This is a genomic window from Chelatococcus sp. KU-N122 (genome assembly GCF_055391085.1).
In genome coordinates this window covers 1,898,537-2,126,999 of the sequence record NZ_AP043981.1, presented here as the reverse complement: position 1 = coordinate 2,126,999, position 228,463 = coordinate 1,898,537, and the positions used below count along the sequence as shown (strand labels likewise).

The following is a 228,463-nucleotide window of genomic DNA, read 5'->3' as shown; positions in this document are numbered from 1 at the left end:
AGAACGTCGGCGGCGCCATCATGGACGCGGTGATCGCCCGCATGAACACCTTCGGCCGGGTGTCGCTGTGCGGCATGATCTCCACCTACAACGACGAGCGGCCGGTTCCCGGCCCGGCCGACTTCGGCCGCGTGCTGATGCACCGCCTGCTGATCAAGGGCTTCATCGTCATCGACTATTTTCCCCGCATCGGGGAGGCCATGGCCGAGCTCGTCCCCTGGGTGCAGCGGGGCGAGCTCAAGTGGAAGACCCACATCGTCGACGGCCTGGAGAATGCCGCGAGCGCCGTGACGCTGCTGTTCTCCGGCGGCAACGACGGCAAGCTGCTGGTGCGCGTCTCGCCGGAGCCGTGATGATGGACGGCCGGGCTCCATACCTCTCCCCACAAGTGGGGAGAGGGTGCGCGGCGGCTCTGCCGGCGCCAAAGCTTCAACATCTCCGTGCAGCACCAATAGCCGAGGACACACCATGGATCTCCAGCTGAAGGACCGCGTCGTCTTCGTGGCGGGGGCGAGCCGCGGCATCGGGCGGGGCATCGTCGAAGCCTGCCTGGCCGAAGGCGCCAAGGTGGCCATGGCCGCCCGTGGCGCCGACAGCCTCGCCGCGGCGCGCGACGAGCTGGCCGGCCGCTTCGGCGCCGACAAGGTCTGGACCTACGTCGGCGACATGCGCCAGACCGCGGCGATCGACGAAGCGGTGACGCGGATCGAAGCCGAGTTCGGGCCGCTCTGGGCCAGCGTCGCCAACGTCGGCCTGCACCCGTGCCCGCCGGGCTTCGAGGTGGACGACGAGACCTGGGACGCGGGGATGATGCAGAATCTCGATTCCGCCTTCCGCCTGGCCCGCGCCTCGCTCCGGGCGATGGTGCCGCGCGGGGAAGGCGCGATCCTGATGATCAGCTCGATCGCCGGGCTCGGCGCGCTCGGCACGCCGCTCACCTACGGCACCGCCAAGGCCGCCATGAACCATCTGGCCAAGGAACTGGCCCATGTCGCCGGCGCCGCCAACGTGCGCGTCAACGCGCTGGCGCCGGGCAACATCATCTTTCCCGGCGGCACCTGGGAGGAGCGCAGCCAGGGTAGCCGCGGCGAGGCCTGGAAGCGCTGGGTGGAGCGCGAGGTGCCGCTGAAGCGCTTCGGCCGGCCCGACGAGATCGCCAGCATGGCAGCCTATCTGGTGAGCCCGCTCGCCAGCTTCGTCACCGGCGCGGTGATCCCCGTCGACGGCGGCCAGACGCGGTAGATGTCTTAGCATCGGGTTTCTCCCAAAACCGGTCGCTGGCGAAGTCCATATCCGCGCCATCGACGACAAGCGGCGGCGAGCCGAAACCGCCCTCGCTGCATCACCTGGGCCGTGTTGGCCTGGAGCCTGGCCCCGGGATCGTCGCGGCCGATTCAGCCGCGACCGCATTCACGGCGTTCGGACGCAGACCGCCGGTATGACTATCATACTGATCTAGCCGGGTTGTAATTCCGCCGATCCATCAGTTCGAGCCGCCCGGGGCCGCGACGGGGCAGGCCTATCGATGCTGCGTGCGACTGCCGCCGCCGCGGGTCCGGCATCGTGTTGACGTAGACTAACCAGTATGATTTCGTGTCCAAAAGTAATACACGGAGGGCCCAGGATGCACGTCGGCACGTCGGTCATTTTTCAGAACCCCGGTCAGCACCTGACGGATCGTGAAGTCTACGCGGGCAACCTCGAGCTGGCCGACCTGGCCGAGCCGCTCGGCTTCGAATCGATCTGGACGGCCGAGCACCATTTCACCGACTACACGATGTGCCCGAACCCGGCGCAGTTCCTGACCTACATGGCCGGCCGCACCCGCACGGTGCGGCTGGGAACCATGGTGATGGTGCTGCCCTGGCATCATCCGGTCCGGGTCGCCGAAGAATTGTCGGTGCTGGACCACGTCTCCGGCGGCCGCGCCATCCTCGGCATCGGCCGCGGCATCGGCAAGGTCGAGTTCGACCGCTTTCAGATCGACATGAACGAGTCGCGCGAGCGCTTCATCGAGATCGCGACGTGCGTCATCCGGGGGCTCGAGACCGGCGTCCTCGAACACGACGGCACGTACATCAAGCAGATCCCCTCGCCGATCCGGCCGCTGCCGCTGCGCTCGTTCAAGGGCCGCACCTACGCCTCGGCGGTGTCGCCCGAATCCATGCGCATCATGGCGGAGCTCGGCCTGGGCATCCTCATCATTCCGCAGAAGTCCTGGGACGACACGGTCACCGACGTGGCAAGCTACAGCGCCATCTTCGAGGACGTGAACGGCTACCGGGCACCGGCGCCGATCTCGGCCGGCTGGGTCTTCTGCGACGAGGATCCGGTGCGGGCGCGCGAGCTCGCGCAAAAATACATCGGCGACTACTACGAATCCGTGCTCGCCCACTACGATTTCGGCGAGCACATGAAGACCACAAAGGGTTACGAATACTACGGCAAGTTCCACGATACCCTGAAGAAGCGCGGCGAGCAGAAGATGGTCGATTTCTTCGTCGATCTGCACATCTGGGGCACGCCGAAACAGTGCCTCGACAAGATCGCTCACCTCCACGACAGGGTGAACAACTCCGGATTTCTCGGCATCTTCGGCTATGCCGACATGCCTTTTGCCGAGGCCGAGCGCAACATGAAGCTGTTCGCGGCGGAGGTCATGCCCGCGCTGAAAAAGATCGGAGATCCGCGCGGCATCGATGCCGCACCGGCGCAACACCTGCCGGGCCGCCTCGCCGTCGCGTAGGCGCATCCGTCACCCCTCATGAAGGGAGGGCATTCGCACCGGCCGGCAACAGGCCGACGGTGCCAAGTCACTGCCAACAAGGCAGACAAAACACAAAAGGGGAGGAAACGATGCTTACGCGTCAGGTATGCGGGTTCATGGCGTGCGCTGTGCTGAGCTGCGCGGCGGGCACCGGCGCGGCGCACGCTCAGGTGTCGGGCGACGTGGTCCGGATCGGCGTTCTCACGGACATGGGGGGCACCTATGCCGCAGCCACGGGGCCCGGCACGGTCACCGCCGTCAGGATGGCCGTCGAGGACTTCGGCGGCAAGGTGCTCGGCAAGCCGATCGAGGTGATCGTCGGGGACCACCAGGGCAAGCCCGACATCGGCGTGGCCATTGCCCGCCGCTGGATCGACGTCGACAAGGTCGACGCGATCGCCGACGTGCCCGGCTCCAACGTGGCTCTGGCGGTTCAGCACCTCACGCGCGAAAAGGGCGTGGCGCTGCTGATCAGCGGCTCGGGCACCACCGAGCTGATCAGCAAATCGTGCTCGCCGACGACCGTTCTCTATGTCTTCGACACCTATTCTCTGGCCAAGACCTCGGCCAAGGCGGCCGTCGACACGCTGGGCAAGACGTTCTTCTTCATCACGCTCGATTCCGCCTTCGGCACCGCGATCGAGTCGGCACTGACCAAGCTGATCACGGAAGCCGGCGGCAAGATCGTCGGAACCGTCAAGCATCCGGTCGGCATGCTGGACTTCTCGTCGATGGTCGTGCAGGCGCAATCGTCGAAGGCCGACGTCATCGTGCTCGCCAACGGCGCCGGCGATGCGTCGAATGCGTTGAAGACGGCGAACGAATACGGCCTCAAGCAGAACGTCATGGCCATGATCTTCCTCGACACCGACGTGCACGCCGCCGGGCTGAACGTCGCCAAGGGGCTCGTGCTGCCGACGCCGTTCTACAGGGCCCGGACGGCGGCGAGCGAGGCGTGGAGCAAGCGCTATTTCGCGCGGATGAACAGCATGCCGAACTTCTCGCACGCCGGCGCCTATTCCTACACGATCAACTATCTGAAGGCGATCGAGGCCGCCGGAACGGACGACTCGCTGGCTGTCGTCAACAAGATGAAGCAGACCCCTATCGACGACATGTTCGCGAAAGGGCAGATCAGGGCGGACGGCAAGTTCGTCTTCGACCAGTATCTCGTCCGCGTGAAGTCGCCCGAGGAATCGAAAGCCCCCTGGGATTACTTCAAGCTCGTCGAGACAGTGCCTGGGACCATCGCCAATCTCACGCTCGCGCAGGGCGGTTGCCCGCTAGCAGATGCGCCGGCGGCCTCGGTCTCGCGATAGACGGGTAGCGCCGAGGCGCGATCGGAACGGCTGTCGACGGCGTGGACGCGACCGGAACACCGGCGCATTACGAGGGAGACGATCATGGGGCGCCGCACCTACGACTGGATTCGCCACCATCGTCGGATCGTTCCGGACAAGCTCGCCCTGATCGATCTGCACTCCAGTCGTTCGCTCACCTATGCCGGGCTGGACCGGCGTATCGACGCGCTGGCCCGGTTTCTGGGCTCGAGCTTCGCGATCGGTCCAGACGACACCGTCGCCGTGCTCTGCCACAACTCGACCGACGTGCTGGAGGTGCAGTTCGCCTGCCGGCGGCTGCCGGCGCGGTTCCTGCCACTGAACTGGCGGCTGACGGCGCCGGAGCTCGACTACATCATGCGCGATGCCGGCGTGTCGGTGCTCTTCGTCGGGCCCGAGTTCGAAGCCGCCGGCCGCGAAGCCGCGCGCACGGCCGGCGTGCCTCACGTGCTGACGATCCGGGACGGGGCGGAAAGCGACTACGAGCGCGGCATCGCCCGCCACCGCACCGCCCCTCCCCGGCCGATCCCCGAGCTCTCGGAGGAGACCGTCTGGACCGTCATGTACACGTCGGGCACGACGGGGCACCCCAAGGGCGCCCTGATCACCTACGGCATGGTCGATTGCCTGGTGGCACACCTGGTGGCGAAGGTGGGGCTGTCGACCGAAAGCGTCAGCCTGACCGTGCTGCCGATGTTCCACATCAGCGGGCTCAATACCTACGTCAACCCGGTGCTCTGCCTCGGCGGCACCAATTTCGTCATGCGGACGTTCGATCCCGCCCTATGCCTGCGGCTGATCGCCGATCCCCGGACCGGCCTGTCCCATTTCATGGGCGTGCCGACGCACTTTTTGTTCATGTCTGAGCTGCCGGCGTTTCAGGACGCCCGCTTCGACCACCTGGTCAGTGTCATCTCGGGCGGCCAGGCTGTCCCCATTCCCATGGTCGAGCTGTTCTCGTCGAAGGGGATGCGGCTGCAGCAGGGATGGGGCATGACGGAAGCCTGCTCGCTGATCCTCCTGCTGCCCAAGGCCGACATCGAGAGGAAGCGCGGTTCGGTCGGGTTGCCCGTGATGAACGTCGACCTCCGCATCGTCGACGCGGAGCTCAATGACGTGGCGCCTGGCGAGGTGGGCGAGTTGCTGGTGCGCGGGCCTCAGATCGCGCCCGGCTACCTTAACAATCCAACGGCGAATGCGAGCCAATGGCGCGACGGCTGGTTCCGCACCGGCGATGCCTTCCGCGTCGACGAAGACGGCTACTACTATATCGTCGACCGCTGGAAGGACATGTACATCTCCGGCGGCGAGAACGTCTATCCCGCCGAGGTCGAGCGGGTCATCGTCGAGCTCGACGCGGTCCTCGAGGTCGCCGTCGTCGGCGTTCCGAACGACCGCTGGGGGAGATGGGCCGCGCCTTCATCGTCCTGAAGGGCGGCGCGGCCCCGATCGGTCCCGCTGCCGTGATCGACCACTGCCGACGCGAGCTTGCCCGCTACAAGGTGCCCACGGAGATCGTCTTCGTCGAAGACCTGCCGCACACCCCCTCGGGCAAGATCCAGAAGCACGCTCTGCCCCGCTCGCCGCTGCTGCTGTCGGCGGACGGCCGGATCGTAGGACAAGGCTGAGCCGGGCTCGATGCCGATCGGCTCGAGATCCGGCCTATTTGGCCTTACGTCCCCGTCCGGTGCTCGGCTTTGCCGGCACGGTCTTTCCATGCTCGTTCCACCATGCCGTCAGCGCCTCCATCGTGGGACCTAGTCCTCGCGCCTTCTGCGTGATCGCGTAGTCGACGCGAGGGGGCACTTCCGCAAACACCGTGCGCGAAATGAGCCCGTCCGCTTCAAGCTCGCGAAGCTGCGCGGTCAGCATATGCTGGGTGATACCGGGGATCGCTTTGCGGAGCTCACCGAAGCGATAAACCCGCTGGTTCAGCAGCCACATGATCTCCAGCTTCCACTTGCCTGAGAGCAGCGCGAACGCCCGCCGCATCTCCTCGTGCATGTTGAGCTCTTCACCGGCCATTGGTCAGGATTTCCATACTAGCATCAAGTAATTCATCCTACTTGCAGATATCAATATTAGGCGACATTTTCAATATGAACAGCGGCAGGGGCGCGCAAGAAGCGGCGCCGCCGTCCGATTCCGAAACTGACAAAAGGAATGCCCTGCGCCGAGAGGCGACGAGAAAGGCCACATGACTGCGACATACATCTATTCGGGTAGCACAGCGCTATTATCTCTGCTCTATCTGAGCTCCGCATACATATATGCGGCCAAAGGAGACTTTATTCGTCAGGCCCTCGCCGATCTGAACTATCCGGCTCCCCACCTTGTGCCGTTCACGATCGTCGTGAAGGTTCTTGGCGTGGCCGCAATCATGTCGCGGGTCAGCGTCTCGCTGAGCGATCTCGCCTACGCCGGCATCTTCTATCACCTGCTGCTGTCCGGAATGGCGCATCTCGGCGTGCGCAAGCCCAAGGGCGCGTTGCCGGCGGCCGTCGGCCTGCTGCTCCTGGCAGCTTCCTTCCTTACGCAGAACGTCGCCCGTGTCCCCCCGTCGCCCTACGATTTCGGGGCGGCCAGGCACCAGTCAATCCTCAACGAACGGAGATAGTCATGGGCCGACTCAACGGAAAGACAGCGCTCGTCGTCGGTGCCGGTCGCGGCATCGGCCGCGCCATCGCCAAGTTGCTCGCGGCAGAGGGCGCGAAGGTTGCGGTTCTTTCGCTCACTCAGGCAAACGTCGATCAGGTCGTTGCCGACATTCAGGCCGCTGGCGGAACTGCGCTCCCGGTCGTGGCTGACGTAAGCGACGCCAGTCAGATCCAGGCCGCGGTGGAAAAGGTCGTCGCGGCGTATGGCGGTCTCGACATTCTCGTCAACGTCGCCTTTGACCCGTCCGTGGTCACGGCCTCGATCATCGACCTCACAATCGAGCAGCTACAGCGCAACTTTGACATGGGCCCGATCGCCTACTTGCGCACGATGCAGGCCGCCTATCCGTACCTCAAGGCCAGCGGAGAGGGTCGCGTCATCAATTTCGCCTCGCTGGCCGGGATCACGGGTCTGCTGCCCTACGGTCCCTACAACCTGGCGAAGGAGGCTGTGCGTGCCCTGACCCGGACCGCTGCGCGCGAATGGGGCGCTAACAAGATCACCGTCAACAACGTTCTGCCGGTCGCCGACACCTGGGGCGCGGCCGCGGCCAACGCGCCGCCGCCATCGAACGCACTCGCCCGCTTCGGATCACCGGACGACGACATTGCCCCGGTCGTCCTGTTCCTTGCCAGCCGGGATGCGCAGTTCCTGACTGGCTACAGTCTTACGCCGGATGGTGGCCAGATCATCGACGCCGCGCGCTGAGCCCCAACGAGGCGCCGGACCTCGACGCCTCACCGCAGCCGTCCGGATCCTGGTTCGACGCCGTCGGCGGCATGCTTGCATTGGGACGATTGCTGCACGCGATCGGCATGCTACGCGCCTGGCATTGCTTGCGGCGGCTGCGCGTCTCGTCGTTACCGCCGGGCACATCTGAGGAAGGCGAAAAGGAACGGGCGGGCTGGCATGAGCCGGATGCATACGCACCGTTTCTGCACAGCCTGTCTCGTCACCCGCGCCGGGCGCGGCATCGGCCGGGCAACAACGCCCAAATCGGTGGCCGAAGGAGCGCATGTGGCGCGCCATGCCGTCACGGCGTCGCGGTCTTGCCGGGATTGCCGAGCCCCTCCGCCAGGCTGCGCGGATCGCGCAGTCCCCAGCGGCCTCGCTCCACGGTGGAAAAGAAGCGCTGCACCTCTTCGTTGAAGGCGCCGGGCTCTTCCAGATTGATGGCATGGCCGGATCGCGGAAGCATCCAGAGGCCGGCGGACGGGATGGTGCGCTTGAGGAACAGGTTGACGTCCAGGCAGGGCTCGTCCTCGTCGCCGACAGCGAGCAGGATCGGCGTCGTGAGCTGTCTGAGCTCATCCTCGAAATCGTAGAGCGACGGGCGGATCGCCTGGTAATTGCTGAGCGTGAGCGCCGAGCCTTCGGCCGAATGCTCGCCGAGATGCCGGACGAATTCCTGCCAGCCTCGGGGATCCTTGTTCTGCAGCTGGACGCGCGTGGCGCCGAGCCCGACCGCAGGCGCGACGGCGGCCGATCCCGCCTCCAGGAACTGGCGAGCCATGGCTTCGGCATGGGCCTTGAAGGACGCACGGTGCTCGCGCGCGGCGCCCGAGCCACAGCCCGCGACGACGATGGCGCTCGCCATGCCCGGGTACCGCAGGCCGAACTGCAAAGCGGCATACGCCCCCATGCTCAACCCGACGATGTGAGCTTTCTCGATGCCGAGATGACGCGCCACGGCCGCGATGTCGTCGGCCGAATGAATATAGCTATAGGAGTCCGCAGCGCTCGGCACATCGGACGGTGGGTATCCGCGGGCGTTGAAGGCTATGCAGCGATAGTCACGTGAGAAGAAGCGGAGCTGTGTCTCCCACTCGCGCAGATCAGAGCCGAACTCATGCACGAAGATGATCGGATGGCCGGTCCCGGCTTCTTCGTAATAGAGCCGAACGTCTCCTGACTGGGCATACGGCATCGTCCCTCCCTCGGGCCTGCTTGCGGCCGTGGCGGCCGTCCCGACCCTTGATGCGGAGAGTTTCGTGGCTGACGCTCGGCGATGTCAATGGCATGCCACACGTGCAAAATCGCATGCCAGCCGAGTGGAGCGCTTCTGGTGGCTCTGCACACGAGATTTGACGGTTCAGGCGTTGGGGGAGCCACCGCGCACCCTCGCCCCGCTTGCGGGGAGGGGTGAGGGGGCGTCGCCGTGTGGCATGACCGGCTGGAGCCCTCTTCTGAAAGCCCCCTCACCCGGAGTACGCAAGCTACGCTCGCGCGCTCCGACCTCTCCCCGCAAGCGGGGCGAGGTACGCAGTTGCATCGCCGTACGCCTTGTTGCTGCGACGGAGCCAAGGCGTCAAAATCACTATGCAGAGCTTCTACGGCGCGCGCACCATCCGATGCACCAGCCGGGCCGTGGTGTCGGCGAGGGCTTGCGCCGACAGCTTTCGATCCGCCTTGAACCAGGAATAGGTGAAGTTGATCATCCCCGAGACCAGCCTGGTCGTCGTCTGGATGTCGTCGACCTGAAACAGCCCCTGGCTCTGCCCGTTTTCAATGACGCCGGCCAGAACCTGGTCGAAGGCGCGGCGACGCCGGTTGATCTCGGCGAGATGCGCAGGCTCCAAATTCTTTTCCTCGCGGATGAAGACGGCGACAGACACCTTCTCCTGCACAATGACGCGAACAAGACCGCGGATAAGCTCGTCGAGCTGCTGCTCCGGCCCGGCGTCGGACGCAGATACACGCTCGGCCATCTCCAGCGTCAGCGCGCTTCCGATCTGGCAGACGGTGAACAGGATGTCCGACTTGCTGTCAAAATACGTATAGATGAACTGCTTCGTCGTCTTCAGATCGGCGGCGATGGCGTCGACTGTCGTACTGTCGTAGCCATTTTGATAAAACAGCTTTGCTGCAGCCTTGACGATGCGATCCCGCTTGAAGGCGATGACCTCGTCCCGCAACCTCGTCTCTCGCCTCGCCATCCGCCGAAAGTCTCCACGCCCCGATCGCCGTCGAAATGCCGCGCCCGTTTCCGGCACGGACCATTCTGGGTTCGCGCAGGTAAGTCAAACCAGGCGGCGTGAGACGATCGGCATGGCTCTGGCGACGATTCCTGCTGCTCGATCGAGCCACGACGCGACGTATCAGCGTCATGCGCTCGTGGCGGCGGCCATCGCAACGGATGCAAGGATAGTTGCGCGGCAGACGATGGAGACCGGCCGTGCCCGGGCGGCCGGGTCGGCAAGCCCCGAGCGCCTGGACCTCCGGCGAGATCGCCCGATCGCAGGAGATGCGCCCTACAGCGCCGCGCCGCCGTCGGCGTCGATGACCTGGCCGGTGATGTAGTCGGACTCGGGCAGGCAGAACAGCAGCAGGGCGCCGGCGGCCTCGTCGGGCGTGCCGGACCGGCCGAGCGGCGTGTGGGTGGCGAGGTCGTCCAGAATGGCCCGGGTCAGCCCCACCCGATGCTGCCGGCCCTCGACGGTGATCGCCGTCTCGCCCTTGATCTCCTGGGTCAGCCGCGTGCCGATCAGGCCGAAGGCGACGCTGTTGACGTTGACGTGATAGCGTCCCCACTCCCGCGCCAGGCTCTTGGTGAGGCCGACCACCGCCGCCTTGGCGGCCGAATAGCTGATCTGCTTATAGGCGCCGTGGGTGCCCGAGACGGACGAGACGCTGACGAACTTGCGATGGCGCCGGACGCCAGCGGCATCGTCCCTGGCGACCTGCTCGCGCAGCACCGGCTCGAACGCTCGCGCGATGCGGAACACCGCCTTGAGATGGACATCCTGCATCGCATCCCACTGTTCGTCCGTGGTGTTGGCAACGCCGGCGTTCCAGATATAGCCGGCGTTGTTGACGACGATGTCGGCGCCGCCGAACTCACGGAGCGCCGTCTCGAAGAACCGGGCTGGAAAGTCCGTGGCGGTGACGCTGCCAGCGCAGGCGACGGCGCGGCCGCCGCCGGCCTTTATCGCGGCGACGCTCTCTGCCGCCGGCGCCTCGTCCAGGTCGTTGACGACGACGGCGGCCCCGTCCGCCGCCAGCTGCCGCACCAGGCTCGCGCCGATGCCCCTGCCGCCGCCGGTGACGAGCGCCACGCGCCCCGTAAGCCGTGCCATGGTACTTGTCTCCCGCTTTCGGGCCCACGCGTCATGGCCGGGCTTGACCCGGCCATCCATCGAAACAAAGACGAAATTCGTCCAAGTAACCGCGACAGCTCCGAGGAATAAGAGTTCAGTTCTTTAGTGGATGTATGGCCGGGTCAAGCCCGGCCATGACTCGGAGGGATCAGTCCACGAAGTCCCAGCTCTTGCCGTTGAAGCGCTGCAGCTTCATGTAGGTGACGACCGCATAGTTCTCCGGCGAGGTGTTGATGCGGCTGTCCGGCAGCAGCAGGCCGACGCGAAAATCCTTCAGATTCGCCGCCTGCTTCATGATGTTCTCGCGGGTGAGGTCGTCGCCGGCCTGGCGCAGCACCTGCTCGATGGTCTGGGCGTAGGCGTAGCCGGCCGGGTTCAGGCTGTCGTTGACGTCGGCGCTCGGGATGTTCTCCTTGGCCCAGGCCAAAAACTCCTTCACGTCCTTGTCGTCGGCCCACTTGGGATCGGTGACGTCCTTCATGAAGCCGGCGGTCATGATGCCGGTGGACTTGTCGAGGCCGGCCGGCTTCAGCGTGGCGCCCACCGAGGCGGCGCCCAGGTGCAGGTAGGTCGCCGGCTTCCAGTTCAGGTCGGCGATCTTGGAAATCGCCTGGGCGCCCTGCTTGGAATAGGTGAACAGGAACAGCGTGTCGGCGCCCGAGTTGTGCAGGATCACCAGCGGGCTGTCGACGGTCGGATCCGCCGCCTGGAAGCTCTGCGCGGAGACGATCATCTTGTCGGCCTTGTCGCCGAGGCCGTCGCGCAGGCCGCTGAGCAGGTCCTTGCCGAAGTCGTCGTTCTGGTAGAGCACGGCGATCTTGGCGTTCGGGTTCGTGGCCAGCACGTGCTTGGCGTAGAACTTGGCTTCACCGTGCAGGTTGGGCTGCCAGCCCATGGTCCATGGGAACTTCTTGGGATCGTTGAAGGCCGACGAGCCGGCGGCGATGAACAGCTGCGGCACCTTCTTGGCGTTGAGGTAGCTGCGGATGCTCATGTTGATGGGCGTGCCCAGCACGCAGAAGATCAGCGCCACCTCGTCGTTCTCGACCAGGCTGCGGGCATTCTCGACCGCCTTGGGCGGCTGGTAGCCGTCGTCCTTGCTGATGAAGGTGATCTTGCGGCCGTTGATGCCGCCCTTGGTCTTGTTCAGCCAGTCGAAGTAGGCGCCCTGGACCTTGCCGAGCTGGCCGTAGGCCGACGCCGGGCCGCTATAGGCGATGGTCTGGCCGATCTTGATCTCCTTGTCGGAGGTGCCGGGCCCGTATTTGCCCTCGGCCAGCGCCGCCGCCGGCGCTGCCGCCAGCGCCGCGGCAAGCGTCAAGCCCAGCCATCGTGAGCCGACGCGATCACGCGTTTCCATGGTTGTCCTCCCCATTTGTCGCTTGGCGGCGCATTGGTGCGCCGCCTTTTTCATTCGCCATTGATCGGCATCCGGGCGCCGACGTCAACGCCCCTCGCGGCTCGCTATTCGGCTGCGGCCCGCTCCAGCTCGGCGAATTCCTTGCGCCGGGGGCCCATGAAGCCGAACAGGAAGCCCGCCACCTTGCGCATCTGGATCTCCTCCGAGCCCTCGGTGATGCGGTAGCGGCGGTGATGGCGGTAGATGTGCTCGAACGGCTTGTGGCGCGAATAGCCGATGCCGCCGTGCACCTGCATGGCCCGGTCGGCCGCCTCACAGCACAGCCGGTTGCCCCAGTAGTTGCACATGGACACCTTGTCGGAGAGCACCTTCTCCACTTCGGGATGAGGCATCTGGTCCATCTCCCAGGCCGTCTTGCGGATCAGCAGCCGCAGCATCTCGGCCTGGGTGGCGAGCTCGACCAACGGCCACTGGATCGCCTGGTTGACGGCCAGCGCCTCGCCGAACGGCTTGCGCTGGCGCGCATACTTGACGCTCTCGTTGATGCAGTAGACGGCGGCGCCGAGCGAGCCCGCCGCCTGGCGGATGCGGTTCTCGTGCACGAAGGACTGGGCCAGCGCCAGGCCGAGCTCGGGCGGGCCGAACTGCGCGTCATCGGGCACCCAGACATCCTTGAAGCTGACCCGGGGATGGTCGGTCGGCATGTTGAAGGTCCACAGGTACTCCTCGACCTTCACGCCCGGCGTCGAGGTCGGCACCAGGAAGCAGGAGATGCCGCGGCCGTCGCCGTCCTTGCCGCTGGTGCGGGCGAACAGCGCGCAGTGGGTGGCCACATGCATGCCGGTGGTCCACATCTTCTCGCCGTTGATCAGCCAGCCCGGCTTGCCGTCGCGGCTCTGCCGCACCGCCCGCGTCTCCATGTGCGTGGCGTCCGAGCCGTGGTGGGGCTCGGTCAGGCCGAAGGTGATGCGCCGGGTGCGGTCGAGGGTGCCCGGGATGAACTCGTCCTTCTGCGCCTGCGTGCCGAAATCGCGCAGCATGACGATGAACGGAAAATTGCCGACGATGGAGTGCTCGTTCTGCAGGTCGTTGTGCAGGCCGAGCCCCTTCGTGGCGAAGTGCTCGCGGATGACGGCCATCCACAGGTTCGAGCCGTCCTGGCCGCCGAACTCCTTGGGCAGGCAGAAGCGCAGGTGACCGGCCTTGTCGGCCCGACGCTTGGCCTCGGCCAGCAGCTCCTCCCACTCGTGCCGCGGCAGGCCGCCGTTGTCCCAATCGGTGCGCGCGTGCTCGCGGCGGTGGTCGAAGAAGCGGATGTTGTCGTCCTGCTGCTCGAGCGGCTTGATCTCCGTCTCGATGAAGCGGTCGAGCTCGGCGAGATAGTCGACGAGACCCTGCGGCAGATTGAAGTCCATGGTGTCCTCCCGTTCAGGTGCCGGGCGGCGTCCCGGCTCATCTTGCGTGCACGCGCCGAGGGCGCGCTAGCTTGGCCGGCTCAGGTCTCGGGCGCGGCGATAGGCCGAATAGCCCGGCTGGTCGACGGCGAGCTTCTCCAGCGTCGTCGCCCACAGGTGGTCGACGAGGCCGGGCGTCGCCGCATCGAGCTTGCGGGCGGCGATCGCTTCCGCGAGCTCCTGGTTGAGCTCGTCGAGTGCGCCACCACGCCCCAGCAGGCCTTCGAGACGCGTGCGCTCGGCCTCCTCGGCGGCGGGCGCCAGCTCCAGCTCGCGCCGCACCAGATCGACCGCGTTGGCGGCGACGCGGACGTGAAAGGCCAGGTGGGCGGGGACTGCGGCCATGACCTCGTCGCGCAGGAAGGCGGCGACGGAGCCCAGGATTTCCGGTGGCGTGGGTTCGTCCTGCATCGGGCTATCTCATCCTACCAACGGGGAGCGATCAGGCTCATGAGATCGATTTCGGTTTCCGAGGCGCGCCGGGCGATCATGGCGCGCTCGACCGTGGTGTCGACGCCGCTGCGGAACGTGGCGGTCATCCCCGTGCAGGAGATGCCCCAGCGCAGCGAGCCCATGGCCTCCCAGAAGCGCACGCGCTCGACGTCGACCAGCTCGCCGCCGGCCGCCTCATAGCCGGCGAACAGCTCCTCGCGCGTGCCGAAGCCGCCGGCGGGACGGTCGAGCGCGCCGAAGCGCCACGAGTTCACGCACAGCCAGCCGAGATCCTCCATCGGATCGCCCAGATGGGTGACCTCCCAGTCGAGCACGGCGCGAATGCCGTCGGGGCCGATGATCAAATTGCCGTTGCGGAAGTCGCCGTGCACCAGCACCGGCTCGACCTCGCGGTCGGGGCAGCGGTCGGCGAGCCAGGCGAGCGCCAGCTCGAACACCGGCTTGGCGACGTTCATCTGGCGATAGCGCCGCTCGACGTCGGCGAGCTGCGCGCGCGCCTGGCTCGTCCGCAGCGGCGGCAGCTCGGCCTTCGGCACGCGGGCGACGGCCGCGAGCACCTCGCCGCACTGGCGGGCCAGGATCCGGCGCGCCGGAGCGAAGGCTGCGTCACGCAGGATCTTGCGGGCGATGGTCTCGCCCTCGACGCGCGCCGTGACGAAGCCGCGGCCGATGCCATCGTGCGGCTCCAGCACGTGAAGGACAGGCGGCACCGGCACGCCGCACGCGCCGGCAGCCTTGATCACGGCAGCTTCGGTCTCGAGCCCCGCCGCCGTGTCGGCCTGGCGGAAGCCGCCGGGGGCGCGGCGCAGAATGAGCGGCACGGGCCCGGCATCGCCGTCCGCGGTGAACGCCCAGGTCTCCTGGCTGGCGCCGCCGGAGAGGCGGACCAGGCCGGAGATGCGCTCGCCGCCCGGGACCAGGCGCGGCGCGAGCCGGCCAAGCCCGTCCTGCAGCAGGGCGCGGTCGTCGGCCGGCGTCGACGGATCGGCGGCTGCTGGCATCGCCTGGGCCATGGCTCAGCCCTCCTCGCCGTCCGACCACCAAGGGTACTGGCTGGGCATGTCCTCGGACACCTTGCCCGGGAACGACGGCGGGCGCTTGTCCAGGAACGATTGCACGCCCTCACGCACGTCGGCATGGCGGCCGCGCTCGATCGACATCGGCCCGTCGATGGTGAGCAGCCCGTACGGATCCGGCGCGCCGGCGAAGCGCCACAGCAGCTGCCGCGTCAGCGCGACCGACACCGCCGACGTCTCCGCCGTGAGCTCGTGCGCGATCGCCTTGGCCCGGCCCAGCAGGTCGCCGGGGGCGACCGCCTCGCTGGCCAGGCCCCCGCCACCGCCTCCTCGGCGCCGAAGATGCGGCCGGAGAGGGACCAGCGCAGCGCCTGCGGCAGGCCGACGATCTTGGGCAGGAACCAGGCGCTGCCCGCCTCCGGCACCAGGCCACGGCGGGCGAAGATGAAGCCGATCTTGGCGCCTTCGGCGACGATACGCACGTCCATCGGCAGCGTGAGCGTGATGCCGACGCCTACCGCCGGGCCGTTGATGGCGGCGATGGAGGGCTTGCGGCAGGAGAAGATGGCATCGACGAAGCCGCTGCCCGCGCGCGGGCTGCTCTTTGGCAGCCGGTTGCCGAAGACGCCGGCGCCGTGCTCGCCCGCGGTATTGAAGCTGCCGGCGCCGCCCGACACGTCGGCGCCGGCACAGAAGGCGCGCCCTGCACCGGTGACGATGACGGCGCGGACCTCGTCGTCGGCATCCGCCGACCGGAAGGCATGCTCGATCTCCGAGCCCATCACCCCGGTATAGGCGTTCAGCTTGTCGGGGCGGTTGAGGGTGACGACCATGAACCCGCCGTCGATCTCGCACGTGATCTGCTGATACTCCATGAGCGTCGGCCCGCCTCCCGCTGCGACGGCCGACCCGCTGCCGGCCGCCGTCCTCCCAAGCAGCACCGGCGCGGCAGACGGCCACGCCGGCGTATTTTTAGAACAAGTTATAGATAAGCCACCGGGCGTCAAGCGCCGCAGCCGTGCTTGGGCCGCGCATGAACGACACCCACGAAGGACGCGCGCCCCGCGCCGGGATAGGACCCCGCCGATACAGAGCCCGCTCGAACCTGCTCAAAAGGATGCGAGCGCGCAGCCAAGACGGGGACGTCCCCACTTGATTTTTGCACCCATCGCAAGCTAGGCTATTGAGGTAGATGTCAGCGAAGCGGACTCCCGTAACGAGACCGCGGGGAGATCTCTTACAGCTGTCAAGAAAGTGACAGCGAACGGGCCTAGCCGCCGCCCGCCAGTGTTGGATCTACATCACTATACTGCTGCCGCGTGACCTCCGTGCGACGAGAGCCAGCCGCTTCGTCGTCCGATGCACTGCGGCTGCCGTCAACGCAGCCTGAATCATCTTCGGCCGACCCTGCGGCGCGTCCGCGGTCTAAGCGCTATCCCGTCTGAAACGGGCGGGCGCGCGGGCGTCGATGCGCAAGCAACCGAACTTGGAATAACGGATTGTCGTCGGGCTCTTGCCGCCTATACGGCGAATGACTCGTCCGCGATTCCGCGCGATTCCCGTATAGAGATAAGCCGCTCGCATCACGCGTTTTGTTACTTGCTATATAGCCGGCATATCGCTAAAGCGCCGAAGTGTTACCCGACGTTCGGCGATTCGCGCATTGCGAGTCTTGTTCTGCGACAAACTCGCGCGGATCAAGCGCCAAGGCCACATGCCGTGTCTGCTATACGGCATATACGGGTTCCAAGACTCCGTGTCTGGCAAAAAAACACCGTCTCTATCAAAATCCAACGCTTTTTTGCTTGATGTGAAAACGCCGTCTAGCTACACTCATGTCGTGAGGTAGGGGATATGGAATCGCTTAGCGCGAAACCATAGCGAGTTGGCCTATGTCGGCTCGCGACTCACGATCGTGTCGTTGCCGAGTAATCGTGCTTATTCGGCAATGAAGGAGGTGTATGGGGGTCTGCCTTCGACTCAATATCTCATTGGCTTGGCGGCGTCGGCGCTGCACCAACGCCCTGCGTTCGCGCGGTGAGCGAAAGCGGTTGTGCGTCTAGTGCTCGAATTGGAAAGCTTAATTCGGCTGAAAAGTCGATTTGAGTGAGGCGCCTATTTGTCATCGACGCTGTATTTGCGCAAGTAGAAAATAATATGCTTGTCCTGTTTGCCTGCAAGACCCCAGAGATGAGGTTGCACCAGGATCAGCCGCCTTATTCTTGATCCTAGCCGCGACGAATTCACTCAATCCGATCGCGCGGACGTAGCCGCATGGGAAGGGGGCAAGCTTCGGAACTATAATCGAATATGAGATCGGCGGTGCGGCTTGTCCGCAGGCGACATTTTGACTTTCCGCATGACGGTAAGCGCCGATAATTTACGGCGAATGCTGCATTTTGTTTGTATATAACTCGCCAAGAGGACGTCTTGCCGAGCAATCTACGCTGACAGACCTCGTAACCAGTGAGGCCTAAAGGCCAGATGCTATACGTACAATTATTTTTTTGAGCCTCGATTCACAACTCAACCGCGCACTATCGCGGGATGACCCCATTGGGCGACGCCGCTGCCGGCTCGCCCGCCCTGTTAACCACCATGGAGCCTGACTGAAATGCCGATTTATACAGATCCCGACAGCGGCGTATCTTACAACGTCTCGGCGCCGAACTTCCTCGGCCTCGTCAGCGTCACCGTCACCCAGGCGGACGGCAGCACCGAGACCTTCAGCAACGTTCCCCAGGGCAACGTTCTGGAGAGCGACGGCGGCACGCTGAACCTCATCGCCATTCCGATCATCCCGACGCACTACTTCATTCCCCCGACCATCGACGGATCGATCACCACGGTCCTCGCGCTCGGCGGCAACACCACGTTCCACATCGGTGGCACGGCCGTCATCAACACCGGCGCGGCGGCGCTCAGCGGTGTCACGATCGATGTCGACGGCGGTGACGTGACCTACGGTTCCGGCGTCGCGGCGGGCCTGACCGGCACCACCGTCAACCTGAACAGCGGCGGCACCTTCACCGGCAGCTACGACGTCCTCAACCTGGTCACCGGCACCACGATCAACTTCGACGACGGCGGCGGCACCTTCGTGATCGATTCCGAAGGCGCCTTCATCAACATCGCCGGCCTGACCATCAACAGCTTCGACATCACGACCGACCAGATCAAGTTCGCCAACCTGCCGACGCCGCTCAACAACTACACGATCACGACGGACGCCTTCGGCACCCAGACGATCACCGGCTTCGACGCCGACGGCAACCAGCTCCTGAGCTTCTCCGTCACCGACGGCAGCTTCCCGTCCGGCGCCTTCCTGGCGAACGAAGGGCCGCTGCACATCAGCGAAGACGGCGGCCTCATCATCGCCGCGTGCTTCCTCGCCGGCACCATGGTCGCCACCCCGGACGGCGCCGTCGCCATCGAGACGCTGACCGCCGGCGACCTCGTGCTGACCTCCGACGGCGTCGCCAAGCCGGTGCGCTGGCTCGCCAAGCAGACCGTGTCGCGCCGCTTCGCCGATCCGGCCAAGTCGCTGCCGGTCCGCATCCAGGCCGGCGCCCTCGGCGACAACCTGCCGGCGCGGGACCTCTATGTCTCCCCCGACCACGCCCTGCTGATCGACGAGTGCCTGGTGCAGGCTGGCGCCCTCGTCAACGGCACGACGATCGCTCGCGCCGACCTGGTCCCGCAGACCTTCGTCTACTACCACGTCGAGCTCGACGACCACTCGCTGGTCATGGTCGAGGGCGTCGCCGCGGAGACCTTCGTCGACAACGTCAGCCGTCGGGCCTTCGACAACTGGCAGGAGGCGCCCGAGGCGCCGGTCGCCGAGATGGACCTGCCGCGGGCCAAGGCCTGGCGCCAGCTGCCCCTGCACACCCGCGACCGCATCGCGGCACGCACGGGCGCTCTGTCCATCGGCGCCCAGCAGGCCGCCTGATAACCGCTTGGCGACCCGGACCACCCGCTCTGGCGGTGGTCCGGGCTCTCCTTGCCTCAGAAGAGCGAACCATGGCCGGCGGCCCGGGCAAGACCCGGCCGCCGGCCATGACGTTATGGAGTGCCGAATCGAACGCCGGCGCGTTTCCAGCTCTGGAGCGCCTTGCGATTGGGTGAGTCCAGCCGATCGCAAGGCTCTCCAGATTCAACTATGAGCATTTCACTGCCATTGGATGGGTCCGTCCAATGGCGGAATGCTCTAGGCTGCCTGGCTCAGGACCACATGCAGCGGTGTCTCGCCGTGCCGCCATGGGAGATGCGCCCCGATTCGGACGGCGCCGCGTCACGTGGCGTTCGATGCCTCGATAACTGGCAGCTCCGCACAGCTGCTTTGCAGGATTCTGTTGGTCGCCGACGGTGCAGCCGCGCCCCTCTCCGCGCTTGCGGCTATGGGATTCGCACATCTGAGGCTTGAGGCTAAACTCTTGTTCTGCAAGCGCAAAGAAGCTGGACGCCCCCACCCCTACCCCTCCCCGCCACTTCGTGGGAGGAGGGAGGAGCGCTTGCTTGTAGCCGTGGGAGAGGTGGCGAGCCGGCCAAACGAACGGCGTCCCCCTTGCGAGAAGGCTGTCGAGAGCATCTCCTCGGACATGCTCCATTTTTAGGATCGGGAGCACGCAGCGCTCCTGGGCGCAGCGGAGGGACTGGTGGGGGTGGGGTCCCACCGCCTCAACGACGGCAGAATCTGCCCCGTCGAGATGTGTGCATTCGATAGCCGCAGGCGGGGCGAGGTTGGGTTGCGGGAGCGGAGCGAGCGCAAACCGGGTAGGGCGTGAGAGCGCCGATCACGCCACGTGGCGAGGCCCAACACCCTGCCCTCGCGGTCGAGGTCCGGTGAGCTGCCAAATGCGGTGGCGAGCGAACGACCGGCCGGCCTGAGGGCCACCAAGCCCGTGGGAGAGCGGGGTCTTCGCTCGCCGGTCCATCAACCCCGAACCGTCGCGTGCGCCGTACGCCCGGCCGCCTCGGGCGGAGCCCCCTGCCCGCCGCAATCCATTTTGCGGCCGCCCCGACGCCGACTCAGAGGATTACAGTCGGATTTTGATAGTCCGCACGGAAGGTAGCTCGACAATAGAGCCGGCCTCCCCCCACTCTACGCCTCGTTACTTACTCTGCATACGTGCTGGCGGCAAACGCCTCGGTGCGTTACGTGGATTCGCGTTAAAGCGCACGCTCTTCTTTCGATGAGCCTCCCGACGAAATGATTTCGCCGGGGGCTTTTTTGCGTTTATACGCCATCTCCGTCAATTTATACTTCTTTGTGGTCGGCTTAATACTCCAAATTGGGTATTTGCCCGATTGACAACCATACGCCTTTTTCCCTATATCATCTTGTGCTGAATAGGGGGCGGACCGCGAGAGCGAACACCGGCTTTGTATGGGCCCGATGTCGAGATAATTCTTGCCGATTCACCGGCCGAGATCGCGTATATGTCACGTAATCATATTTACCTGGCAAGAATAAGTGGCTTTGGGGAGAGCGTTTTTTCGACTTGATCGTCCGATCACGCTGGAGCCGACGTTTCGTAGCGAGCGGTCATGTGAATTTCTAAGTGCAGGATCGGCGCGCCTGTTCCGCCATTGGCCGGACCGGATCAGCCGCTGCCTGCTCGGGCTAAAGCGTTTTGTGATCGGACGGTATCAGGCGACGACGAGAAGAGCGCTTCAGGTTTAAAAAATTGAAGTATTTCGATCGGTTCGGATGACCTCATCTGAAGAGCATAGAGCGGCAGCTGCGGTTTCGTCGGAGTTCCCGTCGCTCTAAGGCGCTCGCCCATCGGATGTTTTCATCTCGGCTGATCGAAATACTTCACGCTTTTGTGTCTAGGTCATTTGTTTTAATGCCTTCCAACCAACCGCGAGGCGCTTTAAGCTTTTGGTATTCGTCACGGACGCAGGGGCCTTCAGGTCGTCCGCCAGGTTTTTAGCGACAACGCAGGTGCTCAATGCGGCGACTGCGGCGGCGCCTGGTCGATCGTAAGACCGTGTTCACTTGGGAAGGGGCGGATTCAAGCGTTACTCGCTTGCTACCAGCTCGACGTGAGGCAGCCCGCGTCGCGGGACATACTATGTCGCAACGCGACCAAAGCTTTTCTTGAGCGTGCTTACGAGTCGATACCCGCGCTCATAGCCAGTTCACCACAACGGAGACCGATCAGATGCCAATTTACACGGATCCCGACAGCGGCGTATCTTACAACGTCTCGGCGCCGAACTTCCTCGGCCTCGTGAGCGTCACCGTCACCCAGGCGGACGGCAGCACCGAGACCTTCAACGCCGTTCCCCAGGGCAACGTTCTGCAGACGGACGGCGGCACGCTGAACCTCGTCGCCATTCCGATCCTGCCGACGCACTACTTCGTTCCCCCGACCATCGACGGATCGATCACCACGCTCCTCGCCCTGGGCGGAAACACGATCTTCCACATCGGCGGCACGGCCGTCATCAACACCGGCGGCGCGGCCCTGAGCGGGACGACCATCAACGTGGACGGCGGTGACGTGACCTACGGCTCCGGCGTCGCGGCGGGCCTGACCGGCACCACCGTCAACCTGAACAGCGGCGGCACCTTCACCGGCAGCTACGACGTCCTCAACTTCGTCACCGGCACCACGATCAACTTCGACGACGGCGGCGGCACCTTCGTGATCGATTCCGAAGGCGCCTTCATCAACATCGCCGGCCTGACCATCAACAGCTTCGACGTCACGACCGACCAGATCAAGTTCGCCAACCTGCCGACGCCGCTCAACAACTACACGATCTCGACGGACATCTTCGGCAACCAGACGATCATCGGATTCGACGCCGACGGCAACCAGCTCCTGTCCTTCACCGTCACCGACGGCACCTTCCCGACCGGCGCCTTCCTGGCGAACAACGGGCCGTTGCACATCAGCGAAGACGGCGGCCTCATCATCGCCGCGTGCTTCCTCGCCGGCACCATGGTCGCCACCCCGGACGGCGCCGTCGCCATCGAGACGCTGACCGCCGGCGACCTGGTGATGACCTCCGACGGCGTCGCCAAGCCCGTGCGCTGGCTGGCCCGCCAGACCGTGTCGCGCCGCTTCGCCGATCCCGCCAAGTCGCTGCCGGTCCGCATCCAGGCGGGCGCGCTGGGCGACAACCTGCCGGCGCGCGACCTCTACGTCTCCCCCGACCACGCCCTGCTGATCGACGAGTGCCTGGTGCAGGCCGGTGCCCTCGTCAACGGCACGACGATCGCCCGCGACGGCCAAGTGCCGCAGACCTTCGTCTACTACCACGTCGAGCTGGACGACCACTCGCTGGTCATGGTCGAGGGCGTCGCCGCGGAGACCTTCGTCGACAACGTCAGCCGCCGGGCCTTCGACAACTGGCAGGAGGCGCCCGAGGCGCCGGTCGCCGAGATGGACCTGCCGCGGGCCAAGGCCTGGCGCCAGCTGCCCCAGCGCACCCGCGATCGGATCGCGGCGCGTGCGGACATCCTCTCCATCGGCGCCCAGCAGGCCGCCTGATACCAGCGACGCTTGCCGGGACCGCTTTCGGCGGTCCCGGCTCCATGAATCACATCATGGCCGCTGGCCGGGTCGTACCCGGCCAGCGGCCATGATGCTGTTTGGAGCGCCGGGCCTCGAAGCGGCAGCTCGACGTTCAGCCCCTCCTGCCAGGCCGCGTGATCATCTGTCGCGCTCGTCTGTCGGACGGGTGCAGCCGTCCGACAGACGAGCCGCCTGGTGGCTGAGCGCTCCGTCGAGCTCGTTCAGCAGGTCGACGACCGCTTGCGGCAGGGGCTGCCGCACGACATCGGACAGCCTCTCGGCAATGGCGCGGCCAAGCATCAGTGATACGGCGGCCTCGCTGAAGCGCAGCGCGGCGTTGGTGTCTTCAGGTGTCATGCCGGATCAACCGCCGAAGCCGGGGGTGGGTTTCACCAGGACCCCAAAAAGCATTCGGCTAAAGTTTCCGAAGGGTTAATCGAGCCTCCGGTGGACGTCTCGATGGTCGCGCGCCCCGCTGCGGCGACGAACGGCGCCGGGTCGTCAGATGGATCTGCCGACGCCGGCCCAGAACGGCTCCCTGAGCTTGCGCTTGAAGATCTTGCCCGTGTCCTCGCGCGGCAAGTCCTCCGCAAGGACGATACGCCTGGGAACCTTGTAGCTCGCGAGCCGCTGCCGCAGATCAGCGCGAATCGCCTCCTCGTCCAGGTCGGCGCCCGCCTTGGGCTGGACGAAGGCGCACACCTGCTCGCCGAACTCCTCGTCGGGAATACCGAAGACGGCGCAATCGGCGACGCCGGGAACCTTCAGCAGCTCCGCCTCGATCTCGGCCGGATAGATATTGGTGCCGCCGAAGATGATCATGTCGCCGGCGCGGCCGGAGAGGTGCAGAAAGCCGTCGGCGTCGAAGTAGCCGACATCGCCTGTAGCCACCAGCCGGCCGCGAGCCGAACGTTGCCGCTTGGCATCGTCGCCGTGGTAGGTGAACTCGGGGTAGTGGTCGCGGCCGCAGACGATCTCGCCCTCCTGGCCCGGCCCCAGGGCTTGGCCGTCCGCGCCCATGATGACGATCTCGCAGCCGGGAAGCGCGCGACCGACGGTGCCGGGATGGGCGAGCCACTCCTGTGCCGTGCAAAAGGTCACGGCCCCGACCTCGGTCGAGCCGTAGTGCTCGGTGATGACAGGCCCCCACCAGTCGATCATGCCGCGCTTGATATGCGGCGGGCAGGGCGCGCCCACATGGTTGACGTGGACGATGCTGGAGACGTCGTAGCGGGCTCGCGTCTCCGGGGGTAGCGCCAGCATCCGCACGAACATGGTGGGCACCATCAGCACGTGGCTCACGCGACGGTCCTGGATGGTGCGCAGCACGCCCTCGGCGTCGAAGCGCGGCTCGACGACCAGGTTGGCCCCCAGGTTGTAGAAGGCGAACATCCAGCCATTGGGGCTCGAGTGGTAGGCGGGCCCGGGAATCAACAGCACGGCCTCGTCGATGGGCCGCGTCCAGCCGGCGAGGCCGCCGAGGATCTGCATCATGCCCTGGCTGGCCAGGGCCTGCTCGGGCGTCGGCGGCTGCCGGCGCACCCCCTTGGGCTGCCCGGTGGTGCCGGAGGTGTAGATCATCGACCCCGGCGAGGTCTCGAACGGCGGCTCGAGCGGCGCAAAGCCCGCCACCCACGCCTCCCAGTCGGTTGCGCCCGCCGGCACCATGGCGCTGTCGGCATCGACCCTGTAGGGCGCCATCAGGGCCGGCGGCGTCGCGGCGACCACGACCTTTACGCCGGCGGGCACCACATGGCCGATCTTCCGGTAGAGATCGGCATGGATCACCAGCACCTTGGCGCCGGAGTTCTCCAGCACGTAGCGCGCCTCTTCCGGCGTGTTGTGCCAGTTGACCGGCACCACGTAGGCGCCGACCAGGCCCGCCGCCAGCGACGCCTCCATGAAGGCGAAGTCGTTGCGCATGTAGACGGCGACGACGTCGCCGCGGCCGACCCCGAGGCTGGCGTAGCCCCGCGCCGCACGCTGCGCCCGCTCGTCCATCTCGGCCTTGGTCTTGATGCGGTCGCCGATCCTGACCCAGGATCCCGCCTCTGCGCTCATGGCGCCCTCCCCTCGTGCGGGCCGCAGCTTTGATCCCAGGGGAGCCTGCCGGGCCTTCGCTGCACAGCGGCGCGCTCAGCGCCCCACGAACACCGGCTCGCGCTTTTCCAGGAAGCTGCGCACCCCTTCCCGGTGGTCCTCGGTGTCGAACAGCCGGTAGATCACCTCGATGGCCCAGCTGCCGACCTCGCGCGGATCGCCGTAGCTGGTGCGGCGCAGCCCCTCCTTCATGTAGCGAAGGGCGAGCGGCGAGTTGCGGGCGATGCGGCCGGCCAGCGCCAGCGCCCGGGCCATCAGCTCGGCGTGGGGCACAACCTCGCTGACCAGGCCGATGCGGCCGGCCTCGGCCGCATCGATCAGGTCGCCGGTATAGAGCAGCTCCGCGGCCTTGGCCGGGCCGACGATGGCAGGCAGGCGCAGCAGGCCGCCGACGTCGCAGATCAGGCCGCGCCGGATGAACAGCTCGGCGAAGCTCGCCCTGTCCGAGGCGATACGAATGTCGGCGTAGAGCGCCAGCTCCATGCCCCAGCCCACCGCGGAGCCGTTGACGGCGGCGATGACCGGGCGGTCGCATTCCAGCGCGGCCATGGCCGCCGGCGTCGGCGGCCGGCGCACGACCGGCGCCGGCTTCGTCTCCGCCGCCGGCTTTTCGCCGGTCATCATCTCCTTGACGTCCTCGCCGGCGCAGAAGGCGGGATCGGCGCCGGTGACGACGACGCAGCGCACCTCCGCATCGGCGGCCGCCGCCCGGAACGCCGATTCCACCTCGTCGTAGGCCCGCCGGTTCAGCGCGTTGCGCCGCTCCGGCCGGTTGAGCGTGATGCGCGCGATATGGTCGCCCACCTCGTAGAGCACGCATTCGAAGGCGCTGGTGGGGATCGCCGGCCTGATGGTCATGGGGTCGCCCTCACTCGCTCTTGACGGTTTCGCTCAAGACCGGGCCGGTGGGATCGAAGCCCTCGCCCTTGAGGCGGATCGGTTGCATGCGGATGATCGGGACGTCGTTGGTTGGGCGCGTGTTGACCGTGATGCCATCGAACCGCAGCCCTCCCCTGACGGCGGGTGGCCTACGGGTGCTTTGCCCGTGGCTCGACAGCTCCGCCGCTGTCCCTCATTTTTATAACATGATATAGTTTCCCGAAGACGTCAACCGAGGTCCGGATGCGCTCTCGCGCGCCCGGCAAGCGAGGGAGCCGTCCGATTGCGAAAGAGCGCTCCAAATTCAAGACGTTAAGAGCACGTCTCTGCTATTGGATGATCCCATTCGAGGGCGAAATGCACTAGGCATGGCAGCTGGCCGAAGTTTGGATAGGGCATGGAGAACAAGCGCGAAGCGGGAAAGAGCGAGCGGCGGCGGCGCATCATCCTGGCCGCCCGCGAGCTGATCCGCGAGACGGGGGACGCCGGCCTGTCGATGCGGGCGCTCGCCGCCCGCGCCGGCGTGAGCCTGGCGACGCCCTACAATCTGTTCGGCTCGAAGCGGGCGGTGCTGGTGGCCGTGCTCGAGGACATCAAGGGCTTCGGCCATCGCTTCGCCGGTTCCAGTGCCCTCAACCCGCTCGACAAGCTGCTGCGGGCCGCCGAGCTCGCCATCAGCTATTATGAGGAGGATCCGGCCTTCTACCGGGTGCTGTGGACCAGCGTGCTCGACGCCGCCGGCGCCGAGGAACGCGACGCCATCTTCAACCCCAAGCGCCGGGCCTTCTGGATCAAGCTGCTGGACGAGGCCGCGGCGGCCGGAATGCTGATGGAGGGGATCGACACCGGCATGCTGTTGCGCAGCCTCGACTACGGCTTCCGGTCGGTGATGCTGCATTGGGTCATCGGCGAGGTCGAGGTGGAGAATCTGCAAGCCGCCGTGGGCCTCGGCTACGCGCTGGCGCTGCGGGGCGCCGCCTCGGCCGAAGGCCAGGCGCTGCTGGCCCCGCGGGTGCTCGCCTTCCAGCGCGCTCTGAGCGAGGGGACGGCGCCCGATCAGGGCGCTGTCACGGAAGAGGTGTCATGAACGCCCTCCGCTCGAGCAGGCGTCTCGGCTGATGGATGGCCGGGCCGAGCCGGCCCATCCGTCCGCTCCGCCTATCGCCCGGTGAAGGCGGGAGCGCGCTTCTCCAGGAAATGGGCGACGCCCTCCTTGAAGTCGGCGCTGTCGAACGACTTGACCATCTCCTCGTCGGCCACGGCCCAGGCGGTGTCGAGCGACTGGAACAGGCCCTCGTAGACCTGCCGCTTCATCACGCGGATCGAGCGAGGCGAGGAGTTGGTCACCAGCTCGCGGGCGATGCCCTGGACGGCGCCCAAGAAATCCGCATCCGGCAGCACCCGCACCAGCCCCATGCGCTCGAGCTCCGCCGGCGTCGCCGTACGGGCCGACAGCAGCAGGTCCAGCGCATTGGTGACGCCGACGAGCTTGGGCAGCATCCACGAGATGCCGTGCTCGGCGATCAGGCCGCGCCGGGCGAAGGCGGTCGTCAGCTTGGCGCTCTCGGCCATGTAGCGGAAGTCGCAGAACATCGCCATGCACACGCCCATGCCGGCGATCGGGCCGTTGATGGCCGCGATGACCGGCTTGGGCAGGCGCAGCATGTAGCTGAACCGGCGCTCGAAATTGTCGTCGATGTCGCTGTTGCTGCCGCGCGCCTCGGCTTGCGGCGTGCCGGCGTCGGCCGGCCGGTCGCCTGCCGTGATGCCGCTGAGCAGGGTCATGTCGGCGCCGGCGCAGAAGCCGCGGCCGGCCCCGGTGATGACGATGGCGCGCACCTTCTCATCGTCGACCGCGGTCTCCACCGCCTGCCGCATCTCCTTTTCCATCGTGCCGGTCCAGGCATTGAGCTTGTCGGGCCGGTTGAGGGTGATGGTCGCGACCAGATCGTCGACGGAATAAAGGATGTGCTCGTAGCTCATGGCGCTCTCCCTGATCGCTGCGGTCAGCCTGTTTGAGAGCCACCATAGACGGCCGGGCCGCGATGGGAAGCGCGCCGGCCGCATCCGCGCCCATCGGGGCGGCGGAGGGACGCGCGGGGTGCGCCGGCGAGGCCCGTGCGCCGGCCGGGCTACGCAGAGTCGGCCGGCAACGGTGTCGAACCCGCCATCTGGAGCGCGCCTCGCTGATCGGGTGTTTTCAGCCGATCAGCAAGCGCTCCGAGACCCGCCGAAGCGACCGATCTCCGAAGGGCCGGGTGCGCCTACCAGCAGCCCCAACCGTTGCAGCGATAGTAGTACGGACGCGGGGCCGTCGCCGCGCCGATGAGCGCGCCGCCCACGACACCCGCCGCAGCGCCGACCGCCACCGCGCTCGCCGCCTGATCGGCCCGCTGCCTGTTTTGCTGATAGTTTACATTCTGACAGCGCTCATAAGCGCGGGTCCCCGGCCGCAATCCGGAAGCAGAACACGTCACTTGCGCGTCGATCATCGAATCCTGTGGCGACTGACATGCAGCGAGCGTGAGTAGAAGTGCACCTAGGATGAGCGGCTTATGCATAAATTAACCCTACGGCAACCACACGATACGCGGCGGCTATAGGCAGCGGTCTCGGATGGTGTCAACAATGCGGCGGCAAACAAGGCCGTGATCGATCATCGGGTCTCGGTCTCTCGCCTCGAACGCGCTGGGCGAAATTCCGCGCCGGAGCTTCCGTTCCGGCATCCCATGCGCTCGAAATATCATGACGATCACGCATAGAGCGTATGCACTGGACGCAGCGCAAGAGAGCCCGCGCGGTCGAATTCCGATCGACGCGAATCGGTTCCGAGGCAGGAGTAGTCATGATGCGCGCGGCGCGATCATGCTCAAACCGTGCGCCGTATAGGAAAACATGCGTAGACGCAAAAAGGCGACAAAAACTCACGGATACGCAGGACCTTCTATAGAATTGGCATTACCCTGCGCAGGCGGAATACATTCAGCTAGAAATCTACTTTCCATCTTGCTTGGCGAAACCGCGCGATCGGGCAGTTGCCGCGCCGACACCCGCAGCGCGGTCCGCATTCGTCGACGCCGCCCCCACGCGGCCCGTTTCGCCGGCTGCAGGCGGAGCCGAAAGGTCGCATCGCGGCGCACGCCGAGCGCTGCCAACCCCTGGCGGAGCCGCAGGATCTCAGTGCCCCGCGAACGACATCAGCGTGTGTACCGGCGTGCCGAGCTCGCGCAGCTTGTCGGCCCCGCCGAGATCCGGCAGGTCGATGACGAAGATCGCAGCCAGCACCTCGGCGCCGCACTGCTTGAGCAGCTTCGTGGCGGCGACCGCCGTGCCGCCCGTGGCGATCAGGTCGTCGACCAGCACCACCCGCTCGCCCGCCGCCACGGCATCGTCGTGCATCTCCATCTCGTCGAGGCCGTACTCGAGCGAATAGGCGATGCGGACCGTCGTGTGGGGCAGCTTGCCCTTCTTGCGGATCGGGATGAAGCCGGCCGAGACCTGGTGGGCGACGGCGCCGCCGAGGATGAAGCCGCGCGCCTCGATGCCGGCGACCTTGTCGATCTTCGACCCCGCCCAGGGCTGCACCAGCTCGTCGACGGCGCGGCGAAAGGCGCGCGGGTTGCCGAGCAGCGTGGTGATGTCCCGGAAGATGATGCCGGGCTTGGGATAATCCGGAATGGAGCGGACCGTGGCGGCGAGATCGGTCGCGAGCTGGCTGGTGATCATGACATCAATCCTGGGCGTCAGGTCGGGGCATCCGCCGTTGGATGGGATCATCCACCGGCACAGACATGCTCATCATCTTTGAATCTCGAGCGCTTCTCTTGCGATTGGACGGGTCCACCCGATCGCGGCCCCTCTAGGCATTGAGCACGCGGCCGGCCACGGCGTCGAGCTTGGCCAGCAGCAGCGGATCGCGCGCCTGCGGCGGCGTGATGATCGCCCCGTCGAGCGCCCGGTCGGACCCCGCGGGGCAGGCCTCGTGCTCGGCCGGGAAATCCTGCGCCAGCCGCGCCACCAGCCGCTGGGCCCGGTCCCCGTTCTCCTTGAGCACACGGACCACCGCGGCGACGTCGACGGCGTCATGCTCCTCGTGCCAGCAATCGTAATCGGTGACCATGGCGACGGAGGCGTAGGTGATCTCGGCCTCGCGGGCGAGCTTCGCCTCCGGCATGTTGGTCATGCCGATGACGTCGGCGCCCATGGCCTTGTAGGCGCGCGATTCGGCCAGCGTCGAGAACTGCGGCCCCTCCATGCAGACGTAGATGCCGCCCTTGTGGTGGCCGATGTTCTCGGCCGCAGCCGCCTGCGCCAGGCGCTCGGCGAGGCGAGGGCCGACCGGGTGAGCGAAGGAGACGTGGGCGACGCAGCCGCGGCCGAAGAAGGTCGATTCGCGCCGGACGGTGCGGTCGATGAACTGATCGACGAAGACGAACAGGCCGGGATAGAGCTCTTCACGGAAGGAGCCGCAGGCGGAGAGCGCCACGAGGTCGGTGACGCCAGCGCGCTTCATCACGTCGATGTTGGCCCGGTAGTTGATCTCCGACGGCGGCAGCCGGTGGCCGCGGTCGTGGCGGGCCAGGAACACGATCTCGGTCGCGCCGATACGGCCGCGGCGCGGGGTATCGGACGGCTCGCCCCAGGGGCTCGCGATCGCCTCCTCGCGCACGTCCTCCAGGCCCGGCAGGTCGTAGATGCCCGAACCGCCGATCACCCCCAGCACCGCCTTGGCCATCCTCGACCTCCGTTCCGTCGCCGGCTTCACGTATCCTGAGTGGATGGATGGCCGGGTCAAGCCCGGCCATGACGACGGAGGTGCCACCCGCTCGAGCGGCCCTCCGGACGACAAAAGGCCGGAGAAGCTGTCGGCTTCTCCGGCCCTCGTTCACAAGCTCATGCCGCGCCGCGGCTCAGGCCGGCTCGGGATGGTCGTGCAGCGGCGCCCAGACCTTCTTCTTGACGAAGTAGACCAGTCCGGCGAGCACGATCAGGAAGATGAAGACCTTGAAGCCGGTTTCCTTGCGCGCCATCATCTTGGGCTCCGCCGCCCACATCAGGAAGGCGGAGACGTCCTTGGAATACTGGTCGACGGTCTCGGGCGCCTGCGGCTTGCCGTCCGGCCCCTTGTAGTCGATCTGCCCGTCGCTGAGCGGCTTGGGCATGGCGATGACATGGCCGGGGAAGTACGCGTTGTAGTTGCCGCCGGGCGGCATCTGGAAGCCGGCCGGCGGCGTCTCGTAGCCGGTCAGGATGGCGTGGATGTAGTTCGGCCCGGTTTCCGCGAACTGGGTGAACGCGTCGATGATGAACCTGGGGAAGCCGCGCTCGTAGGTGCGGGCCTTGGCCATCAGCGACAGATCCGGCGGCACCGTGCCGCCGTTGGCGACCGCGGCCGCCTGGTCGTTCGGGAACGGACTGGGGAAATGATCGGCCGGCCGGCCGGGCCGCTCGAACATCTCGCCCTGGTCGTTGGGGCCGTCCTGGACCTTGTACTCGGCCGCCAGGGCCTTGACCTGGCCTTCGCTGAAGCCGGGGCCGCCCGGCTCGGCGAGATTGCGGAAATACAGGAACTTCATCGAGTGGCAGCTGGAGCACACCTCCCGATACACCTTGTAGCCGCGCTGCAGCTGCTGCTGATCGAAGGTGCCGAACGGGCCGGCGAAGGTCCAGCTGATGGCCGGCGGCTCGCTGCCGCCATGCCCGCCGCCGCCTGATTCGGCCGCGCGCGCCGGCAGGGAGAGCGCAACCGCAGCCGCAGTCAGCAGGCCGGCAGCGAGGAGGGTCTTGTTCATAATGCGATGCCCCTTCACGACTCAGCCCTTCGTTTCGGGGCTCGCCACGGCCCCCGCCGGCCCGGCCGACACCGCGGCCGCCGATCCGCCCCTGGGGCGTTCCAGAACCGATTCGGCGATCGAGCCGGGCAGCCGGCGCGGCGTCTCGATGAGGCCGAGCAGCGGCAGGATGACGAGGAAGTGGACGAAATAGTAGATCGTCAGGATGCGCGCGGCGATGGTGTAGCCGCCCTCCGGCGGCTTGGCGCCGAGGTAGCCGAGGCCGATGCACACCAGCACGAACACCCAGAAGAACTGCCGATACAGCGGCCGGTAGGAGGCCGAGCGCACCCGCGAGGTGTCGAGCCACGGCACGGCGGCGAGGATCAGCACCGCCGAGAACATGGCGATGACGCCGCCGAGCTTGGAGGGGATGGCGCGCAGGATGGCGTAGAAGGGCAGGAAGTACCACTCGGGCACGATATGCGCCGGCGTCACCGAGGGGTTGGCCTCGATGTAGTTGTCGGCGTGGCCCATGTAGTTGGGGATGTAGAACAGGAACCAGGCGAAGAACAGCAGGAAGACGACGGTGCCGACCGTGTCCTTCAGCGTGGCGTAGGGCGTGAAGGGGATGGTGTCCTTGCGGACGTTCTTCACCTCGACGCCGGTCGGATTGTTCTGGCCGACGTGATGCAACGCCCAGACGTGCAGGATGACCACGCCGGCGAGCATGAACGGCAGCAGGTAGTGCAGGGCGAAGAAGCGGTTGAGCGTCGGGTTGTCGACGGCGAAGCCGCCCCACAGCAGGGTGACGATCCAGGTGCCGACACCCGGGATGAGCTCGTCGAAGGCCGAGAACAGGTTGGTGATGACGGTGGCGCCCCAGAAGCTCATCTGCCCCCACGGCAGCACGTAGCCCATGAAGGCGGTGGCCATCATCAGCAGGAAGATGATGACGCCCAGGATCCACAGCACCTCGCGCGGCGCCTTGTAGGAGCCGTAGTAGAGGCCGCGGAAGATGTGGATGTAGACGGCGATGAAGAACATCGACGCGCCGTTGGCGTGCATGTAGCGCAGCAGCCAGCCGAAGTTCACGTCGCGCATGATCGTCTCGATCGAGGCGAAGGCGAGCTTGGCGTTCGGCGTGTAGTGCATCGCCAGCACGACGCCGGTGACGATCTGCACCACCAGCATCATCATCAGGATGGCGCCGAAGGTCCAGAAATAGTTCAGGTTGCGCGGCACCGGGAAGGCGATGAACGAGGAATGGATGAGCCCGCCGATGGGCAAGCGGGACTCGAGCCACCTGGCGATGCCGCTCTTCGGAACGTAAGTCGAATGGCCTTCCATGATGGTCGCCTGTCTCAAAAGAGGAAGTCGTTTCGCCTCAGCCGATGGTGATCTTCGTATCGGAGACGAACTTGTAGGGCGGCACGGGCAGGTTCGTGGGCGCGGGTCCCTGCCGGATACGGCCGGAGGTGTCGAACACCGAGCCGTGGCACGGGCACAGCCAGCCCTCGTACTGTCCCTGGTGGCCGAGCGGCACGCAGCCCAGGTGCGTGCAATTGCCGTACACCACGAGCCACTGCGCGTGACCGTCCTTGACGCGCGCCGAATCGGCCTGCGGGTCGCGCAGCGTGCTGACGTCGACGTCCTCGGCCGATGCGATCTCGACCTTGGTGCGGTGGCGGACGAAGATCAGCTTGCCGCGCCAGAACAGCTTGACGATCGCGCCTTCGGCGACCGGCGCCAGGTCGAAATCAACTGGCGCGCCGGCGGCGATGGTGACCGCGTCGGGCTGCATCTGGCTGATGAACGGCCACACGACCGCCGCAACACCGACCGCACCTACAGCGCCCGTTGCAATGTAGAGAAAATCGCGCCGCGTCGGCTCGGCGGCAGTGATGGTATCGGCCAAGACAGGCTCCTACGTGAATGACGTCGCCCCCGCGACCTTTGCCTCAAGGCCGGCAGCCGGCGCACAAGCGCGGCGCCAAGCCGGTCAAAAGACGCACGTCGCACGAAACACGCACGCCGGAACTCCGCAATGCGACCGTCGGTCGCCTAGACCCATTCAAAAACCAAAGCGCTTGCATCGATCGCAGAACCGGTTGGCGTCATTGCCGCCCCGTGCCCGCCATCGCGTCGGGCCAAATCGCCGCCCTCGACGGCGCCGCAGCGCCCAGGGCCGCCACCGGCTCCGCCGGGCGCTGTTTGGCATGCTTCAAAAGAGGTGTCCATACCGCGCCCGCCCGCGGCGATGCGCGGAGCCCTTCGCCGCCGGGCGGATTCTGCCGACCGCGAAACGATCCAGATTCAAGGAGTTGGAGCGCTTCTCGCCGATCAGACGGCCACATCCGATCGGGCTATGCGCTCCGCCGAAGCCGCCGCCGGCTGGCGGTCGCTCTCGCCGATGAAGCCGCCGGACTGGCGCAGCCACAGCCGCGCATAGAGGCCGCCCGCGGCGACCAGCTCGGCGTGGGTGCCCTGCTCGACGATGCGCCCGCGGTCCATGACGATCAGGCGGTCCATGGCGGCGATCGTCGACAGGCGATGGGCCACGGCGATCACCGTCTTGCCCGCCATCAGCCGGTCGAGCTGGCGCTGGATGGCCGCCTCCGCCTCGCTGTCGAGGGCCGAGGTCGCCTCGTCGAGGATGAGGATCGGGGCATCCTTGAGCAGCACCCGCGCGATGGCGATGCGCTGGCGCTGGCCGCCCGACAGCTTCACGCCGCGCTCGCCCACATGGCTGTCGAGCCCGCGCCGGCCGCGGTGGTCCTCCAGCTCGGCGATGAACGGCGAGGCCTCGGCCGAGACGGCCGCCGCGACGATGTGCTCCTCCGGCGCATCCGGCCGGCCGTAGCCGATGTTGTCGCGGATCGAGCGGTGCAGCAGCGAGGTGTCCTGGGTGACCACCGCGATCTGCTGGCGCAGGCTGTCCTGGGTGACGCCGGCGATATCCTGGCCGTCGACCAGGATGCGGCCGGCCTGGACGTCGTAGAGCCGCAGCAGCAGGCTGATCAGCGTCGACTTGCCGGCACCGCTCGGGCCGACCAGGCCGACCCGCTCGCCCGGCGCCACGACCAGGTCGAGCCGGTCGATGGCGCCGCGGCCGCGGCCGTAGTGGAAGCTCACGTTCTCGTAGCTGATCTCGCCCCGGCGCACGACCAGCGGCCGGGCGCCCGGCCGGTCGACCAGCTGGTGCGGCTTGGCGATGGTCTGCATGCTCTCCTGCACGACGCCGACGTTGTCGAACAGCCCGCGCAGCACCTGCATGAACCAGTTGGACATCTCGCCGATGCGCAGCACCAGCGCCAGCGCCGCGGCGATGCCGCCCGCCGTGATCGCCTCGCCCGTCCACAGCCAGAGCGCCACGCCGGCGGTGACCAGCAGCAGCAGCGTGTTCATGACGCTCAGGATGGTGGCGACGTCGGTGAACAGGCGCATGCTGCGCTGGTAGGCCTCGGTGTGGCTCACCATGGCGTCGCGCACGGTCGAGCGCTCCGTGTCGGTGCGGGCGAAGAGCTTGACCGTGAGGATGTTGGTGTAGCTGTCGACGATGCGGCCGATGAGCCACGAGCGGCGCTCGGAGACGGCGAGCGAGCGCTCCTGCGCCTGCGGCACGAAGTAGCGCATCAGGATGCCGTAGGCGACCATCCAGGCGATCATCGGCGCCGCCAGCCAGGGGCTCACCGACGTGAAGGCGGTGAGCGCCACCAGCACGTAGACGACGACGAAGACGATCATGTCGAGGACTTCGGTCGCCGCCTCGCGCAGCGCCGGCCCCGCCTGGGTGACGCGGTTGGCGAGGCGGCCGGCGAAATCGCCCTGGAAGTACGACAGCGCGTGGCCCAGCGTGTACAGGTGCGTCTGCCAGCGGATGCGGTTGGTCAGCGACGACACGATGACCTGGTTGACCAGCATCTCGCTCACCACGTGGCTGAGCGGCCGCGCCACCAGCAGCGCGATGGCGCCGCCGGCAAGCAGCCAGCCGTGGTCGGCGATCAGCGTCTGCGGCGTGCTGTGGCTCAGCAGGTCGACGAAGCGCCCGACCAGCAGCAGCAGCGAGGCCTCGACCACCGCGACGATCAGCGAGGCGACGAACACGAGCGCCAGCCAGCCCTTGACCGGGCCGAGGTAGAAGCGGGTGAAGCCCGCGAGCGTGTCGGGCGGCGTCCGGCGATCGTCGAAGGGGGCGAAGACGTCGATGCGACGCTCGAGCCACCCGTAGATGCTGGAGAACATGGCCCGCTTCCCTGATCGCGCGCCGCGCCTTGCCGAGGCCGCGGAACGGCGAATCCGCCCGTCGCCGCCCCTGTGGCGGCGCGCGGCGGACCGGCGTTGATTTAGGTGGGCGCGGCAATAGGCGCCGCTTCTGGCTGAAGTAAGGCCGCACGACGGGCGCCCGCCGGCCGGTCGCCGACCGAACACCTTGGGCTGGAGCGGGATGATATCCCCTCGAGCCGTCACCCCGCTCTAACTCATTATTTGAGCGCGACCTGTTCGCTGACGCGGGCCTTCGGCTCCAAGAACCGGCGTCCACTTTTGGGGATCATGCTGTAATGAGCCCCATGCGCCTCGCCCTCTACCAGCCCGACATCCCGCAGAACACCGGGACGATCCTGCGGCTCGCCGCGTGCCTCGCCGTGCCTGTCGCCATCATCGAGCCGGCCGGCTTTCCGGTGACCGACCGGCATTTCCGCCGCTCCGGCATGGACTACCTCGATCGCGTCGCCATCGAGCGGCACGCGTCCTGGCGGGCCTTCGCCGCCGACGCCCGGGCGCGCGGCGGCCGCCTGGTGCTGGCCACGACGCGCGCCGACATGCGCTATACGGATTTCGCCTTTGCGGCGACGGACACTATTTTGCTGGGACGGGAGAGCGCCGGGGTGCCGGACGAGGTCCACGCCGCCGCCGATGCCTGCCTCGCCATCCCGCTGGCGCCTGGTTTGCGCTCGCTCAACGTCGCCGTGGCCGCAGCCATGCTACTCGGCGAAGCGCTGCGGCAGACCGGCCAATGGCCGCCGGCGCCCCCGCCGGAGCCGCTACCGCAAGGACCGAAGCCGTGACCGACACCAGCTTGAACCCGGAGAGGAGCCTGGAGCACGACAAGGGCACCGCCAGCGCCTGGTTCGCGACGCTGCAGCAGCGCATCTGCGCGGCGCTGGAAGCGATCGAGGACGAGGCGGCCGGGCCGTTCGCGCCCGACCTGGAGCCGTCCCGCCGCGACGCGCCGGGACGGTTCGAACGGACCCCATGGGCGCGCACCGACCATTCCGGCGCGCCGGGCGGCGGCGGGGTGATGGCCATGCTGCGCGGCCGGGTGTTCGAGAAGGCCGGTGTGCACGTCTCCACCGTCCACGGCACCTTCGCCCCCGAATTCCGCGACCAGATCCCGGGCACGGAAGCGGACCCGCGGTTCTGGGCGGCGGGGCTGTCGCTCATCGTGCATCCCTGGCACCCGCAGGTGCCGACCGTGCACATGAACACGCGCTTCGTCGTGACGTCGAAGCCCTGGTTCGGCGGCGGCGCCGATCTCACGCCGATGCTCGACGCCCGCCGCACCCAGGAGGATGCCGACAGCCAGCTGTTCCATGCGGCCATGAAGTCCGCCTGCGACGCCCACCGTCCCGCCGACTACGAGCGCTTCAAGACCTGGTGCGACGAGTACTTCCTGCTCAAGCACCGGGGCGAGGCGCGCGGCATCGGCGGCATCTTCTACGACTACGTGTGGCGCGACGACTTCGCCGCCGACTTCGCCTTCACCCGGACGGTCGGCGAGGCCTTCCTCGACGTCTACCCGCGCATCGTGCGCGGCAACGTCGCCAGGCCCTGGCGGGACGAGGAGCGGGTCGAGCAGCAGGTCCGCCGCGGGCGCTACGTCGAGTTCAACCTGCTCTACGACCGCGGCACCATCTTTGGGCTCAAGACCGGCGGCAACATCGCCTCGATCCTGTCGTCCATGCCGCCGACGGTGCGCTGGCCTTAACAAACGCGGCACGCCACGTCAGCGCCGTCATGCCCGGGCTTGACCCGGGCATCCATCGAATCGACTGACGTCTGCCCGATAGGGCAGACATTATGTGTTTATTTTCAAGTGGATGGATGGCCGGGTCAAGCCCGGCCATGACGGGGAGCGCCGGCACTACCGGGCGGCCACGGCCGCCGCGACAGGCGTGGCCGGCTCACCCTCGAGGGCGATGTCCTCGATATCGACGGCAGCGCCGGCGAGGACCGTCCGCAACCGGTCCTGGTCGAGCTCGCCCTCCCAGCGCGCCACCACCACGGTCGCCACCGCGTTGCCGATGAAGTTGGTGAGCGCCCGGCACTCCGACATGAAGCGGTCGACGCCGAGGATCAGCGCCATGCCGGCGACCGGCACCGCGGGCACCACCGACAGCGTCGCCGCGAGCGTGATGAAGCCGGCGCCGGTGATCCCCGCGGCGCCCTTCGAGCTCAGCATGGCGACGAGCAGCAGCAACACCTGATCCCACAGGCTCAGCTGGATGCCGGTCGCCTGCGCGATGAACAGCGCGGCGAGCGTCATGTAGATGTTGGTGCCGTCGAGATTGAAGGAATAGCCGGTGGGGATCACCAGGCCGACCACGGATTTGGCGCAGCCGGCGCGCTCCATCTTCTCCATCAGGCTCGGCAGCGCCGCCTCCGACGAGGAGGTGCCGAGCACGAGCAGCAGCTCATCCTTGATGTAGCGCACCAGGGCCAGCAGCGAAAAGCCGTTGTAGCGGGCCACGGCGCCGAGCACGACCACCACGAACAGCGCCGCCGTCAGGTAGAACGTGGCGATCAGCATGGCGAGGTTGGCGACCGAGCCGATGCCGTATTTGCCGATGGTGAAGGCCATGGCGCCGAAGGCACCGATCGGCGCCGCCTTCATCAGGATGGCGACGAGGCGGAACATCGCCTGCGACAGCGAGGTCAGCACCGTCATCACCGGCTCGCCGCGCTCGCCGATGGCGGCCAGCGCGATGCCGAAGAGCACGGCGAAGAACAGCACCTGCAGGATGTCGCCGGATGCCAGCGCGCTCACCGGCGTCGCCGGAATGATGTTGGTGAGGAAGCCGACCAGGGTCTGGTCGTGGGCCTTGGCCGCATAGCCGGCCACGGCCTTGGCATCGAGGGTGGCCGGATCGATGTTGAGGCCGGCGCCCGGCTTGACGAGGTTGCCGACCACGAGGCCGATGATCAGCGCCAGGGTCGAGAACACCAGGAAGTAGATCATGGCCTTGCCGGCGACGCGGCCGACCTTGCCGAGATCGCGCATGCCGGCGATGCCGGTCACGACCGTCAGGAAGATCACCGGCGCGATGACCATCTTGACCAGCTTGATGAAGGCGTCGCCGAGCGGCTTCATGTCGGCGCCGAGGCTCGGATAGAAATGGCCGAGCAGGATGCCGGCGGCGATGGCGGCGAGCACCTGGACGTAGAGGTGCTGATAGAGCTTTCGAGGCGCGGCCGGAGCCGGCGCGGGAAGGGCCAGTGCCATGGGGGTTCTCTCCCTCGGACCCGTCGGCGCCTCGTTGCTGGGGCGGCGTTGGGAGCCGTGATGATGTGTCGGATGCCGGCGCAGACCCGCGCCGCAAGCGACGCCGCCTGCGCAAGGCATATGCCAGCCTCCCGGCGGCCGACATCCCTCCGCAATCGATTGATTTAAAACGATAAAAATCTCAAGGCCGGCTGACGCGCTCGACAGGCCGTGCGGAATGATGCACACTTCGGTCATTGTGATGTGCGGAAATCCGCACACTCCAGGCGGAGGCATGAAGCCCCTTGACGTCGCTTCGCGCCGATGAGTGGACTGCGAGGCCGAGATGGCGCCGGCTGGTGCTGCTCGCCCTGGCCGTCGCCGTGCTCGTCGGCCTCGACCGCGTCGCCCATTACGCGGCCGAGCGCTGGGCCCTGTCGGAGGTGCGGACGGGAGCCGAGGCGGCGGCCGGCCTGCGGGTCGCCGTGCTGCGCAGCGAGATCGAGAAGCAGCGCACGCTGCCGATCGTGCTGGCCCAGGATCCGGATGTGCGGGCGACGCTGGCGCACGGCTCCGAGGCGCAGCTCGCTGCCCTCAACGCCAAGCTGGAGGCGCTGGCCGACGGCACGCGCGCCGGCGCGATCTACCTGCTCGACGCCGAGGGCATGACCATCGCGGCGAGCAACTACCGCACGCCGACCAGCTTCGTCGGCAACGACTATGCCTTCCGGCCCTACTACCGCCGCGCCATGGCCGACGGCAGCGCCGAGCACTTTGCCTTCGGCACCGTCAGCCGGCGGCCGGGGCTCTATCTGACGCGGCGGCTCGACGGGCCGGCCGGGCCGCTCGGGGTCCTCGTGGTGAAGGTGGAGTTCGAGACGATCGAGACCGAGTGGCAGCATTTCGCCGAGCCGACCTTCGTCACCGACGAGCGCGCCATCGTCCTGGTGACCAGCGAGCCGGCATGGCGCTTCCAGGCCACGGTTCCGATTCCACCCGATCAGCGGGCAGAGATCCGGGCGAGCCTGCAGTTCGGCGACGCGCCGCTCGACCTGCTCCCCATCCACCCGGTGGCCGGCGTGGCGGGTGCGGTGCGCGCGACATTGCCCGACGACGCGGCAAGCGGGGAGTTCGTCGAGGCGACCGCCGCGGTGCCGAGCACCGGCTGGACGCTGCACGTGCTGGCGCCGACCGAGGCGGCGACGCGCCTCGCCACGACCGCGGCGCGATCCCTGGCCCTGCTCGCCGGCGTGGTCGGGCTCGGGGCCGCCGGGCTGTGGCTGTCGCGCCGCCGGCGGCTGGCCGACGAACGGGCACGGCAGGCGGCGACGCGCCGCGATCTCGAGGACCGCGTCGAGGCGCGCACGGTCGAGCTCAGCGACGCCAACGGGCGCCTGCGCGCCGAAATGGAGGAGCGGCGCCGCGCCCAGACCGCCCTGCAAGGCCTCCAGGACGAGCTGGTGCAGGCGAGCAAGCTCGCCGTGCTCGGCCAGATCGCCGCGAGCGTCGCCCACGAGGTCAACCAGCCGGTCGCGGCGATCCGCACCTTCGCCGAGAATTCCGAGGCGTTTCTTGCCCGTGGCGATGCCTGCGCGGTGCGCGGCAACCTGGCCACGATCACCACGCTCACCGAGCGCATCGGCGCCATCACCGGCGAGCTGCGCGCCTTCGCCCGCAAGACGCCGGGCACCGTCGAGGCGGTCTCGCTGGGCGCCGTGATCGACGGGGCGCGGCTGCTGACCGGGCACCGCCTCAGGGACCAGGCCATCGATCTCGTCGTGGACATGCCCGAGGCCGACATCGTCGTGGCGGCGAGCCGGGTCCGCCTCGAGCAGGTCCTGGTCAACCTGCTGCAGAACGCCGTCGAGGCGCTGTCGGGACGGGCCGACGGGCGGATCCGGATCGCCGCCGTGGCGACCGCCGAGCGGGTCGTGGTGACCCTTGCCGACAACGGCCCCGGCCTGCCGCCGGAGGTCATGAAGAGCCTGTTCATGCCCTTCACCACCACCAAGCCCGCCGGGCTCGGGCTGGGGCTGGCGATCTCCAGGGACATCGTCGCCGAGTTCGGCGGCACGCTCTCCGTCGAGAACCGTGACGGCGCCGTTTTCACCTTGACCTTACCGCGATTTTCTCGACCGCGATCTTCTCTGCCGCGAGGCCCCTGATGGACGTTGCCTTCATCGACGACGACGACATGCTGCGGGCGGCCAATGTCCAGGCGTTGATGCTGGCCGGCCTGACGGTGGCGCCGTTTGCCTCCGCCATGGCCGCTCTCGACGCGCTCGACGCGGCGTTTCCCGGCGTCGTGGTCAGCGACGTGCGCATGCCGCGGATCGACGGCCTGGAGCTGTTCCGGCGCCTCAAGCGCCTCGATCCGGACCTTCCCGTCATCCTGATCACCGGCCATGGCGATATCGCCATGGCCGTCGACGCCATGCGCGAGGGCGCCTACGACTTCCTGGCCAAGCCGTATGCCAACGACCGGCTTCTCGGCAGCATCCGGCACGCCCTCGAGAAGCGGCGGCTGGTGCTGGAAAACCGGGAGCTCCGGCGCGTGGCGGAAGCGGCGAGCGCCGATCTGCCCCTGCTCGGCGCCACGCCGGCGATGGAGCAGTTGCGGCACGCCCTACGTCAGATCGCCGACGCCGATGTCGACGTCCTGGTCGAGGGCGAGACCGGCAGCGGCAAGGAAGTGGTGGCCAACGCGCTGCACCGCTGGAGCCGTCGCGCCGGCCGTCCGTTCGTCGCGGTGAATTGCGGGGCGCTGCCGGAAACGGTGATCGAAAGCGAGCTCTTCGGCCACGAAGCGGGCGCCTTCACGGGGGCCCTGAAGCGGCGCGTCGGGCGGATCGAGCACGCCCACGGCGGCACGCTCTTCCTCGACGAGATCGAGGCCATGTCGCCGGCCTTGCAGGTGAAGCTGCTGCGGGTGCTCGAAGCGCGGGAGATCACGCCGCTCGGCACCAACGAGGTTCGCCGCATCGACATCCGCGTGGTCGCCGCCTCCAAGGCCGACCTGCGCGAGCTCATCCGCCAGGGCGGCTTCCGCGAGGACCTCTACTACCGCCTGCACGTCGCCTCGGTCCGCATTCCGCCGCTGCGTGAACGCCGGCCCGACGTGCCGCTTCTCTTCGGCCACTTCCTGGCGCAGGCGGCCAAGCGCTTCCGCCGCCCGCCGGTCATGATCGGCGCGGCGGTACGCCGCCATCTGGAAGAGCACGACTGGCCCGGCAACGTGCGCGAGCTCGTCCACTACGCCGAGCGCGTCGCCCTCGGGCTCGCCACCGATCCGGCGCCGGCCCCCGCGGCCGATCGGTCGATACCGCTGCCCGAGCGCGTCGACGCCTACGAAGCCGACCAGATCCGCGCCGCCCTGGCGGCGAGCCGCGGCGACGTGCAGACGACGCTCAAGGCACTCGGCATCCCGCGCAAGACGTTCTACGACAAGCTGCGCCGGCACGACATCGACCAGACCGCCTTTCGGGTCGCCAAATAGCCTAGTGTGGTGGATCTGAAGTTCCTGCCCCCCACATGGCATCCACGTTCAGGACCTTCAGATCCATTAAACCACACTCGAATCATAGAGTTGCTAGTGTGGCTTAGGAATCCGAAATTCGCTCCGAGCGATGCCCTGAGGTGGTGCGAATTTCGGATTCGCACTAGGGCGCGCGGAACAAGTTCAGCCGGCTAGCCGTCAGTTCTTCATAGGCGGCAACTAGACAAAGGCCGCGCGGCGGCCTTGCCTAGGGTCGGCGGCGCTCACGTTCGGCCGCGCCCAAGCGTCGGCAGCAACCGAGGAGAGTCCCCATGAGCTTCCAGGTCGGCGATGTTGTCATGCTGAAATCGGGCGGGCCGGCGCTCACCGTGGCCGAGGTCGCCGAGACCGGCGTCACCTGCGTCTGGTACGCCGACAGCGACGACAACTTCCGCTCCACCATTCTGGCGCCGGCCTGCCTCGTCGCGTTCGACGATGAAGCGGAGGACGACGAGGACGAGGACGAGGATTCCGACTGACCCGGCGCTTCGTCGCAGGCGACGCCATCGATCCGCCGGCGCGCGCCACGGAAGCGCCGGCGCGCACCGTGCTGAGCGACGCGTCGAGCCGATGGGGCTTCGAGCCATCGGCCCGGCGCCCGGCACTCTCCTTTATGTCCATGCGGTCAGCTATTGCCCAAATGGACTGGGATTTGGCCCTGTAGTAGGACGGGACAAGGCCATGAAAGGGAGAGCCCATGCGCGCGTTCATCCGGCAATCGATTCTTCTGTCGGCCATGGTGGGCGCGGCCTTGGCGGCCCCCCTCGGCACCGCACGCGCGGCGGATGACGCAGTCAAGCTCGGCGTGCTCAACGACCGGTCCGGGCCCTACGCGGACGCGAGCGGGCAGGGCTCGGTGATCATGGCCGAGCTCGCCGTCGCCGACTTCGGCGGCAAGGCCCTGGGCAAGGCGATCGAGATCGTCGCCGCCGACCACCAGAACAAGACCGACGTCGGCGCGTCGATCGCCAGCAAATGGCTGGATACGGAGGGCGTCGACGTCATCCTCGACGTGCCGAATTCCGCCGTGCTGCTGGCGTTGCAGGAGCTGGTCCGCAACAAGGCGGGGCTGCTGATGGCGTCGGGCGGCGGCGCCTCGACCTTCTCGGGCAAGTTCTGCTCGCCCTACGGCTTCCAATGGAGCTACGACACCTACGCGCTCGCCAACGGCGCCGGCCGCGCGCTCGCCCGGCAGGGCCTCAAGTCGTGGTATCTGCTGCAGGTCGACTATGCCTTCGGCGAGGCCATGGCGGGCGACCTCGACAAGGTCGTCGCGTCCGCCGGCGGACAGGTCGTCGGCCGGGTCAAGACCCCGCTCAACTCGGCGGATTTCTCCTCCTTCCTGCTGCAGGCGCAGGCCTCGAAGGCGCAGGTCGTCGCCCTGCTCAACGCCGGCAACGACACCATCAACTCGGTCAAGCAGGCCAACGAGTTCGGCCTGCCGCAGGGCGGCCAGCGGCTGTTCGGCGTGATCTTCTTCGAGCTCGACGCCAAGGCGATCGGGCTGAAGAGCGCCCAGGGGCTGACCACGACGAGCCCGTTCTACTGGGCCCAGAGCCCGGAGGCCGAGGCGGTCTCGCGGCGCTTCATGGCCAAGACCGGCAAGGCGCCCACCTGGGTGCAGATCGGCGTCTACTCGGCGGCGCTGCACTACCTCAAGGCGGTCGAGGCCGCCGGCACCACTGCCCGCGACGCGGTGGCCGCCAAGCTGCGCGAGCTGCCGGTCGACGACGCCTTCGTCAAGGGCGGCAAGGTGCGCGCCGACGGCCGCATGGAGCACGACATGCTGCTGACCGAGGTGAAGTCACCGGCCGAATCGAAGGCGGAATGGGATATCTTCAAGGTGCTGGACGTGATCCCGGGCAAGGATGCGGTGCGGCCGCTCGACGGCTCCTGCCCCCTCGCCAAGGGCTGACGCCCGACGGGCGCAGAACGGCCGCCGCGGCTCAATCGAGCCGCACGATATCGCCCGCATCGAGCCGTACCAGCGCCTGGCGCGCCGTCACGGGCTCGCCGCCGGCGCCCGGCACGACGTGGTCGGGCGCGATCTCGGCGAGCGGCACCAGCACGAAGGCGCGTTCGGCGAGCCGCGGATGCGGCAACACCAGCGTCGCGGTGGCACGGCGGGCGCCTTCGTAATCCAGGACATCGATGTCGATGAGGCGCGGACCCCAGCGCCGGGCATCGGGCGCATGGCGGTCGCGGCCGAGCGCCCGTTCCGCCGCCAGGCACGCCTCGAGCAATTGCTCGGGCGTGAGCGTGGTGTCGACGGCGACGCAGGCGTTGACGAAGGCCGGCTGGTCGGCATCGCCCCACGGCGGCGTGCGGTAGTCGGACGAGCGCGCCACGACGGCGATGCGGGGCACCGCCGCAAGCGCCTCCACGGCCGCGGCCAGCATGGCGCGGCTGTCCCCCAGGTTGCTGCCGAGGCCGAGATAGGCGCGGGGCATCAGGGGCGGGCCTCAGCGCGCAGCACCACCGGCGGGCAGACGTAGGAGCGGTGCAGCCTACCAACCTCGCCCCGCCTGCGGGGAGAGGTCGGCTCGCGCGAAGGCGCGAGCCGGGTGAAGGGGCGTGCAGCACGAGGCGCGGCGGCGATAGCGCCAGACGGCGAGGCCCCCTCACCCTGCCCTCTCCCCGCAGGCGGGGAGAGGGTTCCCGGTGCCTCGCCCGGCATGTGAAGCGGCGTTTGCAAGGCTAGACGCCTCCGGCCTGGGCCAGCGCCCTGGCCGGGTCGAGGATGCCGGCGACGACGCGCAGGGCGTCGAGGTGCTCGGCGACGTCGTGCACGCGGATGATGTCGGCGCCGAGGCTCAGGGCCACCGCGTGGCTGGCGATGGTGCCGGCGAGGCGCTGCTCCACCGGCCGCCCGGTGAGCACGCCGATGGTGGACTTGCGCGAGGTGCCGACCAGCACCGGGTAGCCGAAGGCCTTGAGCTCGGGCAGGCGGCGGATGGCATCGAGGCTCTGCGCCCGCGACTTGCCGAAGCCGAAGCCGATGTCGAGCACGATGTGCCGGTCAGGGATGCCGGCCTTGCGGGCGATGGCGATCGACAGATCGAAGAAGCGGCGGAACTCGGCGATGACGTCGACCGCCGGGTCCGGGGTCTCGCTGTTGTGCATGATGACGACGGGCGCCCCGTGGGCGGCGGCCACGTGGGCGATGTCGGGCTCCCGCTGCAGGCCCCAGATGTCGTTGACGATGGCCGCTCCGGCCTCCAGCGCCGCCCGCGCCGTCGCCGCCTTGTAGGTGTCGATCGAGATCGGCAGCGGCGGCGCCTCCCCGTCGCGCCGCAGCGCGGCGATCACCGGCAGGACCCGCGCCCGCTCCTCCTCGCCGGAGACGGGCGCATGCCCGGGCCGGGTCGATTCGCCGCCGATGTCGAGGATGTCGGCACCCTCCGCGGCGAGCCGCTGCGCCTGCGCTACAGCGTGGGCCGGATCGGCGAAGCGGCCGCCGTCGGAAAAGGAATCGGGCGTGACGTTGAGCACGCCCATGATCAGTGGCCGCCGGCCCAGGTCGGCCAGCGGATCGAGGGTGGGCGGCAACGCTTTGGCGGCGGAGTGGGTCACGGATCTCTTACCTGGCGCGGGCAGTGGCCGGGCGGCCTGTCACGACGCGGACAGCTTGCTCGCCGTCATGGCCGGGCTTGACCCGGCCATCCATCTAAGCGAACGACTCCAGCCCGCAAGGGCTGACTTTACCCGTTTGTCTTCAAGCGGATGGATGGCCGGGTCAAGCCCGGCCATGACGGCAGGTGATACCCTTCTAGCCCTCGGCGTAGTTGGCCACCTCGACCAGATTGCCGTCGGGGTCGCGGAAATAAACCGACAGCATCGGGCCGCGCGCGCCGGTGCGCGGCACCGGCCCCTCCTCGATGGAGACGCCGGCGGCGCCGAGGCGGGCGATCAGCATGTTGAGCGGCGTGTCGGTGATCAGGCAGAAGTCGCCGGAGCCGGCCGTTGGCGCTTGCGCCTTCGGATCCCACTCGCGGCCCAGCTGGTGGAGATTGATCTTCTGGTCGCCAACCTGCAGCGCACGGCGGCCGCTGGCGAAGCTGATCGATGGAATGCCCAGCGTCACGTCGTAGAAGTGGCAGGTCGCCTCCACGTCGGCGACGGTGAGCACGAGGTGGTCGAGGCCGGTGATCATCGGCGCCTCACAGCATGCCGAGCGCCCGCGGCAGCGCGAGCGACAGGGCTGGAATGTAAGTCACCAGCACCAGGAAGGCGAGCATGGTGAGCAGCCAGGGCAGGACGGCGATGGTGAGCTCGGTGATGCCCATGCGGGTGATGCCCGAAGCGACGTAGAGGTTGAGGCCCACCGGCGGATGGCACATGCCGACCTCCATGTTCACCACCATGATGATGCCGAGGTGCACCGGGTGGATGCCGAGCTTGGCCGCCACCGGGAACAGAATGGGCGCCATGATCAGCACGATCGAGGACGGCTCCATGACGTTGCCGGCCAGCAGCAGCAGCACGTTGACGACGAGGAGAAACCCGATCCAGCCCAGGCCGGAGTCGGTGATCCAGCTGGTCAGCGTCTGCGGGATCTGCTCGCTGGTCATCAGGAACGAGAACAGCACCGCATTGGTGATGATGTAGAGGATCATCGCGCTCATGTTGGCCGAGGCGAGCAGCACCCGCGGCACGTCCTTGAGCGACATGTCGCCGTAGACGAAGACGGCGATGGCGAAGGCGTAGACGGCGCTGACCGCCGCCGCCTCGGTCGGCGTGAACATCCCCGAATAGATGCCGCCGAGCACCAGGACGATGAGCAGCAGGCCCCAGACGGACCGGCGGAAGGCGATGAAGCGCTCCGTCCAGCTCGCCCGCGGCAGGCGCGGATAGTCGTTCTTGAAGGCGCGGTACCAGGTGGTGAGGCCGAGCGCCGCCGCCAGCATCAGGCCGGGCACGACGCCGGCGACGAAGAGCTGGCCGATGGAGGCCGACGACACCCGCTGGCCGTCCGGCCCGAAGACCACGGCGCCGCCGGTCGCCACCGCATAGATCACCATCACGATGGACGGCGGGATGAGGATGCCCAGGGCGCCCGAAGTGGTGACGACGCCGGCACCGAAGCGGGGCGGAAAGCCCTGCTTCACCATCGCCGGCAGGATGATGGAGCCGATGGCGATCACCGTGGCCGGGCTCGAGCCGGAGACGGCGGCGAACAGCGCGCAGGCCATCACCCCGGCGAGCCCCAGACCGCCGTACCAATGGCCGATGAGCGAGGTGGCGAAGTCGATCATCCGCCGCGCCACGCCGCCATGGGTGAGGAAGTTGCCGGCCAGGATGAAGAACGGGATCGCCATGATCTCGAAGTTCTCGATGCCGGTGAACAGCTTGAGGCTCACGGCGGCGATCGGCACGTCGGTCATGGTGAAGAGGAAGGTCAGCACCGTGAGCCCGAGCGCGATCGAGATCGGCATGCCGGTCAGCATCAGTGCGATGAGCAGGCCGAAGATGATGGCGGCGTTCATGGGGCGCGGCCCCGGCTTGCGGCCCTGGCAAAGTCCTCCGCCGCCTGTGCGCTCTCCTCGACGCCTTCGACGTGGCCCGGATCATGGTGCGGCAGCTCGCCGGTCCTGAGGTAGGCGACGAACACCTGCAGGAAGCGGAAGCACATGAGGAAGGAGCCGAGGGGGATGCAGAGGTAGACGATCCAGCTCGGCACCTCGAGGTCGGGCGAGGTCTGGTCGGTGCCCATCAGCCCGTAGACGAAGCCGGCGCCGAGCGTGCCGATGATACCGGTGAACAGGGCGCCGGCCAGCAGGCCGAAACAGACCACCCATTTGCGGCGCTCGGGGCTCAAGCGGTTCACCGCCACGTCGACGCCGACGTGGATGCCGGTGCGCACCCCGTAGGCGGCTCCGAACTTGGCCATCCACACGAACATGTAGATGCAGAGCTCCTGCGCCCACGACAGGCGGATGGGCGCCAGCAGCGGATAGAGGAAGGAGATGCCCGAGCCGTAGCGGTGGACGACGGCGACGAAGATGATCACCGTCGCGGCCGCCATCAGGCTGGCGATCAGGATCTCCTCGAGCCGGTCGAGGATGCGCAGCGCGATCATGGGTTCAAGCCGGTTTTGTTCGTGAGCCGATGGATGGCCGGGTCAAGCCGGCCATGACGCTGAGAGGTCAGCGATCAACATCTATGCCGTCATGGCCGGGCTTGACCCGGCCATCCATCCACTGACGAACAGAGCCTTGCAGCGCGCTCACTGGGTGCCCGCCTTGGCTTCCTTCTGGAACTCGGCGATGACGTCCTTGCCGACGCGGCCGGCCATCTCGGCGTAGACCGGCTCGAGCGCCTTCTTCCAGGCGTCCTTCTGCTCGGCCGTCAGGGTGATGAACTCGATCCTGCCGGAGGCCTTCATGGCCGCCAGCGCGTCGTCGTTCTCCTTCTGGGAGATCTCGTTGGCATAGGCGGTCGCCTCGGCCATGGCCTTTTCCAGCTGCGGCTTCACGTCCGCGGGCAGGCCGTCCCAGAACTTCTTGTTGGCGATGACGGCATAGCCGATGTAGCCGTGGTCGGAGAGCGTGCCGTACTTCTGCACCTCGTAGTGCTTCTGCGTGTACATGTTGGACGGGGTGTTCTCGGAGCCGTCGACGACGCCGGTCTGCATGGCCGGATAGACCTCCGAGAAGGCCATGACCTGCGGGATGGCGCCGAGCGCCCGGAACTGCGCTTCGAGCACCTTCGACGACTGGATCCGCATCTTCAGCCCGCGGAAATCCTCCGGCAGGCGCAACGGCTTGTTGGCGCTCATGATCTTGAAGCCGTTGTCCCAATAGGCGAGGCCAGCGATGCCCTTGGCGTCGAGCTTGCCGAGCAGCCTCTTGCCGAGCGGCCCGTCGGTGACTTTGCGCAGGGCGGCCTTGTCGGGAATGATGAACGGCAGGTCGAAGACCTCGAACTCCTTGGCGCCCAGCGGCCCGAACTTGGCGAGCGAGGGCGCCAGCATCTGCACGGCGCCGAGCTGCAACGCCTCGAGCTCCTCCTTGTCCTTGTAGAGCTGCGAGTTCGGGTAGACGTCGACCTTGACCCGGCCGTTGGTGTATTTTTCGGCGAGCTCCTTGAACTTGTCGGCGCCCTTGCCTTTGGGCGTGTCGGGCGCCACCACGTGGCTGAACTTGATGACGATGGGTGATTGGGCCTTCGCCGACGGCACGGCAGCGATGGCGCCGAGCACGCCCACGGCGGTCGCGGCCACGGCTGCAACGATCTTGTTCATGGCGTCTACTCCCCGGATCCTCGGTCAGGGACCCCTTGCTGACGAGCCCCCACCCCCGGGCGCACGGCGATTGCCCGCAGTATGGTCGGCCGGCGCGCGGCGGCACAAGGGGCAGCCACTCTGACCTTCGTCGCATGCACGGCGGAGCACAGCCGTGCGGCTCGCCGCGGGCGACGCGGCCGCGTCCTATCCCCGCGCGCGTGCCGGCGGGGCCGCGAGGCGCGGCTCGACGGCGCGCGCGCCGCCGATCAGGACGATGTCCATGGCGACCGCCACCCCCTTCACCTCGAAGCGGCGCACATCGAGCCCGGCCAGGGGGAGGCCGGCCGCTTCGACCGTCGCCTGGGAGACGGCGAGCTGGACGTTCTCGCTCTTGGCGATGGCCTCCAGCCGGCTTGCGACATTGACCGTGGGGCCGATCACGGTGATCGATGCGGCCTCGCCCCAGCCGATCTTGCCGACGATGAGCGGCCCCGCATGCAAGCCCATGGCCACCGCGAGCGGCGCGTCGAGCTCCGCCCCGAGATCGGCATTCAGGCGGTCGAGCGCCCCATCGACCGCGACCGCGGCCCGCAGCGCGGCGGCGCTGGCCTCGGCGACGCCGCGTGAATCCTCGAACAGGGCGAGCAGGCCGTCCCCGATGTACTTCTCGATACGCCCGCCGGACTGCTCGATGGCGCCGCCGAGCGTCTGGAACACCCGGTTCAGGATGAACACGACGTCGTAGGGAAGCTTCTCCTCGCTCAACCTGGTGAAGCCGCGGATATCGACGAACAGCACGGCGAAGGTGCGCTCGACGCCCATGGCGTCAGACCGCGCGGCTTCGCGCATGTCCGCCAGCCGCTGGTCCGGCAGGAGCCGCAGCACGGTCGTCGCCGTCCCCGGCCGCGCCTGGCAGGCGAGCCGCACGTCCGGATCGGCGCCGATGGAGCGCAGCGTCTTGAGCTCCGCCTCGGTGGGCGGCGACAGGCCGGCGAGCCCGTCGAGCACCCGCACCCGGCAGGTCGAGCAGCGCGCCCGGCCACCGCACACCGACAGATGCGGGATGCCGTTGGCGCGGCTGATCTCGAGCAGCGTCGGCCCCGGCACCGTCTGCACCCGCGGGCCGGCGAAATATTGCACCACGATGCGCCGGCGGGTATGCCACCACGCCGTGCGGGTGGCGAGGACCGCAAGGGCGGCCGCGACGAGCCCGTAGAAGCCGAGGCGCGCCTGAAGCCGCCAGTCGTCCAGCGTGCTCTCGACCGCAGCGGTCGGCCAATGGGTGCGCTGCTTGAGCGCCGCCAGCGCCGCCGGATCGCCCATGGCCTCGGCGACATCGCGGCCTTGCACCATGAAGCCGGTGAGCGCCAGCACCGGCACCAGGACGGCGATGACGAGCAGCATCGGGACGGCACGGTCGTAGCCAGGCGCCAGGCGCAGCCAGAAATGCAGCCCCAGGCAGCCGTGCACCCAGACGATGATCAGCAGGAGCGACTGGTTGACGGCGCCGCCGGGCCACAGCCGGGCCAGTTCGTAGACGTAGTCGTCGTAGACGCCGAAGACCGTGGCGGCGAACCGCGTGCCGACGATGTGAGGCAGCAGCAGGAGCGGAATCGCGAGGCCGAGGGCGACCTGCAGCCATTCCCACCGCGTCAGCGCGAGGTTGCCGCGGCCGGCCAGCTTCACCAGGGCGAGGCCCGCGTGCACCAGGAGCGCGAGCCCCAGGACGATGGTGCCCGGCAGGGAGCGGGTCACCGCGACGCGCCAGTTCTCCGCCGCGATCATCGCGTCGAGGCTGACGATGCCGAGCGCCGTGTTGAGGAAATGCGTCAGCGCGAAGGCGAACAGGATCAGGCCCGAGCCGAGCCGCAGGCGCTGCGTGACCGAACCGTGGAGGAGCAGGCTCCCGGTCCCGTCGCCGCGGCCGCGTCGCCGCTCAGTCGGCATCGAGCTTGTCCCTGTCATCCATCCCCACACACGCGCGACGCCCACCCCGGCCGAGCCCGGTCAGGCCATCCCATCTGGAGTGGCGTCGCGACGGGCCGCGACGCCAGCGCCTCCAGCCGGACCGAATCAGCCGATGGCACAGCGCTCCACTGTCACAGAGTTGGAGCGCTCCGGCCCGATCGGATGATGCCGGCCGGTCCCGGACGTAGCAGGTGCCCGCACGTTGCGGCGGGATCGGGGCGGCGACGCGCCTGACAGAGCAGCCCGCACCGGTGATGCGCGTGGAACCGTCGGCATGATAATCGTACGGAGGGCGGCAGGGCTTGTCGGGATCTGACGGGCGTCGGTGCTACCCGGTGGCGGTGCGCGCCGACAGGGGAGCCGTATGAGCGAGAGCGTCGCGGGCCTTATCCTGGCAGGCGGCCTGTCGCGCCGCATGGGCGCCGACAAGCCCCTCTGCCAGCTCGCCGGACGGCCGCTCGTGGCTCACGTCATCGAGCGGCTGGAGCCGCAATGCGGCGCCGGCCTGGTGCTCAACGCCAACGGCGACCGCAGCCGCTTCGCCGCCTTCGGGCTCCCGGTCCTGCCCGATACGGTGCCCGGCTTCGCCGGCCCCCTCGCCGGCATCCTCGCCGGGCTCGACCATGTCGCGGCCCATCGGCCGACGGCGGCGCTGATGGTCAGCGCCGCGGCCGACGCCCCCTTCCTGCCGCGCGACCTGGTGGCGCGGCTCACGGCGGCGCGGGCCGCCGCCGGGGCGGAGATCGCCGTGGCCTCATCGGGGGCGCGCCTCCATCCCACCATCGCGCTCTGGCCCGTCGCGCTCCGTGAGGCGCTGCGCGAAGCGCTGGCGCAGGGCCTGCGGCGAGCCGGGATGTTCACGGCGCAGCGGCACATGGTGGGCGTCGACTGGGCCGTCGAGCCGGTGGACCCGTTCTTCAACGCCAACACGCCCGACGATCTGGCGGAGGCGGCGCGGCTGGCAGCGCTCAGGCCGCGCTGACGCTAGAGCATGATCCCAAAAAGTGGACACCGGTTTTGGACAAGATCATGCTCAAAACAAAGACCTAGAGTGGAATGATGAGTCAAAGATAAATCATCCCGCTCTAGGCCGCTTCTCGATCAGGAACACGAACGCCCCCTCCCGCTGGTGCTGGCTCAGCAGCAGGTCCCCGGTCTCGCGCACCACGTTCGGGATGTCGATCTGCGCCAGCGGATCGGTGCAGAGCACCAGCACCTCCTCGCCGGCCGGCAGCCGGCGCAGCGCCTTGCGCAGCTTCAGCGCCGGCAGGGGGCATTTCAGGCCCTTGAGATCGAGCTCGTGCACGCCCAGGCCCGTCAGAGGATCGGCCCGGCGCCGGGTCCGGAGCTCGGGCCCGGCGGCATCGGAGGGCGTCGCGCGCCCTTGCCGCCACCGCTCAGGCGGCCGATCAGCGAGACGCCGCCCGCGAACGTCAGCGCCATGCCGCCGAAGAGCAGCAGGCTCGGCGCATGGAAGGGCACGTCGACCCAGCGCGGACGGACGACGGCGGCGGTGTTGAACGGCTCGCCGCTGTAGCGGCAGAGCAGCAGCGACGCGTCGCTGCTCAGCATCTCGCCCTCGATCTTGCCGACGAGGCCGTGGACGCCGGCCTGCGGTCGGGCCATGCCGTCCATGTGCAGGAGCAGCGCGCGCACGGCGGCGAGGTAGGCGTGCGAGCACTCGTTGAACGGGCTCGCCTCGTCGCTGACGCTGCCGGGCACCAGGTCCCAGAGGCAATAGGTGCGCTGCAGCGCGGCGAAGTTGAGCAGCCGCCGGAACACCGGGTCGGTCGGCACCTGCTTGGCCGCCAGGGCGAGGATCGCCGTCCGGTTGGCGGCGATGACCGCCATCTCGCCGTGCGACAGGTTGGGGATGGGCAGGCCGCCCGCGCCACTGTCGCCGGCGCCGGCACTGGCGTGATGGGCCCACGCCGGCGCACACAAGGCCAGCCACAGCAGCAGTGCACCTAGTCCGTAACGTGCATCACCGGACCTGGGCACCGGCAGCATCCCCGTCGTCACGGCCGGTCACGGCAGGAGGCGACCCCGCCGGCCGGCCATCCCGTCACCTCGGAACGAATCCTTGCCGTGAGCCGGCCAGGCTGCGCTCGGCGAGGGCGCCGAACAGCAGGCCGAGCGTCGCCCACAGCACCACCTGGATGCCGAGCGCCGCCACGCGGAACTGCCACAGCAGAATCGCGGAGAACTGCTCGGGAACCTCGTTGATGTCGGGCAGCAGGTAGTGCGCGACGGCAATGACGGCGACGAAGAGCAAGCCGCCCCACAGTGCCGCGTTCCAGGCCCCGTGCCGCGCGCTCAGCCGCCGCGCCAGCACCACCGCGGCGAACAGCGCGGCGAGCGAGATCGCCAGCATCACGAAGAACAGCTCGGTCCGGTAGCCGATGGTCTCCGGGTTGCCGACCGCCGGCGGATTGGCCGGATATTTCAGCATCGGCACCAGCACCAGGGCAATGAAGCCGCCCAGCGCCAGCACGGCGGCGGTGGACCGCGGCCCGAGCTGGCCGATGCGTCCGTAGGCGAAGGCGAAGGCGAGCGCGAACAGGCCGCCGACGGCGGCCCCGAACACCATGACCCCGGTGAACAGCCCGAGGCCGGCCTGGGTGGCGCGGCTGACCAGCTCGGGCTCAGGGGCGTCGCCTCTCGCCTGGCTCGCCTGATCTTCGAAGGCGATGGCCCGGTCGACTTGCGGCTCGCCGAAGACGCGGGCGACGCCGAAGGCCAGCAGGCCGGCCACCAGGCCGGCGATCATGCCGCGCAGGAGCAGGTTGCCGACCATGGCCCCCTCCGTCAGTGGCAGGGGAAACCGAGGAGATGGCGGCCGTCGTGGACGAACTCGTGCACGTACGAGCCCGAGAGCAGCGAGGTCGCCCCCTCTTCCGCGCCGATGAAATAGAGGGCGAGCAGGAAGAGCAGGCCGGCAAAGACGGCCCAGGGCAGGACCTGCCCCAGCGGAATGGCAACCGGACGGACGCTCGGCGCAAGGGCGATATCGGACATCGGAACTCTCCCGGGATGACGCGTCCCGTTCGTTGAACGACGGTGGATGCCCGCGGCTGGGACTGACTCACGGCAGCCTGGCGAGACTGACCGATGACAGCGGCGCGACCGTGCCGGATTCACACCGGCTTCCAACTGTGGGCGACCCGGCGAGCCTAGGCGTGGCGACCGGCCCGTGTCAATGAAGCGACACCCCATGCCGACAGCGGATGGCCCATGGCGCGACGCCTGCTTCTGATCTGTCACGGCGCGACCGCGGCGACGCGGCGCGGCGCCTTTCCTGCCGACGAGCCGCTGGAGGATGCCGCCGCCGCCCGGGCGGCAACGTTGCGGCCGCTGCTGGGGCGCAGCGACCGAACCTTCACCGCCCCGGCGCTGAGGGCGCGGCAGACGGCAGACGCCATGGCGCTCGCGGCCCAGGTCGACGCGGACCTCCGCGACCTCGACCTCGGCCGCTGGGCGGGATGCGGACTGGCCGAGGTCCATGCGGCCGAGCCGGAGGGCCTCGCGGCCTGGCTCGCCGACGCGGAGGCGGCGCCGCACGGGGGCGAATCGCTGGCGGCGTTGCGGCGGCGGACGGCGGACTGGCTCGCCGGGCACGTCGCCGACCGCGGCGCGACGCTCGCGGTCAGCCATGCCGCGGTGATCCGGGCGGCGGTGCTCACCGTGCTCGACGCCCCGTCGCGGTCGTTCTGGCGCCTCGACATCGAGCCGCTGAGCATCACCGAGCTGCGCAGCGACGGCACCCGCTGGACCCTGCGCGCCGTGGGGCGGCCGTTTGGCGATGGATAACCGGGTCAAGCCCAGCCATCCGTCCGCTCAACTCCGCCGTGCCGGCAGGCCGCCGCGGCGCAGCAGGAATACGCCCTGGGCGCCGAACAGGTTCCAGAACCACCAGGGGGCATTGACGCGCACCCTGGCGCCGCGGGCATCCAGCGCGAACGACCGCTCCATGACGATATCCGCCTTCTCGCACAGGGCCACGAAGTCGCGGATCGTGCACAGGTGGATGTTCGGCGTGTCGTACCAGGCGAACGGCATGTTCGGCGTCACCGGCATGCGGCCGGCGAAGCCGACCTGCAGGCGGATGCGCCAGTGGCCGAAATTGGGAAACGAGACGATGGCGCGGCGGCCGATGCGCAGCATGTGCTCGAGCACCCGGCGCGGGTGGCGCGTCGCCTGCAGCGTCTGCGACAGCACCACGTAGTCGAAGGCATCGTCGGGATAGGCGCCGAGGTCGGTGTCCGCATCCCCCTGGATGACGGACAGGCCGCGGGCGACGCACGTGTTGACGCCCTCGCGCGACAGCTCGATGCCGCGCCCGTCGACGCCGCGCTCGCGTTCCAGGAGCTCGAGCAGGGCGCCGTCGCCGCAGCCCACGTCGAGCACGCGGGCGCCACGCTCGACCATGTCGGCCACCAGCAGGAGGTCGACGCGGCCGACGGTCGGCGACGGCGTTGCCGACGGCTCAGACATGTCCTGACCGGCCGAGGCGGTGCTGCCGCTCATAGCCCGCGCGCCCGGGCGGCGGCGGCGAGGAAGCCGCCGGTGGTGGCGAAGAATTCCGGCTCGTCGAGCAGGAAGGCGTCGTGGCCCTTGTCGCTCTCGATCTCGACGAAGCTCACCGATGCCGCGACCGCGTTGAGGGCATGCACGATGGCGCGCGAGCCGGCCGTCGGGAACAGCCAGTCGGAGGTGAAGGACACGACGCAGAAGCGTGTGCGGCTGCCCTTGAAGGCGTTGGCCAGCACGCCGCCGTAATCGGCGGCGAGGTCGAAGTAGTCCATGGCGCGGGTGAGGTAGAGGTAGCTGTTGGCGTCGAAGCGCTCGACGAAGGCTTCGCCCTGGTGGCGCAGGTAGCTTTCCACCTGGAAGTCGGCGTCGAAGGAGAAGGTCGGGGCGTCGCGGTCCTGCAGCCGGCGCCCGAACTTGCGGTGCAGGGTGGCCTCGGAGAGATAGGTGATGTGTGCGCCCATGCGCGCCACGGCGAGCCCCTTCGACGGCCTGACGCCATCGATGAAGTAGCGCCCGCCACGCCAGTCCGGATCCGCCATCACGGCCTGGCGGCCGACCTCGTGGAAGGCGATGTTCTGCGCCGAGTGGATGCAGGCGGCGGCGATGGGAATGGCTGAGAACACCCGCTCGGGGAAGCTCGCCGCCCATTGCAGCACCTGCATGCCGCCCATGGAGCCCCCGACGACGCAGAACAGGTTGTCGATGCCCAGGCGATCGAGCAGCAGTGCCTGGGCCCGCACCATGTCGCGCACGGTGACCACGGGGAAATCGAGGCCGTAGGGCGCGCCCGTCGCCGGATTGATCGAGGCGGGCCCCGTGGTGCCGAGGCAGCCGCCGATGACGTTGGCGCAGATGACGAAGAACCGGTCGGTATCGATCGGACGGCCGGAGCCGACGAGGGTTTCCCACCAGCCGCGCTTGCCGGTCACCGGGTGGATGTTGGCGACATGCTGGTCGCCGGTCAGGGCATGGCAGACCAGGATGGCATTGGAGCGGGCGGCATTGAGCGTGCCGTAGGTCTGGTAGGCGATCTGCCAGGGTGCCAGCAACACGCCCGCATCCATGGCCAGCGGCCGTCCGGCGTCGAACTCCATCACCGGGCTCGATGGCGCATTGGCCTCCGACGGGCCCGCGGCCGGCGCGGCAACGTCGTCACGTGGGCCCGGGCCGAGCCGGCGGGGATCGTGAAGCGGATGCGCAGACGCCACCACATGGCCTCCCGGACAGCGCTGCCGGGCCAAGCCACGGCACTAAAAAACCCGGCCGATATAACGGAGCCGGGTCAACGAAGCTGTCCACGGCCATTTAGCGATTTGTTTAACGTGGCTGCAAGCCGGCCGGCCAAATCACCACGATGGTCTTCGCTTAATCCGGGCCGGTGCACCCGTCAAGACGTTCGTTATAGCGGACGACGGCTTCGCCGTCGCCCCCCACGCCCGTGGCCGACATGACCGCCGGGCCGAGGCAGCGCGGCCGGGCCGGCCCTGGTGATCGCCGGCTGGAGGGGCAGGCTTTCTCCGCTCGCCAAAGGCGCCTACAAGCCGCGGGAGCGTTTTCCGGCAACCTGCGAGACTGGACCGCCATGTCAGAGCCCATCGGCCCCGCGGCCAACGCCCAGCTGGCGACGCTCCGCCAGGAGATCGACCGCATCGACGCGGAGATGCACGCGCTGTTGATCGAGCGCAGCCAGATCATCGACCGGCTGATCACGGTGAAGAGCACGCAGGCGTCCGGCTCGGCCTTCCGCCCCGGCCGCGAGGCGGCGATGATGCGGGCGATCGCGGCCCGCCATCACGGCTCTCTGCCGCTCGACACGGCCGAAGGCATCTGGCGCGTCATCATCGCCACGTTCACCTTCCTACAGGCGCCCTTCAGCGTGCACGCCGACGTGTCGTCCGGCGATGGGCCGATGCGCGACTCGGCCCGCTTCCATTTCGGCTTCACCGTCCCCTATGTGCCCCATCCGGGCGCCGCGGCCGTCATCGCGGCGGTCGCCGCATCGGCCGGCGATGTCGGCATCTTCCGCCCCGACAGCGGCACCTCCTCGGGCCCGTGGTGGGAGGCGCTTACCGGGCCGGGCACGCCCAAGATCATCGCCCGGCTGCCGTTCATCGAGCGGCCGGACCATCCGGCCGGCACGCCCATCTTCGTCGTCTCCAAGCCGTTGGCGGACGCCGCCGTGCGCGAGACCGTGCTCGTGGCGGCGCACGTCGAGCGATGGCGACGTAGCGCCCACACCCAGCTCGCGCCCCTGGGGGCCGAGGTCATCGGCAGCGCCGGCCTGCGCGGCGGCCTCTCGGTGCTGATCGCCGTGCCCGGCACGACGGCCCTCGACGGGCTGCGCGAGACCCTGGCCAGGGCCACCGGCGGCCGGGCGGATCTCGCCGAGGTCGGCAGCCACGCCGACCGCTTCCGCCTGCCGGACAGGACGGCCCGCGCCGCCGAAGAGCCCGCGCCGGCAGCCTGAACGGGGCCGCGCCGGGCGCCGCGCGGGTCACGCGCCTCCCGCCCCCGAACGGGGCCGGGCTCACCCGGGATCCGCCGCCCGCGACGAAGCGTCAGCTCTCCCGGCCTGTGAAAAGCGGTGTCACAGGGCGGGGTAGATGCGCTAAAGCAGGCGGTTACCGGCGCTTGAGCACTTTGTGATCGGATGTGATGATCCGATCACAAAGTGCTCCAGACGCCCGTGACCAAAGATGCGCCGTGCCGACAGCGTCGGCGCCGCGCGTAGAGCTGGAGTTCACCATGGCCCCTCGCCCGGTCCGTCCGGAGCCGCGTCCCGGCGTCCTCTCGATCGCCCCCTACATCCCCGGCCGCAGCGAAGCCCCCGGCGCCGCCAAGGTCTACAAGCTCTCGTCCAACGAGACGCCGCTGGGTCCGAGCCCGCGCGCGGTGGAAGCCTACCGGGCGGCGGCCGACCATCTGGAAGCCTATCCGGACGGCTCATCCCTGCGCCTGCGCCGCGCCATCGCCGACAAGTTCGGGCTCGACGCCGACCGCATCGTCTGCGGGGCGGGCTCGGACGAGTTGCTCAACCTGATCACCCACGCCTACATCGGCCCGGGTGACGAGGGCGTGTTCACGCAGCACGGCTTCCTGGTCTACCGCATCGCCATCCTGGGGGCGGGCGGCACGCCCGTGGTGGCGCCGGAGCACAGGCACACCGCCGACGTGAACGCCATCCTGGCGTCGGTCACGGCGCACACCAAGGTCGTCTTCCTCGCCAACCCCAACAATCCGACCGGCACCTACCTGCCGGCGGCGGAGATCGAGCGGCTGCACGCCGGCCTGCCGCCGCACGTGCTGCTGGTGATCGATGCGGCCTACGCCGAATACGTCACCCGCGACGACTACATCCCGGGCCTCGAGCTGGCGGCGCGCCACGACAACGTCGTCATGACGCGGACCTTCTCGAAGATCTACGGCCTGGCCGCGCTGCGCATCGGCTGGGCCTATGGCCCGGCCCACCTGATCGACGCCGTCAACCGCATCCGCGGCCCGTTCAACGTCGGCGCGCCCGCCATCGCGGCCGGCGCCGCGGCGATCGGCGACCAGGACCACGTCGCTGCCGCCGTCGCCCACAACAACCGCTGGCTGCCGTGGCTGACCGAGGAGATCGGCAAGCTCGGCCTCGCCGTGACGCCCAGCGTGGCCAATTTCGTGCTGGTGCACTTTCCCGACGAGCCCGGGCACTCGGCCAGGGACGCCGACGCCTTCCTGGTCAAGCGCGGCCTCGTGGTGCGGGCGGTCGCCGCCTACGGCCTGCCCAACGCCCTGCGCATGACCATCGGCAGCGAGGAGGCCAACCGGCTGCTCGTCGCCGCGCTGGCCGAGTTCCAGGCCGGGACGGCGCCGGCACCGGAGGCGCGTGTCGCCCATGCCTGACCGGTTCGGACAGCGGCTCGCCGAGCCGCTGGTGCAGCGGCTGGCGATCGTCGGCATCGGCCTCATCGGCTCGTCGATCGCCCGCGCCGCGCGCCAGCGCGGGCTGGCGCACCGCATCGCCATCGCAGATCACAGCGCCGAGGCCGCCGAGACCGCCCGACGGCTCGGCCTCGGCGACGACGTGGGCACGGACGCCGCGGCGGCGGCGCGCGACGCCGACATCGTCATCCTATGCGTGCCGGTCGGTGCCTGCGGCGCCGTGGCGGCCGAGATCGCCGGCGCCCTGAAGCCGGGTGCGATCGTCTCCGACGTGGGCTCGGTCAAGGCCTCGGTCGTCGCCCAGGTGGCCCCGCACCTGCCCGAGGGGGTCCATTTCGTGCCGGCCCACCCGGTCGCCGGCACCGAGAACTCCGGCCCGGAGGCCGGCTTCGCCACGCTGTTCCTCAACCGCTGGTGCATCCTGACGCCGCCCGAGAGCACGGCCGCCGGCGCGACCGCGGCGCTGCGGGCGCTGTGGGAGGGCATGGGCGCCAACGTCGAGACCATGACGGCCGAGCACCACGACCTGGTGCTCGCCATCACCAGCCACCTGCCGCACCTGATCGCCTACAACATCGTCGGCACCGCCGCCGATCTGGAGACGGTGACGCGCTCGGAGGTGATCAAGTTCTCGGCCGGCGGCTTCCGCGACTTCACCCGCATCGCCGCCTCCGATCCGACCATGTGGCGCGACGTGTTCCTCCACAACAAGGACGCGGTGCTGGAGATGATCGGCCGCTTCAACGAGGACCTGGCGGCCCTGGCGCGCGCCATCCGCTGGAGCGACGGCGACGCGCTGTTCGAGCTGTTCACCCGCACGCGCGCCATCCGGCGCGGCATCATCGACATCGGCCAGGAAACGGCGGAGCCGGACTTCGGCCGCCGCCACGCCGAGGCGGACCCGGAGTGATCGGCGGGCGACCGCCATCATCCCGCTCTATGTCGTTCTCTAAGCATGATCTTGTCCAAAAGCCGGCGTCCACTTTTTGGGATCGTGCTCTTAGGGAGACCTGACCATCGCAGCGCGGTGTTGCCGCGGCGGAGAAGGCGTGGGGCACGACATGGGACTGGGCGTCAACATGAGCTGGCTGCGTGCGCGGGCGCCGCGGCTGAGCAAGCTCGCCGAGGTGGGGTGGCTGCTGGAATCGCAGAGCTCCAGCTTCATCTGGGAAGCGCCCCGCAAGGTGTCGCGCTTCGAGCCGGCGCCCAACCACGCCAAGTCCGTCGCCTACTGCCCGGCCGTGCTCGACTACGAGTCGCGCCTGTTCGAGGTGTTGTCGCCCATCGACCTGCACCTCAAGTTCAGCGTCGACGAGAAGACCAAGACGCCGCGGCTCATCAACGGCGCCGGCGACGCCTCCTCGATCCGCACCAAGCACCTCGGCCAGATGGTGGTCGTCGTCTCGCCCAAGGAGTGGCGGCATCCCGCCCGCCCGCTGTTGCAGATGATGACGCCCTACATCTTCATCGCCGACGAGCCGGTCTACATCAACCAGATGCCGCCGTTCCTGCACTACCGGCCGGCAGCCCTGCCCGGCCTGCTCGTCGGCGGACGGTTTCCCATCGACGTGTGGCCGCGCCAGCTCGTCTGGGCCTTCGAATGGCATGACCCCAAGCAGGACATCGTCATCCGCCGCGGCGAGCCGCTGTTCTACGCGCGCTCGAGACCCAGGACCCGTCGCGGCCCGTGCGCCTGATCGAGGCGGACATGACGCCGCCCCTGCAGGAGTACATCAAGGGCCTGTCGGGCGTGACGAACTACGTGTCGCGCACCTTCTCCCTGTTCAACACGGCCCGGCAGCGCCGACCCAAGACCCTGCTCACGCCCAAGGTCCGGTAGCCTCCGCTCAATAGAGCGGAGGGATCCGCGCGACGGCGAACGGACCGATCATCACCTGCCCGTTGGCGAGCACCACGGTGGGCAGCGCCGTCATCGCCGGGGCGCCGCCGGGCGCCGCCGCCGGCCGGCCCAGCATGCCGAGCCCGCCCGCGATCAGCCCGCCGAGGCCGCCGCCGCCGCCGCGACCGGTGAAGGCGGCGACGAGCTCGCCCAAGCCAGCGGCCCGGGCGCTGATCCGGCCGGCCGGGCGGTGCAGCTCGTCGAGCGTCAGCGTGCCGTTCGCCTCGAGCTGCTGTGGTCCCTTGTCGAGCTTGAGCAGCACCAGATCGAGCTGGCCGCCGCGGCCGCGCCATTGCTCGAACTGGGCCGGCCCGGCGCCGGTGAAGAAGGCGCTGGCCTGCGTGGCCGCCGCCTGCAATTCCAGCGACGTCGGCTCGGCCGAGCGCAGCAGCTGGTCGAGCAGCGGGATCGTCGCCTTGTCGAGGCGGCTCACCAGGTCGAAGGCGCCCTGCTCGGCCGGCCGGTCCGGATCCGGCCGCACGTGCGCCTCGAACAGCTGGCCGCGCGCCAGCGGCGTCTCGCTACCGTCGGCCGCGACCAGCGTGAGATTGGGCTCGCGGATGACACTCGACAGCCGCACCAGGCCGCCCTGGCCGCGCCGGACGCTGATGTCGAAGGCCGCCCAGCCGAGCTTCGCCGCCTGGCCGGTGACGGTCGACTTGACGATGAGCGGCCCCTTGAGATCGGCCACGACCAGATTGGGGTCATAGATCTGGGCTGCGGCGACGAAATGCGCGACGCTGCCCTCGATCGGGCCTTGCGGCGTGTTGCCCGAGAACGTCGGCGCCTCGCAGGCCAGCTCGAAGCGCATGGGAAAGCCGGCGACGCGGCGGTCCGGGCACACCCAGTTGCGCCCGTGCGCCGCCTCCTGGGTAAACCAGCCGTCCATCGCCGCCTCGACCTGCTGCCGCGCCAGAAACCAGAAGGCGCACCAGGCGATGGCCAGGACCAGCAGCACGAGATAGGGGAGGTAGAGGGCCCAGCGGAACGGGCGGCGCGGCGGGGTTACGCGTTCAAGGGACCTGTCGCTCACACGTGACTCCTCGCTTGGGCCTGTCCGGGACGTTCAGCCGCGTCATACATGCAGGCCGGATTTGAGGCGACAAGATGCTCACAGCTGCTCGGCGGCCGCTCGCCATTCAAGCCTCGGCACGGCGCTTTTTGTCGATCAGCGCCTGGGCTTCATCCATGACCTCCTGATGCGAAACGGCCGGGCCTCGGTCGGCCAGCGCCTCCTGAACCCTAGCCCGAAACCAGGCATCGTAAGCAGCGGGATCGGCCGCGAGGCCAGCCGGCAACGCCCCCTCCTTGGCAATGCGGGTTAGCAACATGCGCACGGCGTCGGAGACGGTCAGGCCAAAGTTGGCCAGCTTTTCTGCCGCGGCGGCCTTCAACTCGTCATCGACGCGGACATGCAGCATCGAGGTGCGCGCAGCCATCGTTCGGTCCTCCTGGATCAACCTCCATCTTGTATCTCAAATGAGATACGATCAAGGCGCCATGGCCGAGCCCAGGGGAAGCCCGAGATCCAAGGCAGTAGTGCATCCAAGGCTGCGATCGGCGGTCTCATCGGCCTCGTAGCATCTTGACCCCGCTCGCCATCCACTCAAGAACATCGCGGCAGTGAATCGTCCAATCGTACCGATCCCGACCATGTGGGCCTTTCCCCTTCGATCGCAACGGCGCCATCGCAGCCGCGCGGCGCGCCGGTGGCCGGCATGAGCGCGGCCGACGAAGACCTGTGGGTGTTCGGCTATGGCTCGCTGATGTGGCGGCCGGGCTTCGACTTCCTGGAGCGCCATATCGGGCGCGTGCACGGCTATCACCGCTCGCTCTGCATCTATTCGTACCACCATCGCGGCACGCCGGAGGCCCCCGGGCTAGTGCTCGGCCTCGACCGGGGTGGCTCCTGCCGCGGCGCGGCCTTCCGGGTGGCGGCGGCCCATCGGGACGAGACCATCGCCTATCTGCGCGAGCGCGAGCAGGTGACCTCGGTCTACCTGGAGCGCACCGCCTCCGTCACCCTCGACACCGGCCCCACCGTCAAGGCGCTGGTCTACGTGGTCGACCGCGCGCACATCCAATACGCCGGCCGCCTGGCGTCGGCGGAGGTGGTGCGCCTCGTGCGCCACGGCGTCGGCCAGTCCGGCCTCAACCCGGACTACGTGCGCAGCACGTACGCCCATCTGCTCGAGCTCGGCGTCGATGATCCGGTGCTGAGCCACGTCGTGGACGCACTGGACGGGGACACGTCACTCCGCGCGCCCGAGCCGATCGCGGTCGAGCCCGATTAGCGCCTCGAGGGCGTCCGTGATCTCGCCGGCAGGGCGGCCGACCAGGGTGACGGTGTTGAGCGCCCCGAAGATCAAGTCACGCAGCAGCTGCGGATCGGGTGCCGGCGGCAGGACGCCGGCGCCCTGGGCGTCCTTCACGAGCTCGGTCCATCGCGAGACGTAGGTCCGCTGCAGCTTGCGCGCCGCGGCGCCGGCAGCGTCCTTGCGGAAGGTCGGCGAGAGCACGGCGACCGTGTAGTCGGGCAGCTCGTGGACGGCCGTGGCGTGGGCGCGGATCGCGGCACCGAGCCGCGTCACCGCATCGGCACCGTCGGGCAGCGCCGCGAGCGCCGCATCCAGGTATCCCAGCGTCGCGCTGAGCCCCTGGGCGAGCATCGCCTCGATCAGCTTGTCCTTCGAGTCGAAGTGGAAGTAGATGCTGCCAGTCTTGAGGCCGGCGGCATCGGCGATCGCCGTGATGCTGGCGCCGGCGATGCCGGTGCGGGCGACCTCGGCGGCAGCCGCATCGAGCAGGCGCCGGCGGGTGCGTTCGCCCTTCGACTCGTAGGCGGCAACGGTGACTGGTCGCGTCTCGTCGTGCGTCACCGCGGGCTCGCTGGCGGGTGGATCTGGCTAATTAATCCGCCGCGCGTAGCCCTGCCAGTAGGGCTCGCGCAGAACGTGCTTGAGCACCTTGCCGGTGGCGGTGCGTGGCAACGCCGCAACGACGTCGACGCTGGTCGGGCACTTGAACCCGGCGAGCCGCCGGCGGGCAAAGGCGATGACCTCGTCCGGGCTCACGGCGGCGCCCGCCTTGGCCACGACGATCGCCTTGACGGTCTCGCCCCAGCGCGCATGGGGCACGCCGATCACCGCCACCTCGGCCAGGTCGGGATGGCCGGCCAGCACGGTCTCGACCTCGACCGGATAGACGTTCTCGCCGCCGGAGATCACCAGGTCCTTGGCGCGGTCGACCAGGAAGATGCGGCCGTCCGCGTCGAGCCGGCCGAGATCGCCGGTCCTCAGCCAGCCGTCGGGGGTCAGCGCCCGCGCCGTCTGCTCGGCATCGTTCCAGTAGCCGACCAGGTTCTGCTCCGAGCGCGTCCAGATCTCGCCGACCTCGCCGCGTGGCACGTCGCCGCCCGTGGTGGGCGAGACCACCCGCACCGCGACCCACGGATAGGGCCGGCCGGCGGACAGCAGGAGGTGCGCCAGCGGCCCGCCGGGATCATGCTCGTGCGCCGGCAATTGGGCGAACGCGCCCGTGGCTTCCGTCAGACCGTAGATCTGCACGAAGTCGAAGCGCAGCGCCGCCATCGCCGCGGTGAGCGCCGTCGGGCTGATCGGTGCCCCCGAATAGAACACCCGGCGCAGGTCGAGCCGACGCTCGGCGACGCCGGGGACGCCGCATACCGCCGACAGCATCACCGGCACGAAGAAGGCGGTCGTCACGCGCGCCCGCTGCAGCATGTCCAGCACCTTGGCCGGTTCGAAGTCGCGCACGAGGACGCAGCGCGCGCCGCGCGCGAGGCTGGCCAGCGCCCACGCCAGGCCGCCCATGTGGAACAGCGGCAGCGCCACCAGGCTCACGTCGTCGGACGTAAATCCCCAGGCGGCGGAAATGTCGGTGAGCAGCACGCGCAGGTTGGTGCCATTGGCGAACATCGCGCCCTTGGGCCGGCCCGTCGTGCCGCTGGTGTAGAGCTGGAAGGCGATGTGGCCCGGCTCGGCCGGCACGCCGGGATCCTCGGGCGGCCCGCACCAGTCTGCATACGTCGCCCAGCCGGGATGGGCTGCAAGCGCGACGACGGTGTTCGGCGCAGCCTTGAGCGACGGGGCCACCGTCGGGTCGACAAAGGCGGCCGCAGCCTGCGCATCCTCGACGACCGCCGCGAGCTCGTCCGGCGCGAGCCGCCAGTTGATCGGCGTCAGGATGGCGCCGGCAAGCGCGCAGCCGAAGAGGATCTCGAAATATCGCAGGTCGTTCTTGCCGAAGTAGATGACGCAATCCTGCGGCTTGACCCCGTCCCGCACCAGCGACCCGGCAACCCGGCAGGCCTGCTCGTGCAGGTTGGACCATGTGACGGTCACACCGTCGGCATCGAGCACGACCTTGTCCGGCGCCGCCTGGACCCCGGCGGTCAACAGCGCACGCAAGCTCTCCATGGCTTCCCCTCCTCCGTGGACTTGTTGTTTTTTGCGCCGGTGCAGCAGACGCCGCTGACGGTGCAACCGCGCACCTCGCCCCGCTTGCGGGGAGAGGTCGCCTTGCGCGGCAGCGCAAGGCGGGTGAGGGGGCGCCCAGGAGACGACTCAAGGCCGGTCACGCCGCGCGGGTAGCCCACTCACCCCGCCCTCCCCGCAGGCGGGGCGAGGCTGCGCGGCGGCTCTGTCGGTGCCTCTTCGAAGCCGCTGCACGATCCCGCTACCGCGCCGTCGCGCCCCGGTAGAGCCCGATCTGCTTCATCAGGCCGAGCAGGTCGTAGGTGGCGTAGAGCCGGCAGGCGCGGTCACCGCGGAAGTCGAAGACCTCGTGGCCGGAGAAGTCGAAGGCCTTGCCTGTCCCCTCGATCCCCGGCGGGTCGATGCGGCCCGTGAAATGGCCGGTGCCGCGCCAGGTGAAAGCCGCGCGGGCCTCGTGGTCGGCGAACATCGGCGGCGCCGTCACCTCCCACTGGAGGTCCGGGTACGCGCCCAGCACGTAGCGGATGTAGCCGATCGTCGCCTCGTGGCCCTGCACCTTCCAGCCCGTGTGGCGGGTGGTGGGGCTGTCGAGCACGAAATCCTCGGTGAGGATGTCCCGCACCCGCTCCGGCCGGTTGCTGTTCCAGCAGTCGATCCATCCGTCGGCGTACCACTGCACGGCGAAGGTCCGGTCCAGCGGAGCCGGATCCGGCTCTGCAACACGCCCATGCATGAGCATATCTCCCTAAAATCTAAATCTATATAGAAACTAAAAATAATTAGATTTTTAGTCAAGCGACGGCCGACGCCGGGAATCACGCTGCTCGTGACCCGCAGGAGGCTGGCCCTGCGCGCGCCGATCGGCGTAGAACCGAGTCGGCGCCACGCACCTGCACACCGATGACCCGGCCAGATCCATCCGAGAGCAGCCTCACCGTCGCCATCGTCGACGACAACCTCGTGCGGGCGACGATCCTCGAGGAGGGCCTGCACATGGCCGGGATCGAGCGCGTGAGCGTGCTCTCCGGCACGACCAACCTGCTGCGCCAGCTCGTCGCCATCGATCCGGACGTGGTGATCATCGACCTGGAGGACCCCAGCCGCGACGTGCTGGAGCAGATGTTCCAGGTGTCGCGGGTGGTGGCGCGGCCCGTCGCCATGTTCGTCGACCGCTCCGACCGGGCCATGATCGAGGCGGCGGTGGACGCCGGCGTCTCCGCCTACATCGTCGACGGCCTCAAGCGCGAGCGGGTGAAGCCGATCGTCGACATGGCCATCAGCCGCTTCAACGCCTTCGCCCGCCTCCGGGGCGAGCTGGAGGCGGCCAAGACCGAGCTCGCCGAGCGCAAGGTCATCGACCGCGCCAAGGGCATCCTGATGAAGAACCGCGGCATCGGCGAGGACGAGGCTTACGCGCTGCTGCGCAAGACGGCCATGAACCAGAGCCGCAAGCTGGTGGAGGTGGCCCGCAGCCTGGTCACCGCCGCGAGCCTGCTCGACGGGGGCGAGCCATGACCGAAACCGTGCGAGCCGGCTTCATCCCGCTGCTCGACGCCGCCCCCCTGGTCGTCGCAGCCCGCCTGGGCTTCGCCGCGGCGGAGGGCCTGACCCTCGATCTCGCCCGCGAGACCAGCTGGGCCAACATCCGCGACCGGGTCGCCATCGGCCATTTCGACGTGGCGCACATGCTGGCGCCGATCCCGGTAGCCGCGGCCCTCGGCCTGCTGCCGCTGGCCGCGCCGATGATCGCGCCCTTCGCCTTCGGCCTGGGGGGCAACGCGGTGACGGTGTCGCGGCCGCTGTGGCAGGCCTTGGCAGAGGCCGGGGCGGGCAGCGACGGCGTGCCGGCCGCGGTGGGCACGGCGCTGGCGCAGGTCATCGCGGCGCGGGCGGCGGCCGGCCAGCCGCAGCTCACACTGGCCGTCGTCTTTCCATTCTCGGCGCACAATTACGAGCTGCGCTACTGGCTCGCCGCCTGCGGCATCGATCCCGATCGCGACGTCCGCATCGTCGTGGTGCCGCCGCCGTTCGTCGTCGACGCCCTGCGCGAGGGGGTGGTGGACGGTGTGTGCGTCGGCGAGCCCTGGAACTCGCTCGCCGTGGAGGCGGGCGTCGGCGTCATCGCCGTCACCGGCGCCGCCATCTGGCGCTCGGGGCCCGAGAAGGTGCTGGGCCTGCGCACCGATTGGGCGGAGGCCCATGGCGAGACCCTGGCGGCGCTGCTGCGCGCTCTCTACCGCGCCTCGCTCTGGTGCGGCGCGCCGCAGAACCGGGCCGAGCTGGCGCGCCTGCTCGCCGGCCCGGACCTGCTCGACAAGCCGGCAGAGGTGCTCGAGGCGTCGCTCGCCGGGCGACTGGTCGTCGCCGACATCGCGCCGCAGGCGCCGCGCGGCGACGGGCTGACCTTCGGCGGCGCAGCCGCCACGTTCCCGTGGGCCAGCCACGCGCTGTGGTTCTACAGCCAGATGGTGCGCTGGGGCCACGCCGACTACCGGCCCGAGGCGGCTCTCGCCGCCCGGCGCGCCTACCGGCCCGACCTCTACCGCGCGGCGCTCAAGGACACGGACGCCGACCTGCCCTCCGCCAACGCCAAGGTGGAGGGCGCGCTGACGGCACCGACGCCGGTCGCCTCCAGCGGCGGCCGGCTGGTGCTCGGCCCGGACGGCTTCTTCGACGGCCGCATCTTCGATCCGGACCGCATGGAGGATTACCTCGCCGGGTTTGCCGCCGAGCGCGGCGCCGGCGCCTGAGCATCGAGGCCGCGCGCCCGACATGCCTGCACTGCTGCATGAATGCGCGTGTTGCACCGCAAAAAGGCAGATGCTGCCGATAACATAATCTTGCGACGACGCCCCTTAGAGCGGTATCAAAGTAGACGTCAGTTGGAGTTCTGAGATCGAGCGACAGCGCTTCATCTCCTCCGGCGTGACAGCGTCGGCCAACGATGGCCGAGTAATTCCAAGTACATTTCTGGCCCATTGAAGGGCGAACGGCAGCGTTGCCGATGGATGTCTTCGCGGCACGTGCCGGATCACAGCCATCGCGCAGCGCTTTTTGTCGTTCGCTAGAGCGCTTCGCGATTGGGTGGAACCACCCGATCGCAGAGAAGCGCTCCAGAATCAAAGAGTTGGAGCATTTCTATACAATCGGATGACCTCATCCGATTGCGGAATGCTCGACCCCGCAGCATCGGCCCGCCACCGCGGCGGCCTCATCGGCGAGAGGATCGCGCATGACGTTCAAGCACTTGCCACCGGCGGCGTTGACGCGGGCGATCACCATGGCCGCAGCAACGGCGATCGCCACGCTGGCCGGGCCGGGCGCCATCGCCAAGCCGCTCGCAGTGGAAAAGGACGAGCTGAAGCTCGGCTTCATCAAGCTCACCGACATGGCGCCGCTGGCCATCGCCAAGGAGAAGGGCTTCTTCGAGGACGAGGGCCTCTACGTCACCCTGGAGCCGCAGGCCAACTGGAAGGTGCTGCTCGACCGCGTCATCACCGGCGAGCTCGACGGCGCCCACATGCTGGCGGGCCAGCCGCTGGCCGCGACCATCGGCTACGGCACCAAAGCGCGCGTCGTCACGCCCTTCTCGATGGACCTGAACGGCAACGGCATCACCGTCTCCAACGAGGTGTGGAGCGAGATGAAGCCCAACATCCCCACCGGCCCCGACGGCAAGCCCGCGCACCCGATCCAGGCCACCGCCCTGAAGCCCGTCGTCGAGCGCTGGAAGGCCGACGGCAAGGCCTTCAAGATGGGCATGGTCTTCCCGGTCTCGACGCACAATTACGAGCTGCGCTACTGGCTCGCCGCCGGTGGCCTGAACCCCGGCTACTACTCGAAGAGCGACACCACCGGCACCATCAAGGCCGACGTGCAGCTCTCGGTGACGCCGCCGCCGCAGATGCCGTCGACGCTCGAGGCCGGCACCATCAACGGCTATTGCGTCGGCGAGCCGTGGAACCAACAGGCGGTGTTCAAGGGCGTCGGCGTACCCGTCGTCACCGATTACGAGATCTGGAAGAACAATCCGGAGAAAGTCTTCGGCATCACCGCCGAATTCGCCGAGAAGAACCCGAACACCACGCTCGCCCTGGTCAAGGCGCTGATCCGCGCAGCCGAATGGCTCGACGCCGACGGTGGCGCCCACCGCGCCGAAGCAGTCGCCATCCTGTCGCGACCCGAATACGTCGGCGCCGACGCCGCCGTCATCGCCAATTCCATGACCGGCACCTTCGAATACGAGAAGGGCGACAAGCGCCCGGTGCCCGACTTCAACGTCTTCTTCCGTTACAATGCGACCTACCCGTTCTATTCGGACGCCGTCTGGTATCTCACCCAGATGCGCCGCTGGGGGCAGATCCCCGAGAGCAAGGACGACGCCTGGTACGCGGAGACGGCCAAGAGCGTCTACCGCCCCGATCTCTACCTCAAGGCGGCGCGCCTGGTGGTCGAGGACGGCAAGGCCAAGGAGGCCGATTTCCCCTGGTCCTCCGACGGCTACCGGGCGCCCACCGCCGAGTTCATCGACGGCGTCACCTACGACGGCCGCAAGCCCAACGCCTACCTCGACAGCCTGCCCATCGGCCTCAAGGGCAAGCAGACGGTCGAGGGCGCCGACGTGGTCGGCAACTAGGGCGGCTCATGAGTGCTCACGACCAAGCCGCAAGCCGACCTCTCCCCGCAAGCGGGGCGAGGTGCGCAGCTGGACCGTTAGCCGGCACCACAATGCGTCGGCCGCTCCCGTCAACCTCCGTCAGGACCGCCCCATGACCGCCGCCACCGACATGATCCCCGTTGCGTCCCGTGCGGACTGGCGCGACGGCGCCTTCCGCCGGCTCGACCGGGTGAAGCCCCACCTCGCGCTGCTCGGCCTCGGCTTCCTGGTCAACATCGCGCGCGCCGCGCTCGGCGACTGGTCGAAGGCCAACCTCAAGGATTTCGTCGCCGGCTTCGTCGTGCCGCTCATCGGCATCGCCGTCTTCCTCGCCGCCTGGGCGGCGCTGGCGCCGCGCGTCGTCACCTCGCTCGGGGCCATCCCCGGCCCGGCGCAGGTGTGGACGCAGGCGACGGCGCTCTACGCCGACCACACGGCGGAGCGCGCCAAGGAGCGGGCCTTCTATGAGCGCCAGCAGGCCCGCAACGCCGAGCTCACGGCGGCGGGCCAGGGCGACAAGGTGAAGCTGCGCGCCTACACCGGCAAGCCCACCTACATCGACCAGATCGTCACCAGCCTGAAGACGGTGGCGCTCGGCTTCCTCATCGCCACGCTGATCGCCGTGCCGGCCGGCATCATGTGCGGGCTGTCGCGCACCGTGAACGGCGCCCTGAACCCGCTGATCCAGATCTTCAAGCCGGTGTCGCCGCTCGCCTGGCTGCCGATCGTCACCATGGTGGTGTCGGCGCTCTACGTCGACCCGTCGGAGGCGCTGCCGAAGTCGCTGGTGATCTCGGCCATCACCGTGACGCTCTGCTCGCTGTGGCCGACCTTGATCAACACGGCCCTTGGCGTCGCGTCCATTGACAAGGACCTCGTCAACGTCGGCCGCGTGCTGCAGCTCACGACCGCCACCACCGTGCGCAAGCTGGTGCTGCCGTCGGCCATGCCGCTCATCTTCACCGGGCTCCGGCTGTCGCTGGGCGTCGGCTGGATGGTGCTGATCGCCGCCGAGATGCTGGCGCAGAACCCGGGCCTGGGGAAGTTCGTCTGGGACGAGTTCCAGAACGGCTCCTCGCAGTCGCTGGCCAAGATCATCGTCGCCGTCATCACCATCGGCCTCATCGGCTTCCTGCTCGACCGCATCATGTTCGCCTTGCAGCAGGCGTTCGCCGCCTCGGCGCGGCGCTGAGGAGGCTCCGATGGCGATCCTGGCTCTCAACGGGGTAGGCAAGGGCTACGGCGAAGGCGCCGGTGCCACCGACGTGCTCCGCGGCATCGACCTCGAGGTCGAGGAGGGCGAGTTCATCGCCATCGTCGGCTTCTCCGGCTCGGGCAAGACCACCCTGGTGTCGCTGATGGCGGGCCTGACCGAGCCCGACGCCGGCACCATCCTGGTCCGCGGCAAGCCCATCACCGGGCCAGGGCCCGACCGCGGCGTGGTGTTCCAGTCCTACTCGCTGATGCCGTGGCTCACCGTGCGCGGCAATATCGAGCTCGCCGTGGAGGCGACGGCCCCGGCGTTGAGCAAGGCCGAGCGGCGGGCCCGCGTCGCCAAATACATCGACATGGTCGGCCTCTCCCACGCCGCCGACCGCAAGCCGGCAGAGCTCTCCGGCGGCATGCGCCAGCGCGTCGCGGTGGCCCGGGCGCTCGCCTGCGAGCCGGATATCCTGCTGATGGACGAGCCCCTGTCGGCGCTCGATGCGCTGACCCGCGCCAAGCTGCAGGACGAGTTCGCGGCGATCAGCGCCAAGGCCGGCAAGACCATCGTGCTGGTCACCAACGACGTCGACGAGGCGATCCTGCTCGCCGACCGCATCATCCCGCTGAAGCCCGGACCGGGTGCTGCCCTCGGCCCCTCCTTCGCGGTGACCATCCCGCGCCCGCGCGAGCGCGCGGCGCTCAATCACGATCCGGCCTTCAAGCGCCTGCGCGCCGACATCACCAGCACCCTCATGGCCCTCGGCGCCGACCGCGGCAGCAGCGGCGAAGAGCGCCGGCTTCCCGACGTCAAGCCGGTGACGCAGCTGGAGCCGGTGCCGGACGTGGTGCGCGAGGCCGGCCGCTCCGCCTTCCTCGACCGCTACCTGGAGTTCTTCGCGCTGCGCAAGGTCTACCCGACGCCGAAGGGGCCGCTGACCGTCGTCGAGGACTTCTCGCTGATCATGAAGAAGGGCGAGTTCGTCTCGCTCATCGGCCACTCCGGCTGCGGCAAGTCGACGGTGCTGTCGATGGTCGCCGGCCTCAACGACATCTCCGGCGGCGGCATCGTGCTCGACGGCCGCGAGGTCGCGGGCGCCGGGCCCGACCGGGCCGTCGTCTTCCAGGCGCCGTCGCTGATGCCGTGGCTGACGGCGCGCGAGAACGTCGCGCTCGGCGTCGACCGGGTCTACCCGCACGCGACGGCCGCCGAGCGGCGCGAGATCGTCGAATACTACCTGGCCCGGGTCGGCCTCGCGGACGCCATGCACCGGCCGGCGGCGGAGCTCTCCAACGGCATGAAGCAGCGCGTCGGCATCGCCCGCGCCTTCGCGCTCTCGCCCAAGCTGCTGCTGCTCGACGAGCCGTTCGGCATGCTCGACAGTCTGACGCGGTGGGAATTGCAGGACGTGCTCATGGACGTCTGGCGGCGCACCCGCGTCACCGCCGTCTGCGTCACCCATGACGTGGACGAGGCGATCCTGCTCGCCGACCGGGTGGTGATGATGTCGAACGGCCCCAACGCCCGCATCGGCAACATCATGGAGGTCGACCTGCCGCGCCCGCGCTCGCGCCAGGAGCTGATCGAGCACCCCGACTACTACGCCTACCGGGAAGAGCTGCTCGAGTTCCTCGAGGCCTACGAGGGTGGCGCGAATCCTGCTGCCGAACGGCTGGACGCGATCCGGGCGAAGCGCGCCCGGCGCACCGGCCGGACGGCCGAGACGGCTCCGCAATGGGCGGCGGAATAGGAGCATCTGCCATGTCACCGGAAGAGATCGACCGCGTCCAATCCTCCTTCGCCCGAGTGGCGCCCATCGCCGATGCGGCGGCCGGCCTGTTCTACGGCCGGCTGTTCGAGATCGCGCCGGAGGTGAAGCCCCTGTTCAAGGGCGACATGGCGGAGCAGGGCCGCAAGCTGATGGCGACGCTGGGCGTCGTCGTGAAGGGCCTGGGCAACCTCGAGCAGATCCTGCCGGCAGCCCGGACGCTCGCCGTCCGCCACGTCGCCTACGGCGTTCGGCCCGAGCATTACACGCCGGTCGGCGAGGCGCTGCTGTGGACCCTGGAGCAGGGCCTGGGCGACGCCTTCACGCCGGAGACGCGCCATGCCTGGACCGGCGCCTACACGGCGCTCTCCGGCGCCATGATCGCGGCGGCCTATCCCGACGTCCAGGCAGCGGAGTGATCGCCATGCCCGAAAGACTTGTCATCGTCGGCAACGGCATGGCCCCCGGGCGCATGCTGGAGCACCTCCTGGAGAAGGCGCCCGGCCGCTACGAGGTGACCATCTTCAACGCCGAGCCGCGGGTGAACTACGACCGCATCATGCTGTCGCCCGTGCTCTCCGGCGAAAAGGACTTCGAGCAGATCGTCATCCACGGCGACGGCTGGTACATCAAGCACGGCATCACCCTCTACAAGGGCCACAAGGTCGTGGCGCTCGACCGCGCCGCCAGGACGGTGACCTCGGAGCACGGCGAGACGGTCGGCTACGACAAGCTGGTGATCGCCACCGGCTCGGTGCCCTTCATCATCCCGGTGCCGGGCCACGACCTGCCGGGCGTGCTCTCCTACCGCGACCTCGACGACGTCAACGCCATGCTGCTCGCCGCCCAGTCGCGGCAGAAGGCCGTGGTGATCGGCGGCGGCCTGCTCGGCCTGGAGGCGGCGGCAGGCTTGCAGGCGCGCGGCATGGAGGTGACCGTCATCCACCTCATGCCGACGCTGATGGAGCGGCAGCTCGATCCCGCCGCCGGCTACCTCTTGCAGAAGGCGGTGGAGGAGCGCGGCATCCGCGTCATCACCGGCGCCAACACCAAGGCGATCCTCGGCGACCGCAAGGTCGAGGGGGTCGAGCTCGCCGACGGCACCATCCTGCCGGCGACGCTGGTGGTCATGGCCGTCGGCATCCGGCCCAACGCCAGCCTCGCCAAGGAGGCGGGGCTCGCCGTCAAGCGCGGCATCCTGGTCGACGACGGCATGCGCACCTCCGACGAGGACATCCTGTCGCTGGGCGAATGCGCCGAGGTCGGCGGCCAGGTCTACGGCCTCGTGGCGCCGCTCTACGAGATGGCGCGGGTGGCCGCCGCGCGGCTCGCCGGCGACGACACGGCCGGCTTCGTGCACAGCGACACGCCGACCAAGCTCAAGGTCACCGGCATCGACCTGTTCTCGCTCGGCGACTTCGCCGACGGCGACGACCGCGAGGACATCGTGCTGCGCGACGCCCGGGCCGGCGTCTACAAGCGGGTGATCCTCCAGGACAACCGCATCATCGGCACCGTGCTGTTCGGCGAGACGGCGGACGCCACCTGGTTCAGCGACCTCAAGAAGAAGGCGGTCGACATCTCCGAGATGCGCGACACGCTGATCTTCGGCCAGGCCTACCAGGGAGGGTCCCCCCTCGACCCTACGGCGGCCGTTGCAGCCTTAGCGGATGATGCGGAGATCTGCGGCTGCAACGGCGTCTGCAAGGGCACCATCACCAAGGCCATCGCCGACAAGGGCCTGACCTCGCTGGCCGACGTCCGCGCCCATACCAAGGCGTCCGCCTCGTGCGGCACCTGCACCGGCCTGGTCGAGCAGCTGATGACGCTGACCCTCGGCGACGGCTTCAAGGCCGCCGCGGCGCCCAGCATGTGCAGCTGCACCGAGCTCGGCCACGCCGACGTGCGCAAGCTGATCCGCGCCCACCGCCTCAAGTCGGTGCCGGCGGTGATGCAGGAGCTCGGCTGGACGACCCCCAACGGCTGCGCCAAGTGCCGGCCGGCGCTCAACTACTACCTCGTGTGCGAGTGGCCCGGCGAATACCAGGACGACAGCCGCTCGCGCTACATCAACGAGCGCGTCCACGCCAACATCCAGAAGGACGGCACCTATTCGGTGGTGCCGCGCATGTGGGGCGGCGTGACCACGCCGGCCGAGCTGCGCGCCATCGCCGACGTGGCCGACAAGTTCAAGATCCCGACCGTCAAGGTCACCGGCGGCCAGCGCATCGACCTGCTCGGCGTGCGCAAGGAGGACCTGCCGGCGGTGTGGGCCGACCTCGGCCGGGCCGGCATGGTCTCGGGCGCCGCCTACGCCAAGGGCCTGCGCACGGTGAAGACCTGCGTGGGCAAGGACTGGTGCCGCTTCGGCACGCAGGATTCCACCGGCCTCGGCATCAAGATCGAGAAGCGCATGTGGGGCTCGTGGACGCCAGCCAAAGTGAAGCTCGGCGTGTCCGGCTGCCCGCGCAACTGCGCCGAGGCGACCTGCAAGGACATCGGCGTGATCTGCGTCGACAGCGGCTACGAGATCCATTTCGCCGGCGCCGCCGGCCTCGACATCCGCGGCACCCAGGTGCTGTGCAAGGCCAGCGAGGAAGAGGAGGCCATCGCGATCATCGTGGCGCTCACCCAGCTCTACCGCGAGCAGGGGCACTACCTGGAGCGGATCTACAAATGGGCCGACCGCGTCGGCCTCGACTCGATCCGCGCCAACGTCGTCGACGACCTGGTGAAGCGCCAGGCCCTCTACGAGCGCTTCATGGACTCGCAGAAGACCGCGCAGGTCGACCCCTGGGCCGAGCGCGCCTTCAAGGGCGTCGACGCGCACGAGTTCGCGCCGCTGGCGGACTTCAGCTTCAAGGAGGCGGCGGAATGAGCGAGGCCAGCTGGATCGACGTGGGTGCCGAGGCCGACGTGCCGCCGCTCGGCTCGCGCGTGGTGCGGGCACCGGCCGGCGACATCGCCGTGTTCAAGGCCGCCGACGGCACCGTGTTCGCCCTGTTCGACCGCTGCCCGCACAAGGGCGGGCCGCTGTCGCAGGGCATCGTGCACGGCCATGCGGTGACCTGCCCGCTGCACAACTGGGTCATCGGCCTGGCCGATGGCGCGGCCCAGGGCGCCGACCACGGCTGCACCGCGACGGTCGCGGTGAAGGTTGAGGCGGGGCGGGTGCTGCTCGCCGCCGCGGCGCTGCGGGCCGGCGCCCGCGCCGCCTGACGTCGCACAGCCGAGGGGTGGGGCGGATGCTGAGCGACGACAACGGCACCGGCGGGAGCGAGGGCCCAGGCCCGACATCCGCCGAGCGCGGCGTGAAGACGGCCTGCCCCTATTGCGGGGTGGGCTGCGGCGTCATCGCGACCCCGCAGCCGGACGGCGAGGTCGGCATCCGTGGCGACGCGGCGCATCCGGCGAACTTCGGGCGGCTGTGCTCGAAGGGCTCGGCGCTCGGCGAGACGCTCGCCCTCGACGACCGCCTGCTGGTGCCTGAGATCGACGGCAGGCCCGCCTCATGGGATGCAGCGCTGGCGCAGGTGGCGGACACCTTCGCGGCCACCATCGCCGCGCACGGGCCCGACGCGGTCGCCTTCTACGTCTCCGGCCAGTTGCTGACCGAGGATTATTACGTCGCCAACAAGCTGATGAAGGGGTTCATCGGCTCGGCCAACATCGACACCAATTCGCGCCTGTGCATGGCCTCGTCGGTCGCCGGCCACGTGCGCGCCTTCGGCTCCGACACGGTGCCCGGCGCCTACGAGGACCTGGAGGACGCCGACCTCGTCGTGCTGGTCGGCTCCAACCTGGCGTGGTGCCACCCGGTGCTGTTCCAGCGCCTGGCCGCCGCGAAGGCCCGGCGCGGCACGCGCATCGTCACCATCGACCCGCGCGCCACCGCAAGCTCGGAAGCCTCCGACCTGCACCTGCCCGTGGCGCCCGATTCCGACGTCGCTTTGTTCGCCGGCCTGCTCGACCACCTGGAGCGGGAGGGCTACGCCGACCGCGGCTATATCGACGCCCACACGCGGGACGTGGAGCCGGCGCTCGCGGCTGCGCGCGCCTGCGGCGTGGCCGGGGCGGCCGCGGCCACCGGCCTCGATGAACGCAGGCTTGCCGCCTTCTACCGGCTGTGGGCCGGGACAGAGCGCGTGGTCACCGTCTACTCCCAGGGCGTCAACCAGTCGGTCTCCGGCACCGACAAGGTCAACGCCATCATCAACTGCCACCTCTTCACCGGCCGCATCGGCCGGCCGGGCGCCGGGCCGTTCTCGGTGACCGGCCAGCCCAACGCCATGGGCGGCCGCGAGGTCGGCGGCCTCGCCAACATGCTGGCCGCGCACATGAGCCTCACCGATCCCGGCCATCGCGACCTGGTGCAGCGCTTCTGGCGGAGCCCGGTCATCGCCGACCGGCCCGGACTGAAGGCGGTCGACATGTTCCGCGCCGTCGCCGACGGGCGCATCAAGGCCCTGTGGATCATGTCGACCAACCCGGCCGACTCGCTGCCCAAGGCGGACGCGGCGGCGGAGGCGCTGGCGAACTGCCCGTTCGTGGTGGTGTCGGACATCGTGCGCACCGACACGACCCGCTACGCCCACGTGCTGCTGCCGGCCGCCGGCTGGGGCGAGAAGAGCGGCACCGTCACCAATTCCGAACGGCGCATCTCGCGCCAGCGCGCCTTTCTTGCGCCGCCGGGCGAGGCGCGGCCGGACTGGCGCATCGTCTGCGACGTCGCCACCCGCATGGGCTTCGGCGAGGCCTTCGCCTTCGCCGGCGAGGCGGACGTGTTCCGCGAGCACGCCGCGCTCTCCGCCCACGGCAACGACGGCGGCCGCGACTTCGACATCGGCGGGCTCGCCGACATCGATGACAGCGCCTACGCCGATCTGGCGCCGGTGCAATGGCCGCTGCCGCGCGCGACGCCGCTGCCCGAAGGCCCCGTGCGGCTGTTCGCCGACGGCGGCTTCTTCACCGCCGACCGTCGCGCCCGCTTCGTCGCAACCCCGCCCGCGCCGGCACGCCCGGCGGATCCGCGCTTTCCCCTGATCCTCAACACGGGCCGCATCCGCGACCAGTGGCACACCATGACGCGGACGGGCAAAACGGCGCGGCTGATGGGCCACCTGGCCGAGCCGTTCTGCGAGATCCACCCCGCCGACGCGGCGGCGCACGGCATCGCCACGGCCGCCCTGGTGCGCCTGTGCAGCCCGCACGGCACCATGATCGCCCGCGCCCTCGTCACCGGGCGCCAGCGCCGCGGCAGCGTCTTCGCCGCCATGCACTGGACCGACCAGTTCGCGGCCCGGGCCCGTGTCGATGCCCTGGTCGACGACGCCGTCGATCCGGTCTCCGGGCAGCCCGGGCTGAAGGCCTCGGCGGTGCGGATCGAGCCGTTCGCGGCCGCCTGGCACGGTTTCGCCATCCTGCGCGAGCGGCCGAGCCGCCTCGGCTTCGCCTATTGGGCGCTGGCCAGGGCGGTGGGCGGCTGGCGCCTCGAGCTCGCCGGCACGAACGACGATGCCGACTTCGCCGCCATGGCGCGCGATTTGTTTGCCGGCAGCGAATCAGATGACGGCGAGGGCGTCGCAGACACGCTGGAGCTCATGTCCTACCAGGATCGGCGCCAGGGCCATCACCGCTTCGCCGCATTCCGGGACGGGCATCTCGTCGGCGCCGTCTGGTTCGCGCCCGAGCCCGTCGCGGTCTCCCGCGCCTGGGCCGCCGAGCGGCTGGCCGAGCCGGCGCCGCAGGGCGCCCAGCGCTTGCGGCTGCTCTCCGGCCGGGCGGCGGCCGACCAGCCCGACCCCGGCGCCCTGGTCTGCTCCTGCTATTCCGTCGGCGTCAACCAGATCGTCGCCGCCATCGCCGCGGGCGCCGCGAGTGTCGAGGCGGTGGGCGCCGCGGTGCGCGCCGGAACCAACTGCGGCTCCTGCCGCGGCGAGATCGGCCGCATCCTGGCCGCCCAGCAACTGCCGGCCGCGGCGGAGTAGCGCGCGGGCGCCCCGGAATCAGGCAGCCAGCCGCGCAGCGTTCGCCTTGCGCTCGGTCAGCCCCCAAATATGGCCGAACGGATCGATCACGACAGCGGACCGGCTGCCCCTGTCATCAGGGCCGATCGCGTAGCGCAGCGTCGCTCCGGCGCGCACAGCGTCGGCGACGACCGCATCCAGCTCGGCCACGGTCAGCCGCAGCACGGCACTGACGGCGCCCGGCGCCTTCGGGAAGAATGGGCCGCCGAGGGCAGGATCGGCTTCCCGCCGTGGGTTGGCCCCGGCGACCGAGATCGGCATTGCGCCGAACAGCAGATCGACAGCCATCACCTCGCCGTTGTGGCTGTGGCACGCCGCCTGCCGGGCGCCGAAGGCCGCCGCGTAAAAGTCGGCAGCTTCCCGCTGACGGCCGTGCTCGACAAAGATGGACATGCTAACGCTGATCTGATCGCTCATGGGTGCCGTCGTCCCGATCGTGCCGCGGTGAATCACAGGCCATCGTAGCAGAAAGGACAGGAGCCCGGACCGTGCGACGGCCCGGTCGCTGCGAGCGCCAAAGTCGCGGCGGAGTAGGTCCCGGGGGCCGGATACCGCGAGGTCGACAGCACCTACACATGAAGGAGAGCGGTTGACAATCGACGTGTATGCTGGTGTCCGACCCGTCGCTTTTCACACGGTAAGGACCTGCATCATGTCAAACAGGCCAGATGAACGTCTCGATCGCCGCGACTTCATGATCGCATCGATGGCAGCGGTCGGCGCATCAGCTGCCCTCGCGGCCAATGCCGGTTCTGCGCACGCCCAGGGCTCGGCGGCGCCCTCTGCCAAGCCGGCGCCGGGTGCCCCATCGGCAACGGTCTATACCGGCGATACGATCCAGGGGAAAAAGGTCGTCAGCGCGCTCGACGTCAACGACCTGGCGCCCGGGCAGAAGCACCTTCTGTATTTCCAGGGCGTGCAGATGCCCACCGGACAGCACTGGTATGTGTCCGTGACTGTCGCCAGGGGGGCAAAGCCGGGCAAGCGCGTCGTCCTGGTCAGCGGCGTGCATGGCGACGAGATGAGCTCCGTGCATACGGTCCAGACCGTGATGAACCAGCTCGATCCGGCGCAGATGTCGGGCACGGTGATGGCGGTCACGGACGTGTCCCGCCCGGCCCTCGAAAGCATGCAACGCAGATGGCCCAACCAGGGCAGAGGCCTCGACCTGATCGACATGAACCGGGAATGGCCCGGGAACGAGAACGGCGCCAGCGCGCCCAGCCGGCACGCCGGGCTCCTGTTCAACCGGCTGCTGCGGCCGAACGCCGACGCCGCGATCGACTTCCATACCGGGACCACCGGATTCGATGTCACCGCATTCAATATCGCCGGCATGGACGTGCCCGAGATCAAGGCGATGGTGGAGCTCTATCCCGTCGGCCAGATCTTCGACAATCATGTGTATCCCGGTGTCCTGCACAATGCGTTCGTCGACGTCGGCATCCCGTCCTTCACACCCGAGATCGGCGCGGCGCGCGTCCTGAACCCCGAGATGATCTCGCTGTTCGTGGAAGGCACGATGAACGTGCTCAAGCATCACGGCATTCTGGCCGGGCCCATGGGGCGCACGGGCAAGGACGTGAATGTCTTTATCGGCAACAGTGCGATTGGGATCGTTGCAACCCAGGGCGGGCTCGTCGAGCATCTGGTCAAGCTCAACGACAAGGTCCAAGCCGGACAGAAGGTGGCCATCCAGCGCAACAGCTTCGGCGAAGTCGTTGCCGAATACACGAGCAGCGTGGCCGGAGAGATCACCGGCCAGCGGAGCGATGCGATGTCGGAGCCCGGCAACCCCCTGGTCTTCATCCTGTTCCAGAAGGCGCCACCGGACGGCGGCGAGACGTATCCCGAGTAGTCCGGCACTTCAGCTCTTGTTCTGAAAGCGCATCGCAAGCTGGACCGCCCCCGACCCTTAATCCCTCCCCGCCACGGCTTCGCCCATGCAAGTCGGGCCTGCCCGACTTGCATGGGAGGGACTAAGGATCTCGGGCGAGCCCGAGATCCTTGGGGAGGGAGGCGCACATGCTTGCAGCCTCGGGAGAGTCGGCGAAGCCGGCAAACGAACGGCTTCCCCCTCCCCGGCAGCCCTATCGAATGCACACATCGCGGCGGCAAGGTCCGTGCCCCGGTTTCGACGGCTTGCGCGGACGGAGCAACCGCGCCCCCTCGCCCCACTTGTGGGGAGAGGGCGGGGTGAGGGGGCTTGCCGCGCGCCGTGACCGGCCTTGAGCCTTCTCCGGCGGCCCCCCTCACCCGCCTTGCGCTGGCGCGCAAGGCGACCTCTCCCCACAAGTGGGGCGAGGTATGGAGCCCGACCGCCGCAGCTACAGATGTGTGAATCCGATAGCCCCGGCAGCCCCAGGCCTTAGACCTCGCCAAAAGGGCTTGACTTATCCACCGCGATGTTCTCTTTTTGTCCCACAGAACGAACAGCGAACATCGAGGTCTCCTGATGTTGATGTGCTCCCGAGCGTCCTTTGGCGGTGCGTCGCGTATGGTGGAAGCGGGTGCTGCAGCCCGCGAGATGCCCTTGGCCGCCGAGATGCCGTTGGCCGCGATGGCGGACGGCGGCCCCGGCCTGGCCTTGAGGGCCTGGCGCGGCCGCTCAGGCAAGCGCTACGTGGTGTCGGTCTACGACCTCGACGAAGCCGACAGCGACTATTCCGGCGCCCTGCTGCTGGCGGTGTCGCGGGACACCGACGGACGTCGGCGGCTGATGGAGGCGCGGGAGAGCACCGATGTCGCCTTCACCGGCTACAACGGCCGCTGGCTCGCCGCCATGCGCGATCGGGGCGCCAACGAACTGCACGTGCACCTGCTGGCCGCCAACCACGAAGCCCGCCGCCGGACGATGGTGGACCTGGGCAGCTGAGCCGGCGGCCCGGCGCGAGCACCCCGTGCCGCGTCGCGCCGCATCGTCGTGGCTCAGGCCTGTTCGCGCTCCGGCAGCGCAGGCGCACCAGCGCCGCGCGCTTCCGCCAGGAGCCGGTCGCTCGCCGGCTCGATGGCGTCGACCAGAGCCTGCAACAGGTCCGCCCGCGGTAGCGCCGGCGGCAGCGGCGGCAGCATTTCGATCACGGCGACGCCCGGTCGCATGGCGAGGCGCCGCCGGGGCCAGAAAGCCCCGGTGTTGAGGGCGACCGGCAGGCAGGGCACGCCGAGCCCGCGGTACATCTGCACGACGCCGGGCTTGTAGTCGGGCGGCGCCCCGGGCGGCCGCCGGGTTCCCTCCGGAAAGATAATGATCTGTCGGCCATGGCCGACCGCCGCCTTGGCCTCGCCCATCATGGTGCGCAGCGCCGCGGCGCCCGCCGCGCGATCGACGCTGATGTTGCCGAACTTGGTGAGGTACCAGCCGAAGATCGGGATCCGCGTGAGCTCCCGCTTGAGGATGAAGGCCGGCCACTCGAAGGCGAGCAGCAGCGCAAACGTCTCGAGCGTCGACTGGTGCTTGGCGGCGACGAGCAGGGGCCCCTTGGGGATGTGCTCCAGGCCGCGGAACTCGACGCGGATGCCGGCGATCGTCCTGAGCAGCCACAGCGTCGTGCGAATCCAGGCCCGCACCACCCCGGCGAAGCGCTCCTGCGGCAGCAGCAGCGTCGGCAGGATGGCGAGCGCCCACACGAAGGTGTTGACGTAGAAGGCGGCGTTGAAGGCGAGCGAGCGGATGGCGTCCACGGTGATCGCTCCCTTCACCCTGCCAGCCCGGCTACGGGCCGCCGCCACGCGCGCCGCGCATGCAGACATCTCTCGGCGTCATGGCCGGGCTTGACCCGGCCATCCATCAAGAAATTGAACGTGAGCCCGACAGGGCTGCCCGCATGTGGTTGTTCTTTCAAGTGAATGGATGGCCGGGTCAAGCCCGGCCATGATGCGGTGAGGTGGCGCCCGATCTGTGGATGTGGTCCAGGCCGCCCCACGGCTCAGGCCTGCGCGAGCGCCTGCTCCAGGTCGGCGATGAGGTCGTCGGGATGCTCGAGCCCGACCGAGAGGCGCACGAGGCCTTCGCCGACGCCCATGCTGGCGCGCACCTCCGGCGTGAAGCGCTGATGCGTCGTCGTCGCCGGGTGGGTGACCAGGCTCTTGGCGTCGCCCAGGTTGTTGGAGATCCTGACCAGCTCCAGCGCGTTGAGGAAGCGGAAGGCCCCGGCCTTGCCGCCGGCCACGTCGAAGGCGATGAGGTTGGAGCCGCCGCGCATCTGCTTGCGGATGATATCGGCCTGGGGATGGTCCGCCCGGCCGGGATAGACCAGGCGGCCGATCTTGGCATGACCCGTGAGCGCATCGGCGACGGCGCCGGCGCTGCGGGTCTGCCGCTCGACCCGGAGCGACAGGGTCTCCAGCCCCTTCAGCATCACCCAGGCGTTGAAGGGTGACATGGCCGGCCCGGTCTGGCGCAGCAGGTTGTGGACGTTGGCCTCGATGAACTCCCGGCTGCCCAGGATCACGCCCCCCAGACAGCGGCCCTGGCCGTCGATGTGCTTGGTGGCGGAATAGACGACGCAGTCGGCGCCCAGCGTCAGCGGGCTCTGCCAGATCGCCGTGGCGAAGACATTGTCGACGACCAGGGTGGCGCCGGCGGCATGGGCGATCTCGGCCACGGCGGCGATGTCGATGATCGACAGCGTCGGGTTGGCCGGGCTCTCCAGGAAGAAGGTCTTGGTCTCGGGCCGCACCGCCCGCTGCCACTGCTCCAGGTCGGCGCCGTCGACCAGGGTCGAGGCGACACCGAAGCGCGGCAGCAGTTCCTCGATCACCCAGCGGCATGACCCGAACAGCGCCTGCGCGGCGACGACGTGATCGCCGGCCTTGAGCTGGCCCATGAGGGCCGCCGTGACCGCAGCCATGCCGGTGGCCGTGGCGCGCGCCGTCTCCGCCCCCTCCAGCGCCGCCATGCGCTGCTCGAACATGGCCACGGTGGGGTTGGAGAAGCGGGCGTAGAGATAGCCCGGGATCTCGCCCTTGAAGCGCGCCTCACACTCCTCGGCCGACGCGTAGACGTGGCCCTGGGTGAGGAACAGCGCCTCGGAGGTCTCGCCGAACTCGGAGCGGATCGTGCCGGCGTGAACCAGGCGGGTATCGGGGTGAAGCGGACGTGCAGATGTCACTTTAGGTGCCACGTTTGGGCCTCCCGGACAGCGATGCCGGGGCGAGCCGCGGCAACAAAAACCCGGCCGGAGGACGCAGTCCAAGGCCGGGTCAACGACGCTGTCCGCGGCCCTTTAGCAATTTGTTTAACGTGGCTGCAAGCCGGCCGGCCAAATCACCACGATCTCTTTCGCTTAGTCCCCGGCGCCGCGTCCGTCAAGACGCGCCGCTCGCCGCGGCAAGGAGGCGCGGCAAGGAGGCGCGTCGGCCCAGGGCTCGGCCGCGCCGATCGGATATCGGCTCAATAGCCGAGCGACGGAATATAGCCTCGCTCCGTCACCACCACCCAGCCGGCACCGCGCCGCTCGATGCGCTCGATGCGGCCGAGGCCGGCGACGCGCTGGCCGGGCACCACCTCGATCACGCCATCACGGCCCTGGATGACGGCCGTGCCGTCGTAGAGGTCACGCAGCACCCAGCCGCGGGCCTGGCGCGTGCGCGGATCGGGAATCTCGGCGGGTGGCCGCATGTCGGCTGCGCCGCGGCTCTGGGCCGCCGGCCGATCCGGCGCAGGCGGCTCCGCCGCCGCCTTGGCCAGCTCCAGGGGCCGTGCCTGCGGCTTGGGGGGCGTCGGCTTGGCGTTCGCCGCGGTATTGCCGATCGGTGCCGTGCTTGCCGTCACGTCCCTGGCGGGCACGCTCGGGTTGACCGACGCGACGGGCTTGGGCGCCGCAGCGGCCAGCTGCCGCTCCACCTTGCTCAGGCGCTCGGCCAGCTGCGTCATCCGCTCCGCCTCCGCGGCCGCGTCGCCCGTCTTTGCCGTGGCGCCGGCGCTCTGCCGGGCGGCGGCGAGGCCGCTGTCCAGCGCCGCGACCTTATCGCGCACCACGGCAAGCTCGTTGGCCGACGCCGCCGCCTTGGTGCTGCCGTCGAGCGCCGCGACCTGCGTCTTCAGCGCTGCCACGTCGGCGGCGAGCTGCTCGATCTGCGCGCGGGTGTCGGCATCGGCCGCCGCAACGGCGGGCTGGGGCCGCGCCGCGCCATCCGCGGCCACAGCGCCGGCGGAGCCGCCCGGCGGGGCGGCGCCGTTCCGCAAGGCGTTGAGGCCGATGCCGCCCAGCAGCGCCATGGCGGCCAAGCCCGCGGCGAACGCGAACGGCTTGGCGAAGGATCTGGTGCGTTCGGCCGCGGGCGGCGGCACGTCCGCCGCGGGCGGCTGCCAGACCACGAGTGAGTTCGGCGGGGCGCCGCTGCCGGCGGCTGCCTGACGCGACGTGTCCGCGGCCTCACGGTGCGGTTGCGGCGCCCGCGCGCCGGACGGGGGCTCTGCTCGGCCGCGGTCGCCGGCCGGCGGCACCGGCCGGTCCCCTTGCCTGGCGACGGGCTCGGGCGCCCGCGGCCCAGCCGCCGGATCCTGCTTGGCCCGGGCGTCCAGCGCGCGCAGGGCCTTCAAGGTCTCCGCCACGTCGCCGCCCCGGCCGGTCATGGTCTCGTGGCCGTTCGTCTCCGGCAAACCCTGGCCCGGGACGGCCGCGTTGCCGATGCCGCTCGGAGCCCGAAGGTCGTCGCTCATGGGTACCTCTCAGAACCGCCGATAACTCGCCTGTCCCCCGGATTTTATTCATCGCCGAGTATGGTTGATGAATGGTTATCCTATGTCGGGCCTGTGGCGGGAACGCACCAATACGTTGCTGCATGACCCCGTGCCGGCGCGAATGTGCAACCGGCCGGGCGGCGGTCCGGCCTATCTCTGCACATCCCGGGTGCACGAACAGGCGATAGACTGTTGTCGCCTTGACAAATGCAGCGGAAGCAAGGTCTGTAGCGGCAACTGTCAGCCCATGCGGCTCGAGGCCTTCAGTCTCCGCACGGCGACGCACGCCAGAGGCTGCTTCCAAGCATCCCGGGGGGAATTGATGAGACGATCCAGCGTGTTCGACGCAACCGTCCGGCAGGTCGCCAGGCGATATTCCGCAGCCGGCATCGTCGCCGCCGGCCTGGCGGCCGCCCTTCCGGTTCCCGGCGCCCTGGCCCAGGGCGCGGTGTCCGACGGCGTCGTCAAGATCGGCATCCTGAACGACCAGTCCGGCGTCTATGCCGACTTCGGCGGCAAGGGCTCGGTCGAGGCCGCCAAGATGGCGGTCGAGGATTTCGGCGGCAAGGTGCTCGGCGCACCGATCGAGGTCGTCAACGCCGACCACCAGAACAAGCCGGACGTCGCCTCCAACATCGCGCGCCAGTGGTACGACATCGACAAGGTCGACACCATCATGGAGCTGACCACGTCGTCGGTGGCGCTCGCAGTGCAGCAGCTCTCCCGCGAGAAGAAGAAGATCAACATGGTGACGGGCGCCGCCACCAGCGATCTCACCGGCAAGCAGTGCTCGCCCTATGGTTTCCACTGGGCCTACGACACCTATTCGCTCGCGGTGGGCACCGGCGGCGCGCTGGTGGAAGCCGGCGGCAAGACCTGGTTCTTCCTGACCGCCGACTACGCCTTCGGCCATTCGCTCGAGGAGCAGACGGCCAAGTTCGTCAAGTCCAAGGGCGGCCAGGTGCTCGGCTCCGTCCGGCACCCGCTCAGCACGTCGGACTTCTCCTCCTTCCTGCTGCAGGCGCAGGCATCGAAGGCCAACATCGTCGGCCTCGCCAACGCCGGCCTCGACACCGCCAATGCCATCAAGCAGGCGGCCGAGTTCGGCATCGTCGAGGGCGGCCAGCGGCTCGCCGCGCTGCTGTTCACGCTCGCCGAGGTGCACGGCCTGGGCCTCAAGTCCGCCAATGGCCTCGTGCTCACCGAAGGCTACTACTGGGATCTCGACGACAAGAGCCGTCCCTTTGCGGAGCGCTACATGAAGCGCACCGGCCGCATGCCCAACATGGTGCAGGCCGGCACCTATTCAACCGTGACGCAGTATCTGAAGGCCGTACAGGCGGCCGGCACCGACGACACCGACGCCGTCGCCAAGAAGCTGCACGAGCTGCCGGTGGACGATTTCTTCGGCCGCGGCGGCAAGGTCCTCGCCAATGGCCGCATGGTCCACGACATGTACCTGTTCGAGGTCAAGAAGCCGTCGGAGAGCAAGGGCCCCTGGGACTATTACAAGCATCTCGCCACCATTCCTGGAGACCAAGCCTTCATGACCGTCGAACAGAGCGGCTGCCAGCTGGCGAACTGAGCGATATGACCCAGACCGCACCCGTCGCCGCCAGGCCCGCCGCCGCAACCGACAACATCGTCCTTTCCGCCACGGAGCTGACCAAGGAGTTCAAAGGCTTCGTCGCCGTCAACAATGTGCACCTGTCGATCCGCGAGGGATCGATCCATGCTCTCATCGGCCCCAACGGCGCCGGCAAGACGACCTGCTTCAACCTGCTGACCAAGTTCCTCCAGCCCACGCGCGGCCGCATCGTCTACCGCGGCGAGGACATCACCCACCTCAAGCCGGCGGAGATCGCGCGGCGCGGCATCGTCCGATCGTTCCAGATCTCGGCGGTGTTCCCGAACCTGACCGTGCTCGACAACGTCCGCATCGCCTTGCAGCGGCCAGGCCACCTGGCGACGCAGTTCTGGCGGCCGGACACCACCTTGAACGTGCTCAACGCGCGCGCCGAGGAACTGGTGGAGCAGGTCGGCCTGCAGTCCTTCATCCGCCACAACGCCGGCGAGCTGCCTTACGGCCGCAAGCGGGCGCTCGAGCTGGCGACGACGCTGGCGCTCGAGCCCGACGTCATGCTGCTCGACGAGCCCATGGCCGGCATGGCGCACGAGGACATCGGCCAGATCGCGGCCCTGATCCGCCGCGCCGCCGAGGGCCGCACGGTGGTGATGGTCGAGCACAACCTGCACGTGGTGGAGGACCTGTGCGACCAGGTCACCGTGCTACAGCGCGGCGAGATCCTCGCCGAGGGCAATTACGACAGCGTCAGCCGCGACCCGCGGGTCCGCGAGGCCTACATGGGGCAGGAAGATGACTGAGCCGCTGCTGGAGGTGAAAGGCCTGCAGGCCTGGTACGGCGAAAGCCATGTGCTGCACGGGGTCGACCTGACCGTTCACAAGGGCGAGACGGTGACGCTGCTCGGCCGCAACGGCGCCGGCAAGACGACGACGCTGAAGTCGATCATCGGCGTCATCCGCAAGCGCCAGGGCCAGATCTCGCTCAAGGGCACCAACATCCTGCCGCTGCCGCTGCACCATGTGGCCAAGCGCGGCCTGGGCTACGTGCCGGAGGAGCGTGGCATCTTCGCCAGCCTCGACGTGCACGAGAACCTGATGCTGCCGCCCAAGGTGGCGGAGGGCGGCTTCACGCTCGACGAGATCTATACGCTGTTCCCCAACCTGGCGGAGCGGCGCCGCAGCCAGGGCACCAAGCTCTCCGGCGGCGAGCAGCAGATGCTGGCCATCGCCCGTATCCTGCGCACCGGCGCCGACATCCTGCTGCTCGACGAGCCGACCGAGGGCCTGGCGCCCGTCATCGTCCAGCGCATCGGCGACGTCATCCGGGCGCTGAAGGAGAAGGGCATGACCATCCTGCTGGTGGAGCAGAATTTCCGCTTCGCCCGCCGGGTGGCCGACCGCTTCTACGTGATGGAAGACGGGCACATGATCGATTCGTTCCGGGCCGACGAGCTTGCGGGGCGGATGGACAGCCTCCACGAAACTCTCGGTCTCTAGGGCGCCCGCGACCATGACAAGCGTATTCGGATATCCGCTGCCGGCGCTGCTCAGCCAGCTGTTGATCGGACTGATCAACGGCTCGTTCTACGCTCTGCTCAGCCTCGGCCTGGCCGTCATCTTCGGCATGCTCAGGGTGATCAACTTCGCCCACGGCGCGCAATACATGCTGGGCGCCTTCTTCGCCTGGTTCCTGCTGCGCTATTTCGACATCGGCTACTGGCCGTCCCTGGTCCTGGCGCCGCTCGGCGTGGCGCTGATCAGCGTCGTGCTGGAAAAGGTGTTTCTGTCGCGCGTCTACAAGCTCGACCACCTCTACGGCCTGCTGCTCACCTTCGGCCTGGCGCTGATCATCGAGGGCATGTTCCGCCACTGGTACGGCACCTCGGGCCAGCCCTACTCGATCCCCTCCACCTTCACCGGCGCCTTCAACCTGGGCTTCATGATCCTGCCGATCTACCGCGGCTGGGTCATCGTCGCCTCGCTGGTGATCTGCCTGGCAACCTGGCTGCTGATCGAGAAGACGCAGTTCGGCGCCTACCTCCGGGCCGCAACCGAAAACCCGACCCTGGTGCAATCCTTCGGCGTCAACGTGCCGCGGCTGCTGACGCTGACCTACGCGCTCGGCGCCGGGCTCGCGGCGCTGGCCGGCGTGCTCGCCGCCCCGGTGTACCAGGTGAGCCCGCTGATGGGCCAGAACATCATCATCGTCGTGTTCGCGGTGGTGGTGATCGGCGGCATGGGCTCGATCCTCGGCGCCGTCGTCACCGGCTATATCCTCGGCTTGATCGAGGGCCTCACCAAGGTGTTCTATCCGGAAGCGTCGAGCACCGTCATTTTCGTCATCATGGTGGTGGTGCTGCTGCTGCGTCCCGCCGGCCTGTTCGGGAAGGAATAAGCCATGGCTACGCAAACCGCTGTGACGGGCGTCGGCCCGGCATCCGAGACGAAAGGCACCTCCACCCGCACCATCGTGCTGGCCCTGCTCGGCCTGCTGATCCTGCTGGCGGCGCCCTTCGTCATCTATCCCGTGTTCGTGATGAAGGTGCTGTGCTTCGCGCTGTTCGCGGCCGCCTTCAACCTGCTGCTCGGCTACGTCGGGCTGCTCTCCTTCGGCCACGCCGCCTTCTTCGGCGGCGCCGCCTACATCTGCGCCTATGCGATCAAGGCGTGGCACTTCCCGCCGGAGCTCGCCATCATCGCCGGCACGCTGTTCGCGGCGGTCTTGGGGGCGGTCATCGGCTGGCTCGCCATCCGGCGCCAGGGCATCTACTTCGCCATGATCACGCTGGCGCTGTCGCAGATGTTCTTCTTCGTCTGCCTGCAGGCGCCGTTCACCGGCGGCGAGGACGGCATCCAGGGCGTGCCGCGCGGCCACCTCCTAGGCTTCATCGACCTCAGCAACTCGCTCGCCATGTACTACTTCGTGGCGGCGGTGTTCCTGTTCGGCTTCCTGGCCATCTGGCGCATCGTCAATTCGCCGTTCGGCAACATCCTGAAGGCGATCCGCGAGAACGAGCAGCGGGCCATTTCGCTCGGCTACCGGGTCGACCACTACAAGCTCGGCGCCTTCGTCATGTCGGCGGCCCTGACCGGGCTCGCCGGCGCGGTGAAGGCCATCGTCTTCCAGCTCGCCTCGCTCACCGACGTGGGCTGGCAGATGTCGGGCGAGGTCATCCTGATGACGCTGCTCGGCGGCATCGGCACGCTGGTCGGCCCGGTCGCGGGCGCCGCCCTGGTGGTGAGCCTGGAGAACTACCTCGCCACCTCGTCCTTCCCGGTCCCGGTGGTGATCGGCACGATCTTCGTCGCCTGCGTGCTGCTGTTCCGCCGCGGCATCGTCGGCGAGATCACCGCCTTCCTCGACCGCAAAAAGTGACCAGCGATGGCCGGTCTCCGGCCATCGTCCTCACCCACGCTCACGGGCGTCGGCCGGAACAATCGATTGCCGGCACCGGTTGCCTCCTCTGAAGGAGCAACCGCCATGAGACGATTGACCGTGGCGCTCGCCGGCAGCGCCTTGCTCGCGGCGAGCCTGGCAGCCGGCCCGGCCGGAGCCGAAGCCCCGCCCAAGATCCCCGACCAGAACAGCGTGCCCGAGAAGATCGGGCCGCCGCTCGGCGCCAAGCCGGACGATCCGGGGACGACGGGCAGCACCCGCAAGCTCGACGACGGCGTGATCGAGCCCCGGACCAACGCGCCCGACATGCGGGTCAAGCCGCCGGTGCCCGATCCCGGCACGACGCGGGTGATCCCGCCGCCGGGGACGCCGGGCCACGCCCCCGACCTCAGGCCGAAGTAGTCGGCCGATCTGTGCAAAAGCCTCGCGCGGAGACGTCGCCGCCGCTGCCGATTGTCCGGTGCGCAGACGTCCCGGCGTTCGGTTGGGGTGGATTGCAGCCCTCAATCGCTGAGCGGTTCCGACCAGCCGCCAGCCTTGGCCAACTCGTTCGCATCGTGGCGAGGTGGAACCCTGCCGCGGATCGGGCCTGTTGGATGTCCGCTTGTCGGCAACGGCGCCAGCACGGCGGAACGACCCAAACGAGACATTTGGAAAGTCCGCCTTCCCGGCAGCTTCTCGCCGGCGCTTATGGCTCAGCCGTGCAGTGCTCGTATCCAGTCGTCGAACCCGTCACCATCCTCGTTACTGGATGACGTTCCAACGCCCGGCCCATAATGGTGAGCCAGGTCGCGCAGATCCCGTGCCGACTGCCCGTACTGGTGCTTGAACGCGCGCGCGAAGTGATCGCCACGTAGGAAGCCGAACTCGGCCGCGACATCGGAAATCCGGCGGGTTTCCTTGGGATCGGCCAGAACGGCCCTGATGCGTTCGAGCCGCCGCGCCTGGACATAGCGCTGAACACCGCCTTCGTGCTCGAACAACCGGTAGAGCGTTCTGCGGGAGACGCCGACCGCGCTGCAGATGGCATCCGTCGACAGCTCGGCCGAGCCCAGATGGCTTTCGATGAAGCGCTTCGCCCGGCGCTGCAGCACGAGCTCGAGACTGGGCCGCGCCGCATCGATATTGGCGAGCGAGGGGGACAGACAGGCGGTGAGCAGCTCGCAGGTGGCGCGGCTGAGCGTCTGCTCCTCGCCGGCCGGCAATGTGGGAAGCCGTCGCGCCAGCAGATCAATGTACTCCGCCAGCAGCGCTGCATGCGGTCCGGTCGGCGCACCTCCATGGAGCGCACCGAGATCCGGAAGTCGCTGTTCCAGCAGAGGCCGCGGCAGGAAGAGCGTCACCAGTTCGGAATGCGGCTCGTCGCTGACCAGTTCGCTCGCCAGATCCAGCACGGAAACCTGCCCCGCAACGCCCTGGAACTCCCCGTGCGGCGTCTGCGCACGCCAGCCGCCGCTCCGGTAGAGGTTGAGCACGAAGTGATCCATCCCGTCCCGGCGAATCCGCGCCGGCGATCGGACATAACGCTGCTCGCCCAGCGTGGCGCTCGTGACGACCATGTCGCCGAGCTGGAAGGCCTGGACATCGGCGGGGAATGCGTTTCCGGCCTCCTGCCGCGGTCGCTCGACGTCGAAGACGACAGCGATACTGTCGCGCCAGACGTCGAACTGCCGGGTTGAAAACTGGCTGCTGGCAATGGTCGAAGGGCTCACCGCTCCCTCCTCGTTACCTAGCGTAACATGCCGGTTGGCACGCTGAGTCAACTATTGGCACGGAGCTGGTCTTGAAGCCAGCGGAGGCGAGCTTAACCTCGCCGCCGATCTTGTCCTGGGACATGTCGAGCCGTGCCACCCTTTGCAGAGGGCTGCCATGTCGATCCTGCCTGATGCGGTTCAGTCCCTGAAACGCATCGAGTCCTGGGTTGCTCACCATCACCCGGATCGTCTGCCTTTCCTGCGGCCTCCCGCTGACGGCGCGACTCTCCAACGGGTCGAGGCCAAGCTGGGTGCGGCGCTACCGACCGATATTTGGGACCTCTACGCCATGCATGACGGCCAACCGGAGGGGACGCCGGCGCTCTATCTCAACCAACGCTTGCTCCCGCTCGATCTCGTGGCCGTGGCCTGGGAAGATCTCTGCCTGCGCTATGGCCGCAGCGACGTGGTGCGGTTGGCTGTCGACACGAACGGCAGACCAGCCCTCCAGGCCGCAGCGTGGTCGGCAAGCTGGCTACCCCTTTTTGGCAGTCCCCGCGGCGACCATTACTGCATCGACCTGAGGTCCAATCGCCCCGACCGCTGCGGCCAAGTCATCTGGTTTCTTTACGACCGGCCCGAGCGCACCGTCGTCGCACGAAGTCTTTCCCAACTCCTCGGACGCGTCGCGGACGGTCTCGACGCTGGCGAATGGCACCTGGACGCCGGCTACGACGGCTTGAGCGATTGATGAGTGGAACAGCCGGGAAGCGGGAGATTTCGATGAAAGCGAAGGTAGTTCAGCTGGCTGCGGCCGCGATGGCCTCGGCCCTGTTGCTATTCCCGGCCATGGCGCAGGAGGCGCCACCGCTGGTCAAGCAGCTCAACAACGGCAACTGGCTGCCGCAGGCCGAGGCCGAAGCCCTGCGCGACGAGCTGTTCTATCAGCGCGCCATCCACGCCTACATGACGATGCTGCCGGCGCTGAACACCATCGGCATGCGCGACGGCTCGGAAGCGACCTTCGGCAAGGGCTACAACGTCCTGCCGATCTGGAAGGACCGGATGGACTCGCGCACCTGGGTGCCGACCCCCAACGCCGACGTCATCTATTCCATGAGCTATCTCGACCTGAAGGAGACAGGCCCGCTCGTCGTTGCCGCTCCCCCGAACGTCATCGGCATGTTCACCGACTTCTTCCAGCGCACGATCACCGATGTCGGCCTGATCGGGCCGGACCGCGCCCGCGGCGGGCTCTACCTCCTGCTGCCGCCGGACTATGACGGCCAGGTTCCGCAAGGCTACTTCGCCTTCAAGTCGAAGACCTACAACGTCTTCCTGTTCTTCCGCACGATCATGGCCAAGGGCGAGAACGGGCCGGATCCGAAGCCCGCCGTCGCCCTCGCCGAGCAGACCCGCGTCTATCCGCTTTGGGCCGCGGAGAAAGACGTCAAGCCGATGGAGTTTCCCAACGGCAGCGGCAAGCACATCAACATGATGTACCCGGTCGACAGCGTGTTCTGGACGAAGCTGAAAGCTTTCGTCGACGACGAGCCGGTCTCGGCGATCGATCCCGAACTACGCGGCGTTCTGGCCTCGATCGGCATCGTCAAGGGGCAATCATTCACCCCCTCGCCGAAACAGCAGGAGCTCTTGAAGAAGGCCGTCGAGACGGCGCCGAAGATGATTCTGGCGCTGCGGCAGCTCGGCAGGCCCGATGAACGCGATCGCTACTACAAGGATCGCCAGTACCTCAACACCTGGGCAGCCGGCACGTCCGAATGGCTCCAGGAAAGCTATCTCGATGTGAACCAGCGGGCCTCCTACTTCCAGGTCGCCTATTCCTCGGCGCCCGCGATGGTCATGCGCACGCTCGGCGCCGGATCCAAATATCCCTTCACCTTCAAGGACGCGAAGGGCGAGCTTCTGAGCGGCTCGAGCACCTACAAGCTGCACCTGCCGCCCAACCCGCCGGCCGCGCTGTTCTGGGCCGCGACGGCCTACAACATCACCGACGGCACGATGGTCGAGACTCCGCAACTGATGCCCTCGATCAACGGCTTCAACAAGGTTGCGACCAACGCTGACGGTTCCGTCGATCTCTGGTTCGGCCCTGCCAAGCCTGCCGGCACGCCGGACTCGAACTTCATCCAGACGGTCAGCGGCCGCAATTTCCTGGTGGCGCTACGCCTGTACGGCACCGGCGTCGAATTCTTTGACCAGACCTGGAAACCCGATGACGTCGTGAAGGTGAACTGAGGTCACTGCTCATCAAGCTCATTCACGGAGATTCACAATGACAGGTCGCAAATCTATAGCTCTGGCCGCCTTATTGACTTCGGCCGGACTTGCGAGCGCTCCGGCGCCGGCGCAAGAAACCCTCGACACCCGCATCGGGAAGCTGACTTTCGAGAGCGGCTACCCCTCGAAGGAGACGGTGCAGCGGCTCTATGACGAGATGGATTTCCAGCGCGCGTCGCAGGCCTATTTGTGGGGTATCCCCGCCGTTGGACTGAACGAATGGCGCCGTGCTCACTACAGCGTCTTTGGCGGCAAGAGCGGCGAAATGCTCACCTATCTGGATTTCGCCGAGAAGCTGGGCATCCTGACCCCGAACTACACGACACCCTACATCGCTACCTTCATCGACCTGAAGGAAACCGGACCTTTCGTCGTCGAAGTTCCTCCCGGCTTGATCGCAGGCATGGTTCTCGACAATTGGCAGCGCGTGCTTGCCGATTTGGGTGTTGTCGGCCCTGACCAGGGCAAGGGCGGAAAGTACCTGATCATGCCCCCCGGATACGGCCCGGTCGAAGCCCCTGGCTACTTCGTGGTACAGGCGACGAGCCGCGACGTGCTGGCTGGATTCCGGCTGCTCGGCGCTGACAAGGAGGCCGAGATCGCCAAGATCGTTCCCCAGATCAAGACCTACTCATGGACAGTCGAAGGCACTGGCCAGCCGATGCCGGCCCGCGCTGCCGGCGACAAGAAATGGAGCCAGATGCCGCCACGTGGCATGGCCTACTGGGACAGCCTCAACGAAGTCATCCAGCGCAACCCCATCGATGATCGCGATCGGCTGATCCTGGCCCAACTGCGGTTCCTGGGCATCGAAAGAGGGCAGCCATTCAAGCCCGACGAACGGCAAACCAAACTGCTTCAGGCCGGAGTTGTGGTCGGCGAGGCGATGGCCAAGGCGAACACCACCGACAAGCGCGTCGAGCCTCCCTTCTGGCCTGGAACCAACTGGAAGCACGCGCTGGTCGTTGCCACCGATCAGAAGGCCAACACCTACGACCAGCTCGATGAGCGCGCCGCCTGGTTCTACGAAGCGGTCGTGATCTCCAAGGCGATGCTGACCCAGACGCCGGGCGTCGGCCAGCGCTATATCGCATCCTACAAGGACAAGAATGGCAATTGGCTGTCGGGTGGAAACACCTACAAGCTCCACGTTCCCGCCAACCCTCCGGCGAAGGGTTTCTGGTCGGTCACGGCCTATGACGAGGCAACGCGGCAAATGCCCATCACCGAGCAGGGGCGGCCGGACATTTCCTCGCGCAAGGTCGACATCGCGAAGAACAGCGACGGTTCGATCGACGTCTATTTCGGTCCCAAGGCGCCACAGGGCAAGGAAGCGAACTGGATCCAGACCAACTCGGGCAAGGGCTGGTTCGCTTACTTCCGCTTCTACGGCCCGACGGAGGCATTCTTCGACAAGTCCTGGGGACTCCCGGACATCGAAAAGGTCAACTGAAGCGGTCTGGCTGCCCGGAGCATTTCACGATCAGATGAAACCATCTGATCGTGAAGAAATGCTCCAGGTTTTTGAATCTGGAGCGCATCGCTCTAGTCAGCCAACCGGGCAGCGAGTCATCGACGAAACACATCGGACCAGCTCGCGAAAACTGGAGATGCAGCGTGAACCTCTCCTACAACCGCTTCGTGTCCCTGTCGGCGCTCGTTGGCGTAACGCTGATGACGGCGGCGGCACATGCCCAGAACAGCCGCTTCGAGCAACTGTCGAATCTTCCGTTCGAAAAGAACCGGCCCACGCCTCAAACGGCTGCCACCCTCAAGGACGAGTTGCTCTTCCAGAGAGCAACCCAGACTTATCTCTGGGCGTTGCCGTTGATCAATACGCTCGGCATGAAGGTGGGTGCCGAGGACGCCTTCGGCACCGGCTACAACATCATGCCGATCTGGACCAAGCGTCTGGATGCCAAGACCAAGATCACGACGCCGAATTCTGACCTGATTTACGGTATGGCCTTCTCGGACCTCGGCAAGACCGGGCCGCTGGTCCTGGAGGCGCCCGAGGGTCTGCAGGGCATCTTGCTCGACGTCTGGCAGCGGCCGATCCCGCTCGACGGCGGTCAGTTTCTAGGCGATTTGGGCCTGCCGGGTCCTGATGGTGGCAAGGGGGGCAAGTTCCTGCTGCTGCCGCCGGGCTATGCCGGCACCGTTCCGGACGGCCATTACGTTTATCGCTCCGGCACCAACAACGTCTTCATCTTCCTGCGCTCGTTCTACACCGACCCCAAGGACACCAAGCCCGCGGTCGACCGGATCAAGCAGGTCAAGATTTATCCTCTTGGCCAGCAGGCGACCGCGAAGGCCATGGAGTTCCCCGACGCTTCCGGAAAAGCCCTGAACATGCTCCCACGCAGCGACGCGAGCGCCTTCCAGCAGATCAAGGATCTGCTCGACACCGAGGGCGCGGCGCTAGCCGAACCGGACTGGCTCGGCATGCTCCGGGCGATCGGAATCGCCGCCGGCAAGCCGTTCCTGCCCGATGACAAGACCAAGGCCATTCTCGATGCAGCGGCCAAGACAGGCTACAAGACCAGCCGTGTCATCGGCTTCGAGACGGGAATCGGCGGCGCCGATTTTCGCGTCTATGCGGACCGCCGCTGGCTGAACCCGGTCAACAACCTCAGCGGCCGCTGGCCCAATCCGGGCGTCGACCTCAACTTCATGGTGGGGAGCGGCAGCTACCGCGAGCTCGACGCTCGCGCTTGGTTCTTCACCGACTACTACTCGATCAGCCCCGGCATGGCTTCGATGACCCCCGGGAAAGGGGCCTACTACATGATGGCCTTCGTGGATGCTGACGGTGCCGCTCTGGAGGGAGATCGCAGCTACAAGATCGATCTTCCCGCGAACATCCCCGCCAAGCTGTTCTGGTCGGTAACCCTCTACGAAGCGGAAAACGCCTCCGGTCTCGACAACGGGCAACCCTTCCCCTCGCTGGGCAAGCTCGACAAGCCCGAGCAGAACGCCGACGGCTCTACGGAACTGTATATCGGCCCGAAGGCACCGGCCGGTAAGGAACGCAACTGGCTCGCGACCGCCCCCGGACGTGGATTCTTTGCCATTCTGAGGCTCTACCTGCCGGAGGCAGCAGCGCTCGACGGCTCCTGGAAGCCCGGCGACATCAAGAAGGCGCCTTGAGCACCGCCGGACATCCGCATTTAGTCGGAAGGAAGCCCGGTCCTGATGCTGGGCCGGGCGCGAGCTAACTAATGCCCGAACAGCAGGTAGCTCTGGTCGAGGCCGCGGCGCTCGCGGGTTTCGTCGGTCCAGCCGATGGCCCGCCGATAGCTGCCCATGACGTCGCTCTGCCGCAGCGCGGCCAGATCAGGGCCCTGGGCGGCGTCGGCGAACGCCGAGACGAACAGCGCGTCCTCCGGACAGTAGAGCTCGCACAGGAAACAGGTCTGGCAGTCGGCCTGACGGGCGATGACCGGGAGGCCATCGGTCCTGTCGAAGACGTTCGTCGGGCACACGCTCACGCAGATATTGCAGGACGTGCAGCGCTCGGGGTCGATGATCTCGATCATTCCGCAGCCTCCGCGAAGACGGCGGAGGCGTGCAGGCGCACCGACGTCCACACCTCGTCGAGGCCGCCGCTGGTGATGTAGTGCCGCTGGCGGTCGTCCTGCTCGGGAAAATCCTCCCGCCGGTGCATGCCGCGGCTCTCCGGGCGCGCCAGGGCGCTTCGATACATCCAGCGCGCCGTGGCCAGCATCGCCGCACTTTCGCGGGCGCGCAGCACGTCGGCAGCCTCGGCCGCAGCGGCGGCGGATACCGTCTGCCATAGCCCGTCGAGGCGGCTCAGCGCCCCATCGAGACGCCCCGCTTCGCGAAAATAGTTCAGCTCGTAGGGAAAGACCTCGCGCTGCACGGCTTTCACCAGGCTCGCGGGCTCGAACGGCCGGCCGGAGCGCGCCGGCCGCAGGCCGACCGTGCCGGCGCCTGTCGGCGCCCGGCGCGGCCGTGGGCCGGTGTGCCTGGCATAGTCCGCCGCCCCCTCGCCGGCCCAGGATCCGGAGGACATGGCCCACGCCGCATTGTGGCTGCCGCCGCCGGTGAAGCCGCCGCAGATCAGCTCGCGGCTGGCCGCGTCGCCGGCGGCATAGAGGCCCGGCACGGTGGTGGCGCAGCCGTCGTCGACGATGCGCAGGCCGCCGGTGCCGCGCACGGTGCCCTCCAGGCGCAGCGTCACCGGAAAGCGCTGGGTGAACGGATCGGTGCCGGTGCGGTCGAGCGGCAGGAAGAAGTTTGGCTGCGAGCGGCGCATCACCGCCTGCGTCGCCGCGTCCGCCTTGTCGAGCTTCGCATAGACCGGCCCCTGCTGGAGCGCCCGTGCGATGGCGGAGCGCCCGCCCTGCGATGCGGCGCCGGGAACCACGCTGCCGTCCTCGTAGGTGAACGTCGCCCAGCCGTAGAACAGCGTCTTGGTGACCGAGCCGAACGCCGGCGAGATGGCGTAGGGGTTGGAGAACTCCATGCTGGTGAGCTCGGCGCCGGCTTCGGCGGCCATCAGATAACCGTCGCCGGTCAGCACGTTGGATCCGAGCGTCTTGCTCAGAAACGCGCAGCCCCCGGTGGCCACGACGACCGCCTTGGCCCGCACCGTCCAGCGATCGTCCTTCTGCCGGCGCAGCCCCGTGGCACCGGCGACGGCGCCGGCGTCGTCCACCAGCAGTTCCAGCGCCGGGCTGTGGTCGAGGATGGTGACGCCGGCCTGCTTGGTGCGCTTGCGCATCAGGCGCATGTAGTCCGGGCCCTGCAGCGAGTTGCGCCGGGACGTGCCGTCGTCGTCCACCGGATAGGGATAGCCCCAGTCGGCCAGCTGGTTGCTCAGCCCGTAGGTCCGCTCGAGCACCCGCGCCATCCAGCGCCGGTCCTGCAGATAGCCGCCGAGCGGCTCCCGCCTGGCCATCGCCGCCGCCCGCAGGGCGGGATCGGGATCGATGTACCAGACGCCGGTTCCGGCCGCGGCAGTGGCTCCCGACGTGCCGCAGAAGCCCTTGTCGGCCAGCACCACCCGCGCGCCGCGCGAGGCGGCGCTGATCGCCGCCCAGGTTCCGGCCGGCCCGCCGCCGAGGACAAGGACATCGGCGTCGAACGTCACGGTCCCCGCGTCGCCGGGCAGCTGTTCGGCGCGGACGGATCGTATGGTCATGGCTCGTGTCTCCGCAACGCAATCACCCCGACGGCCGGCGGCCGCTCGATCAGGCCGAGCCCGGAAGCTTCCAGCGCGTAAAGTGCCGCTCCAGAGCTTCGAGCACATAGTTGAACATCAGCCCGATCACGGTAATCATCAGGATTCCGAAGTACATCTGCGGGATCAGAAAGCTGTACTGCCCATAGATGATCAGGTAGCCGAGCCCCGCCTTGGCGCCGACCATCTCCGACGCCACCAGCACCAGCATGGCGGCGGCGCTGGCGAGGCGGATGCCGACGAAGATCGTCGGCAGGGCGGCCGGCAGGATCACCTTGCGGAACAGCTGCTGGGGCGTAGCCCCCATGGTGCGCGCCGACTTGATCAGCAGCGGGTCGACCTGGCGGACCGCGGCGATGGTGTTGAGCAGCAGCGGCCAGGCGCAGCTGTAGACCACCATGCTGACCTTCGAGACCTCGCCGATGCCCAGCAGCAGGATGAACACCGGCAGCAGCGCCAGAGGCGCCGTATTGCGCAGCACCTCGATGAGCTGGCTCAGGGTATCGCCGAGCCGCTGGTACCAGCCGACGGCCAGGCCGAGCGGCACGACCACGACGACGGCGATGACGAGACCGGTCAGGGCGCGGAACAGGCTCGCCTCGATATGGTCGTAGAGCTGGCCGTTGAGCGCCAGCTCCCAGCCCGCGCCCAGCACCTCCGACAGCGGCGGCAGGAAGGCCGGATCGGCCAGTCCGAGCCGGGGTGCGGCTTCCCAGAGGGCGAGGAGCGCGATCAGCAAGGCCGAGCGCCGGGCGAAAGCGCCGAGCCAGCGCACGGCCGCGGCGCCGATATCGAGCCGGGGGCGTCGGTCGGCGCCGGCCAGGGTCCCGGAACCGCCTTGTGCAATGCCGATACTAGACATGGACGGGCTCCTCGACGGGGCGGCTGCGGCTGCTCGCGGAGGAGATGGGCGCATCGGCCTGCTGGGCCTTCAGCACCTCCTCCCGCAGCAGGGTCCAGATCTCGTGGCGGACCTGCCCGAACAGCGGCAGCGCGCGGACGTCGTCGGCCTCGTCGCGCAGCGCCTCGGGGATGGCGAAGACATGCTTGATGCGGCCGGGCCGCGACGTCATCACCGCGACGCGTTGGCCGAGCACGACGGCCTCGTCGATGCCGTGGGTGATGAAGATGATGGTCTTGCTGGTGGCGCGCCAGATGCGCAGCAGCTCGGCCTGCAGGGTCTCGCGGGTCTGCGCATCGAGCGCGGCAAAGGGCTCGTCCATGAGCAGGACCTCGGGATCGTAGGCCAGGCTGCGGGCGATGGCGACGCGCTGCTTCATGCCGCCCGACAGCTCCTGCGGATAGCGTTCAGCAAACCCCGCCAGGCCGACCAGGTCGAGGTAGTGCCGGGCCTTGTCGCGGCGCTCCCTCGCCCGCATCCCCGCCACCTCCAGGCCGAACTCGATGTTCTGCGCCGCCGTGCGCCAGGGAAACAGCGCGTACTGCTGGAAGACGATGCCGCGGTCGCGCGCCGGGCCGGTCACCGGACGGCCATCGAGGAGGATGCGGCCGCTGCTCGGCGCGGCGAGGCCGCCCAAGAGATCGAGCAGGGTGGACTTGCCGCAGCCGCTGGGCCCGACGAGGGCGAGAAACTCGCCGGGCCGCACGTCGAGCGTCACGTCGTCGAGGGCCACGAAGCGGCGCGGCGGGCCGCCCGCGTCGCCGCGGACGGCGAACTCCTTGCGCACCTGCTCGAAGCGGATCTTGGCCGCGCTCATTTCGCCGCCGCCGCGGTCGTGTCTTCGGCCCGGTAGGGCGGGGTCGTGCCTTCGGCACCGTAGGGATTGAGCGCGTTGGTGTAGAGATCGGGCGCCTTGAGCTGGCCGGGCTTGAGCACGCCGTCCTTCACCAGCCAGTCGATCCACACCTGCAGCTCGCCGTCGCTGATCAAGCCGCCCTTGCCGGCGACGCCGGTGCTCTTCCAATACTTGATGGCGGAGGCGTCCTCGTTGCGGCGGCGGGCGGCGATAATCGTCTCGAAGCGCGCCCGCACCTCCTCCGGCGGCGAGGTCCGCGCCCATTCGATGGCCCGGGCGATGCCGTCGATCAGCTTCTTCGCCGTTTCCGGATTGTCCTTGATGAACTTGTCGCGCAGCACGTAGGCGCCGCCCGTGAAATTGCCGAACAGGTCGTTGTCGGCGAACAGCTTGCGGATGCCGCCGCGCTCGAGCGCCTTGTCGCGCAGCACGCCGGCGAGCGTCGAGACCTCGACCTGCCCCTGGCGCAGCGCCTGCTCGCCGGTGACCGGCGGCACCACCACCAGCGTCACCTGCCGGGCCTCGGCCGGGGTCAGGCCGCCGCGCGCCAGGTATTCGCGCAGCACGAACTCCAGATGCGCGCCCAGCGTATTGACCGCCACCTTCTTGCCGATCAGGTCGCGCGCGCTCTTGATGGGGCTGTCGTCCTTGACGAAGTAGCCCTGCCAGGTGTTGTCGTCGGAGCCGTAGTAGCCGATCACCGCCTTGACCGGCGCCCGGGCCGCGATGAGCTTGATGATGGCGCCGTAGAACGCCCCGCCGATGTCGATATCGCCGGTGACCACGGTCTGGATGTCCTGCGGTCCGCTGATGGTGTTGCCGACCCAGTTGAGCTTGAGCGGCGCCAGATAGCCGAGGTCCTCCGCCAGCTCCGGGAAGGTCACCTGGCCGGCCCACCCCTGATAGCGGATCTCGGTCTTCTCCAGCGGCGCCGTCCAGACGGGCGTGGCAAAGCCCGCGGTGAGGCTGGCTGCCCAGAGTGTGGCAGGGGCCGTTCTGGCGAGGCGGCGCAGGAGGCGCCCCGCCAACGAGGAAAGGCTGTTCATCGCGTTCGAGCGCCCCGTGCCGGAGGATCTGTCGTGGCTCATGCGGCCTTGGCCGGCGCCGGCTTGCTGGTCTTCCGGCGGGTGACGCTCCGCCGCCCGTCGACGCCGACGGGAACATCGCCGTCGACCGTGGCGCGGCGGACGACGCGATGCTGATCGCCGTAGTCGTTCACCGCGTAGTGCTGGGTGGCGCGGTTGTCCCAGATGGCCACGTCGCCCGCCTGCCAGCGCCAGCGCACGGTGTTTTCCGGCGCGGTGATGTGGGACTGGAAGAGGTCGTACAGCTTCTGCCCGTCGCCCTTCGACAGGCCGACGAAGCGCTGCACGAAATTGCCGAGGATCAGCGTGTGCTCGCCGGTCTCCGGGTGGACGCGGACCACCGGGTGCTCGGTCTCGTAGATGGTGCCGGTGAAGACGTCGTCGAAATGCTTGCGATCGGCCTCGCTCGCCTGCGTCTTGACTGCGGCGTAGTCATAGGCGTTGCTGTGAACGGCCCACAGCTCGTCGGCGAGCCGCCGCAGCGGCGCCGGCAGGCGGGCATAGGCCGCCGCCGTGTTCGACCAGATCGTGTCGCCGCCGAAGGCGGGAACGACGACGGCGCGCAGCACCGAATACTTGGGATAGGCGTCGACGAAGGTGACGTCCGTATGCCACTGGTCGGCCCGCCCGCCGCCGCGGCCCGAGTCGAGCTCGAGGATCGACGCAGTGCCCTTGAGCGCGCCGACCGTCGGATGCGGCACCAGGCCGCCGAGACGGACGGCGAAGCGCTCCTGCGCCGCGTCGTCGAGATGGTCCTGGCCGCGGAAGAACACCACCTTGTGGCGCAGCAGCAAACCATTGATGGCCTCGATGGCCTCGCCGGAGAGGTCGCCCGACAGCCTCACGTTGCGGATCTCGGCGCCGAGGCGCGCCGCCAGGGGAACGATATCTGCCTCTGGTATGGCGTTGGTGATCTCGGCCTCGGGTATGGCACTGGTGACGCGAGTGGGCTGTGTCATGGCGCGGTCCAATATCCGGGGAATGGGCAAGGCTCCGCCCGTCGCCCTGTCGGTGGCCGGGGGAGCATCGGGGAACGGCCGGCGCATCGCTGCGTCGTCGCGACAGCTTTGGCAGGCGTCCAAGCACAGGCCATCAGTGATCGTTCACCGACACCTTGGGTTCAACTCTAGATCGGCGATCACGTCGTTGTTCTCGGCCGGTCGAGGTGTATCTGAAATTCTCTTTACACAGCCGGATGCTATCGCAGCGCTAGCGAAAAGAGCTTCCAAACTTGCAACTGGCCGGGGAATATTCCGTTCGCCGATACAGCGCGCGCGTCGTGGCGGAGCCTGACCCGGCGCCGACGACGAATCGCATCGCGCTCACCCGAGCGCCGCAGCGAGGCGGGCCCAGGCCGCCTCGTCCGGGGGCAGGCCGAAGCGCAGCCGGCCCGGCATCGCCTCGAAGCGGCGTACGATGAGGCCGGCGTTGCCCAGGCGCTCGAACAGCGCCAGCGCCTCGGGGCTGTCGACGAGGCGGAACAGATCCGTGCCGGTCGGCGCCAGGCCCGCGCCGGTCAGCAAGGCGTCGAGGCGCAGCGCCTCGGCGGCGAGCCGCGCGCGCATCGCCGCCCGCCAGGGCCGATCCGCCAGGGCAGCTTCGGCGACGGCCAGCGCCACGCCGGAGACCGCCCACGGCCCCAGCTCCGCGGCGATGCGCGCCGCCGTCGCGGCCGTGGCCACGAGGACGCCGAGCCGGACGCCGGCCATGCCATAAAACTTGCCGAACGAGCGCAGCACCGCGAGGCCCGGCCGACCGGCCAGGGGCGCCGCGCTGCCGTCGTCCGGGCCGACATCCATGAAGGCCTCGTCCACCACCAGCAGGCCGCGGCCGGCGCGGCGGTCCAGCAGCGCTTCGATGGCGCCGGGCGACAGCAGGCGGCCGTCGGGGTTGTTCGGGTTGACCAGCACGGCGAGCTCGGCCTCCACCAGCTCACCGGCCTCCGTCACGTCGTGGACGTCGTGCCCGGCGAGCCGGGCGCCGCGGGCATGCTCGGCGTAGGTCGGCCCGAGCACGGCGGCCCGGCCCGGCGCCACCAGGCCGGCCAGCCGCGGCAGCAGGATCTGCGTGCCGGGCGCGAGCACGACGTGGTCCGCATCCGGCGCGCCATAGAGATCCGCGGCCAGGTGGCGGACGCGCCCCTCGGCCTCGGCCGAGGGCAGGCGCGTGAAGGCGTCGGTCGGGATTTGCGGCAGCGGGTAGGAATGGGGATTGATCCCGGTCGACAGGTCGAGCAAGGGTGCCGGCGCCGCGGGAAACCGGCGTCGCGCCCACGCCAGGTCGCCGCCGTGGACCAACGGCGCCCACGTCCCCGACCTCCCCTCACCCGCCCGGATCCGAGCCGCGATGGCTCTCTCACTCACGCTCCTCGCCCTCCTGATCGACGTCGCCGTCGGCTATCCCGCCCCGGTCTACCGCGCCATCGGCCATCCCGTGACCTGGATGGGGTGGTTGATCGGCCGTCTCGACCGACATTTCAACCGGGATGACGAGAGCTTCGACGTGCGCCGCCGCCGCGGCATCGTGGCGTTGGTCCAGCTCATCGCGGTGGTCGGCCTGCCGGCGCTGGCGCTCGAGCTCATGCTCGGCCAGGGCGGCGTCATCGGCGCCGTGCTGCTGGCCATCCTCGCCAGCTCGCTGCTGGCCCAGCGCAGCCTCTATGAGCACGTGGCGCGGGTGGCGCAGGCGCTGGACCAGGACGGGATCGAGGCCGGCCGCGCCGCGGTCGCCCATATCGTCGGCCGCGATCCGCAGCGGCTGGACGAGGCGGCGGTGGCGCGGGCCGCCCTGGAAAGCCTGGCGGAGAGCTTTGGCGACGGGGTGGTGGCGCCGACGTTCTGGCTGGCCGCGCTCGGCCTGCCGGGCGCCGCCGTCTACAAGGCGGTCAACACCGCCGACAGCATGATCGGCCACAAGAGCGAGCGCCACCTCGCCTTCGGCTGGGCGGCGGCGCGGCTCGACGACCTGGTCAATCTGCCCGCCTCGCGCCTGGCGGCGCTGCTCATCGTGGCGGCGGCCGCCCTGCTGCCGGGCATGTCGGCGCGCAGCGCCTGGCGGGCCGTGCGCGCCGACGCGCGCGGCCATGAATCGCCCAACGCGGGCTGGCCCGAAGCGGCGCTGGCCGGGGCGCTCGGCGTCGCGCTGGGCGGCGCCCGCGCCTACGACGGCGTCGAGATCCTGCTGCCGGCGATGAACGGCGGCGGCCGCACGGCGCTGACGGCCGCCGACATCCGCGCCGGGCTCAGGCTCTTCCTGGCGGCCGATACGCTGCTCGTCGTGCTGGTCGGGGCGCTCGCCGGGCTGGCTCTGCTCGTCTGAGGCGGACTACGCTTGCGAGCGCCGGGAGGCGGGGTGCAGGCGCAGGAAGCTCATCACGCTGCCGACCGTGGCGAAGCCGGCGCCCAGCCACAGGGCCAGCTCCGGCCCCAGCAACCCGGACGACGTCAGGCAGAGCGCGACCAGGGCTGCGCCGATGCTCTGGCCGAGCAGCCGCACCGTGCCGACGATGCCGCTGGCGCCGCCGGCGCGCTCGCGCGGCGCGCTGGTCATCAGCGCGCGCAGGTTGGGCGACTGGAAGAAGCCGAAGCCGGCGCCGCACAGCACCAGCCGCCAGGTGATGTCGCCGAAGCTCGGATCGGCGGGGAGCAGGGCCATGCCGGCCATGCCGGCGCCGAGGCAGGCGAGCCCGATGCCGCCGAGCAGGCCCGGCGGATAGCGGTCCGACAGGCGCCCGGCGATCGGCGCCATCAGCGCCACGACGGCCGGCCAGGGCGTCATCAGGAAGCCGGTCTCGACCTGGCTGTGGCCGAGCACGTTCTGGAACAGGAAGGGCAGCGACACGAAGGCCAGGCCCTGGGTCGTGAACGAGCAGACGGCGGTCACCGCCGACAGCGCGAAGGCGGGGCGCCGGAACAGGTCGACGGCCAGGATCGGTGCCGCCCGGCCGGACTCCCGCCGCAGCAGCGCATAGCCGCAGGCGATCGCCCCGCCCCATTGCGCGGCGACCAACGACCATGCGCCGCCGTGGGCGACGGTGCCGAGCCCCAGGATGAGCAGGGTGAAGAAGGCCGCCGACAGCAGCGCCGCGAGGATATCGAAGGGCCGGTCGCTGCGCCGCGTGCGCGGCAGCGCCCTGAGCGACAGGGCGACCGCGATCAGGCCGGCCGGGACGTTGATCAGGAACAGCCAGTGCCAGGTGGTGACCGACAGGATGGCCGAGGCCACCGTCGGCCCGACGGTGAAGGCGAGGCCGACCACCAGCGCATTGACGCCGACGCCGCGGCCCAGCAGCCGCGCCGGGTAGATGAAGCGGATGATCGCCGCATTGACGGCCATGATCGCCGCGGCGCCCAGCCCTTGCAGGGCGCGGGCACCGACCAGGGTCGGCAGCGACCAGGCCAGGCCGCAGGCGAGCGAGGTGATGGTGAAGACGACGAGACCGGCGATGTAGACGCGCTTGTGGCCGACGATCTCGCTCAGCGCGGCGAGCGGCAGGATCGTCGCGACCATGGCGAGCTGGTAGGCATTGACCACCCAGATCGTGGTGGCAGCATCGGAATGCGTATCGGCGGCGATGGTCGGCAGCGCCGTGTTGGTGATGGCGGTGTCGAGCGTCGCCATGCCCACCGAGATCAGGACCGCCAGCAGCGCCGGGAGGCGCTCGCGCTGCGGCAGGCCGTCGGGCGGCGCTTCGGCCGCCACTTCGCCCGGTACCTGGCGAATGGCCGGCTGCCGCTGTGTTTCGTCCAAGAGGCGCATGGGCTGCTCGCATCCCGCCACGGGCTGATGGTGCAGCTTTGCACCTCGCACATCGCGTCATGGCCGGGCGCGACCCGGCCATCCATCCCTGCGGAGCGCACTGTGCCGTCAGCCCGGCCGGGCTGACGTCGATGCGACGATGGATGGCCGGGTCGAGCCCGGCCATGGCGGTGGTCTAGCACATGCCAGCCAGCGACGGTGTGCGGCGCATGCAGGGACGGCTTGCCCGCAGGTCGTGGCGCCGCCTCTTTTTCGCCGCGCCTTGGCGCCGCCGCAGGGCGCTGCTATCTCGTCGCGATGACCGCGCATTCCATCGACAACATCCGCAACTTCTCGATCGTCGCCCACATCGATCACGGCAAGTCGACGCTGGCCGACCGCCTGATCCAGACGACCGGCGCCATCTCCGAGCGCGAGATGACCGAGCAGGTGCTCGACTCGATGGATATCGAGCGCGAGCGGGGCATCACCATCAAGGCCCAGACCGTCCGGCTCGAGTATCCGGCCAAGGACGGCAAGACCTACATCCTCAACCTGATGGACACGCCCGGCCACGTCGACTTCGCCTACGAGGTGTCGCGCTCGCTCGCCGCCTGCGAGGGCTCGCTGCTCGTCGTCGATGCCTCCCAGGGCGTGGAGGCGCAGACGCTGGCCAACGTCTACCACGCGCTCGACGCCGGCCATGAGATCGTGCCGGTGCTGAACAAGATCGACCTGCCGGCGGCCGAGCCCGACCGCATCAAGGAGCAGATCGAGGAGGTCATCGGCATCGACGCCTCCGACGCCATCCCCATCTCGGCCAAGACCGGCCTCGGCATCCCCGACGTGCTGGAGGCGATCGTCACGCGCCTGCCGCCGCCCAAGGGCGACGAAAAGGCGCCGCTCAAGGCGCTGCTGGTCGACAGCTGGTACGACGCCTACCTTGGCGTCGTCGTCCTGGTGCGCGTCGTCGACGGCGTCCTCAAGAAGGGCACGACCATCCGCATGCTCGGCACCGGCGCCACCTACGGCGTCGACAAGGTCGGCGTGTTCCGGCCCAAGATGCGCGACGTGGCCGAGCTCGGCCCGGGCGAGGTCGGCTTCCTCACCGGATCGATCAAGGAGGTGGCCGACACCCGCGTCGGCGACACCATCACCGACGACCGGCGCCCGACCACCGAAGCCCTCCCCGGCTTCAAGCCGGCGCAGCCGGTGGTGTTCTGCGGGCTGTTCCCGGTCGATGCGGCGGACTTCGAGAACCTGCGCGCGGCCATGGGCAAGCTGCGCCTCAACGACGCCAGCTTCTCGTTCGAGATGGAGACCTCGGCGGCGCTCGGCTTCGGCTTCCGCTGCGGCTTCCTCGGCCTCTTGCACCTGGAGATCATCCAGGAGCGGCTGGAGCGCGAGTTCAACCTCGACCTGATCTCGACGGCGCCGTCGGTGGTCTACCGGCTCAACATGAGCGACGGCTCGACCATGGAGCTGCACAATCCGGCCGACATGCCCGACGTGATGAAGATCGCCTCGATCGAGGAGCCGTGGATCCGCGCCACCATCCTGACGCCGGACGACTACCTCGGCGCCATCCTAAAACTCTGCCAGGACCGGCGCGGCGAGCAGATCGATCTCAACTACGTCGGCAAGCGCGCCATGGTCGTCTACGACCTGCCGCTGAACGAGGTGGTGTTCGATTTCTACGACCGGTTGAAGTCGGTGTCGAAGGGCTACGCGTCGTTCGACTACACCATCACCGGCTACCGCGAGGGCGACCTCGTCAAGATGTCGATCCTGGTCAACGCCGAGCCGGTGGATGCGCTGTCGATGCTGGTGCACCGCGCGCGCGCCGAGATGCGCGGCCGCGCCATGTGCGAGAAGCTGAAGGACCTGATCCCGCAGCACCTGTTCCAGATCCCGATCCAGGCGGCGATCGGCGGCAAGATCATCGCCCGCGAGACCATCCGGGCGCTGCGCAAGGACGTGACCGCCAAGTGCTACGGCGGCGACGCCTCGCGCAAGCGCAAGCTGCTGGACAAGCAGAAGGAGGGCAAGAAGCGCATGCGCCAGTTCGGCCGCGTCGACATCCCCCAGGAAGCCTTCATCGCCGCCCTGAAGATGGACAGCTGAGGCTCCGCCGCGATCAGGCGGCCTTGTCGAAGATCGGCTGGCTGAGCCAGGCGAGCTCTTCCTCGGTCAGCACGAAATCCTCGCTGTTGGCGGCCTCCGGAGCGCGCGCCGCCGGCAGGGCGGGCCTAGCCTCGGCAGGGGCAACCGAGCGGCGCACCGGCGCAGCCTCGGGCGTGCGCGCGGCGGGCGCCGGCGCGACCGGGGCCTTGGCCGGAGCGACGGCCCGCTCGAGCTGGCCGACGATGCCGCCGACCGCGGCGACCGGCAGCTCGATGACCATCGGATCGACGCCCTCATAGGCGGACTTGAGCTCGCACACCACCACGTCACCAGCCACCTTGAGCACGCGGATATCGGCAATCGAGATACGGAAGTTGAGCTGGGACATCGTGGACTCCTTGGCCGGCGGGTCCTCTTCGCCGCGCTGGCCATCCGCTGTTGCAACCGGCCTGCCAACCCGGCCCGCCGACGGAAGCTGAGCTACTGCAAGGGTTGCGGGCAGACCGTGCGATATCGCACATCGCGTTCTCGAAACGCTCTTTGCGATTTGCAACGCGGCGCGGCCACGGTCTTGCATCTTGGCAAGACCGTTTCGCGATCGGATGAACCTCTTCCAATCGCGAGGCGCTCCAGGGCCGGCCCGCGCCGGTCGGCTGGAATCACCGGGTCGGGAGCGCCTGCGGGCTTGACCGGGCGTCCCATCGACTCAACAACAAGCGCGGCCGCGCGCACTCAAGGATCCCTGCCATGCGTAACTTCATCAGCCCGGGCCGTTCCCTCGCCATGGGCAGCAACGGCATGGCCGCCACCTCCCATCCGCTGGCGACGCTCGCGGCGCTCGACATCCTGCGCGCCGGCGGCAACGCCATGGACGCGGCGATCGCCGCGGTCGCGGTCCAGGGCGTCGTCGAGCCGGCGATGACCGGCATCGGCGGCGACTGCTTCGTGCTCTACAGCCGCAACGGCGGCGTGCCGACCGCCCTCAACGGCTCGGGCCGGGCGCCCGCCGCAGCCGCGCTGGACTGGTTCGTCGAGCGCGGCATCACCGAGATCGACCCGCTGTCGCCCCACGCGGTGACCGTGCCGGGCGCCGTCGACGCCTGGTGTCGGCTCCAGCAGGCCCACGGCACGCTCGGCCTCGACGTGCTGCTGGCGCCGGCCATCCGCGCGGCGACGGAGGGCTATCACGTCACCCCGCGCGTCGCCTTCGACTGGGCCGCCGCCGCGGGCAAGCTGATGCGCGATGCGGACACGGCGGCGCAGTTCCTGCCCGGCGGGCAGCCGCCGGCCGCCGGCGACCTGGTGCGGCAGCCGGCCCTGGCCCGGACGCTCGCGGCGATCGCGCGGCGCGGCCGCGCCGCCTTCTACGAGGGCGAGGCGGCGGAGGAGATGGTCGCCAAGCTGCACGGACTCGGCGGCCTGCACGCGGCGGCCGATTTCGCGGCGCAGACCTCCCTCGACGTCGAGCCGATCCACGCCCGCTTCCACGACGTGGACGTCTACGAGTGCCCGCCGAACGGGCAAGGCCTGATCGCGCTCATGATACTGCGGCTCCAGGAGCGTCTTGGTGCCGCCGTCCACGGCGAGGCGGACCGCATCCACCTGATGGCGGAGATCACCAAGGCCGCCTACCACGCCCGCGACGCCTACCTGTGCGATCCCGGCCACGTCGACGTGGCCGTCGCGCATTTTCTCTCGGATGCATGGCTCGACCGGGTGAGCGGGCATATCCGCATGGATCGCGCCAGCCCGTTCGGCGCCTGGGACCACGTCGCCCACAAGGACACGGTCTATCTGACCGTGGTCGACCGTGACCTGAACGCCGTCTCCTTCATCAATTCGATCTTCCACAGCTTCGGCTCGGGCATCTATGCGCCGGGCTGCGGCGTGCTGCTGCACAACCGCGGCTCGGCCTTCCGGACCACGCCCGGGCACCCCAACGCCATCGCGCCCGGCAAGCGGCCGCTGCACACGATCATTCCCGGCATGGTGTTGAAGAACGGGCGCGCGCTGATGCCCTTCGGCGTCATGGGCGGCCAGTACCAGGCCGCCGGCCACGCCCAGTTCGTCGCCGGCGTGTTCGAGGCCGGCCTCGACATCCAGACGGCCAACGAAGCGCCGCGCAGCTTCGCCACCGCGGGCCGCCTCCAGATCGAGCCCACGGTGCCGAGCCCGGTTCTGGCCGATCTGGCGCGGCGCGGCCACGACCTGGAGGTCGTCGCCTCGCCGATCGGCGGCTGCCAGGCGATCATGATCGACGCGGCGCGCGGCCTCCTGCTCGGCGCCTCCGACCACCGCAAGGACGGCCTGGCGCTGGGGTTCTGACGCTTCGCTGCGGTTCGCCGGAAGAAGCCTCCGGCGGTCCAGCTGCGTACCTCGCCCCCCTTGTGGGGAGAGGTCGCCTTGCGCGCCGGCGCAAGGCGGGTGAGGGGGGCTCCCGGAGAAGGCTCAAGGCCGGTCACGGCACGGGGTCAAGCCCCCTCGCCCCTCCCTCTCCCCACAAGTGGGGCGAGGGTGCGCGGCGGCTCCGCCGGCGCAAAGTCGTCAGGACCAGAGCATCGTTTCTTGCCGCACCGCGATGTGTGCACACGATAGCCGCTTGCGGGGAGAGGTCGGAGCGCGCGAGCGCAGCTTGCGTGCTCCGGGAGAGGGGGGCTCGCCGCGCGCCATCGCCGAGGCGGCGCGCTAATCAGCCACGAAATTCGTCGCCACGCCGTTGATGCAGTAGCGCAGGCCCGTGGGCGGCGGACCGTCCGGGAAGACGTGCCCCAGGTGGCCGCCGCAATTGGCGCAGTGCACCTCGGTGCGGACCATGCCGTAGCTGCTGTCGCGGCTGGTCTCCACCGAGCCGGGCTCGGGGCTGTCGAAGCTCGGCCAGCCGGTGCCGCTCTCGAACTTGGTCTTGGAGGTGAAGAGCTTCTGGCCGCAGCCGGCGCACACGAAGGTGCCGGGCCGCTTCTCGTAGTTGAGGGCGCAGCTGCCGGGCCGCTCGGTGCCGTGGCCGCGCAGCACCTCGTATTGCTCGGGGCTGAGCAGGCGGCGCCATTCCTCGTCGGTATGGGTGACCGGATAGACTTTGCTCTTGGCAGAGGCTGCGGTGTACATGTCGTCTCCTTCGCATGCGCGGCCGCCCGGGCGGGGCGGTCGATGCCGACGAACGGGGCGGCGGCCGCCCCGGCGGTGATGTCTGCGTGCCCTGAAGCGCTTCACGATCGGGTGGACTCACCCAATCGCAAGAGAAGCGTGCCAGACCCAAAAAGTTACGAGCGCTTATGCGCCATCGGATGATCCACATCCAATGGCGAAATGCTGTAGAATATGGTTGCGGACGGGGCTCGGCTCAACCTCTCAGCACGCGCCGCCGTCCGTGCTATGGACGACGATCTTAAGGTTTCGGGACCGGGCCGGCCGCGGCTCGGCTGACTTCGAAATGACCGAATCGGCGCCCACACGTGCACGGCACCGGATCGCGGTGTGCGCTGGATCACAGACACAGCCGGACTACGCCCAGAGCATCCGCCGCGCCGCCGCACAGAGCCTATCACGAACCATGACGCACGTTTCCCCTCCGCAGATCGGCGGCTTGCCGCCATGCTCGCACGAAGGCCGCCATCGGCCCGGCGAGGCAGGCTAGACGATGGGCGTTATCGAGCCGACCGGCGCGCCGTGGCCCGGGCCACGCGAGGGCGCGAACGCGCTCAAGCGCAAGATGGCGGCAATCGTCGCCGCCGATGTCGCCGGCTATTCCCGGCTGGTGGCGGAAGACGAGGAAGGCACGCTGCGGCGCCTCGCCGAATACCGCACGGTGTTCGACGGCTGCATCGGGCGCCACGGCGGGCGCATCTTCAACACCGCCGGCGACTCCGTCATGTCGGAATTCGATTCGGTGGTCGAAGCCGTGCGTGCCGCCGTGGAGATCCAGACGACGCTGCGCAGCCGCAATCTGTCGTTCGCGCCGGCCCAGCGCCTGGAATTCCGCATGGGAATCACGGTCGGCGACGTCGTCGAGCGCAACGGCGATCTGCTGGGCGACGGGGTCAACATCGCGGCGCGCCTGCAGGCCCTGGCGTCGCCGGGAGGCATCTGCGTATCGCGCACCGTGCAGGAAGCCGTGGCCGCCAAGGTGCCGGTTTCGTTTCGCGACCTGGGCCCGCAGGGGCTGAAGCACATCCCCAATCCGGTGCACGCCTACATGGTGGCCTGGCCGGGCGAGCGGGTCGCCGCGCCGCTTGCTGCCGAGCGCCGCACGGCGCGGCGCGACGCCCGTGGCGGGCTGCCGTGGCGGCGGCTGCGCTGGGTCGCCATCGTGCTGGCCATCATCTTCATCGTGCTGCCGACGCTGCGCCTGGTGCGGCGGACCATCGAGAAGCAGGGCGGGGTGCAGGCGATCGAGACCGTCGCACCGTCGCCGCGCGCCGCCGGCGACGGCCCCAAACCCGTAGAGACGAAGCCGACGGAGACGAAGCCCGCGGATAAGGCTGCCGACAGGAAGCCTGCGGCGGCCGCGAAACCCGTCAAGGCGGCCCTGCCGGCCGACCCGTCCGCGGCCTTCACCCAGCTCGCCAACGATCCCAAGCCGATCGCCAACGCCACGACGGTGCCTGAGCTCTACCACAACGCGCGGGTGCTGGAGACCAAGGGCGACGCGCTGGGCGCCCGCCGCGCCTACCTCACGCTGGTGCGGTTGCCAGGCGACTTCATCGACCCGCAGTTGCGCCTGGCGGCGCTGCTGCGCATCCAGGACGGCCGCGCCGGGGCGCGCGAGGTCTATGCCGATCTCGCGGCCAGCAATCCGGCAAGGACGGTCCAGCTGGTCTACGCCCAGCAGCTGCCGCCGGCGGACCGGCGCAACAAGATCGAGGCGATGGTCGCCGACGATCCCGACTTCGTTCCCGGCTGGTTTGCGCTGGCGGGCGTCTACGGCGATGAATCCGGCGCTGTGCCGACGCTGACCGATCGGCGGCTGGAGTACGACGCCCTGGACCGGGTGTTGACCGCCGACGAGGAAGGCAAGCTGGCGCCCTTCTTTCTCGACCAGCGCATGCGGACGGAGTGGGTCGAGAACGCCAAGCGGCGCAAGGCCGCCATCGAGGCGCGCTTCAGCGGGGCAGCGACGCGGCCCACCGCCTCGTTCCGCCGCGGCGAGCAGGGCTGGCTGGCCGCCGTCACGCTGCCGGAGCCGGCGACCGGCATCACCTACCGCGTGGGCGACAGCGGCGCCTTCGTCCCCGTCGCCGCGGCCGAGGGCGCCGACACCGGCAGCCGCAAGCCGACGGCCACCGCCAACTTCAGCCTGCCGTCCGATCAGCAGCGGACGACGGTCTACCTGTCCTACAATGACCTGTCCGGCGGCCGGGCGGGCCCGTTCCCGATCCCCTTCGACCCGCGCGAGGCGCTGGCGGCGAACCAGCGCCAGGTTCTGCAGCTCACCTCCGGGTCCTGGCTGGACTGGGCGGCCGACCGCGACCTGATCTACTTCAACCACCTCATCGTCTACCGGTGCGCGCTGAAGGAGGCCCGAATCGGTTTCGGCGACGGCCCGATCGACACGGTGCTGCCGCTGCCCCCGTGCGACGAGGCGCAGCCCTTCAACGTGCCCACCGACGCCCGCGTCTCCCTGCCGGTGCCGGCGGATGTGAGCGGCGTCTCCGTCGCCCTCACCTACACCGACGGCTCCCCCTCGGAGACCAAGAGCTTCAAGCGGCCTTGAGTCTGTTCCATCGCAAGGACGGCTATCAGCCCCGGCGCACGAAGGTGAGGTAGCTCGGCACCCGGCCTTCGCGGAAGGCTTTGGCCTCGTAGCGGGTCCCCGGCCAGTCCGGCCAGGCGCGCGTCCAGTCCGAGGCCGTCGCTGCCGGCCAATCGAAATCGGGCGACGCCTCGATGCGCGCCAGCGTCCAGGCAGCGTAGTCGTCGATGTCGGTGGCGAAGCGCAGGGTCGCGCCGGGCTTCAGCACACGGGCGAGCAGGGCGAGCGTCGCCGCCGAGACCAGGCGGCGCTTGCGCTGCCGCCGCTTCGGCCAGGGATCCGGGTAGAGGATGAAGGCCCGGTCGATGGAGCCGGCGGGCAGCCGCGGCAGCAGCTCGGTGGCGTCGGCGTCGTGGACAGCGAGCCGGTCCAGGTCGGCGGCGCCGCTGGCCAGTAGCTTGGCGACGCCGTTGACGAACGGCTCACAGCCGATGAAGCCGACGTCCGGATGGCCGTTCATCTGCGCCGCAAGGTGCTCGCCGCCACCGAAGCCGATCTCGAGCCAGACTTCGCCGACCGGGCGACGGAAGAGCGCGCGCGGCTCGGCGATGTCGTCGGGCGGCGGTCGCAGCCGAGGCAGCACCTCGCTCATCAGCGCTGCCTGGCGGTCGCGCAGGCGGTGGCCCTTGCGGCGGCCATGGAAGGCGCCGGAATGCGACGGGCTGGTGGTCATGGGGCTAACGTCGGTCGTCATGGCCGGGCTTGATCCGGCCATCCATCCACTTGGCAACGGACCCACGCGCCAGCCGTCGATTCATTCGATCGATGGATGGCCGGGTCAAGCCCGGCCATGACGCGCGGCGGCGATGGGCAGCGAGGCGGCGGCAGGCCGAGCCGTGGTCAGCTCGCGGCAGAGCGGATCGCCTCGGCGAGGTCGGTGCGCTCCCACGAGAAGCCGCCGTCCTTCTCCGGCGCGCGGCCGAAGTGGCCGTAGGCCGAGGTGCGCGCGTAGATCGGCAGGTTGAGCGACAGGTGCTGGCGGATGCCGCGGGGCGACAGATCCATCACCTCCATCAGCACCTTTTCCAGCTTCGCCTCGTCGGCCGTGCCGGTGCCGTGCAGGTCGACGTAGAGCGACAGCGGCTTCGACACGCCGATGGCGTAGGAGAGCTGGATGGTGCAGCGGTCGGCGAGCCCCGCCGCGACGACGTTCTTTGCGAGATAGCGCGCGGCGTAGGCGGCGGAGCGGTCGACCTTGGTCGGGTCCTTGCCGGAGAAGGCGCCGCCGCCGTGGGGCGCGGCACCGCCGTAGGTGTCGACGATGATCTTGCGGCCGGTCAGGCCGCTGTCGCCATCGGGGCCGCCGATGACGAACTTGCCGGTGGGATTGACGTGCCAGACCGTGTCCTTGGAGATCCAGCCGTCGGGCAGCGTCTCGCGCACGTAGGGCTCGACGATCGCCTGCACGTCGTGGGAGGTCAGCGTTTCGTCGAGGTGCTGGGTCGACACCACGATCTGAGTCGCGGCAACGGGCTTGCCCTTCTCGTAGCGGACCGTGACCTGGCTCTTGGCGTCGGGGCCGAGCGCGCGGGTCTCGCCGGAGCGCCGGGCCTCCGACATGCGCCGCAGGATCTTGTGGGCGTAGTAGATCGGCGCCGGCATCAGCTCCGGGGTCTCCCGGCAGGCGTAGCCGAACATGATGCCCTGGTCGCCGGCGCCCTCGTCCTTGTTGCCGGCCGAGTCGACGCCGACGGCGATGTCGGCGGACTGGGCGTGCAGAAGCACCTCCACGCGGGCCCGATCCCAGTGGAATCCGTCCTGCTCGTAACCGATATCCTTGATGGCGAGGCGCGCCAGATGCGAGATATAATCGTTCGTCAGAGTGGACGGGCCGCGGACCTCACCGGCGATCACGACGCGATTGGTGGTCGCCAGCGTCTCGCACGCCACCCGGGCCTCCGGGTCGGCGCCGATGAACGCATCGACCACGGTGTCCGAGATCCGATCGCAAACCTTGTCCGGATGACCTTCGGACACGGACTCGCTCGTGAAGAGATAGTCTGCACGGGACACGGGTGACCTCCAGCTGGGCGAGATGCCCTTGCTGCCTATGGCAGGTCTACCGAAAGGTCAAGGTTTCCGTTCGTTTTGACGAACGCCGTGGCTCACTCACGGTCGGCCGCCAGCGCTTCGACCAGCGCCACGATCCGCCGCCTCACCTTCGGATCGGCGATGCGTACGAACGCCCTGTTGAGCTGCAGCCCCTCGGACGTGGACAGGAAGTCGACCACGTATTCCGATCCGGGCGCCTCGGCGAAACCGTTCTCGGTCTCGGCGTTATGTGGAGCTGCGCCTTCGTAGAAGAAGGAGACCGGAACGCCCAGCACCACCGACATCTGGTGGAGGCGGCTCGCCCCGATCCGGTTGGTGCCCTTCTCGTACTTCTGCACCTGCTGGAAGGTGACGCCTAAGGCGTCTCCAAGCTTTTCTTGGCTCATCCCCACCAGCATCCGGCGCATCCGGACGCGACTCCCGACGTGCTGGTCGATGGGATTGCGGGCTCTGCTCAATTCATTCTCCGTCCGCAACGCGTACAGTTTGTTGCTCAGCGTACTGCGCAGCTTCCCGCCTATCTGAAACCGTCCGCGCGAGAAAGCAACATGCTATCAGTATGGCAAATAAGAGATCGCGGTAATGAGAATACGGAGTCGGTACAATCACAGAGGGTAGTGCCGCATCCAAAACCCCCTCCTTACCCAAGGGCAGGGAAGCAACGATACGTCCATATGGATCGATGACCGCAGAGATGCCGGTGTTCGCCGCCCGCACCAGCGGCAGGCCCTCCTCGATGGCCCGCAGCCGTGCCTGGGAAAAGTGCTGATAGGGGCCGGGAGTATCGCCGAACCAAGCGTCGTTGGTCACGTTCAGCAGCAATCCGGGGCGAATGTCGCCCCCCGGCACGACCGCGCCTGGGAAGATCGCCTCGTAGCAGATCAACGGCGCGACCGGCGGCAGGCCCGGCGGGAACATCAGCTCATGTCTCCGCCCAGCGGAAAATCCACCCGGAACGTGGACGAATTGCCGCAGTCCGAGGCCCTGCAGTACATCTCCAAGTGGTAAGTACTCGCCGAACGGGACGAGATGCACCTTGTCGTATGTACCGGTGATCTGACCGTCATCGGCGACAATTTGTAGCGCATTGAAGAAGCGCGTCGCGATCTCACCGGGTAGACGAGGGGCCGCACGGGCCGCACCGGTCAGGAGAATCACCCCTGGCGGCAGCAAGGCCGCGATCTGCGCCCGCGCCTCGTCGTTGCGCGCCAGGATGAACGGGAAGGCCGATTCCGGCCAGATCACGTGGGTCACGCCGCTGGCGCCCGCAGACAAGGCGTGATCGGGCCCGTCGGTCAGCGCCAGGTAATGGCGCATGATCGGTTCGCGGTTGTCGTAGGTGAACTTGCGCGCATCCTGCGCCAGGTTGGGCTGCATGATGCGCAGCTTGACGCCGGCGATGGTGGCGACCGGATCGGCGGGAAGGCGCAGCGTGCCGTAGGCCGCGAGCGCCGCCAGGACGAAGCCCGCCGCGGCCGGCGGCAGCCATGCGCGCCAGAGCCCCCCCACGTCCCCGGCCGTGGCCGGCGCGGCGGCCAGCGCCACGGCGACGACGCTCAGACCGTAGAGCCCGACGACGGAGGCGGCCTGGGCCAGCAGCAAGTGATCGCCGAGCGCCATGCCGAACGCGTTCCAGGGAAAGCCGGTCAGCACGTGGCCGCGGATGTAGTCGCCCAAGCCGAGCGCCGCCGCGAACACCAGCACGCGCGCGGCGCCCGCCGACCAGAGCAGGCGGGCGACCAGGAAGGACAAAGCGGTGAACAGCGCCAGGCCCGCAGGCAGCCCGACGACGCCCAGCGGCAAGGCCCAGGCGAATTCGTCGTTGTCGACCAGGAAGGCGGCGCCGAGCCACCACAGCCCCGCCACGAAGAAGCCGAAGCCGAAGCACCAGCCGAGAAACGCAGCGGCCTTGAGGCCGTCGCGCAGGGGGATGGCTTTCGTCCGCGTGCCGTCGAGGAGCCAGACCGCCCCGGTCATGGCGACGACGAAGGCGGGAAGGACGCCATAGGGCGCCATGGCCAGGGCTGCGAGCGCACCGAGCGCCACGGCCACGGCCGCCCGAGCCCCGCCGCGCAGCTGGCGCAGGCGATCAGCCAGGGCGACCAGCGTCACCGCGAATGGCCCTGCGCCGGTCGTTGCTCAGGTTTGTCGAAGGCTTGGGAGGTGTCGAAGGCTTGAGGCTTGTCCAACGCTTGAGGCTTGTCGAAGGCTTGGGGCTTGTCGAAGGCTTGGGGCGGGCCTTCGGCCGCAGGCTCCTGCCGAGCCTCCGGCCCTTGCGGCGGCTCGGCCGCCGCCGGCGACTGGGGGGCCGCCGGAGCCTTGGGCGGCGCTGGTCCGCGCACCACCGTCGGCACGGCTGCCTCGGCCCGGCCACGCTCGGGACCGGTCGCCGCGCCGCCCTCGTCCGGCTGGTCGCGGCGGGACGAGCGGCGGCGCGGCGGCGCCGGAATGGTCGGCGGCCGCTTGTGGATACGCACCCGCTTCAGTCGACGCGGATCGGCGTCCAGCACCTCGAACTCGATGTTGTCCCGGCCCGGGATCAGCTCGCCCCGGGTCGGCACGCGGCCGGCCAGCAGCACGATCAGGCCGCCGACCGTGTCGATCTCGTCGGCGGTCTCTTCGGTGGTGAGCTCGGCGCCCAGGGCCCGGGACACCTCCTCGAGGTCGGCCCGCGCGTTGGCGACGAAGCTGCCATCCTCGCTCTGGGCGATCATCGGCCCCTGCTCGAGGTCATGCTCGTCCTCGATATCGCCGACGATCAGCTCGACCACGTCTTCCATGGACACCAGCCCGTCGGTACCGCCGTACTCGTCGATGACCAGCGCCATGTGCGTGCGGCTCGCCTGCATGCGGACCAGCAGATCGAGCGCCGGCATCGACGGCGGGACGAACAGCACCGGCCGCAGGATATTGGCGTCCGACAGGGGCAGCGAGAGATCGATGCCGGCCAGCGTCGGCAGGTATTTCGCCGGCCGGTTGGCCCGGCGGATCGGCCCCGCCTCGGCCCGTCCGGCCAGGAAATCGAGAAAGTCGCGGATGTGCACCATGCCGCGCGGGTCATCGAGGGTCTCGCCGTAGACCGGCAGCCGCGAGTGGCCGGCGGTGCGGAAGACGTTGAGCACCTCGCCCAGGCCCGACTGCTCCTGCACGGCGATGATGTCGGCGCGCGGCACCATGGCGTCGTAGACGCGCCGCTCGTGCAACGACAGCACGTTGCGCAGCAGGGTGCGCTCCTTGGCCGTGAACTCGGCCGTCGGCGCGTTGTGCGCCAGCGCGTCCTCCAGGTCATGGCGGATCGAGGCGCTGTTGCGATGCTTGACGATAGAGAGCAGGCGCTCGAACCAGCGCACACCGTCGCCTGATCCGTTCGAGTCGGATGACCCCGCGGTGCGCGGACTTCGATCCTCGTTCATCGTGCTAGCGGGCTGCCGCCTCCGTCGCCATGTCCGACGCATCCCCATAGGGGTCCGGGATGCCGAGGCCGGCCAGAATGGCGGTCTCCTTGGCTTCCATGACGGCCGCGTCGCCAACCGTCTCGTGATCGTAGCCCAAGAGATGCAAGACGCCGTGAACGACGAGGTGCGTCAGGTGGTGGGCCAGCGGCTTGCCCTCGGCGTCCGCTTCCGCGCGCAGCGTTTCGAAGGCCAGGGCCAGGTCGCCGCAATGGGCCGCGTCGGCGAGCGTCTCCGGCGCCGCGGCCGGGAAGGAGAGGACATTGGTCGGCTTGTCGAAGCCGCGCCAGTCCCGGTTCAGCGTGCGCAGCGTGGCGTCGTCGGCGAGCAGGACGCTGAGCTCCGCCTCGGCCGCCACCGGCGTCGAGCCGGCGGCTATGGCCGCGTCGACGGCACGCTCGACGAGCGCGTCCGCATCCGCCAGTCCCGCCCACAGCGGGCTTTCGTGCACGATGTCGACGATCGGGCTCACGCGCGGCTGCCTTGCGGCGGCACTGCCGCCGCCTCGTAGGCCTGCACGATACGACGAACCAGGTCGTGGCGCACGACATCGCCTTCGCGGAAGACCACGTGGCCGATGCCCTCGACGCCCTTGAGGATCGATACCGCCTGCACCAGGCCGGACTGTTGGCCCGGCGGCAGGTCGATCTGGGAGGGATCGCCGGTGACGATCATGCGCGAGCCTTCGCCCAGGCGCGTGAGGAACATCTTCATCTGCATGGTCGTGCAGTTCTGCGCCTCATCGAGCAGAACCGCAGCCTTGGTCAGCGTGCGGCCACGCATGAACGCCAAGGGTGCGATTTCGATCATGCCCGTGGACAATCCCCGCTCGACGTGGCGGGCCTCCATGAAATCGTAGAGCGCATCGTAGACCGGACGCAAGTACGGGTCGACCTTGTCGCGCAGATCGCCCGGCAGAAATCCCAGGCGCTCACCCGCCTCCACCGCCGGCCGCGACAGCACCAGGCGCTCGACGACCCCCTGCTCGAGCAGCGACACCGCGTGGCCGACCGCAAGCCAGGTCTTGCCGGTGCCGGCGGGGCCCTCGGCGATCACCAGCTCGTGGCGCTGCAGGGCGCGGATATAGGTGTCCTGCGCCATGTTGCGCGCCCGCACGCCGCCGCGCTTGCGCGTGACGACCTGCTCGAAGCTCGGCGTCCGATCGGGCTTGGCCTCGGCCGGAAACAGGTTGCCCTGCAGGGCGATCTCCTGGATCGCCCCGTCGATGTCGCCGAGCGAGATGGTGCCGCCCGAGCGCACGCGGTCGTACAGCGTCTCCACCACCCGGCGAGCCTTGTCGGTCGCGTCCATCGGACCCTTGATGACGACATGGTTGCCGTTGGCATTGGCCATGACGCCGAGCCGCCGCTCGATATGGGCAAGGTTCTGATCGTAGTGGCCGAAGACGATGCTGGCGAGGCCGTTGTCGTCCAGACTGAGCATCACCTCGGCGTCGTCGGAAGCTTGCGAAAGGGAGATCGAGGGGCGCCCCCGGACCGGGCGCGGCACGCGTGTGTCTCCTCTCAAGCGGGCTTCCTCCTCATGCGGCATCGGCGCTCCTGTGGGGCGATTCGACGACGGGCGCACGACGGTCCCCGTCGTGGTCCCCGGCGCCGGCGTCCGTGCGACCCGGCAGACGCCCGAGCAGGCTGCCCGGGTTGGCCGCAACGATGGCAACCGCGACAATGTCGCCGACCGCCGCCGCGCCGGCCTCGAAATGGACGCCTTGCAGGTACGGCGACTTGCCGGCCAGCTGGCCGGGATGCCGGCCCGGGCGCTCGACCAGCACGTCGAGCGTGCGGCCCACCATGGTGCGGTTGAACGCCTCGCGGTCGCGCTCCAGGCGCGCCTGCAGCTCCGCCAGCCGCGCCGCCTTGACCGCCTCCGGCACCTGCTCGCCGAGCTCGGCCGCGGGCGTGCCGGGCCGGACGCTGTACTTGAAGGAGAAGGCGCCGGCGAAGCCGACGTCGTCGACGAGGCGGAGCGTCGCGGCGAACTCCGCGTCGGTCTCGCCGGGAAAGCCCACGATGAAGTCCGACGACAGCGCGATATCGGGCCGCGCCGCCCGGATGCGGTCGATCAGCCGGCGGTAGTCGTCGGCCGTGTGGCGGCGGTTCATGGCGGCCAGGATGCGGTCCGATCCCGCCTGTACCGGCAGGTGCAGGTAGGGCATCAGCGCCGGCAGATCGCCGTGGGCGGCGATCAGGTCGTCGTCCATGTCGCGCGGATGGCTCGTGGTGTAGCGCAGCCGGGCGATGCCCTCGATCCGCGCCAGCCGGGCGAGCAGGCGGCCGAGCGTCCACGTCCGCCCGTCCGGGCCTTCGCCGTGATAGGCGTTGACGTTCTGCCCCAGCAGCGTGAGCTCCCGGACGCCGGCGTCCGCCAGCCGCTCGGCCTCGGTGACGATCGCGGCGACCGGACGCGACACCTCCGCCCCCCGGGTGTAGGGCACGACGCAGAAGGTGCAGAACTTGTCGCAGCCCTCCTGCACGGTGAGGAAGGCGGTGACGCCGCGGCCGCGGATGGCGGCGCGGTCGCGCGCCGGCAGGTGGCCGAACTTGTCGTCCAGCGGAAAGTCGGTGTCGAGCGCCGGCCCGGCCGGGCCGGCCTGGTCCAGCAGCTGCGGCAGCCGGTGATAGCTCTGCGGCCCGACCACCACGTCGACGACCGGTGCGCGCCTGGCGATCTCGGCGCCCTCGGCCTGCGCCACGCAGCCGGCGACGACGACGCGCGTGTCGCGGCCCGCAGCCGCCCGCTCGGCCTTCAGCTCGCGGACGCGGCCGAGCTCCGAATAGACCTTCTCGACCGCCTTTTCACGGATATGGCAGGTGTTGAGGACGACCAGATCGGCCTCCTCGATCCGCGCCGTCTCGACATAACCCTGCTTGGCCAGCACGTCCGCCATGCGCTCGGCATCGTAGACGTTCATCTGGCAACCGTAGGATTTAACGTGAACCTTCTTCACGCGCAGCAATGGGCCTCGGTTGGGGACGGCGTGCGTCCAAAATCGTGATTCCCCGCGACTGAGGGGGCGGCGCAGGTTCACTCAAGCCGTAGCGCCGTTGCCGACAATAGGGAAGCGGCAATTCCACCTCGCCGCTCGATCTTTCGACGCCGGATCAGCGCTCCCCCGCGAGCTGCCCGCGCAAAGCGGTCCGGCACGCGTCGCGCACATCGAGCTCTGCCGAGCGGGTCGCCGCCTTGCGGTCCACGCCCGCGGTGAAGGCGATCGGCGCGCCGAAGCCGACGACCACGTCGAACGGGCCGCCCCTGAGCACCCCCATCAGATGGGGAGCGAGATCCATATCGCCATACCAGGCGATGTCGGCGCGCTCGTTGCGGCCCAGCGGCAGGCCGTTGCGGGCGACGTAGGCGATGCTCATCGGCTGCAACAGGATGCGCGCCCCGCCCGGGCCGGCGATGGTGTCGCGGGCAGCCCCCACCAGCGCCGAGCGGAACGGCAGCACGCGCACGCCGTCGCCCGTCGTGCCCTCGCCGAACAGCACCATCGCCTCGCCGCCGGCCAGGCGGGCGGCGATGGCCGAATTGACGTCGGCGGTGGCGCTGCGCTTGGCGCGGTCGACGAACACCGAGCGCTGCAGCTTGGCGAACAGCCCGAACAACGGCCAGCTCGCCACCTCCGACTTGGCGATGAACGAGACCGGCATGATGCTCGAGACGACGGTGATGTCAGCCCAGGAGACGTGGTTCGAGACGATCAGCGTCGGTTGCCCGTGCGGCGGCTCGCCGTGCACTACAACGCGGATGCCCAGGATGGCGCAGACGAGGCGATGGAAGACCACGGGCAGGCGGCGCGGCGTGCGGACCAGGCCGAGCTTCAGCGCCGTCCATTGCAACGGGATGCCGACGACGGTGATCAGCCCGAGCGCGGCGATCTTCAGATAGACGCGGGGGGGCTGCACGGGCCCTCAGTGCGCGTCGTCGTCGACGGGCTGGTCGTCGTCGAGCGGCACGGCGAACAGGTCGAGCCGATGGTGCACCAGCCGGTAGCCGAGCTGCTTGGCGATCTCCGCCTGCAGCCGCTCGATCTCGCCCGACTGGAACTCGATGACCTCGCCCGTGCGGATGTTGATGAGATGGTCGTGGTGGGCGCGGGCGGCGCGCTCGTAGCGGGCGCGGCCGTCGCCGAACTCATGGCGGGCGATGATGCCCTGGTCTTCCAGCAGCTTGACCGTGCGGTAGACGGTGGAGAGCGAGATGCGGTCGTCGAGCGCCGCCGCACGGCGATGCAGCTCCTCCACGTCCGGGTGGTCCGCCGCTTCGCCGAGGACGCGGGCGATGGTCCGCCGCTGGCCCGTCATGCGCAGGCCCTTGGCCTCGCAGGCGCGTTCGATGCCGGCTGTTCTGCGCGAGGCTTTGGCCTCTGCCACGGTCGATCTCCCGAACCCCTCTCCGGCGTGAGTTATAGGCTGTCGAGGAGCCCGTGCAAGCCTCGGCCGAGATTCGCGGACCGGAACACCGTTCCGACCCGGGACAACCGGCCAACGCGTTGAGATGATGCGGGATTTCCAAGCCCGCCCGGTGGATGGAGCGCGGCCGTCCGGCCGAGGCGCGGCCTCGCCCGGCCGCATCCCCCGCCTCAGTGGATGAAGATCACGGTGAGGGCGAGGAACAGCGGAATGAGGATGCCGCACGACCAGAGCAGATAGCCGAAGAAGCTCGGCATCGGCACGCCGCGTTCGCGCGCGATGGCGTACACCATGAAGTTGGGCGCGTTGCCGATGTAGCTCAGCGCCCCCATGAACACCGATCCCATGGAGATGGCGGCGAGCGTCATCGCCTGGGTGGTCATCAGCTTGGCCGGGTCGCCGCCGGCGAGCTCGAAGAACACCAGATAGGTGGGGGCATTGTCGAGCATGGCGGACAGGGCGCCGGTCAGCCAGAAATAGGCGACGTTGTTGGGCTCGCCGCCCGGGCCGGTAACCAGGGCGACCAGCGGCGACAGGATGCCGTCGGGGCCGGCCTGCAGGATGGCGATCACCGGGATGATGCAGGCGAAGATGCCGGCGAAGAGCTTCGCCACCTCGCTCAGGGGTGCCCAGCTGAAGCCGTTCTTGTTGCGGTGCTCGCGCGGAGTGAGCCAGAGCGACAGCAGGCCGAAGGCGACGAGCAACGCGTCGCGCGCCAGGTTCTCCAGCTTGAGCTCGGAGCCCGCGATGGAGAAGGAGATGCCGGGCTTCCACAGGCCGCTGAGCAGAATCGCGCCGATGATGCCGATGAGCAGCGGAATGTTGGCGAAGCCCACCAGCCGCAGGCGCGAATCGGGCGTCGGGTCGGACAGCGGCGGCCGCGTGTCGTCGATGGCGAAGTAGTGGCGGTCGAGCACCGCGAACACGACGAGGAGCACCCCCACCAGGAACAGCGTCTCCAGCTTGAGATGGCTCGCCGTCCAGAAGAAGTCGACGCCGCGCAGGAAGCCCAGGAACAGGGGCGGATCGCCGAGCGGGGTGAGTGAGCCGCCGATGTTCGACACCAGGAAGATGAAGAAGATGACGACATGGGCGCGGTGGCGCCGGTTGTCGTTGGCCCGCAGCAGCGGGCGGATCAGGATCATCGACGCGCCGGTCGTGCCGATCAGGCTGGCGAGCACGGTGCCCGCGAACAGGATGCCGACGTTGAGCCGGGTGGAGCCGTGCGGATTGCCGACGATGAGCAGCCCGCCCGCCGTCGTGAACAGCGCGAACAGCAGCAGGATGAACGGCAGATATTCCAACAGCGCCGCATGCGCGAGCGCATGGAGCGTGACCTCCGTCCCATGCGCGACGGCGAGAGGCACGATGGCGAGCAGGGCCCAGAAGGCCGCGACCTTGCCCTGGTGGCGCTCCCAGGCGTGATGCGCGACGAGCGGGCCGAGCGCGATCGACGCGAGGATTCCGGCAAACGGCAGGATCCAGCCGATGCCGAGGGCGGCGCCGTCCAATCCCTGCGCGGCGAAGGCCTGGGTCGGCGCTGCCGACAGCAGGATTCCGATCGACAGGCTCGCGGACATGCGCATGGGCTGTTCACCTTTTTCCGCCGCATCGGCCGGGCCTGTCTAAACGCCGCCGGCGGCGGGCGAAAGACAGTGATGGGCTTCCCATGACGGCCGGCGCGGGCCATGCTCCAGCCACGATCGCCGCTTGGCGCGCTGGAAGCGCCTCTGGCAGGAGGGCAGCCTTGCACCGTCGTGACGTGCTGGCCGGCATGGCCACGCTCGGCGCCGCCGCGGCGGGGTACGGCGTCGCCCGCGCCGATGCGCCCGTGGTCGTCGGCTCCAAGATCGATACGGAAGGTGCCGTGCTGGGCAGCCTGATCGTCGCGGTGCTGCGGCGCGCGAACATCCCGGTCGTCGCCCGCCTCCAGCTCGGGCCGACGAGCATCGTCCGCAGCGCGCTCCTCGGTGGCGAGATCGACCTCTACCCGGAGTACACCGGCAACGGCGCCTTCTTCTTCCAGCGCCAGGACGCGCCGGCGTGGCGCAACGCCGAGGCCGGCTACCGTCTGGTGGCCGAGCTCGACCGCGCCAACGGCATCGTCTGGCTGCCGCCGGCGCCCGCCGACAACACCTGGGCCATCGCCGTGCGCCAGGATGTGGCGGCGGCCAACGGGCTCGTCAGCATGGTGGACTTCGCCCGCTGGCTGTCGAGCGCCGCGGGCCCGGCCGAGGTCATGCTGGCGGCATCCGCGGAGTTCGTCGACAGCCCCGCTGGGCTGTCCTCGTTCGAGCGCGTCTATCGGTTCACCATCCCGGCCCGACGGATGCTGGTGCTGTTCGGCGGCGACACCTCGGTGATGATCCGCGCCGCCGCGCAGCGCATCAACGGCGTCAATGCGGCGATGGTCTACACCACCGACGGCGGCATCGGCGTGGCCGGGCTGGTGAGCCTGTCGGATCCCGAGCATGCGCAGATCGTCTACGCCCCTGCGCCGGTCGTCCGCGCCGCGACGCTGGCCCGCTATCCCGCCATCGCGACGAGCCTTGCGCCGCTGTTCAAGACGCTCGACATGGAGGCGCTGCGCGGGCTGAACGCCGCGGTCGCGGTGGAGGGCTGGCCGGCCGAGCAGGTGGCGAACGCGTATCTGGCGCGGATCGGGCTCGCCGGATGACGGCCGCGCCCGCGATGCCGCCGGCCGTCGACGGCGCCCGGCTCACCGCCGCGCCGGCCGCCCCCGTCGTCGCGGTGACCGCGGCCGCGGCCATGGCCGGGCTGCTGGCGGCGGCGTTCGTCTCGCAGGCGCCCAACCGCCTGGTGGCCGGCGAGCCGCTCGGGCTGTTCGCCGCGGCCGGAAGCCCGGGCGCCGTGCTCCTGCTCGTCCTCGTCGGCGCGCTCGGCGCCAGCGCCTGGGCCTCCGGGCGACTGGCCGCCGCAGCGAGCGCCACGCTGGCGACGGCCGCCCTGCTGCTGGTGCTCGTGCTGGCCGGCCTCGCGGCCGCGCGGCTCGGCGCCGGCCAGCCGCCGTTCGCGCGCACCGCGCTGGCCGCCGGCGCCTGGATCGCGCTGGTGGCGCTGGGGCTGGCGCTGGCCAATGCGCTGCCGCGGCTGCCGCCGGTGCCGGCGGCGGCCGTGCTTGCGGCCGGGCTGGGCTGCGGCGGCGTCGCTGCCTACGCCGGCGTCCTCGATCAATTGTCCGTGGTGAAGGAGTTCCTGGCCCGGCGCCAGGAGTTCTGGCCCCACGTCGGCCAGCACCTCGCCATCGCCGCCGGCGGCCTGCTGCCGGCGTTGCTGGTGGGCCCGCCGCTGGGGCTCCTGGCCCGCTCCGGCAGCGCCCTCGCCGGCTGGATCGACGGCGTGCTCGGGACCATCCAGGTGGTGCCGGCGATCGCGCTCTTCGCCCTGCTGATGACGCCGCTGACGCTCCTCGCCCAGGCGGTGCCGCCGCTGCGCGGCTGGGGCGTCGCCGGCATCGGCGCCGCCCCGGCGGTGATCGGGCTCGCGCTCTATCTGCTGCTGCCGATCGCGCGCTCGGTCGCCGCCGGCCTCGACGGGGTCGATCCGCGCACCGTCGACGCCGCCCGCGGTATGGGCTTCCGCCCCTGGCGCCGGCTGCTCGCCATCGAGCTCCCCATCGCCCTACCCGTCATCGTCGCCGGCGTGCGCATCGCCAGCGTCCAGGCCCTCGGGCTCGCCACCCTGGCGGCGCTGGTCGGCGGCGGCGGCCTGGGCGACTACGTGTTCCAGGGCATGGGCCAGTTCGCCGTCGACCTGGTGCTGCTCGGCGTCATCCCCATCGCCGTGCTGACCGCCGTCGCCGACGGCGCCTTCCGGCTCATCGACGCGCGCTGGGGCGGGACGCGGCGATGAACCATCCCGCCGGCCCCTCCCGCCAGGCCCTGTCCCCGGTGGCGGGGGTGCGCGCGGAAAGCGTCGCGGGGTTGTTCCTCATGCTCAAGGGCTACCGCATCCTGGCCCGCCGCTACCGGGCCGGCGGCGGCGAGATCGACCTGGTCGCCGCGCGCGGCGGTACCATCGCGTTCGTCGAGGTCAAGGCGCGCGGCTCGATCGCTTTGGCCGAGGAAGCGATCACCGCGGACAAGCGGCGCCGGCTGGCGCGGGCGGTCCGCCATTGGCTCAGCCGCAACCCGTGGGCGGCTGGACGGACCCTGCGCTGCGACGCGGTGTTCCTGGGCCGCGGCGCGTGGCCTCGCCACGTGCCGGACGTCGTGACGCTGACGCTCGATTGAATCGACGGCTTGACCCGCCCGTCCATCGACTCAATGAGTCAAACCATCCACCAGAGCGTGTCGCGATTGGGTGGTCTCACCCAATCGCGACACGCTCCAGATTCAAGCCGTTATGAGCATTTCTCTGCCATTGGATGATCCCATCCCATGGCGAAACGCTCTAGCAGGAAAGACGCGAGCCATGGTCCTGAGCGTTGCGGTCCAGATGGATCCGATCGAGCGCATCAACATCGCCGGCGATTCGACCTTCGCGCTGCTGCTCGAGGCGCAGCGGCGCGGCCATCGTCTCCGCTACTACACGCCCGACCAGCTCTCCATGCGCGACGGCATCGTCTCCGCCGTCGTGCGGCCGCTCGAGGTGCGCGACGTCGCGGGCGACCACTTCACCCTGGGGGCGCCGGAGCGGATCCCCCTCACCGAGCTCGACGTGGTGCTTATGCGCCAGGATCCGCCGTTCGACCTCGGCTACATCACCGCCACGCATCTGCTCGAGCGGGTGCATCCGCGGGTTCTCGTCGTCAACAACCCCGCCGAGGTGCGCAACGCGCCCGAAAAGCTCTTCGTCACACACTTCCCGCAGCTGATGCCGCCGACGCTGATCACCCGCGACAAGGCCGCCATCGAGGCGTTCCGCCGCGAGGTCGGCGTCGTCGTCATGAAGCCGCTGCACGGCCACGGCGGCGCGGCCGTCCTGCGCGTCACCGAGAACGACCCCAATTTCGGCTCGATCTTCGACCTGTTCGCCACCACCTTCCGCGAGCCATGGGTGGTGCAGCAGTTCCTGCCGGCGGTCGCCCAGGGCGACAAGCGCATCATCCTGGTCGACGGCGAGCCGCTCGGCGCCGTCAACCGGGTGCCGGCCGAGAACGATATCCGCTCCAACATGGTGCGTGGCGGCGCCGCCAACGCCACCGAGCTGACCGAGCGGGAGCGCGAGATCTGCGCGACGATCGGGCCGGCTTTGCGGGAGCGCGGGCTCGTCTTCGTCGGCATCGACGTGATCGACGGCTACCTGACCGAGATCAACGTGACCTCGCCGACCGGCATCCGGGCCGTCAAGCGCGTCGGCGGCCCCGATCTCGCCGTGGCGATCTGGGACAGCATCGAGGCGAAACGGGCTTAGAACGCCGTCATGGCCGGGCTCGACCCGGCCATTCCTCCGCTGAGGAACGTGCCGGTCCGCTGGCCCTGCCGAGCTGGAGTTTTTCCTGTATCGATAGATGGCCGGGTCAAGCCCGGCCATGACGCGGGAGGCACAGGTGCGATGCTTTGACAACGCCAGGGAACTGGGCGCGCACGTGGCGGAGAGCCGCCGCGTCAAATCGGTATGATGGTTGCAACGCATATTCTCGTCATCGCGTCGGCGCTCCCGCCGGGCGAGTCGTCACAGCCCCATTCGGATTGCCTGGATTGACCGAGCTCCTAGCCGAACCCGAGTTCCAGCTCGACAACGCCATCGCCGACCTGGAGCGGCGCTGCGCCGGCGATCACGCGGCGCTGCGGGCGGGCCTGGTCACGCTCATGCGCGAGACGCTGGACCGGGGCCGCCAGGGCGCCCGGGACTGGCTCGACCTGGAGCGCGACGGCATCGTCTGCGCGCACCGCCTGTCGGACCTGATGGACCAGGTGCTGCAGGGCATCTACCGCGTCCTGGCGACGCACATCTATCCCGTCAACAACCCCTCGACCAGCGAGCGGCTCACCCTGGTCGCCACCGGCGGCTACGGCCGCGGCACGATGGCGCCGGGCTCCGACGTCGATCTCCTGTTCCTGTTTCCCTACAAGGCGACGGCCTGGGGCGAAAGCATCGTCGAGGCGATCCTCTACGTGCTCTGGGACCTGAAGCTGAAGGTCGGCCACGCCACCCGCTCGGTCGACGAGTGCATCCGCGAGGCCCGCGCCGATCTCACCATCCGCACCGCGCTGCTGGAATCGCGCCGCATCCTCGGTGACGAGGCGTTGTTCGCCGAGCTGATGGCCCGCTTCGACAAGGACGTGGTGCAGGGCACGGCGCCGACCTTCGTCGAGGAGAAGCTCGCCGAGCGCGAACTCCGGTTGCGCCAGGCCGGCACCGCCTCGCGCTACGTCGTCGAGCCCAACGTCAAGGAGGGCAAGGGCGGCCTGCGCGACCTCAACACGCTGTTCTGGATCGCCAAGTACGTCTACCGGGTGAACGATGCCCGCGAGCTGGTGGCGGCCGGCCTGTTCACGGCGGAGGAATACGCGCGCTTCAACGTCTGCGAGGAGTTCCTCTGGCGCGTGCGCTGCCACATGCATTTCATCACCGGCCGGGCCGAGGAGCGGCTGTCCTTCGATCTGCAGCGCCTCGTCGCCGAGAAGCTGGGCTATGCCGCCCATGGCGGGCTGTCCGGCGTCGAGCGCTTCATGAAGCGCTATTTCCTCGTCGCCAAGGACGTGGGCGACCTGACCGCCATCGTCTGCGCCGCGCTGGAGGCCCGGCACGCCAAGAAGGCGCCGATGCTCAACCGCTTCGTGCGGCGGCTGCGGCCCGGCGCGCAGCTCCGCTCCGACGATTTCGCGCTGGTCTCGGACCGCATCACCATCAAGTCGCCCGACGTCTTCCAGAAGGACCCGGTCAACCTGATCCGCCTGTTCTGGCTCGCCGACCAGCACGACAAGGCGATCCATCCGGACGCGAGCCGGCTGGTCACCCGCTCGCTCGGGCTGGTCAACCGCACCCTGCGCGAGAACGCGGACGCCAACCGCCTGTTCATGGACATCCTGACCTCGCGCCATTCGCCCGAGGTGGTGCTCAGGCGCATGAACGAGACGGGCGTGCTCGGCCGCTTTGTCACCGAGTTCGGCCGCGTCGTCGCGATGATGCAGTTCAACATGTACCACCACTATACGGTGGACGAGCACCTGCTGCGCGCCATCGGCGTGCTGGCGGAGATCGACGGCGGCCGGGTCGAGGCCGAGCATCCGGTCGCCAACAAGCTCATCCGCAACATCCAGAACCGGCGGGCGCTCTACGTCGCGCTGTTTCTGCACGATATCGCCAAGGGCCGCACCGAAGACCACTCGATCGCCGGCGCCCGCATCGCCCGCCGGCTCGGGCCGCGCTTCGGCCTCAGCGGCGACGAGACCGAGCTCGTCGCCTGGCTGGTCGAGCATCATCTGCTGATGTCCATGGTGGCGCAGAGCCGCGACCTCTCCGATCCGCGCACCATCGAGACCTTCGCCGGCGTCGTGCAGACCGTGGAACGGCTGAAGCTGCTGCTCATCCTCACCGTCGCCGACATCAAGGCGGTCGGTCCGGGCGTCTGGAACGGCTGGAAAGGGGAGCTGCTGCGGACGCTCTACTTCGAAACCGAGGCCTTCATCACCGGCGGCCATGGCGTGGCCGCGCGCGGGGAGCGCATCCGCGTGGCCCAGGAGGCGCTGCGCGAGGCGCTGACCGGCTGGACCCCCGAGGCGTTCGAGGCCTATGCGGCGCGCCACTATCCGGCCTACTGGCTGAAGGTCGACCTCGGCCGCAAGGTCAAGCAGGCGGAGTTCATCAGGGCGTCCGAGGCCGCCGGCCGCACCACGTCGACCATGGTCGAGACGGACCACTTCCGCGGCGTCACCGAGCTCACGGTGATGGCGCCGGACCATCCGCGCCTGCTCGCCATCGCCACCGGGGCATGCGCGGCGGCGGGCGGCAACATCGTCGACGCCCAGATCTTCACCACCGCCGACGGCCTGGCGCTCGATACCCTGTTCATCTCGCGGGCCTTCGCGGCCGACGACGACGAGATGCGCCGGGGCGAGCGCATCGCCAAGGCCATGGAGCGGGCGCTGAAGGGCGAGGTCAAGATCGCCGACCTGGTCGCCGCCAAGCGCTCCGGCGGCCGCACCAAGCCCTTCCACGTGGCGCCGGAGGTGCAGGTCGACAACACGCTGTCGAGCCGCGAGACGGTGCTGGAGGTATCCGGCCTGGATCGGACCGGACTGCTCTATGATCTGACCACGGCGATCGGCCGGCTGAACCTCAACATCTCGTCCGCCCACATCGTGACGTTCGGCGAACGGGCCGTGGACACCTTCTACGTCACCGATCTGACCGGCGCCAAAGTGACGTCCGCCGCGCGGCAGAACGCCATCCGCCGGGCCCTGCTCGACGTCCTGCGCAGCGACGAGGAGGAGGCCAAACGCACCGCGAGCCGTTAGGCCGTCTGCGTCAATGCCTTGATTTTTCGGTATCAGGGGCTGATATGGCTGGGAATTCGCCCCCCATTTGCTGAACCCAGCACCATCAGACTGACGCCATGAACCAGAAGCCGAACGACCACGAGGCCGCCGGCCCCGACATCATCAGCCAGGACAACGGCATGCAGCCCGAAACGCCCGCCGCCGACGAGCAGCAGCCCGCACGCGATCCGGGCGACGTGATCGAAGCCCTGGCGGCGGAGAACACGGAGCTCAAGGACAAGGTGCTGCGCACCCTGGCCGACATGGAGAACCTGCGCCGCCGCACCGAGCGCGAGGTCGGTGACGCCAAGGCCTACGGGGTCACCAGCTTCGCTCGCGACGTGCTGTCCGTAGTGGACAACATCGCTCGCGCGCTCGAGGCCATTCCCGCCGATGCGCGCGGCCACGCCGATGCGCCCCTCAAGAGCTTCGTCGAAGGCATCGAGCTCACCGAGCGCGATCTGATCAAGACCCTGGAGCGCCACGGGGTGAAGCGGATCTCGCCGCAGGGCGAGCGCTTCGATCCGCATCGCCATCAGGCCATGTTCGAGCTGCCGGACACGTCAGTGCCGAACGGCACGGTGGTGCAGGTGGTGCAGCCCGGCTTCATCATCGGCGAGCGCGTGCTGCGTCCGGCCCTCGTCGGCGTGTCCAAGGGCGGCGCCAAGCCGGCCGCGCAGCCGGCCGGCGGCGAGGCCGACGAAGGCTGAGTCTGGCGAAGCCGCCAGTTCGTGCGCGTCATGGGCGGGCTTGACCCGGCCATCCATCGCAGCAGCCAATGTCAGCCCGACAGGGCTGGCTCAATGGTGCGTTTCCCGGTGGATGGATGGCCGGATCAAGTCCGGCCATGACGTTGCAGGGTATTCGCCCAACCCCTGAGCCTATCCGCCGGCCAGCTCGGCGCGGGCGTAGTCGGTGGCGGTCTTGTAGTCGGCCTTGCCATTGGCGGCCCGCAGCGGGCGGGCGGCGACCAGCACGCGCTTGGGCGTCTTGTAGCCCGCCAGGGCCTGCCGCACGTGCCTGCGCAGCGCGTCCTCGTCCAGCGCCCCGCCGGGAGCGAGCTCGATCACGGCGGTGACCGCCTGCCCCCAGGTGGCGTCGGGCACGCCGACGACCAGCGCGTCCTCGACGGCGGGATGCGTCTTCAGCACCTCCTCGACCTCCTCCGGGAAGACCTTCTCGCCGGCCGTGTTGATGCAGACGCTGCCGCGGCCCAGCAGCGTGATCGAGCCGTCCGCCTCCACCAGGCAGAAGTCGCCGGGCATCGAATAGCGGACGCCACCGACGGTGCGGAAGGTCCGCTCCGTCTTGGCTTCGTCGTTGTAGTAGCCGAGCGGGTTGGGCGGGCCGACGGCAACCATCCCCGCCACGCCCGATCCGGGCTGCACCGGCCAGTCGTTCTCGTCGAACACCCGGCAGCGCTCGTCGACCATGAACTTGGCGGTCGGCACCTCGCCGTCGGCCGTCATCATCGATAGGCCCATGCCGATCGCCTCCGACGAGCCGAAGCTGTCGCTGAGCACGGCCTGCGGCATGTGGCGCAGCAAGCCGCGCTTGACCTCGACGCTCCACATCACGCCGGACGAGATCATGCCGACGACGCTCGTCAGGTCGTAGCGGCCTGGTGCCGCATCGAGCGCATGCAGCAGCGGACGGGCGAAGGCGTCACCGACGAGCGACAGGGTGTCGGGCCTGTGCCGGTCGATCGCCTCCAGCATCTCCACCGCGTCGAAGGAGGGGTGATTGAGCGTGATGACGCAGCCGCCGGCCGTGTGAGCGGCAAGCGCCGTCAAGAGGCCGGTGCCGTGCATCAGCGGCGGCGCAGGCAAGGTGCGTGAGCCGGGCGTCTGCCGCACGGCCTCGATCGTCGCCTCCAGCGTTTCGGGCACCGGCCCGAGCTTGCGGGCCGACCACAGTCCCATCTCGCGCAGGTCGTGGTGCCGCCACATCACGCCCTTCGGCATGCCGGTCGTGCCGCCCGTGTAGATGAACAGCAGATCGTCGGGCGAGCGTGGAATGCGCAGCGGCGCGCCGTCGCCGCGGCCGACCAGATCGTCGTAGCTGGCGGCGAAGTCGGCGACGCGGTCGTCGTCCCCCACCTCGACGAACAGCTTGACCTTGGTGAGCCTGGGCCGCAGCTCGGCCACCGTGGCCCGGAACTCGGCGCCGTAGACCACGACGGTCGCGTCGGAGTTGTCGAAGATGTAGAACACCTCGTCGGGCGTATAGCGGTAGTTGATGTTCACATGCGTCAGCCGCGCCTTGTAGCAGGCCGCCACCGTCTCGATGTATTCGGGCCGGTTACGCATGTAGAAGGCGACTTTGTCGCCGGCGACGGCGCCCGCGGCGAGGAGCGCGCGGGCGAGGTTGTTCGAGCGCCGGCCCGTCTCGCCCCAGGTGATCAGGCGGTCACCATGGATGAAGGCGGGCGCCTCGGGCGCGAGCACGGGCTCGATCCCGTCGAGGATGTCTCCAAAGTTCCAGCCCACGTCTCTCTCCCTTCTCGCTCGCCCCTGTCATGCGGGGCGGCGTCGTTGGTCGGCCGGATCTCACGCCCGGTTTCCACTTCGGTGGAACATGTTCTAACAAGCTTCGGCGAAAAACCCATGGACGAAGCACAAGACGGAGGACACGCCATGTCGATCGATTTCGAGATTCCACCGGAGGCCAAGGCCGTCCGCGAGCGGGTGCGGCAGTGGGTGCAGGACGAATGCAAGCCCGCCGAGCAGAAGCTCAAGGACGGCGCCGACTTCAAGACGACGCTGGCCGAGCTGCGCTCCAAGGCGCGCGCCCAGGGCCTGTGGAACCCCTTCGTGCCGGTGGAATACGGCGGCATGGGGCTGGGCCCGCTGGCCAACGCCCTGGTGCAGATGGAGCTCGGCGACAGCCACCTGGGCGCGCTGTCGATGAACACGCAGGGTCCGGATGACGCCACCATCATGACCCTGATGGCCTACGGCACCGACCACCAGAAGGAGAAATACCTCAAGCCGCTGCTGAACGGCGAGAAGCGCATCTGCTACTCGATGACCGAGAAGGCGGCCGGCGCCGACGCCACCGGCATGAAGACCACGGCAGTGAAGGACGGCAAGGGCAACTACGTGCTCAACGGCGAGAAGTGGTTCTCGTCGGCGGCCAGCGCGGCCGACATCGCGCTCGTCATGGCGCTGACCAACCCGGAGGCGTCGCGCCGCAACCGGCACTCGACCTTCATCGTCGAGCTGCCCAACCCCGGCTACCAGATCCTGCGCGACATCGACACCATGGCGATCCACGGGCCGTTCGCCCGCGAGATGGGCCACGGCCACTGCGAGGTCAAGATCGACAACCTGGTGGTGCCGGAGGCGAACCTGCTGGGTGGCGAGGGCAACGGCTTCAACATGGGCCAGCACCGCCTGGCCTACGGGCGCCTGCGCCACGGCATGCACAACGTCGCCATGGCCCAGCGCGCCCTCGACCTCGCCACGGCCCATGTCATCCAGCGCGAGACGTTCGGCCAGAAGCTCGCCGACCGCCAGGGCGTGCAGTGGATGCTCGCTGATTGCGCCGCCGAGCTCTACAAGGCCCGGCTGATGCTGCTGCACATCGCCTACAAGGCGGAAAAGGGCCTGGACCTCCGCCAGGAGAACTCCATCGCCAAGGTGTTCCTGGCCAACATGGTGCACAAGGTGGTCGACACGTCCTTGCAGCTGCACGGCGCGCTCGGCTTCAGCCTCGATACGCCGCTGGCCGCCTGGTACACCAGCATCCGCATGCAGCGCCTGGTGGACGGGCCGGACGAGGTGCACCGCTGGATCACCGGCCGCAACGTCATCAAGGCCTACGAGGAATACGGCACCACCGCCTCGGCGGCAGGCGGCGATTTGCTCTGATCGAGCATGATCCTCCCGAGGGGCCTGTCGCCCCTCGGGATCTTGCGCGGGTTGCGTTTTCGCCAAATATGGCTATGTTTATGGTCATATTTGGAAGCCGCAGATGACCGTCTACAGTGTCGCCGATGCAAAGAGTAGCTTGCCACGGTTGATCGACCGCGCCCTGCAAGGGGAGGAGGTGGTCATCTCGCGGCATGGGAAAGCCATTGCCGAATTGCGGCCGATCGTGCAGGGCGGTCGAAAGGCGACCCCCGCCACCTATGCTTGGCTGAAAGCCCGGCGTCGGGGCCGGAAGGCCATAGGCCTGACGTCCGTCGATTTGCTGGAACAAATGTACGAAAATCCGGAAACGTGACGGCCTACCTCGACGCCAGCGTGATCCTGCCCACCTTGATCGAAGAAGCTGGAAGTGCAGCGGTCGATCGCTTCATGACCGAGTTCGACGAGCCCTTGGTGATCAGCGAGTTTGCAGCCGCGGAAGTTGCGTCGGCGCTATCGCGACTGGTTCGAACGGGGGCCCTGGACCATCCCGACGCGGCGGCGCGGCTTGCGGACTTCGACGCCTGGCGCGCGGCGTCCGCGGAAGACCTGGACCTGCAGGCGTCTGACGCCCGACTGGCCAACATCTTCGTCCGGCGCTTCGACCTGATGTTGCGCGCGCCGGATGCCCTTCACGCCGCCGCGTGCCGGCGCGAGGATCTTCTGCTGGTGACGATGGATAAGCGGCTGGCTGCAGCGGCCGAGGAACTCGGCGTTCGCGTTCAATTGCTTGCGCCGGAAGCCCTTTGATTCCTCACCCGATCAGACCGTGACCTGGGTGCCCACCTCGACGACGCGGCCGGTCGGGATCTGGAAGAAGTCGGTGGCGTCGCTGGCGTTCTTGGCGAGCGCGATGAACAGCTTGTCCTGCCACAGCGGCATGCCCGAGTCGGCCGCCGGCCTGATCGAGCGCCGGGACAGGAAGAACGACGTCGACATGATGTCGAACTTGAGCCCTTGCTTGCGCAGGATGGCGAGCCCGCGCGGCACGTTGGGCGTCTCCATGTAGCCGAAGTTCATCTCCACTCGCCAGAAGCCGTCGCCGAGCGGCTCGGGGACGACGCGCTCGTCGTCGCCGACGCGCGGCCTGTCGAGGGCGCGGATGGTGAGAATGATGTTCTTCTCGTGCAGCACCTTGTTGTGCTTCAGGTTGTGCAGCATGGCCGAGGGCGCCGTTTCCGGATCGCTGGTCAGGAATACGGCCGTGCCCTTGACTCGGTGGGGCGGGCTCTTGGCCAGCATCTGCACCAGCTCGGCCAGCGGCACGTCGGTGCGGCGCGTCTTGTTGAACAGGATCTCGCTGCCCTTGACCCAGGTCCACATCATCACGATGAGCAGGCCCGCCATCATCAGCGGCACGTAGCCGCCGGTGAGCAGCTTGGCGAAGGTCGAGCTGAAGAAGGCGAGGTCGACGATGATGAGCGGCGTCATCAGCGCCAGCGTCGCGGCGAGCGACCAGCGCCAGCCCTTCCAGATCACCACGACGGCGAGCAGCGCATCGACGGTCATGGCGCCGAACACCGAGATGCCATAGGCGTGGGCGAGCGCGCTCGACGAGCCGAACGAGGCGACCAGCAGGATGACGCCGAGCAGCAGGATGAAGTTGATGCGCGGCAGGTAGATCTGGCCCGAGTGCTCGGCCGACGTGAAGCGGATGGCGAGGCGCGGGATCAGGCCCAGCTGGATCGCCTGGCGCGTCAGCGAGAAGGCACCGGTGATGACGGACTGGCTGGCGATGATGGTCGCTGCGGTCGCCAGAATCACCAGCGGCAACAGCAGCCATTGCGGCGCGAGACGATAGAACGGGTTCTCGATGGCGGCCGGGTCGGCGAGCACCAGGGCGCCCTGGCCGAGGTAGTTCAGCATCAGCGCCGGGAAGACGTAGCCGAACCAGGCGCTGCGGATCGGCGTGCGGCCGAAGTGACCGAGGTCGGCGTAGAGCGCCTCGGCGCCGGTGACCGACAGGCAGACGGCGCCGAGCACGGCGAGGCTCAGGCCCGGATGGTCGGCGAAGAAGAGCACGGCATGGTGGGGTGAGATCGCCCACAGCACGTCCGGGTTCTTGACCACCTCGGCCAGCCCGAGCAGGCCCATGCTGCCGAACCAGAGCCCCATGACGGGGCCGAACAGCGCGCCGACCCGCCCCGACCCGTGCGTCTGGACCGCGAACAGGGCGATGAGAATGACGATGGTGATGGCGACGATGTAGTGGTCGAGCGCCGGCGTGATCAGCTTGACGCCCTCGACCGCCGAGAGCACGGAGATCGCCGGCGTGATCATGGCGTCGCCGAAGAACAGCGCCGCGCCCGCCGCGCCGAGGAACAGGATGGCGTGGCGCCACCGGCCCGCCAGGGCCCGCTGGGCGAGCGCCACCAGGGTGAGCGTGCCGCCTTCGCCGTTGTTGTCGGCCCGCAGCAGCACCAGCACGTACTTGCAGGTCACGATGATGGTCAGCGACCACAGGATGAGCGACAGCGAGCCGATCACCGTGCTGCGGGTCAGCGACCCGTCGCCGTGGCTGAGCACCACGTTTACCGTCTCGCGGAAGGCGTAGAGCGGGCTCGTGCCGATGTCGCCGTAGACGACGCCGAGGGAGCCGATCACCAGGGGCCAGAAGCCGATCTTCGGGGCAGGAGCCTCGAGGGCAGCCGGCGACACGTCGGCGGTGTCGGCCTGCTGAAGCGTTCGGTCGGATGCCATGTGAGGTGCCGGCTCGATGGGATCGATTGCTTGATCTGGTCGCTAGGCTGCGTCCCGCAAGCTCGTACGCGGGCCGTCCGGACGCGGCCCCTGCGGCCAGGATTGCGAGCATGCGATCCGGCCGCCCGGCCCCCCGAGCCTCATGGACGTACCACAGCTCTGCAACGGAAAGATAGACGCGTCCGATGCTCGCGTGCGGCGGACCCAAAAGCGGCCCCGGCCTTGGGCAAATCCGATGCAAAGTCAAGGATCTGGAGCGGCAGCCCCGATTCCGCCGGAGCCGCCGCGGCGCTAGAGCATTTCGCCATTGGATGGACCCATCCAATGGCGAAATACCCATAACCTTTTGAATCTGGAGCGTTTCTCATGCGATTGGGTGAGTCCACCCAATCGCGAAGCGCTCTAGGCGGCCGCGCCGAAGCGGCGCTCGATATAGGCCTCGACCATGCCGCGGAAGTCGGCGGCGATCTGCTGCCCGCGCAGGGTCGCGACCTTTTGACCGTCGACGAACACCGGCGCCGACGGGCTTTCCCCGGTGCCGGGCAGCGAGATGCCGATGTCGGCGTGCTTGGACTCGCCCGGACCGTTGACGATACAGCCCATGATGGCGACGTTCAGCGTCTCGACCCCGGGATAGCGCTCGCGCCAGGCCGGCATGGAGGTGATGATCCAGTCCTGGATATCCCGGGCGAGCTCCTGGAACACCGTGGACGTGGTGCGGCCGCAGCCGGGACAGGCGGCGACCAGCGGCACGAAGGTGCGGAAGCCCATGGTCTGCAACAGCTCCTGGGCGGTGCGCACCTCCAGCGAGCGGTCGCCGCCGGGCTCCGGCGTCAGCGAATAACGGATGGTGTCGCCGATCCCCTCCTGCAGCAGGATGCCGATGGCAGCCGAGGAGGCGACGATGCCCTTCGAGCCCATGCCCGCCTCGGTGAGGCCCAGGTGGATGGCGTAGTCGGCGCGGCGGGCGAGCTCCCGGTAGACGGCGATCAGGTCCTGCACCGCCGAGACCTTCGCCGACAGGATGATCCGGTCACGCCCGAGGCCGATCTCCTCGGCCCGCGCCGCCGACAGCAGGGCGGACTGGATCATCGCCTCACGGGTGATGGCGCGCGCGTCGAGCGGCGCGGCCGAACGCGCGTTCCCGTCCATCAGCGCGGTCAAGAGCTCCTGGTCGAGCGAGCCCCAGTTGGCGCCGATGCGCACCGGCTTGTCGTAGCGCAGCGCCATCTCGATGATGGCGCTGAACTGGCGGTCCTTCTTGTCCTTGAAGCCGACGTTGCCGGGATTGATGCGGTACTTGGCCAGCGCCTCGGCGCAGGCCGGATGGTCGGCGAGCAGCTTGTGGCCGATGTAGTGGAAGTCGCCGACGAGCGGCACCTCGATGCCGATGCGGGCGAGCCGGTCGCGGATGAACGGCACCGCCCGCGCCGCCTCGTCGCGATCCACCGTGATGCGCACCAGCTCCGAGCCGGTCTGGGCCAGCGCCGCCACCTGCCGCACCGTGGCGTCCACGTCGGCGGTGTCGGTATTGGTCATCGACTGGACGACGATCGGCGCGCCGCCGCCGACCGTCACCTGGCCGACGCGCACGGGCACGGTGCGGCGGCGCGGGCTCGGCCCGGCGAGCGCCGCCGGCTCCAGGCAGGGCGTCGCCGCTTCGGCGTTGCGCGCGGCCTCATCGCGAGGCGCGGCGGCGGGAACTTGAACCGCAAGGTTCATGGCGATCTCTCTCCATCACGACGCGGCCGGCGCCAGCGTGACTTGACGCGCTGATTAGGGAAAACCTGCGGCGCTCACAAGCCGCCGCGGCGACGGGCTGGTCAGCGCGGCCGGCAATGGGCGCAAAGCCCCTCGATCTCGAGCACCTGGCTACGCGGCGCGAAGCGATGCTTGGCCAGGATGGCGCCGACGGCGCCGGCGACCTCCGGCGACGTCGTCTCGTCGACGCCGCCGCACGCCTCGCAGATCAGGAAGACGTTCATCTCGCCGGGGGCATGGGCGTGCGGGCAGGCGACGAAGGCGTTCTTGGTGGCGAGCCGATGCACGAAACCCTGCTCGGTCAGGAACTCGAGCACGCGATAGATGGTGATCGGCGCGATGCGCTTCTTGGAGCGTTCGGCCAGCACCTCGGCCAGGTCGTAGGCGCCGAGCGGCCGATGGGTCTCGTAGAGCGCCTCCAGCACCGAGCGGCGCAGGTCCGTCAGCCGCACGCCGCGCTCGCGGCAGATGCGGTCCGCGAGGGCCAGCGCCTGCGGCGCCTCGCGCGCCCGCTCGGCCGCGTGGGCGCACGCCCCGGCGCCGTTGCCATGGGCATGCGCGGCGTGGGCATGCCCGTCCGCTCCGGCTTGGCGGCCGCCGTCGTCGAGGCGGCCGGGTTTGCGGTCGATGGTCGTCACGGGGCTCCCGTCATGGCGCGATCCGCGCCGGCTGTCCCGGCAGCAATATAAGCCAGCCCGCCGGCGGTTTCACCTGCCGGGCAGCCCCGAGCGCAGATCGGGGCCGGCCTGCAAGCCCCGGCGCTTGCGCTCGCCGGCCCGCCGATCCATCTATGCTGCGCTGCACAATGGTCGCATGGGGGCCGAATCCATCGTTTGAGGATAGCAGGATGCTGGACGCTTTCTTCCGGCGCAAGCCATCACCCATCGGGCTGGCGGGGCCGGGGGCCGAGAAATACGTAGCGCTCGCGCTCCAGGGCGGCGGCGCCCACGGCGCCTTCACCTGGGGTGTGCTCGACGCGCTGCTCGAGGACGGTCGCCTGGCCTTCGAGGCAATCTCCGGCGCCAGCGCCGGCGCCATGAACGCCGTGGTGATGGCCGACGGCTTCCTCGCCGACGGCGCTGACGGCGCGCGCGCACACCTCGAGCGGTTCTGGAAGGCCGTGAGCCTGGACGGCACGCTCAATCCGGTGCAGCGCGCCGTCATGGACCAGGTCCTCGGCTTCTGGAACGGCGCGGTGGCACCGTTCTCCACCGTGCTGCGGCAGATGAGCCCGTACGAGACCAACCCGCTCAACATCAACGTGCTCAGGACCGTGGTGGAGGAGCTGATCGACTTTCCGCGGGTGCAGCAGGCGAGGGCCGTCAAGCTCTACATCTCGGCGACCAACGTGCGCACCGGCAAGCTGACCATCTTCGCCAACGACGAGCTGACGGCGGACCACCTGATGGCCTCGGCCTGCCTGCCGACCATCTTCCAGACGGTGGAGATCGACGGTGTGCCCTACTGGGACGGCGGCTATTCCGGCAACCCGCCGCTCATTCCCCTGTTCTACGAGGCCGCCAGCGACGACATCCTGCTGGTCCAGATCAACCCGATCGAGCGCCCCGAGACGCCGCGCACGCTGAAGGAGATCGAGAACCGCCTGAGCGAGATCAACTTCAACGGCGCGCTGCTGCGCGAGCTGCGCACGGTGGAGTTCGTCGGCCGGCTCATCGACGAGGGCAAGCTGTCGTCGCGCGAGTACAAGCGCGTGCTCATGCACCGCATCGACGCCGACCACGTGCTGAACGACCTGCCGGGCGACAGCCGCGGCGCCGCCGACTGGCGCCTGTTCCAGGACCTGCGCGATGCGGGCCGTGCCTGCACCCAGACCTGGCTCGCCCGCCACTACGGCGACATCGGCCGCCGGGCGACGCTGGACCTAACCGCCATGGTGGCGTGAGCAGCCAGCTCATGAGCGCCGGCGGGCGCCGTGGCGTACGATCAGGATCGTGATCCGGTCGCCGTCGACTTCGTAGTCGATGACGTAAGGGTAAGGCGTGAGCACGACGCGCCGGACGCCGGGCCGATTAGTTGCTTGGCCGATGTAGGGATGGATCTGAAGGGAGGCGACGATATCGAGAAGCCGCTGTCGAACCCGCTCGAAGCCTTGGGGGCTGCGTTCCGCGAGATAGGCCAGGATTTCGTCGACTTGGCGGGCCGCGCGAGCGCTATATCGCAGCCTCACCGACGGTGCTTGGCCCAGATAGCCTGCATCTGCTCGTCCGTCACGACGTCTCCCCGCCTCACCTCCTCCTGAGCCGCGGCGATCTCCGCCTCCTCCTCCGGCGTGAGCTGGATCACGGGCAGTTCGGCAAACGCCAGTATCATGCGCGCGATTTCGTCCTGTTGATCCGGCGCGAGTTTGCGGGCGGTGTCGAGCGCTTGTTCGAGCAGTTTCGTCATGGCTAACGGTACCACAAAATCAGGCTCGGGATGTCGGCCCGTGGCCACCGGCCCGATCGTCTGCACTCAGCCGTCCGCCAGCTGCCACACCGAGGTGTGCTTGATCTCGCTGTCCTCCAGCTCCCGCGTCACCGGGATGTCGTAGCTGGCGACGGCGCGGAGCTTTTCGCGCGGCAGGTAGCTGCGGCCGGGGTCACCGATGAGCACGGTGGCACCACGGCCGGCGAGCGCCGTGAGCCAGGCGATCACCCGCGCCGCCAGATCCCGTTCGTAGCAGATGTCGCCGGCCAGCACGACGTCCCAGCCCGCGTCCGTCTCCAGCAGGTCGTCGCCGCGCGCGCTCAGGGCGACGCCGTTGAGCGCGGCATTGAGGCCGATGGCGCTGATGGCGAAGACGTCGATGTCGGCGGCTTCGACCGCGGCTGCGCCGGCCTTGGCAGCGGCGATGGCGACCAGGCCCGAGCCCGCGGCGAAATCGAGCACGCGCCGGCCGGCGACGAGCTCCGGATGGTCGAGCACATAGCGGGCGAGCGCCTGCCCGCCGGCCCAGGCGAACGCCCAGAACGGCGGCGGCAGGCCGATCTCGCCCAGCTCCTCCTCGGTCTTCTGCCAGAGCGCGGTTGCCTCGCCGGCCACGTGCAGCCGGATCTCCGGCGCGTTCGGCACCGCAAGGACGGTGGTGTTGGCGGCGATGAAGGCCGCCCGGTCGGCGATCGGCGGGGCGCTCACGCGGCGGCCGACCGCGGCGGCGCGGCGGCCCGGCCGGCCGGCACGGGCGCGGCCAGCAGGCCGGCGTAGATCGCCTTGACGGCGTCCATCACGGCGCGCTCGGTGTGGCCGTCGAGGAGGCGGGCACGCGCCGCCTCGCCGCAGGCGGCCACGCGCGCGGGATCGCCGGCCAGCTCCACCAGGGCAGCCGCGACGGCAGCCGCATCGTCGGCGGCGACCACGCGGCCTTCGACGCCGTCCCGGACGAACGAGCGGCAGCCCGGCACGTCGGTGGTGACGATGGCGCGGCCGCAGGCGGCCGCCTCCAGCAGCGTGCGCGGCAACCCCTCGCCGCCGCGCGAAGGCAGGCAGGCAACGTGGTGGTCGCGCCACACGGCCAGCACGTCGTCGGAGCGGCCGTGCCAGACGACGCCCGGCTCGGCCGCCCACTGGCGCAGCGTCGCCTCGGGAATGGCCTTGGGATTGGACGGATCGGGGGCCCCGTACAGCGACAGCTCGACGGCAACGCCCTCGGCCCGCGCCAGCCGGGTGGCGGCGACGGCCAGGTCGATGCCCTTGGACCACAGCATGCGCGCCACCACGGCGACCTTGAGCGGCGGCTGCGGCGGCTGCGGCGCAGGTGTGAACAGCTCGGGGTCGACGCCCGCGCCGCCGACCACGGCGACGCTGGGGTCCCCGGGCTCCAGCCCCAGGCGGCGGACGTCGTCCACGTTCTCGAACAGGAAGACGGTCGTGGCGTTGCGCAGGACGCCGCGCATGGCGGCGCGGATGAGGCTGCGCGCCCGCTTGCCGACCTGATCCTGCCGCGCGCCCAGAAAGCCTAGGCCGGTCAGAGCGTAGACTCGGCGGGCGACGCCGGCGCGGCGGGCCGCGAAGCCGCCGATCAGGATCGAGCGCAAGGCGATCATGTGCAGGATCGCCGGCTTCTCGCGCGCCAGGATCGCCGTGAGCCTGGTGAAGGTAGACGCGACCGCCAGCGGATTGAGGCTGCGCCGCTCGGCTTCCAGCTCGACGACGCGGCAGCCAACCGCCTCCAGCACGGCGCGGTGGTGCCGCACGCGCGTGATGACGAGCACGTCGAGGCCCATCTCGCGGGCCGCCCGCGCCATCGGCAGGAAGTGCGAGGCGAAGAACCAGTCCTCGGTGATCAGGAAGGCCAGCAGCGGCGCCCGGCCGTCGCTGTCCCGCGGCGGGGACGGGCTGGCAACCACACTAGAACGCTTTGAAGGTGATCAGCGTGCGGGTGTCGGCGATCTCGGGGATGGTCTGCACCTTCTCCGCCACGAAATGGCCGATGTCGACGCCGCTATCCACGTGGAACTTGGCGATGATGTCGAAGTCGCCGGCGATCGAATAGATCTCCGAGGCGATCTCGCGGTCGGCGAGCGCGTTGGCCACCGCGTAGGTCTGGCCGAGCTTGCATTTGATCTGCACGAAGAAAGTCTGCATCGGCCGTGTTCTTGAACGGAAGAAGGGCGGGGTCAAGCCCGGCTCGGTTCTTGAACGGAAGGAGGGCCGGGTCAAGCCCGGCCGCGGCGGCTCAATGCACGTAGGCGACCGGCAGCGGCGTCAGCGGCTTGCGGCCGCCGACCACGACGGCGACATGCGAATGCTCGGGATCGCCCTCGATCCGCGTGCGCACCAGCGCCAGCAGGTACTTGGCATATTCGCTGAGCAGCAGGCGGGCGGTCGCCGGCTCGTACCACCAGCGGTCGGGATTGGACTGGTCGGTGACGACGACGTGCGGGCGCAGCTCCTCGCCCTGCAGCACGCTCGACAGCTCCACCAGCGCCCGCGGCATGTGGTAGTTGGAGGTGACCACGATCAGCGAGCGGAAGCCGTGCTCGCGTGCCCAGCGGCGGGTTTCGATGGCGTTGCCGATGGTGTTGCGAGCCCGGTAGTCCAGGTCGACGCAGCAGGAGAACAGCCGCTGCGCCTCCGGATTGAGGCGGGCGATCTGGCCGCGGCTGGTCTTCTCGTTGACGCCGGAGACGAGCAGGCGCTGCGCCTGGCCGCGCAGCAGCAGGCTGACGGCGTCGTCGATGCGCTGCGCGCCGCCGGTCAGCACGACGATGCCGTCGGCCGCCTCGGTCGGCATCGTTTCCTTGCGCTCGATCGCATTGATGAACCAGAAGAAACCGCCGCCGATCACCACCACCGCCACGACGGTCGCCACGGCCACCAGGCGCCCCAGAATATGCACTACCTGTCCCAGCAGTCGCGCTCCAGCCGCCGACCATTCGCTCATACCTAAGATCGGCGTACGCGCAAAGCGAGCGGAGGGGGCTGTCGATCTGATCATAGACATCGGATGCCACCATAGGGCTGAATGCGGCACCCTGAAGGCGTTCGTCTTAACGTCTTGTTAATACCGCGGTTATTGCCGCTCCGACGATGCATCGATGGCCCTTTTTGCGCGTTGTTCGATGTCAAGCGGTCACTCGATATCGTGCAAGTGCCGGCGCACGGTGATCCGCGACATCACGGCGGTGACCAGCGCCACCACGATGGCGATGGCCAGCACGGCGCCATAGCCCTCCCAGCCGATGCTGAAGGCGCCGAACAGCGCCTCGATCTGCTCGCCGCCGGCGCTGGAGCGCCAGATCGAGGCGAGCATGCCGAGCACCATGATCAGCACGACCGCACCGACGCCGCCGAACAGGCCGCCGCGCAGGCCGAGATTCAGGAACCGCGCCTGGAACTCGCGCGCGATGAAGCGGTCGTCGGCGCCGACGAAGTGCAGCACCTCGACGATCTCCTTGTTGCCCGCCATGGCCCCGCGCGTGGCGAAGGCGACGGCCAGCGCCGTCGCCACCAGCACCAGCGCGACGATCAGGGCGCCGATCACCACCACGGTGTTGGCCATGGCCGCCAGCCGGGTGATCCACATGTGATGGTCGTCCAGGCTCGAGCCCGGCACGGCGGCGGCGAGCGCCTTGCGCAGCCCCTCCAGGTCCGGATGGCGGTCGGCCGCCGCCAGCTTGAGCACCACGATCCGCGGGATGGGCAGCTCGGCCAGCCCCAGATTGCTGCCGAGCCATGGCTCGAGCAGCCGTTCGGCTTCCGCCTTGGAGTAGATCTCGACGCTGGCAATGCCCGACGTCGCCTTGGCGATGCCGGCCGCCTTGGCCACGTCCGCCTCGATGTCGCGCTGGGCGGTCGGACGGACCTGGATGGTCATCTCTCGCGCCACGTCGGTGCGCCAATCGGAGGACGCCCGCGCCATCAGCACGGCGCCGCAGGCGGTGAGCGCGGCGAGGAAGGTGAGGATGGCGATTACCGTGACCAGGGCGCGCCCGGCAATCGAGCCCGCCGGCACCAGCGGCTGATCGCGCCGGAGCGAGCCTCCGGCGGGCTCGCTGTCGGCGATTTCGTTGCCTGGCTGGGGAACCGCGGTGGCGCGGTCATCGGTCATGGTCATCGATGCGATCAATCGTAGATGTGCAGCCGGCCTTCGCCCAGCACGAGCCGGCGTGCGTCCACCTGGTCCATCAGGTTGAGATCGTGGGTGGCGATCAGCACCGACGTGCCCAGGCGGTTGAGCTCGATGAACAGGCGCAGCAGCCGCCGCGCCAGATTGGGATCGACGTTGCCGGTCGGCTCGTCGGCGAGCAGCAGCTCGGGCCGCACGATCAGGGCGCGGGCGATGGCCGCCCGCTGCTTCTCGCCGCCCGACAGCACCGGCGGCAGCACGTGCATGCGCTCGCCCAGGCCCACCCAGCGCAGCAGCTCGACCACCTCGGAGCGGTAGCTCGCCTCCTCCTTGCCCTGCACCCGAAGCGGCAGCGCCACGTTCTCGTAGGTGGTCAGATGGTCGAGCAGGCGGAAATCCTGGAACACCACGCCCATGCGCCGACGCACCGAGGTCAGCGCCTCGGTGCCGATCCGCGAGACGTCCTCGTCGAAGATGCTGATGAAGCCGCGCGTCGGCTTCAGCGCCAGCAGGATGAGCCGCAGCAGCGTCGTCTTGCCGGCGCCGGAGGGGCCGGTGAGGAACTGGAACGATCGAGGCTCGATGGCAAAGGTGAGATCGCGCAGCACCTCGGGCCCCATGCCGTATCGCAGGCCGACACTCTCGAAACGAACCACCGCGGGCGAGCCCTCTCCGTTCGATCCGCCGTCACCGCGCCCGGATCGCGGCGGACTGTACCGCCGCGGCCGGCAAACTGGAATATGCGTGACGCTGCTCGCGGCCGGCCTGGCACAGGCGGGCGCCTTTCGCTCATATTGGACCGGTGCGACGGCCTCGGACTTCACCGGGATCGGGGATCGAGGGCACTTTCCGGCCGGCTGTGCTAGAGCATCTTGCAATGGGGTGAGACATCCAATTGCAAAGGCATGCAATTGCAAAGGCACGCTCCAGCGCCTTGAGTCGGGAGCGCTTCGCATTCCACCCGATCGGAAAGCGCTCCGGGGCCGGGTGATTCGATCCGATCGCGACGGCACTCAAAAGGGGGTCGAAGGAACGACATGACGGCAGAGCGACGCATCCGGGTCTTGTTCGACGAGGCCGCCATCGGCGAACGCAACGACGAGATCGCCAAGGCCATCGCCGCGTCCAATCCCAAGGACCTGCTCGTCGTGGCCATCCTCAAGGGCTCCTTCATGTTCGCGGCCGACCTGCTGCGCACGCTGCACCGGGCCGGGCTGACGCCGCAGGTCGAGTTCATGCAGCTCTCCAGCTACGGCCTGGGCACCAGCTCGGTGGGCCACGTCACCATGGTCAAGGATATCGAAAGCGATGTGCGCGGGCGCGACGTCCTGATCGTCGACGACATCCTGGAATCGGGGCGCACGCTGGCCTTCGCCAAGGATCTGCTGGTGGCGCGCGGGGCCAACGGCGTGAAATGCTGCGTCATGCTGGAAAAGCCGCGCCAGCGGGCGGTCAACATCGCCGCCGACTACGTCGGCTTCAGCTGCCCGGATGTCTTCGTCGTGGGCTACGGCATGGACGTCGGCCACTCCTACCGGCAGCTGCCGTTCGTCGGCGTCATCGAAGACTAATTCGGAGGACTGATTCGGCGCCGGGCTGCTGCGGCTATTGCGCCGCGGCAGCGGCGGGGCGGGGCGTCTGCGCCCGGGCTTCGGCCGTCGCCTGCGGCGAAAGGCGCGCCTTGAGCGCGGCGACGCGGGCCTGGGTGAGCCGCGTGCTGCAGAAGCCGTGCGAATCCTCGGCGACGTAACTGGCGCATTGCATGGCGCGCCTGGACGAAAAGCCCGCCTGTTCCGCCGCCTCGCGCGTCACCTCGGGGCCGCGCGCCCGCGTCAGCACCTGTCGGAAGACGTCGCGCATGGCGATGTCGGCCCGGCCACGCTCGCGCTCGATGTCCCGCACCCGGGGACCGAGCGAGACCCCCTTGGGGCCCCACAGACCGCTGACCTCCGCCTGGCACTGGGCCTGGGTGAAGGCGCAGATGCCGCCCTCCGGTCCGCTGGCGATGACCGCGTCGTCCATCACGTCGAGGTCGATCGGGCACACCGGCGCATCGATCCGGTAGCGGGGCAGCCCGTCGGGCGCGCCGAGCACCAGCAGGGGCCCGGTCGAGGCCATGTCGACCTGGCACAGCTGGTCCGGACCGCCGATGGCGCGGCCGGAGAGCTTGAGCTCCGCCGACACGCTGTCGCCCACCCGCGTCAGCTTGAGGGAGCTGGTGTTGCCGTTGAGATAGAGGTCGGTGCCGAACAGCGTCGGCTCGGCGAAGCGTCCGGCCACCGCCGGGCCGGCGGGCGCGACGGCGGTCGGGCGTGGGGCCAGGCCTTGGCCGCTGCCGGTGGCGCGGATCGAGCCGGAACCGCCCGGGCGCGCTGCGGTCGGGCGCTTGCTCTGGCCCGCCCCGGCGCTCGCGGGCTGGCGCTTCTGCATCTGCGGCTGCGCCCCTTGCAGGATGAGCTGGGCCGCCGCGGGCGCCGGCACCAGCATCGGGCAGAGCAAGGCCGCGGCGATTCCAAAGCGAAACGGCCTCCGCCGCTTCCACCGGTGCGATCCGCTCAAGCCCATGTCCGCGGCCCCGCCAAACGCAACATCTGATAGTCGCAATCCCCATGCCACCATAGCAGTTCGCTGCGCGGTTGCGAATGGGGCGCGATCAACCTAACCGGACGCCTTGCGAAGCCCCGCCTGCGCCCCTAGCTGTGGCCGAAGTCGGGGCGCTGCCGCCCCCGGGGCACTCGTCTTGCGAGGCTTTGGCCAGGCTCTTATATAGCCGAAGAACTCGCGTCAGTTCTCAGGTAACCGGCCTGTCATGCCACCTTGGATGACGGGAAGGTCCATGGCCGGGTCGCTTCGGGGCCCGGCGGTCTGCTTTGGAAAGTGAGGGATCAACCATGGGTAAGGTCATCGGTATCGACCTTGGAACCACCAATTCGTGCGTCGCCGTGATGGAAGGCTCGACGCCGAAGGTCATCGAAAACTCGGAAGGCGCGCGCACCACGCCGTCGATCGTCGCATTCACCGACGACGGCGAGCGGCTGGTCGGCCAGCCGGCCAAGCGCCAGGCGGTCACCAACCCCGAGCGCACCTTCTTCGCCATCAAGCGCCTCATCGGCCGCACCTTCGCGGACCCGATGACGCAGAAGGACAAGGATCTCGTCCCCTACAAGATCGTCAAGGCCAAGAACGGCGACGCCTGGGTCGAGGCCGACGGCAAGGACTATTCGCCCTCGCAGATCTCCGCCTTCATCCTGCAGAAGATGAAGGAGACGGCGGAGGCTCATCTCGGGCAGAAGGTCGACCAGGCCGTCATCACGGTGCCCGCCTACTTCAACGACGCCCAGCGCCAGGCCACCAAGGACGCCGGCCGCATCGCCGGCCTCGAGGTGCTGCGCATCATCAACGAGCCGACGGCGGCGGCGCTCGCCTATGGCCTCGACAAGAAATCGAGCGGCACCATCGCGGTCTATGACCTCGGCGGCGGCACCTTCGACGTCTCCATCCTGGAGATCGGCGACGGCGTCTTCGAGGTGAAGTCGACGAACGGCGACACCTTCCTCGGCGGCGAAGACTTCGACATGCGCCTGGTCGAGTACCTGGCCGACGAGTTCAAGAAGGAGCAGGGCATCGACCTGCGCAAGGACAAGCTCGCCCTCCAGCGCCTGAAGGAGGCGGCGGAGAAGGCCAAGATCGAGCTGTCGTCCGCCAGCCAGACCGAGATCAACCTGCCCTACATCACCGCCGACGCCTCCGGGCCCAAGCACCTGGCGCTCAAGCTGTCGCGCGCCAAGTTCGAGAGCCTGGTCGACGACCTGATCCAACGCACCGTCGAGCCCTGCCGGAAGGCACTCAAGGATGCGGGCCTGAGCTCCGGGCAGATCGACGAGGTGGTGCTCGTCGGCGGCATGACCCGTATGCCCAAGGTGCAGGAGGTCGTGAAGCAGTTCTTCGGCAAGGAGCCGCACAAGGGCGTCAACCCCGACGAGGTCGTCGCCATCGGTGCCGCCATCCAGGCCGGCGTGCTCCAGGGCGACGTCAAGGACGTGCTGCTGCTCGACGTGACCCCGCTGTCGCTGGGCATCGAGACGCTGGGCGGCGTGTTCACCCGCCTGATCGACCGCAACACGACGATCCCCACCAAGAAGAGCCAGGTGTTCTCGACCGCCGAGGACAACCAGACGGCGGTGACGATCCGGGTGTTCCAGGGCGAACGCGAGATGGCGGCCGACAACAAGATGCTCGGCCAGTTCGATCTCGTCGGCCTCCCGCCGGCGCCCCGCGGCGTGCCGCAGGTGGAGGTCACCTTCGACATCGACGCCAACGGCATCGTCAACGTCTCGGCGAAGGACAAGGCCACCAACAAGGAACAGGCGATCCGCATCCAGGCCTCGGGCGGCCTCTCCGACACCGACATCGAGAAGATGGTCAAGGACGCGGAGGCGCATGCCGACGAGGACAAGAAGCGGCGTGAGCTGGTCGAGACCCGCAACCAGGGCGAGGCGCTGATCCATTCGACCGAGAAGTCTGTCGCCGAGTACGGCGACAAGGTCCCGGCGGCGGACAAGAGCGCCGTCGAAAGCGCCGTCCAGGCCCTCAAGAGCGCGCTCGAGGGCGAGGATGTCGAGACCATCAAGACCCGCACCAACGAGCTGATGCAGGTCTCGATGAAGCTTGGCCAGGCCATGTACGAGGCCACGCAGGCGGGCTCGGACGGGACTGGCGGCGGCGGCGACGCCGGCGCCAAGAAGGAAGACGTCATCGACGCCGACTTCCAGGAAGTCGACGACAAGAAGCGGGCATAAGATCGCGGCGGCCGCCGGCCTCTCCGGCGGCCGTCCGTTCGAGCAGAACGGTGCCGTGGGGGCCGATGATCGCTGGACCGATGAGTGCCAATGCGCGCAGCCGCCCATCGTCCGGCCGCCGCGTTGGCACGCCGTTTGATTGTCACGGCGTGGGGTCTTCGGACACGCGCGAGCGCCGTACGCGGGTCGCGATCCGGGCGTTCTTCGCAGCGGGGCGAGAACTAGCATGAGCAAACGCTGCTTCTACGAAGTGCTCGAGGTCGAGCGAAGCGTATCCGACGGCGAACTGAAGACCGCCTTTCGCAAGGCCGCCATGAAATGGCATCCGGACCGCAATCCCGGTGACCAAGCGGCCGAGGTGAAGTTCCGGGAGATTGCCGAGGCCTACGAGATCCTCAAGGATCCGCAGCGGCGGGCGGCGTACGACCAGTTCGGCCACAGTGCTTTCGAGCAGGGTGTGGGCGCCGGCCAGAACGGCTTCGGGAATGACTTCTCGGAGTTCATGACCGACATCTTCGATACCTTCTTCGGCGACCAGCGACAGCGCGGCCGCCAGACGCGCAACCGCGGCTCGGACCTGCGCTACAACCTCGAGATCACGCTCGAGGAATCGTTTGCGGGCAAGACCGCGTCGATCCGGATCCCGACGGCGATCCGCTGCGAGGCCTGCCAGGGCAACGGCACCAAGGCGGGCTCGCGGCCGCGCACCTGCCCCACCTGCGCCGGCGCCGGCCAGGTGCGCACGAGCCAGGGCTTCTTCTCGATCCAGCGCACCTGCCCGACCTGCAACGGGCGCGGCGAGATCATCGAGAATCCGTGCGAGGCTTGCCACGGCGCCGGCCGCCAGACGCGCGAGCGCACGCTCTCGGTGAACGTGCCGGCCGGCGTCGAGGACGGCACCCGGATCCGGCTCGCCGGCGAGGGCGAGGCGGGCTCGCAAGGTGCGCCCTCCGGCGACCTCTACATCTTCATCGCCATCAAGCCGCACGCCATCTTCCAACGCGACGGCGCCGACCTGTTCTGCCGCGTGCCGATCTCGATGACCGTGGCGGCGCTGGGCGGCGAGCTCGACGTGCCGACGCTCGACGGCGCCCAGACCCAGGTCAAGGTGCCGGAGGGCACCCAGACCGGCAAGCAGTTCCGGCTCCGCGGCAAGGGCATGCCCGTGCTGCGCACGCGCAACGTCGGCGATCTCTACATCCAGGTGGTGGTCGAGACGCCGCAGAACCTGACGCGCCGCCAGCGCGAGCTGCTGGCCGAGTTCGAGCGCGAATCGTCGGGCGACACCCATCCCGAGAGCTCGGGATTCCTGTCGCGGGTCAAGGAGCTGTTCGCCGGCCTGAGCGGGTAACGCGCTTCGCCCCAAGGTCACGGCCGGAGCCGTGGCCGGGCCGGGGGCGCCAGGATGGCGATCGGCGTATAGTGGGCATGCTCGGCGGGCAGGCCGCGACGGGCTTCCCATCTTGACGGGACCGCCGAGATTGTCGAGTTAGCGAAGCGTCGGCACATGTTCGCCGGCACAGGAAGCTGGAGGCATCCCCTTGCCGCACGCGAGCCGACGCAAAGAGCCGCCCGTCCGCATCGAGGACGATGCTCGTTTCCTGAAGTCGTGGGTCGAGCGCCCGCTGGTGACGGGCGCGGTCACCCCCTCCGGCCGCATGCTGGCGCGGACCATGGCGAGCTACCTCAACCCGGAGACCCCCGGCCCGGTGATCGAGCTCGGGCCCGGCACCGGCCCGGTGACCGAGGCGATCCTGCGCCGCGGCTTCGACGCGTCGCGGCTGATCCTGATCGAGTTCAATCCCGACTTCTGCAAGCTGCTGCGCCATCGCTTCCCCGGCGCCACGGTGATCGAGGGCGACGCCTACGACTTCCCGCGCATCGTGCGCGAGCTGGCGCATGAGCCGGTGGCGGGCACGGTCTCGAGCCTGCCGCTGTTCACCAAGCCGTTGCCGCAGCGTATGGGCCTGCTCGGCCACGCCTTCGACCTCATGCACCGCAACGCCCCGTTCGTGCAGTTCACCTATTCCGTGGTGCCGCCGATCCCCAAGGATTCGACCGTCTACACCGCCGAGCGATCGGAGCGGGTGTGGTGGAACCTGCCGCCGGCCCGCGTCTGGGCCTATCGCCGGCCTTGAGGGACCGGGCACCCTTGTGCCATGAGGGCGGCATGAGCGCGCCGCCCGTCCCATCATCGCTCCGCCCGCCGCCATCGCCTCGCTCCGGCCTGGCACCGCGCGACCGCCTGATCGTCGCGCTCGACGTCCCCGATCGCGGCGCCGCCGAGGCCATGGTCGAGCGGCTGGGGACGACCGTCGGCTTCTACAAGATCGGCCTGGAGCTCGCCTACGGCGGCGGCCTGCCGCTGGTCGAGACGCTGGTGCAGCGCGGCAAGCAGGTGTTCCTCGACCTCAAGCTGCACGACATCCCCAACACGGTGGAGCGGGCCGCCGCCCAGGTCGCCCGGCTCGGCGCCACCTTCCTCACCATCCACGCCTACCCGCAGACCATGCGCGCCGCGCTCAGCGGCCGCGGCGACAGCGGGCTGCGCCTCCTCGCCGTCACGGTGATGACATCGTACAACGATGCCGACCTGGCGGAGGCGGGGATTCCGGCCGGCGTCCGGGCCACGGTGGCGGCCCGCGCCGCCCAGGCCGACGGGCTGGGCATCGACGGCCTCATCCTCTCGGCCGAGGAGGCGGCGGCGGTGCGGGCCGAGCGCGGCCCGCGGCTGCTACTGGTGACGCCCGGCATCCGGCCGGCGGGCGCGGCGCTGGCCGACCAGAAGCGGGCGGTGACGCCGGCCGCGGCGATGCGCGCCGGAGCCGACTACATCGTGGTCGGACGGCCGATCACCGCGGCGGCCGACCCGGCGGCGGCGGCCGACGCGATCGTGCAGGACATTGCTGCCGGCCTCGGCCGGTCGACAGGGGAGTGAGATCCCATGGCCAAGGGATATTGGATCGGTCGCGTCGACGTGAATGATCCGGAGGCCTACAAGGCCTACGTCACGGCCAACGCCGAGGCGTTCGCGAAGTACGGCGGCCGCTTCCTGGTGCGCGGCGGCGCCTTCGAGATCGTCGAAGGGCAGGCGCGAACGCGCAACGTCGTCATCGAGTTTCCCAGCCACGAGGCGGCGCTCGCCTGCTGGAACTCGCCGGAATACCAGCGGGCCAAAGCGTTCCGTGACACGCCGGTGGCGGTCGGCGACATCGTCGTCATCGAGGGCTACGACGGCCCGCAGCCGGGTTGAGGGCCGCCATGACCGAGATGAGACTCGTCGTCGTCGGTGCCGCCGGCCGCATGGGCCGCATGCTGGTCGCGACGATCGCCGATACCGCCGGCGTCGCCTTGGCCGCGGCGACCGAGCGGCCGGGGTCGCCGGCGTTGGGCCAGGACGCCGGCACGCTCGCCGGGCTGGGCGCCAATGGCATCGCCGTAACCGATGACGCGGCGGCGGCGCTCGGCGGTGCCGACGCGGTCGTCGACTTCTCCTCCCCGGCCGCGACGGTGGCGCTGGCCAAGCTCGCCGCCCAGCGGGGCGTGGCCCACGTCGTCGGCACCACCGGCCTCGGCGACGCCGACCTCGCCGCGCTGGCCGACGCCGCCCGCCACACCGCCGTGGTGCGCTCGGGCAACATGAGCCTGGGCGTCAACCTGCTGGCCGGCCTCGTCAGGCAGGCGGCCGCCGCCCTGGGCGAGGATTTCGACATCGAGATCCTGGAGATGCATCACCGCCACAAGGTGGATGCCCCCTCCGGCACGGCGCTGCTCCTGGGCGAGGCCGCGGCGGCCGGGCGCGGCATCAACCTCGCCCAGCGCTCCGTGCGCGTGCGCGACGGCCACACCGGCGCACGCCAGGCCGGCGACATCGGCTTTGCCTCCCTGCGCGGCGGCTCGGTGGTCGGCGACCACAGCGTCGTCTTCGCCGGCGCCGGCGAGCGCATCGAGCTCGCCCACCGGGCCGAGGACCGCGGCATCTTCGCCCGCGGCGCCGTCAGGGCGGCGCTGTGGTCGCGCGGCCGGCCGCCGGGCCTCTATTCGATGGCCGACGTGCTCGGTCTCGCCTGAGCCGCCCCTTCCACCTTCATTTCGTCACGCCGGAGCCTCCACCCCATGTCCGAACGCCTGCTCGTCCTCGTCCGCCACGGCCAGAGCGACTGGAACCTGAAGAACCTGTTCACCGGCTGGAAGGACCCGGACCTGACCGAGCTGGGCGTCGAGGAGGCCAAGGCGGCCGGCCGCCGCCTCAAGGCGCGCGACCTCGCCTTCGACCGCTGCTTCACCTCGGTGCTGACGCGCGCCCAGCATACGCTCGATCTGATCCTCACCGAGCTCGGCCAGACGGCGCTGCCGGTCGCCCGCGAGCAGGCCCTGAACGAGCGCGACTACGGCGAGCTCTCCGGCCTCAACAAGGACGACGCCCGCGCCCGCTGGGGCGAGGAGCAGGTTCACGTCTGGCGCCGCTCCTATGACGTGCCCCCGCCGGGCGGCGAGAGCCTGAAGGACACGGCAGCCCGGGTGCTGCCCTACTACATCAGCACCATCCTGCCGGCGGTGATGCGGGGCGAGCGCACGCTGGTGGCCGCCCACGGCAATTCCCTGCGCGCCCTGGTCATGGTGCTCGACGGCTTGAGCTCCGAGACCATCCCCACGGTGGAGCTGGCCACCGGCGTGCCGCTGGTCTACCGGCTCAAGGCCGATACCACGGTGGAATCGAAGGAGATCCTCACCGCGTGAGGAGCGGGAGCATGATCCCCACATGCTCAGAACAATGATCTAAAGCGGGATGACGATTCGAGGACAAGTCATCTCGCTCGAGGTCGCCCCCGGCGTCGTCCACCACCCGGGCTACCTCGACCGCGCCGCACAGGAGGCCCTCGTGGATGATCTCCGCGCGGTCGCCCAGGCCGCGCCGGTGTTTACCCCGCGCATGCCGCGCACGGGCAAGCCGTTCTCCGTGCGCATGACCAATTGCGGGCCCCTGGGCTGGGTCTCCGACGAGAGCGGCTACCGCTATCAGGCGACCCACCCGGTCACCGGCGCGCCATGGCCGCCGATGCCTCGGGCGCTGACCGACGCCTGGGCCGCGCTTGCCGGCTATCCCCATCCGCCGGAGGCGTGCCTGGTGAACTACTACGCCGCCTCGGCGCGCATGGGGCTGCACCAGGACAAGGACGAGTCGGATTTCGAGGCGCCGGTGGTGTCGCTGTCGCTCGGCGATACGGCCATGTTCCGCATCGGCGGCACCGAGCGGCGCGGCTCCACCCGGTCGCTGAAGCTCGCCTCGGGCGACGCGCTGGTGTTCGGCGGCCCGGCCCGCCTCGCCTACCACGGCGTCGACCGGATCATCCCCGGCACCTCCACCCTGCTGCCCCACGGCGGCCGCATCAACCTGACGCTCAGGCGGGTGACCGCGCCCTGACCCGGGCTCCTGCGCGTTCCAAGGCGTCATGGCCGGCCATGACGTGTTGGAGCGATCGTGCGCCCTACGTGCGCCGGGCTGCGACGAAGCGCGCGGCCTCGCGCAGGATGTCGGCGTCGGCGCCGAAGCCGTCGAGGCTGGCGATCGCCTCCTCGACCAGGGCGGTGAGACGGGCGCGGGCGGCGTCGGGCCCGAGCGCCGCCACCAGGGTCGCCTTGCCCGCCTCGGCATCCTTGCCGGTGCGCTTGCCCACCGCCGCGCTGTCGCCCTCGTAATCGAGCAGGTCGTCGGCGACCTGGAAGGCAGCGCCGAGGGCGGCGCCATAGATGTCGAGCTGGCTCAGGGCCTCCGCCGTCGCGCCGCCGACGAGCGCTCCGGCGCGGACGGCGAAGGCCAGGATCGCGCCGGTCTTCATCGCCTGCAGCTCGCGGATCTCCGCCTCGCCGAGCTTGGCTTGGCCGAAGCGGCCCTCGGCGGCGAGGTCGTGCATCTGGCCACCGACCATGCCGCCGGCGCCGGCCGCACGGGCAAGGCCGGCGACGAGCGCACAGCGGATGTCGGCCCGGGCGTGGGTCGCCTCGTCGGCCAGCACGTCGAAGGCAAGCGTCAGCAGCCCGTCGCCGGCCAGGATCGCGGTCGCTTCGTCGAACGCCTTGTGCACGGTGGGCCGGCCGCGGCGCACGTCGTCGTCGTCCATGGACGGCAGGTCGTCGTGCACGAGCGAATAGCAGTGAACCAGCTCGATGGCGCAGCCGGCGCGGAGCGCCGCGAGCTCCGGCGCGCCGCACAGCCGTCCGGTCTCGATCGCGAGGAACGGTCTGAGCCGTTTGCCGCCGCCGAGCGCCGCGTGGCGCATGGCCTGCATGAGCCGCGCCGGCCGTCGCCTCTCGCCTCGCCGGGGATCATCGACCAGAATGGCTGCGAGGTGGGCTTCGACGGCTTCGGCCGCCGCCTGCAGCCGCACTTGGAACGCATTTGGGAGCAAGGGGTTGTCCGATACCATTACGCCGCGCGCGAGCGGGATTTGACAGGGTTCGCCGTGCCTGACGCGGATGACCGTTTTTGGCCTCCTCATCGTGCGCATCGCATGCCGGAGCCTGCCGGCCGGGTCAACCCACTCCGGCCGGCGCGGCTCGGTCCGCCATCGGAGCAGGCTGCCATTCCGACGCGCCGACGGCCGAAACGTAGCCTGCGGCGCTTCGTCGGCGTCCTCCACGCCGTGCTCCTCGCCGTCGTGCTGGTGCCGTCGCTGCTCGCCGTGATCTACGTCTTCGTACCTCCGGTCTCGACGCTGATGCTGGGCCGCTGGCTGACCGGACAGCCGGTGGCGCGCACGTGGATGCCGCTGCGGACGATCTCGCCCAACCTGCCGCGCGCCGTCATGACCTCGGAGGATTCCCGCTTCTGCCAGCATTTCGGCGTCGACCTGATCGAGATGCGCAATGTGCTCGACGACTGGGAGGAGGACGGCGGGCCGAGCCGCGGCGCCTCCACCATCGCCATGCAGACGGTGAAGAACGTCTTTCTCTGGCCGGGGCGCTCCTACGTGCGCAAGGCGCTGGAGATACCGCTGGCCGTGGTGATCGACGCGTTGTGGTCGAAGCCGCGGGTGATGGAGGTGTATCTCAACGTGGCCGAGTGGGGCGACGGCATCTTCGGCGCGGAGGCGGCCGCCCGGCGCTACTTCCACAAGAGCGCCCGCGACCTGACGGCGGCCGAGGCGGCCCGGCTCGCCGCGGTGCTGCCCAACCCGCAGCGCTTCGATGCGGCGCGGCCGTCGGCCTTCGTCACGCGCCGCTCCGCCCGGATCCTGGCCCGCATGCCGAACCAGCCGACGGATTGCCTGTGAGCCGGACGGCAGCACGACGGGAAGCGCTCCGGATTCAAACGGGTTCCGAGCCTGTCTCTGCCGTTGGATGATCTCATCCAATCGCGAAATGCTCTAGCCAATTAGCCCTCCAGTCTGTATAAGCGCCGGCTTCTGCGGCATCGGATCGGACCGGGTGGAGATATCATCCAGGGCCGTTCGGTGCTGCGCAACCGACATGGCGCGGCTTCGAGACGAGACCTCGTCCCGCTCTGGTCGCAGCAAGCCCATCGAGAGACCGACATGGCCGTTCCGAAACGTAAAACCTCGCCCATGAAGCGCGGCTTCCGCCGCTCCGCCGATGCCCTCGCCGCCCCGACCTATGTCGAGGACAAGGATTCCGGCGAGCTGCGCCGCCCGCATCACATCGACCTGAAGACCGGCATGTACCGTGGCCGCCAGGTGCTGAAGCCGCGCGGCGACGCCTGAGCGGCGCAGCCTCGTCTCCAATCGTTGTCCGGCGTGAGCCCCGCATGTGCCCCATGCGGGGCTTGTCGTGTTTGTCCGCCGGATCCTGGACGCGACCAGGTTTCATCCACAGCCTGTCCTGATCCGATGTGGTCGTCCGATCGGATCGCGATGCTCCAACTCTTTGAATCTAAGCCGCTTTATGCCCGTGCGACGGCGTTCGAGCGCAGCGCGCGCGGGCCGGCGCGGCCATCCGTTCGCCGCCATTTTCACGCTCTGTTAACGACGGCATCCCATCATCGGCTGCTTCTGGAGCGCCTCCCCGCATGGACCCACCCGGCCGGGGGGGGACGCCCCAGTTCCGAAACGTTGGAGCAGTCCTGTCCGGCCGGATGATCGTATCCGACCGGGCGCGCTCCGGGATGTCTGTCGGGGGCGGAGCGGATGGATATGCGACAGGTTTTCGCCATCGCGGCAGCCCACGCCGGCGCCGACATCCGGGATGCGCCGCTCGACCCGGAGCGCGTGCTCTCCGCCTGCGGCTCGGTGGTCTACGAATGGGATCTCGCCACCGACCGCCTGAGCTGGGGCCCCAATCTCCGCGCGGTCTTCGGCCTCGACCGGCGCCACCGGCTCGCCAGCGGCCGGGCCTATAACGCGCTCGTCGTCCCGGCATCGGGCGACAGCCGCGACGAGGCGGTGCTCGCCTCCGGCCAGTCCGATCACGGCGACGGCGTCGCCTACCGCTGCCGCTACGTGGTGGCGTTCGGCCAGAGCAAGTTCGTCGTCGAGGACAGCGGCCAGTGGTTCGCGGGCTCCGGCGGCCGCGCGGCCTGGGCGCAGGGGCTGGTGCGCGCCTTTCCCCTGGGCCGCCGCGCCGCCGATCCGGAGCGGGGAACGGGCCAGGCGCGGCCTGAGCCGGCGCGGGAGCGCGTGCTGCGCGCCCTGACGGCCCGGCTGCATGACCCCGCGGCCGCGCGGACGCAGGTGACGGTCATGGTGGCGGCCCTGGAACGGCCCGATGACGGCGCCGCGGCGGGCGCGCCCGGTGAAGCCGAGATGGCCAGGCTCGAGGCGCGGCTGCGCCGGCGCCTCAGGCGCCGCGACCTCCTGGTGCAGCTGACGCCGGCGCGCTTCGGCGTCGTGATGACGTCCTGCGACGCCGACCATGCCATGCCGGCGGCGCGCGCCCTGGGTACGGCGGTTGCCGATCTCATCGGACCGAGCGGGGAGCTGCTGCGCATCGGCATGGTGACGGCGGGCGAGCGCAGCGGCGATGCCGCAGCTCTGCTGGAGCGGGCCGAGGAAGCCGCCGACCACGCCAAGCTGCAAGGGCAGGCCTTCTGGCGATTGCCGCCGCGCCTGCGCCGCCGGGCCGTGGCACGCTCCAAGTCGCCCTCGCCGGTCGATCTCATCGCCGCCCTCAACGGGCGGCGCGTGCAGCTGGCGCGCCGGCCGCTGATCGAGCTCGGCGCCCGCCGCCAGATCGCCGATCACGTCTGGCACACCGGCGACAAGCCCCTCGCCACGCCGCACCATCCGACCCTGGAGGCCGTGCAGGCCGAGGTGACCGACGGGGACGACGGCTTTGCCGGCGCCGCTGCCCTGGCGCCGCTGGCGGAGCGGCTCGGCCTGTCGCCCTTGCTCGACCATCGGGTGCTCGAGCTGACGCTGCGGGCCCTGCGGGCCGAGCCGGAGGCGCAGCTGATGATGACCGTGTCGGCGGCGACGCTGGAGGGGCCTGGCTGGCTCGCCACCTTGTCCGCCTATCTCGGCGCCCATCGCGAGGTCGTCGACCGCCTCGTCGTCGCCATCGACGAGCGGGCCTTTGCCGCAGACCCGGCCACCGGGCGCAGCAGCATTCCCGCCACCGTTGCGGCCAGCCTGTCGGCCATGAAGGCGCTGGGCCTCGGCGTCGCCATCGCCGGCTACGGCGGCGGCCGGCTGAAGCTCGCCGACCTGTCGGACCTGTCGATCGACCTGGTGACCATCAACCGCACTCTCGTCGCGGGCGCGGTCGCGGCGAGCCAGGGCCGTTTCGTGCTGCGCTCGCTCGTCGCCGGTACCCGTCACCTGGGCCTGCCCGCCTTCGGCGAAGCCGGCGACGACGTCAGCTCTCGGGCCGTGCGCGCCGTGCCGGACGCGGCGCCCCCGCTGGCGCGGGCCGAGAGCGCCTGAAGCCGGACCGCCCCAGCCCCGCTCGGGCGCGGCGTGGTCAGGTCTGGCGCATGAAGTCCGAGATCAGGCCTGCGACAGCCTCCGGGGCGTCCTCGAAGCAGTAGTGCCCGACGCCCGCAAGACGCCCGACCGGGGCGGCGGGGAAGACCGCAGTGAAGAGCGGCAGGAGATGCTCGGCCTGGAGCGTGCGGTCTGCCTCGCCCCAGATTGCCAGCGCGGGCTTGCCGCGGATCGACCGGTCGGCCGCAGGATCAGGTGTTTCGAACCTGTGCATGCCTGTGGCGAAGCCCTTTGCCCAGCCGATCGCGCCCACGCAGTCAGCCGGACTGGCGAAGGGCGCGCCGTAGGCGGCAAGCCAGGCATCGGTGATGATCGCGTTGTTTTCAAAACCGTTGAGCTTCAACGTGCTGAGGATGTTGAAGCCGAGCTGGCCGAGCACGGCTTCCAGGCTGCCGTCCGCCTCGGCTGCGGCGATCCAGCGGAACCACGGTGAAACACGGGCATTCGCCGTGACGCGATCGAGAAGATCCGGCTGCCCGAAGGGCGTCGGGCCGTTGGCGGAGACGATCCTGCGGATACGCCCCGGATGACGGGCGGCAAGCCCCATGCCGACAGGGCCGCCGAAATCATGCAGGACGAGCGTGATATCGGCGAGGTCGAGCGCGAGGACGAACGCCTCCAGATTATCGATATGGTCCTGTAGCCAATAGCTGCGGCCCAAGGGCGTCGCGCTCTTTCCAAAACCCATGTGGTCCGGAACGATCACCCGATGCGTCTCGCCCAGCACGGCAATGAGGTGACGAAACAGATAGCCCCAGGTCGGCTCACCGTGCAGGCACACCACGACCTCACCGTCGCGAGGCCCTTCGTCGACGTAGTGCATCTGGAAGCCCGGTGCTCCCGTGAAATGCGGCATGAAGGGGAAGGTGTCGCCGAACGTAGCCTCAGATCGGATCATGGCAGGCTCGCAGAATCTAAGTTTTATCTTGCAACCACACTTCGTATATCGACGGAGGTTTTGTTTTGCAACCACGTCGGCACCAACAAGGGCCTCACCGCGCTCATGCCGCATCGCGCGGGCATGACACGCGAGACGGAGAGAGGTTCCGGCTCTCCGAGCGAGGCCCGCGTCTCGCGACGTGGGGTTCGACGATCTTTCGGGCGTCCGGAACCACTTGTCTCGCCGCCCGCACCCGTGTAGAAGGCGCGGCTCACCACAGCGGTTAGCCTCTGGTTGCGGAGAGGTGGCAGAGTGGTTGAATGCACCGCACTCGAAATGCGGCATACGGGCAACCGTATCGGGGGTTCAAATCCCTCCCTCTCCGCCATTCCTGTCACCTAAGTCGTGACAATCTCCGCCGGAGCGTTCGACGTAACAGCGTAGACTAGTTTGGCTTGCGTCCGTCGATAAAGCTCTCGCGCGTCGGTTCCGCGACCGGGAGATACCTGTCGCGGCCAACGGCGACGCGCCGAACTTTGACCGGCGCTCTCAATTCGTCACTCCCTATCGCACCACGTCGAGACGCCGCCCAATGGCCGCCGCTTCCGCGCGGCTCTTGGCGTTGAGTTTCTGGTTGATGCTACGCAAATGAGTCCGCACCGTGCTGTCGGAGATCGATAGCTTTTCCGAAATGGCCGCATTGGAATAGCCGTCCGCCACGAGCTGCAAGATTCGTATTTCCTTATGGGTGAGCGGCTCCATCATTTGGTCATGCGCAGACGCCTCGCTCGAGGTCAGCGGCCCGAATCCGGCAAGCAATTGCGCGATATGCTGGATCACGACGGGGTCGCTCCGCTTCGCCGGCATCGCTTGCAGCGAGGCGTAGAACCTCGCGACCAGCTTGCCGAGCTCTCCCCCTTCGTCGACCAGCAGGCGGACGAAGCCTTCCCTCGCGGTGTGCCGGAGCACGGCAGCGAGCGCCTCGATTGCGGCGGACGGCTCCCCGCTGCGCTGAAGCGCCATACATTCAAGAATGCGCAGCTTCAGCACCCTTTGGTGCCGCGACTCCTGTCTTGCAGCGTCGAGCTCGCCTTGCAATTGCGCAACGGCCGCATTCGGATCGCCGAAATGAATCTGCCATCTGATCTCGGCAAGTCGATGGTCGTTGGTCTCGTGCGCGGGCAGGCGCTCCACCGCCAGTCGGCTCCATACGGCGCGGTCGTCGGCGCGGTCGAGCTCCTCCTTCGAAGCTTGGCTGTCACCTTGCAGCAGATACAGGATACTGCGTTCCAGCTTAGCGCTGGCTGCAAGGCGCGGCAGCTGACGGCGATACCCTAGATGCTCGAGAACGCTCAGCGTCGCAAAGGCCTTCTCGAGGTCACCGTGATGAAAGGCGATGCGAGCACGGATCGCATGGCCGGTTATCATGTGATCAGGAAGCGCCACATCACAGGCCATCGGCAGGTAGAGGTTGATCAGCCCGTCGGCGGCATCCAGATCATTGCGCTCGTAGAGGGCACTCGCATAAAAAATACCTGCCCATGCATTCCCGCTGGCATTCCGGTACGATGCCACGCGGGTCGCGTCGAGTGCGATGCGGAACTTGGCGGTTGCCGATTTCAGCTTGGCGCGATGGAGATCCAGCATCCCCGACAAAGATTCGGCGTACATATGATTGAACGTGCTCTCGCCATATAGCTTACGAGCACTGTCGATCATGTCCTGCGCCGCTGACGCCTCCCCTGTGTTCGCAAAGATGTTCGCCATTGCGTTGCACAGGACGCTGTCGGCAAAGGCGTTGCCCGTGGGCAACTTCGCCACGCTTGCCGGACCAATGACGCGGGCCTCCTGATAGCGGTCCTGCATTGCAAGAATCAGCGGGCGCAATGCGTCGATATTGGCGATGACGCGCGGGTCTTCCGAGACCGCCCCGTCCAGTTGCTCGAGACGCTCCGTTGCAGCCCAGGGACCCCAGGTGAACAATGTCGCCCAGACCGACATGACTTTCAGCCAGGGCTGCCTGTCGAGGCTTGCTGCGGGGATTGCGTCGAACCAGCGGGTCAGCAGCGTCATGCGACCCTGCTCGAGAAGGCGCTGTACGTTTGAGGCCAGCAAGGATACCGCGAGATCGAACAGGCCGGCTTCGATCGCGTGATCTATGGCCGGAACGGGACGGGCGTTCGCCGCAAACCACCTTGTAGCCGCGAGGTGGAGCTCCACTGCTCTTTCCGGCTGCTCCGCCGCCAGCCGCTTCTTCAGATAGTCGGCGAACAGGGAATTATACCGAAAGGTTCGATCCTGCCCAGGAACTGGAATGAGGAACAGGTTCTGATCTTCCAACTGCTGAAGCATCCCCGCAGCGTCGACATCAGGAACCAAAGCCTGGCACAGGGAAGCAGACAAGGCCCGCAGGATACTGGTTTCGAGCAGAAACCGCTGCAGGCTCACGGTCTGGTCGGCGAGCACCTCCTCCGTGAGATAGTCCGACACTGATCGGGTCGAGCCGGAGAACCGTGCCACAAAGTCCCCATCCGGCCCCTGTCGTTCGATCGAGAGCGATGCAAGCCAAAGACCTGTGACCCAGCCCTCGGTTTTCTCATGCAGCCGCCGGACTGTCTCGTCGGTCACCCCTGAAATAGCGCGCAGCCGGAAATATTGCTCCGATTCCTTCAGACTGAAGCGAATCTCGTCAGGGCCGAATTCGAGCAGCCGCCCAAGCCCCCGTAGTCGAGCCACGCCAAGTTGCGGCAAAGTGCGCGAGGCGATGACGAGACGCCCCCCGGGGGGCAACCGCTCGATCGTAAATCGCAGAAATGCGAGAACAGCGTCCTCGTCGATCAACTCGAAACAATCGATAAACAGCGCGAAAGGGTCGGTCCGCGTCAGTAGCGACTTGACGATTTCCATCGGCTCGCGATCAGGATGCGCTTCCCCATCGAGGGCTGTCACCGCACGACTAAAATCGTCGACAAACTGCTCCGGATTGTTGTCGATCCTGTCGAGGGTCAGCCACGCGGTGGCAACACCCTGCGCCTCGAGCCGCGCCCGCACTTGCAGCATTGCGGTGCTCTTTCCGAAGCCAGCCGGCGCATGGATCAAAACGAGCCTGGCGTCGCAGGGCGAAGAGATCTTGCTGCAGATTTCGGTGCGAACAACCTGTGTGGCGGACCCAGCAAACGACCTCAACCGCGTTTCGGCAGCCAGCTTTGCCACACGCTGGAGTGTGGAGTCCTTGGAGGCTTGAGGATGACCGATCAACGCGCCCCCGTCTCCTCCCCTGCCGGCAGGCGGGTTGTCCGCCTCCAATGGTGACAGACTAAAGCATTCTCCAACCGGATTGAACGGCTCTGTCGCCTCTTTCGTCGACCAGGACAACAACGCCCCCGGAGGCGGGCCTGTCGAACCGGCGGCAAGTCTCGCGCGGGATGTCGTCCCCGCTGCCGGAAGGCACCCCATGGTGACTCTCTCGCCAAGCCGTGCCGCCTCGTCGCATCCGACGATGTCATCCCCTGTCGGCCTGTCTAGTGTTCCCCCAGTGCAAAAAGCCAGGCTGGCGGATCGTCCTGCGTCCGCATAGCGCCGCCGGGAGGAACGCAATGACGACCACGAGCTTTGAAGCCGATGAACTGGCGGAACGGGACGGCGCGGCCCGGCGAATGCTCGACGAGAACCCGCGCGTCATCGACCTCATCATACAGGGGGCGCGGCAAAACCCCGATGGCGATGCCCTGGTTTTCCTGCGAACCGCGGACGATCGAGATCCGGTCCGATTGTCCTATGGCCGGCTTCTTGGCTGCGTCGCCGCAACGTGCACCTGGCTGCGCGAGCTCGGTGTCGGACCTCGAGACGCAGTATCGATCATGGCGCCGCCTTGTCCGGCGACGTTCATTGCGCTCTGGAGCGCGATGGCCTGCGCGGTCGCGCATCCGCTTAACCTGCTGTTCTCGCGCGAGGCACTGATCGCGCAAATGACCGCGGCTGGAACAAAGGTGTTGATCGTTCCGCCGCCGGGTATGGCCGGCGGCCTCCATGAAAAGGCCGCGGGACTGATCGACGAGGTGCCGAGCCTCGAGCACATCGTTTCCATCCCGATCGATGGCAGCATCGCTTTCGACGGCGTGGAGATCGTCCCGGACCAGGACTGGCAAGCGACTCTGGCGACAATTCGGGGCGAGACGAATCCCGACCGGGTGACCGCGCTCTATCCCACGGGCGGCACGACCGGTCGTCCAAAAATCGCCTGCCTGACCGACCGCAGCATGGCCGCTTCGGCCATCGGCTCTCTGTTGGCCGTCGGATATGTCCCTGCGGACAAGGTCTTTGTCGCGCTGCCGTTGTTTCATGTCGGCGGGGCTTTCGTGCTCAGCCTCGCCGCGCTGGCTGGCGGGTCGGCCGTCTATCTCCCGACGATTCTTGGGGCGCGCGACCCGGCCGTCGTCAGAGCTTTCTGGCAGATTGTCGAGCGTTTCCAGATCACCGTGGCGTCGCTCGTGCCCACGACACTGGCAGCCATCGCCGTCGCTCCGCGCGACGGCCTATCCACGGACAGCCTGCGCTTCATTGGCACCGGTGCTGCGCCATGCCCCTCCGAAACCTCGCGTCAGGTGCTGGCGGCCTGGGGCGGCGATGCCGTCCGACAGGTCTACGGCATGACGGAATTCTCGGGGGCGATCGCCCAGGTGCCGCACGGCAAGCTGCCGGCCGGCGGCTCTGTGGGATTGCCGGTCGCCCTGGCCGAGATCGCCATTCTGGCCAACGGGCGCATCGACGCCTCCAGCGAGCAGATCGGCGAATTGATTGCGCGCGGCCCCCAGGTCTTTGCGGGCTATCTGGAGGCATCGCAAAACGAGGGCATGTTCCACGACGGCTGGCTTCGTACCGGTGACCTTTGCAAGATCGACGAAGCCGGTCAGATTCATATTCTCGGCCGCATCAAGGACCTCATCATTCGCAGCGGGCACAATATCGACCCGCTGATGATCGAGGATGTCGCGATGCAGTTCCCGGGCATCTCGGCGGCCGCGGCTGTGGGGCGTCCGGACGCTTATGCGGGTGAAGTGCCGATGCTGTTCGTCATGCCGGCCGAGGGCAGGACCGTCGACGCCGAAGCACTCAAGACTTTCATGAATGCGAGGATTTCAGAACGTCCGGCACTGCCCAAGACGATCGAAGTTATGGACCAGATGCCGTTGACGCTGGTGGGCAAGATATTCAAACCGCGCCTGCGCGAGCTTGCTGCCGAATCCGAAGCTCGATCGCTCGTCACGGACGCTCTACCAGGCATGGAGATCGCGGTAAGCGCTGTAACGGATCCAGCACGTGGACTCGTGATTCAGGTCGCCACCGAGGGACTTGAAGCCGCGGAGAGGAACGCGGTGCGCCGGGCGCTTGCGAAATTGCCGGTTCACTACGACGAAGTCGCCTGACAGCCATTCGCCGCCGACCGCACGGTCGGATGAAATCTGGACATCCGGCGATCCCTCCGCCGGATAGATTCCCGGCCCGGCCGTCGCTTCGCGGCTGTCGTGAGGCAGACCCACGCCCTGGCTCGGGAACGCAAATGCTGCCGAAGTGACGCCATTGGCGGGACGACTTGCCGCTCGCGCGCCGGACGTCATGGAGGGCGCGCTCCTGGTCGCTGCCCGGAAACGTTCGTCGCAACCGACGATGCCGCCAAATTGCAAGGGCGGCATCCTCGCGACCGCTGCAAGCTGCGCGTGGCGGCAGGCGGTTTGTTGCACAGGGAAACAGGAAATATTGCATGATTCGCGCAACGGCGGCGGTCGTCGAAGAACAGAATGGTCCATTCACCCTGACTGACCTGGAGCTCGACTCGCCAAAAGATGGCGAAGTATTGGTCGAGATCGCCGGGGTCGGCGTGTGCCACACCGATCTCGTTGCGCAACGAGGCGACTTTCCAATCACCATGCCTGCCGTGTTCGGCCACGAAGGTGCAGGCGTCGTCGTGGCGACCGGACCCGGTGTCAGCAAGGTCAAGCCGGGCGACAGGGTGGCCATGACCTTCATGTCCTGCGGTACGTGCTCGTGTTGTGCACGAGGCGAGCTGGCATATTGCTATTCCATGACAAAGTTGAACTACCGTGGGCAGCGGTGGGATGGCTCGCCTTCCATGTTTCGAGACCGGGCTCCCATTTCAGGCAATTTCTTCAATCAGTCGTCCTTCGCGACCCATGCGATTGCCAGCGAGCGCAATGTCGTTCTCATTCCGGAGGGGGTGCCGTTCGACATTGCCGGCGTCCTGGGTTGCGGCGTGCAAACCGGCGCTGGCGCGATTCTGCGTTCGCTGGACTGCAAGCCTGGATCGTCTGTTCTGGTCATGGGCGGCGGTGCCGTGGGCTTATCCGCTGTGATGGCGGCAAAGATGCGTGGCCTCGAGACCATCGTCGTCGCGGAGCCTCAAGAGGCGCGCGCCGCACTGGCGCGCGAGCTCGGCGCCACGCATGCGATCTCTCCCAACGACGGCCCGGTGCATGAGCAGCTTAAATCGATCGCGCCGAACGGGGTTGATGCCATCCTCGACACGACCGGGCTGCCCAGCGTCATCGAGGTCGTTCCGAAGATGCTTGCGAGGCGCGGCCAGTTCGGGTTCGTAGGTACGCCCCCCTCAAACGCGCTCGATGTCGGATTGCCGGGAAATCTGATGATGGCGATGCGCGGCGGCTGGACCTTTCGCGGCATTATCGAAGGCGATTCCGACGTTGACGGTTTTCTCGCCGAGCTCATGGAGCACTACATTGCCGGCCGCTTTCCCTTCGATCGTCTTGTTACCAGGTATGCGATGTCGGACATCAACAAGGCAATCGCCGACCAGAAGGCAGGCCGGTGTGTGAAGCCGGTCCTTATCCCAGAGCGAAGGTGAATCGACCGGTATGGCGTTCAGCCAGCTTCAAGATCGGCGTTTCCGCATCGTCGGCTCCGCCGATCTTGGATGTTCCTAGAACGGGATGATTTTTCTTCGAATCATCATCCCGCTCTAAGTCTTTGTCTTGAGCATGATCTTATCCAAGAAACGGTGTTCACTTTTTAGGATCATGCTCTAGCTGGACGCCCAGACATCGACCCGGTAGCGGTCGTCTTTCACCATCTGCGCGAAACGCTCCTGCGCGGCCTCCGGTGCGAGGCCCAGCCCGTCGCCGACGACTTGGACCAGCGCTTTGCGCACGTCGGGCTCCATGCGGCTGGCGTCGCCGCACACATAGATCACAGCGCCCTGCTCGATCAGCGACCAGACCCTTGCTTTCGCTCTCAGGAGGAGGTCCTGGACGTAAACCTTCTCTGTCTGCATGCGCGAAAATGCGACGTGCAGCTCGGTCACTCCGTCACCCGCGAAACCGCGCAGCTCGTCCGCGTAGATGAAATCCTGCGCTTCGTGCCGGCAGCCGAAGAACAGCATCGATGGTCCGACCTGATCGCCGGCGGCTTTCCGGGCGGCGCGTTCCTGCAAGAAGCCGCGGAACGGCGCCAGCCCGGTGCCCGGTCCGACCATGATGACCGGAACCGACGGCTCGTCCGGCAGGTAGAAGGATGACTTGGTGTTCCGAACGAAGGCGTAGATGCGCTCGCCCTCTCTCTGCCGCGCCACGTAGTTCGAGCAGACTCCGGCATAGGAGCCCAGGCCCGAACGCGCCGGCCCACGCACTGCCCCGACCGTGATCGTGCAGCGCCCCTTCGTATCAAGCGGCGAGGACGAAATCGAATAGTAGCGGGGGCGAGCGGCGTGAGCATTTCGAGATAGATCTCGAACGGCAACCGCGTCGCTTTGAATTCCTCGAGCAGGTCGATGACCGATTTGCGTTTCAGCAGCACTTCGGCGCGGTACGCGTCGCCGTCTGCGGCTGCCAGCTTTTCCAGCGTCGCCTTCGTCACCGGGCAGACCGTGTAGGTGGCGAGCGTCCGGATATCGGCGCGAGAGGCCGCGCCCTGAAGCTCCACATAGTCGGCGAGCAAGGTGTGGACCGGAATGCGGTCGTCCACCGGCAGGAAGGTGCGGCGGTCGTTCCGCTTGCGGATGCGGATGGAGGTGTTGGCCTCGAACCCGAAATGACCCGCAACGCGACGCACCAATGCATCGCTGTTATGGGCGATCACCCCGAGATGGTCGCCGGCACGGTAGGTCACCCCATCCGGCAGCTCCAGTTCCACATGCCGGGTGGACGGCGCCAGCGGACCGTCGGAGTCCACGGTCCGCAACTCCCTGTTCTGGACGATCCGCATCGGGCTGGCCCCGAGCGACGCGACGAATGGACTCCGGCGTTCGCTCGAGACGACCTCGACCGTGAACATGGGCCCGGCGACCTGCCGCCCGAGATTGATACTGAATTGCTCGGCCAGCTTCGGCCAAAGCCCGTCGTACCAGGCCTCGAACTGGCCGCCGAAATCATCGGCCTCGTCGCCTTCGCCGCGCTGGTGGAGCCGCTGCGCCCCCGCCCGTTCCATCAATCGATCGATCTTGCGCGGAATTTCTTGGAAGGTCGCGGCCCAGTCGTGGTTGCCGCAGCCAAACAATGCGAACTTCACTCCCGAGAGGGCGCGGTCTTCGCAGGTCTCCAGCCAGGACACGAACCGGGCGGCGTTATCCGGAGGGGTGCCGTTGTAGGTCGCGGTGACGATGACGACCGCGCCATTGTCCGATACGTCGTCAACGTGGTCGTCGAGCGGGGCGATCGTGGACGAGAAGCCGTGCGCCTCGGCGTCCGCGCCGATCCGTTGAGCGATGTCCTCGGCATTGCCGAAATTCGAACCGTAAAGGACCAGGAGCGGCGTGCCGTGCTTCGCCGACGGCGCGGCTTGGGCCGGTTCGCCCGCGTCCACCTTCCGCGTCGCAGCCCCGTCAGCCGCCGACCGGGCAACCGGGCCAAGCTTCCTGCCGGGTGTGAACTCGGCCTCCATCCGCTTGAAATTGGTGACGAAATTGGATCGCAAACGGACCGGCGTCCCGACGATGCGCAAGTCGGGAAGGCGGGTCAGAAGCTCGGTAAAGATCACACGAGCTTCGAGCCGCGCGAGATTGGCGCCGAGGCAGAAATGCGTGCCGTCGCCGAACGAGATGTGGTGGTTCGGCGAGCGTCGGATGTCGAACGCGTCAGGGTTGTCGAACACCGCCTCGTCGCGGTTGGCCGAGGCGTAGTTGATGACGACCTTGTCGCCGGCCTTGATCCTCTGGCCGCCGATTTCGGTGTCGACGACGGCCGTGCGGCGAAACTGGATGACCGGCGGCGCGAAACGAAGGAACTCCTCGATCGCGCCGGGCAGCAAGCTCATGTCGTCGAGCAGCAGCTTGCGCTGATCGGGATATTGCGTCAGCAGTTGCATACCGTTGGAGATCAGGCTGCGCGTCGTCTCGTTCCCGGCTATCATGAGCAATTGGAAGAAGCGGTCGAGCTGACTCTGGCTCAGTTGTTCTCCATCCACCGTCGCATTGGCGATGAGGCTCCAGACGTCGGTGCCGGGATTGGCTCGCTTCTCCGCAGTCTTGCGTGAAGCATAGCCAAACATCTGCTTGACGGTTTCGATCAGCGCGAGCCCTTCCGCCGGCCCGGCGTCGGGGTCATCATAGGCGATCATCGTGTCGGTCCAGCGATGCAGCAGGTGCCGATCCTCCGACGGGAAGCCGAAGATGTCGGCCAGCACGAGCAGCGGCATTTCGGCCGCGACGCGCTCCAGGAAGTCGACCGACCCCTCCTCCACAATGCCGTCGACGACCTCGCGCGCGTGATCCTCGATCGAATCCTTCAGCTGGCCGATGATCTGCGGCGTGAAAACGCGATTGACGATCTTGCGCAGCTTGGAATGATGCGGTGGGTCCATGTTCAGCATCATGTGCCGTACGACGTCGAGATCCTTCGGACGCATGTCGCGGACCGTCGTACCGCCGGCATAGGACGAGAAGATCTCCGGATGGCGCGAAACCTGCTGGATGTCCGCATGGCGGAAGACGGCCCAGTATCCCGTGCCGCCGGCGAACTTGGCCGTGGCGAGCTCCTCCATCCAGACGACGGGTGCCTCGCGTCGGAAGGTCGCCAGCACGTCATAGGGGATGCCGTCGCTGTAGAGCTCGAAATCGCCGAGATCGATCTTGGGTGTCATCACCGCCCCCCGAAACGCTTCCTGAGATCAACTTTCAGCAGTTTCCCGGTGGCATTGCGCGGCAGCTCGTCGACGAGCTCAAGCCGCCGGGGCAGCTTGTACCTGGCCAGCGAGGTGTCGCAATAGGCGCGCAGACCATCGAGATCGATCGCCTGTCCGGGTTTCAGCTGGACGATGGCCGCGACCGTCTCACCCCATTTTTCGTCCGGCAGGCCGATCACCGCGACGTCGGCGATCGCCGGATGCTTGAACAAGACGCTTTCCACTTCAGCGGGGTAGACGTTCTCGCCGCCGCTGATGATCATGTCCTTTATGCGATCGCAAATGTAGATGAAGCCGCCATCGTCCAGATAGGCGACGTCACCCGTCCTGAACCAGCCGTCGGCCGAGAATGCATCTGCGGTGGCCTCGGGAAGGTTCCAATACCCCGGGGTTACGTTCGGTCCTCTGACCTGAACTTCGCCGCGCACCCCAGCCTCGGTTTCGACGCGGCCATCGGGATTGACGATGCGGACCTCCGTGAAGATCGGCGAACGCCCGGACGATCCGATCCTGGACGATGCATATTCCGGCGCCAGAAAGGTCACCATGGGCGCCGTCTCGGTCAGACCGTATCCCTGTTGTACGGCGATGCCACGCTTTTCGTAGATCTGCAGCAAGGGCAGCGGGCAAGGCGCGCCGCCACAGATGAGCATCCGCATCGACGAGATGTCGGCGCGTCCGAATTGCGACGTCTGGGCCATGAACTGGAACATGGCGGGCACACCGAACATCGTCGTGACTTTGTGCTTTTCGATCATGTCGAGCGCCAGCGACGGATCGAAATTGCGCATCAGGGCGACTTCGCCGCCCTTTTGCAGCGTCACGAGCGTAATGACGTTCAGGCCTCCGATATGGAAGAGTGGCGCCGCGGCGAGCGTAACGTCATTCTGCAGGACATCGAAGTTGTTGATCGCGTTGACATTGTTCCACCAGAGATTGCCGTGGGTCAGGATCGCGCCCTTCGGCTTGCCGGTCGTCCCGGAGGTGTACATGATGATCGCAGGCTCATCAGGATCCGCCTTGACGGGCTCTGCGAGCGGCCGATCGGGCTTTTCATAACGCGTCCAGCCTGCAGCCGGCTCCACGCTGGCAAAGCATTCAACCGTCTGCAGTTGATCACGGATGGATTCGATCAGTGGCCTGTGTGTCTCGTCGACGATGAGCGTATGGACGCCCGCATCGTTGATGACGTAGGCCATTTCGGCCTCCGACAGCCTGAAATTCAGCGGCAGAAAGATCGCGCCGAGGCGAGCCGCCGCAAACATCGAAATGAAGTTCATCGGCTGGTTGAGGCCAAGAAAGGCGACACGGCTCGAGCGGGTGACACCCTGCTTGCCAAGCCATTCGGCATAGTGATCCACTTCACTCAGCAATTCGCCGAATGTCCAGATCTTGCCCTCGAAAGACAAGGCACGTCGCTCGGGCGTGCGGATCGCGCGTTGTGCAAACCAATTCCCAAGCCCGATATCAGGTGCCACAATCGTTCCTCCCAACTCGTTGCATGCCGAATCGCCTCTGCCCGGCAATTTTCTGATCCTATCGGTAATCCGGGCGGATCAGCCGTCGCATCGTCGCTTCCGACGACCGACGATCGGCGCAACATGGATTGCTCTGCCGGCGGATCGCCGAGCTCGTCGGAAGCGACGATTACGCAAAGATCAGGCGCGCTAGAGTCACGATAAGATTAAGATGCGCAGTCTGCTCGACACGAGCCCGTCGAGGCGCGAACCAAGGGCGAGGACGATTTGACATGACTGCATCGGGAATGCCGACGGAACTGCGCGCAGCGTCGCTGGACAAGGAAGCGGCAATGCTCCTGCGCGCGATCACGCCGTTAGCCCGTTCGCCCATCAGCCATCAGACGGTCGACCTCTTCCGGTGGCAGTGGCACGTAATTGCAACGACCTGGGGGAGGCGTGCTCCAGTCAGATCGGTCGTGGACCATTTGATTGACGGTCCGGCCGGCAAGATCGTGATGCGGGTCTACACGCCGGTCGCCAGCAAAGAGCTGAAGCCCGCCTTTCTGTGGTGCCATGGCGGCGCGTTCGTTCTCGGCGATCTCGATTGCAATGACTCCATCTGCCGAGGCATTGCGCGCGCGTCGGGTGCGATCGTGGTTTCGGTTCGTTACCGGCTTGCCCCCGAACATGACCTTTATGCCGGCAGAGAGGATTTTCTTGCCGCGCTCAAATGGGTAGCTGAGCGCGGAGCGGAGCTCGGCATCGATCCGAAGCGGCTGTCGATCGGCGGCGACAGCGCCGGCGGAAATATCGCGGCGGCCGTCGCCCAGAAGTGCCGGCGGGAGGGTGGGCCCGATCTCAAGATGCAGGTCCTCGTCTATCCAGCGACGAATCTGCCGGCGAATTTCCCGTCCAAGGAGGAAAACGCGGCGGGCTATTTCCTGACGTCCAAATTCATCGACTCGGTGAGGCCACTGATTGCCGACGGCCAGGATCTGACCGACCCCTGGCTCTCACCGGCCTGTTCGAAGGATTTGAGCGGCCTGCCGCCGGCGCTCATCGTCACCTGCGGCTATGATCCCGTGCGCGACGATGGCCTCACCTACATGCGTCGAATGCGCGAAGCCGGCGTACCCGTGGAACTGCTCCACTATGCGGGCCAATTCCACGGCTTCCTCAATTTCGATTCGATCATCGGCGCGGCACGGGATGCATTGCAGCGCATCGGCCGGGGAATTGCCGGCGTCATGGCCGGTTCGCCGGCACAGAACTGCACGATCGAGATCAACGACGAGGAGACACTCCTGACCTCGACTCCGCTCAGTCTCCCCGCCGATGTGCTGACGGGCTGGCTGATGGCCGGAAGGTCGATGCGCCAGGTCAGCAGTACCGTCGCGCGCCATATTTCGACGCCTGGAGCAGCGATGGCCGCGCACCTGCTCAGCCCCTGGTGGATGCCGCTGGCCAGCGCGCGCAGGTCCCTGAACGACCATCTGCACGTCCAATCGGCCCGGCGGACTTATCCCGACGCCGCCGCTAACGCCTAGAGCGCTTCGCGATTGGGTGGAATCACCCAATCGCAGAGAAGCACTCTAGATTCAAAAGGGTTCTGAGCATTTCCCTGCAATTGGATGATCTCATCCAATTGCGAAATGCTCTAGAGCGGGATGATTTATATTCGAATCATTATCCCGCTCTAAGTCTTTGTTTTGAGTATGATCTTGTCCAAAAACCGGTGTCCGCTTTTTGGGATCATGCTCTGGGCTCGAACGAGGAAGGCCGCCATGTCAACGAAGTCACCTTTTGACCCGTTCGAGGCGTGGCGAGACTTCGTCACCAAGTTCGAGAACGAGGCGAACTCGTTTGCCAATTCCAACATGGAGTCTGCCGAATTCAGTCGCGTCTTCGGCCAGTTTTCACAGATTTCGGCCCAACTGCGACAGGTCCACGAAAAGGCGCTGGACGCCTATTTCAAGGCACTAAGGTTGCCGAGCCGTACCGACATCGCAGCACTTGAAGAGCGCCTTCAACGACTGGAAGACAAGATCGACCTGTTGCTGCCCATGCATCTGCGCGAACCGGCCGAAGCCCGGCCGTCGCGCACGCGCAAACCACCATCCGACGACGGCGTTGCGAGCGGGGAAGGGAAGGCACGGTCATGACGGAGCAGGCTACAGCCGACGCTTCAATCGCCGACCGTTTCCGGACGGAGATCGACCGCGCGATCCAGCGCAACCTCAAGGGCTTCGGCTATCTGGGCTCGCAAGGCCCGGCCGTCGGCGTCACGCCGAAGACCCTGCTGCAAAGGCGCGGGACGCTGAGTCTTTATCACTACAAGGCGCTGTCCGACGACGTCTACAGAGTCCCTATGCTGCTCGTCATGGCGACATCGAACAAGGCCTATGTGTTCGATCTGGCTCCCGGACAGAGCCTGATCGAATTCCTGCTCAAGCGGGGACACGATGTCTATGTCATGGATTGGAATCCGCCGAGTGGCGAAGAGCGATATCTGAAGATCGAGAACTATGTGCTTGACTTCATTCCGGATTGCATCCAGCGGGTTCGGGAGCATTCCGGCGAACCCGAGGTTTCACTCGTCGGTTACTGCATGGGCGGGCTTCTCTCGACCATGTACGCCGCGCTCCACCCGAATGGGCCGCTCAAGAACCTGGTGTGCTTCACCACGCCGATCGATTTCAGGGAGATGACACTTTATCGCTCATGGACCGACGCCCGCCATTTCGACGTCGACCGCCTCGTGGACACGGTCGGCATCATTCAGCCCGATGTGGTGGCGACGGGGTTCGATATGCTGCGCCCCGCCGGCCGCATCGTCGCTCAGGTTCGGCTCTGGGACAATATGTGGAACGACCAATACGTCGAAGCCTATCGGCGGATGGAGCGCTGGAGCGCCGAGACGCTGCCGCTGGCAGGCGGTTACTTCGGGCAATTCGTCAAGGAGTTCCTGCAAAAGAACGCGCTCTATGAAGGCACGCTGACGCTTGGCGGCAAGCCGGTGCGGCTCGAAGACATCAAGGCGCCCCTGCTGCATGTGCTTGCCCAGCACGACCATATCGTTCCGCCGACCTGCGGTCGGCCATTGGTGGCGCGGGTCGGTTCGCAGGACAAGGAAGAGGTCACGCTGCCAGGGGGCCATGTCAGCCTCGTCGCGGGCGCGAATGCAGTCAAACGCATGTGGCCGAAACTGGATCGGTGGCTCGGAGAAAGATCGACATGAAACAGCAAGCGCGCCTCTATCCGCGAACGGTAAGTTGTGGCGACGCCAAGGTCGAGCTGAGCGCCATGTCGCCGTCGGACGCCGAAGACCTGAAGGCATTCGTCGACGCCCTGCCCGAACACGATCTCCTGTTCCTGGAGAGTGACATCACCCATCCCAAGGTGATCGCCGCCTGGTTCGAAGCGCTCGAAGACGGCCGCGTCAAAAGCTTGGCGGCACGATCCGAAGGGGTTTTCGTCGGATGCACGGCCATCGTCATATCCAACCGGGCATGGTCGCGCCACGTCGGCGAATTGCGGGTTCTCGTCGGGCAGCATTTACGTGGCAAGGGCATCGGCAGGATCCTGATACAGGAGTGTTTCGCGCAGGCGCTTGCGCTCGGGCTGGAAAAACTGATCGTGCAGATGACCATCGATCAAGTTGCGGCCATCGCGAGCTTCGAAAGCCTCGGCTTCCGCGCCGAAGCGCTGCTGCGCAACCACGTCAAGGACCGCGCCGGCCGCCCCCATGACCTCGCGATCCTCAGTCACGATGTTGCTAAGGTGCAGTCGACCATGGAGGCTTTGGGCATCGCCGACGCGCTGACGGGATGACCCGCCGGGGGCTTTCAGTCGTCGCGGATCGCGTCGTGTGTGGCTCGAGCCAGGACGGCCGACCCCTTTCAAGGGCCTGACGGGCGCGATCAGCAGCCGCAGGAGATCCAGCCCGCGCGTGCGGCCTGCCCCGGAGGACCCCGGACGGCCCGTCCGCGCTTCGACGGCAGAAGCGCCCGATCGTAGCCTGAGCCGCAAGCATGCAAAGCGCGAATCCAAATATTTGATAAGCCGGCTGATGCGGCGACGGCGACCGTGCGCATCGCGGTGCCAATGATCATATTCTGATACTCAATGTCATCATAATTTTATACACAAAATTTATCTGTAATTGAAATTGTTCCCCCACCTTCGCTCTGGAACTGGCGAATGACGGATCGATTCTACACGCTGAACTGAGATCCACAGTTAGTCGGCAGCCTTTCCAGAGCCGCTCCGGCGTTCGCCGCGCGTGCAGATCCGCCCCTGTCGCGCCTCCCGCGCTCCCTTCTTCGGCATCCGAGGAGAGACTGGTGAAGCGCCTGATCGAAATGGACCTCGACTGCACCTGTGCGGAGGCGGCGTCTTGGAACGATGGACGGCGTCGCCGGGCTGACCGGATCGGCGTAACGCGAACTGCGATCGAAGGCTTCGGCAAGACCCCGCAGGCGGCGGACGAGATCCCAGACTGCCGGCAGAGAAGGTAAACCCTGCATGTCATCAAACATATCCGTCAGAACGCCGAGCGACACCCCCATGTCGATCCTGCAATTGAAGGAAAGGGTGGACGTTTTCAGCCGTGACTTCACGGACATGGATGCACATTCAGTTATTTCGTCGGTTCATGAGCTGTGCACGGCGATCGAGCATAGCATTCAGTTTCACGATCGCGAGGTCATCAGCGACGTATTGCAGCCGGCCTGGCGCCTGCACGCCCATTCCCCGTTCATACACCGTCTCCAAACCTGGCCGCGAGGCTATCAGGGCGACTTCGAGACGATCGAGTGGCTGTCCTGCGCCACACCTCGTCTTCAGGCGTCGACTCCGGCCTACTGGCTGGAATGGTATGCGCTGAATGCCCCGATTGCTCAGCAACACCGCAACAAGCTCATCTGGCAGCGGTCCATCATCGAGCGGGCCGCGCGGCGCGGCGGACGCATTCTCAATGTCGGCTGCGGAGGCTGCGCCGATCTGTCGGACAGCCCGCCGTTCATCGATGAATGTGACTTCATCATCATCGACATGGATCAGGATGCGCTGGAGCTTTCCTCCAGACGCCTCAGGGGCGCCCGCTCCTTGAGAGTTATCAAGAGGGACATCCTGCGGGGCATACGCGATGCGATGAGCCACGGTCCGTTCGATGCGATCGTCTGCGGCGGGCTGTTCGATTATCTGTCCGACAGCACCATCAGCAAGCTGTTGAATCAGTTCGACCAGGTCCTGGATCACGATGGATGCATCGCCTTTACCAACATCTCCGACCACAATCCTTATCGGATATGGATGGAGAATCTGGCGAACTGGACCCTTCTGCACCGATCGGAAGCGGACATCGTACGCATCGCCTCGGACGCGCAGCTCGATCTGGATAGGCTGACGATCAACAAGGAGACGTCCGGGACGACGTTCCTCTGCAAGTACGAGACGTAAGCCCATCGCCCAGCTCACCACGTTCGGATCGCCCAAGCCGAGGAAGGACAGACCGGTGGAGACGATCACCGGCGTCCACGCGTTAGGCAGGATCTCGCGTCGCCGGCGCCCAGCGCGATGCTGGCGCGCACGACCTCCCGCTCGCGCAGGCTCACGAACTCGCTGCGCACCGGCCGCGCCACGCCCGGTTGAGCTGCGCACCTCGCCCCGCTGGCGGGGAGAGGTCGGATCGCGCGCAGCACGGTCCGGCTGAGGGGGCGTTCAGGAGAAGGCTCGACGCGTTCATGCCTCGCGGCGACGCCCCCTCACCCTACCCTCCCCGCAAGCGGGGAGAGGGGCGCCCGGCGGCTCCGGCAGCGCCAAAGCTGTACCGCGCCATCCCGCTCGGGCGGACTGCTCGAACCAGACTTGGGCGAAGTTGTTCAGGCTGTGGTCGAACGTGTCGGCGAAATCCTCCCTTGTCGCGGGAATGACGAAATCATAGAGAAGATTGCCATCGTTCGACATCAAATAAAATTTCGAACCGTCAGCCGTCACGATATCGCATTGGCTATACATACGTATTATTCTGTATATCCGCTGCCGTATGAATCTCATATATAAGAAATCATCTCGCCAACGGAAAATACATTATCTTCTGATCCGTCGATCACAGTCTCGCTGCTCCTTACATAATTTGGCAAAATTCGGAAAATCCTACCAGCCGGCCCGACGCTGCCTCCTGAAACCCATCATCCGATCCATGAAGAAGCGGCGATGAATGTCATGACGCATAGCGCGGCCAATCTGGGCGCGAAAGAGTAGCCGCGCGTTTTCCAGCGCGGGCAGCGGCCCACGATCGGAGCGCCCGCCGGCGTGCTCTGGACGTGCGCCGATGTTTTTAGAGGCGCCTGAATTTTTTGTTCGCAAATCCGTGTTATCGTGGCCTCCATGTCTTAGTGCGCCTTTGCACAATCTCGGTCAGCTCGATCAAGCCGGGATACCCCAAAGCGCTCGACGCCAAATCTCGCCCATGGCGAGCGTCCACTCGTGATCGCAGCGGTGGGCGGGCGGCGGGTTGGCTGGCGAGCATCGTGATCGCGGCTGCAACCGCATGCAGAGGATGTAAGAATGGCATTGTTTCTTGTGAGCTACGATTTTCATAAGACAGCCCATGAGCCGGTGCGCAGGCGTCTCGACGGCTGGGGCGCAGTTCGTCTGCTCGAGTCTCTCTGGCTCGTCACGCTCAATAATTCAGCCGTCGAGATCCGCAATGCGATGAAGGATGTCGTCGACGAGTCCGGCTCAATTGCTGTCGTCGAATTGAAAGCTGGCTCAGACTGGGCCGGCCGTCGAATAAATCCGGACGGGACGAGTTGGCTTCGCCGGAACTTGGACAGATCTCCGCGGATCATCGAATATCCAGGCAGCTGACATCCAGCTGAGATTCACGGGCCCCGCCCGGCCCTACCCGAATAGCCGAGGTCGCGAAAATGGATGTCGTCGTAACTCGATCCGACGTCGATGGGAGGTGGGATCTCTCGGATCTGCTGGACCGGCCACTGGGCTACATCGATCGGATTGCTGAAACCGAGTACGTCATTCACTCGTTCGACCGAGCGTATGAACGCATGGCAGACATGGGCCGAGGACCATTCAGGTCGCTCGATGCCGCATTGCTGCAGATCGAGACTCATACCCGCTGCGCCTGCCGTCGCGGGCCGGGCGAAGACCAAGTCTAAAGCTGGACACTGGCATACGGACTTTTGGCCCACGCCGGAGCATGTCGCAATCGGATGTGATCACTCGATTGCGGAGGGAAGCTCCAAATCTCTGAATCCGGAGCGCTCGTAAAAACCCGTGCGGTGGGAGAGGCGCCGCACGCTTTCCGGAAAAGCTGATAGGGTGGAAGCGCTTGAGCAATGTAGACGCGCCCATCGAGGCACCACGTCGACGACGTAACTCCGGTTACAATTCCACGGTATGCGCCCCATATGAGGGTATGACTATGCCAAGGACATTTTCTCGCGCGCCGGTTTCGCTTGTTCTACGCGTCGAGGGTGGTTTCCAATATCAGCTTTGGCGCGCCAGCGCGCGAATCCCCGGCTGGGCTGGCCCGATCGTCGCAACCGAGCATGAGGCGCGGACCGCCGGCGAGATTGCCCTCCTCGCACTGAAGAATGATCCGAAGCAGGAGATTCCCACGCCGGCGAGATGACGCAGGGGCGTCTTCCTAAGGGGCCGCGATGCCCGGCGAGGTGCGGCCCTTCGACGACCAACCGTGTGTGGTGCAGCCAGGGATGGCAGATGAAGGATTTCGTCCTGTATCAGAGATACCGTGCCACGTACGCGCCGAAGCGCACGGATGACCTGAAGCCGGGCGCCGCTGCGTTCATCGGCAAGACCGGCGTGTTCGACGCCATCTGGCGCATTTCCAAGAATGACGGCGGCCCTCATGTCGGACTGTGGGCCATGGGAGTTCCGAAGGAATGGAGTGACGCCACGCCCAAGGCGGCGAACTGGCGCGACGGCTGGTTCTGGGTGCCCGCCTGCGATATCGACGGCGCACAAGAGATTTATGGCGACATCGAAGGCCTCAGCTGACCTGGACGCCCGGCAACTTGTATGAAGTCCGGCGCGAGCCGGAACAGATGTCGGCGGTCAGCGCCAAGTCGCCGGCCTCCCGGCCGCCCGCATCATCATCGGCTGCGTCGCAGCCGCGGGTTCAGCGTGGCGTGCAGCGCGTCGCTGATGAGGTTCAGGGCCAGGATGGTCGCCACGATGGCGAGGCCGGGAATGGCCGTCATGTACCAGCCGGTGCGCAGGGCGTCGCGGCCGAGGCCCACCATCGAGCCCCAGCTCACCACGTTCGGATCGCCCAGGCCGAGGAACGACAAGCCGGCCTCGGACAGGATGGCGTTGGCCACCAGAAGGCCGGTGGAGACGATCACCGGCGTCCACGCGTTGGGCAGGATCTCGCGAAGGATGAGATGGGCGTCGCCGGCGCCCAGCGCGATGCTGGCTCGCACGAACTCCCGCTCGCGCAGGCTCACGAACTCGCTCCGCACCAGCCGCGCCACGCTGGTCCAGGCGGTGACGCCCAGCGCGAAGACGATGGTGCCGACCGTCGGCTTCAGGATCGCGACCAGGATGATGGCGAGCAGGAAGGCCGGCACGGTCTGGAACAGCTCGGTGACGCGCGTCAGCACGGCGTCCACCCAGCCGCCGTAAAAGCCCGCCGCAGCGCCCACCGCGATGCCGATCACCAGCGAGATCAGGGCCGAGGAGCCGCCCACCAGCAGCGAGACGCGCGCGCCGTGCACGAGGCCCGACAGCAGGTCGCGGCCCATCAGATCCGTGCCGAGCGGCGTGGCGAGGTCGGCGCCGGGCCAGGTGTAGGGCGTCCCGACCATGTCCAGCGGATCGTCCGGGTAGAGCGTCCCGGCGAGCAGCGCGGCAGCGGCCACGGCGAGCAGGATGGCGCCGCCGAGCAGGATCGACGGCTGCAGGTACCAGCGTCTCATGCAAGACCCCCTTGGGCGGCGGCGCTGGCCTTGGGCCGGCGGACCCGCGGATCCAGCCACGCCTGCGCCAGATCGACCAACAGGTTGGACAGCACCACCAGGACCGCGCTGAAAAGCAGCACCGCCAGCAGCACGGGGATGTCGCGGCTTTTGATCGCCTCGAAGGACAGCTGCCCGAGCCCCGGCCACGCGAACACCGTCTCCACCACGATCGAGCCGCCCAGCAGCGCGCTGCTCTGGACGCCGAGCATGGTCAGCACCGGCAGCACCGCATTGCGCAGGGCGTGGCCGAAGATCACGCGCCCCTCGCGCGCGCCCTTGGCGCCGGCGGTGCGGATGTAGTCCTCGGCCAGGGTCTCGATCATCGAGGCGCGGGCGAGCCTGGCGTAGACCGCCACGTAGTAGATCGACAGCGTGAGCACCGGCAGCACCAGGTGGCCCAGCACGTCGAGGGCCGCGCGCAGGCCGGCGTAGCCGGCGCTCACGTCGCGGATGCCGCCGATCGGCAGCCATTCGAGCTGCACGCCGAACAGCACGATCAGCATCAGCGCGGTCCAGAATAGGGGGGCGGAGTAGCCGAGCGTGGCGAGGCCCGAGATCAGGGTGTCGGCCAGGCCGTGCGGCTTGCGCGCCGAGGCGATGCCGAGCAGCAGCCCGATGCCGACCGAAAGCGCCAGCGCTGCGCCGACGAGCCCCAACGTCGCCGGCAACCGGTCCAGCACGAGGCCGAGCACCGGCTCGCCGTAGCGGAAGGAGAAGCCGAGGTCGCCCTGGGCCAGCCGTCCCACATAGGCCACGAGTTGCTCCAGCACGTGCCGGTCAAGGCCGTAGAGCTGGCGCAGCTCGGCCACGTATTGGGGCGTGACGCTGCCGCTCTCGCTGGCGATCACGTCCACGAGGTCACCGGGCAGCGCCTTCAGCAGGGCGAAGTTCAGCACGGCAATGGCCAGCACGATGCCCACCAATTGCAACAGGCGGCGCAGCAACAGCAGCAGCATGTGGGGTCCTCCAGAACGGGGGCGGCGGTCCAGCTGCGTACCTCGCCCCGCTTGCGGGGAGAGGTCGCCTTGCGCGCCAGCGCAAGGCGGGTGAGGGGGGCTCCCGAAGAAGGCTCAAGCCCGGTCACGGCACGGGGCCAAGCCCCCTCACCCCTCCCTCTCCCCACAAGTGGGGCGAGGGGGCGCGGCGGCTCTGTCTGCGCGAAGCCGTCAAAACCAGCAGCGGCCCTTGCCGCGGTGCGATGTGTGCATACGATAGCCGCGAGCGGGGAGAGGGGCGCCCGATGGCTCCGGCAACGCCAAAGCCGCACCGCGCCATCCCGCTCACGCGGACTGCTCGAACCAGACCTGGGCGAAGTTGTTCTGGCTGTGGTCGAAGGTGTCGGTCACGTTGCGCAGCCGCTTGTCCCAGACACCGAACCAGCGGAACTCAAGGATGTTGAGCAGCGCCAGATCCGTCTGCGCCAGCTTCTGGAACTCGCGGTAGATGGCGACGCGCTTGGACAGATCGGTCTCGGTCTGCGCCGCCTCCAGCAGCCTGTCGGCCTCGGGGCTGGCGTAGCCGGACGCGTTGAACCAGGGCGTGCCCTTGGCCTCCGCCTTCGACCAGTAGTGCTGCTCCACGCCGATCTGCGGGTCCTGCCAGTTGATGCCCCAGGAGCTGACGAGATCGAAGTCGTAGTCCGTGAACACGTTCTTGGTCCACGCGGCGAGGTCGAGGCCGCGCAGCGTCACGTCGATGCCCACCGCCCGCAGGTTCTGGCGCACGAACTCGCCGGTGCGGCGGTAGTCGTCGCCGAAGGGAATGAAGTCGTGGTTGAGCTTGAAGCGCCAGCCGTCGGCCTGCTTGGGGAAGCCGGCCTCGTCCAGCAGCGCCTCGGCCTTCTTGCGGTCGAAGGGGTATTGCGGCGTGTCGGGCGTGTAGAAGGTCTTGAGTAGCGACGACACCGGCCCGGTGGCCGGCACCGCGTAGCCGCCCCACACGGTCTTGACCAGTTGGTCCCGGTTGATGGCGTGCAGGATGGCTTGGCGGACCTTGACGTTGCCGAGGATGGGGTGGCGCAGGTTGGGGATCAGCCACAGCCAGCCGGCGAAGCCGTTGTAGCCGTCCTTGCTGACCACCAGCTTGTCCGATTTGGCGAGCCGGTCGGCGTCGGCGAAGGTCACCGGGTTGCGCTCGCCATAGCGGACCACGCCGGTCTCCAGCGCGTTGGCGCGGCCGGACACGTCCGGGATGATCTTCCAGACGATGCCGTCCAGGAACGGGCGCCCGGGCTGCCAGTACTTGTCGAAACGCTCCAGGCGGATGTGGCTGCCGCGCGCCCATTCCTTGAACACGAACGGGCCGGTGCCGACCGGGTTGTTGTTGTGGGGGTTGTTGCGGATGTCCGTGCCCTCGTAGAGGTGCCGGGGCAGCACGGGCGCCGCCACCACGTCCAGCGCGTTGATGATGACCGGCGTGGCCTTGGCCAGCGTCAGGATCACGGTGTGCGCGTCGGGCGCCTCGGCCTTGGTCAGGTGCTGGAAGATGCGCTTGGCCGTCGGCGCATAGCCTTTCCAGATGACCTCCGCCGAGAACTTGACGTCCGCCGACGTGAACGGGGTGCCGTCGTGCCAGAAGACGCCCTTGCGCAGGTTCAGCGTCCAGGTCAGGCCGTCGCTCGACGTCTGCCAGCTCTCCGCCAGCTGCGGCCGCGGCTTGAGGTCCGGGCCGTAGTCCAGCAGGCCGTCGAAGATCTTGCTGGTGACCGTCCGGCCCGGCGTGGAGGTGTTGATGAAGAAGGCGAGCGTCGGCGGCTCGGGATGCACCACCGCCTCCAGCGTGCCGCCGGCCCGGGCGCCCTCCACGGTGTTGGGCAGGGCGTCGGTGACGGCCTGGGCGTCGGTGGCGAACAGCGGGCCCAGCACGCCGCCGGCCAGCAGCGCTCCGCCCCATCCGAGCAACTGCCTGCGGTCGATCGCCTCCGGCGCTGCGTCGTCCGCCTGCGGGTCTCTTGTCTGCGGGTCTCGTGCGTGCGTCATCTGCGGTCCTCGAGGGTTTGGAACGGGGGTTCGCGGCTCAGGCATGCGCCGACAACCGGACGTCGGCGGCCTGCGGACGGCCCGGGACCGCGGCCAGGAGCGTGCGCGTGTAGGGATGCCGGGGCGCCTGCCAGACGCTGTCGACCGTGCCGGATTCGACGATCTGCCCGGCGTTCATGACCAGCACCCGGTCGGCGATGTAGCGGACCACGGCGAGGTCGTGCGAAATGAACAGGTAGGACAGCCCGTAGGCGCTCTTCAGGTCGACCAGCAGGTTCAGGATCTGGGCCTGCACCGAGACGTCGAGCGCCGACACCGGCTCGTCGCAGATGACGAGCTCGGGCCGCAGCACGAGCGCGCGGGCGATGCCGATGCGCTGGCGCTGGCCGCCGGAGAACTCGTGCGGGTAGCGGCGGCGGGCGGCCGCGGGCAGGCCGACGTCGTCGAGGATGGCGCCGATGCGACGCTCCCGCTCGAGCCGGTCCTTGACGCCGTGGATGGCCAGCGCATGGCCGAGGATGTCGTCGACCCGCTGGCGCGGGTTGAGCGAGCTGTACGGGTCCTGGAAGATCATCTGCACCCGCTTGCGCCAGGGCAGCAGCGCACGCCGCGACAGCGGCAGCAGATCCTCGCCGTCGAACAGCACGCGCCCGGCTTCGGCCTGCGTCAGGCGGACGATGGCACGCGACAGGCTGGACTTGCCGCAACCGGACTCGCCGACGAGCCCCACGGTCTCGCCCCGCTGGACGGAGAAGGACACGCCCCTGACCGCCTGAACCACCGTGCCCGTGGAGGGGTAGCTGATGCGCAGGTCCTCGACTTGCAGCAGGGCGCGGCGGGGGCCGGCCGGATCCGGGCGCGCGGGCAGCGCTGTCCGCGCGGGCGGGCGCACCAGCTCGAAGGAGCCGTCGCCTTGGGCGCGTATCTCCGCCAGCCGCGTGGTGCGGTAGTGGACGCCCTGGCGGCCATGCAGCGACGCATCCAGCAGGCCCCGGGTGTACGTGCTGCGCGGTTTCGCGAACACGTCCCGGGTCGGGCCCTCTTCGAGCTTTCGCCCCGCGTGCATGACCGCGATCCGGTCGGCCCATTGCGCGACCACGCCCAGGTCGTGGGTGATGAGCAGGACCGCCATGCCGAGCTCGCGACGCAGATCGTCGATGAGCTGGAGGATCTGCGCCTGCACGGTGACGTCGAGCGCCGTGGTCGGCTCGTCGGCGATCAGGAGGCGGGGCCGGCAGGCCACCGCCATGGCGATCATCACGCGCTGGCGCTGCCCGCCGGACAACTGATGCGGATAGTCGTCGAAGCGGCGCGCGGGATCGGGCAGCCGCACCAGGTCGAGCAGCTCCAGGGCTTTGGCCCGTGCCTGGCGGGCGGGCTGCCGCGTGTGCAGGGTGATGGCCTCGACCACCTGCTGCCCGATGGACAGCACGGGGTTCAGCGACGTCATCGGCTCCTGGAAGATCATGGAGATGGCGTTGCCGCGGATGTCGGCGAGCGCGCGCTCCTTGAGCGCAAGCAGATTGCGGCCCTCGAGCTCGATGGCGCCGGAGATGCGTGCCTGGGCCGAGAGCAGCCGCAGGATGGCCAGGGCCGTCGTGGACTTGCCGCAGCCGGATTCGCCGACCAGGGCCAGCGTCTCGCCCGCGCGGATCTCCAGGTCGAGCGCCTGCACGGCGGCGTGGCCGGCGAAGCGGACATCGAGCGCCCGTATGTTCAGCAACGGCGTTGCGCGCTGCGAGGGCGCGGCCCGGGCCGGCCAGCCGGCCGGCTCAGAGCGCTGCGACATGGAGCGGCTCGATCGCGCGGAAACGCGTGGACAGGGCCCGCGCAGCAGGGGCGAACCTCGCGCCGCCGCGCCGACGACCGAGGATGCCGCTCAGCGGAACAGGCCCATCATCCATCGACGGGCGAGGCAGCCTCGGGCCCGCGCACCGCAGCGGCCCGCCGGCACGTGCCAACGGCCAGCCTGTCCGCGAACGCCCGCGTCCGCCCAATGTTCTGCCATGGCGCAATAGACAACAACCTGCATCAAACGATTATAAGCCGTGAACTATTTTTTGGTGCGGCATCAAAGTCAATATCTCTTCGGAAATGGAAAGAAATTTCTGGATTTCTTCGAAAAATAATACTGATATTCTAAATTATCGTCCTGAAGAGAATTTTCAGTTTGTCTGCTCCATCCGCCAGTTGCGAGGTCGGACTGTTCCACCAGCCAGGGAGACCATCCGGAAGATTGCCACGCGCGCGGGGGTGATCCAGAGCCGCAGACCGGCGGCCATCGGCGTTCGCAGTTCGGCCGGTGCGAGGAGCGGGCCGCCGGCAGCGGTGGTTGTGTCGCGGCAATGCGGCGGTTGTCCTCTCAACGTCGGGCTCGCGTTCGAATCATCGTTCCCACGTTCAGCCCATGAGCATGCACGGCCTCGTCTGAACGCGAGCCCGGCGCCGACACCCCTCGTCAAAAAAGCGCACCCTTGTAGGTTCCCACCCGACATCCCGTCGGTCGTGGGGCTGCTAACGTCCGGGCTTGAGCGTCTTGCCGGACCATCGTCGGTCGCTGCGGTCCGCCATGGAGCGGCAGCGGTCACGCGGCGGTGGGATGCCTTCGCCGCGCGGGGCGGATGCCGCTTTCGGCTCGCTCGTCCTGGAGCACGCATGGGCGCCGACGGATCGTCGCCACGCATCCAACGAGGAAAAAGGCAATGATCAACCGCACGTATGCTTATCAATTGAATAGCGAAGGGGTCGTCATCGATATACACATGCCGTCAGGCGGATACACTCTCACGGACTTTCCCGCGGGGAATGATACAAGTGAAGACAACCTAAATGTACTCGGAGATGTCGCTGACGATGATTTTGACAACGGATTCGATTATATTAATAATGACCCGTTGACATTCTATATTCCTCAGAAATACTTTATCGGGCTTGATGCAAGCGACAATACCGGCATTGCCGCTACCGGCGAGGGTGGATTAGTATTATTCTCGAACGCGGTCTATGAAGTCGGCGATACGATCACAATTGTCATGTCGTCCCCCGGCGAAGAAGGGGCAAACCAGTACGATCTGATCTTCGACCAGCCCATCAACGCCGTCTGCTATCTCGCCGGGACGCGGATCCTGACGTCGGGAGGAGAATGTGCGGTCGAAGACTTGGGCAGGGGGATTCCCGTCGCCGTCCCGGCCGATGCCGGCGTGGCGTACAGGCCGGTGCGCTGGGTCTGGCGCCAGACCGTGATGACCCTCTTCGCCGATCCGCAGCGGGCCTATCCCGTCGTGATCAGGGCGGGCGCACTCGGCGAGGCTCTGCCCGCACGGGACCTGAAGCTCTCTCCCGACCACGCGATCCAGATCGATGGCGTCCTGGTGACGGCCGGCGCGCTCGTCAACGGCACCACGATCACCCGCATGACCGCAGCCGAGCTGCCGGCCAGCTTCACCTACTACCATGTCGAGCTCGACGGACATGCGCTGGTGCTGGCCGAGGGCGTGGCGGCGGAAAGCTTCGTCGACAACGTCACCCGCCGGCGGTTCGACAATTGGGCTGAGTACGAGGCGCTGTTCGGCGATCAGAATGCCCCCATCGCCGAGCTGGAGCTGCCGCGGGTCAAGTCGGCCCGGCAGCTGCCGCGCATCGTCCGGGAGCGGCTGGCGGCCAGGGCCGAGGCGCTCGGCTACGTGGCCGACGCGGCCGCGTAGCGCAGCGGCTCTGTCGGAGCCAGCCGTCAAGACTGGTGCAACACGACTGGTGCGACACGACCGAGGTGCCCGATCGAGGCGCTTGCGCCATTGCCCTCAGCCGGTCTCGTCGATCGTGGCGCCCATGAGCAGGACGCGCATGGCCTTGGCCGTCAGCGCCATCGGCAGCGCGGTCCGCGATGCAGCACGCTCGAGCGCCAGCCCGTGCGACAGGGCGATCAGCGACACCGCCAGTTCGGCCGGCGTCAACCGTCCCGTCCGCCCGAAGCGGGCGAGCGCGGTTTCGATCAGGCGGCTGAGCTCGGACCGATAGTCGGCGTAGGTGCGGGCGAAGGCATCGTCGGGCGCGGCGGCGCGCGAGGCGCGCAGCTGAAACTCGGCGATCAGCAGGCACCAGTCGGGGTCGCCGTCCAGCTCCCGGTAGCGCCCCACCAGCCCGTCGACGAGGCCCTCGAAGCTGTCGCTGGCGGCCAGGATCATCTCGAAGTCCCGCAGGTCCCTGTCCAGGTGCCGCTTGAACAGCGCAAACAGGATCTCGTCCTTGTCGGCGAAATTCGAATAGAACGCGCCCCGCGAAAAACCGGCGTTCTCTGCGATCTGGTCGACGGAGGCCTTGTCGAAGCCCAACTCGGCAAAGCAGCTCGCCGCCGACTGCATGAGCAGCTTGCGGGTCCGCACCTGGCTCTCCTCCCGGCTCAGTCGCTTCGCCTTCTCCACCCTGTCCCTCCAACTCCTCCAGGCCGAGATCCTGCAGGCCAGAACCGCGCTTGACAGCCTAGCACGTATGAATTCAAATACATTATCGTATCTGAATGGTGATATGTATGCGATGTTGGGAACTGCGATCGTTCGGTCCTGACGGACTGGCGATCGGTGAGCGGCCGGAGCCCGTCCCGGGCCCGCGCGAGGTCCTCGTCGAGATCGACGCCGTCACGCTGAACTACCGGGATCTGGCGATCGCCCGCGGCGTCTATGCGCCATCGCAGCCGCTGCCGCTGATCCCGGCGTCCGACGCGGTGGGCCGCATCGTCGCCGTGGGCGCCGCCGTCGATCGTTGGCGGATCGGCGATCGGGTGATCGGCTGCTACATGCAGAGCTGGGATCGTGGGCCCAGCGAGCGCGCGGACCGCGCCCACACGCTCGGCTCGCCCCTCGACGGCGTGCTGTGCGAGCGGCGCGTCTTCCCGGCCGACTTCGTCGTGCGCGCGCCCGAGCGGCTGACGGATGTGGAGTGCGCAACGCTCCCCATCGCCGCGCTCACCGCATGGTGCGCGCTCTTCGAGCTGGCGGCGGCCAGGCCCGGCGAAGCGGTCCTGGTGCAGGGCTCGGGAGGCGTGTCGACCTTTGCCGCCCAGCTCGGCCTGGCCGCCGGTCTGAAGGTGGTCGCGGTGTCGCGGTCCGCCGCCAAGGCTGCCGCGCTGCGCGCGCTCGGAGTGGACACGGTGATCTCCTCGGAAACGCCGGACTGGGGCAAAGCCGTCCTCGCCGCGACGGCCGGCCGCGGCGTGGATGTGGTCGTCGACGTCGGCGGCGAGACGACCCTTCCCGAGTCCATCGCCGCCAGCGGCCAGAACGGGCGCATCGTCGCGACCGGCTTCCTGGGCGGCCTGTCCGCCAGGATCGAGCTCGGCCCGATCATCACCAAGAACCTCATGATCCGCGGCATCACGGTGGGGTCGCGGGCGAGCTTCGAGGCGATGCTCGCCTTCATCGAGGCCGCCACCTTCCGGCCGGTCATCGACAGCGTCCACCCCTTCGACGCGGTCCCCGCGGCCTACCAGCGCCTCGCCAGCGGCGACCAGCACGGCAAAATAGGCATCAACATCAAGGAGAAGCGGCTATGAGGCTCACCGCATGGTGGGAGAACGGCGCCTTTGTCGCCGTCAACGGCGAGCGCATCTTCACCCGGATCGACGGCGCCGGCGAGCGGACGGTCGTCTTCCTCCACGGCTTCCCGACGTCGTCGCACGATTGGTCGGCCGTGATCGAACGGCTGCGCTCCCGCTATCGCTGCGTGACTTTCGACTACCTGGGCTACGGCGCGTCGGCGAAGCCTGAGGATGCCGACTACTCCGCGCTCCTCCAGACCGACCGCGCCCTGGCGACCCTCGGCGCGCTCGGCATCACGGAGGCGCACGTCGTGGGCCACGACCTCGGCGGCATCCTGCTGCAGGAGATGCTCCATCGCCAGCTGGAAGGCCGCCTCGCCTTCACCCTGCGGCAGGCCATCTTCATGAACTCGTCGGTGTTCCCGGCGCTCTATCGCCCGACGCCGGCGCAGCTGGCGCTGATCGATCCCGTGCAAGGGCCGGCGCTGGCCCGGTCGCTGACGCGGGAGAGCATTGCCGCCAGCCTGACGTCGCTGTTTCCGTCACGGCGGCTGGCGGAGGCGGAGGTCGACGACATGTGGGACGCTATCAGGCGCGACGACGGCCAGCTGCTATGGCCGAAGCACCTCGTCTACATGGGCGAGCGCGCACGGCTCGCCGGCCCATGGGAGGCGGCGCTGGCCCGGACGAGCGTCCCGCTCGGCTTCCTCTACGGCCTCGCCGACGCGATTTCCGGCGCAGCCATCGTCGAACGCGCGGCCGCCGTGCTGCCGCATGCCGCCACGGCAGGGCTTCCCGACCTCGGCCATTACCCGCAGGTGGAACGGCCGGACGACGTCGCCGACGCCCTCGTCAAGCTTCTGGGCTGACGTCATGAACGTCTCCGACGCCGTCGCGCGGCGCACCTCCATCCGGGCCTTCAGGCCCGATCCCATCTCCAGAGAACAAGTCCTGTCGCTGCTGGAGAAAGCCGGACGAGCTGCGTCGGGCGGCAATCTGCAGCCCTGGCGCGTCTACGCGCTGGCCGGCCGGCCGCTCGACGAGCTCAAGGCCCGGGCGACCGCCGATCCGGCCGGCGAGGCCCCGGAGTACGAGGTCTATCCGCCGGCCCTCTGGGATCCCTACCGGCGCCGCCGGACCGAATGCGGCGAGGACCTCTACGCCACGATCGGGATTGCGCGGGAGGACCGGCCCGGCCGCCTGCGGCAGCTGGCCAAGAACGGGCAGCTGTTCGGGGCGCCCGTCGGCCTCTTCGTCTGCCTCGACCGGCGGCTGGGCCCGCCGCAATGGAGCGATCTCGGCATCTTCCTGCAGACGCTGATGCTGCTGGCCGTCGAGGACGGGCTTGCGACGTGCGCGCAGGAGTACTGGTCACGCTATCCGAAGACCCTGGCCGCGCTGCTCGATCTGCCAGACGACGAGATGGTGTTTTGCGGCATCGCCCTGGGCTACGCCGCCGACCACCCGATCAATACGTTGATCACCCGACGGGAGCCGGTGTCCGAATGGGCGGTCCTGCTCGGCTTCGATTGACCGCGGGCACGACGGGCCGCGCCACGGAGCATCCGATCGCCCGGCGCTCTGGTTTAGGCCATCGTAACCTTGGCGGGCAGGTTCTGCCGGCGTTGCAGCGGTTGGACCCCACCCCCACCAGTCTCTTCCGCTTCGCACGGGACAGCCCCCCACAAGGGGGAGGCCGTTCGTCTAGCCGCCCCGCCAACTCTCCAAGGCCGCAAGCAAGCGCTCCTCCCTCCCCAAGGAGCTCGGGCCTGCCCGAGATCCCTGCTCCAAGTGTGCAAGTCGGGCAGGCCCGACTTGCATGGGCGAAGCCGTGGCGGGGAGGAGCAGGGGTGGGGGCCGTCCAGCTTGCGTTGCGCTTTCAGAACAATGGCTTAGGCGGCAGGCTGCGAGCGCGCGGCGACCCGCCGGGCGCCGGCGAGGCAGAGCAGGGGCGCGAGCGCGAAGGCGCCGAACAGCCAGCGCGCTGCGCTCGCCGTGCCCGGCAGGCCGCCGGGATCGATCAGGCCGCCAGCGTTGGCCACCATGCCGGCGAGCGCGGCGGCGGTGGCCATGGCGAACAACTGCACCGTGGTGATCGACGCGCCGGCCATATCCTGCTCGTTCGGCGGCACCGCCTTGAGCACGCCGGTCAGCAGGTGCGGCCACGCCGCGCCGACGCCGAGCCCGATGCCGAACAGCGCCAGGCATAGGGGCGCCAGCTCGGACCAGGCGCCGCCGCTGCTCCGCGGCACCAGGAAGCAGAGGGACGCCATGCCGACGAGCTGCAGGACGGGGCCGGCGAGGATGGCGCGGCTGACGCCGCGGCCGCCGGCGCCCGAGCTCGCCAGCGAGCCCAGTGTCCAGCCGGCTGCCATCAGCGCGGCGATGTAGCCGGCCGCGAGCGGCGACTGCCGGTGCAGCACCTGCAGGAACAGCGGCACGAAGATCTCGGTGCTGGTGACGGTGATGGCGAGCAGCGACATCGTGGCATAGAGCGTCGCGAGCGCCGAGGTCGCCACGAAGGCGCCGGACGGCAGCAGCTTCTGCCCGGCGCGCGCCTCCGCCCTGGCCAGCAGGGCCGCCAGCACGAAGGCCGCGCCGACGCCAGCGATGTTCCAGGTCAGCGAAGGCGAGGCGCTGCCGGCCGAGACGGCGAGAACGGCCGCCGTCAGCAATGACAGCTGAATCGGCGGCGTCGCGGCCCGCTGGCGCTCGCCGGCCTCGCGCCGCGGCAGCAGGGTGGCGGCGAGCAGCGCGAACAGGATGGAGATGGGCACCAGCGACCAGAACGCCCCTCGCCAGATGCCCAGCTCGGCGAAGACGCCGCCGACCGCCGGCCCGACGAGGGTGGCCACGCCCCACATGCCGGAGACCAGCGCCATGGCCCGCGGCCACAGCGCCTCGGCGAAGACGATCCGCACCATGGCGTAGGCCAGCGCCAGGAGGAAGCCGCCACCCAGGCCCTGCACCAGGCGGCCGATCAGCATGACCGGCATCGACGGCGCGGCCGCACACACCGCCGATCCGAGCGCGAAGGTGAGCGCGGCGGTCACATAGGCGCCGCTCGGGCCGGCGCGCCGCAACAGCTGCGCGGAGAGCGCCGAGCCGAGGATCGAGGCGACCACGAAGAGGCTGGTATTCCAGGCATAGAGGTCGAGGCCGCCGATGTCGCGGACGACCGACGGCAGGATCGTCGTCGCGACGTAGACGTTGATGGCGTGAAGGGCGACGCCGCCGGCCAGCGCCAGCGAGCGCACGCCGTTGGCGCCGGCGAGCAGGGCGCCCCAGCCGGCCGCGGCATGGACAGGCGTGTCGGCCGGTCGTCCCGCCGCGGCGCTCGAGGGCCGGGACCGGGCGGGCGGGGCGTCTCGCGTATCCATGTCAGCTCCGCGTTCGAGTTCCCGCCCGCGCATATGGGCGAGAGCTGGCGACGGCAAGCCGACACGCTCACAAAACCTCGACTTTGGTTGATCTGCTCAAGGGCGCGAGCGGTGCGGACCCGTCGTCGACATGAGCCGTTGGCGTCCGGCGCGTCGCGCCGGCGCCAACGGCGCGGCGCCTCAGAACGTGTGCTGGAGCTTGAAGGTGAAGTTGCGCCCCGGCTCGAGCAGCGGATTGGTGAGGGTCTCCGGGTAGGAGACGTTGGCGAAGGTCGACGGCTGCCGGTAGGCCTGGTTGAAGATGTTCTCGATGCCCAGGATCAGCCTGGTGTCGCCGAGCGCCGGCGAGATCAGCTTGCCGAGCTGCAGCGTCGCGTAGAGCTTGGGGATCGCATAGGCCGCCGTGGGGTATTCCTGCGCGGGATCGATGCGGCTCTTGCGGGCGGAAAAGTCGAGCACGCCCATCACCGAGTAGCTCGCGTCCGTGGCCGCGTACTGGACGCCGACGCGGCCGAGGAACGGCGCGATATAGGGCAGCGGCGTGTGCGTGGTCTTGTTGTCGCCGTGCAGATAGGCGGCCGAGCCGAAGATATTCGTGGTCTCGGTCACCTGCCAGCGCCCCTCCACCTCGACGCCGCGGACCACCGCCCTGCCGACGTTCTGGCTCTGGGTGAAGCCGGAGAGGCCGTTGAACGTGGTCGCCGTGGTCTGGAGGAAATTCTCGTAGTGGCTGTCGAAGGCCGTGACCTTCAGCGTCGCGTTGTCCAGATGGAAGCGGAAGCCGCCCTCGTAGGTCACGCCGCGCTCGGGCTTGAGCGACGGGTTGGGGATGGTCGTCGCCGAGAAGGCGTAGAGCTCCGAGTTGGTCGGCTGGCGGAAGGAGGTGGCGACGGTGGCGATGAGATCCACGGCCGGCAGCAGCTGGTAGACGATGCCGACGCTGCCGGTCGGCGCCGTCGACGTCGTGTTGGTGCGGCCGAGGAAGGCCGGCAGCACGGCGGCCGGCAGCGGCGACAGGCCCGTCGTGGTCTCGAACCAGTCGAAGCGGCCGCCGGCCGACAGCGTGAGCCGCTCGATCGGCGTCCACTCGTGCAGGACATAGGCGCCGAAGTTGGTCTGCGTCGTATCGGGGCCGGTGGTCGCCGGGTTGGCGGTGGTGATGCGGCTCAGCGCGCCGGCGTTGGTGAAGGCATAGGTCTGCGACCAGCTCTTGGAGCCAGGCCGGTCCTCGTGGAAGCTGTCGACGCCGATGGTCGTCTTCGCCGTGCCGAGGCCGATCGACCAGGGGATCTCGCCGCGCAGCCGGCCGCCGATCACCGTCGGGCCGATGACGTGGCTGGTCGAGTTGACCGTGCGCGTCGTCACGCCGCTGGCGTTGATGGTATTGTTGACGGTCTTCAGGTAGGTGTCGAAGTAATTGATGTAGAGCGAGCCCTCGACGCGCTTGATCAGCCCGTCGAACTCGCCGGTATACGTCAGGCTGCCCATGGTCACGTCGTTGGGGCTCTGGCGCACGTTCAGGTAGGGCCAGCCGGGCGCGCCGCCGACGCCGCCGGCGCGGCCGTCGGTTTCGGTATACTTGCGGAACGCCAGCTCGAAGCGCTGGCCGGGGGTCGGCGTATAGCCGAGCTTCACGCTGCCGCCGAGGCTGCGGTAATCGCTGTTCGGCGCGCTGCCCTTGGGCGTATCGTAGTCGTTGCCCCAGCGACCGGCGATGTTGGCCAGCATGTCGAAGCCGTGGCCGGCGCCCTGCACCCATTCGTCGGTGGTGAACGACCGCGCCGCCGTGCCGAAGCCCGTCGACCAGCCGCCGCCGGTGAAGCGGAACGGCCCGTTCGGATCGCCGGTCGGGCTGCGGGTGACGATGTTGACGAGGCCGGTCAGCGCCTCGCTGCCGTAGAGCACCGAGGCCGGCCCGCGGATGACCTCGACATGGTCGATCTCCTCCGGGGAGAAGTAGTTGAGCTGGAGCGTGTTGCGGCCGCGGAAGCGGTTGCCGTCGACGTAGAGCGGCGAGCGGAACGCGTTCGAGCTGAAGCCGCGCAGATAGATCTGACCGCCGATGCCGCCGGACCGCGCGATGGAGACGCCCGGCACGTCGGCGAGGATGTCGAGCATGCCGACGGGCGACGTCTGCTCGATCTCGGCGCGGTCGACCACCGTGGCGCTCTGGGTGATCTGGGTGACCAGGGATGTGGGCTGGGTCAACTGGCCGCCCAGCGGCTGCAGGGAATCGCGGCTGCCGCCGCCGTTGAGCTCGATGGTCGGCAGCTGCACCGTCGCCGGAGCGGTGGCCGCCTCCTGCGCGCGGGCGGAGGCGCCGGACAGCAGGGCGCAGGCGATCGCGAGTGACGATACCGACCAAGCCGGCGCGCAGCGCCGCCGACAATCCCTGTTCGAAAAGTTGTGACTGTTGCTGTCGATGACCAGTAGTTGCGACTGCAACATGAGGAGCGCCTTTCACTATTATTGATTCGATTGCGGCGCTCGTAGCGGAATGACGCGTTTTATACAAGATGTTTACCAAACATAATAATTTGAATTATTTCAATCTAGCCGACATGACTCCGTCACGAATCACCGTCGCATCAGACTAGAACTATAATAATCTAAATCTGCACGGATATTCTTTCCTTTGCTTTCCACCCCCACCGTTCTATGGCTGGCGCCGTTGCAGATCCTGGAGCGCGGATGAACGCACCCATCACCGCCGCGGCCGCCGCACGGGCGCCGGCCCGCAGGCGTGGCCGGACCGCGCCGGCCGCCGTCCTGGCCACGATCCTCGTCCTTGCGGCGATGGCCCCCGCCGGCGCGGCGGAGATCACCGACCAGCGCGGCCGCGTCGCGCGCTTCGCCGGCCCGGCTGAGCGCGCGGTCTTCCTGCCGATGCCCGCCGCCTCGACCTACATCGCCATCGACGGGACCGAGGCGAACATCGCCGGCATGAACGCCATGTCGGCGGCGGCCATGCGCGACGGCATTCTCGGCCGGCTGTTCCCGGGCTTCACGCACATCGCGACCAACATCACGGCCGGCGCCGGCACCGCGCCCAACATCGAGAGCATCCTGGCGCTGCGGCCCGACGCGGTGTTCCAGTGGGCGACGGCCGACGACGCCCTGGCGGCGCTCGACCGCACCGGCCTCCCCGTGCTCGGCATGCGCTACGGCACGCAGGACGACATGGCCGGCTATGCGCGCATGATGGGCCAGGTGGCGGGCAAGGAGGCGCGCGCCGACGAGCTCAACCGCCGCCAGGACGAGGCCATGCGCCGCGTCGCCGCGGCGCTCGGCGATGTCCCGCAGGCGGCACGCCCGCGCGTGCTCTACCTCGGCCGTGTCACCGACACCCTGCGGGTCGGCGGCAAGGGCTCCTACAACGACTTCTGCATCCGTCTCGCCGGCGGCGCCAACGTGGCGGAGGCGGCCGCGTCCGGCGCGGTCACGATCGAGCAGATCCTGACCTGGAATCCGCAGGTGATCCTGCTCGGCAACTTCGACACGGCGATGCCGTCCGACATCTACGACGATCCCCGCTGGCAGGGGGTGGAGGCGGTCAGGACCCGCCGCGTCTTCCGCATGCCGCTCGGCGGCTACCGGTGGGACCCGCCGAGCCAGGAATCGGCGCTCACCTGGATCTGGCTCGCGGGCCTCCTGCATCCCGACCGCGCGGGCGCCGACCTGCGGCGGGCCATGCGCAGCTGGTTCGAGTTCCTCTACGGCCACGCGCTGACCGATGCGGAGATCGATCCGATCCTCTATGCGGCGGAGAACCGCGGCTCCGCCGGCTACGACCGGTATCTCGCCCGATGACCGAAGGCATCGCAGCCGGACGGGCGCCGGCGAGCGGCCTCGCCAGGGGTTACGGCTGGGCTGCCTGCCTCGCCGGCCTCCTGGCAGCCCTGGCGATCGTCGTCGCCTGGTCCATCGGCTCGGGCCGCTACCAGGTGCCCCTCGCCCACGTGGTCGGCATCCTCCTGGCGCACGTGGCCGATGTCGCCGTGACCTGGAGCCCGACGGAGGCCGTCGTGGTCGAGGTGGTCCGCCTGCCGCGGGTGCTCACCGCCGCCGTCGCCGGCCTCGGGCTGGCGCTCAGCGGCGCCGTGCTGCAGGGGCTCTTCCGCAACCCCCTGGTCGGCCCCCAGACCATCGGGACGGCCTCGGGCGCCGCGCTCGGCGGCGTGACGGCCATTCTGTTCTTCGGCTCGGCCCTCTCGGTGCAGCTCGGCACGTTCCTGGGCGCCGCGGCCGCTCTCGCCGGCGTCCTCGCCATCCATCGCACCGACAACGCGTCGCCGATCCTGATGCTGGTGCTGGCCGGCGTCGTCGTCAGCGCCTTCTGCGGCGCGCTCGTCGGCCTCGTCACCTATGTGGCCGACCCGGAGACCAAGCTGCCCGGCATCGTCTTCTGGCTGCTCGGCAGCTTCGCCTCGGCGACCTGGAGCAAGCTCGCGCTCATCACCGTGTGCACCGGGCTCGCCGCCGCGGTGATGCTCGCCATGCGCTGGCGCATCAACGTGCTGTCGCTCGGCGACGAGGACGCGCGGACGCTGGGTGTCGATCCCGTCCGCGACCGGCTGCTGCTGCTCGCCGCGACCTGCCTGGCCGTGTCCGCCCAGGTCGCGGTCAGCGGCACGATCGGCTGGATCGGGCTCGTGGTGCCGAACCTGGCGCGGCTGCTGGTGGGCGCCGACCACCGCCGCCTGCTGCCGGTGTCGGCGCTGCTGGGGCCCATCGTCCTGGTGATCGCCGACACGCTGGCGCGCGACCTGACGCCGGCGGAGATCCCCGTCGGCATCGTCACGGCGATCATCGGCACGCCGGTGTTCGCCTACATCCTGCACCGCACGGCCGCGAGCAGGGGCCGATGACCGGGACCACCAGGCTCGAGGGGGCCGGCCATTGGTTCCAGCCGGAGCGGTGGCTGTTCCGCGGCCTCTCGCTCGCCCTTGCCCCGGGGCGGATCACCGCCGTGCTCGGCCCCAACGGCGCCGGCAAGACCACCCTGCTGCGCGCCCTGTGCGGCACGGTCGTCCTGCGCGAAGGCACGCGAGCCATCGACGGGCATATCGGCTACGTGCCGCAGGCCTTGGGCGCCGACCAGGCCTACAGCGCGCTCGACATGGTGCTCATCGGCCGCAGCCGCTACCTCGGCCGCTTCCAGGCGCCCGGCCGCAAGGACCTGGCGCGGGCGCAGGAGTGCCTGGAGCTGGTCGGCCTGGGCGCCGTCGCCGGGCAGCGCTACGACCGGCTGAGCGGCGGCCAGCGCCAGCTCGTGCTGCTGGCGCGGGCGCTGGCGAGCGATGCCCGCACCCTCGTCCTCGACGAGCCGTGCTCCGCCCTCGACCTCGCCAACCAGGGCGTCATCCTGCGGCTGCTGCGCCGGCTCGCCCGGTCGCACGGGCTGGCGATCCTGCTCACCACGCATCACCCCGAGCACGCCCTCGGCCTCGCCGACGACACCCTGCTGATGCTGCGTGGCGGCGAGCACCTCCTCGGGGCGGCCGATGCGGTGCTCAGCGAGGCCAACCTGGCACGGATGTACGGCGTCCCGGTGCGGCGAATCGACGTGCAGGCCCAACGCGAAACGGTGACCGCCGTGGTGCCCCTGCACGGGCTGCGGATCGACGAGGCTGGCTAGCGCACGTCCACGATCGGTGCGCCGGCGCCGTGGCCCGGCATAGCGGGGACGGATTGATCCTCCCCCGCGCAGCGGGGGAGGGGGACCGCCGAAGGCGGTGGAGGGGGCGGCGCTCCCGCGGGAGTGCTAGGATTTCCGTGCGTGGGCGAGCCGGCGCGTCCATGGCAGGAAACCGTCGAGGAAGCGCGTCGTCGCCGGCATGAACCGGCTGCCGTGGTGGTAGAAGGGGTCGAGCGTCGCGACGATGAGGCGGCCGGGCGTGCTCACGCGGTCGTCGTAGAGCAGCGCGCCGCCGGCGTCGCGGCCGCCGGGATCGGGCGGCACGTCGATCAGCGTCTCGGCGCCCGGCGGCGGCGTCAGCACGCCGTGATAGTGCCAGATGGTGTCGGCGAAGGGCACGGCGGCGAACAGCTCGTGCCCGGGGCTGGCCAGCCGCTGCTCCGGCTGAGCCCCCTCCTCCAGCCACCACCAGAAATTGGTCGGCCGCGGCGACCAGCCGATGCCGGGCAGCCAGGTCTCCACCTGGTTCTCGCCGAGGACGACGAGTGTGCGGCCGGCGGCGAGCAGATCCGCGAACAGGGTGCGCCGCGCCCGCAGCAGGTCCGGGTTGATGCGGTCGGGAACGATCAGCAGCCTCACGCCGTCGAGCGCCGCTGCGTCGAGCTCCGGCGCGTAGATCACCCGGTCGAACAGGTCGCGATAGCGCGGGCCGTGGATCGCCGCATGGTGATAAAAGCTGCCACCGTCCAGCACCGCGAGCGTCATGGCGAGGCTCCGTCGCGGAACAGCCATTGCAGCAGTTGCGGCACGATGCGGGCGGTGGTGTCGTGGCCGCCGAACTGCCAGAGGTCGTTGCCGCCGTGCAGCAGCACGCGGCCGCGGCCGACCGGATAGATGATGTCGAGCGGCCGGTCCGCGGTGCCGACGGCGTTGACCACCAGCGCGCCCGCCGGCGGCCGGTGCCAGACCCGGCCGTAGAAGCCGGCGACGCCGCGGCGGAAGGTCAGGTGCTCGGCGGCGACCCCCGCCCAGATCGGATGATCGGCGAGCCTGAGGATCCTGAGGTCGTCGGTGCGGTAGCGATCGAGCCCCTCGAAGCCGTCGATGCCGGGCAGGAACGGATAGGCGACATGGCCGTTGGCGACGACCGTGCCGCCGGCCTCAAGGAAGGCGCCGATGGCGCCTGCCCGCGCGGCGAGGAAGCGCTGGTCGGCGTGCATGCCGATGAGCAGCGCCCCGTAGTCGCCGAGCGGGATGTCGTCCCATGCGTAGAGGTCGCGGACGGCGATGCGGCCGTCCGCCTCCGGCCGCCGGGCCAGCTGCACGGTCGACGCCTCGGGATAGCCGAACGACAGGAACAGGGCGCGCCTCACGGTTCAGACCAGGCGCAGCGTGAACAGCGCATCGGCCGGCCTGGCGAGCACGTCGGCGGCGATCGCCCGCCGCAGCTGGCGGCCCTCCTCGTCCTCGGCTGTCGACCGTCCCGCCTTGAAGGTCAGCTCGAAGAAGCGCCGGGGCAGCACATCCGGCAGCAGCGCGACCTCCGCGGTCCGGCCGCCCGCGGTGACGCGGAAGCTGTAGGAGAGGTCGGCGCCCGCGGCGAGCCGCGCATCCGGCAGCGACCGGTCGACAGTGTAGGCGCCGCGCGTCACGGCGCGCGTCACGAACTCGAAGGCGTCGCGGACGCCGGGGCCGGGATGGCCGCTCACCACCGAGATGTCGCCGCGGCGCAGCGGCTGGCCCGGCGACAGCGCCGCAAGCGCCGCGCCGACGGCGCGGAAGGTGGTGGCGAGCATGGCGAGCGCCCCCTGCCCGTGGTAGGCGGCGACCGCCTCGAAGCCGATCTCGATCGGCCCCTCCTCGCCTTGCACGACGATGAGCGGGCGTCCTGGGGCATTCTGCATCGCTGTCATCCAAACGGTCGCGCGCGGCATGAACGGGGCACGCCGCGACGCGCCCCAGATCGCACGGCTTCCGTCCGTTTGACAACTATCGATGTGATTTCAATAGTTTAGACAAGTTATAAGGTGGCCCGCCACGCCGCGCCCGGCGGCCCCCATGGGCCGTCACCACGTCACACGGAAGCCGACGCGCCCGCCGACGGACTGCCCGCTCTGCTCGTCCAGGCGAATATTGTAGTCGGCGGAGGCAAAGAGGCTGACGTTGTCGGCCAGCGGGGCGGACACGCCCCCGCCCAATTGCGCCCAGGTGCCGCCGGAGCCCGCATCCAGCGACACCGGGTAGGTGCCGCTCAGGCTCGCGAAGGTGGCGGCCGGGCCGCCGCCGAAGGCGTGCCAGAGGTTGACGCGCCCCCAGGTCGACAGGGTGCGGCCATTGTCCAGCGCCCAGGCGCGCGTCAGGCGCGCCCCGATGCGGCCGTAGGCGGTGCCCGTCGCGTCGTAGCCCACCACGCCGTAGCGGTCGGCGCCGTCGGCGAAGGACAGGCGCTGATAGACCACCTGGGCTTGCGGCTCGATCGACCACGCGGCGCCCAGCGCGATCGGGTAGCCGCCTTCCAGGGAGGCGAGCAGGCCCCAGCCCTGGGTCTTCAGGAATTCGCCGAGGAGCGAGGTGGCGCGCGCCTGATCGTAGAAAGTGCCTTGGATGGCCGCGTCCAGGTACCAGCCGCCGGCTCCCCGGTGGGTCCAGTAGGCCCCCATCGCGTAGGCATCCATGGAGGCCTGCCCGGCCCGCCCGCCATAGACCGCGTTCACATCGCCCTCGACGTGACCGGCCCCGACGAACAGGCCCGCGAGGTCGCGCGCGCCCGTGCCGCCATCGGTCCGGTAGAGGTCGAGCCCTGCTTGGAAGCCGGCAAACCTGATGTCGTAGCTCGGCCCCTGGTCGAGGAAGCGGCCGAGCTGGGCCAATTCGCCGCCACCCGACGAGCCGTTGCGGCCGGTCTCCCCGAAGGTGCGGGCCCACGCCGCCCCGCCGGAGCCTGCGGCGGCACCCGCCGCGGTCGCCCGCGCATCGGCGCGATCGTCGTAGGTGCCGACCATCGCCAGGCCGAAGCGGGCCGCCATGGCCGGGAGCGCCAGGTCGACGGCGACCTCGGGGCGGATGTCGGGGAGGCCCGCCCCGCCCGCCGGGGCCGGCCGCGTCGAGCGCAGGAACCAATCGTCCGCGCCGGCGGCGCCGCCGCGGTAGAGATTGTAGTCGAAGGCGCCGGCGGCGACGCGCGCGCCGCCCAGCGAGAACGCCGTTGCCGACGTCCGGGCGCCGTTCAGCGCCTCGACCAGCAGGATGCCGTCACCGCTGGTCGGCGCGCCGCCGCCGGTGGGATGGATGACGAGCTGGGTCTGGCCGCCGGCCGTGCCGCCGTCGACGATCAGGCGGTCGGCGCCGCCGTTGCCGCCGAGAAAGGCGTTCATGGTCAGCACGGCCCGCTCGCCCTGATAGCTGCCGATGACGAGGCTCTGGTACGCCCCGGCGGTTCCCGGCGTCGAAAAGGCGATGCCGCTGTCGCGCACCGCGAGGCTGCCGAGGCGCGACGGCGGCGCGATGTCCGCCGGCGCGAGCGCCCAGGCGCTGCCGTTGGCGAGCGTCAGCGCGATCGCCGCGTCGTCGGCAGCGGTGATCGCCCCTGCGATCGACGAGCGCGATGCGGTCACGGCGAGCTGCGTGCCGGCGGCCATCACGGCGATGCCGCTGGCGGCCGACAGCGAGCTGCCGTCGAGCGACAGCGTCGCGCTGGTCGGGCCGGAGGTCGGGGCGCCGGGAACGGCCGCCACGGCCGCGGCGCCCGGGCCTTCGGCGCGCACGCTGCTGTCGGAGAGCGCCATCGTCGCGCCCTGGCCGAGGACGGCGCCGTGGGCGAAGGCGCCGGAGGTGGTGATCTGCGAGCCGGCGAGCGCCACGGCGGCGCCCGCCCCCTGGGCGACGGCGCCGAAGCTGAAGGCGCCGAATGTCTCGACGGTCGACCCTTGGACGGAGATCCGCGCCGGCGCATCGATGCTCGTGGCGAGCAAGCCGTGGCCCTCGCCGCGCAGCACGATGCTGCTGTTGGCGAGCGTGATCATGCCGTTGCCGGTCGCCCACGCGCCATGGCCGCCGAGGAGATCGACGGTGAGGCCGGTCGCGCTCACGGTGGCCGGCGCCGTTCCACCGGCGTGCAGCGCCGCCTGCGCCGTCCCGCCGATGCGGACGCCGTTCAGCACGGCACTGCCGTTCTCGCGCACGTCGACGCCCGTGCCGGTGACGGCGTCGCCTCGCAGGGTGATCGCGACGTTGGTCAGCGACAGCGACGCGGCGCCGCTGCCGCCCTGCAGGAAGGCGCCGTCCCCGCCCGGCGACGCCGTGATCGTGCCGCCCTGGTCCAGCGCGACCCGGCCGTTGGTGGTGACGAAGATGGCGGGCACGTAATCCTGCAACGGCGCCAGCGTCACCGGCCCGTCGGCCGTGGCGACGCCGCCGTTGGCGGCATAGATCGCCGCCCGCGCCCCGAACGGGCCGCTGACCAGCCCGGTCCAGACGGTGCCCGAGCCCACGACCTTCTGTTGTCCGTCGGCCACCACCTGCCGCTGGTTGGCCGGCGGCGTCCAGCCGAGGAGGACGAGCAGCTCGCGGAACAGGTGGGCCGGCGCGTCGTGGTCGTCGGCGTTGGCCGCGTTGAACAGGATGGTGATGGTTCGATCGGTGGCGCGGTCGTACATGACCAGCACCTCGAAGCCGAGCCCGTTGCCGGTGTGGCCGATCCATCCCTGGATCTCGCCCATGCCGAAGCCATAGCTGTCGTATTCCGGGCTGTTGGGATCGCTTTTCGTCGATCCGAACGCCTTCAGCCGGGCGACGAATTCCGCCTCGCTCAGGGTGGCGCCGGTGCCGACCGCCTTGCCCCAGCGCTCCATGTCGGCCGCGAGCCCGACCAGCGCGCCGGACGCGCCGGCGCCGGAGGCGTTGAACTCGGTGAGGGAGACCGGTCCGCTGCCGTCGTCGGCGTAGCCGACGGCATTCGGCAGCGGCATGGCCCCGGCCCCCTGGTCGACCACCGAGGCGAGGCCGAGCGGGCCGGTCAGACGCCGTTGCACCTCCGCAGCCCACGAATGGCCCGTGACGGCGGCGATGACCTGGCCGAGCAGAACGGTATTGGTGTTGGAGTACTGGTAGGACGTGCCCGGTGTGAACTGCAGCGGCTCGGCAAAGCCGAAGGCCAGCAGCTCGTTCGCCGTCCAGGCCTTGCCGGGATCGGCGCCGATGGCCTGCCCGAACGCGCTCGACGACGTGTAGTTGAACAGGCCCGAGCGCATCTGGGCGAGCTCGCGCAGGGTGATCGTATCGCCGCTGGGCACGCCCGAAACGTATTTGCCGACCGGATCGTCGAGTCTCAGGCGCCCTTCCTGCGCCAGTTGCATGACCACCGTCGTGACGAACGACTTGGTGACGCTGCGGTAGCCGAAATAAGTGTCCGGCGTGGGCGGCGTGTTCGTGGCGATGTCCGCCAGGCCGGCGTTGACGGCAAAGCGGTCATTGCCCTGGCGGACCAGGACGGAGGCGCCGGGGATGCGCTTGTCGACCAGGAACTGGTCGATCGCCTGCCGCAGCTGGCTCGCATTCGCAGGGTCGCTCCAGGGCAGGGCCACGGGGTCGGCTTGCGCCCGACCGGCCGTGAGCAGCAGCGCCATGGAGATGACGGAGAGCGAGCGCCAGGAGGCGGTGCCGGCCGCGAAACCCATCGGACGCCCCTCCACCCCCTGCGCGACGCAGGATCAGCCACGCTGCCCCGAAGAGCTTGCGGCAGCCGCCCATCCGAGCTGTCGGCGCAGCTCAACCCGATGACGAGACTGCGCTTGGCTGCGCATTGCTCGATGAGTCCGGAGCAACGTAGCAGAGTTTCCGCTTGCGTCCATGCGGCCCCGATTCCGCTTGCCGGCCGCCCCAGGCTGCGCCCGTTCGACCCGCTCTGCGCCGACATGAACCAGGTCTGGAACGCCGCCGGCTTGCAACCTATGATAACAGATATATCATCAGGTTGCGCGTTTCGGCCGCATGACAGGGGGGGATCGACATGCAACGGCTGATGGTCGCCTCAGCTCCCGTGGTTTTTTGATCGAGCGCGCGTCGCGGCAGGCTGCACGGCCGCGCTATTTCTAGACATATATCTCTGATACTCATAAATATTCGCCGGCCGATGGATGATATCCTCAAATTCAAGCCAAATACCGGTCTCCTGCCTCCAGTCGAGCTTGAAAAGATCGTGCGCCGCGCCGTCGCGCGAAAGCAGGCATTCAGCCTCATTCGATGCGGCGACGGCGAATCCGCGGTGCTCGGCTACCCGGAATTCGTGCATGAGACGCGGTTCATGCGATGGATGACGAACTTTTTCGGTCCGCATGCGAGCGACCCGGGCAAGTTCAAACCCCTGCGGGAGTGGCTGGAGTGGGCCATCATCCATGCGGATGTCGTCGGCACCTTTCGTGAGAAGGTGAGCGATGTCGAGAAGGCGCGGGAGGCGGCGCTCGCGTTCGGGGCCGTCAAGGCGCCGACGAACGACCAGAAAGTCCGGCTCAACCAGATCGAAACGCGTCTTCTGGATCACCTCACCCGGCCGCTCGTCGGCGAACGATGCGTCCTGACGACGGCGAACATCCACATCAAGATGGAGGAATCCGGGCTGCTGAAGTCGATCGCGGCGAAGGCGGGCCGGCTGAACCTGATTACGGGCAACGACATCAAGGACAAGCTCGCGGCTGCGTTCCCGGAGACCAGCATCGTCCAGTATAGGGTGCCGACCGAGTACAAATTCGAAAAATCACGCCAGGGCTGGAGCAGCTCGGAGCCGCACTTTCCGACTATATTCAACCGGCTCATGGATCGGATCGAGGGCGGGGAGCTCGAGGGCGTGACCTTCATCGGCGCAGGTCCCTGCGGCAAGATCTACGCGTCGGCGATCAAGGACGCCGGCGGCATCGCCATCGACATCGGCAGCATCATGGATGTCTGGGCCGGGCGCAACACCCGGAGCTTCATGCCGGCGCTGCAGCAGCGCACCCTCGGAGCCGACGCCCCGGCGGATGCATGAACGCCCCCGAGGGAGGCCGGCCTAACGGGCGGACACATGTCGACGGGGCAGGTTCTGCCGTCGTTGCGGCGGTGGCGGCAGCCCCCCACCAGTCCCTCCCCTTCGGTCGGGACAGCCTCCCCGGCACAAACCGGAGACATGGGTGACACTCTAGACCGGAGAGAAGAGTGACAGGTCACAAGCTCGGCAAGGAGGCTTTGTCGCCTCGCCGACAACGCGACGGCCGGGGTCGCCATGACCTGCGGATCGCTATGATCGGGCTCTCAGCGGGATGACGTTTGCCGGAACGATCCCGATGGCCTCCGGGCCGTCGCCGGGCTCCGTCGTGCGCGAGAGCGTCTTGCGATCGCTGCGCTCCATGCCGCCGGAGCCCGCGTCATCGAAATAGCGGGCTGGCGTCGTGCCGAGCATGCGCCGGAACATGACGATGAACGCGCTGACGCTCTCGTAGCCCAGATCGCCGGCGACAGTCGTAACCAGCTCGCCAGCCGCAAGTCGTTGCAGGGCCAGCCCCACATGCAGTTGCTGGCGCCAGCGGACGAACGACATGCCGGTCTCGCGCCGGAACAGGCGGCTGAGCGTACGATCGCTGGCGCCGACGCGCGCCCCCCATTCGGCGATGGTGAACCGCAACCCCGGGCTGTCGATCATGGCCTCCGTCAGGCGGCGCAGCCTCCTGTCCTGCGGCATCGGCAGGTGGATCGGCTCGACCGGCGCGCCGCTCAGTTCGTCGAGGAGCACCGCAACGAGCCTCGCCTCGCGCTCCCGCCCCGGGAGGGCCAGGGCAGACTGGGTATCGAAGCGCAGGATGAGCTCGCGCAGCAAGGGCTGCACGAACAGAATGCCGCATTGGTCGTCGAGCCCCGCGGCCAGGGCCGCATCGACGTATAGACTGCCGATCTTGATGGGGCCGCTCGCCCGTCCGGCGTGGGCGACTCCGCCGGGTATCCAGAGGGCGCAGTTTGGCGGAACCGTCCAGATGCCGCCCGCCGCCTTGACGGTGAGCGCCCCACGGATGACGTAGAGCAATTGCGCCTTGCGATGCCGGTGCGGCTCGGTTTCGCCGACGAAGCTGGCTTCGGCTATCAGGCTGAAGACCGGGCGCTGGATGTCGTCGATGCCATCGATGCCGGGAAGGACCGGGCCTGTCATGGGCTCATGATCCCGATACGGGTGCGGCGCCTGGAGCAGGATGATGTTTCTTGGAATCGTCATCCCGCTCCAAGTCTTCGTTGTGAGCATGCTCTTGTCCAAGAACCGGTGGCCCCTTTTCGGGATCATGCTCCAGCAGCTCTTCTCCCCGCCTGATGGCATCGTCTTCGCTGGACGCGAACGCGATGGCAAAGCCGAACGCCCGGCCTGCGGTCGCCGCGGCGAGGCGCACCGGCATGGGTGTCGGCTCGTCGCCCTCGACGACGATGATGCCGCGGCAGAGCGCGCGCAGCCGGTCCTTGACCGCCTTGAAGAACAGGGCGCGCTGCTTGCGCGCCTCGGCCGTCTCGTCGTGGTGATCGGCGGGCGAATGGTCGGTAATCAGAACGAAGGCCTGCCCCTTGTCGAGGAGTTTCTCGAGCTGCACCTCGACGGGCACGCCGCTCTCCCCGCCCGAGCGAACGAAGACGAGCGGGACGCGCGAATCATCCAGAAGCATGACGTCTCTCCTCGCGTGAGGCATTTGACCTTGAAAGCGCCTGGCCTCGTCGGGTCACGCATGGATTGGCGTGCCGAATGGTGTCATGCCCGACGGCGCCGAATAACAGCGCGGCTGCATTCGACGCCGCCACGCATAGCAGCCGGTGGCAGGCCGGCGCTCTCGCGGGCCGGCCAATAAATCGCGCGAAGCCGCCATGTCCGCGGCCATCGCCAAGGCGTCGCGGTCGCTCCGGCCGGCGGCCACGGGGGCCGGCCTATGCGCCGGCGCGGGTCGAACGCCAACGCGGCGTAGCCATGGCAGGCGAATACGTGGCACTAATTTGGGCATCGGCGCGAGGCGGTGGCCGGGCTCCTCGCGGCGGCGAGGGACCCGGACCGTCGCCCGCGCCGCCTCGAACAACAGGGAGGACTTCGCCATGGCCACGCCCCCGTTCTTCCCGGGCTGGAAGGTTGTCGCCGGATCGGGCGTCGGCATCGGCTTCGGGTCCGCCGTCTTCTTCGCCGCAGGCTTCGCGCTGCTGTCCGGCGCCATCGGGCGGCAGTTCGGCTGGACGCAGCCGCAGCTGGCGGCGGCGGCGACCGTGTATCTGCTGGTGCAGACGGCGACGCTGCCGGTCTGCGGCTGGCTGCTCGACCGCTGGGGCTCGCGCCGGATCGCGACGGCGAGCATCGCGCTGTTCGGCGTCTCGCTGGTGATCCTCAGCCAGATCGGCAACTCGCTGACGCAATTCTACCTCGCCTTCGCCCTCATCGGCCTGGTCAGCGCCGGGACCAACGTGATCTCCTACGCGCGGGCGATCTCGCTCTGGTTCGACCGCAAGCGCGGGCTGGCGCTGGGCATCGCCGGGTCGGCCCAGGCGCTCGGCGCGTTCTCGATCCCGATCGTCATGCAGGCCCTGATCACGCAGTCCGGCTGGCCCACCGCCGTGCTCGTCCTCGCCGCGTTCGAGCTCTTGATCTGCCTGCCGCTGGTGGCGCTGCTCGTGCTCGACAGCCCCGCGCCCTACGGCCTGCTGCCGGACGGCGCCGCGGCTCCCCCACAGCGGCCGGCGCCCCGCCAACCGGCGCCGCCGCTGCGCATGGCGAGCGTGGTGGGGACAGCGACATTCTGGAAGCTGGCCATCGGCTTCGCCATCATGGGCGCTTCGCTCTATGCCATCGTGACCAACGTCGCCTTCATCCTCACCAATCTCGGCGGCCGCAGCCTCGCCGAAGTCGCGCTGATCCAGGCGACCTCGGGCGTGGCCGTCCTGGTCGGCCGGATCGGCTTCGGCTTCCTGCTCGACCGCGTCCACGCGCCGCTGGTCGCCACCATCGCGCTCGTGCTGGCGGCGGTGTGCTTCACCGTCTACGGCACCGCCACCGCATTCCCCGTGCTGCTGGCGGCCGCCGTCACCGGCGGCCTGGCCATCGGGGGCGAGACCGACCTGATGCCCTATCTCGCCGGGCGCTACTTCGGCACAGAGGCGGTCTCGAAGATTTTTGGCTGGTTCCTGTTCGCCTTCTTCCTGGGCGGCGCCATCGCGCCGATCATCTTCGCCCAGGCGCTCGCCGCCTTTCCGGGCTCGGGCGCGCCGCTCTACGCGCTCGCGGCGCTGCAGCTCGTGCCGGCCCTGCTGTTCCTGTCGCTCGGCCGCTACCCGGAGGCGAGCGCGCCGGCCGCCGGCGCCCTCGGCGGCGAGGCCGTCGCGGACATCGCCAAGGCGTGATCCCGCTGGTCCGACGCCATCGGGCCTGAACGAGCGGCGTAGCCGCAGCCACGGCAGCGCCGGGCTGCCGCTCGCGCGGGCAGCAGCCGCTCGCGCGCCGGGCAGGCCGGCGCGGGCGCGGCGTCCGGCGCCGCAAGCACCGAGATCCCAAAGCAGGCCGGACAAAGGCGCGGATGCGAGCCGTCGCGGTGCCAGCGCCCGCTCGACCCGGCCCTGAAATCCGCCTGAAATTTCAGCTTGAACAGCCAACTAAAATAGCTTTGTATCTTATCTAATTTCGCGGTCGAGACCCAGGTCGCGGCCAGACCCCCGCCCATAATGCGAGGACGGCACGCCCTCATGCTGGCGCAGCAGATCGTCAACGGCCTGATGCTCGGGGCCATCTACATGCTGGTGGCCGTCGCCTTCACCCTGGCCATCGGCGTCCTGAACTTCCTCAACTTCTCCCTGCCCGGCCTGTTCATGGTGGGCGGCATGCTGGCCTTCGGCCTGATGCGGCTGGGCTGGCCGTGGCTGCTCGCCTTCGCCGGCGCGCTGCTCGCGGCGGGGCTGATCTCGCTCGCGGTCGAGCGCCTCGCCTACCGCCCGGCCGAAGGCGGCGATCCCGAGGTGCCGCTGGTCGCCTCCCTCGGCTTCCTGGTGCTGCTGGAGAACCTCGCGCTGATCCAATTCGGCTCCGACCAGCAGGCCTTTCCGGCGCTGCTGCCCGACATGAACCTGCGCGTCGGCGGACTCGTCATCGGCATCGCCCAGCTGATCTCGCTCGGCCTTTCGCTGGCGCTCGTCGGCTGGCTCTCCTGGTTCCTCACGGCCACCGCGGCCGGGCGGCGCATCCGCACCGTGGCCGAGAGCCGGGAGACGGCGCTGCTGCTCGGCATCGACATCTCCCGCCTGGTCCCGCAGCTGTTCGTCGCCAGCGCCCTGCTCGCGGCGCTCGCCGGCATCCTGTTCGCCGTCAACTACCAGCAGGTGTCGCCGTTCATGGGCGAGGGCGTCGGCTTCAAGGGCGTCGCCGCCATGATCGTCGGCGGCATGGGCTCCATCTGGGGCGCCGTGCTGGGCGGCCTGCTCATCGGCCTGGCCGAGGTGCTCTCCATCTCGCTGATCGGCGCCGACGTGGTGAACATCACGGTCTACGGGCTGCTGCTGCTGATCCTCATCGTGCGCCCGCAGGGCCTGCTCGGCCGTCCCGCCAGCCGCGAGAAGCTGTGATGAGCGGCTACCTCACCGGCGTCCTCGTCATCCTCGCCTTCAACGTCATGGCCGCCTACGCGGTCTACCTGCCGCTGGCGGCGGGGCAGCTCAACCTGGGCATCTCCAGCTTCATGGCCATCGGCGCCTATGCCTCGGCCTTCCTGACCAACACCTATGCCTGGCCGCTGTGGGCCGCCGTGCCGGTGGGGGCGGCGCTGGCCGGGCTGATCGGCATCGCCGTGGGCATTCCGGTGCTGCGGACCCACGGCATCTACTTGGCCATGGCCACCTTCGCGCTCGGCCAGGTGATCGCCGCCGTCTTCCTCAACCTGGAAGTCGTCGGCGGCGCGGCCGGCTATCCCGTGGCCGCCTACGCCTCGCCGGCCGTGGTGTTCGCCGCCGCCGGCGGCGTGGTCGCGCTGATGCTGCTGCTGTCGTGCACCCGCTTCGCCCTGTGCCTCACGGCGGTCAAGAGCGACCCCACGGTCGCCGACCTGCTGGGCGTGCCGGTGCAGACCATCCAGGTGGCGGCCTTCGCGCTCGGCGCCGTGGTGGCGGGCTTCGGCGGCGGCCTCTACGCCCACCACTACAATTTCGTCGAGGCCCAGCACTTCAACGTGCTGCTCAGCGTCTTCACCGTGCTCTACGTGCTGTTCGGCGGCACCCAGACGGTGTGGGGCCCGCTGGTCGGCGCCGCCTTCTTCACGCTGGTGCCGGAGCTGCTGCGCGCCTCCGACCAGTGGCGCTACGCCCTGTTCGCCGTGTTCATCATCCTGTTCATGGCGCTGCGGCCGCAGGGGCTGGTGACCGCCTCGCTGTTCCGCGCCCTGCGCCGGCGCCCGAGCGAGGCCTCGTCATGAGCCCGGCGCTCGCCGTCAGCGGCCTCACCAAGTCGTTCGCCGGCGTCCAGGCGGTGCGCGACCTGTCGTTCACCGTGCCGGAGGGCGTCACCACGGCGCTGATCGGCCCCAACGGCGCCGGCAAGACCACGGTGTTCAACCTGGTGAGCGGCGTCTACCCCGTCGACTCCGGCCGCATCGAGGTGAACGGCATCGACGTGACGCGCATGCCGTCGCGCCGGCGCATCGCCACCGGCATCGCCCGCTCGTTCCAGAACATCCGCCTCATGTCCCACCTCTCGGTGCTCGACAATCTGCTGGTGGGCCAGCACGTGCGCGCCGGCTCGCTCGGTGCCCTGCTCACGCCCTACCGGCTGCTGCCGGGCCACCGCTGGGCGCGGGAGGCGCGCCAGGCGCTGGCCGAGAGCGGCCTGGGCCGCTGGGCCGACGAGACGGTGGCGGCGCTGCCCTACGGGGTGAGGAAGCGCATCGACCTGGTGCGCGCCACGCTGGCCGGCGCCAGCGTGCTGATGCTGGACGAGCCGGCCGCCGGCCTCAATCCCAGCGAGACCAACGACCTGCGCGACCACCTCAGGGCGCTGATGGCGAAGGGCGTCACCCTGCTGGTGGTGGAGCACGACATGCACTTCGTCGACAGCATCTGCGACAACGTCGTGGTGCTGAACTTCGGCGAGAAGATCGCCGAGGGGCCGCTCTCGGCGGTCCGCCGCGACCCGAAGGTGCGCGAAGCCTACATCGGCGCGGACGGGGAGGGCTGAGCCATGGCGCTGCTCGACGTCTCCGGCCTGTCGGTGACCTACGGCCGCGTCGCGGCGCTCACCGACGTGAGCCTCCGCGTCGACGAGGGCCGGATCGTCGCCGTGCTGGGCGCCAACGGCGCCGGCAAGAGCACCCTGCTGCGCGCCGTGCTCGGCGCCGTGCCGGCGCGCGGCGGCGGCATCACCTTCGCCGACGAGGACCTGACCCGCGCCGCGCCGCACCGGCGCATCGCGCGCGGCCTCGCCCTGGTGCCGGAGGGGCGGCGCATCCTGATCTCCATGACGGTGGAGGACAATCTGCTGCTCGGCGCACACATGCGCACCGACACCGCGGCGCTGCGGCGCGAGCTGGACGCCATCTTCGCCCGCTTTCCCAACCTCGCCGAGCGCCGCCGCATGGCCGCCTCGTGCCTTTCCGGCGGCGAGCAGCAGATGCTCGCCATCGGCCGCGCCATGATGGCCAAGCCGCGGCTGATGATGCTGGACGAGCCGTCGCTCGGGCTGTCGCCGCTGTTCGTCTCGCGGCTCTTCGAGTTGATCGGCGACCTCAACGGCGAGGGCCTGTCGGTGCTGCTGGTGGAGCAGAACACCGGCAAGGCGCTCGCCGCCGCCCACCATGCCGTCGTGCTGGAGCTCGGGCGCGTGGTGATGGCCGGCGAGCCCGCCGTGCTGGCCGCCGACCCGCGGCTCCAGGAAGCCTACCTCGGCGAGGGCGCCTCCGCCCCCGCTCCCCAAGCAGCACAGAGGAGACGGACATGACGCGCAAAGCCCCGTTGGGCGCCATCCTGCTGGCGACGGTCGCGACGGCCGGGGCGGCCAAGGCCGACGGCGAGCTGGTGCTCGGCTACATGATGGCCAAGAGCGGCCCCTACGTCAGCCTCGCCAACACCAACGAGGCGGCGGTCGACATGGCGGTCGAGGAGATCAACGCCAAGGGCGGGATCAACGGCAAGACAATCAAGGTGGTGAAGTTCGACACCGCCGGCGACCCCAAGCAGGCGACCACCGGCCTGCGCAGCTTCGCCCAGGACGCGGGCGCGCTCGCCGTCATCGGCCCGTTCTCCTCCTCCGAGGTGCGCACCACCTTCCCGGTGGGCGAACGCGAGGGCATCGCCCAGATGTCCATGGCCTCCTCGGCGCCGGGCCTGACCAAGGGCTTCACCTACGGCTTCCGCAACACCACCGACGAGGGCAAGGTCATCAACCAGGTGCTCGCCGCCATCAAGGACAAGAAGCTGCCGGCCGCGGCGGGTGCGGCCGCCTACGCCACCGACGACGTGGTGTCCAAGTCCATCGGCACCGGCGTGGTGCCAAAACTGTTCGAGAAATACACGATCCCGCTCAAGGGCTCGGTGGACTTCCAGCTCGCCGCCTTCGACCTCTCGCCCCAGGTGGCGCGGCTGAAGCAGATGGCCCCTGACGTGGTCGGCCTCGGCTCGCCGCCGGAGGGCGCGGTCAACCTCGCCAAGGAGCTGAAGCGCCAGGGCGTCGCCACCCGGCTGATCGGCGGCACCACCATCGCCGACCCGGAGCTGCCCCGGCGCATGGACGGCGCCGGCGAGACCCTGACCATCGGCACCACCTTCTTCCCCGAGGTGGACGACAAGACCAAGGCCTTCACCTCGGCCTTCGCCGCGCGCACCAAGGCCGCCGGCCTCCAGCGCACCGAGCCCAACCAGATGGACGCCGCCGTCTACGACATCGTCCATCTCTACGCCGAGGCCATGAAGCGGGCCGGCGTCACCGGCGACAAGGCCAAGCTTGCCGCCGAGCGCACGGCGATCCGCGACCAGCTCGCCACGCTGAAGGATTTCCCCGCCATGGAGGGCTCGATCTCCTTCGTCGACGGCGACGCGGTGAAGCCGGTCTACGTGCTCGAGGTGAAGGGCGGCAAGTGGACCCTGCTCGACACCCGCATGCCGAACTGACGGATTGTATTCCTCCCCGCTGCGCGGGGGAGGGGGACCATGCGGAGCATGGTGGAGGGGGCCGCGCTCCCGGATCGCAAGGCTCCTCCCTCCCCCTTGTGGGGAGGGGTAGGGGTGGGGGTGTTGGCGAGGCCCTTTCAGAACAAGAGCTTAGCTGGAAGCGGCGGCTTCCCTCAACGCCAAGCCGTCAAGATCACTGTGCAGTTCGACTGGAGCACTTCGCGTTGGGTGAGCCCACCCGATCGCAAGAGAAGCGCTCCAGATTCAAACACGATGAGCCTTTCTGTGCCATTGGATGATGTCGTCCACTGGCGAAATGATCGAACGGCGGAGACGATTGCCATGGCCGGCCCAGCTTTCACCTTCCTGATCCACGCCGGCGGGCGCAGCCATGAGGAGCGGCTGACCATCCACACCGCCGTCATCGCCGGCTGGACCGGCCGCGACAAGGCGGCGCTGGAGAAGCATATCGCCGAGCTGGAGGCCCTTGGCGTGCCGCGGCCGGCCTCGACGCCGGTCTACTACCGGGTGGCGGCGGCGCGCCTCACCACGGCGACGGCCATCGAATGCTCCGGCCCCGACTCCTCGGGCGAGGTGGAGTTCATGATCGTCGCGGCCAACGGCCGCCGCTATCTCGGCCTCGGCTCCGACCACACCGACCGCAAGGTGGAGACCTACAACGTCACCGTCTCCAAGCAGATGTGCGACAAGCCGATCGCCCCCGAGCTGTGGGCCCTCGACGAGGTGCTGCCGCACTGGGACCGGCTGACCCTGCGCTCGCACGTCGACATCGGCGGCGCGCGCAGCCTGTACCAGGAGGGCTCGGTGGCGGCGATGCTGCCGCCGCTCGACATCATCGCCGGCTACGGCGAGGGCCTCGCCGACGGCACGGCGATGTTCGGCGGCACGCTGGCGGCGCACGGCGGCATCCGCCCGGCCGACCGCTTCGAGTTCGAGATCGTCGACCCGGTGCTGGGCCGCAGCATCCGGCACGCCTACGACGTGCGCGTCCTGCCGGTGGCCGGCTAGGCGCGCCGGCCGCGCGCGGCGATGGCCGACATGGGCAAAGGCTCTGACGAGGCTGCCGCGGCGCCGCGCTCGCTGCGCGACGAGGCCTATGAGACGATCAAGCAGCGCATCATCCTGTGCGTCTTCCGGCCCGGCGAGGCCCTGAGCGAAGCGGCGGTGGCCACCGGCCTCGGCCTCGGCCGCACCCCGGTGCGCCAGGCCTTCGACCGGCTGATGCGCGACGGGCTGGTGGAGGTGCTGCCGCGCAAGGGCATCCTCGTGCGCCCCATCAGCCACGACGAGGTGCGCGACATGGTCGACGTGCGCCTGCTCAACGAGGGCTTTTGCGCCCGCCTCGCCGCCGAGCGAGCTGAGCCGCAGGTGCTAGCCGCCCTCGCGGCCAACGTGGCCGACGGCGCCGCCGCGGCCGCCGCCGGCGACGTCCCCGCCCTGATGGCCCTCGACCGCGCCTTCCACACCACCATCTCCGCCGCCGCCCGCAACGCCGTGCTGGGCGAGATCCTGAAAAACCTGCACGAGCGCGCGCAGCGCGTCTGGTACGTCTCCCTGCGCGACACCGAGCACCACCGCCGCGTGGTGGACGAGCACGCCGCCATCGTCGAAGCGCTCCGCCGGCACGACCCGGACGCGGCGGAGGCGGCGGTGCGGGCGCATATCCTGTCGTTTGCGGAGAATGTGAGACGGCAGCTTTAGGGTGGGGTGGGGAGCCCATCACCGACGTTCGCACAGGAACGCATTCTGAATGCCGTATCAGAAAGTGCGGCCTTCAACCGCTGACATTCGCTCAATGACCATCCGAAATCTGCCGCCCGTGCCCGCCGCGGCAAAAACTTAGCTGAACTTCTCGAACACGTTTTGCAATAATGTCTCGATATGGGCGGCCGACTTGTTCGTGCCAACCTTGAGTGAGTTCGGGTGACCACAGCCGTTGCGAAGTCCAAGAGCCTTTTGTAGTTCCTCCTTCGCGTTCTTGCCGATCACCGAGATCGCGGCGATACGGTCTAGGAAATCGCTCTCACCCATCTTGCCGATATCGTCTGATGTCTTGGCAACTTTCCACTTGTTGTTTACGCGTTGAGCCTCGGCGTTGAATGCCGCAAGATGATGCGCGTGGATGTGCTTGTGCAGGACGTCCATCGCCCCGAGCCAGGACATGACAATTGCGGAGCGGTATAGCTCGGCTTCGTGGCACTTGATCGCTTCCTCCACGAAGGCATGGGTCGCCGGGTCGGTAATCTTAGCGAGGTGCGCTCGTAGATCGACCGCGACCTTGATCGCGGCGGGACTGATTTTGGACACGCCGAGGTTACGCAGATGCAGCTTGCCTGCTTCGGTCAATTCCCATCCGGCCTCCGTGCGGATCGCTCTCCCTTTGCTCGTGCTAAGAACCTGCGAAATATTCCACTTCCGCGGATCGCGGAAACCGGCGGCCGCCGCCAATTCTTTGATTTGCGCAACCGATGACGAGCCGTCCGACGCGGCGAGCACAAGCAGAAGCTTGTCGAGACGCGCGAGGTCGCGGTGGAGCCAGTCCTTTAGCTCATCTGATTTCAGCAATCTTGGCCTCGACCTGCTTCCGCTCATTAGCGCTTAGCGCGTATTTTTCGCCCGGGAGCTGGTTTACCCGCTTGTTTTTCATCAATGTCTTGAAAGCTTGAGTGAGATTCCCACCGCGCATGTTCGAATTGTAGTAGGACGTTGCTGTTTTCATCTCTTCAGCGATTTCATTCCGTGTGACGCCAGCTTTTCCTTGAATAACCTCCAATTGCGCAAGAGAACAGATAAGCAACTCCGTGCACGTCTTGCCATTCAGATGAGCGGCAATTGTGTTAGTAGAAACTTGAGCTGGCAGACTTGCTGATCCGTTTACTTTCAGCCCCGGCAGCGGGATGGCACAATCTACCACATCTGGATCAGATTGCGGCGGCAAGCGGCCGGCTAGATCGCCCATCGTCGTCAGTAATGCCTCAATGCCACCGGTCAGAAACGAAGGATCGCCCTCATACTCCAACTCCATCGACCCGACTCTAATTCGGATCTTTGCGACCGTCATCCGCCGTCCCCCCAACAACAAGCCGACAAAGCGAACTTACCGCTAGATCCATGGGCTCGACAAGGCCGCGCCTGTGGGTCCCCGATGCTCCGCAAGACAAACTCGACACCATCCTGGATTGAATCGAACGCCCCGGCAAATCAGGTTACGAACCCACGCCCAGGTGCGGAAGGCGTGTTCTTCATCATGAAGTCGGCGGCGGCGCAAAAACGCCGCCATTGTCGCGGCCCTGTGCTGCCGGGGCCCCGAGGCGGCGGGAGCCCACGCGAACAGGCGTTCATGGGACAGGGCGCCCTGGGGAGCGCGGTACAGATCGGCGGTCATGTCTGCGATACCGGCCTCCGCGGCCCCGACGCGAGCCGACGTCGGCCCCAACCCGAGCTGCTTGCGCAGGGACGATTGGACGCTCTCCCGATCCAGAATCTCACCCTCGATCGCAGAGGTGCTGAGGGCGTCCTGGCTCAACAATTCGACGACGAAGCTGGCGGAGGGAGCCGATAACAACGGCCGCGCCCTCGACGAACCGCTGCTCCTGCTCGTGCAGGATGCCCTCCTGCCATTGAAAGGCCGGCCAGCCTTCCAACTGTCAATTCCACGCCATGATCGATAGAATCCTTTTTATCGATCATAATGCGACGGAAAAGTGATTGATAAATGGACGAGATACCGCTCATTGAGGCGCGGAGGACGGGTGTGATGAACGGCGGGACCTGACCCTTAGGCGAAACTCGGAGCGTCCGGTTTTGGGCATTCGCCCGCTTGCCTGGTACGTCGAGGATGGGGCCGGGAGGGGAAAGACCGCTTCTGGAGGTGTAGTCGAGCAAAACGGACATTGACCTATAGGAATGCAGCGAGGCTTTCGGGCCAGAGCCGACATTCGACAAGGCTCTCTTCTTTGCACCCTAGCGTTATAGAACCGGCCATTCATGCTTGCCGAAGCAGCCTGAATGATGCGTCGACGAAGGCTCTCAGACATCTTGAAAAGATAGTGCAGCCGAGAGAACGTAGTCCAAGTTATCACGATTCGTTGGAAATAAAATTTAGCTTAGGAGTCTGGACCCAATGGAGAGCAACTCATTTGATGAATTTCAAAGGCGTTTGAACCTAGCTCGCAGCGGCGGTGGCATCCTATTCTGCGGTGCAGGGTTTTCAGCGGATTGTCTGAATTTCCAGCCGGATGAAACGCTCGGCACGGGCGCACAGCTGCTAGATCTCTTCAATACCGAGCTCCGTCAGGATTCGCCATACAGGGATCTGCAAAACGCCGCGGATGCCCTACACGAGAAGATTGCCGACAACGGCATGATGACACTCCTGAAGGATCGGTTCACCGTTGCAAACGTAACCTCTGATATGGCCGATCTGTTACGCTACCCCTGGGAAGCGGTTTACACGACAAATTACGATAATGCGCTCGAAATTGCGGCTCAGGCCGCGCACAAACAGGCCGAGCCCCTCAACAACACCGACGATCCCAGCACGGCCACGCTAAATCTCCCAATTATCCATCTGCACGGCTATGTGCAGAAATGGGACATACATAACATTCGTGAAAGCTGCGTGCTCGGTGCCGAAAGCTACTCGACGCTTACCCATGTAAAGAGGTGGCTCGACCGCTTTCGGCACGACATCGATCGGGCTCAGATCGTGGTCTTCGTCGGGTTCAATGCCGGCGATTTTCACATCAACCAGGCGATCAACGACCTGACAGGCTTGCGCGAAAAGGCCTTCTTCATCAATCGCCCGACCGCCCAAGCCGACCCCGATGTCGCCTCAGCTCAAAAGCGGCTCGGCTCGCCGTTCTTCATCGGCCGGGTCGGGCTTGCCGCCACCATCATGGGGCTTTTGGCCAAGGATGCACCGAAAGTGCCACGCTTGGCGAGTTTTACGACATACACGCCTCCTGATCCGGCGGCTACGGTTCCAACGCAGGCCCAGATTGAAGAATTGTTCGTCTATGGCAAGATCGAACCTTCGCAGCTTGCGCGGGATTCGTCCAATAATGTATCTGAATACCACATACGGCGTGGCGCTATACGGGAAACACTCGCCGCCATCGCTGACAACATCCGGATCGTGCTTCTCGAGGGATATCCCTGCGATGGCAAGACCCTACTCACGGCGGATCTTGCCTATCGCCTTTCGGGGGCAAGGCCAGTCTACAAGATGCGCCAGGCTTATGAAAACGTGCTGAACGAGGTCGCGGACATTCTTCACCATGCTCCGAACGCAGCGCTGATTATCGAGAACTGCTTTGATTTACCATCAGAACGGATCGCCAGCATCGCGCGTCAGTTTGATGGTCACGATGGCGTCTTGATCCTCACCAGCCGGGCTGTGGCAGTCGATGCCAGCCCTACCGGCCTCGCATCGCTCGAAGGCTTCCGCAGTTTCCGAAAGATACCCCTTGTCCAGCTTGACGCGAACGAAGCGAGCACCCTGAGTGACCTCGCCGATCAGATCGCCGGGTGGCGAGATTTTTATAGCCTTGATTCCGCTGCGCGGCTGCACTTCATCCAGGACACCTGCAAGGCAAGCCTGCCACATTTCCTGATGCGGTTGCTCCGGTCACACTACGTTACGCAGAGATATCGTGAAGAATTCAACAAGCTTTCGCTCAGCCAGACTGAACGCGAAGCGATCATCATCGCGCTCTATATCACCCATATAGGCGAGAATGCACCGGTCGCCTTCCTCAGCAATATGATGCAGATGGACTACGGTGCCATCATCGACAGGATGAATGCCAGGGCCGGCAATGACGCTTTCCGCGTCGTGCGCCGGATCGGTGGAATCATCCAGACCGTACCCTCGATAGGGGCCCAGAACATCCTCCAAAACCTGTTCGACGATGCCGAAATCGTCGATGCCATCATTCCTTTGTTGAAGAACCTTGCGGCGACCTATCGCGACCCATTCGAACAGCGCATCTTCAGTCAGTTGATGCGGTTTTCCATCCTTTCCGACGTCGTCACCGACACGGTCGCAATCGACCGGTTCTTCGAACATAACAAGCAGGAACTGCAAATCAGGCGAATGCCGCTTTTCTGGCTGCAATGGCACATGGCCAAATGCGAGGCCGGCCCCCTTACGGACGCGGAAAAATTTCTCGAACAGGGATATCGTGAAGCCAACGAATTCGAACGCCGCACCGGCAAGACTTTCGACCGTCGCCAACTCGACGACCGGCGCGCAAAGTTTCTGATGTTGCGGGCGAGAAAAACCACCCGCGTCGGGGTCGACCTATTCAGGGAATTCAAAGAAGCAATCGAACTTACTGGCAAGATCCTGCGCCAGAACGACCCGCAGCACTATCCTTTCGAGACTCTTGCAGAGATCGTCCAAACGTATGGCGTGGTGGGTCACCACTTGGACGACGGGCTTAAGGCACTGATCGATAAATGGCTGGATCAGCTCGTAATCTATGCCCGCCAGCGAATCGGCGTGCTTGCTTCAGGATATCAAAGGGCCAAAGCCCAATCCGCGCTCAACAGTGTTGGCTCATGATTTGTGAGAGAGTGAATGTGAACTGGCACGAGATTCTGTCTTTATCTGCGACTGGAGTCCGCTGCACGGTGATCTGAAATCTGCGTTGGGCCCGCTCGCGTTGAAGGCTGACCACAACCAGCCCCCCCCAACAAAGCGGGCCTTCGCGCCAGATGCAGCGAACGACCGCTTGCCGCCCTTTTCCGCATTCTCTGAGATTAGCAGAATGTCCGCTATGCGGAAATGCAATGTCAGAGCCGAAACGTCCGATACGAGGCGCGTAGCCGAACGTCCGCTATAGCGCAACCAGCTGATTTCTGCTTTTGCTATGTGCGCCTGGCCACCGTCTGCTTATGCGCCCGCTCCGGGCCTCGACGAGCGCCTTGTCGTGCCGTTTGACCTGTTCCTCTGGGCGGGCCCGTTGCGGCCGCCTGAAAGCCCGGCCATGGGTGCACTTCCGCTCTCCGCTCATGACCGTGCTCGACGCACGCCAGCCCGCGATGACCAGCGCCCAAGGACGATAACGCGGAGCGCCACGGCCGGCGCCCAGCCCCGGTGTGCGACCACGACCCGCCGCTCCGGCGCTGGTAAGACGCCCGCGCAGCGCGATAAGGTGCCGGGGCAAATCCAAGAGCGATGCAGGAGGAAACACGCGTGCAGTGAAACGGCTCGACCGCTCGGTCAAGGGCCGCGGTGTGCTGGTCACCGGTGCGGCGAGCGGCATGGGCCGCGCGACGGCCCACGTGTTCGCCCAGGAGGGCGCGAAGGTCGCCGTCACCGACGTGACCAGGGAGGGCGTCGACCGGGTGGTGGCGGAGATCCGCGACGCCGGCGGTGATGCGACCGGCTGGGTGCTCGACGTCAGCGACTACCAGCAGATCAAGCAGGTCATCGGCGACATCGCGGCGGCCTTCGGACGGCTCGACATCATCGTCAACAACGGCGGCATCTCCGCCATGATGGCGATGGAGGATCCCCGGTATGACGAGACCTGGGACCGGGCGGTGTCGATCCTGCTGACGGCGCACCAGCGCATCGTGCGCACCGCGCTGCCGCACCTGCGCCGATCGGATGCCGCCCGCATCGTCAATATCGCCCTCGACCGAGGGCTCGGACCTGCAAGCCCACCCGGCTTTGCCGCGCAGGCGCGTGGTCATGCAATCTCAGCTGCGCCCGCGCTCCCCTTCCTGCGGGGAATAGCTCGACCCTCGAATGAATTTGATGGCGGGGACGTCCGGAGCCCAACATCAATGCGGTCTGTCCGGAGCAGACGTGCAAGTCGGGGCGCTGAAGCTGGCGGGGCGGGCGCGGCAGCGGTCCGGCCGGGCTGGGCGGAGGCGGCGAGGGAAGAGCCGGCCTCGCGTCTTCGGATGTCGATGGATGGCGCGCCAGCCGCGTGATCCTCTCGAAGCCGACGGCGCTGCTTGCGCTGCAATCAAAGACGGTCGACCGTCGACAGATAAAACAGGGGAGGAACACATGTTCAATCGATTGCGGGTCATGTCGGTCGCCGTCGCGCTCGCGAGCCTCGGTTGTGGCGCCGGCCCGGGCCTCGCTCAGCAAAAGTACGATCCGGGCGTCAGCGACACCGAGATCAAGATCGGCAACATCATGCCTTATAGCGGGCCGGCGTCCGCCTTCGGGGCGATCGGAGCGACCTACGAGGCCTATGTCAGGATGATCAACGATCAGGGCGGCATCAACGGCCGCAAGATCAACTTCCTCTCCTACGATGATGCCTACAGCCCGCCAAAGGCCGTGGAACAGACGCGCAAGCTCGTGGAGAGCGACAACGTTCTCCTGATCTTCGGTGCCGCGGGAACGCCGTCGAACACCGCCATTCAGAAATACCTGAACGCCAAGCATGTGCCGCAACTGTTCGTGACCAGCGGCGCGACGAAGTGGGGCGACCCGAAGAACTTCCCGTGGACCATCGGCTGGCAGCCGACCTACCAGGTGGAAAGCGAGATCTATGCGAAGTACATCCAGGAGAACCATCCGGCGGGCAGAATCGCCATTCTTTATCAGAACGACGACTTCGGCAAAGATTATCTTCATGCATTCAAGAGCGCGCTCGGTGACAAAAGCAAGGCGCTGATCGTTTCGGAGGTCGCTTATGAAATTGGCTCGCCGACCATCGATGCCGAAATTCTCAAGCTGAAGTCGAGCGGCGCCCACGTCTTCCTGAATATATCGACGCCGAAATTCGCTGCCCAGGGCATCCGCAAGATGGCCGAGGTCAACTGGAAGCCCGTGCACATGCTCTCCATCGTCTCCGTGTCGGTGAGCTCGGTGCTGAAGCCGGCGGGGCTCGAGAACGCGCAGGGCATTCTGAGCGTGAACTACAGCAAGGATCCCAGCGACCCCAGATGGAAGGACGACGCCGGCCTCAAGGAGTTTATTGCGTTCATGGACAAGTACATGCCGCGCGCCGACAAGGATAACTGGCTTCACGTCCCCAGTTACAGCATCGTGCAGACGCTCGTCCAGGTGCTGAGGCAGGCGGGGGACGACCTGACGCGCGAGAACGTCATGCGGCAGGCCGCGAACCTCAAGGGTTTCACGACCGGCATGCTGCTGCCCGGCATAACGATCAATACCAGCCCGACCAACTTCTATCCGATCAGGCAGATGCAGATGATGCGGTTCAAGGATGATCGCTGGGAGATGTTCGGGCCGGTCGTCAGCGCCGACATCAAGGGCTGACGAACGCGACAGGCTCAGGCGGCGTTCGGGAGCGGGCGCCGCGGCTCGGCACCGCGAGGCGCGGCAGCCTTCTCGCGAGTGACGTGCCTGGGCCTTCTGAAGCCGCTCCAGCTCCCTCGGGCTGAGCGGCCCGGCGGCGCAACGCAACCACGTTGCCAGTCGATGCCCCAGCATCCGCTCTTGCCGCCGGGTCCGTCGGAGCGCCAAGGCGAGTGCCAGGCGCCTTGCCCGAGGCACCTCCCGAACCCCGCCGCTGGCGCGCCCCCCGCGGGGCGGGATAAGGTGCCGGGGCAAATCCAAGAGCGATGCAGGAGGAAACATGCGTGCAGTGAAACGGCTCGACCGCTCGGTCAAGGGCCGCGGGGTGCTGGTCACCGGTGCGGCGAGCGGCATGGGCCGCGCGACGGCCCACGTGTTCGCCCAGGAGGGCGCGAAGGTCGCCGTCACCGACGTGACCAGGGAGGGCGTCGACCGGGTGGTGGGCGAAATCCGCGACGCAGGCGGCGACGCGACCGGCTGGGTGCTCGACGTCAGCGACTACCAGCAGATCAAGCAGGT

General features: G+C 68.3%; 201 protein-coding genes, 1 tRNA gene, 3 pseudogenes and 2 riboswitches (2 of these 207 cut by a window edge). Of the genes and pseudogenes, 103 read left to right on the top strand and 102 right to left on the bottom strand.

All coding sequences use genetic code 11. The annotated features are described in order from the left end of the window. The 6 genes from ACZ5PO_RS09475 to ACZ5PO_RS09450 all read left to right on the top strand — a co-directional run. Positions 1-353 carry the end of an NADP-dependent oxidoreductase gene (locus ACZ5PO_RS09475; RefSeq protein ID WP_464192649.1) on the top strand. 664 nt of this gene lie to the left of the window's left edge, so only the last 353 of its 1,017 coding nucleotides appear in the window; its start codon lies off the left edge, out of view; its stop codon occupies positions 351-353. 115 nt (positions 354-468) lie between these two features. Next, positions 469-1,242, top strand: a complete 774-nt coding sequence (locus ACZ5PO_RS09470) for an SDR family NAD(P)-dependent oxidoreductase (protein WP_464192646.1) — start codon at positions 469-471, stop codon at positions 1,240-1,242. A gap of 382 nt (positions 1,243-1,624) precedes the next feature. Continuing rightward, positions 1,625-2,746, top strand: coding sequence for an LLM class flavin-dependent oxidoreductase (locus tag ACZ5PO_RS09465; protein ID WP_464192644.1), 1,122 nt, complete (start codon positions 1,625-1,627; stop codon positions 2,744-2,746). 110 nt (positions 2,747-2,856) lie between these two features. Then, positions 2,857-4,086: an ABC transporter substrate-binding protein gene (locus ACZ5PO_RS09460; RefSeq protein ID WP_464192641.1), complete on the top strand. Its 1,230-nt coding sequence runs from the start codon at positions 2,857-2,859 to the stop codon at positions 4,084-4,086. Positions 4,087-4,170: 84 nt separating this feature from the next. Then, positions 4,171-5,538, top strand: coding sequence for an AMP-binding protein (locus tag ACZ5PO_RS09455; protein ID WP_464192639.1), 1,368 nt, complete (start codon positions 4,171-4,173; stop codon positions 5,536-5,538). Continuing rightward, positions 5,514-5,735, top strand: coding sequence for an AMP-binding enzyme (locus tag ACZ5PO_RS09450; RefSeq protein WP_464192637.1), 222 nt, complete (start codon positions 5,514-5,516; stop codon positions 5,733-5,735). Before ACZ5PO_RS09455 ends, ACZ5PO_RS09450 begins: the two co-directional genes overlap by 25 nt. A gap of 34 nt (positions 5,736-5,769) precedes the next feature. Here the strand turns inward: ACZ5PO_RS09450 and ACZ5PO_RS09445 are convergent, their stop codons facing one another. Next, the gene (locus ACZ5PO_RS09445) at positions 5,770-6,132 is read right to left on the bottom strand and encodes a winged helix-turn-helix transcriptional regulator (protein ID WP_464192634.1); all 363 of its coding nucleotides are present in this window, start codon (positions 6,130-6,132) and stop codon (positions 5,770-5,772) included. Between the two features lie 172 nt (positions 6,133-6,304). Between ACZ5PO_RS09445 and ACZ5PO_RS09440 the strand changes: the two genes are divergently transcribed. Both ACZ5PO_RS09440 and ACZ5PO_RS09435 read left to right on the top strand, forming a co-directional pair. After that, complete coding sequence (locus tag ACZ5PO_RS09440) at positions 6,305-6,724, top strand: DoxX family protein (protein ID WP_464192632.1); 420 nt, start codon at positions 6,305-6,307, stop codon at positions 6,722-6,724. A 2-nt stretch (positions 6,725-6,726) separates the two neighbouring features. After that, positions 6,727-7,473 carry an SDR family NAD(P)-dependent oxidoreductase gene (locus ACZ5PO_RS09435; RefSeq protein WP_464192629.1) on the top strand — a complete coding sequence of 249 codons (747 nt, stop codon included), beginning with the start codon at positions 6,727-6,729 and terminating at the stop codon, positions 7,471-7,473. A gap of 325 nt (positions 7,474-7,798) precedes the next feature. On the opposite strand, the gene ACZ5PO_RS09430 is transcribed toward ACZ5PO_RS09435, so the two are convergent. From ACZ5PO_RS09430 to ACZ5PO_RS09395, 8 genes and pseudogenes are all read right to left on the bottom strand, one after another. Then, on the bottom strand, positions 7,799-8,692 hold the full coding sequence (locus ACZ5PO_RS09430; protein WP_464192627.1) for an alpha/beta fold hydrolase: 894 nt from the start codon (positions 8,690-8,692) through the stop codon (positions 7,799-7,801). 403 nt (positions 8,693-9,095) lie between these two features. Then, positions 9,096-9,680, bottom strand: a complete 585-nt coding sequence (locus ACZ5PO_RS09425) for a TetR/AcrR family transcriptional regulator (protein WP_464192624.1) — start codon at positions 9,678-9,680, stop codon at positions 9,096-9,098. A 336-nt stretch (positions 9,681-10,016) separates the two neighbouring features. After that, positions 10,017-10,841, bottom strand: coding sequence for an SDR family NAD(P)-dependent oxidoreductase (locus tag ACZ5PO_RS09420; RefSeq protein ID WP_464192622.1), 825 nt, complete (start codon positions 10,839-10,841; stop codon positions 10,017-10,019). A gap of 169 nt (positions 10,842-11,010) precedes the next feature. Beyond that, positions 11,011-12,222: an ABC transporter substrate-binding protein gene (locus tag ACZ5PO_RS09415; protein ID WP_464192620.1), complete on the bottom strand. Its 1,212-nt coding sequence runs from the start codon at positions 12,220-12,222 to the stop codon at positions 11,011-11,013. 104 nt (positions 12,223-12,326) lie between these two features. Then, on the bottom strand, positions 12,327-13,637 hold the full coding sequence (locus ACZ5PO_RS09410; protein WP_464192617.1) for an acyl-CoA dehydrogenase family protein: 1,311 nt from the start codon (positions 13,635-13,637) through the stop codon (positions 12,327-12,329). A 66-nt stretch (positions 13,638-13,703) separates the two neighbouring features. Next, positions 13,704-14,087: a DUF6285 domain-containing protein gene (locus ACZ5PO_RS09405; protein ID WP_464192615.1), complete on the bottom strand. Its 384-nt coding sequence runs from the start codon at positions 14,085-14,087 to the stop codon at positions 13,704-13,706. A 14-nt stretch (positions 14,088-14,101) separates the two neighbouring features. Beyond that, complete coding sequence (locus ACZ5PO_RS09400; protein WP_464196776.1) at positions 14,102-15,085, bottom strand: phosphotransferase family protein; 984 nt, start codon at positions 15,083-15,085, stop codon at positions 14,102-14,104. Positions 15,086-15,145: 60 nt separating this feature from the next. Continuing rightward, positions 15,146-16,020: pseudogene (locus ACZ5PO_RS09395) on the bottom strand (enoyl-CoA hydratase-related protein). Positions 16,021-17,759: 1,739 nt separating this feature from the next. Here ACZ5PO_RS09395 and ACZ5PO_RS09390 point away from each other — a divergent pair. Both ACZ5PO_RS09390 and ACZ5PO_RS09385 read left to right on the top strand, forming a co-directional pair. After that, positions 17,760-19,097, top strand: coding sequence for a Hint domain-containing protein (locus ACZ5PO_RS09390; RefSeq protein ID WP_464192613.1), 1,338 nt, complete (start codon positions 17,760-17,762; stop codon positions 19,095-19,097). A 2,218-nt stretch (positions 19,098-21,315) separates the two neighbouring features. Next, positions 21,316-22,653, top strand: coding sequence for a Hint domain-containing protein (locus ACZ5PO_RS09385; RefSeq protein ID WP_464192610.1), 1,338 nt, complete (start codon positions 21,316-21,318; stop codon positions 22,651-22,653). 162 nt (positions 22,654-22,815) lie between these two features. Here ACZ5PO_RS09385 and ACZ5PO_RS09380 read toward each other — a convergent pair whose 3' ends face one another. The 3 genes from ACZ5PO_RS09380 to ACZ5PO_RS09370 all read right to left on the bottom strand — a co-directional run bounded on the left by ACZ5PO_RS09380 (position 22,816) and on the right by ACZ5PO_RS09370 (position 25,635). Continuing rightward, complete coding sequence (locus tag ACZ5PO_RS09380) at positions 22,816-23,034, bottom strand: hypothetical protein (protein ID WP_464192608.1); 219 nt, start codon at positions 23,032-23,034, stop codon at positions 22,816-22,818. Positions 23,035-23,178: 144 nt separating this feature from the next. After that, positions 23,179-24,738 carry an acyl-CoA synthetase gene (locus tag ACZ5PO_RS09375; protein WP_464192605.1) on the bottom strand — a complete coding sequence of 520 codons (1,560 nt, stop codon included), beginning with the start codon at positions 24,736-24,738 and terminating at the stop codon, positions 23,179-23,181. 75 nt (positions 24,739-24,813) lie between these two features. Next, positions 24,814-25,635 carry an enoyl-CoA hydratase/isomerase family protein gene (locus tag ACZ5PO_RS09370; protein WP_464192603.1) on the bottom strand — a complete coding sequence of 274 codons (822 nt, stop codon included), beginning with the start codon at positions 25,633-25,635 and terminating at the stop codon, positions 24,814-24,816. 418 nt (positions 25,636-26,053) lie between these two features. Here ACZ5PO_RS09370 and ACZ5PO_RS09365 point away from each other — a divergent pair, with 418 nt between their 5' ends. Further along, the gene (locus tag ACZ5PO_RS09365; RefSeq protein WP_464192600.1) at positions 26,054-26,743 is read left to right on the top strand and encodes a TetR/AcrR family transcriptional regulator; all 690 of its coding nucleotides are present in this window, start codon (positions 26,054-26,056) and stop codon (positions 26,741-26,743) included. A gap of 71 nt (positions 26,744-26,814) precedes the next feature. Here ACZ5PO_RS09365 and ACZ5PO_RS09360 read toward each other — a convergent pair whose 3' ends face one another. The 7 genes from ACZ5PO_RS09360 to ACZ5PO_RS09330 form a co-directional block, all read right to left on the bottom strand. Continuing rightward, on the bottom strand, positions 26,815-27,639 hold the full coding sequence (locus tag ACZ5PO_RS09360; RefSeq protein WP_464192598.1) for an enoyl-CoA hydratase: 825 nt from the start codon (positions 27,637-27,639) through the stop codon (positions 26,815-26,817). Positions 27,640-28,833: 1,194 nt separating this feature from the next. Next, positions 28,834-29,382, bottom strand: coding sequence for an adenine phosphoribosyltransferase (locus ACZ5PO_RS09355; RefSeq protein WP_464192595.1), 549 nt, complete (start codon positions 29,380-29,382; stop codon positions 28,834-28,836). Between the two features lie 133 nt (positions 29,383-29,515). After that, positions 29,516-30,391, bottom strand: coding sequence for an S-methyl-5'-thioadenosine phosphorylase (locus tag ACZ5PO_RS09350; protein WP_464192593.1), 876 nt, complete (start codon positions 30,389-30,391; stop codon positions 29,516-29,518). Positions 30,392-30,566: 175 nt separating this feature from the next. Continuing rightward, positions 30,567-31,448, bottom strand: a complete 882-nt coding sequence (locus ACZ5PO_RS09345) for a cytochrome c1 (protein WP_464192591.1) — start codon at positions 31,446-31,448, stop codon at positions 30,567-30,569. 21 nt (positions 31,449-31,469) lie between these two features. Then, positions 31,470-32,777, bottom strand: a complete 1,308-nt coding sequence (locus tag ACZ5PO_RS09340; protein ID WP_464192588.1) for a cytochrome b — start codon at positions 32,775-32,777, stop codon at positions 31,470-31,472. A 37-nt stretch (positions 32,778-32,814) separates the two neighbouring features. Beyond that, on the bottom strand, positions 32,815-33,345 hold the full coding sequence (gene petA / locus ACZ5PO_RS09335; protein ID WP_464192585.1) for a ubiquinol-cytochrome c reductase iron-sulfur subunit: 531 nt from the start codon (positions 33,343-33,345) through the stop codon (positions 32,815-32,817). 425 nt (positions 33,346-33,770) lie between these two features. After that, positions 33,771-35,672 (bottom strand): ABC transporter ATP-binding protein, encoded by a 1,902-nt coding sequence (locus tag ACZ5PO_RS09330; RefSeq protein WP_464192582.1) that lies wholly within the window; start codon positions 35,670-35,672, stop codon positions 33,771-33,773. Positions 35,673-35,998: 326 nt separating this feature from the next. Between ACZ5PO_RS09330 and ACZ5PO_RS09325 the strand changes: the two genes are divergently transcribed. After that, complete coding sequence (locus ACZ5PO_RS09325) at positions 35,999-36,496, top strand: tRNA (cytidine(34)-2'-O)-methyltransferase (RefSeq protein ID WP_464196774.1); 498 nt, start codon at positions 35,999-36,001, stop codon at positions 36,494-36,496. Next, complete coding sequence (gene hemF, locus ACZ5PO_RS09320; RefSeq protein WP_464192580.1) at positions 36,493-37,416, top strand: oxygen-dependent coproporphyrinogen oxidase; 924 nt, start codon at positions 36,493-36,495, stop codon at positions 37,414-37,416. Before ACZ5PO_RS09325 ends, hemF begins: the two co-directional genes overlap by 4 nt. 156 nt (positions 37,417-37,572) lie before the next feature. On the opposite strand, the gene ACZ5PO_RS09315 is transcribed toward hemF, so the two are convergent. Further along, positions 37,573-38,931, bottom strand: coding sequence for a dicarboxylate/amino acid:cation symporter (locus ACZ5PO_RS09315; RefSeq protein ID WP_464192577.1), 1,359 nt, complete (start codon positions 38,929-38,931; stop codon positions 37,573-37,575). Positions 38,932-39,269: 338 nt separating this feature from the next. On the opposite strand from ACZ5PO_RS09315, the gene ACZ5PO_RS09310 reads away from it, so the two are divergent. The 4 genes from ACZ5PO_RS09310 (at position 39,270) to ACZ5PO_RS09295 (ending at position 44,360) form a co-directional block, all read left to right on the top strand. Next, entirely contained in the window at positions 39,270-41,075 is a 1,806-nt protein-coding gene (locus ACZ5PO_RS09310; protein ID WP_464192575.1) for a sensor histidine kinase, read from the top strand. Continuing rightward, a complete protein-coding gene (locus tag ACZ5PO_RS09305; protein WP_464192573.1) occupies positions 41,075-42,406 on the top strand; it encodes a sigma-54-dependent transcriptional regulator in 1,332 nt (443 codons plus the stop codon). The genes ACZ5PO_RS09310 and ACZ5PO_RS09305 overlap by 1 nt, the downstream gene beginning before the upstream one ends. Before the next feature lie 311 nt (positions 42,407-42,717). Then, a complete protein-coding gene (locus ACZ5PO_RS09300) occupies positions 42,718-42,924 on the top strand; it encodes a YodC family protein (protein ID WP_464192570.1) in 207 nt (68 codons plus the stop codon). A gap of 218 nt (positions 42,925-43,142) precedes the next feature. Next, positions 43,143-44,360: an ABC transporter substrate-binding protein gene (locus ACZ5PO_RS09295; protein ID WP_464192568.1), complete on the top strand. Its 1,218-nt coding sequence runs from the start codon at positions 43,143-43,145 to the stop codon at positions 44,358-44,360. Positions 44,361-44,391: 31 nt separating this feature from the next. On the opposite strand, the gene folK is transcribed toward ACZ5PO_RS09295, so the two are convergent. The 7 genes from folK to ACZ5PO_RS09260 form a co-directional block, all read right to left on the bottom strand. Continuing rightward, positions 44,392-44,895: a 2-amino-4-hydroxy-6-hydroxymethyldihydropteridine diphosphokinase gene (folK, locus tag ACZ5PO_RS09290; protein WP_464192566.1), complete on the bottom strand. Its 504-nt coding sequence runs from the start codon at positions 44,893-44,895 to the stop codon at positions 44,392-44,394. Positions 44,896-45,142: 247 nt separating this feature from the next. After that, on the bottom strand, positions 45,143-45,943 hold the full coding sequence (folP, locus tag ACZ5PO_RS09285; protein WP_464196772.1) for a dihydropteroate synthase: 801 nt from the start codon (positions 45,941-45,943) through the stop codon (positions 45,143-45,145). Positions 45,944-46,214: 271 nt separating this feature from the next. Beyond that, complete coding sequence (locus ACZ5PO_RS09280; protein WP_464192563.1) at positions 46,215-46,598, bottom strand: VOC family protein; 384 nt, start codon at positions 46,596-46,598, stop codon at positions 46,215-46,217. A 7-nt stretch (positions 46,599-46,605) separates the two neighbouring features. Further along, entirely contained in the window at positions 46,606-47,931 is a 1,326-nt protein-coding gene (locus ACZ5PO_RS09275) for a TRAP transporter large permease (protein ID WP_464192561.1), read from the bottom strand. Continuing rightward, positions 47,928-48,524, bottom strand: coding sequence for a TRAP transporter small permease (locus tag ACZ5PO_RS09270; RefSeq protein WP_464192559.1), 597 nt, complete (start codon positions 48,522-48,524; stop codon positions 47,928-47,930). Before ACZ5PO_RS09270 ends, ACZ5PO_RS09275 begins: the two co-directional genes overlap by 4 nt. Positions 48,525-48,671: 147 nt before the next feature. After that, positions 48,672-49,688, bottom strand: coding sequence for a TRAP transporter substrate-binding protein (locus tag ACZ5PO_RS09265; RefSeq protein WP_464192557.1), 1,017 nt, complete (start codon positions 49,686-49,688; stop codon positions 48,672-48,674). A gap of 186 nt (positions 49,689-49,874) precedes the next feature. Further along, positions 49,875-51,617, bottom strand: coding sequence for an adenylate/guanylate cyclase domain-containing protein (locus tag ACZ5PO_RS09260; protein WP_464192555.1), 1,743 nt, complete (start codon positions 51,615-51,617; stop codon positions 49,875-49,877). 385 nt (positions 51,618-52,002) lie between these two features. Here ACZ5PO_RS09260 and mobA point away from each other — a divergent pair, with 385 nt between their 5' ends. Next, positions 52,003-52,620 (top strand): molybdenum cofactor guanylyltransferase MobA, encoded by a 618-nt coding sequence (gene mobA, locus ACZ5PO_RS09255; protein ID WP_464192553.1) that lies wholly within the window; start codon positions 52,003-52,005, stop codon positions 52,618-52,620. Between the two features lie 93 nt (positions 52,621-52,713). On the opposite strand, the gene ACZ5PO_RS09250 is transcribed toward mobA, so the two are convergent. The 4 genes from ACZ5PO_RS09250 to ACZ5PO_RS09235 form a co-directional block, all read right to left on the bottom strand. Next, a complete protein-coding gene (locus ACZ5PO_RS09250; RefSeq protein WP_464196770.1) occupies positions 52,714-52,950 on the bottom strand; it encodes a sulfurtransferase TusA family protein in 237 nt (78 codons plus the stop codon). Positions 52,951-52,955: 5 nt separating this feature from the next. After that, positions 52,956-53,639, bottom strand: coding sequence for a hypothetical protein (locus tag ACZ5PO_RS09245; protein ID WP_464192550.1), 684 nt, complete (start codon positions 53,637-53,639; stop codon positions 52,956-52,958). 64 nt (positions 53,640-53,703) lie between these two features. Then, a complete protein-coding gene (locus ACZ5PO_RS09240; protein WP_464192548.1) occupies positions 53,704-54,435 on the bottom strand; it encodes a CbtA family protein in 732 nt (243 codons plus the stop codon). Between the two features lie 11 nt (positions 54,436-54,446). Further along, positions 54,447-54,656 carry a CbtB domain-containing protein gene (locus ACZ5PO_RS09235; protein WP_464192545.1) on the bottom strand — a complete coding sequence of 70 codons (210 nt, stop codon included), beginning with the start codon at positions 54,654-54,656 and terminating at the stop codon, positions 54,447-54,449. Positions 54,657-54,872: 216 nt separating this feature from the next. Between ACZ5PO_RS09235 and ACZ5PO_RS09230 the strand changes: the two genes are divergently transcribed. Beyond that, entirely contained in the window at positions 54,873-55,448 is a 576-nt protein-coding gene (locus ACZ5PO_RS09230) for a histidine phosphatase family protein (RefSeq protein ID WP_464192543.1), read from the top strand. 27 nt (positions 55,449-55,475) lie between these two features. Here the strand turns inward: ACZ5PO_RS09230 and metW are convergent, their stop codons facing one another. Further along, positions 55,476-56,132: a methionine biosynthesis protein MetW gene (gene metW, locus ACZ5PO_RS09225; RefSeq protein WP_464196768.1), complete on the bottom strand. Its 657-nt coding sequence runs from the start codon at positions 56,130-56,132 to the stop codon at positions 55,476-55,478. A 29-nt stretch (positions 56,133-56,161) separates the two neighbouring features. Then, a complete protein-coding gene (metX, locus tag ACZ5PO_RS09220) occupies positions 56,162-57,265 on the bottom strand; it encodes a homoserine O-acetyltransferase MetX (RefSeq protein WP_464196766.1) in 1,104 nt (367 codons plus the stop codon). Positions 57,266-57,456: 191 nt separating this feature from the next. Then, positions 57,457-57,534: riboswitch (SAM riboswitch) on the bottom strand. A gap of 219 nt (positions 57,535-57,753) precedes the next feature. On the opposite strand from metX, the gene ACZ5PO_RS09215 reads away from it, so the two are divergent. The 5 genes from ACZ5PO_RS09215 to ACZ5PO_RS09195 all read left to right on the top strand — a co-directional run bounded on the left by ACZ5PO_RS09215 (position 57,754) and on the right by ACZ5PO_RS09195 (position 61,935). Further along, positions 57,754-58,638, top strand: coding sequence for a chorismate mutase (locus ACZ5PO_RS09215; RefSeq protein WP_464192541.1), 885 nt, complete (start codon positions 57,754-57,756; stop codon positions 58,636-58,638). A gap of 278 nt (positions 58,639-58,916) precedes the next feature. Further along, positions 58,917-60,056 carry a histidinol-phosphate transaminase gene (gene hisC, locus ACZ5PO_RS09210; protein WP_464192538.1) on the top strand — a complete coding sequence of 380 codons (1,140 nt, stop codon included), beginning with the start codon at positions 58,917-58,919 and terminating at the stop codon, positions 60,054-60,056. Next, positions 60,049-61,005: a prephenate/arogenate dehydrogenase family protein gene (locus ACZ5PO_RS09205; protein ID WP_464192536.1), complete on the top strand. Its 957-nt coding sequence runs from the start codon at positions 60,049-60,051 to the stop codon at positions 61,003-61,005. The genes hisC and ACZ5PO_RS09205 overlap by 8 nt, the downstream gene beginning before the upstream one ends. Before the next feature lie 139 nt (positions 61,006-61,144). Next, positions 61,145-61,792 carry a hypothetical protein gene (locus ACZ5PO_RS09200; RefSeq protein WP_464192534.1) on the top strand — a complete coding sequence of 216 codons (648 nt, stop codon included), beginning with the start codon at positions 61,145-61,147 and terminating at the stop codon, positions 61,790-61,792. Positions 61,793-61,803: 11 nt separating this feature from the next. Then, positions 61,804-61,935 (top strand): hypothetical protein, encoded by a 132-nt coding sequence (locus ACZ5PO_RS09195; RefSeq protein WP_464192531.1) that lies wholly within the window; start codon positions 61,804-61,806, stop codon positions 61,933-61,935. A 7-nt stretch (positions 61,936-61,942) separates the two neighbouring features. Here the strand turns inward: ACZ5PO_RS09195 and ACZ5PO_RS09190 are convergent, their stop codons facing one another. Then, positions 61,943-63,028 (bottom strand): DUF2125 domain-containing protein, encoded by a 1,086-nt coding sequence (locus ACZ5PO_RS09190; protein WP_464192529.1) that lies wholly within the window; start codon positions 63,026-63,028, stop codon positions 61,943-61,945. A 106-nt stretch (positions 63,029-63,134) separates the two neighbouring features. Further along, positions 63,135-63,434 carry a type II toxin-antitoxin system RelB/DinJ family antitoxin gene (locus tag ACZ5PO_RS09185; protein ID WP_464192527.1) on the bottom strand — a complete coding sequence of 100 codons (300 nt, stop codon included), beginning with the start codon at positions 63,432-63,434 and terminating at the stop codon, positions 63,135-63,137. Between the two features lie 279 nt (positions 63,435-63,713). Between ACZ5PO_RS09185 and ACZ5PO_RS09180 the strand changes: the two genes are divergently transcribed. Further along, complete coding sequence (locus tag ACZ5PO_RS09180; RefSeq protein WP_464192524.1) at positions 63,714-64,289, top strand: gamma-glutamylcyclotransferase; 576 nt, start codon at positions 63,714-63,716, stop codon at positions 64,287-64,289. On the opposite strand, the gene ACZ5PO_RS09175 is transcribed toward ACZ5PO_RS09180, so the two are convergent. The 3 genes from ACZ5PO_RS09175 to ACZ5PO_RS09165 form a co-directional block, all read right to left on the bottom strand. Then, entirely contained in the window at positions 64,248-64,874 is a 627-nt protein-coding gene (locus tag ACZ5PO_RS09175; RefSeq protein ID WP_464192522.1) for a TetR/AcrR family transcriptional regulator, read from the bottom strand. The genes ACZ5PO_RS09180 and ACZ5PO_RS09175 overlap by 42 nt on opposite strands. Positions 64,875-64,901: 27 nt before the next feature. Then, complete coding sequence (locus ACZ5PO_RS09170; protein ID WP_464192520.1) at positions 64,902-66,434, bottom strand: AMP-binding protein; 1,533 nt, start codon at positions 66,432-66,434, stop codon at positions 64,902-64,904. 259 nt (positions 66,435-66,693) lie between these two features. Then, on the bottom strand, positions 66,694-67,185 hold the full coding sequence (locus ACZ5PO_RS09165) for an ester cyclase (RefSeq protein WP_464192517.1): 492 nt from the start codon (positions 67,183-67,185) through the stop codon (positions 66,694-66,696). A gap of 167 nt (positions 67,186-67,352) precedes the next feature. Between ACZ5PO_RS09165 and ACZ5PO_RS09160 the strand changes: the two genes are divergently transcribed. The 9 genes from ACZ5PO_RS09160 to ACZ5PO_RS09120 all read left to right on the top strand — a co-directional run bounded on the left by ACZ5PO_RS09160 (position 67,353) and on the right by ACZ5PO_RS09120 (position 80,068). Further along, positions 67,353-67,967, top strand: coding sequence for an ANTAR domain-containing response regulator (locus tag ACZ5PO_RS09160; RefSeq protein ID WP_464192515.1), 615 nt, complete (start codon positions 67,353-67,355; stop codon positions 67,965-67,967). Further along, positions 67,964-69,202 (top strand): CmpA/NrtA family ABC transporter substrate-binding protein, encoded by a 1,239-nt coding sequence (locus ACZ5PO_RS09155; protein ID WP_464192513.1) that lies wholly within the window; start codon positions 67,964-67,966, stop codon positions 69,200-69,202. Before ACZ5PO_RS09160 ends, ACZ5PO_RS09155 begins: the two co-directional genes overlap by 4 nt. 482 nt (positions 69,203-69,684) lie before the next feature. Continuing rightward, on the top strand, positions 69,685-71,088 hold the full coding sequence (locus tag ACZ5PO_RS09150; protein ID WP_464192510.1) for a CmpA/NrtA family ABC transporter substrate-binding protein: 1,404 nt from the start codon (positions 69,685-69,687) through the stop codon (positions 71,086-71,088). A gap of 133 nt (positions 71,089-71,221) precedes the next feature. Further along, positions 71,222-72,301 (top strand): ABC transporter permease, encoded by a 1,080-nt coding sequence (locus ACZ5PO_RS09145; RefSeq protein WP_464192508.1) that lies wholly within the window; start codon positions 71,222-71,224, stop codon positions 72,299-72,301. 10 nt (positions 72,302-72,311) lie between these two features. Then, entirely contained in the window at positions 72,312-74,063 is a 1,752-nt protein-coding gene (locus ACZ5PO_RS09140; RefSeq protein ID WP_464192505.1) for an ABC transporter ATP-binding protein, read from the top strand. An 11-nt stretch (positions 74,064-74,074) separates the two neighbouring features. Then, a complete protein-coding gene (locus ACZ5PO_RS09135; protein WP_464192503.1) occupies positions 74,075-74,500 on the top strand; it encodes a globin family protein in 426 nt (141 codons plus the stop codon). A 5-nt stretch (positions 74,501-74,505) separates the two neighbouring features. After that, positions 74,506-76,959 (top strand): nitrite reductase large subunit NirB, encoded by a 2,454-nt coding sequence (gene nirB, locus ACZ5PO_RS09130; RefSeq protein WP_464192501.1) that lies wholly within the window; start codon positions 74,506-74,508, stop codon positions 76,957-76,959. Next, a complete protein-coding gene (gene nirD / locus ACZ5PO_RS09125; protein ID WP_464192499.1) occupies positions 76,956-77,300 on the top strand; it encodes a nitrite reductase small subunit NirD in 345 nt (114 codons plus the stop codon). The genes nirB and nirD overlap by 4 nt, the downstream gene beginning before the upstream one ends. A 26-nt stretch (positions 77,301-77,326) precedes the next feature. Continuing rightward, a complete protein-coding gene (locus ACZ5PO_RS09120) occupies positions 77,327-80,068 on the top strand; it encodes a molybdopterin-dependent oxidoreductase (protein WP_464192497.1) in 2,742 nt (913 codons plus the stop codon). A gap of 18 nt (positions 80,069-80,086) precedes the next feature. Here ACZ5PO_RS09120 and ACZ5PO_RS09115 read toward each other — a convergent pair whose 3' ends face one another. Beyond that, positions 80,087-80,524, bottom strand: coding sequence for a VOC family protein (locus ACZ5PO_RS09115; protein ID WP_464192495.1), 438 nt, complete (start codon positions 80,522-80,524; stop codon positions 80,087-80,089). A gap of 235 nt (positions 80,525-80,759) precedes the next feature. Between ACZ5PO_RS09115 and ACZ5PO_RS09110 the strand changes: the two genes are divergently transcribed. Both ACZ5PO_RS09110 and ACZ5PO_RS09105 read left to right on the top strand, forming a co-directional pair. Further along, complete coding sequence (locus ACZ5PO_RS09110) at positions 80,760-81,965, top strand: M14 family metallopeptidase (RefSeq protein WP_464196764.1); 1,206 nt, start codon at positions 80,760-80,762, stop codon at positions 81,963-81,965. Positions 81,966-82,640: 675 nt separating this feature from the next. Continuing rightward, positions 82,641-82,982, top strand: a complete 342-nt coding sequence (locus tag ACZ5PO_RS09105) for a hypothetical protein (RefSeq protein ID WP_464192493.1) — start codon at positions 82,641-82,643, stop codon at positions 82,980-82,982. A 53-nt stretch (positions 82,983-83,035) separates the two neighbouring features. On the opposite strand, the gene ACZ5PO_RS09100 is transcribed toward ACZ5PO_RS09105, so the two are convergent. The 3 genes from ACZ5PO_RS09100 to ACZ5PO_RS09090 form a co-directional block, all read right to left on the bottom strand. Next, positions 83,036-83,788 carry a lysophospholipid acyltransferase family protein gene (locus tag ACZ5PO_RS09100; RefSeq protein ID WP_464192491.1) on the bottom strand — a complete coding sequence of 251 codons (753 nt, stop codon included), beginning with the start codon at positions 83,786-83,788 and terminating at the stop codon, positions 83,036-83,038. Between the two features lie 245 nt (positions 83,789-84,033). Next, positions 84,034-85,218 (bottom strand): O-succinylhomoserine sulfhydrylase, encoded by a 1,185-nt coding sequence (locus ACZ5PO_RS09095; protein ID WP_464192488.1) that lies wholly within the window; start codon positions 85,216-85,218, stop codon positions 84,034-84,036. A 94-nt stretch (positions 85,219-85,312) separates the two neighbouring features. Next, positions 85,313-85,390, bottom strand: a riboswitch (SAM riboswitch). Between the two features lie 109 nt (positions 85,391-85,499). Continuing rightward, positions 85,500-86,771 (bottom strand): hypothetical protein, encoded by a 1,272-nt coding sequence (locus tag ACZ5PO_RS09090; RefSeq protein WP_464192486.1) that lies wholly within the window; start codon positions 86,769-86,771, stop codon positions 85,500-85,502. A 343-nt stretch (positions 86,772-87,114) separates the two neighbouring features. Between ACZ5PO_RS09090 and ACZ5PO_RS09085 the strand changes: the two genes are divergently transcribed. The 6 genes from ACZ5PO_RS09085 (at position 87,115) to ACZ5PO_RS09060 (ending at position 92,176) form a co-directional block, all read left to right on the top strand. Then, positions 87,115-88,377 carry an ABC transporter substrate-binding protein gene (locus ACZ5PO_RS09085; RefSeq protein WP_464192484.1) on the top strand — a complete coding sequence of 421 codons (1,263 nt, stop codon included), beginning with the start codon at positions 87,115-87,117 and terminating at the stop codon, positions 88,375-88,377. 5 nt (positions 88,378-88,382) lie between these two features. Then, positions 88,383-89,177, top strand: coding sequence for an ABC transporter ATP-binding protein (locus ACZ5PO_RS09080; protein ID WP_464192481.1), 795 nt, complete (start codon positions 88,383-88,385; stop codon positions 89,175-89,177). After that, complete coding sequence (locus ACZ5PO_RS09075) at positions 89,170-89,874, top strand: ABC transporter ATP-binding protein (protein WP_464192479.1); 705 nt, start codon at positions 89,170-89,172, stop codon at positions 89,872-89,874. The genes ACZ5PO_RS09080 and ACZ5PO_RS09075 overlap by 8 nt, the downstream gene beginning before the upstream one ends. A gap of 13 nt (positions 89,875-89,887) precedes the next feature. Further along, entirely contained in the window at positions 89,888-90,772 is an 885-nt protein-coding gene (locus ACZ5PO_RS09070; RefSeq protein WP_464192477.1) for a branched-chain amino acid ABC transporter permease, read from the top strand. A 3-nt stretch (positions 90,773-90,775) separates the two neighbouring features. Next, complete coding sequence (locus tag ACZ5PO_RS09065; protein ID WP_464192474.1) at positions 90,776-91,753, top strand: branched-chain amino acid ABC transporter permease; 978 nt, start codon at positions 90,776-90,778, stop codon at positions 91,751-91,753. A gap of 105 nt (positions 91,754-91,858) precedes the next feature. Beyond that, positions 91,859-92,176, top strand: coding sequence for a hypothetical protein (locus ACZ5PO_RS09060; protein ID WP_464192472.1), 318 nt, complete (start codon positions 91,859-91,861; stop codon positions 92,174-92,176). 293 nt (positions 92,177-92,469) lie between these two features. Here ACZ5PO_RS09060 and ACZ5PO_RS09055 read toward each other — a convergent pair whose 3' ends face one another. Continuing rightward, positions 92,470-93,486, bottom strand: coding sequence for a helix-turn-helix domain-containing protein (locus tag ACZ5PO_RS09055; RefSeq protein WP_464192469.1), 1,017 nt, complete (start codon positions 93,484-93,486; stop codon positions 92,470-92,472). A gap of 157 nt (positions 93,487-93,643) precedes the next feature. On the opposite strand from ACZ5PO_RS09055, the gene ACZ5PO_RS09050 reads away from it, so the two are divergent. The 4 genes from ACZ5PO_RS09050 (at position 93,644) to ACZ5PO_RS09035 (ending at position 98,919) form a co-directional block, all read left to right on the top strand. Further along, the gene (locus tag ACZ5PO_RS09050; protein ID WP_464192467.1) at positions 93,644-94,219 is read left to right on the top strand and encodes an SMI1/KNR4 family protein; all 576 of its coding nucleotides are present in this window, start codon (positions 93,644-93,646) and stop codon (positions 94,217-94,219) included. Positions 94,220-94,287: 68 nt separating this feature from the next. Further along, entirely contained in the window at positions 94,288-95,727 is a 1,440-nt protein-coding gene (locus ACZ5PO_RS09045) for a DUF1254 domain-containing protein (RefSeq protein WP_464196762.1), read from the top strand. Positions 95,728-95,764: 37 nt separating this feature from the next. Beyond that, a complete protein-coding gene (locus ACZ5PO_RS09040) occupies positions 95,765-97,222 on the top strand; it encodes a DUF1254 domain-containing protein (RefSeq protein WP_464192465.1) in 1,458 nt (485 codons plus the stop codon). A 221-nt stretch (positions 97,223-97,443) separates the two neighbouring features. Further along, positions 97,444-98,919 (top strand): DUF1254 domain-containing protein, encoded by a 1,476-nt coding sequence (locus ACZ5PO_RS09035; RefSeq protein ID WP_464196760.1) that lies wholly within the window; start codon positions 97,444-97,446, stop codon positions 98,917-98,919. Positions 98,920-98,987: 68 nt separating this feature from the next. Here ACZ5PO_RS09035 and ACZ5PO_RS09030 read toward each other — a convergent pair whose 3' ends face one another. The 7 genes from ACZ5PO_RS09030 to cobD form a co-directional block, all read right to left on the bottom strand. After that, the gene (locus ACZ5PO_RS09030) at positions 98,988-99,308 is read right to left on the bottom strand and encodes a 4Fe-4S binding protein (protein ID WP_464192462.1); all 321 of its coding nucleotides are present in this window, start codon (positions 99,306-99,308) and stop codon (positions 98,988-98,990) included. Then, complete coding sequence (locus ACZ5PO_RS09025; protein ID WP_464192460.1) at positions 99,305-100,936, bottom strand: FAD-dependent oxidoreductase; 1,632 nt, start codon at positions 100,934-100,936, stop codon at positions 99,305-99,307. The genes ACZ5PO_RS09030 and ACZ5PO_RS09025 overlap by 4 nt, the downstream gene beginning before the upstream one ends. 49 nt (positions 100,937-100,985) lie before the next feature. Continuing rightward, positions 100,986-101,837 (bottom strand): ABC transporter permease, encoded by an 852-nt coding sequence (locus ACZ5PO_RS09020; protein ID WP_464192457.1) that lies wholly within the window; start codon positions 101,835-101,837, stop codon positions 100,986-100,988. Then, positions 101,830-102,693 (bottom strand): ABC transporter ATP-binding protein, encoded by an 864-nt coding sequence (locus ACZ5PO_RS09015; RefSeq protein ID WP_464192455.1) that lies wholly within the window; start codon positions 102,691-102,693, stop codon positions 101,830-101,832. Before ACZ5PO_RS09015 ends, ACZ5PO_RS09020 begins: the two co-directional genes overlap by 8 nt. Beyond that, entirely contained in the window at positions 102,690-103,820 is a 1,131-nt protein-coding gene (locus tag ACZ5PO_RS09010; RefSeq protein ID WP_464192453.1) for an ABC transporter substrate-binding protein, read from the bottom strand. Before ACZ5PO_RS09010 ends, ACZ5PO_RS09015 begins: the two co-directional genes overlap by 4 nt. Then, positions 103,817-104,776: a TauD/TfdA dioxygenase family protein gene (locus tag ACZ5PO_RS09005; protein ID WP_464192451.1), complete on the bottom strand. Its 960-nt coding sequence runs from the start codon at positions 104,774-104,776 to the stop codon at positions 103,817-103,819. The genes ACZ5PO_RS09010 and ACZ5PO_RS09005 overlap by 4 nt, the downstream gene beginning before the upstream one ends. A gap of 363 nt (positions 104,777-105,139) precedes the next feature. Next, a complete protein-coding gene (cobD, locus tag ACZ5PO_RS09000; protein ID WP_464192449.1) occupies positions 105,140-106,180 on the bottom strand; it encodes a threonine-phosphate decarboxylase CobD in 1,041 nt (346 codons plus the stop codon). On the opposite strand from cobD, the gene cbiB reads away from it, so the two are divergent. Further along, complete coding sequence (gene cbiB / locus ACZ5PO_RS08995; protein WP_464192447.1) at positions 106,164-107,135, top strand: adenosylcobinamide-phosphate synthase CbiB; 972 nt, start codon at positions 106,164-106,166, stop codon at positions 107,133-107,135. The genes cobD and cbiB overlap by 17 nt on opposite strands. 6 nt (positions 107,136-107,141) lie before the next feature. On the opposite strand, the gene ACZ5PO_RS08990 is transcribed toward cbiB, so the two are convergent. Beyond that, positions 107,142-108,575 carry an MFS transporter gene (locus tag ACZ5PO_RS08990; RefSeq protein WP_464192445.1) on the bottom strand — a complete coding sequence of 478 codons (1,434 nt, stop codon included), beginning with the start codon at positions 108,573-108,575 and terminating at the stop codon, positions 107,142-107,144. Between the two features lie 297 nt (positions 108,576-108,872). On the opposite strand from ACZ5PO_RS08990, the gene lepA reads away from it, so the two are divergent. Then, complete coding sequence (gene lepA, locus ACZ5PO_RS08985) at positions 108,873-110,678, top strand: translation elongation factor 4 (protein ID WP_464192443.1); 1,806 nt, start codon at positions 108,873-108,875, stop codon at positions 110,676-110,678. Positions 110,679-110,691: 13 nt separating this feature from the next. Here the strand turns inward: lepA and ACZ5PO_RS08980 are convergent, their stop codons facing one another. Next, positions 110,692-111,066: a hypothetical protein gene (locus ACZ5PO_RS08980; protein ID WP_464192441.1), complete on the bottom strand. Its 375-nt coding sequence runs from the start codon at positions 111,064-111,066 to the stop codon at positions 110,692-110,694. A gap of 359 nt (positions 111,067-111,425) precedes the next feature. Here ACZ5PO_RS08980 and ACZ5PO_RS08975 point away from each other — a divergent pair, with 359 nt between their 5' ends. Further along, entirely contained in the window at positions 111,426-113,003 is a 1,578-nt protein-coding gene (locus ACZ5PO_RS08975) for a gamma-glutamyltransferase family protein (RefSeq protein WP_464192439.1), read from the top strand. A 360-nt stretch (positions 113,004-113,363) separates the two neighbouring features. Here ACZ5PO_RS08975 and msrB read toward each other — a convergent pair whose 3' ends face one another. Beyond that, positions 113,364-113,783, bottom strand: a complete 420-nt coding sequence (msrB, locus tag ACZ5PO_RS08970) for a peptide-methionine (R)-S-oxide reductase MsrB (protein WP_464192437.1) — start codon at positions 113,781-113,783, stop codon at positions 113,364-113,366. A gap of 532 nt (positions 113,784-114,315) precedes the next feature. Between msrB and ACZ5PO_RS08965 the strand changes: the two genes are divergently transcribed. Beyond that, positions 114,316-116,388 (top strand): adenylate/guanylate cyclase domain-containing protein, encoded by a 2,073-nt coding sequence (locus ACZ5PO_RS08965; RefSeq protein ID WP_464192435.1) that lies wholly within the window; start codon positions 114,316-114,318, stop codon positions 116,386-116,388. Positions 116,389-116,413: 25 nt separating this feature from the next. On the opposite strand, the gene trmB is transcribed toward ACZ5PO_RS08965, so the two are convergent. The 11 genes from trmB to ACZ5PO_RS08910 all read right to left on the bottom strand — a co-directional run bounded on the left by trmB (position 116,414) and on the right by ACZ5PO_RS08910 (position 127,947). Next, entirely contained in the window at positions 116,414-117,121 is a 708-nt protein-coding gene (gene trmB, locus ACZ5PO_RS08960) for a tRNA (guanine(46)-N(7))-methyltransferase TrmB (protein WP_464192433.1), read from the bottom strand. Positions 117,122-117,267: 146 nt separating this feature from the next. Beyond that, complete coding sequence (gene metK, locus ACZ5PO_RS08955; protein WP_464192431.1) at positions 117,268-118,440, bottom strand: methionine adenosyltransferase; 1,173 nt, start codon at positions 118,438-118,440, stop codon at positions 117,268-117,270. 92 nt (positions 118,441-118,532) lie between these two features. Next, a complete protein-coding gene (locus tag ACZ5PO_RS08950) occupies positions 118,533-118,955 on the bottom strand; it encodes a helix-turn-helix domain-containing protein (RefSeq protein WP_464192429.1) in 423 nt (140 codons plus the stop codon). Continuing rightward, positions 118,939-120,591 (bottom strand): apolipoprotein N-acyltransferase, encoded by a 1,653-nt coding sequence (gene lnt, locus ACZ5PO_RS08945; protein ID WP_464192427.1) that lies wholly within the window; start codon positions 120,589-120,591, stop codon positions 118,939-118,941. Before lnt ends, ACZ5PO_RS08950 begins: the two co-directional genes overlap by 17 nt. Continuing rightward, positions 120,588-121,829 carry a hemolysin family protein gene (locus ACZ5PO_RS08940; protein ID WP_464192425.1) on the bottom strand — a complete coding sequence of 414 codons (1,242 nt, stop codon included), beginning with the start codon at positions 121,827-121,829 and terminating at the stop codon, positions 120,588-120,590. Before ACZ5PO_RS08940 ends, lnt begins: the two co-directional genes overlap by 4 nt. 67 nt (positions 121,830-121,896) lie before the next feature. Beyond that, a complete protein-coding gene (gene ybeY / locus ACZ5PO_RS08935; RefSeq protein ID WP_464192423.1) occupies positions 121,897-122,403 on the bottom strand; it encodes an rRNA maturation RNase YbeY in 507 nt (168 codons plus the stop codon). After that, entirely contained in the window at positions 122,400-123,482 is a 1,083-nt protein-coding gene (locus tag ACZ5PO_RS08930) for a PhoH family protein (RefSeq protein WP_464192421.1), read from the bottom strand. The genes ybeY and ACZ5PO_RS08930 overlap by 4 nt, the downstream gene beginning before the upstream one ends. Further along, positions 123,472-124,896, bottom strand: coding sequence for a tRNA (N6-isopentenyl adenosine(37)-C2)-methylthiotransferase MiaB (miaB, locus tag ACZ5PO_RS08925; protein ID WP_464192419.1), 1,425 nt, complete (start codon positions 124,894-124,896; stop codon positions 123,472-123,474). The genes ACZ5PO_RS08930 and miaB overlap by 11 nt, the downstream gene beginning before the upstream one ends. 154 nt (positions 124,897-125,050) lie before the next feature. Beyond that, on the bottom strand, positions 125,051-125,854 hold the full coding sequence (gene olsA, locus ACZ5PO_RS08920) for a lyso-ornithine lipid O-acyltransferase (protein ID WP_464192417.1): 804 nt from the start codon (positions 125,852-125,854) through the stop codon (positions 125,051-125,053). Between the two features lie 6 nt (positions 125,855-125,860). Then, positions 125,861-126,253 carry a Fur family transcriptional regulator gene (locus tag ACZ5PO_RS08915; RefSeq protein WP_464196758.1) on the bottom strand — a complete coding sequence of 131 codons (393 nt, stop codon included), beginning with the start codon at positions 126,251-126,253 and terminating at the stop codon, positions 125,861-125,863. Between the two features lie 278 nt (positions 126,254-126,531). Next, positions 126,532-127,947: a sodium:proton antiporter gene (locus ACZ5PO_RS08910; protein WP_464192415.1), complete on the bottom strand. Its 1,416-nt coding sequence runs from the start codon at positions 127,945-127,947 to the stop codon at positions 126,532-126,534. A gap of 188 nt (positions 127,948-128,135) precedes the next feature. Here ACZ5PO_RS08910 and ACZ5PO_RS08905 point away from each other — a divergent pair, with 188 nt between their 5' ends. The 6 genes from ACZ5PO_RS08905 to grpE all read left to right on the top strand — a co-directional run bounded on the left by ACZ5PO_RS08905 (position 128,136) and on the right by grpE (position 135,518). After that, positions 128,136-129,038 carry a glycine betaine ABC transporter substrate-binding protein gene (locus ACZ5PO_RS08905; protein ID WP_464196756.1) on the top strand — a complete coding sequence of 301 codons (903 nt, stop codon included), beginning with the start codon at positions 128,136-128,138 and terminating at the stop codon, positions 129,036-129,038. Next, positions 129,035-130,234, top strand: a complete 1,200-nt coding sequence (locus ACZ5PO_RS08900; RefSeq protein ID WP_464192413.1) for an ABC transporter permease — start codon at positions 129,035-129,037, stop codon at positions 130,232-130,234. The genes ACZ5PO_RS08905 and ACZ5PO_RS08900 overlap by 4 nt, the downstream gene beginning before the upstream one ends. Continuing rightward, on the top strand, positions 130,231-130,614 hold the full coding sequence (locus ACZ5PO_RS08895) for a YraN family protein (protein WP_464192411.1): 384 nt from the start codon (positions 130,231-130,233) through the stop codon (positions 130,612-130,614). The genes ACZ5PO_RS08900 and ACZ5PO_RS08895 overlap by 4 nt, the downstream gene beginning before the upstream one ends. A 181-nt stretch (positions 130,615-130,795) precedes the next feature. Then, positions 130,796-131,737 (top strand): glutathione synthase, encoded by a 942-nt coding sequence (gshB, locus tag ACZ5PO_RS08890; RefSeq protein ID WP_464192408.1) that lies wholly within the window; start codon positions 130,796-130,798, stop codon positions 131,735-131,737. Positions 131,738-132,024: 287 nt separating this feature from the next. Next, complete coding sequence (locus ACZ5PO_RS08885) at positions 132,025-134,787, top strand: [protein-PII] uridylyltransferase (RefSeq protein WP_464192406.1); 2,763 nt, start codon at positions 132,025-132,027, stop codon at positions 134,785-134,787. A 98-nt stretch (positions 134,788-134,885) separates the two neighbouring features. Further along, positions 134,886-135,518 (top strand): nucleotide exchange factor GrpE, encoded by a 633-nt coding sequence (gene grpE / locus ACZ5PO_RS08880; RefSeq protein ID WP_464192404.1) that lies wholly within the window; start codon positions 134,886-134,888, stop codon positions 135,516-135,518. Between the two features lie 171 nt (positions 135,519-135,689). On the opposite strand, the gene ACZ5PO_RS08875 is transcribed toward grpE, so the two are convergent. Further along, the gene (locus tag ACZ5PO_RS08875; protein WP_464192402.1) at positions 135,690-137,297 is read right to left on the bottom strand and encodes an acyl-CoA synthetase; all 1,608 of its coding nucleotides are present in this window, start codon (positions 137,295-137,297) and stop codon (positions 135,690-135,692) included. A 147-nt stretch (positions 137,298-137,444) separates the two neighbouring features. Between ACZ5PO_RS08875 and ACZ5PO_RS08870 the strand changes: the two genes are divergently transcribed. The 3 genes from ACZ5PO_RS08870 (at position 137,445) to ACZ5PO_RS08860 (ending at position 139,469) form a co-directional block, all read left to right on the top strand. Then, a complete protein-coding gene (locus ACZ5PO_RS08870; protein ID WP_464192399.1) occupies positions 137,445-138,680 on the top strand; it encodes an acyl-CoA dehydrogenase family protein in 1,236 nt (411 codons plus the stop codon). A gap of 103 nt (positions 138,681-138,783) precedes the next feature. Then, positions 138,784-139,035: a type II toxin-antitoxin system Phd/YefM family antitoxin gene (locus ACZ5PO_RS08865; protein ID WP_464192397.1), complete on the top strand. Its 252-nt coding sequence runs from the start codon at positions 138,784-138,786 to the stop codon at positions 139,033-139,035. After that, a complete protein-coding gene (locus tag ACZ5PO_RS08860) occupies positions 139,032-139,469 on the top strand; it encodes a type II toxin-antitoxin system VapC family toxin (protein ID WP_464192395.1) in 438 nt (145 codons plus the stop codon). Before ACZ5PO_RS08865 ends, ACZ5PO_RS08860 begins: the two co-directional genes overlap by 4 nt. 12 nt (positions 139,470-139,481) lie before the next feature. Here ACZ5PO_RS08860 and ACZ5PO_RS08855 read toward each other — a convergent pair whose 3' ends face one another. The 3 genes from ACZ5PO_RS08855 to ACZ5PO_RS08845 form a co-directional block, all read right to left on the bottom strand. Beyond that, positions 139,482-141,419 (bottom strand): potassium transporter Kup, encoded by a 1,938-nt coding sequence (locus ACZ5PO_RS08855; protein ID WP_464192393.1) that lies wholly within the window; start codon positions 141,417-141,419, stop codon positions 139,482-139,484. A gap of 402 nt (positions 141,420-141,821) precedes the next feature. Next, entirely contained in the window at positions 141,822-143,141 is a 1,320-nt protein-coding gene (gene ispG, locus ACZ5PO_RS08850; protein ID WP_464192391.1) for a flavodoxin-dependent (E)-4-hydroxy-3-methylbut-2-enyl-diphosphate synthase, read from the bottom strand. Positions 143,142-143,242: 101 nt separating this feature from the next. After that, positions 143,243-143,818: a Fur family transcriptional regulator gene (locus ACZ5PO_RS08845; RefSeq protein WP_464192389.1), complete on the bottom strand. Its 576-nt coding sequence runs from the start codon at positions 143,816-143,818 to the stop codon at positions 143,243-143,245. A gap of 209 nt (positions 143,819-144,027) precedes the next feature. On the opposite strand from ACZ5PO_RS08845, the gene ACZ5PO_RS08840 reads away from it, so the two are divergent. Then, a complete protein-coding gene (locus ACZ5PO_RS08840) occupies positions 144,028-145,083 on the top strand; it encodes a patatin-like phospholipase family protein (RefSeq protein ID WP_464192387.1) in 1,056 nt (351 codons plus the stop codon). A 9-nt stretch (positions 145,084-145,092) separates the two neighbouring features. Here ACZ5PO_RS08840 and ACZ5PO_RS08835 read toward each other — a convergent pair whose 3' ends face one another. The 8 genes from ACZ5PO_RS08835 to ftsE all read right to left on the bottom strand — a co-directional run bounded on the left by ACZ5PO_RS08835 (position 145,093) and on the right by ftsE (position 150,404). Continuing rightward, complete coding sequence (locus ACZ5PO_RS08835) at positions 145,093-145,368, bottom strand: type II toxin-antitoxin system RelE/ParE family toxin (RefSeq protein WP_464192385.1); 276 nt, start codon at positions 145,366-145,368, stop codon at positions 145,093-145,095. After that, positions 145,365-145,652: a hypothetical protein gene (locus ACZ5PO_RS08830; protein WP_464192383.1), complete on the bottom strand. Its 288-nt coding sequence runs from the start codon at positions 145,650-145,652 to the stop codon at positions 145,365-145,367. The genes ACZ5PO_RS08835 and ACZ5PO_RS08830 overlap by 4 nt, the downstream gene beginning before the upstream one ends. Further along, positions 145,653-146,315 carry a class I SAM-dependent methyltransferase gene (locus ACZ5PO_RS08825; RefSeq protein ID WP_464192381.1) on the bottom strand — a complete coding sequence of 221 codons (663 nt, stop codon included), beginning with the start codon at positions 146,313-146,315 and terminating at the stop codon, positions 145,653-145,655. Next, positions 146,312-147,526, bottom strand: a complete 1,215-nt coding sequence (locus ACZ5PO_RS08820) for a glycosyltransferase (RefSeq protein ID WP_464192379.1) — start codon at positions 147,524-147,526, stop codon at positions 146,312-146,314. The genes ACZ5PO_RS08825 and ACZ5PO_RS08820 overlap by 4 nt, the downstream gene beginning before the upstream one ends. Position 147,527: 1 nt before the next feature. Further along, positions 147,528-147,764: an Lrp/AsnC ligand binding domain-containing protein gene (locus ACZ5PO_RS08815; protein WP_464192377.1), complete on the bottom strand. Its 237-nt coding sequence runs from the start codon at positions 147,762-147,764 to the stop codon at positions 147,528-147,530. A 91-nt stretch (positions 147,765-147,855) separates the two neighbouring features. Further along, positions 147,856-148,563 carry a YdcF family protein gene (locus ACZ5PO_RS08810; protein WP_464192375.1) on the bottom strand — a complete coding sequence of 236 codons (708 nt, stop codon included), beginning with the start codon at positions 148,561-148,563 and terminating at the stop codon, positions 147,856-147,858. Positions 148,564-148,752: 189 nt separating this feature from the next. Beyond that, positions 148,753-149,730: a cell division protein FtsX gene (locus ACZ5PO_RS08805; protein WP_464196754.1), complete on the bottom strand. Its 978-nt coding sequence runs from the start codon at positions 149,728-149,730 to the stop codon at positions 148,753-148,755. Positions 149,731-149,744: 14 nt separating this feature from the next. Continuing rightward, positions 149,745-150,404 carry a cell division ATP-binding protein FtsE gene (gene ftsE / locus ACZ5PO_RS08800; RefSeq protein WP_464192373.1) on the bottom strand — a complete coding sequence of 220 codons (660 nt, stop codon included), beginning with the start codon at positions 150,402-150,404 and terminating at the stop codon, positions 149,745-149,747. Positions 150,405-150,785: 381 nt separating this feature from the next. Here ftsE and hpt point away from each other — a divergent pair, with 381 nt between their 5' ends. Continuing rightward, positions 150,786-151,319 (top strand): hypoxanthine phosphoribosyltransferase, encoded by a 534-nt coding sequence (hpt, locus tag ACZ5PO_RS08795; protein WP_464192371.1) that lies wholly within the window; start codon positions 150,786-150,788, stop codon positions 151,317-151,319. A gap of 34 nt (positions 151,320-151,353) precedes the next feature. Here hpt and ACZ5PO_RS08790 read toward each other — a convergent pair whose 3' ends face one another. After that, positions 151,354-152,307, bottom strand: coding sequence for a hypothetical protein (locus tag ACZ5PO_RS08790; protein ID WP_464192369.1), 954 nt, complete (start codon positions 152,305-152,307; stop codon positions 151,354-151,356). Between the two features lie 332 nt (positions 152,308-152,639). On the opposite strand from ACZ5PO_RS08790, the gene dnaK reads away from it, so the two are divergent. From dnaK to ACZ5PO_RS08750, 8 genes are all read left to right on the top strand, one after another. Then, positions 152,640-154,547, top strand: coding sequence for a molecular chaperone DnaK (dnaK, locus tag ACZ5PO_RS08785; protein ID WP_464192367.1), 1,908 nt, complete (start codon positions 152,640-152,642; stop codon positions 154,545-154,547). Between the two features lie 226 nt (positions 154,548-154,773). Next, positions 154,774-155,898, top strand: coding sequence for a molecular chaperone DnaJ (dnaJ, locus tag ACZ5PO_RS08780; RefSeq protein ID WP_464192365.1), 1,125 nt, complete (start codon positions 154,774-154,776; stop codon positions 155,896-155,898). 184 nt (positions 155,899-156,082) lie between these two features. Then, a complete protein-coding gene (locus tag ACZ5PO_RS08775) occupies positions 156,083-156,685 on the top strand; it encodes a class I SAM-dependent methyltransferase (RefSeq protein ID WP_464196752.1) in 603 nt (200 codons plus the stop codon). A gap of 32 nt (positions 156,686-156,717) precedes the next feature. Next, complete coding sequence (gene pyrF, locus ACZ5PO_RS08770; RefSeq protein WP_464192363.1) at positions 156,718-157,485, top strand: orotidine-5'-phosphate decarboxylase; 768 nt, start codon at positions 156,718-156,720, stop codon at positions 157,483-157,485. A 6-nt stretch (positions 157,486-157,491) separates the two neighbouring features. Continuing rightward, on the top strand, positions 157,492-157,800 hold the full coding sequence (locus ACZ5PO_RS08765; protein WP_464192360.1) for a DUF1330 domain-containing protein: 309 nt from the start codon (positions 157,492-157,494) through the stop codon (positions 157,798-157,800). A gap of 8 nt (positions 157,801-157,808) precedes the next feature. After that, on the top strand, positions 157,809-158,618 hold the full coding sequence (gene dapB, locus ACZ5PO_RS08760; protein ID WP_464192357.1) for a 4-hydroxy-tetrahydrodipicolinate reductase: 810 nt from the start codon (positions 157,809-157,811) through the stop codon (positions 158,616-158,618). Between the two features lie 45 nt (positions 158,619-158,663). Next, the gene (locus ACZ5PO_RS08755) at positions 158,664-159,287 is read left to right on the top strand and encodes a 2,3-bisphosphoglycerate-dependent phosphoglycerate mutase (RefSeq protein ID WP_464192355.1); all 624 of its coding nucleotides are present in this window, start codon (positions 158,664-158,666) and stop codon (positions 159,285-159,287) included. Positions 159,288-159,336: 49 nt separating this feature from the next. Further along, positions 159,337-159,972, top strand: coding sequence for an alpha-ketoglutarate-dependent dioxygenase AlkB family protein (locus ACZ5PO_RS08750; protein WP_464192353.1), 636 nt, complete (start codon positions 159,337-159,339; stop codon positions 159,970-159,972). 64 nt (positions 159,973-160,036) lie between these two features. On the opposite strand, the gene ACZ5PO_RS08745 is transcribed toward ACZ5PO_RS08750, so the two are convergent. After that, the gene (locus ACZ5PO_RS08745; RefSeq protein WP_464192351.1) at positions 160,037-160,975 is read right to left on the bottom strand and encodes a polyprenyl synthetase family protein; all 939 of its coding nucleotides are present in this window, start codon (positions 160,973-160,975) and stop codon (positions 160,037-160,039) included. Positions 160,976-161,059: 84 nt separating this feature from the next. Here ACZ5PO_RS08745 and mtgA point away from each other — a divergent pair, with 84 nt between their 5' ends. The 3 genes from mtgA to ACZ5PO_RS08730 all read left to right on the top strand — a co-directional run bounded on the left by mtgA (position 161,060) and on the right by ACZ5PO_RS08730 (position 164,425). Continuing rightward, entirely contained in the window at positions 161,060-161,821 is a 762-nt protein-coding gene (gene mtgA / locus ACZ5PO_RS08740) for a monofunctional biosynthetic peptidoglycan transglycosylase (RefSeq protein ID WP_464192349.1), read from the top strand. A 261-nt stretch (positions 161,822-162,082) separates the two neighbouring features. Next, on the top strand, positions 162,083-162,268 hold the full coding sequence (gene rpmF / locus ACZ5PO_RS08735) for a 50S ribosomal protein L32 (protein WP_464192346.1): 186 nt from the start codon (positions 162,083-162,085) through the stop codon (positions 162,266-162,268). A gap of 429 nt (positions 162,269-162,697) precedes the next feature. Further along, entirely contained in the window at positions 162,698-164,425 is a 1,728-nt protein-coding gene (locus ACZ5PO_RS08730) for an EAL domain-containing protein (protein WP_464192344.1), read from the top strand. A 37-nt stretch (positions 164,426-164,462) separates the two neighbouring features. Here ACZ5PO_RS08730 and ACZ5PO_RS08725 read toward each other — a convergent pair whose 3' ends face one another. Beyond that, positions 164,463-165,308: an alpha/beta fold hydrolase gene (locus ACZ5PO_RS08725; protein ID WP_464192342.1), complete on the bottom strand. Its 846-nt coding sequence runs from the start codon at positions 165,306-165,308 to the stop codon at positions 164,463-164,465. 355 nt (positions 165,309-165,663) lie between these two features. Here ACZ5PO_RS08725 and ACZ5PO_RS08720 point away from each other — a divergent pair. Then, positions 165,664-165,753: transfer RNA gene (locus tag ACZ5PO_RS08720), tRNA-Ser, on the top strand. A 176-nt stretch (positions 165,754-165,929) separates the two neighbouring features. Here ACZ5PO_RS08720 and ACZ5PO_RS08715 read toward each other — a convergent pair. Next, complete coding sequence (locus tag ACZ5PO_RS08715) at positions 165,930-168,623, bottom strand: LuxR C-terminal-related transcriptional regulator (RefSeq protein ID WP_464192340.1); 2,694 nt, start codon at positions 168,621-168,623, stop codon at positions 165,930-165,932. A gap of 338 nt (positions 168,624-168,961) precedes the next feature. On the opposite strand from ACZ5PO_RS08715, the gene ACZ5PO_RS08710 reads away from it, so the two are divergent. Continuing rightward, complete coding sequence (locus tag ACZ5PO_RS08710) at positions 168,962-170,791, top strand: AMP-binding protein (RefSeq protein ID WP_464192337.1); 1,830 nt, start codon at positions 168,962-168,964, stop codon at positions 170,789-170,791. A gap of 335 nt (positions 170,792-171,126) precedes the next feature. After that, a complete protein-coding gene (locus ACZ5PO_RS08705; protein ID WP_464192335.1) occupies positions 171,127-172,245 on the top strand; it encodes an NAD(P)-dependent alcohol dehydrogenase in 1,119 nt (372 codons plus the stop codon). A gap of 177 nt (positions 172,246-172,422) precedes the next feature. Here the strand turns inward: ACZ5PO_RS08705 and ACZ5PO_RS08700 are convergent, their stop codons facing one another. From ACZ5PO_RS08700 to ACZ5PO_RS08690, 3 genes and pseudogenes are all read right to left on the bottom strand, one after another. Then, a complete protein-coding gene (locus ACZ5PO_RS08700) occupies positions 172,423-172,872 on the bottom strand; it encodes a hypothetical protein (protein ID WP_464192332.1) in 450 nt (149 codons plus the stop codon). A gap of 230 nt (positions 172,873-173,102) precedes the next feature. Next, positions 173,103-174,881: pseudogene (locus ACZ5PO_RS08695) on the bottom strand (cytochrome P450); the annotation flags it as partial. 590 nt (positions 174,882-175,471) lie between these two features. Further along, complete coding sequence (locus ACZ5PO_RS08690; RefSeq protein ID WP_464192330.1) at positions 175,472-176,992, bottom strand: acyl-CoA synthetase; 1,521 nt, start codon at positions 176,990-176,992, stop codon at positions 175,472-175,474. A gap of 272 nt (positions 176,993-177,264) precedes the next feature. Here ACZ5PO_RS08690 and ACZ5PO_RS08685 point away from each other — a divergent pair, with 272 nt between their 5' ends. From ACZ5PO_RS08685 to ACZ5PO_RS08660, 6 genes are all read left to right on the top strand, one after another. Continuing rightward, complete coding sequence (locus ACZ5PO_RS08685) at positions 177,265-178,521, top strand: alpha/beta hydrolase (protein ID WP_464192328.1); 1,257 nt, start codon at positions 177,265-177,267, stop codon at positions 178,519-178,521. Between the two features lie 237 nt (positions 178,522-178,758). Further along, entirely contained in the window at positions 178,759-179,136 is a 378-nt protein-coding gene (locus ACZ5PO_RS08680; protein ID WP_464192325.1) for a poly(R)-hydroxyalkanoic acid synthase subunit PhaE, read from the top strand. Further along, positions 179,133-180,212, top strand: coding sequence for a PHA/PHB synthase family protein (locus ACZ5PO_RS08675; protein ID WP_464192323.1), 1,080 nt, complete (start codon positions 179,133-179,135; stop codon positions 180,210-180,212). Before ACZ5PO_RS08680 ends, ACZ5PO_RS08675 begins: the two co-directional genes overlap by 4 nt. After that, on the top strand, positions 180,209-180,805 hold the full coding sequence (locus tag ACZ5PO_RS08670; RefSeq protein WP_464192321.1) for an N-acetyltransferase family protein: 597 nt from the start codon (positions 180,209-180,211) through the stop codon (positions 180,803-180,805). Before ACZ5PO_RS08675 ends, ACZ5PO_RS08670 begins: the two co-directional genes overlap by 4 nt. A 512-nt stretch (positions 180,806-181,317) precedes the next feature. Further along, positions 181,318-181,491, top strand: a complete 174-nt coding sequence (locus tag ACZ5PO_RS08665; protein ID WP_464192319.1) for a hypothetical protein — start codon at positions 181,318-181,320, stop codon at positions 181,489-181,491. A gap of 49 nt (positions 181,492-181,540) precedes the next feature. Next, on the top strand, positions 181,541-182,434 hold the full coding sequence (locus ACZ5PO_RS08660) for a class I SAM-dependent methyltransferase (protein ID WP_464192316.1): 894 nt from the start codon (positions 181,541-181,543) through the stop codon (positions 182,432-182,434). A gap of 9 nt (positions 182,435-182,443) precedes the next feature. Here ACZ5PO_RS08660 and ACZ5PO_RS08655 read toward each other — a convergent pair. Next, positions 182,444-182,622: pseudogene (locus ACZ5PO_RS08655) on the bottom strand (ABC transporter permease); the annotation flags it as partial. Between the two features lie 94 nt (positions 182,623-182,716). Then, positions 182,717-182,992 (bottom strand): hypothetical protein, encoded by a 276-nt coding sequence (locus ACZ5PO_RS08650; RefSeq protein WP_464192314.1) that lies wholly within the window; start codon positions 182,990-182,992, stop codon positions 182,717-182,719. A 552-nt stretch (positions 182,993-183,544) separates the two neighbouring features. On the opposite strand from ACZ5PO_RS08650, the gene ACZ5PO_RS08645 reads away from it, so the two are divergent. Then, positions 183,545-183,847, top strand: a complete 303-nt coding sequence (locus ACZ5PO_RS08645) for a SinR (RefSeq protein ID WP_464192312.1) — start codon at positions 183,545-183,547, stop codon at positions 183,845-183,847. A gap of 14 nt (positions 183,848-183,861) precedes the next feature. Here the strand turns inward: ACZ5PO_RS08645 and ACZ5PO_RS08640 are convergent, their stop codons facing one another. Then, on the bottom strand, positions 183,862-184,110 hold the full coding sequence (locus tag ACZ5PO_RS08640; RefSeq protein ID WP_464192310.1) for a hypothetical protein: 249 nt from the start codon (positions 184,108-184,110) through the stop codon (positions 183,862-183,864). A 610-nt stretch (positions 184,111-184,720) separates the two neighbouring features. Here ACZ5PO_RS08640 and ACZ5PO_RS08635 point away from each other — a divergent pair. Beyond that, positions 184,721-185,017: a hypothetical protein gene (locus tag ACZ5PO_RS08635; protein WP_464192308.1), complete on the top strand. Its 297-nt coding sequence runs from the start codon at positions 184,721-184,723 to the stop codon at positions 185,015-185,017. Between the two features lie 95 nt (positions 185,018-185,112). Here the strand turns inward: ACZ5PO_RS08635 and ACZ5PO_RS08630 are convergent, their stop codons facing one another. From ACZ5PO_RS08630 to ACZ5PO_RS08615, 4 genes are all read right to left on the bottom strand, one after another. After that, entirely contained in the window at positions 185,113-185,937 is an 825-nt protein-coding gene (locus tag ACZ5PO_RS08630) for an ABC transporter permease (protein WP_464192305.1), read from the bottom strand. After that, the gene (locus ACZ5PO_RS08625) at positions 185,934-186,935 is read right to left on the bottom strand and encodes an ABC transporter permease (protein ID WP_464192303.1); all 1,002 of its coding nucleotides are present in this window, start codon (positions 186,933-186,935) and stop codon (positions 185,934-185,936) included. Before ACZ5PO_RS08625 ends, ACZ5PO_RS08630 begins: the two co-directional genes overlap by 4 nt. 324 nt (positions 186,936-187,259) lie before the next feature. Continuing rightward, positions 187,260-188,957: an ABC transporter substrate-binding protein gene (locus tag ACZ5PO_RS08620; protein ID WP_464192301.1), complete on the bottom strand. Its 1,698-nt coding sequence runs from the start codon at positions 188,955-188,957 to the stop codon at positions 187,260-187,262. 37 nt (positions 188,958-188,994) lie between these two features. Beyond that, positions 188,995-190,746 (bottom strand): ABC transporter ATP-binding protein, encoded by a 1,752-nt coding sequence (locus tag ACZ5PO_RS08615; protein ID WP_464192299.1) that lies wholly within the window; start codon positions 190,744-190,746, stop codon positions 188,995-188,997. A gap of 913 nt (positions 190,747-191,659) precedes the next feature. On the opposite strand from ACZ5PO_RS08615, the gene ACZ5PO_RS08610 reads away from it, so the two are divergent. Further along, positions 191,660-192,661: a Hint domain-containing protein gene (locus ACZ5PO_RS08610; RefSeq protein WP_464192297.1), complete on the top strand. Its 1,002-nt coding sequence runs from the start codon at positions 191,660-191,662 to the stop codon at positions 192,659-192,661. A 96-nt stretch (positions 192,662-192,757) separates the two neighbouring features. Here ACZ5PO_RS08610 and ACZ5PO_RS08605 read toward each other — a convergent pair whose 3' ends face one another. Then, positions 192,758-193,378, bottom strand: coding sequence for a TetR/AcrR family transcriptional regulator (locus ACZ5PO_RS08605; RefSeq protein ID WP_464192295.1), 621 nt, complete (start codon positions 193,376-193,378; stop codon positions 192,758-192,760). A 107-nt stretch (positions 193,379-193,485) separates the two neighbouring features. Here ACZ5PO_RS08605 and ACZ5PO_RS08600 point away from each other — a divergent pair, with 107 nt between their 5' ends. The 3 genes from ACZ5PO_RS08600 to ACZ5PO_RS08590 are packed head-to-tail and all read left to right on the top strand — an operon-like array spanning position 193,486 to position 196,023. Continuing rightward, positions 193,486-194,505: a zinc-dependent alcohol dehydrogenase family protein gene (locus tag ACZ5PO_RS08600; RefSeq protein WP_464192293.1), complete on the top strand. Its 1,020-nt coding sequence runs from the start codon at positions 193,486-193,488 to the stop codon at positions 194,503-194,505. Further along, positions 194,502-195,359 carry an alpha/beta fold hydrolase gene (locus ACZ5PO_RS08595; RefSeq protein WP_464192291.1) on the top strand — a complete coding sequence of 286 codons (858 nt, stop codon included), beginning with the start codon at positions 194,502-194,504 and terminating at the stop codon, positions 195,357-195,359. The genes ACZ5PO_RS08600 and ACZ5PO_RS08595 overlap by 4 nt, the downstream gene beginning before the upstream one ends. Before the next feature lie 4 nt (positions 195,360-195,363). Continuing rightward, positions 195,364-196,023, top strand: a complete 660-nt coding sequence (locus tag ACZ5PO_RS08590) for a nitroreductase (protein WP_464192289.1) — start codon at positions 195,364-195,366, stop codon at positions 196,021-196,023. Positions 196,024-196,382: 359 nt separating this feature from the next. Here the strand turns inward: ACZ5PO_RS08590 and ACZ5PO_RS08585 are convergent, their stop codons facing one another. Then, a complete protein-coding gene (locus tag ACZ5PO_RS08585) occupies positions 196,383-197,870 on the bottom strand; it encodes an MFS transporter (RefSeq protein WP_464192287.1) in 1,488 nt (495 codons plus the stop codon). Positions 197,871-198,050: 180 nt separating this feature from the next. Next, on the bottom strand, positions 198,051-200,318 hold the full coding sequence (locus tag ACZ5PO_RS08580; protein WP_464192285.1) for a TonB-dependent receptor: 2,268 nt from the start codon (positions 200,316-200,318) through the stop codon (positions 198,051-198,053). Positions 200,319-200,561: 243 nt separating this feature from the next. On the opposite strand from ACZ5PO_RS08580, the gene ACZ5PO_RS08575 reads away from it, so the two are divergent. The 3 genes from ACZ5PO_RS08575 to ACZ5PO_RS08565 are packed head-to-tail and all read left to right on the top strand — an operon-like array spanning position 200,562 to position 203,508. Beyond that, positions 200,562-201,680, top strand: a complete 1,119-nt coding sequence (locus ACZ5PO_RS08575; RefSeq protein ID WP_464192283.1) for an ABC transporter substrate-binding protein — start codon at positions 200,562-200,564, stop codon at positions 201,678-201,680. Further along, a complete protein-coding gene (locus ACZ5PO_RS08570) occupies positions 201,677-202,738 on the top strand; it encodes a FecCD family ABC transporter permease (protein WP_464192281.1) in 1,062 nt (353 codons plus the stop codon). Before ACZ5PO_RS08575 ends, ACZ5PO_RS08570 begins: the two co-directional genes overlap by 4 nt. Further along, positions 202,735-203,508, top strand: coding sequence for an ABC transporter ATP-binding protein (locus ACZ5PO_RS08565; protein WP_464192279.1), 774 nt, complete (start codon positions 202,735-202,737; stop codon positions 203,506-203,508). The genes ACZ5PO_RS08570 and ACZ5PO_RS08565 overlap by 4 nt, the downstream gene beginning before the upstream one ends. A gap of 126 nt (positions 203,509-203,634) precedes the next feature. Here ACZ5PO_RS08565 and ACZ5PO_RS08560 read toward each other — a convergent pair whose 3' ends face one another. The 4 genes from ACZ5PO_RS08560 to ACZ5PO_RS08545 form a co-directional block, all read right to left on the bottom strand. After that, the gene (locus tag ACZ5PO_RS08560; RefSeq protein WP_464192277.1) at positions 203,635-204,273 is read right to left on the bottom strand and encodes a hypothetical protein; all 639 of its coding nucleotides are present in this window, start codon (positions 204,271-204,273) and stop codon (positions 203,635-203,637) included. After that, complete coding sequence (locus tag ACZ5PO_RS08555) at positions 204,270-204,881, bottom strand: hypothetical protein (protein WP_464192275.1); 612 nt, start codon at positions 204,879-204,881, stop codon at positions 204,270-204,272. The genes ACZ5PO_RS08560 and ACZ5PO_RS08555 overlap by 4 nt, the downstream gene beginning before the upstream one ends. Before the next feature lie 3 nt (positions 204,882-204,884). Then, positions 204,885-205,412 (bottom strand): hypothetical protein, encoded by a 528-nt coding sequence (locus ACZ5PO_RS08550; protein ID WP_464192273.1) that lies wholly within the window; start codon positions 205,410-205,412, stop codon positions 204,885-204,887. 162 nt (positions 205,413-205,574) lie between these two features. Beyond that, a complete protein-coding gene (locus tag ACZ5PO_RS08545; protein WP_464192271.1) occupies positions 205,575-209,183 on the bottom strand; it encodes a serine hydrolase in 3,609 nt (1,202 codons plus the stop codon). Positions 209,184-209,638: 455 nt separating this feature from the next. On the opposite strand from ACZ5PO_RS08545, the gene ACZ5PO_RS08540 reads away from it, so the two are divergent. Then, positions 209,639-210,529, top strand: coding sequence for a GT-D fold domain-containing protein (locus ACZ5PO_RS08540; RefSeq protein WP_464192269.1), 891 nt, complete (start codon positions 209,639-209,641; stop codon positions 210,527-210,529). A 249-nt stretch (positions 210,530-210,778) separates the two neighbouring features. On the opposite strand, the gene ACZ5PO_RS08535 is transcribed toward ACZ5PO_RS08540, so the two are convergent. Next, the gene (locus ACZ5PO_RS08535) at positions 210,779-211,681 is read right to left on the bottom strand and encodes an AraC family transcriptional regulator (RefSeq protein WP_464192267.1); all 903 of its coding nucleotides are present in this window, start codon (positions 211,679-211,681) and stop codon (positions 210,779-210,781) included. A 4-nt stretch (positions 211,682-211,685) separates the two neighbouring features. Further along, positions 211,686-212,120 carry a hypothetical protein gene (locus ACZ5PO_RS08530; RefSeq protein WP_464192265.1) on the bottom strand — a complete coding sequence of 145 codons (435 nt, stop codon included), beginning with the start codon at positions 212,118-212,120 and terminating at the stop codon, positions 211,686-211,688. 478 nt (positions 212,121-212,598) lie between these two features. Between ACZ5PO_RS08530 and ACZ5PO_RS08525 the strand changes: the two genes are divergently transcribed. From ACZ5PO_RS08525 to ACZ5PO_RS08490, 8 genes are all read left to right on the top strand, one after another. Next, positions 212,599-213,891 carry an MFS transporter gene (locus tag ACZ5PO_RS08525; RefSeq protein WP_464192262.1) on the top strand — a complete coding sequence of 431 codons (1,293 nt, stop codon included), beginning with the start codon at positions 212,599-212,601 and terminating at the stop codon, positions 213,889-213,891. 339 nt (positions 213,892-214,230) lie between these two features. Beyond that, positions 214,231-215,103, top strand: a complete 873-nt coding sequence (locus tag ACZ5PO_RS08520) for a branched-chain amino acid ABC transporter permease (RefSeq protein ID WP_464192260.1) — start codon at positions 214,231-214,233, stop codon at positions 215,101-215,103. Continuing rightward, positions 215,103-215,945, top strand: coding sequence for a branched-chain amino acid ABC transporter permease (locus ACZ5PO_RS08515; protein WP_464192258.1), 843 nt, complete (start codon positions 215,103-215,105; stop codon positions 215,943-215,945). Before ACZ5PO_RS08520 ends, ACZ5PO_RS08515 begins: the two co-directional genes overlap by 1 nt. Then, entirely contained in the window at positions 215,942-216,703 is a 762-nt protein-coding gene (locus tag ACZ5PO_RS08510) for an ABC transporter ATP-binding protein (RefSeq protein ID WP_464192256.1), read from the top strand. The genes ACZ5PO_RS08515 and ACZ5PO_RS08510 overlap by 4 nt, the downstream gene beginning before the upstream one ends. Positions 216,704-216,706: 3 nt before the next feature. Beyond that, positions 216,707-217,462: an ABC transporter ATP-binding protein gene (locus ACZ5PO_RS08505; RefSeq protein WP_464192254.1), complete on the top strand. Its 756-nt coding sequence runs from the start codon at positions 216,707-216,709 to the stop codon at positions 217,460-217,462. Beyond that, positions 217,459-218,631, top strand: coding sequence for an ABC transporter substrate-binding protein (locus tag ACZ5PO_RS08500; protein ID WP_464192252.1), 1,173 nt, complete (start codon positions 217,459-217,461; stop codon positions 218,629-218,631). The genes ACZ5PO_RS08505 and ACZ5PO_RS08500 overlap by 4 nt, the downstream gene beginning before the upstream one ends. Positions 218,632-218,973: 342 nt before the next feature. Next, positions 218,974-219,660, top strand: a complete 687-nt coding sequence (locus tag ACZ5PO_RS08495; protein WP_464192250.1) for a DUF2848 domain-containing protein — start codon at positions 218,974-218,976, stop codon at positions 219,658-219,660. Between the two features lie 30 nt (positions 219,661-219,690). Next, the gene (locus tag ACZ5PO_RS08490) at positions 219,691-220,353 is read left to right on the top strand and encodes a GntR family transcriptional regulator (protein ID WP_464192248.1); all 663 of its coding nucleotides are present in this window, start codon (positions 219,691-219,693) and stop codon (positions 220,351-220,353) included. 138 nt (positions 220,354-220,491) lie between these two features. Here ACZ5PO_RS08490 and ACZ5PO_RS08485 read toward each other — a convergent pair whose 3' ends face one another. The 3 genes from ACZ5PO_RS08485 to ACZ5PO_RS08475 are packed head-to-tail and all read right to left on the bottom strand — an operon-like array spanning position 220,492 to position 222,178. Beyond that, a complete protein-coding gene (locus tag ACZ5PO_RS08485) occupies positions 220,492-221,217 on the bottom strand; it encodes a hypothetical protein (protein ID WP_464192246.1) in 726 nt (241 codons plus the stop codon). Next, positions 221,201-221,713 carry a hypothetical protein gene (locus tag ACZ5PO_RS08480; protein WP_464192244.1) on the bottom strand — a complete coding sequence of 171 codons (513 nt, stop codon included), beginning with the start codon at positions 221,711-221,713 and terminating at the stop codon, positions 221,201-221,203. The genes ACZ5PO_RS08485 and ACZ5PO_RS08480 overlap by 17 nt, the downstream gene beginning before the upstream one ends. 42 nt (positions 221,714-221,755) lie before the next feature. Then, positions 221,756-222,178 (bottom strand): DUF4172 domain-containing protein, encoded by a 423-nt coding sequence (locus tag ACZ5PO_RS08475; protein WP_464196750.1) that lies wholly within the window; start codon positions 222,176-222,178, stop codon positions 221,756-221,758. 597 nt (positions 222,179-222,775) lie between these two features. On the opposite strand from ACZ5PO_RS08475, the gene ACZ5PO_RS08470 reads away from it, so the two are divergent. The 4 genes from ACZ5PO_RS08470 to ACZ5PO_RS08455 all read left to right on the top strand — a co-directional run. Continuing rightward, positions 222,776-225,220 (top strand): SIR2 family protein, encoded by a 2,445-nt coding sequence (locus tag ACZ5PO_RS08470; protein ID WP_464192242.1) that lies wholly within the window; start codon positions 222,776-222,778, stop codon positions 225,218-225,220. Between the two features lie 536 nt (positions 225,221-225,756). Beyond that, entirely contained in the window at positions 225,757-226,599 is an 843-nt protein-coding gene (locus ACZ5PO_RS08465; RefSeq protein WP_464192240.1) for an SDR family NAD(P)-dependent oxidoreductase, read from the top strand. Positions 226,600-226,678: 79 nt separating this feature from the next. Beyond that, positions 226,679-227,905: an ABC transporter substrate-binding protein gene (locus ACZ5PO_RS08460; RefSeq protein ID WP_464196748.1), complete on the top strand. Its 1,227-nt coding sequence runs from the start codon at positions 226,679-226,681 to the stop codon at positions 227,903-227,905. 319 nt (positions 227,906-228,224) lie between these two features. Continuing rightward, positions 228,225-228,463, top strand: partial view of an SDR family NAD(P)-dependent oxidoreductase gene (locus tag ACZ5PO_RS08455; RefSeq protein ID WP_464192238.1) — the start only. 541 nt of this gene lie beyond the right edge of the window; only the first 239 of its 780 coding nucleotides appear in the window; the start codon lies at positions 228,225-228,227; the stop codon falls past the right edge of the window.

Bases quoted from the DNA above. Each gene is read 5' to 3' on its own strand.
- ACZ5PO_RS09215 (WP_464192541.1), top strand. From the start codon at position 57,754: ATGTCAGAGCCCATCGGCCCCGCGGCCAACGCCCAGCTGGCGACGCTC.
- ACZ5PO_RS09240 (WP_464192548.1), bottom strand. From the start codon at position 54,435: ATGGTCGGCAACCTGCTCCTGCGCGGCATGATCGCCGGCCTGGTGGCC.
- folK (WP_464192566.1), bottom strand. From the start codon at position 44,895: ATGCCCCGCGCCTATCTCGGCCTCGGCAGCAACCTGGGGGACAGCCGC.
- dnaJ (WP_464192365.1), top strand. From the start codon at position 154,774: ATGAGCAAACGCTGCTTCTACGAAGTGCTCGAGGTCGAGCGAAGCGTA.
- ACZ5PO_RS09405 (WP_464192615.1), bottom strand. From the start codon at position 14,087: ATGCAGGACGAACCCACGCCACCGGAAATCCTGGGCTCCGTCGCCGCC.
- ACZ5PO_RS08805 (WP_464196754.1), bottom strand. From the start codon at position 149,730: ATGACCGATGACCGCGCCACCGCGGTTCCCCAGCCAGGCAACGAAATC.
- dapB (WP_464192357.1), top strand. From the start codon at position 157,809: ATGACCGAGATGAGACTCGTCGTCGTCGGTGCCGCCGGCCGCATGGGC.
- ACZ5PO_RS09230 (WP_464192543.1), top strand. From the start codon at position 54,873: ATGGCGCGACGCCTGCTTCTGATCTGTCACGGCGCGACCGCGGCGACG.
- ACZ5PO_RS08595 (WP_464192291.1), top strand. From the start codon at position 194,502: ATGAGGCTCACCGCATGGTGGGAGAACGGCGCCTTTGTCGCCGTCAAC.
- ACZ5PO_RS09470 (WP_464192646.1), top strand. From the start codon at position 469: ATGGATCTCCAGCTGAAGGACCGCGTCGTCTTCGTGGCGGGGGCGAGC.
- ACZ5PO_RS09140 (WP_464192505.1), top strand. From the start codon at position 72,312: ATGGCGATCCTGGCTCTCAACGGGGTAGGCAAGGGCTACGGCGAAGGC.
- ACZ5PO_RS09165 (WP_464192517.1), bottom strand. From the start codon at position 67,185: ATGCATGGGCGTGTTGCAGAGCCGGATCCGGCTCCGCTGGACCGGACC.
- ACZ5PO_RS08505 (WP_464192254.1), top strand. From the start codon at position 216,707: ATGGCGCTGCTCGACGTCTCCGGCCTGTCGGTGACCTACGGCCGCGTC.
- ACZ5PO_RS09040 (WP_464192465.1), top strand. From the start codon at position 95,765: ATGACAGGTCGCAAATCTATAGCTCTGGCCGCCTTATTGACTTCGGCC.
- ACZ5PO_RS09185 (WP_464192527.1), bottom strand. From the start codon at position 63,434: ATGGCTGCGCGCACCTCGATGCTGCATGTCCGCGTCGATGACGAGTTG.
- ACZ5PO_RS08745 (WP_464192351.1), bottom strand. From the start codon at position 160,975: ATGGTATCGGACAACCCCTTGCTCCCAAATGCGTTCCAAGTGCGGCTG.
- metX (WP_464196766.1), bottom strand. From the start codon at position 57,265: ATGGAGTTCGACGCCGGACGGCCGCTGGCCATGGATGCGGGCGTGTTG.
- hpt (WP_464192371.1), top strand. From the start codon at position 150,786: ATGACGGCAGAGCGACGCATCCGGGTCTTGTTCGACGAGGCCGCCATC.
- ACZ5PO_RS09385 (WP_464192610.1), top strand. From the start codon at position 21,316: ATGCCAATTTACACGGATCCCGACAGCGGCGTATCTTACAACGTCTCG.
- ACZ5PO_RS09075 (WP_464192479.1), top strand. From the start codon at position 89,170: ATGACTGAGCCGCTGCTGGAGGTGAAAGGCCTGCAGGCCTGGTACGGC.
- ACZ5PO_RS09295 (WP_464192568.1), top strand. From the start codon at position 43,143: ATGCGCGCGTTCATCCGGCAATCGATTCTTCTGTCGGCCATGGTGGGC.
- grpE (WP_464192404.1), top strand. From the start codon at position 134,886: ATGAACCAGAAGCCGAACGACCACGAGGCCGCCGGCCCCGACATCATC.
- ACZ5PO_RS08575 (WP_464192283.1), top strand. From the start codon at position 200,562: ATGAACGCACCCATCACCGCCGCGGCCGCCGCACGGGCGCCGGCCCGC.
- ACZ5PO_RS08915 (WP_464196758.1), bottom strand. From the start codon at position 126,253: ATGACGGGCCAGCGGCGGACCATCGCCCGCGTCCTCGGCGAAGCGGCG.
- ACZ5PO_RS08670 (WP_464192321.1), top strand. From the start codon at position 180,209: ATGAAACAGCAAGCGCGCCTCTATCCGCGAACGGTAAGTTGTGGCGAC.
- ACZ5PO_RS09015 (WP_464192455.1), bottom strand. From the start codon at position 102,693: ATGAGCGCGGCCAAGATCCGCTTCGAGCAGGTGCGCAAGGAGTTCGCC.
- ACZ5PO_RS08675 (WP_464192323.1), top strand. From the start codon at position 179,133: ATGACGGAGCAGGCTACAGCCGACGCTTCAATCGCCGACCGTTTCCGG.
- ACZ5PO_RS09420 (WP_464192622.1), bottom strand. From the start codon at position 10,841: ATGGCACGGCTTACGGGGCGCGTGGCGCTCGTCACCGGCGGCGGCAGG.
- ACZ5PO_RS09390 (WP_464192613.1), top strand. From the start codon at position 17,760: ATGCCGATTTATACAGATCCCGACAGCGGCGTATCTTACAACGTCTCG.
- ACZ5PO_RS09300 (WP_464192570.1), top strand. From the start codon at position 42,718: ATGAGCTTCCAGGTCGGCGATGTTGTCATGCTGAAATCGGGCGGGCCG.
- ACZ5PO_RS09060 (WP_464192472.1), top strand. From the start codon at position 91,859: ATGAGACGATTGACCGTGGCGCTCGCCGGCAGCGCCTTGCTCGCGGCG.
- mobA (WP_464192553.1), top strand. From the start codon at position 52,003: ATGAGCGAGAGCGTCGCGGGCCTTATCCTGGCAGGCGGCCTGTCGCGC.
- ACZ5PO_RS09260 (WP_464192555.1), bottom strand. From the start codon at position 51,617: ATGCCGACTGAGCGGCGACGCGGCCGCGGCGACGGGACCGGGAGCCTG.
- ACZ5PO_RS08460 (WP_464196748.1), top strand. From the start codon at position 226,679: ATGTTCAATCGATTGCGGGTCATGTCGGTCGCCGTCGCGCTCGCGAGC.
- ACZ5PO_RS08570 (WP_464192281.1), top strand. From the start codon at position 201,677: ATGACCGAAGGCATCGCAGCCGGACGGGCGCCGGCGAGCGGCCTCGCC.
- ACZ5PO_RS08730 (WP_464192344.1), top strand. From the start codon at position 162,698: ATGCGACAGGTTTTCGCCATCGCGGCAGCCCACGCCGGCGCCGACATC.
- ACZ5PO_RS09145 (WP_464192508.1), top strand. From the start codon at position 71,222: ATGACCGCCGCCACCGACATGATCCCCGTTGCGTCCCGTGCGGACTGG.
- ACZ5PO_RS09010 (WP_464192453.1), bottom strand. From the start codon at position 103,820: ATGAGCCACGACAGATCCTCCGGCACGGGGCGCTCGAACGCGATGAAC.
- ACZ5PO_RS09155 (WP_464192513.1), top strand. From the start codon at position 67,964: ATGACCGAAACCGTGCGAGCCGGCTTCATCCCGCTGCTCGACGCCGCC.
- ispG (WP_464192391.1), bottom strand. From the start codon at position 143,141: ATGAACCTTGCGGTTCAAGTTCCCGCCGCCGCGCCTCGCGATGAGGCC.
- ACZ5PO_RS08765 (WP_464192360.1), top strand. From the start codon at position 157,492: ATGGCCAAGGGATATTGGATCGGTCGCGTCGACGTGAATGATCCGGAG.
- ACZ5PO_RS08620 (WP_464192301.1), bottom strand. From the start codon at position 188,957: ATGACGCACGCACGAGACCCGCAGACAAGAGACCCGCAGGCGGACGAC.
- ACZ5PO_RS08520 (WP_464192260.1), top strand. From the start codon at position 214,231: ATGCTGGCGCAGCAGATCGTCAACGGCCTGATGCTCGGGGCCATCTAC.
- ACZ5PO_RS09170 (WP_464192520.1), bottom strand. From the start codon at position 66,434: ATGGAGAGCTTGCGTGCGCTGTTGACCGCCGGGGTCCAGGCGGCGCCG.
- msrB (WP_464192437.1), bottom strand. From the start codon at position 113,783: ATGTACACCGCAGCCTCTGCCAAGAGCAAAGTCTATCCGGTCACCCAT.
- ACZ5PO_RS08580 (WP_464192285.1), bottom strand. From the start codon at position 200,318: ATGTTGCAGTCGCAACTACTGGTCATCGACAGCAACAGTCACAACTTT.
- ACZ5PO_RS08710 (WP_464192337.1), top strand. From the start codon at position 168,962: ATGACGACCACGAGCTTTGAAGCCGATGAACTGGCGGAACGGGACGGC.
- ACZ5PO_RS08635 (WP_464192308.1), top strand. From the start codon at position 184,721: ATGAAGGATTTCGTCCTGTATCAGAGATACCGTGCCACGTACGCGCCG.
- ACZ5PO_RS08615 (WP_464192299.1), bottom strand. From the start codon at position 190,746: ATGTCGCAGCGCTCTGAGCCGGCCGGCTGGCCGGCCCGGGCCGCGCCC.
- ACZ5PO_RS09235 (WP_464192545.1), bottom strand. From the start codon at position 54,656: ATGTCCGATATCGCCCTTGCGCCGAGCGTCCGTCCGGTTGCCATTCCG.
- ACZ5PO_RS08895 (WP_464192411.1), top strand. From the start codon at position 130,231: ATGAACCATCCCGCCGGCCCCTCCCGCCAGGCCCTGTCCCCGGTGGCG.
- ACZ5PO_RS08700 (WP_464192332.1), bottom strand. From the start codon at position 172,872: ATGGTCGGACCGGGCACCGGGCTGGCGCCGTTCCGCGGCTTCTTGCAG.
- ACZ5PO_RS09115 (WP_464192495.1), bottom strand. From the start codon at position 80,524: ATGAGCGATCAGATCAGCGTTAGCATGTCCATCTTTGTCGAGCACGGC.
- ACZ5PO_RS08560 (WP_464192277.1), bottom strand. From the start codon at position 204,273: ATGACGCTCGCGGTGCTGGACGGTGGCAGCTTTTATCACCATGCGGCG.
- ACZ5PO_RS08525 (WP_464192262.1), top strand. From the start codon at position 212,599: ATGGCCACGCCCCCGTTCTTCCCGGGCTGGAAGGTTGTCGCCGGATCG.
- ACZ5PO_RS09440 (WP_464192632.1), top strand. From the start codon at position 6,305: ATGACTGCGACATACATCTATTCGGGTAGCACAGCGCTATTATCTCTG.
- nirB (WP_464192501.1), top strand. From the start codon at position 74,506: ATGCCCGAAAGACTTGTCATCGTCGGCAACGGCATGGCCCCCGGGCGC.
- ACZ5PO_RS08900 (WP_464192413.1), top strand. From the start codon at position 129,035: ATGACGGCCGCGCCCGCGATGCCGCCGGCCGTCGACGGCGCCCGGCTC.
- ACZ5PO_RS09345 (WP_464192591.1), bottom strand. From the start codon at position 31,448: ATGAACAAGACCCTCCTCGCTGCCGGCCTGCTGACTGCGGCTGCGGTT.
- ACZ5PO_RS08585 (WP_464192287.1), bottom strand. From the start codon at position 197,870: ATGGATACGCGAGACGCCCCGCCCGCCCGGTCCCGGCCCTCGAGCGCC.
- ACZ5PO_RS09030 (WP_464192462.1), bottom strand. From the start codon at position 99,308: ATGATCGAGATCATCGACCCCGAGCGCTGCACGTCCTGCAATATCTGC.
- ACZ5PO_RS09270 (WP_464192559.1), bottom strand. From the start codon at position 48,524: ATGATCGCGCTGCGCATCCTCGACCGGCTCGAGGAGATCCTGATCGCC.
- ACZ5PO_RS08910 (WP_464192415.1), bottom strand. From the start codon at position 127,947: ATGCGCATGTCCGCGAGCCTGTCGATCGGAATCCTGCTGTCGGCAGCG.
- ACZ5PO_RS08645 (WP_464192312.1), top strand. From the start codon at position 183,545: ATGGCATTGTTTCTTGTGAGCTACGATTTTCATAAGACAGCCCATGAG.
- ACZ5PO_RS09435 (WP_464192629.1), top strand. From the start codon at position 6,727: ATGGGCCGACTCAACGGAAAGACAGCGCTCGTCGTCGGTGCCGGTCGC.
- ACZ5PO_RS09370 (WP_464192603.1), bottom strand. From the start codon at position 25,635: ATGACCATCAGGCCGGCGATCCCCACCAGCGCCTTCGAATGCGTGCTC.
- hisC (WP_464192538.1), top strand. From the start codon at position 58,917: ATGGCCCCTCGCCCGGTCCGTCCGGAGCCGCGTCCCGGCGTCCTCTCG.
- nirD (WP_464192499.1), top strand. From the start codon at position 76,956: ATGAGCGAGGCCAGCTGGATCGACGTGGGTGCCGAGGCCGACGTGCCG.
- ACZ5PO_RS09445 (WP_464192634.1), bottom strand. From the start codon at position 6,132: ATGGCCGGTGAAGAGCTCAACATGCACGAGGAGATGCGGCGGGCGTTC.
- pyrF (WP_464192363.1), top strand. From the start codon at position 156,718: ATGAGCGCGCCGCCCGTCCCATCATCGCTCCGCCCGCCGCCATCGCCT.
- ACZ5PO_RS09085 (WP_464192484.1), top strand. From the start codon at position 87,115: ATGAGACGATCCAGCGTGTTCGACGCAACCGTCCGGCAGGTCGCCAGG.
- ACZ5PO_RS09305 (WP_464192573.1), top strand. From the start codon at position 41,075: ATGGACGTTGCCTTCATCGACGACGACGACATGCTGCGGGCGGCCAAT.
- ACZ5PO_RS09150 (WP_464192510.1), top strand. From the start codon at position 69,685: ATGACGTTCAAGCACTTGCCACCGGCGGCGTTGACGCGGGCGATCACC.
- ACZ5PO_RS08815 (WP_464192377.1), bottom strand. From the start codon at position 147,764: ATGCAGACTTTCTTCGTGCAGATCAAATGCAAGCTCGGCCAGACCTAC.
- ACZ5PO_RS09375 (WP_464192605.1), bottom strand. From the start codon at position 24,738: ATGAGCGCAGAGGCGGGATCCTGGGTCAGGATCGGCGACCGCATCAAG.
- ACZ5PO_RS09065 (WP_464192474.1), top strand. From the start codon at position 90,776: ATGGCTACGCAAACCGCTGTGACGGGCGTCGGCCCGGCATCCGAGACG.
- ACZ5PO_RS08685 (WP_464192328.1), top strand. From the start codon at position 177,265: ATGACTGCATCGGGAATGCCGACGGAACTGCGCGCAGCGTCGCTGGAC.
- ACZ5PO_RS08755 (WP_464192355.1), top strand. From the start codon at position 158,664: ATGTCCGAACGCCTGCTCGTCCTCGTCCGCCACGGCCAGAGCGACTGG.
- ACZ5PO_RS09450 (WP_464192637.1), top strand. From the start codon at position 5,514: ATGGGCCGCGCCTTCATCGTCCTGAAGGGCGGCGCGGCCCCGATCGGT.
- ACZ5PO_RS08640 (WP_464192310.1), bottom strand. From the start codon at position 184,110: ATGAGTCTCGATCTGCAGCAATGCGGCATCGAGCGACCTGAATGGTCC.
- ACZ5PO_RS08545 (WP_464192271.1), bottom strand. From the start codon at position 209,183: ATGGGTTTCGCGGCCGGCACCGCCTCCTGGCGCTCGCTCTCCGTCATC.
- ACZ5PO_RS09020 (WP_464192457.1), bottom strand. From the start codon at position 101,837: ATGTCTAGTATCGGCATTGCACAAGGCGGTTCCGGGACCCTGGCCGGC.
- ACZ5PO_RS09120 (WP_464192497.1), top strand. From the start codon at position 77,327: ATGCTGAGCGACGACAACGGCACCGGCGGGAGCGAGGGCCCAGGCCCG.
- ACZ5PO_RS08510 (WP_464192256.1), top strand. From the start codon at position 215,942: ATGAGCCCGGCGCTCGCCGTCAGCGGCCTCACCAAGTCGTTCGCCGGC.
- ACZ5PO_RS09415 (WP_464192620.1), bottom strand. From the start codon at position 12,222: ATGGAAACGCGTGATCGCGTCGGCTCACGATGGCTGGGCTTGACGCTT.
- ACZ5PO_RS09045 (WP_464196762.1), top strand. From the start codon at position 94,288: ATGGCCTCGGCCCTGTTGCTATTCCCGGCCATGGCGCAGGAGGCGCCA.
- ACZ5PO_RS08980 (WP_464192441.1), bottom strand. From the start codon at position 111,066: ATGTCCCAGCTCAACTTCCGTATCTCGATTGCCGATATCCGCGTGCTC.
- cbiB (WP_464192447.1), top strand. From the start codon at position 106,164: ATGGCTCTCTCACTCACGCTCCTCGCCCTCCTGATCGACGTCGCCGTC.
- ACZ5PO_RS08540 (WP_464192269.1), top strand. From the start codon at position 209,639: ATGGATGATATCCTCAAATTCAAGCCAAATACCGGTCTCCTGCCTCCA.
- ACZ5PO_RS09265 (WP_464192557.1), bottom strand. From the start codon at position 49,688: ATGAACAAGATCGTTGCAGCCGTGGCCGCGACCGCCGTGGGCGTGCTC.
- ACZ5PO_RS08625 (WP_464192303.1), bottom strand. From the start codon at position 186,935: ATGCTGCTGCTGTTGCTGCGCCGCCTGTTGCAATTGGTGGGCATCGTG.
- ACZ5PO_RS08705 (WP_464192335.1), top strand. From the start codon at position 171,127: ATGATTCGCGCAACGGCGGCGGTCGTCGAAGAACAGAATGGTCCATTC.
- ACZ5PO_RS08680 (WP_464192325.1), top strand. From the start codon at position 178,759: ATGTCAACGAAGTCACCTTTTGACCCGTTCGAGGCGTGGCGAGACTTC.
- ACZ5PO_RS09460 (WP_464192641.1), top strand. From the start codon at position 2,857: ATGCTTACGCGTCAGGTATGCGGGTTCATGGCGTGCGCTGTGCTGAGC.
- ACZ5PO_RS09280 (WP_464192563.1), bottom strand. From the start codon at position 46,598: ATGATCACCGGCCTCGACCACCTCGTGCTCACCGTCGCCGACGTGGAG.
- ACZ5PO_RS09350 (WP_464192593.1), bottom strand. From the start codon at position 30,391: ATGGCCAAGGCGGTGCTGGGGGTGATCGGCGGTTCGGGCATCTACGAC.
- ACZ5PO_RS09080 (WP_464192481.1), top strand. From the start codon at position 88,383: ATGACCCAGACCGCACCCGTCGCCGCCAGGCCCGCCGCCGCAACCGAC.
- dnaK (WP_464192367.1), top strand. From the start codon at position 152,640: ATGGGTAAGGTCATCGGTATCGACCTTGGAACCACCAATTCGTGCGTC.
- ACZ5PO_RS09160 (WP_464192515.1), top strand. From the start codon at position 67,353: ATGACCCGGCCAGATCCATCCGAGAGCAGCCTCACCGTCGCCATCGTC.
- ACZ5PO_RS08975 (WP_464192439.1), top strand. From the start codon at position 111,426: ATGCGTAACTTCATCAGCCCGGGCCGTTCCCTCGCCATGGGCAGCAAC.
- ACZ5PO_RS08610 (WP_464192297.1), top strand. From the start codon at position 191,660: ATGATCAACCGCACGTATGCTTATCAATTGAATAGCGAAGGGGTCGTC.
- ACZ5PO_RS08870 (WP_464192399.1), top strand. From the start codon at position 137,445: ATGTCGATCGATTTCGAGATTCCACCGGAGGCCAAGGCCGTCCGCGAG.
- ACZ5PO_RS08565 (WP_464192279.1), top strand. From the start codon at position 202,735: ATGACCGGGACCACCAGGCTCGAGGGGGCCGGCCATTGGTTCCAGCCG.
- trmB (WP_464192433.1), bottom strand. From the start codon at position 117,121: ATGACGACCGACGTTAGCCCCATGACCACCAGCCCGTCGCATTCCGGC.
- ACZ5PO_RS09330 (WP_464192582.1), bottom strand. From the start codon at position 35,672: ATGTTCTCCAGCATCTACGGGTGGCTCGAGCGTCGCATCGACGTCTTC.
- ACZ5PO_RS08855 (WP_464192393.1), bottom strand. From the start codon at position 141,419: ATGGCATCCGACCGAACGCTTCAGCAGGCCGACACCGCCGACGTGTCG.
- ACZ5PO_RS09070 (WP_464192477.1), top strand. From the start codon at position 89,888: ATGACAAGCGTATTCGGATATCCGCTGCCGGCGCTGCTCAGCCAGCTG.
- ACZ5PO_RS08865 (WP_464192397.1), top strand. From the start codon at position 138,784: ATGACCGTCTACAGTGTCGCCGATGCAAAGAGTAGCTTGCCACGGTTG.
- ACZ5PO_RS09465 (WP_464192644.1), top strand. From the start codon at position 1,625: ATGCACGTCGGCACGTCGGTCATTTTTCAGAACCCCGGTCAGCACCTG.
- ACZ5PO_RS08500 (WP_464192252.1), top strand. From the start codon at position 217,459: ATGACGCGCAAAGCCCCGTTGGGCGCCATCCTGCTGGCGACGGTCGCG.
- ACZ5PO_RS09135 (WP_464192503.1), top strand. From the start codon at position 74,075: ATGTCACCGGAAGAGATCGACCGCGTCCAATCCTCCTTCGCCCGAGTG.
- metW (WP_464196768.1), bottom strand. From the start codon at position 56,132: ATGTCTGAGCCGTCGGCAACGCCGTCGCCGACCGTCGGCCGCGTCGAC.
- ACZ5PO_RS08470 (WP_464192242.1), top strand. From the start codon at position 222,776: ATGGAGAGCAACTCATTTGATGAATTTCAAAGGCGTTTGAACCTAGCT.
- ACZ5PO_RS09090 (WP_464192486.1), bottom strand. From the start codon at position 86,771: ATGAGCGACGACCTTCGGGCTCCGAGCGGCATCGGCAACGCGGCCGTC.
- folP (WP_464196772.1), bottom strand. From the start codon at position 45,943: ATGGGCGTGCTCAACGTCACGCCCGATTCCTTTTCCGACGGCGGCCGC.
- ACZ5PO_RS08495 (WP_464192250.1), top strand. From the start codon at position 218,974: ATGGCCGGCCCAGCTTTCACCTTCCTGATCCACGCCGGCGGGCGCAGC.
- ACZ5PO_RS08840 (WP_464192387.1), top strand. From the start codon at position 144,028: ATGCTGGACGCTTTCTTCCGGCGCAAGCCATCACCCATCGGGCTGGCG.
- ACZ5PO_RS09325 (WP_464196774.1), top strand. From the start codon at position 35,999: ATGCGCCTCGCCCTCTACCAGCCCGACATCCCGCAGAACACCGGGACG.
- ACZ5PO_RS08725 (WP_464192342.1), bottom strand. From the start codon at position 165,308: ATGCACTACGTCGACGAAGGGCCTCGCGACGGTGAGGTCGTGGTGTGC.
- ACZ5PO_RS09035 (WP_464196760.1), top strand. From the start codon at position 97,444: ATGACGGCGGCGGCACATGCCCAGAACAGCCGCTTCGAGCAACTGTCG.
- ACZ5PO_RS08930 (WP_464192421.1), bottom strand. From the start codon at position 123,482: ATGCCGCATGAGGAGGAAGCCCGCTTGAGAGGAGACACACGCGTGCCG.
- ACZ5PO_RS09005 (WP_464192451.1), bottom strand. From the start codon at position 104,776: ATGACACAGCCCACTCGCGTCACCAGTGCCATACCCGAGGCCGAGATC.
- ACZ5PO_RS09195 (WP_464192531.1), top strand. From the start codon at position 61,804: ATGACGCCGCCCCTGCAGGAGTACATCAAGGGCCTGTCGGGCGTGACG.
- ACZ5PO_RS08905 (WP_464196756.1), top strand. From the start codon at position 128,136: ATGGCCACGCTCGGCGCCGCCGCGGCGGGGTACGGCGTCGCCCGCGCC.
- ACZ5PO_RS08965 (WP_464192435.1), top strand. From the start codon at position 114,316: ATGGGCGTTATCGAGCCGACCGGCGCGCCGTGGCCCGGGCCACGCGAG.
- ACZ5PO_RS08515 (WP_464192258.1), top strand. From the start codon at position 215,103: ATGAGCGGCTACCTCACCGGCGTCCTCGTCATCCTCGCCTTCAACGTC.
- ACZ5PO_RS08650 (WP_464192314.1), bottom strand. From the start codon at position 182,992: ATGTATAGCCAATGCGATATCGTGACGGCTGACGGTTCGAAATTTTAT.
- ACZ5PO_RS09410 (WP_464192617.1), bottom strand. From the start codon at position 13,637: ATGGACTTCAATCTGCCGCAGGGTCTCGTCGACTATCTCGCCGAGCTC.
- ACZ5PO_RS08660 (WP_464192316.1), top strand. From the start codon at position 181,541: ATGTCGATCCTGCAATTGAAGGAAAGGGTGGACGTTTTCAGCCGTGAC.
- ACZ5PO_RS08550 (WP_464192273.1), bottom strand. From the start codon at position 205,412: ATGCAGAATGCCCCAGGACGCCCGCTCATCGTCGTGCAAGGCGAGGAG.
- ACZ5PO_RS08590 (WP_464192289.1), top strand. From the start codon at position 195,364: ATGAACGTCTCCGACGCCGTCGCGCGGCGCACCTCCATCCGGGCCTTC.
- ACZ5PO_RS09365 (WP_464192600.1), top strand. From the start codon at position 26,054: ATGGAGAACAAGCGCGAAGCGGGAAAGAGCGAGCGGCGGCGGCGCATC.
- ACZ5PO_RS08990 (WP_464192445.1), bottom strand. From the start codon at position 108,575: ATGCGCCTCTTGGACGAAACACAGCGGCAGCCGGCCATTCGCCAGGTA.
- ACZ5PO_RS09360 (WP_464192598.1), bottom strand. From the start codon at position 27,639: ATGAGCTACGAGCACATCCTTTATTCCGTCGACGATCTGGTCGCGACC.
- ACZ5PO_RS09205 (WP_464192536.1), top strand. From the start codon at position 60,049: ATGCCTGACCGGTTCGGACAGCGGCTCGCCGAGCCGCTGGTGCAGCGG.
- ACZ5PO_RS09275 (WP_464192561.1), bottom strand. From the start codon at position 47,931: ATGAACGCCGCCATCATCTTCGGCCTGCTCATCGCACTGATGCTGACC.
- ACZ5PO_RS09110 (WP_464196764.1), top strand. From the start codon at position 80,760: ATGTCAAACAGGCCAGATGAACGTCTCGATCGCCGCGACTTCATGATC.
- mtgA (WP_464192349.1), top strand. From the start codon at position 161,060: ATGCCGGAGCCTGCCGGCCGGGTCAACCCACTCCGGCCGGCGCGGCTC.
- ACZ5PO_RS08630 (WP_464192305.1), bottom strand. From the start codon at position 185,937: ATGAGACGCTGGTACCTGCAGCCGTCGATCCTGCTCGGCGGCGCCATC.
- rpmF (WP_464192346.1), top strand. From the start codon at position 162,083: ATGGCCGTTCCGAAACGTAAAACCTCGCCCATGAAGCGCGGCTTCCGC.
- ACZ5PO_RS09455 (WP_464192639.1), top strand. From the start codon at position 4,171: ATGGGGCGCCGCACCTACGACTGGATTCGCCACCATCGTCGGATCGTT.
- ACZ5PO_RS09340 (WP_464192588.1), bottom strand. From the start codon at position 32,777: ATGGAAGGCCATTCGACTTACGTTCCGAAGAGCGGCATCGCCAGGTGG.
- gshB (WP_464192408.1), top strand. From the start codon at position 130,796: ATGGTCCTGAGCGTTGCGGTCCAGATGGATCCGATCGAGCGCATCAAC.
- ACZ5PO_RS09025 (WP_464192460.1), bottom strand. From the start codon at position 100,936: ATGACCATACGATCCGTCCGCGCCGAACAGCTGCCCGGCGACGCGGGG.
- ACZ5PO_RS09355 (WP_464192595.1), bottom strand. From the start codon at position 29,382: ATGATCACCAGCCAGCTCGCGACCGATCTCGCCGCCACGGTCCGCTCC.
- ACZ5PO_RS08810 (WP_464192375.1), bottom strand. From the start codon at position 148,563: ATGAGCGAATGGTCGGCGGCTGGAGCGCGACTGCTGGGACAGGTAGTG.
- ACZ5PO_RS09050 (WP_464192467.1), top strand. From the start codon at position 93,644: ATGTCGATCCTGCCTGATGCGGTTCAGTCCCTGAAACGCATCGAGTCC.
- lepA (WP_464192443.1), top strand. From the start codon at position 108,873: ATGACCGCGCATTCCATCGACAACATCCGCAACTTCTCGATCGTCGCC.
- ACZ5PO_RS08750 (WP_464192353.1), top strand. From the start codon at position 159,337: ATGACGATTCGAGGACAAGTCATCTCGCTCGAGGTCGCCCCCGGCGTC.
- ACZ5PO_RS09315 (WP_464192577.1), bottom strand. From the start codon at position 38,931: ATGGCACTGGCCCTTCCCGCGCCGGCTCCGGCCGCGCCTCGAAAGCTC.
- ACZ5PO_RS09380 (WP_464192608.1), bottom strand. From the start codon at position 23,034: ATGACACCTGAAGACACCAACGCCGCGCTGCGCTTCAGCGAGGCCGCC.
- ACZ5PO_RS09430 (WP_464192627.1), bottom strand. From the start codon at position 8,692: ATGCCGTATGCCCAGTCAGGAGACGTTCGGCTCTATTACGAAGAAGCC.
- ACZ5PO_RS08600 (WP_464192293.1), top strand. From the start codon at position 193,486: ATGCGATGTTGGGAACTGCGATCGTTCGGTCCTGACGGACTGGCGATC.
- ACZ5PO_RS08535 (WP_464192267.1), bottom strand. From the start codon at position 211,681: ATGACAGGCCCGGTCCTTCCCGGCATCGATGGCATCGACGACATCCAG.
- ACZ5PO_RS08490 (WP_464192248.1), top strand. From the start codon at position 219,691: ATGGGCAAAGGCTCTGACGAGGCTGCCGCGGCGCCGCGCTCGCTGCGC.
- ACZ5PO_RS08480 (WP_464192244.1), bottom strand. From the start codon at position 221,713: ATGACGGTCGCAAAGATCCGAATTAGAGTCGGGTCGATGGAGTTGGAG.
- ACZ5PO_RS09180 (WP_464192524.1), top strand. From the start codon at position 63,714: ATGAGCGCGGCCGACGAAGACCTGTGGGTGTTCGGCTATGGCTCGCTG.